The sequence below is a fragment of the Flavobacterium galactosi genome, assembly GCF_048158585.1.
GTDB lineage: Bacteria > Bacteroidota > Bacteroidia > Flavobacteriales > Flavobacteriaceae > Flavobacterium > Flavobacterium galactosi.
In genome coordinates this window covers 1-230,686 of record NZ_JBLNKV010000006.1, presented here as the reverse complement: position 1 = coordinate 230,686, position 230,686 = coordinate 1, and the positions used below count along the sequence as shown (strand labels likewise).

Annotated in this window: 197 protein-coding genes, 3 tRNA genes, 2 other RNA genes and 1 pseudogene (1 of these 203 cut by a window edge); 119 read left to right on the top strand and 84 right to left on the bottom strand. The window is 33.4% G+C overall.

Features of this window, described 5'->3' with window-relative positions:
- Positions 1–149: the final stretch of a GNAT family N-acetyltransferase gene (locus ACM55M_RS14195; RefSeq protein WP_416858315.1), read on the top strand. It extends 349 nt beyond the left edge of the window; only the last 149 of its 498 coding nucleotides appear in the window; its start codon lies beyond the left edge, outside the window; its stop codon occupies positions 147–149.
- Here the strand turns inward: ACM55M_RS14195 and ACM55M_RS14190 are convergent, their stop codons facing one another.
- From ACM55M_RS14190 to ACM55M_RS14180, 3 genes are all read right to left on the bottom strand, one after another.
- The gene (locus ACM55M_RS14190) at positions 150–719 is read right to left on the bottom strand and encodes a pentapeptide repeat-containing protein (RefSeq protein WP_416858314.1); all 570 of its coding nucleotides are present in this window, start codon (positions 717–719) and stop codon (positions 150–152) included.
- 103 nt (positions 720–822) lie between these two features.
- Complete coding sequence (locus ACM55M_RS14185; RefSeq protein WP_416858313.1) at positions 823–1,257, bottom strand: DUF6526 family protein; 435 nt, start codon at positions 1,255–1,257, stop codon at positions 823–825.
- A 122-nt stretch (positions 1,258–1,379) separates the two neighbouring features.
- The gene (locus ACM55M_RS14180; RefSeq protein WP_416858312.1) at positions 1,380–3,470 is read right to left on the bottom strand and encodes a TonB-dependent receptor family protein; all 2,091 of its coding nucleotides are present in this window, start codon (positions 3,468–3,470) and stop codon (positions 1,380–1,382) included.
- Positions 3,471–4,860: 1,390 nt separating this feature from the next.
- Here ACM55M_RS14180 and ACM55M_RS14175 point away from each other — a divergent pair.
- The 17 genes from ACM55M_RS14175 (at position 4,861) to ACM55M_RS14095 (ending at position 23,244) form a co-directional block, all read left to right on the top strand.
- Positions 4,861–6,225 carry an MFS transporter gene (locus ACM55M_RS14175; protein ID WP_416858311.1) on the top strand — a complete coding sequence of 455 codons (1,365 nt, stop codon included), beginning with the start codon at positions 4,861–4,863 and terminating at the stop codon, positions 6,223–6,225.
- Between the two features lie 62 nt (positions 6,226–6,287).
- Positions 6,288–7,598, top strand: a complete 1,311-nt coding sequence (locus tag ACM55M_RS14170) for a DcaP family trimeric outer membrane transporter (RefSeq protein ID WP_416858310.1) — start codon at positions 6,288–6,290, stop codon at positions 7,596–7,598.
- 58 nt (positions 7,599–7,656) lie between these two features.
- Positions 7,657–9,042: an MFS transporter gene (locus ACM55M_RS14165; RefSeq protein ID WP_416858440.1), complete on the top strand. Its 1,386-nt coding sequence runs from the start codon at positions 7,657–7,659 to the stop codon at positions 9,040–9,042.
- 115 nt (positions 9,043–9,157) lie between these two features.
- Entirely contained in the window at positions 9,158–10,036 is an 879-nt protein-coding gene (locus ACM55M_RS14160) for an AraC family transcriptional regulator (protein WP_416858309.1), read from the top strand.
- Between the two features lie 354 nt (positions 10,037–10,390).
- Entirely contained in the window at positions 10,391–11,512 is a 1,122-nt protein-coding gene (locus ACM55M_RS14155) for a muconate/chloromuconate family cycloisomerase (protein ID WP_416858308.1), read from the top strand.
- Positions 11,513–11,522: 10 nt separating this feature from the next.
- Positions 11,523–11,813, top strand: coding sequence for a muconolactone Delta-isomerase (gene catC, locus ACM55M_RS14150; protein WP_416858307.1), 291 nt, complete (start codon positions 11,523–11,525; stop codon positions 11,811–11,813).
- A gap of 50 nt (positions 11,814–11,863) precedes the next feature.
- On the top strand, positions 11,864–12,790 hold the full coding sequence (catA, locus tag ACM55M_RS14145; protein ID WP_416858306.1) for a catechol 1,2-dioxygenase: 927 nt from the start codon (positions 11,864–11,866) through the stop codon (positions 12,788–12,790).
- A 164-nt stretch (positions 12,791–12,954) separates the two neighbouring features.
- Positions 12,955–14,304 (top strand): Rieske 2Fe-2S domain-containing protein, encoded by a 1,350-nt coding sequence (locus tag ACM55M_RS14140; protein WP_416858305.1) that lies wholly within the window; start codon positions 12,955–12,957, stop codon positions 14,302–14,304.
- Between the two features lies 1 nt (position 14,305).
- Positions 14,306–14,791 carry a benzoate 1,2-dioxygenase small subunit gene (gene benB / locus ACM55M_RS14135; protein ID WP_416858304.1) on the top strand — a complete coding sequence of 162 codons (486 nt, stop codon included), beginning with the start codon at positions 14,306–14,308 and terminating at the stop codon, positions 14,789–14,791.
- 10 nt (positions 14,792–14,801) lie between these two features.
- Positions 14,802–15,821, top strand: a complete 1,020-nt coding sequence (gene benC, locus ACM55M_RS14130) for a benzoate 1,2-dioxygenase electron transfer component BenC (protein WP_416858303.1) — start codon at positions 14,802–14,804, stop codon at positions 15,819–15,821.
- A 16-nt stretch (positions 15,822–15,837) separates the two neighbouring features.
- Complete coding sequence (locus tag ACM55M_RS14125) at positions 15,838–16,626, top strand: 1,6-dihydroxycyclohexa-2,4-diene-1-carboxylate dehydrogenase (RefSeq protein WP_416858302.1); 789 nt, start codon at positions 15,838–15,840, stop codon at positions 16,624–16,626.
- A 15-nt stretch (positions 16,627–16,641) separates the two neighbouring features.
- Positions 16,642–17,421, top strand: a complete 780-nt coding sequence (gene pcaD / locus ACM55M_RS14120; RefSeq protein WP_416858301.1) for a 3-oxoadipate enol-lactonase — start codon at positions 16,642–16,644, stop codon at positions 17,419–17,421.
- A gap of 3 nt (positions 17,422–17,424) precedes the next feature.
- The gene (locus ACM55M_RS14115) at positions 17,425–18,771 is read left to right on the top strand and encodes a 3-oxoacid CoA-transferase (RefSeq protein ID WP_416858300.1); all 1,347 of its coding nucleotides are present in this window, start codon (positions 17,425–17,427) and stop codon (positions 18,769–18,771) included.
- Between the two features lie 62 nt (positions 18,772–18,833).
- The gene (locus ACM55M_RS14110; RefSeq protein ID WP_416858299.1) at positions 18,834–19,352 is read left to right on the top strand and encodes an FUSC family protein; all 519 of its coding nucleotides are present in this window, start codon (positions 18,834–18,836) and stop codon (positions 19,350–19,352) included.
- 16 nt (positions 19,353–19,368) lie between these two features.
- Positions 19,369–20,577, top strand: coding sequence for a 3-oxoadipyl-CoA thiolase (gene pcaF, locus ACM55M_RS14105; protein WP_416858298.1), 1,209 nt, complete (start codon positions 19,369–19,371; stop codon positions 20,575–20,577).
- 36 nt (positions 20,578–20,613) lie between these two features.
- The gene (locus tag ACM55M_RS14100; protein ID WP_416858297.1) at positions 20,614–21,153 is read left to right on the top strand and encodes a TetR/AcrR family transcriptional regulator; all 540 of its coding nucleotides are present in this window, start codon (positions 20,614–20,616) and stop codon (positions 21,151–21,153) included.
- 483 nt (positions 21,154–21,636) lie between these two features.
- Positions 21,637–23,244, top strand: a complete 1,608-nt coding sequence (locus tag ACM55M_RS14095) for a family 43 glycosylhydrolase (RefSeq protein WP_416858296.1) — start codon at positions 21,637–21,639, stop codon at positions 23,242–23,244.
- 363 nt (positions 23,245–23,607) lie between these two features.
- On the opposite strand, the gene ACM55M_RS14090 is transcribed toward ACM55M_RS14095, so the two are convergent.
- The 10 genes from ACM55M_RS14090 to ACM55M_RS14045 all read right to left on the bottom strand — a co-directional run bounded on the left by ACM55M_RS14090 (position 23,608) and on the right by ACM55M_RS14045 (position 34,586).
- Positions 23,608–25,950 carry a glycoside hydrolase family 2 TIM barrel-domain containing protein gene (locus tag ACM55M_RS14090; protein WP_416858295.1) on the bottom strand — a complete coding sequence of 781 codons (2,343 nt, stop codon included), beginning with the start codon at positions 25,948–25,950 and terminating at the stop codon, positions 23,608–23,610.
- 236 nt (positions 25,951–26,186) lie between these two features.
- Positions 26,187–26,711 (bottom strand): ATP-binding protein, encoded by a 525-nt coding sequence (locus tag ACM55M_RS14085; RefSeq protein WP_416858294.1) that lies wholly within the window; start codon positions 26,709–26,711, stop codon positions 26,187–26,189.
- A 110-nt stretch (positions 26,712–26,821) separates the two neighbouring features.
- Positions 26,822–27,061 (bottom strand): hypothetical protein, encoded by a 240-nt coding sequence (locus tag ACM55M_RS14080; RefSeq protein WP_416858293.1) that lies wholly within the window; start codon positions 27,059–27,061, stop codon positions 26,822–26,824.
- 2,013 nt (positions 27,062–29,074) lie between these two features.
- Complete coding sequence (locus ACM55M_RS14075) at positions 29,075–29,725, bottom strand: nuclear transport factor 2 family protein (RefSeq protein WP_416858292.1); 651 nt, start codon at positions 29,723–29,725, stop codon at positions 29,075–29,077.
- Positions 29,726–29,765: 40 nt separating this feature from the next.
- Positions 29,766–30,083: a cupin domain-containing protein gene (locus ACM55M_RS14070; protein WP_416858291.1), complete on the bottom strand. Its 318-nt coding sequence runs from the start codon at positions 30,081–30,083 to the stop codon at positions 29,766–29,768.
- Between the two features lie 19 nt (positions 30,084–30,102).
- Complete coding sequence (locus tag ACM55M_RS14065; protein WP_416858290.1) at positions 30,103–30,342, bottom strand: hypothetical protein; 240 nt, start codon at positions 30,340–30,342, stop codon at positions 30,103–30,105.
- A gap of 20 nt (positions 30,343–30,362) precedes the next feature.
- Complete coding sequence (locus tag ACM55M_RS14060) at positions 30,363–31,175, bottom strand: SDR family NAD(P)-dependent oxidoreductase (RefSeq protein ID WP_416858289.1); 813 nt, start codon at positions 31,173–31,175, stop codon at positions 30,363–30,365.
- Positions 31,176–31,182: 7 nt separating this feature from the next.
- Positions 31,183–32,397 carry a 3-oxoadipyl-CoA thiolase gene (gene pcaF, locus ACM55M_RS14055; protein WP_416858288.1) on the bottom strand — a complete coding sequence of 405 codons (1,215 nt, stop codon included), beginning with the start codon at positions 32,395–32,397 and terminating at the stop codon, positions 31,183–31,185.
- A gap of 131 nt (positions 32,398–32,528) precedes the next feature.
- Positions 32,529–33,746, bottom strand: coding sequence for a CaiB/BaiF CoA transferase family protein (locus ACM55M_RS14050; protein ID WP_416858287.1), 1,218 nt, complete (start codon positions 33,744–33,746; stop codon positions 32,529–32,531).
- Positions 33,747–33,752: 6 nt separating this feature from the next.
- The gene (locus tag ACM55M_RS14045) at positions 33,753–34,586 is read right to left on the bottom strand and encodes an HTD2 family dehydratase (RefSeq protein ID WP_416858286.1); all 834 of its coding nucleotides are present in this window, start codon (positions 34,584–34,586) and stop codon (positions 33,753–33,755) included.
- 128 nt (positions 34,587–34,714) lie between these two features.
- On the opposite strand from ACM55M_RS14045, the gene ACM55M_RS14040 reads away from it, so the two are divergent.
- The 11 genes from ACM55M_RS14040 to ACM55M_RS13990 all read left to right on the top strand — a co-directional run bounded on the left by ACM55M_RS14040 (position 34,715) and on the right by ACM55M_RS13990 (position 47,493).
- Positions 34,715–35,131, top strand: a complete 417-nt coding sequence (locus ACM55M_RS14040; RefSeq protein WP_416858285.1) for a VOC family protein — start codon at positions 34,715–34,717, stop codon at positions 35,129–35,131.
- Between the two features lie 70 nt (positions 35,132–35,201).
- Positions 35,202–35,987, top strand: a complete 786-nt coding sequence (locus tag ACM55M_RS14035) for an IclR family transcriptional regulator (RefSeq protein ID WP_416858284.1) — start codon at positions 35,202–35,204, stop codon at positions 35,985–35,987.
- A gap of 3 nt (positions 35,988–35,990) precedes the next feature.
- Positions 35,991–37,097, top strand: coding sequence for a hypothetical protein (locus ACM55M_RS14030; protein ID WP_416858283.1), 1,107 nt, complete (start codon positions 35,991–35,993; stop codon positions 37,095–37,097).
- Positions 37,098–37,282: 185 nt separating this feature from the next.
- A complete protein-coding gene (locus ACM55M_RS14025) occupies positions 37,283–37,846 on the top strand; it encodes a 3-keto-alpha-glucoside-1,2-lyase-like domain-containing protein (protein WP_416858282.1) in 564 nt (187 codons plus the stop codon).
- Positions 37,847–37,892: 46 nt separating this feature from the next.
- Positions 37,893–39,017 carry a bile acid:sodium symporter family protein gene (locus tag ACM55M_RS14020; RefSeq protein WP_416858281.1) on the top strand — a complete coding sequence of 375 codons (1,125 nt, stop codon included), beginning with the start codon at positions 37,893–37,895 and terminating at the stop codon, positions 39,015–39,017.
- 42 nt (positions 39,018–39,059) lie between these two features.
- Positions 39,060–39,920, top strand: a complete 861-nt coding sequence (locus ACM55M_RS14015; RefSeq protein ID WP_416858280.1) for a 3-hydroxyacyl-CoA dehydrogenase family protein — start codon at positions 39,060–39,062, stop codon at positions 39,918–39,920.
- A gap of 52 nt (positions 39,921–39,972) precedes the next feature.
- Complete coding sequence (locus tag ACM55M_RS14010) at positions 39,973–40,938, top strand: HpcH/HpaI aldolase family protein (RefSeq protein WP_416858279.1); 966 nt, start codon at positions 39,973–39,975, stop codon at positions 40,936–40,938.
- Between the two features lie 58 nt (positions 40,939–40,996).
- Positions 40,997–42,520 carry a carboxylesterase/lipase family protein gene (locus tag ACM55M_RS14005; RefSeq protein ID WP_416858278.1) on the top strand — a complete coding sequence of 508 codons (1,524 nt, stop codon included), beginning with the start codon at positions 40,997–40,999 and terminating at the stop codon, positions 42,518–42,520.
- A 94-nt stretch (positions 42,521–42,614) separates the two neighbouring features.
- A complete protein-coding gene (locus tag ACM55M_RS14000; RefSeq protein WP_416858277.1) occupies positions 42,615–43,475 on the top strand; it encodes an alpha/beta fold hydrolase in 861 nt (286 codons plus the stop codon).
- A gap of 252 nt (positions 43,476–43,727) precedes the next feature.
- Positions 43,728–46,370 (top strand): TonB-dependent receptor, encoded by a 2,643-nt coding sequence (locus ACM55M_RS13995; RefSeq protein WP_416858276.1) that lies wholly within the window; start codon positions 43,728–43,730, stop codon positions 46,368–46,370.
- A gap of 340 nt (positions 46,371–46,710) precedes the next feature.
- Positions 46,711–47,493, top strand: a complete 783-nt coding sequence (locus ACM55M_RS13990) for an alpha/beta fold hydrolase (protein WP_416858275.1) — start codon at positions 46,711–46,713, stop codon at positions 47,491–47,493.
- Between the two features lie 205 nt (positions 47,494–47,698).
- Here the strand turns inward: ACM55M_RS13990 and ACM55M_RS13985 are convergent, their stop codons facing one another.
- From ACM55M_RS13985 to ACM55M_RS13970, 4 genes are all read right to left on the bottom strand, one after another.
- Positions 47,699–48,367 carry an alpha/beta hydrolase gene (locus ACM55M_RS13985; protein ID WP_416858274.1) on the bottom strand — a complete coding sequence of 223 codons (669 nt, stop codon included), beginning with the start codon at positions 48,365–48,367 and terminating at the stop codon, positions 47,699–47,701.
- A 65-nt stretch (positions 48,368–48,432) separates the two neighbouring features.
- On the bottom strand, positions 48,433–49,269 hold the full coding sequence (gene ygiD / locus ACM55M_RS13980) for a 4,5-DOPA-extradiol-dioxygenase (protein ID WP_465245433.1): 837 nt from the start codon (positions 49,267–49,269) through the stop codon (positions 48,433–48,435).
- A 66-nt stretch (positions 49,270–49,335) separates the two neighbouring features.
- Complete coding sequence (locus ACM55M_RS13975; RefSeq protein WP_416858272.1) at positions 49,336–49,899, bottom strand: ester cyclase; 564 nt, start codon at positions 49,897–49,899, stop codon at positions 49,336–49,338.
- Positions 49,900–49,979: 80 nt separating this feature from the next.
- Positions 49,980–50,810, bottom strand: a complete 831-nt coding sequence (locus ACM55M_RS13970; protein WP_416858271.1) for a helix-turn-helix domain-containing protein — start codon at positions 50,808–50,810, stop codon at positions 49,980–49,982.
- 725 nt (positions 50,811–51,535) lie between these two features.
- Between ACM55M_RS13970 and ACM55M_RS13965 the strand changes: the two genes are divergently transcribed.
- The 4 genes from ACM55M_RS13965 to ACM55M_RS13950 all read left to right on the top strand — a co-directional run bounded on the left by ACM55M_RS13965 (position 51,536) and on the right by ACM55M_RS13950 (position 52,655).
- Positions 51,536–51,709 (top strand): hypothetical protein, encoded by a 174-nt coding sequence (locus tag ACM55M_RS13965; RefSeq protein WP_416858270.1) that lies wholly within the window; start codon positions 51,536–51,538, stop codon positions 51,707–51,709.
- A complete protein-coding gene (locus ACM55M_RS13960) occupies positions 51,706–51,972 on the top strand; it encodes a recombinase family protein (RefSeq protein WP_416858269.1) in 267 nt (88 codons plus the stop codon). The genes ACM55M_RS13965 and ACM55M_RS13960 overlap by 4 nt, the downstream gene beginning before the upstream one ends.
- Entirely contained in the window at positions 51,927–52,145 is a 219-nt protein-coding gene (locus ACM55M_RS13955; protein ID WP_416858268.1) for a recombinase family protein, read from the top strand. The genes ACM55M_RS13960 and ACM55M_RS13955 overlap by 46 nt, the downstream gene beginning before the upstream one ends.
- Positions 52,146–52,412: 267 nt before the next feature.
- Positions 52,413–52,655, top strand: a complete 243-nt coding sequence (locus ACM55M_RS13950; RefSeq protein WP_416858267.1) for a hypothetical protein — start codon at positions 52,413–52,415, stop codon at positions 52,653–52,655.
- Positions 52,656–52,993: 338 nt separating this feature from the next.
- Here ACM55M_RS13950 and ssrA read toward each other — a convergent pair.
- Together ssrA and ACM55M_RS13940 are read right to left on the bottom strand one after the other, a co-directional pair.
- Positions 52,994–53,390, bottom strand: a transfer-messenger RNA (tmRNA) gene (ssrA, locus tag ACM55M_RS13945).
- A 75-nt stretch (positions 53,391–53,465) separates the two neighbouring features.
- The gene (locus tag ACM55M_RS13940) at positions 53,466–54,683 is read right to left on the bottom strand and encodes a serine hydrolase domain-containing protein (protein ID WP_416858266.1); all 1,218 of its coding nucleotides are present in this window, start codon (positions 54,681–54,683) and stop codon (positions 53,466–53,468) included.
- Between the two features lie 239 nt (positions 54,684–54,922).
- Here ACM55M_RS13940 and ACM55M_RS13935 point away from each other — a divergent pair, with 239 nt between their 5' ends.
- The 10 genes from ACM55M_RS13935 to bglX all read left to right on the top strand — a co-directional run bounded on the left by ACM55M_RS13935 (position 54,923) and on the right by bglX (position 73,196).
- The gene (locus ACM55M_RS13935; protein ID WP_416858265.1) at positions 54,923–56,125 is read left to right on the top strand and encodes an NAD(P)-dependent oxidoreductase; all 1,203 of its coding nucleotides are present in this window, start codon (positions 54,923–54,925) and stop codon (positions 56,123–56,125) included.
- A gap of 247 nt (positions 56,126–56,372) precedes the next feature.
- The gene (corA, locus tag ACM55M_RS13930) at positions 56,373–57,443 is read left to right on the top strand and encodes a magnesium/cobalt transporter CorA (protein WP_416858264.1); all 1,071 of its coding nucleotides are present in this window, start codon (positions 56,373–56,375) and stop codon (positions 57,441–57,443) included.
- Between the two features lie 76 nt (positions 57,444–57,519).
- Positions 57,520–59,613, top strand: coding sequence for a phosphate acetyltransferase (pta, locus tag ACM55M_RS13925; protein ID WP_416858263.1), 2,094 nt, complete (start codon positions 57,520–57,522; stop codon positions 59,611–59,613).
- A gap of 1 nt (position 59,614) precedes the next feature.
- Positions 59,615–60,814: an acetate/propionate family kinase gene (locus ACM55M_RS13920; protein ID WP_416858262.1), complete on the top strand. Its 1,200-nt coding sequence runs from the start codon at positions 59,615–59,617 to the stop codon at positions 60,812–60,814.
- Positions 60,815–60,911: 97 nt separating this feature from the next.
- Positions 60,912–63,656, top strand: coding sequence for a helix-turn-helix and ligand-binding sensor domain-containing protein (locus ACM55M_RS13915; RefSeq protein WP_416858261.1), 2,745 nt, complete (start codon positions 60,912–60,914; stop codon positions 63,654–63,656).
- A 242-nt stretch (positions 63,657–63,898) separates the two neighbouring features.
- Positions 63,899–66,907 carry a SusC/RagA family TonB-linked outer membrane protein gene (locus tag ACM55M_RS13910; RefSeq protein ID WP_416858260.1) on the top strand — a complete coding sequence of 1,003 codons (3,009 nt, stop codon included), beginning with the start codon at positions 63,899–63,901 and terminating at the stop codon, positions 66,905–66,907.
- Between the two features lie 4 nt (positions 66,908–66,911).
- Entirely contained in the window at positions 66,912–68,366 is a 1,455-nt protein-coding gene (locus ACM55M_RS13905; protein ID WP_416858259.1) for a RagB/SusD family nutrient uptake outer membrane protein, read from the top strand.
- Positions 68,367–68,383: 17 nt separating this feature from the next.
- Positions 68,384–69,286, top strand: a complete 903-nt coding sequence (locus tag ACM55M_RS13900) for a LamG domain-containing protein (RefSeq protein WP_416858258.1) — start codon at positions 68,384–68,386, stop codon at positions 69,284–69,286.
- 97 nt (positions 69,287–69,383) lie between these two features.
- Positions 69,384–70,751: a glucoamylase family protein gene (locus ACM55M_RS13895; protein ID WP_416858257.1), complete on the top strand. Its 1,368-nt coding sequence runs from the start codon at positions 69,384–69,386 to the stop codon at positions 70,749–70,751.
- Positions 70,752–70,895: 144 nt separating this feature from the next.
- Entirely contained in the window at positions 70,896–73,196 is a 2,301-nt protein-coding gene (gene bglX, locus ACM55M_RS13890; RefSeq protein WP_416858256.1) for a beta-glucosidase BglX, read from the top strand.
- Between the two features lie 154 nt (positions 73,197–73,350).
- On the opposite strand, the gene ACM55M_RS13885 is transcribed toward bglX, so the two are convergent.
- The 4 genes from ACM55M_RS13885 to ACM55M_RS13870 form a co-directional block, all read right to left on the bottom strand.
- A complete protein-coding gene (locus tag ACM55M_RS13885; RefSeq protein WP_416858255.1) occupies positions 73,351–74,442 on the bottom strand; it encodes a PAS domain-containing sensor histidine kinase in 1,092 nt (363 codons plus the stop codon).
- A 233-nt stretch (positions 74,443–74,675) separates the two neighbouring features.
- Positions 74,676–75,521: a hypothetical protein gene (locus ACM55M_RS13880; protein WP_416858254.1), complete on the bottom strand. Its 846-nt coding sequence runs from the start codon at positions 75,519–75,521 to the stop codon at positions 74,676–74,678.
- Positions 75,522–75,543: 22 nt separating this feature from the next.
- Positions 75,544–76,362, bottom strand: coding sequence for a 3-deoxy-8-phosphooctulonate synthase (gene kdsA, locus ACM55M_RS13875; RefSeq protein WP_416858253.1), 819 nt, complete (start codon positions 76,360–76,362; stop codon positions 75,544–75,546).
- A 192-nt stretch (positions 76,363–76,554) separates the two neighbouring features.
- Positions 76,555–77,007, bottom strand: a complete 453-nt coding sequence (locus ACM55M_RS13870; RefSeq protein ID WP_416858252.1) for a 2-dehydro-3-deoxyphosphooctonate aldolase — start codon at positions 77,005–77,007, stop codon at positions 76,555–76,557.
- A 193-nt stretch (positions 77,008–77,200) separates the two neighbouring features.
- Here ACM55M_RS13870 and ACM55M_RS13865 point away from each other — a divergent pair, with 193 nt between their 5' ends.
- A complete protein-coding gene (locus tag ACM55M_RS13865; RefSeq protein ID WP_416858251.1) occupies positions 77,201–77,758 on the top strand; it encodes a YeeE/YedE family protein in 558 nt (185 codons plus the stop codon).
- A 3-nt stretch (positions 77,759–77,761) separates the two neighbouring features.
- Positions 77,762–78,175 (top strand): DUF6691 family protein, encoded by a 414-nt coding sequence (locus tag ACM55M_RS13860; RefSeq protein ID WP_416858250.1) that lies wholly within the window; start codon positions 77,762–77,764, stop codon positions 78,173–78,175.
- A 41-nt stretch (positions 78,176–78,216) separates the two neighbouring features.
- Here ACM55M_RS13860 and ACM55M_RS13855 read toward each other — a convergent pair whose 3' ends face one another.
- From ACM55M_RS13855 to ACM55M_RS13820, 8 genes are all read right to left on the bottom strand, one after another.
- Positions 78,217–78,888: a lysoplasmalogenase gene (locus ACM55M_RS13855; RefSeq protein ID WP_416858249.1), complete on the bottom strand. Its 672-nt coding sequence runs from the start codon at positions 78,886–78,888 to the stop codon at positions 78,217–78,219.
- A 15-nt stretch (positions 78,889–78,903) separates the two neighbouring features.
- On the bottom strand, positions 78,904–80,169 hold the full coding sequence (locus ACM55M_RS13850; RefSeq protein ID WP_416858248.1) for a sterol desaturase family protein: 1,266 nt from the start codon (positions 80,167–80,169) through the stop codon (positions 78,904–78,906).
- Between the two features lie 94 nt (positions 80,170–80,263).
- Positions 80,264–80,539 carry an ATP-dependent Clp protease adaptor ClpS gene (locus ACM55M_RS13845; RefSeq protein WP_416858247.1) on the bottom strand — a complete coding sequence of 92 codons (276 nt, stop codon included), beginning with the start codon at positions 80,537–80,539 and terminating at the stop codon, positions 80,264–80,266.
- Between the two features lie 44 nt (positions 80,540–80,583).
- Entirely contained in the window at positions 80,584–81,417 is an 834-nt protein-coding gene (prmA, locus tag ACM55M_RS13840) for a 50S ribosomal protein L11 methyltransferase (protein ID WP_416858246.1), read from the bottom strand.
- A 103-nt stretch (positions 81,418–81,520) separates the two neighbouring features.
- Positions 81,521–82,273 carry a triose-phosphate isomerase gene (gene tpiA / locus ACM55M_RS13835; protein WP_416858245.1) on the bottom strand — a complete coding sequence of 251 codons (753 nt, stop codon included), beginning with the start codon at positions 82,271–82,273 and terminating at the stop codon, positions 81,521–81,523.
- 52 nt (positions 82,274–82,325) lie between these two features.
- The gene (locus ACM55M_RS13830; protein ID WP_416858244.1) at positions 82,326–82,820 is read right to left on the bottom strand and encodes a TlpA family protein disulfide reductase; all 495 of its coding nucleotides are present in this window, start codon (positions 82,818–82,820) and stop codon (positions 82,326–82,328) included.
- A 335-nt stretch (positions 82,821–83,155) separates the two neighbouring features.
- Positions 83,156–84,256, bottom strand: coding sequence for a BT_3928 family protein (locus ACM55M_RS13825; RefSeq protein ID WP_416858243.1), 1,101 nt, complete (start codon positions 84,254–84,256; stop codon positions 83,156–83,158).
- Between the two features lie 6 nt (positions 84,257–84,262).
- The gene (locus ACM55M_RS13820; RefSeq protein ID WP_416858242.1) at positions 84,263–84,811 is read right to left on the bottom strand and encodes a DUF1599 domain-containing protein; all 549 of its coding nucleotides are present in this window, start codon (positions 84,809–84,811) and stop codon (positions 84,263–84,265) included.
- Positions 84,812–84,898: 87 nt separating this feature from the next.
- Between ACM55M_RS13820 and folP the strand changes: the two genes are divergently transcribed.
- A complete protein-coding gene (gene folP, locus ACM55M_RS13815) occupies positions 84,899–85,723 on the top strand; it encodes a dihydropteroate synthase (RefSeq protein WP_416858241.1) in 825 nt (274 codons plus the stop codon).
- 1 nt (position 85,724) lies between these two features.
- On the top strand, positions 85,725–86,348 hold the full coding sequence (locus ACM55M_RS13810) for a hypothetical protein (RefSeq protein WP_416858240.1): 624 nt from the start codon (positions 85,725–85,727) through the stop codon (positions 86,346–86,348).
- A gap of 155 nt (positions 86,349–86,503) precedes the next feature.
- On the opposite strand, the gene ACM55M_RS13805 is transcribed toward ACM55M_RS13810, so the two are convergent.
- The 7 genes from ACM55M_RS13805 to ACM55M_RS13775 form a co-directional block, all read right to left on the bottom strand.
- Positions 86,504–86,995 carry a CHRD domain-containing protein gene (locus ACM55M_RS13805; RefSeq protein ID WP_416858239.1) on the bottom strand — a complete coding sequence of 164 codons (492 nt, stop codon included), beginning with the start codon at positions 86,993–86,995 and terminating at the stop codon, positions 86,504–86,506.
- A 324-nt stretch (positions 86,996–87,319) separates the two neighbouring features.
- A complete protein-coding gene (rlmH, locus tag ACM55M_RS13800) occupies positions 87,320–87,793 on the bottom strand; it encodes a 23S rRNA (pseudouridine(1915)-N(3))-methyltransferase RlmH (RefSeq protein ID WP_416858238.1) in 474 nt (157 codons plus the stop codon).
- Between the two features lie 102 nt (positions 87,794–87,895).
- The gene (locus ACM55M_RS13795; RefSeq protein WP_416858237.1) at positions 87,896–88,324 is read right to left on the bottom strand and encodes an SRPBCC family protein; all 429 of its coding nucleotides are present in this window, start codon (positions 88,322–88,324) and stop codon (positions 87,896–87,898) included.
- 8 nt (positions 88,325–88,332) lie between these two features.
- Complete coding sequence (locus ACM55M_RS13790) at positions 88,333–88,776, bottom strand: VOC family protein (protein WP_416858236.1); 444 nt, start codon at positions 88,774–88,776, stop codon at positions 88,333–88,335.
- Positions 88,777–88,840: 64 nt separating this feature from the next.
- Positions 88,841–89,332, bottom strand: a complete 492-nt coding sequence (locus ACM55M_RS13785) for a VOC family protein (protein WP_416858235.1) — start codon at positions 89,330–89,332, stop codon at positions 88,841–88,843.
- A 303-nt stretch (positions 89,333–89,635) separates the two neighbouring features.
- Positions 89,636–90,106, bottom strand: a complete 471-nt coding sequence (locus ACM55M_RS13780) for an SRPBCC family protein (RefSeq protein ID WP_416858234.1) — start codon at positions 90,104–90,106, stop codon at positions 89,636–89,638.
- Between the two features lie 28 nt (positions 90,107–90,134).
- Positions 90,135–90,617: a hypothetical protein gene (locus tag ACM55M_RS13775; RefSeq protein ID WP_416858233.1), complete on the bottom strand. Its 483-nt coding sequence runs from the start codon at positions 90,615–90,617 to the stop codon at positions 90,135–90,137.
- Positions 90,618–90,892: 275 nt separating this feature from the next.
- Here ACM55M_RS13775 and nadC point away from each other — a divergent pair, with 275 nt between their 5' ends.
- From nadC to ACM55M_RS13750, 5 genes are all read left to right on the top strand, one after another.
- Entirely contained in the window at positions 90,893–91,750 is an 858-nt protein-coding gene (gene nadC / locus ACM55M_RS13770; protein ID WP_416858232.1) for a carboxylating nicotinate-nucleotide diphosphorylase, read from the top strand.
- Positions 91,747–92,658: a YihY/virulence factor BrkB family protein gene (locus ACM55M_RS13765; RefSeq protein WP_416858231.1), complete on the top strand. Its 912-nt coding sequence runs from the start codon at positions 91,747–91,749 to the stop codon at positions 92,656–92,658. Before nadC ends, ACM55M_RS13765 begins: the two co-directional genes overlap by 4 nt.
- A gap of 155 nt (positions 92,659–92,813) precedes the next feature.
- The gene (locus tag ACM55M_RS13760) at positions 92,814–93,680 is read left to right on the top strand and encodes an NAD(P)H-hydrate dehydratase (RefSeq protein WP_416858230.1); all 867 of its coding nucleotides are present in this window, start codon (positions 92,814–92,816) and stop codon (positions 93,678–93,680) included.
- Between the two features lie 171 nt (positions 93,681–93,851).
- Entirely contained in the window at positions 93,852–94,646 is a 795-nt protein-coding gene (locus ACM55M_RS13755; protein WP_416858229.1) for a HipA family kinase, read from the top strand.
- The gene (locus ACM55M_RS13750) at positions 94,624–95,007 is read left to right on the top strand and encodes a DUF3037 domain-containing protein (protein ID WP_416858228.1); all 384 of its coding nucleotides are present in this window, start codon (positions 94,624–94,626) and stop codon (positions 95,005–95,007) included. The genes ACM55M_RS13755 and ACM55M_RS13750 overlap by 23 nt, the downstream gene beginning before the upstream one ends.
- A gap of 86 nt (positions 95,008–95,093) precedes the next feature.
- Here ACM55M_RS13750 and ACM55M_RS13745 read toward each other — a convergent pair whose 3' ends face one another.
- Positions 95,094–96,389, bottom strand: a complete 1,296-nt coding sequence (locus tag ACM55M_RS13745; protein ID WP_416858227.1) for a BaiN/RdsA family NAD(P)/FAD-dependent oxidoreductase — start codon at positions 96,387–96,389, stop codon at positions 95,094–95,096.
- 288 nt (positions 96,390–96,677) lie between these two features.
- Here ACM55M_RS13745 and ACM55M_RS13740 point away from each other — a divergent pair, with 288 nt between their 5' ends.
- Positions 96,678–97,967, top strand: a complete 1,290-nt coding sequence (locus ACM55M_RS13740) for an ATP-binding protein (protein ID WP_416858226.1) — start codon at positions 96,678–96,680, stop codon at positions 97,965–97,967.
- 268 nt (positions 97,968–98,235) lie between these two features.
- Here the strand turns inward: ACM55M_RS13740 and ACM55M_RS13735 are convergent, their stop codons facing one another.
- Positions 98,236–98,739, bottom strand: a complete 504-nt coding sequence (locus ACM55M_RS13735; protein WP_416858225.1) for an SRPBCC family protein — start codon at positions 98,737–98,739, stop codon at positions 98,236–98,238.
- Between the two features lie 62 nt (positions 98,740–98,801).
- Positions 98,802–99,311 carry a GNAT family N-acetyltransferase gene (locus tag ACM55M_RS13730; protein WP_416858224.1) on the bottom strand — a complete coding sequence of 170 codons (510 nt, stop codon included), beginning with the start codon at positions 99,309–99,311 and terminating at the stop codon, positions 98,802–98,804.
- Between the two features lie 252 nt (positions 99,312–99,563).
- On the opposite strand from ACM55M_RS13730, the gene ACM55M_RS13725 reads away from it, so the two are divergent.
- Positions 99,564–100,103: a lipid-binding SYLF domain-containing protein gene (locus ACM55M_RS13725; RefSeq protein WP_416858223.1), complete on the top strand. Its 540-nt coding sequence runs from the start codon at positions 99,564–99,566 to the stop codon at positions 100,101–100,103.
- A 233-nt stretch (positions 100,104–100,336) separates the two neighbouring features.
- Here the strand turns inward: ACM55M_RS13725 and ACM55M_RS13720 are convergent, their stop codons facing one another.
- The 3 genes and pseudogenes from ACM55M_RS13720 to ACM55M_RS13710 all read right to left on the bottom strand — a co-directional run.
- A complete protein-coding gene (locus tag ACM55M_RS13720) occupies positions 100,337–100,837 on the bottom strand; it encodes a DUF3859 domain-containing protein (protein ID WP_416858222.1) in 501 nt (166 codons plus the stop codon).
- 238 nt (positions 100,838–101,075) lie between these two features.
- A complete protein-coding gene (locus tag ACM55M_RS13715; protein WP_416858221.1) occupies positions 101,076–102,890 on the bottom strand; it encodes an NACHT domain-containing protein in 1,815 nt (604 codons plus the stop codon).
- A gap of 264 nt (positions 102,891–103,154) precedes the next feature.
- Positions 103,155–103,328 (bottom strand): annotated as a pseudogene (locus ACM55M_RS13710) (threonine synthase); the annotation flags it as partial.
- Between the two features lie 111 nt (positions 103,329–103,439).
- Here ACM55M_RS13710 and ACM55M_RS13705 point away from each other — a divergent pair.
- Positions 103,440–103,853: a DUF1348 family protein gene (locus ACM55M_RS13705; protein WP_416858220.1), complete on the top strand. Its 414-nt coding sequence runs from the start codon at positions 103,440–103,442 to the stop codon at positions 103,851–103,853.
- A gap of 199 nt (positions 103,854–104,052) precedes the next feature.
- On the opposite strand, the gene thrC is transcribed toward ACM55M_RS13705, so the two are convergent.
- The 3 genes from thrC to thrA form a co-directional block, all read right to left on the bottom strand.
- On the bottom strand, positions 104,053–105,342 hold the full coding sequence (thrC, locus tag ACM55M_RS13700; protein ID WP_416858219.1) for a threonine synthase: 1,290 nt from the start codon (positions 105,340–105,342) through the stop codon (positions 104,053–104,055).
- 44 nt (positions 105,343–105,386) lie between these two features.
- The gene (locus ACM55M_RS13695) at positions 105,387–106,310 is read right to left on the bottom strand and encodes a homoserine kinase (RefSeq protein ID WP_416858218.1); all 924 of its coding nucleotides are present in this window, start codon (positions 106,308–106,310) and stop codon (positions 105,387–105,389) included.
- Positions 106,311–106,396: 86 nt separating this feature from the next.
- Entirely contained in the window at positions 106,397–108,844 is a 2,448-nt protein-coding gene (thrA, locus tag ACM55M_RS13690; RefSeq protein WP_416858217.1) for a bifunctional aspartate kinase/homoserine dehydrogenase I, read from the bottom strand.
- A 653-nt stretch (positions 108,845–109,497) separates the two neighbouring features.
- On the opposite strand from thrA, the gene hutH reads away from it, so the two are divergent.
- From hutH to ACM55M_RS13675, 3 genes are read left to right on the top strand one after another with little or no spacing between them, the layout of a single operon-like run.
- Positions 109,498–111,012, top strand: coding sequence for a histidine ammonia-lyase (gene hutH / locus ACM55M_RS13685; RefSeq protein WP_416858216.1), 1,515 nt, complete (start codon positions 109,498–109,500; stop codon positions 111,010–111,012).
- Positions 111,013–111,061: 49 nt separating this feature from the next.
- A complete protein-coding gene (locus ACM55M_RS13680; RefSeq protein WP_416858215.1) occupies positions 111,062–111,706 on the top strand; it encodes a DUF47 domain-containing protein in 645 nt (214 codons plus the stop codon).
- Between the two features lie 31 nt (positions 111,707–111,737).
- Positions 111,738–113,078 (top strand): inorganic phosphate transporter, encoded by a 1,341-nt coding sequence (locus tag ACM55M_RS13675; RefSeq protein WP_416858214.1) that lies wholly within the window; start codon positions 111,738–111,740, stop codon positions 113,076–113,078.
- Positions 113,079–113,156: 78 nt separating this feature from the next.
- Here ACM55M_RS13675 and ACM55M_RS13670 read toward each other — a convergent pair whose 3' ends face one another.
- The 8 genes from ACM55M_RS13670 to ACM55M_RS13635 all read right to left on the bottom strand — a co-directional run bounded on the left by ACM55M_RS13670 (position 113,157) and on the right by ACM55M_RS13635 (position 121,031).
- A complete protein-coding gene (locus ACM55M_RS13670; RefSeq protein WP_416858213.1) occupies positions 113,157–113,438 on the bottom strand; it encodes a GNAT family N-acetyltransferase in 282 nt (93 codons plus the stop codon).
- A 5-nt stretch (positions 113,439–113,443) separates the two neighbouring features.
- Entirely contained in the window at positions 113,444–113,836 is a 393-nt protein-coding gene (locus ACM55M_RS13665; protein ID WP_416858212.1) for an OsmC family protein, read from the bottom strand.
- Between the two features lie 11 nt (positions 113,837–113,847).
- Complete coding sequence (locus ACM55M_RS13660; RefSeq protein WP_416858211.1) at positions 113,848–114,723, bottom strand: pirin family protein; 876 nt, start codon at positions 114,721–114,723, stop codon at positions 113,848–113,850.
- 33 nt (positions 114,724–114,756) lie between these two features.
- Positions 114,757–115,635: a pirin family protein gene (locus ACM55M_RS13655; protein ID WP_416858210.1), complete on the bottom strand. Its 879-nt coding sequence runs from the start codon at positions 115,633–115,635 to the stop codon at positions 114,757–114,759.
- An 89-nt stretch (positions 115,636–115,724) separates the two neighbouring features.
- The gene (locus tag ACM55M_RS13650) at positions 115,725–116,321 is read right to left on the bottom strand and encodes a Crp/Fnr family transcriptional regulator (RefSeq protein ID WP_416858439.1); all 597 of its coding nucleotides are present in this window, start codon (positions 116,319–116,321) and stop codon (positions 115,725–115,727) included.
- 55 nt (positions 116,322–116,376) lie between these two features.
- On the bottom strand, positions 116,377–116,892 hold the full coding sequence (locus ACM55M_RS13645; RefSeq protein WP_416858209.1) for a DUF421 domain-containing protein: 516 nt from the start codon (positions 116,890–116,892) through the stop codon (positions 116,377–116,379).
- A gap of 83 nt (positions 116,893–116,975) precedes the next feature.
- Positions 116,976–118,346 carry a 30S ribosomal protein S6--L-glutamate ligase gene (gene rimK, locus ACM55M_RS13640; protein WP_416858208.1) on the bottom strand — a complete coding sequence of 457 codons (1,371 nt, stop codon included), beginning with the start codon at positions 118,344–118,346 and terminating at the stop codon, positions 116,976–116,978.
- A gap of 138 nt (positions 118,347–118,484) precedes the next feature.
- The gene (locus ACM55M_RS13635) at positions 118,485–121,031 is read right to left on the bottom strand and encodes an ATP-dependent Clp protease ATP-binding subunit (protein ID WP_416858207.1); all 2,547 of its coding nucleotides are present in this window, start codon (positions 121,029–121,031) and stop codon (positions 118,485–118,487) included.
- A 256-nt stretch (positions 121,032–121,287) separates the two neighbouring features.
- Here ACM55M_RS13635 and gyrA point away from each other — a divergent pair, with 256 nt between their 5' ends.
- Entirely contained in the window at positions 121,288–123,915 is a 2,628-nt protein-coding gene (gene gyrA / locus ACM55M_RS13630; RefSeq protein WP_416858206.1) for a DNA gyrase subunit A, read from the top strand.
- Between the two features lie 48 nt (positions 123,916–123,963).
- The gene (locus ACM55M_RS13625; protein ID WP_416858205.1) at positions 123,964–125,232 is read left to right on the top strand and encodes a tetratricopeptide repeat protein; all 1,269 of its coding nucleotides are present in this window, start codon (positions 123,964–123,966) and stop codon (positions 125,230–125,232) included.
- 60 nt (positions 125,233–125,292) lie between these two features.
- On the opposite strand, the gene ACM55M_RS13620 is transcribed toward ACM55M_RS13625, so the two are convergent.
- Both ACM55M_RS13620 and ACM55M_RS13615 read right to left on the bottom strand, forming a co-directional pair.
- Positions 125,293–126,054 carry a C40 family peptidase gene (locus ACM55M_RS13620; protein WP_416858204.1) on the bottom strand — a complete coding sequence of 254 codons (762 nt, stop codon included), beginning with the start codon at positions 126,052–126,054 and terminating at the stop codon, positions 125,293–125,295.
- Positions 126,055–126,126: 72 nt separating this feature from the next.
- Entirely contained in the window at positions 126,127–127,305 is a 1,179-nt protein-coding gene (locus ACM55M_RS13615; protein WP_416858203.1) for an acetyl-CoA C-acyltransferase, read from the bottom strand.
- Between the two features lie 229 nt (positions 127,306–127,534).
- Here ACM55M_RS13615 and ACM55M_RS13610 point away from each other — a divergent pair.
- The 5 genes from ACM55M_RS13610 (at position 127,535) to ACM55M_RS13590 (ending at position 134,216) form a co-directional block, all read left to right on the top strand.
- Positions 127,535–127,618: transfer RNA gene (locus ACM55M_RS13610), tRNA-Ser, on the top strand.
- A gap of 19 nt (positions 127,619–127,637) precedes the next feature.
- A tRNA-Pro gene (locus tag ACM55M_RS13605) sits at positions 127,638–127,712 on the top strand.
- Between the two features lie 23 nt (positions 127,713–127,735).
- A tRNA-Arg gene (locus ACM55M_RS13600) sits at positions 127,736–127,809 on the top strand.
- A gap of 935 nt (positions 127,810–128,744) precedes the next feature.
- On the top strand, positions 128,745–131,483 hold the full coding sequence (locus tag ACM55M_RS13595; RefSeq protein WP_416858202.1) for a substrate-binding domain-containing protein: 2,739 nt from the start codon (positions 128,745–128,747) through the stop codon (positions 131,481–131,483).
- 195 nt (positions 131,484–131,678) lie between these two features.
- Positions 131,679–134,216: a GH32 C-terminal domain-containing protein gene (locus ACM55M_RS13590; RefSeq protein WP_416858201.1), complete on the top strand. Its 2,538-nt coding sequence runs from the start codon at positions 131,679–131,681 to the stop codon at positions 134,214–134,216.
- 78 nt (positions 134,217–134,294) lie between these two features.
- Here the strand turns inward: ACM55M_RS13590 and ACM55M_RS13585 are convergent, their stop codons facing one another.
- The gene (locus ACM55M_RS13585) at positions 134,295–134,645 is read right to left on the bottom strand and encodes a winged helix-turn-helix transcriptional regulator (protein ID WP_416858200.1); all 351 of its coding nucleotides are present in this window, start codon (positions 134,643–134,645) and stop codon (positions 134,295–134,297) included.
- Positions 134,646–134,775: 130 nt separating this feature from the next.
- On the opposite strand from ACM55M_RS13585, the gene ACM55M_RS13580 reads away from it, so the two are divergent.
- The 17 genes from ACM55M_RS13580 to ACM55M_RS13500 all read left to right on the top strand — a co-directional run bounded on the left by ACM55M_RS13580 (position 134,776) and on the right by ACM55M_RS13500 (position 156,149).
- Entirely contained in the window at positions 134,776–135,531 is a 756-nt protein-coding gene (locus tag ACM55M_RS13580; RefSeq protein ID WP_416858199.1) for an NADPH-dependent F420 reductase, read from the top strand.
- 663 nt (positions 135,532–136,194) lie between these two features.
- Positions 136,195–137,514: a sugar porter family MFS transporter gene (locus tag ACM55M_RS13575; RefSeq protein WP_416858198.1), complete on the top strand. Its 1,320-nt coding sequence runs from the start codon at positions 136,195–136,197 to the stop codon at positions 137,512–137,514.
- A 101-nt stretch (positions 137,515–137,615) separates the two neighbouring features.
- Positions 137,616–139,118 (top strand): glycoside hydrolase family 32 protein, encoded by a 1,503-nt coding sequence (locus tag ACM55M_RS13570; RefSeq protein WP_416858197.1) that lies wholly within the window; start codon positions 137,616–137,618, stop codon positions 139,116–139,118.
- Positions 139,119–139,184: 66 nt separating this feature from the next.
- Positions 139,185–142,262 (top strand): SusC/RagA family TonB-linked outer membrane protein, encoded by a 3,078-nt coding sequence (locus tag ACM55M_RS13565; RefSeq protein ID WP_416858196.1) that lies wholly within the window; start codon positions 139,185–139,187, stop codon positions 142,260–142,262.
- Positions 142,263–142,272: 10 nt separating this feature from the next.
- Positions 142,273–143,979, top strand: a complete 1,707-nt coding sequence (locus ACM55M_RS13560; protein WP_416858195.1) for a RagB/SusD family nutrient uptake outer membrane protein — start codon at positions 142,273–142,275, stop codon at positions 143,977–143,979.
- Positions 143,980–144,006: 27 nt separating this feature from the next.
- Positions 144,007–145,845, top strand: coding sequence for a hypothetical protein (locus tag ACM55M_RS13555; protein WP_416858194.1), 1,839 nt, complete (start codon positions 144,007–144,009; stop codon positions 145,843–145,845).
- 20 nt (positions 145,846–145,865) lie between these two features.
- Entirely contained in the window at positions 145,866–147,020 is a 1,155-nt protein-coding gene (locus ACM55M_RS13550; protein ID WP_416858193.1) for a DUF4960 domain-containing protein, read from the top strand.
- 70 nt (positions 147,021–147,090) lie between these two features.
- Positions 147,091–147,999 carry a carbohydrate kinase family protein gene (locus ACM55M_RS13545; protein WP_416858192.1) on the top strand — a complete coding sequence of 303 codons (909 nt, stop codon included), beginning with the start codon at positions 147,091–147,093 and terminating at the stop codon, positions 147,997–147,999.
- Between the two features lie 529 nt (positions 148,000–148,528).
- Complete coding sequence (locus ACM55M_RS13540; RefSeq protein WP_416858191.1) at positions 148,529–149,392, top strand: helix-turn-helix domain-containing protein; 864 nt, start codon at positions 148,529–148,531, stop codon at positions 149,390–149,392.
- A gap of 130 nt (positions 149,393–149,522) precedes the next feature.
- Complete coding sequence (locus tag ACM55M_RS13535; RefSeq protein WP_416858190.1) at positions 149,523–150,665, top strand: aldo/keto reductase; 1,143 nt, start codon at positions 149,523–149,525, stop codon at positions 150,663–150,665.
- 154 nt (positions 150,666–150,819) lie between these two features.
- The gene (locus ACM55M_RS13530) at positions 150,820–150,978 is read left to right on the top strand and encodes an SDR family NAD(P)-dependent oxidoreductase (RefSeq protein ID WP_416858189.1); all 159 of its coding nucleotides are present in this window, start codon (positions 150,820–150,822) and stop codon (positions 150,976–150,978) included.
- A complete protein-coding gene (locus ACM55M_RS13525; RefSeq protein ID WP_416858188.1) occupies positions 150,978–151,658 on the top strand; it encodes an SDR family NAD(P)-dependent oxidoreductase in 681 nt (226 codons plus the stop codon). The genes ACM55M_RS13530 and ACM55M_RS13525 overlap by 1 nt, the downstream gene beginning before the upstream one ends.
- Before the next feature lie 22 nt (positions 151,659–151,680).
- Positions 151,681–152,556 (top strand): helix-turn-helix domain-containing protein, encoded by an 876-nt coding sequence (locus tag ACM55M_RS13520; protein ID WP_416858187.1) that lies wholly within the window; start codon positions 151,681–151,683, stop codon positions 152,554–152,556.
- Between the two features lie 114 nt (positions 152,557–152,670).
- Positions 152,671–153,726 (top strand): alpha/beta hydrolase, encoded by a 1,056-nt coding sequence (locus tag ACM55M_RS13515; protein WP_416858186.1) that lies wholly within the window; start codon positions 152,671–152,673, stop codon positions 153,724–153,726.
- A 3-nt stretch (positions 153,727–153,729) separates the two neighbouring features.
- Positions 153,730–154,650 (top strand): MFS transporter, encoded by a 921-nt coding sequence (locus ACM55M_RS13510; protein ID WP_416858438.1) that lies wholly within the window; start codon positions 153,730–153,732, stop codon positions 154,648–154,650.
- Positions 154,651–154,796: 146 nt separating this feature from the next.
- Positions 154,797–155,483, top strand: coding sequence for an NAD(P)H-dependent oxidoreductase (locus ACM55M_RS13505; RefSeq protein ID WP_416858185.1), 687 nt, complete (start codon positions 154,797–154,799; stop codon positions 155,481–155,483).
- Between the two features lie 60 nt (positions 155,484–155,543).
- Positions 155,544–156,149 (top strand): NAD(P)H-dependent oxidoreductase, encoded by a 606-nt coding sequence (locus ACM55M_RS13500; protein WP_416858184.1) that lies wholly within the window; start codon positions 155,544–155,546, stop codon positions 156,147–156,149.
- A gap of 294 nt (positions 156,150–156,443) precedes the next feature.
- Here ACM55M_RS13500 and ACM55M_RS13495 read toward each other — a convergent pair whose 3' ends face one another.
- A complete protein-coding gene (locus ACM55M_RS13495) occupies positions 156,444–156,851 on the bottom strand; it encodes a winged helix-turn-helix transcriptional regulator (RefSeq protein WP_416858183.1) in 408 nt (135 codons plus the stop codon).
- Positions 156,852–156,953: 102 nt separating this feature from the next.
- Here ACM55M_RS13495 and ACM55M_RS13490 point away from each other — a divergent pair, with 102 nt between their 5' ends.
- Positions 156,954–157,721: an SDR family oxidoreductase gene (locus ACM55M_RS13490; RefSeq protein WP_416858182.1), complete on the top strand. Its 768-nt coding sequence runs from the start codon at positions 156,954–156,956 to the stop codon at positions 157,719–157,721.
- 276 nt (positions 157,722–157,997) lie between these two features.
- Positions 157,998–158,657, top strand: a complete 660-nt coding sequence (locus tag ACM55M_RS13485) for a M15 family metallopeptidase (protein ID WP_416858181.1) — start codon at positions 157,998–158,000, stop codon at positions 158,655–158,657.
- A 1-nt stretch (position 158,658) separates the two neighbouring features.
- On the opposite strand, the gene ACM55M_RS13480 is transcribed toward ACM55M_RS13485, so the two are convergent.
- From ACM55M_RS13480 to tsaD, 8 genes are all read right to left on the bottom strand, one after another.
- Positions 158,659–159,225, bottom strand: coding sequence for a hypothetical protein (locus ACM55M_RS13480; RefSeq protein ID WP_416858180.1), 567 nt, complete (start codon positions 159,223–159,225; stop codon positions 158,659–158,661).
- Between the two features lie 2 nt (positions 159,226–159,227).
- Complete coding sequence (locus ACM55M_RS13475; protein ID WP_416858179.1) at positions 159,228–160,400, bottom strand: THUMP-like domain-containing protein; 1,173 nt, start codon at positions 160,398–160,400, stop codon at positions 159,228–159,230.
- A gap of 11 nt (positions 160,401–160,411) precedes the next feature.
- Positions 160,412–161,503, bottom strand: a complete 1,092-nt coding sequence (locus ACM55M_RS13470) for an AI-2E family transporter (protein WP_416858178.1) — start codon at positions 161,501–161,503, stop codon at positions 160,412–160,414.
- Positions 161,504–161,576: 73 nt separating this feature from the next.
- A complete protein-coding gene (locus ACM55M_RS13465) occupies positions 161,577–162,527 on the bottom strand; it encodes a zinc metalloprotease (RefSeq protein WP_416858177.1) in 951 nt (316 codons plus the stop codon).
- 214 nt (positions 162,528–162,741) lie between these two features.
- The gene (locus ACM55M_RS13460; protein WP_416858176.1) at positions 162,742–163,686 is read right to left on the bottom strand and encodes a zinc metalloprotease; all 945 of its coding nucleotides are present in this window, start codon (positions 163,684–163,686) and stop codon (positions 162,742–162,744) included.
- A gap of 251 nt (positions 163,687–163,937) precedes the next feature.
- Entirely contained in the window at positions 163,938–164,576 is a 639-nt protein-coding gene (locus tag ACM55M_RS13455; protein WP_416858175.1) for a DUF4159 domain-containing protein, read from the bottom strand.
- Between the two features lie 26 nt (positions 164,577–164,602).
- Positions 164,603–165,307: a 16S rRNA (uracil(1498)-N(3))-methyltransferase gene (locus ACM55M_RS13450; protein ID WP_416858174.1), complete on the bottom strand. Its 705-nt coding sequence runs from the start codon at positions 165,305–165,307 to the stop codon at positions 164,603–164,605.
- A 3-nt stretch (positions 165,308–165,310) separates the two neighbouring features.
- Positions 165,311–166,333 carry a tRNA (adenosine(37)-N6)-threonylcarbamoyltransferase complex transferase subunit TsaD gene (tsaD, locus tag ACM55M_RS13445; protein ID WP_416858173.1) on the bottom strand — a complete coding sequence of 341 codons (1,023 nt, stop codon included), beginning with the start codon at positions 166,331–166,333 and terminating at the stop codon, positions 165,311–165,313.
- Positions 166,334–166,542: 209 nt separating this feature from the next.
- Between tsaD and ACM55M_RS13440 the strand changes: the two genes are divergently transcribed.
- The 5 genes from ACM55M_RS13440 (at position 166,543) to ACM55M_RS13420 (ending at position 174,753) form a co-directional block, all read left to right on the top strand.
- Positions 166,543–170,970: a translocation/assembly module TamB domain-containing protein gene (locus ACM55M_RS13440; protein WP_416858437.1), complete on the top strand. Its 4,428-nt coding sequence runs from the start codon at positions 166,543–166,545 to the stop codon at positions 170,968–170,970.
- A gap of 353 nt (positions 170,971–171,323) precedes the next feature.
- On the top strand, positions 171,324–172,310 hold the full coding sequence (pfkA, locus tag ACM55M_RS13435) for a 6-phosphofructokinase (protein WP_416851411.1): 987 nt from the start codon (positions 171,324–171,326) through the stop codon (positions 172,308–172,310).
- 72 nt (positions 172,311–172,382) lie between these two features.
- A complete protein-coding gene (gene gap, locus ACM55M_RS13430; protein WP_416851410.1) occupies positions 172,383–173,387 on the top strand; it encodes a type I glyceraldehyde-3-phosphate dehydrogenase in 1,005 nt (334 codons plus the stop codon).
- Between the two features lie 136 nt (positions 173,388–173,523).
- Positions 173,524–174,375 carry an N-acetylglucosamine kinase gene (locus ACM55M_RS13425; protein WP_416858172.1) on the top strand — a complete coding sequence of 284 codons (852 nt, stop codon included), beginning with the start codon at positions 173,524–173,526 and terminating at the stop codon, positions 174,373–174,375.
- Between the two features lie 3 nt (positions 174,376–174,378).
- Positions 174,379–174,753, top strand: coding sequence for a methylglyoxal synthase (locus ACM55M_RS13420; RefSeq protein WP_416858171.1), 375 nt, complete (start codon positions 174,379–174,381; stop codon positions 174,751–174,753).
- Here ACM55M_RS13420 and ACM55M_RS13415 read toward each other — a convergent pair.
- Both ACM55M_RS13415 and ACM55M_RS13410 read right to left on the bottom strand, forming a co-directional pair.
- Complete coding sequence (locus ACM55M_RS13415; RefSeq protein ID WP_416858170.1) at positions 174,734–175,114, bottom strand: RidA family protein; 381 nt, start codon at positions 175,112–175,114, stop codon at positions 174,734–174,736. The two genes, ACM55M_RS13420 and ACM55M_RS13415, sit on opposite strands and share 20 nt — an antisense overlap.
- Before the next feature lie 123 nt (positions 175,115–175,237).
- Positions 175,238–177,979, bottom strand: coding sequence for a putative LPS assembly protein LptD (locus tag ACM55M_RS13410; protein ID WP_416858169.1), 2,742 nt, complete (start codon positions 177,977–177,979; stop codon positions 175,238–175,240).
- An 83-nt stretch (positions 177,980–178,062) separates the two neighbouring features.
- Between ACM55M_RS13410 and ACM55M_RS13405 the strand changes: the two genes are divergently transcribed.
- From ACM55M_RS13405 to ACM55M_RS13355, 11 genes are all read left to right on the top strand, one after another.
- Positions 178,063–179,229 (top strand): N-acetylmuramoyl-L-alanine amidase family protein, encoded by a 1,167-nt coding sequence (locus ACM55M_RS13405; RefSeq protein ID WP_416858168.1) that lies wholly within the window; start codon positions 178,063–178,065, stop codon positions 179,227–179,229.
- A 50-nt stretch (positions 179,230–179,279) separates the two neighbouring features.
- A complete protein-coding gene (locus tag ACM55M_RS13400; protein WP_416858167.1) occupies positions 179,280–180,245 on the top strand; it encodes an MlaD family protein in 966 nt (321 codons plus the stop codon).
- 4 nt (positions 180,246–180,249) lie between these two features.
- Positions 180,250–181,581 carry a 4Fe-4S dicluster domain-containing protein gene (locus tag ACM55M_RS13395; RefSeq protein WP_416858166.1) on the top strand — a complete coding sequence of 444 codons (1,332 nt, stop codon included), beginning with the start codon at positions 180,250–180,252 and terminating at the stop codon, positions 181,579–181,581.
- A gap of 82 nt (positions 181,582–181,663) precedes the next feature.
- Complete coding sequence (locus ACM55M_RS13390) at positions 181,664–182,455, top strand: (Fe-S)-binding protein (RefSeq protein WP_416858165.1); 792 nt, start codon at positions 181,664–181,666, stop codon at positions 182,453–182,455.
- A gap of 68 nt (positions 182,456–182,523) precedes the next feature.
- A complete protein-coding gene (locus ACM55M_RS13385; RefSeq protein WP_416851396.1) occupies positions 182,524–183,006 on the top strand; it encodes an ABC transporter ATPase in 483 nt (160 codons plus the stop codon).
- 11 nt (positions 183,007–183,017) lie between these two features.
- Positions 183,018–186,014, top strand: a complete 2,997-nt coding sequence (locus ACM55M_RS13380) for a glycoside hydrolase family 3 N-terminal domain-containing protein (protein WP_416858164.1) — start codon at positions 183,018–183,020, stop codon at positions 186,012–186,014.
- A 25-nt stretch (positions 186,015–186,039) separates the two neighbouring features.
- Complete coding sequence (locus ACM55M_RS13375; RefSeq protein WP_416858163.1) at positions 186,040–186,369, top strand: DUF6660 family protein; 330 nt, start codon at positions 186,040–186,042, stop codon at positions 186,367–186,369.
- Positions 186,370–186,447: 78 nt separating this feature from the next.
- A complete protein-coding gene (locus tag ACM55M_RS13370) occupies positions 186,448–188,415 on the top strand; it encodes a TonB-dependent receptor plug domain-containing protein (protein ID WP_416858162.1) in 1,968 nt (655 codons plus the stop codon).
- Between the two features lie 18 nt (positions 188,416–188,433).
- Positions 188,434–189,036: a phosphatase PAP2 family protein gene (locus ACM55M_RS13365; RefSeq protein WP_416858161.1), complete on the top strand. Its 603-nt coding sequence runs from the start codon at positions 188,434–188,436 to the stop codon at positions 189,034–189,036.
- A gap of 42 nt (positions 189,037–189,078) precedes the next feature.
- Positions 189,079–190,278, top strand: a complete 1,200-nt coding sequence (locus ACM55M_RS13360; RefSeq protein WP_416858160.1) for an MFS transporter — start codon at positions 189,079–189,081, stop codon at positions 190,276–190,278.
- Positions 190,262–192,283, top strand: a complete 2,022-nt coding sequence (locus ACM55M_RS13355) for a heavy metal translocating P-type ATPase (protein WP_416858159.1) — start codon at positions 190,262–190,264, stop codon at positions 192,281–192,283. Before ACM55M_RS13360 ends, ACM55M_RS13355 begins: the two co-directional genes overlap by 17 nt.
- Before the next feature lie 271 nt (positions 192,284–192,554).
- On the opposite strand, the gene ACM55M_RS13350 is transcribed toward ACM55M_RS13355, so the two are convergent.
- The gene (locus tag ACM55M_RS13350) at positions 192,555–193,286 is read right to left on the bottom strand and encodes a hypothetical protein (RefSeq protein WP_416858158.1); all 732 of its coding nucleotides are present in this window, start codon (positions 193,284–193,286) and stop codon (positions 192,555–192,557) included.
- Positions 193,287–193,965: 679 nt separating this feature from the next.
- Here ACM55M_RS13350 and bshA point away from each other — a divergent pair.
- Entirely contained in the window at positions 193,966–195,099 is a 1,134-nt protein-coding gene (gene bshA, locus ACM55M_RS13345; RefSeq protein ID WP_416858157.1) for an N-acetyl-alpha-D-glucosaminyl L-malate synthase BshA, read from the top strand.
- 49 nt (positions 195,100–195,148) lie between these two features.
- Entirely contained in the window at positions 195,149–195,577 is a 429-nt protein-coding gene (locus ACM55M_RS13340) for a protease complex subunit PrcB family protein (RefSeq protein WP_416858156.1), read from the top strand.
- A gap of 53 nt (positions 195,578–195,630) precedes the next feature.
- Here ACM55M_RS13340 and ACM55M_RS13335 read toward each other — a convergent pair whose 3' ends face one another.
- The gene (locus ACM55M_RS13335) at positions 195,631–196,134 is read right to left on the bottom strand and encodes a hypothetical protein (protein ID WP_416851379.1); all 504 of its coding nucleotides are present in this window, start codon (positions 196,132–196,134) and stop codon (positions 195,631–195,633) included.
- Between the two features lie 321 nt (positions 196,135–196,455).
- Here ACM55M_RS13335 and aroC point away from each other — a divergent pair, with 321 nt between their 5' ends.
- The 3 genes from aroC (at position 196,456) to ACM55M_RS13320 (ending at position 201,318) form a co-directional block, all read left to right on the top strand.
- Entirely contained in the window at positions 196,456–197,520 is a 1,065-nt protein-coding gene (gene aroC / locus ACM55M_RS13330) for a chorismate synthase (RefSeq protein ID WP_416851377.1), read from the top strand.
- A gap of 68 nt (positions 197,521–197,588) precedes the next feature.
- Complete coding sequence (locus ACM55M_RS13325) at positions 197,589–198,869, top strand: dicarboxylate/amino acid:cation symporter (RefSeq protein WP_416858155.1); 1,281 nt, start codon at positions 197,589–197,591, stop codon at positions 198,867–198,869.
- A 229-nt stretch (positions 198,870–199,098) separates the two neighbouring features.
- The gene (locus tag ACM55M_RS13320) at positions 199,099–201,318 is read left to right on the top strand and encodes a response regulator (RefSeq protein ID WP_416858154.1); all 2,220 of its coding nucleotides are present in this window, start codon (positions 199,099–199,101) and stop codon (positions 201,316–201,318) included.
- 107 nt (positions 201,319–201,425) lie between these two features.
- On the opposite strand, the gene ACM55M_RS13315 is transcribed toward ACM55M_RS13320, so the two are convergent.
- From ACM55M_RS13315 to ACM55M_RS13300, 4 genes are all read right to left on the bottom strand, one after another.
- Positions 201,426–201,620, bottom strand: a complete 195-nt coding sequence (locus ACM55M_RS13315; protein WP_416858153.1) for a hypothetical protein — start codon at positions 201,618–201,620, stop codon at positions 201,426–201,428.
- Between the two features lie 153 nt (positions 201,621–201,773).
- On the bottom strand, positions 201,774–202,250 hold the full coding sequence (locus ACM55M_RS13310; protein WP_416851371.1) for an Hsp20/alpha crystallin family protein: 477 nt from the start codon (positions 202,248–202,250) through the stop codon (positions 201,774–201,776).
- A gap of 176 nt (positions 202,251–202,426) precedes the next feature.
- Positions 202,427–203,680: a DEAD/DEAH box helicase gene (locus ACM55M_RS13305; RefSeq protein WP_416858152.1), complete on the bottom strand. Its 1,254-nt coding sequence runs from the start codon at positions 203,678–203,680 to the stop codon at positions 202,427–202,429.
- Positions 203,681–203,802: 122 nt separating this feature from the next.
- The gene (locus ACM55M_RS13300) at positions 203,803–204,831 is read right to left on the bottom strand and encodes a formimidoylglutamase (RefSeq protein WP_416858151.1); all 1,029 of its coding nucleotides are present in this window, start codon (positions 204,829–204,831) and stop codon (positions 203,803–203,805) included.
- A 104-nt stretch (positions 204,832–204,935) separates the two neighbouring features.
- On the opposite strand from ACM55M_RS13300, the gene ACM55M_RS13295 reads away from it, so the two are divergent.
- Positions 204,936–205,820, top strand: a complete 885-nt coding sequence (locus tag ACM55M_RS13295) for a hypothetical protein (protein WP_416858150.1) — start codon at positions 204,936–204,938, stop codon at positions 205,818–205,820.
- Between the two features lie 49 nt (positions 205,821–205,869).
- On the opposite strand, the gene hutI is transcribed toward ACM55M_RS13295, so the two are convergent.
- Both hutI and ACM55M_RS13285 read right to left on the bottom strand, forming a co-directional pair.
- A complete protein-coding gene (gene hutI, locus ACM55M_RS13290) occupies positions 205,870–207,108 on the bottom strand; it encodes an imidazolonepropionase (RefSeq protein ID WP_416858149.1) in 1,239 nt (412 codons plus the stop codon).
- A gap of 8 nt (positions 207,109–207,116) precedes the next feature.
- Entirely contained in the window at positions 207,117–208,166 is a 1,050-nt protein-coding gene (locus ACM55M_RS13285) for a glutaminyl-peptide cyclotransferase (protein WP_416858148.1), read from the bottom strand.
- Between the two features lie 88 nt (positions 208,167–208,254).
- Here ACM55M_RS13285 and ffs point away from each other — a divergent pair.
- From ffs to fsa, 3 genes are all read left to right on the top strand, one after another.
- An RNA gene (ffs, locus tag ACM55M_RS13280) (signal recognition particle sRNA small type) lies at positions 208,255–208,352 on the top strand.
- A gap of 123 nt (positions 208,353–208,475) precedes the next feature.
- A complete protein-coding gene (locus tag ACM55M_RS13275) occupies positions 208,476–209,279 on the top strand; it encodes an SDR family oxidoreductase (protein ID WP_416858147.1) in 804 nt (267 codons plus the stop codon).
- A 179-nt stretch (positions 209,280–209,458) separates the two neighbouring features.
- Positions 209,459–210,115, top strand: coding sequence for a fructose-6-phosphate aldolase (gene fsa, locus ACM55M_RS13270; protein ID WP_416847582.1), 657 nt, complete (start codon positions 209,459–209,461; stop codon positions 210,113–210,115).
- A gap of 119 nt (positions 210,116–210,234) precedes the next feature.
- On the opposite strand, the gene ACM55M_RS13265 is transcribed toward fsa, so the two are convergent.
- On the bottom strand, positions 210,235–211,704 hold the full coding sequence (locus ACM55M_RS13265) for an MFS transporter (protein ID WP_416858146.1): 1,470 nt from the start codon (positions 211,702–211,704) through the stop codon (positions 210,235–210,237).
- A 195-nt stretch (positions 211,705–211,899) separates the two neighbouring features.
- Positions 211,900–212,601, bottom strand: coding sequence for a LytR/AlgR family response regulator transcription factor (locus ACM55M_RS13260; protein WP_416858145.1), 702 nt, complete (start codon positions 212,599–212,601; stop codon positions 211,900–211,902).
- A gap of 951 nt (positions 212,602–213,552) precedes the next feature.
- Here ACM55M_RS13260 and nagB point away from each other — a divergent pair.
- From nagB to ACM55M_RS13245, 3 genes are all read left to right on the top strand, one after another.
- Entirely contained in the window at positions 213,553–215,490 is a 1,938-nt protein-coding gene (gene nagB, locus ACM55M_RS13255; RefSeq protein ID WP_416858144.1) for a glucosamine-6-phosphate deaminase, read from the top strand.
- A gap of 5 nt (positions 215,491–215,495) precedes the next feature.
- Positions 215,496–217,523: a beta-N-acetylhexosaminidase gene (locus ACM55M_RS13250; protein ID WP_416858143.1), complete on the top strand. Its 2,028-nt coding sequence runs from the start codon at positions 215,496–215,498 to the stop codon at positions 217,521–217,523.
- Positions 217,524–217,729: 206 nt separating this feature from the next.
- Positions 217,730–219,349, top strand: a complete 1,620-nt coding sequence (locus ACM55M_RS13245; RefSeq protein ID WP_416858142.1) for an ABC-F family ATP-binding cassette domain-containing protein — start codon at positions 217,730–217,732, stop codon at positions 219,347–219,349.
- Positions 219,350–219,428: 79 nt separating this feature from the next.
- Here the strand turns inward: ACM55M_RS13245 and ACM55M_RS13240 are convergent, their stop codons facing one another.
- Positions 219,429–219,602 (bottom strand): hypothetical protein, encoded by a 174-nt coding sequence (locus ACM55M_RS13240; RefSeq protein ID WP_416858141.1) that lies wholly within the window; start codon positions 219,600–219,602, stop codon positions 219,429–219,431.
- A 359-nt stretch (positions 219,603–219,961) separates the two neighbouring features.
- Between ACM55M_RS13240 and pyrR the strand changes: the two genes are divergently transcribed.
- The 7 genes from pyrR to ACM55M_RS13205 all read left to right on the top strand — a co-directional run bounded on the left by pyrR (position 219,962) and on the right by ACM55M_RS13205 (position 225,447).
- Entirely contained in the window at positions 219,962–220,501 is a 540-nt protein-coding gene (gene pyrR, locus ACM55M_RS13235) for a bifunctional pyr operon transcriptional regulator/uracil phosphoribosyltransferase PyrR (RefSeq protein WP_282716456.1), read from the top strand.
- A gap of 54 nt (positions 220,502–220,555) precedes the next feature.
- Positions 220,556–221,482 (top strand): aspartate carbamoyltransferase catalytic subunit, encoded by a 927-nt coding sequence (locus ACM55M_RS13230; protein ID WP_416858140.1) that lies wholly within the window; start codon positions 220,556–220,558, stop codon positions 221,480–221,482.
- 74 nt (positions 221,483–221,556) lie between these two features.
- On the top strand, positions 221,557–221,889 hold the full coding sequence (locus ACM55M_RS13225; protein WP_035672743.1) for a hypothetical protein: 333 nt from the start codon (positions 221,557–221,559) through the stop codon (positions 221,887–221,889).
- A gap of 98 nt (positions 221,890–221,987) precedes the next feature.
- Positions 221,988–222,893: a ribonuclease Z gene (locus tag ACM55M_RS13220; RefSeq protein ID WP_416858139.1), complete on the top strand. Its 906-nt coding sequence runs from the start codon at positions 221,988–221,990 to the stop codon at positions 222,891–222,893.
- A gap of 100 nt (positions 222,894–222,993) precedes the next feature.
- Entirely contained in the window at positions 222,994–223,638 is a 645-nt protein-coding gene (gene pdxH / locus ACM55M_RS13215) for a pyridoxamine 5'-phosphate oxidase (RefSeq protein ID WP_416858138.1), read from the top strand.
- Positions 223,639–223,803: 165 nt separating this feature from the next.
- A complete protein-coding gene (locus ACM55M_RS13210; RefSeq protein WP_416858137.1) occupies positions 223,804–224,307 on the top strand; it encodes a CAP domain-containing protein in 504 nt (167 codons plus the stop codon).
- Positions 224,308–224,940: 633 nt separating this feature from the next.
- The gene (locus ACM55M_RS13205; protein WP_416858136.1) at positions 224,941–225,447 is read left to right on the top strand and encodes a CAP domain-containing protein; all 507 of its coding nucleotides are present in this window, start codon (positions 224,941–224,943) and stop codon (positions 225,445–225,447) included.
- 88 nt (positions 225,448–225,535) lie between these two features.
- Here the strand turns inward: ACM55M_RS13205 and ACM55M_RS13200 are convergent, their stop codons facing one another.
- The 4 genes from ACM55M_RS13200 to ACM55M_RS13185 all read right to left on the bottom strand — a co-directional run.
- Positions 225,536–227,476, bottom strand: a complete 1,941-nt coding sequence (locus ACM55M_RS13200; protein ID WP_416858135.1) for an OmpA family protein — start codon at positions 227,474–227,476, stop codon at positions 225,536–225,538.
- Between the two features lie 36 nt (positions 227,477–227,512).
- A complete protein-coding gene (locus tag ACM55M_RS13195; RefSeq protein ID WP_416858134.1) occupies positions 227,513–227,914 on the bottom strand; it encodes a tetratricopeptide repeat protein in 402 nt (133 codons plus the stop codon).
- A gap of 10 nt (positions 227,915–227,924) precedes the next feature.
- Complete coding sequence (locus tag ACM55M_RS13190) at positions 227,925–228,833, bottom strand: PorP/SprF family type IX secretion system membrane protein (protein WP_416858133.1); 909 nt, start codon at positions 228,831–228,833, stop codon at positions 227,925–227,927.
- Positions 228,834–228,994: 161 nt separating this feature from the next.
- Positions 228,995–230,686: DUF7507 domain-containing protein (locus ACM55M_RS13185; protein ID WP_416858132.1), on the bottom strand; the 1,692-nt coding region annotated here is incomplete at its 5' end.

Here is a 230,686-nt window from a genome sequence, read left to right as displayed (position 1 = left end):
ATTCGACTTCACTTTCCTTAAACGTAAATCGTTTTAATAAAGCAATAGCTTTCTATCAAAAATTAGGTTTTAAAATCATTGCCGAAGAAAATATTGAGATTGGTAACGGGTACTTGATGGAAGACTATAAAATGGGGAAAAAGCTATAATTATTGCACTATAATATCATGTTTGTAAAGCAATCCTTTTAATCCTTCTAAGGCGAAAACGGCTTTTTTTAATTTTGTTACTTTTGGATCAATAGTGTAGTTGTAGCTTGTCTTGAAATTAACTTTATTAGCAATTGCTTTTGCAAATTCAGAACGGTATAAATCACAATTTTCAAAAATGACTTCGGTTAAATCTGTGGCCATAAAATCTACTGCAATTAAACTACAATTGGTAAAGGATGTTCCTTTGATTTTTAAAGTATAAAACTTGGAGAAATCCAAAATACAGTCGGTAAAAGCAATTTCGAAAATTAATTTATCGCACATGGCAAAATTCACTTCTTTGATTTCACAACGATTGAAAGTCACGGTTCTAAAGGCGACATAGTTTATTTTTGCTTTGCTAAAAGTACAATCATTGAAAGTGCAGTCAATAAAAGTGACATCCATAAATATACATTGGGAGAAATTACAATTCGTAAAAGTACAACACTCAAATTCCTTAAAATTGACTTCTTTTTCGCTATAAATGATTTTGTTGTATTCAATATCTAAAAAGTATTCCGGCATTTATGGCTTTTAAATTCAGGTTTAAGGTAATTATTTTGCGTAGCAAAGAAACAAAATTCTATAGCTATACAATTCAGAATTTGTAATAATTATTTTTAAAATTTTAAACTCTGTCCAAATCGGCTTTCCAATTAATAATTGCTTTTTTTATTGTTGTACTCGAAAGATTTTCATTCAACGCTCTTTCTATGAGTGTAGGAAGTTCTGCATCTGGCGCAAATCGCAAGGCAAATAATTGGTCGTCATTTAATTGGTGTTCAAAATCCTCCAATCTTTTACCCGTAATAGAAAAATAGCGGTACCGAAGCTCTAATCGTACAATTCGGTTTTGCAAAGTCAATGCATAATGTTGACGCAACATGAAAGCCAGACAAAACAGAACAACGAAAATACCACTGATGAATGCCCAAATCAATTTGTCTTCGGAGGTACAACTAAAATAAACGCTGAAGGCCAGAAATGTCATTATAATTGGATAATAAACAAAATGATGGGGTGGATAATACCGAATATGATTTTTATAAGATTGTGTTTCCATGATTTTATTTAAAGTTTTTTAAAGATAGTCAAAACAACTTATTTGAAAGCAAACTGGATTTTTAATTACTAGAAAACCAAAATTATATAAGTTTTGAATTTTGTAAATCCTTTAAGATACGTCTATAAAAAAACATAGGAAACAGCAATTCCACCATAAAAATTTCTGGGATTTCCGGGGTAATAATACCTTGGAGGTATGCTTCCAAAACCAACGGCATTGGGCAAAATGCTAGCTGCATAATGGGTATTCGTTGCATTATTAATTCCAGTACTCAATTCTGCTTTTAGGAATTTTTGTATTTTAAAAGTATAAGCCGCTTTAATATCCAATAGTTTATAGCCATCACTATATTTTGAATTTGTATCGTTCATTGGAATTTCACCCACGCTTCTGAAAGAAGTATTCAAAGTAAAACCGCTTTCTGTACTCAAATCCACGCCCAAATTCCATTGTACGTTAGGAACACCTGTTAGTCTCTTACCCGAATAATCTGCATTTCCATCTACAAAATCCTTGAATTTAAAATTGTTAATCGTTCCAGAAAAATAGGGTGTAATTTGCCATTTAGAAGTTTTTATAAGCATATAATTCACAGAAAATTCAATTCCAACATGTGAACTTTCTCCCGCATTAATCCCCACATACTGGTCTTCGGCTGTGCGTCTGGCCACCAATAAGTTTGTGATTTGTGTGCTGTAAAGTGCCAATTCAGTATATAATGTATTGCCAAGCCAATTCCCCTTGAAACCCAATTCATAATTCCATCCTATCTCTGGTTTTAAACGGGTATTGATTTGTCCTTCTGGAGTCAATGTTTCGGCAACTAAGGGAACTGAGAATCCTTTACTGATTGAGGAATAGACGTTTGTACCTTCAGCTACTTTATAAGAAAGTCCGATTCTAGGCGACCAAACATTTCCAAAAGTATAAGGTGGCTCTTGGTTTACCGTGTTGTGTTTAAAAACATCTTCTAAAGAATACTTGGTTGTATTCAATGCCAGGCCACTTTCTAAAAAGAGCTCTTTTGAGAGTTGCAATTCTATTTGTAAAAAATAATTGATGTAATTCCGTTTCTGGTTTATTGCACTGAATTTCGCTCCTGTAATGCTTCCTTGACCAGGTTGTGATAAGTATAAATTTCTGAAAAGAGAAAAATCATATTTTTCAGATAAAAATTCTGTTCCAATGCTTGCTTCAAATGGTAGAGAAAACAAACTAGATTTGTAATTTATTGTAGAACGAAATCCTAAGGAGTTTGTTTTTTCTTCTAAAATATCAAAGGGTCTGTCTTCATTTGCCTTTTTAAAATTGGCGAAAACACTCGTTTTTGCTGACCATTTCTCAGAAAATTGATGGTTGTATCCAATTCCCATCAGGAATTTATCAGAGGATTCATTTCCTTTGGCTGCAGCCCAAGTAGTAGCTGCCTTTTCAGGATGATTAGTAAAATCATTTTCATTTAATGAACTTGGGATAAAAGCTTTAAAATGGGTGAAAATCCCTAAATAGGACAAACTACCTTTTATACTTAATTTTTGTTTCCCGTGTACGTTAAAAGATTTCCTGTCGTAAGCACTATTGGATCTAAAGCCTTCACTTTGTAAATGCGTGTAGCTGGAAAATAGATTTGATTTGGCATTGCTGTAGCCGGCAGAAAGACTTTGTTTTACCAAGCCAAAATTACCATATGTAGTTACCGATTTTCCAAATGATTCCTGCAAAGGAGTTTCTCGTGCAAACAAATGAATCACGCCGCCCAATCCGGAACCAAAGCTAGTGGAATTAGGTCCTTTAATTATTTCAATACTTCCAATGGATTCCAAATCAATATCTTCAATTACCGTTTCGCCTTCGCCACTGGTTAATGGAATATCTTCGAAATAGGCTTTTATATTATTGGTTCCATATTGCGATCGAGCCCCAATTCCCCGAATCGTAATTCTATTGGTGTTCAAAGATCCTTGTTGCATATATACCCCAGGAATTTTATTTAAAACAGAGGTGAGTATTACACCATCACTTTTGTTGAGATCTTTTCTCGCAATAAATGAAACAGACGCGGCAGTATTTTGAATCGAAGTCTTAATAGGTGATGCCTGTAGAATAATTTCAGAAAGTGCTGTAGTGTCTTTTTGTACCTGACCAAAAATAGGAATAGTACAAATAAATAATAGTAAAAAAGATATAAGGTAAGAAGTATTTTTGTCCAATGCTTTGTATATTTAGGAGAAATAAAAATTTTATAAATTTACTACTTACTTTTAAATTAATGAAAGCTAAATATGATAAAATAAAAAACGCAATTATCAAATAATGTGATAATTGCGTTTACTTTCGTGAACTTGACGAGACAATTTACAAACAGTAGGTTTATAGTGTTTAAAATCAGATAGCTATGTTTTTTTGTTTAGAAGGGAGTATATTTAAGGCGCTACTAATACTAAACTTCATGATTATCATAAGAAAACACAGAAACTAATGAGCTATTTACTTTTTTATTTTTCTTTTATCACTGATGGCTGAAATCAGTAATCCTAGACCAGTATTAAATCAATTATATTCTAAATAGGCGAACCCAACCAGCCTCATAATTAATAATTTGTATTTTCATTACTTTATGAGTCGAATATTTTTATCTGTCTGTATACTAGTAGTTTACAAATTAAAATTTTTAAAATTATTGATTTTAAGGGTTTTGTGAATTCGCGGAGACTACAATCGAACACCTTATCCAAATATTAGCATTTTTTGACAGCTTCAAATTATGACTAGCATGTTGAATTTAAACAATTATTTTTTAGATTATTATTTTTTAAGTTTAAAATGTTTACTAAGTGTTTTTTAAATCCTGATACAATTGTAAACTACTGATTTCTTTTTTTTTGTGAGATGTAAAATGTAGTTAGCCATGAATCATTTGCGTAGCGATAGATGTGAGTCTTCAACATTGTTCAACTCTAATGGTAAATCTTGCGCTACAATCTTTGCATTTATAAAAAACACATAAAAACTCTTCTTACTTTCAATTTGTAATGGTATTCATTTTTGCTATCGCAATGACGACAAAGTGTTTAATACTATACTTATAAGTCTGATTTACAAACTTCTATTTTCGATTCTATTTTTACATTCTTCCTTTTTGTTATTGGTAAAAAAAGATTTAAAGATTCTTTTTTTATCTTCAATTACTATAAAACATTTGATTTGTCCTGTTTTTGATTTAAAAGAACAATTTTTCGCCTTGAATAATTTCAATATTTGCATATCGATATTAAAAACAGTTAATAATTGTGTTTTGTGTAATTTAAATTTGTTTTTATTAATAATGTCTTAATTATAGTGTAAATGTATTACAGAATAAGTATGCCATTTAACTACTAAATTCTTAATGAATGCCAATTAGATTGTGCTTAAAATGAGCATCCGTAAATGATGCATTACATATGATGGATAACGCCAAAATAAACCTGGGTTCAAACCATAGAAAACATACAAATTTTTATATGGAGAAATTTGTTAAAAACGGGCTCAACCATATAACAGCCTGTAATACCTATTAACCAATAACCATTAAATTTTTAACTAAAAAAACAAAAAATTATGCGAAAAATAGATATTCATAATTTGATAGACAACGCAAAGCTGAACCGATTTCATTGGACGGTGATATTCTGGTGTGCACTAATCATCATTTTTGATGGTTACGACTTGGTTATTTATGGGGTAGTTTTGCCTTTGTTGATGGATAAATGGCATTTAACTCCATTAGAAGCGGGCACATTGGGGAGTTATGCACTCTTTGGGATGATGTTTGGAGCACTGATATTTGGAACACTTTCCGATCGTATTGGACGAAAAAAAGCTATCATTATTTGTATTTTCTTATTCAGCGGATTCACTTTTATCAATGGATTTGCTCAAACACCTTTACAATTTGGAATTTTGCGTTTCCTTGCAGGACTTGGAATTGGTGGGGTAATGCCAAATGCAGTGGCTTTAATGACTGAATATGCTCCAAAAAAAGTCAGAAGTACTTTAGTAACATTGATGTTTAGCGGCTATTCTGTAGGAGGGATGCTTTCTGCCGGATTGGGAATATTTTTGATTCCAAATTTTGGATGGCAATCCGTATTTTATGTTGGCTTAGTGCCCATACTTCTATTGCCTTTGATTATCAAATTTTTACCGGATTCTGTTGGGTTTTTAGCGAAACAAAATAGAACTGATGAGGCTAAAAAAATACTTTCCCTCATTGAGCCAACTTACGTTCCTAAACAAGGCGATGTTTTAGATTCTGGAGAAGCGAAAGCTGCAGGGGCGAGTGTCAATCAACTATTTAAACATAACAGAACGGTTAGTACAATTATGTTCTGGGTTGCTTTTTTTACCTGTCTTTTGATGGTTTATGGATTAAATTCTTGGCTACCTAAATTAATGACTAAAGCAGGTTACGAATTAGGTTCCAGCCTTACTTTTTTATTGGTCTTAAATATTGGTGCAATGGCAGGAGCTATTGGTGGAGGCTGGCTTGGCGACAGATTTAATTTAAAAACTGTGCTGATTTCATTTTTTGCTGTGGCTGCTATTTCTTTGAGTTTACTTGGTTTCAAAAGTTCAACGATGGTATTGTATATTTTAATCGCTATTGCAGGAGCAACCACTATTGGTACACAAATATTGTGTTACACGTATGTCGCACAGTTTTATCCTATAAACATTAGATTATCCGGGATTGGCTGGGCATCTGGAATAGGTAGATTGGGTGCTATACTTGGGCCTATTTTAGGTGGGGCATTAATGGGTTTAGAATTGCCATTCCAATTCAATTTTGTGGCATTTGCTATTCCGGGAGCTATAGGTGCTTTGGCAGTTTGTTTTATTAATGTAAAGCACAGTCAAGAGAAAAAAGCACAGGTAAAGCAACAGGAAATGGCTGCACTAAATACTATTGTTACCGAAGAATAGACAATTAAAATCAAGATAAACCCTAAATAGTTAAGGATTTATAGAACACAAAAAATAACGAAATGAAGTTAAAAAAAATAGTTGCAGTAACTGGTTTGTTCCTTACGGCAGTGCTACTTAATGCGCAGGAAACTATTAAAAAAAAGGATAGCGTTATCGCTATTAAACCAGAGAAAAAAGAACCGCTTTTTGAGGTTAAGTTTTCTGGTTTTATTCGGCATGATGCGGTGTTTGATTCCCGTCAGACTGTTGATGTAAGAGAAGCGGCAGTGGTACTTTGGGGAAAAGATGTTGACTTTGATGCCAATGGGAAAGACAGAAATTCCGCTTCCAAGTTTCAAATGCTGAATGTATTATCCAGAGCGGGAGTCAAAGTAAACGCACCTGATGTTTTAGGGGCAAAAACTGTAGGATTTCTTGAAGGTGATTTTTTTGGTAATGCCGAAGGAGGAATCAATGAATTTCGTTTGAGACATGCCTATATTACATTGGACTGGAAAAAAAGCCAGTTGGGAATAGGACAATTTTGGCATCCGCTAACAATTCCAGAAATGTTTCCAGGAGTAGTAAATTTCAGTGGAGGTGCACCTTATATGCCGTACAACAGAAATCCTCAGATTCGGTTTACCCAAAAGTTGAATACTCATTTTAATCTTATGATAGCAGCCGTTTCACAAAGGGATTTTACTTCGAATACGGCTCCGTACAGAAACAGTTCAATTCCTTCCGGACACGTTCAGGTAAATTATAAAAATAAAGATGTTCTTGTAGGCTTGGCAGGTCATTTTGAGCAAATTCGTCCTAAAACAGGTTCTGGATTGACCAATGATTTTTCCAATGAAAGAGTCAACAGTGTTTCCGTTATGGCGTATGGCCGTTTTGAAACGAAGCCGATGACTATAAAAGCAGAAGCAATGTATGGCGAAAACGCCACTTCTTTCATTATGCTTGGAGGGTATGTAGGATATACACCTGCTTCAGGTCCGGGTTTAGAAACCTATTCGACTATGGCGACACAATCTTTTTGGATTGATTTAACCGGGAAAACTAAAAAAATAATTCCTGGGTTCTTTGCTGGCTTTAGCCAAAATGATGGTGCTACTAATCCAATTTCTGGAAAAGCGGTAGCTTATGGATTTTCAAACATGGTAGGAGGTATAGCGGCATCAGGAAATACAACGACCAGAACTATCAACTATATTTATCGTTTGGCACCACGAATAGAAGTGCCGATTAAAAATCTGAAATTTGGTTTGGAAGCAGAATATTCGGCTGCCGAATGGGGGAATGCGGATAACAGCGGTAGAGCAGTATCTAATCTGAATTTGATAGGAACCTGGAGAGTTGTATTTGCCACAGTTCTTAAATTTTAATTTTTTTAATGCGTTGGGTGTAATTCAAAAGAATTGCATCCAACGTTTTTTTGTGAATATGAAAGAAACCAATAAATGGCTAGCATTAATTATTGTACTTGTAGCCCCATTACTTTCGGTAATCGATGTGTATATTGTGAATATGGCTTTGCCGGAAATCAAACAGCAGTATTTGACATCAGACAGTAATACAGAATTAGTCATTAGTTCTTATCTGTTGGGATATTGTGTCTTTTTAGTCACAGGAGGAAGAGCCGGAGATTTTTTTGGACGAAAGAAAATATTCATTATTGGGATGCTTTCGTTTACAATTACATCGGCTTTATGTGGTTACTCGGGTACCATTTTTCAATTGATACTTTTCAGATTTTTTCAGGGTGTGGCCGCGGCCTTTATGATTCCTCAAACCTTGACTATTATACAAGTTACTTTTCGAGAAGCCAAAGAACGAAACTTGGCCTTTGGCTTTTTCGGAATTACGTTGGGTATTGCTTCTATTTTAGGACAATTTTTAGGAGGCTATTTTGTGGCACATCATTATATTGAAGAAAGTTGGCGATTGATATTTTTGATAAATGTTCCTTTTGGTTTAGTAACCGTTGTACTTTCATTTTTCTTTTTGCAGGAAACGAGTCTGCATAGAGGAGGTAAATTTGACCTGCTTGGTGTACTGCTATTAACCATTGCTTTGGGAAGTTTAATTTACGGGCTCACTTTAGTACCAGAGCAAGGATTTTCGATTTTAGTATTGCTTTTGCTATTTTCATCTGGGATTCTATTATATATATTTTGGAAGAACCAAAAAAAGAAAACCCAACAGCAAAGAAGTCCTTTAATGAACACGAATCTTTTTAAAATAAAAAGTTTCAATTTGGTTTTACTGGTAGCGTTGTTTTTTTTCGGAGCACATAATTCTTATTTATTAATATGTGCGGTTCAATTCCAAAAAACATTACATCTGGATCCTTATATTGCCAGCCAGTATTTTACTTTTAATGGCATTGGTTTTTTGATGTCTTCATTTATTGCTTTAAAATTATTGCATAAATATGGGATCAAATTATTGATTATAGGCTGCTGTCTAATGATTATTTCTTTGGTTTTACAGATGCTTACTCTTGGAGACCAAGCAAATGTGGATTACATTCCTTGGTTTCTTTTATTGTATGGGTTGGGACAAGGGACACTTTTGCCGTCGATTTTGAATTATGCGCTTAAAAAAATCCCAACAGATTATGCCGCATTGGCGGGAGGTGTTTACTCAACCGTGCAACAATTTTCATCTGCTTTTGGAATCAGTATTATTGGCAGCGTGTTTTTTTATAGTTTGAAACAAGGTTTAGACGGGTATACTATTGCGATGAGTATGGCCATTATTTATTTGGTTTTTGTGGCACTGTTTTTATACCGACTTTCAAAATTGAATACTACCAATCTGTCTTAAAACACCACCAAGCTTTTTTCTTTTATCTAAAAAATGCAAATAGTACTTAAACGATATAGTTGTATTTGTAGTATCTTTGATAGGTTTCAAAATAGTTTTTGAGCTAAAATAATACATGAGAAGTAAATTATTTTTTAAGGGGATTTATGGTGATAACTCTATCGATATGGTTAGGGATATTATTCATGTTACTCCAATGGAAATGACCGGTAAACGCCATGAATGGTATATTAAACCTCATGCACATAGTGATCTTTTTCAAATTTTTGTGGTAGAAAGCGGATACCTTGAATTGATAATTAATGGCGAAAGTCAAGTTGTGGATAGTGTCTCTTTTTTTTCTATTCCAAAAAATATCAGTCATGGTTTACGCATGAATCCTGATACTAAAGGATGGGTAATCTCGCTTTATGACAAATCCTTGGAGAATATGTTGAAGCTTGATACCGATATCATCAATAAGATAGACGAAATACACATTTCAAAATTATCCGAAGATGATAAATTAATCAATGATGCTTTGACAACGATTCGTAAATGTATCGATGAATATTATTCTGAACTACCGGGTAAACAGCATGCTTTACAGTACCTAGTGGGGATGATGTTGTTGCGTTTGTATCGGATATTTGTAACTTCTGCTGCTGTTCCTCTTTCTGATAATAAGAATAAAATGTATTACAGGCGTTTTATTCAATTAATTAAGGAACAAAAATCTTTTAAAATAAGCGTTGAAGACTATGCGGCTCGCTTAGCTATTTCAAGCGGACATCTCAACCGAATTTGTAAAGATGTTTCCGGCTTATCGCCAAAAGATGTTGTTATTAATTTTTTTATTGACGAAGCTAAAGTTTACCTACGCAATTTTGATATGTCAATTGCTGAAATCTCGTATGAATTAGATATCGAAGATCCCGCTTATTTTACGCGTTTGTTTAAGAAAAAAACAGGGCTGACTCCCAAAGAATTCAGAAGTCAATTAGGACGTAAGTAATCACTTCATTCGTCTTTTACCACTACAATTATAAAAATGCGATAGTTGTAAACCCTATAAATTAGGTGTTTATGACAATCTTATTTCCAATCGTACTACAAAAAATCTTGTTTGTCCTGCTTTTTAAAGAAAATCAGGGTTGTTTTTCTTTGTTTTCCTATTTAAAGGTTTTGTAAACAAATAGTTATGTTTTTTGTCTATTTGTTTGATTTGTCTCATTAATAGCAAATTAATCCAATTTTAGACCCTGCTTTTAGCTATAAATTTGTGATAAGCAAACAGTAAGTGAGCACTTAATTGTTTGTGAGTGAGTACTTACTCCTGTTGAAATCAAATAAAATTATATATTAAGAAATGAATAATCCTATTATTGAAAAAATTGAAGCCATTCTGGTGGATTTGCCAACAATTCGCCCGCATCATCTCTCTATGACCGTAATGAAAAAACAAACTATGGTTATCATCCGTTTGTTTTGCAGTGATGGAATTGAAGGGATTGGAGAAGCGACAACAATTGGTGGATTGAGTTATGGAGAGGAATCTCCGGAAAGCATGAAGCTCAACATTGATACTTATTTTGCTCCTTTATTAGTGGGTCAGGATGCGACCAATATTCACAAAGCCATGTTTTGGATTGAAAAAAACATTAAAGGCAACCGAATTGCAAAATCCGGAATTGAAACAGCGCTTCTAGATACGCATGGAAAACGATTGGGTGTCTCTATTGGAACTTTATTAGGAGGTGCAATTACCGAAACTTTACCTGTTTTATGGACCTTGGCAAGCGGAAATACACAACAGGATATTGAAGAAGCGGAACATCTTTTGGCCATTGGAAGACACACTACTTTCAAATTGAAAATTGGCTGGCAAGCGCCAGAAATTTCAATCGCTCACGTTGCCGCTATCAAAAAAGCGTTGGGAGACAGAGCAAAAGTAACGGTAGATGTGAATCAGGCTTGGGACGAAAGTACCGCAAAAATTAGCATTGCTAAACTTCAAGAAGCAGGAATTGATTTGATTGAACAGCCTATTATTAAAGAAAATTTTGAAGGTTTGGCTCGTTTAACCAAAATGTTTACCGTGCCCATTATGGCAGATGAAGCACTGAACGACAGTACGGATGCTTTCAAATTAGCGAAAATAAGAGGTGGCGATGTTTTTGCTTTAAAAATCGGAAAATCTGGTGGATTGCATAATGTTTTAAAAGTGGCTGCGATTGCAGAAGCTGCTGATATCAGTTTGTATGGAGGAACCTTATTGGAAGGAACAATTGGTTCTGTGGCTTCGGCGCATGCTTTTAGTACTTTGAAAACAATGTCATGGGGAACAGAACTTTTCGGTCCATTATTATTAACGGATGATATTGTAAAAACCAAAGTAGCATTTTCGAATGCTTCGATGAAAATCCCACAAGGTCCGGGCTTAGGCTTGGAATTAGATTTAGAAAAACTCAATCAATATAAACGCAAATAAAAATAAAACTATGTTATTCCACGTAGAAATGACCGTAAAAATTCCACATGATTCCGATGTGAATTTTGTAAACGAATTAAAAGCAAAAGAAAAAGCAATGTCCCAAGATTTGCAACGCAGCGGAAAATGGGTAACCATTTGGAGAATCGTCGGGAAGTATTCCAATATCAGTATTTTCAATGTAGAAAGTCCGGCTGAACTTCATGAGATTCTGAGCAATTTACCCCTTTTTCCTTTTATGGAAATCGAAGTAAAATCATTATGCAAACACTATTCTTCCATTAAAGAAGGAGAATTGTAACCCTTTTAAACAATCAAAAAAAACTATAATAAATTTAAAAAATCAATATCATGACTAGACCACAAATAGACGGATTACTTCAAAAAATTGAAAGTACTGAAAAAATAGAAGCTGGAAGCGAAAGAGCTAAAGCAATTGTAAACAGAATCCTTCGTGACTTGTTTTATACCATCGAAGATTTAGATATCCAACCGGATGAAGTTTGGACAGCAGTAAATTACTTGACACAAGCAGGTCAAAATGAAGAATACGGTTTGATCGCTGCAGGTTTAGGAATAGAACATTTCTTAGACTTACGTATGGATGAAGAAGAAGAAAAAGCAGGAATGACAGGTGGAACACCAAGAACTATTGAAGGGCCACTTTATGTTGCCGGCGCTCCAAAATCAAAAGGATTTGCGCGTATTGACGACGGAACTGAAGTAGAACAAGGGGAGATTTTCTTCATGCAGGGAAAAGTTTTGGATGCTGATAACAATCCAATTCCTAATGCAATTGTTGAAGTTTGGCATGCTAATTTAAAAGGAAATTATTCTTATTTTGACCAATCACAAAGTGATTTCAATTTACGCGGAACGATAGAAACGGATGAAAACGGAAACTATCAATTTCGCAGCATCCTTCCTTCCGGATATGGAGTTCCTCCAGGTGGATCAACAGAAGTGCTTTTAAATGCCGTTGGTCGTCACGGAAATCGCCCATCTCACGTTCATTTCTTTGTTTCAGCGCCAGGCTGCAGAAAATTAACGACACAAATTAACTTTGATGGTGATCCCTACTTATGGGATGATTTTGCTTTTGCAACGCGTGAAGGTTTGATTCCGGATCTTACTGTTATTACTGATGTGGAAAAAATCAAAGAAAAAGGATTAGACAAGCCTTTTTCCTCAATCGATTTCGACTTCACTTTGCACAAAGAAGTGGAAGGAATTCACGATGCAGAAGTAGAGCGATTGAGAGCTGAATCTGTAGTATAATAAAAAAAGAAACGGTCTATTGCCATTTCCCGAATCTTTTTTGGACTTGTAGAATCCCCGTGAGAAGGAACAAATCGTATTGATTTTTTGAGTCATTCTCATGGTGGTTTTACCCCAAAATAACTCCGGAGCGGGTAGGTTATGACTACTAAACAACAACACTAATGGAAAAATTAAATAAAGAATATGTAGAAAGCCTATTGGAACACAACGTTTCTGAAGGTCTTTATCGTCATAACAGAGAATCCTTTACCAATCCGGAGTTGTTCGAATTGGAAATGAAATATATTTTCGAAAACAATTGGGTGTATTTGGCTCATGAAAGCCAAATAACGGAAGCCAATGATTATTTCACGACTCATATTGGCAGACAACCCATCTTTATCGCTCGCAATAAAGAAGGTGAATTGAATGCTTTTATTAATGCGTGCAGCCACAGAGGAGCACAGCTTTGTCGCTATAAAAAAGGAAATAAATCAACATATACGTGTCCTTTTCACGGTTGGACTTTTAATAATTCGGGGAAATTATTAAAAGTAAAAGATGTAAAAGGCGCAGGATATCCGGAACAGTTCAACACAGAAGGGTCTCATGATTTGAAAAAAGTGGCACGATTTGAATCGTACAAAGGATTTTTATTTGGCAGCTTAAATCCAGATTCTTCTTCATTGGAAGACTATTTGGGTGAGACTAAAAAGATTATTGATCAAATGGTAGATCAGGCTGAATTTGGATTGGAAGTTGTACGAGGAGCTTCTACTTATACCTATGATGCAAACTGGAAAATGCAAATGGAAAATGGCGCTGATGGCTACCATGTAAGCTCCGTGCATTGGAATTATGTGGCAACCATGGGGAACCGTAAAGAAGACGGTGTACAAGCGGTAGATCCTAACGGATGGTCGAAAAGTGTAGGCGGTGTTTATGGTTTCGAAAATGGTCACATGTTACTTTGGACGAAAATGCTGAATCCGGAAGTGCGCCCTCTTTACAGTCAATTGGATAGATTAAATGGCACTCTTGGTGAAGAAAGAACCAATTTCATTGTCAACGAAACCCGCAACTTGGCTATTTATCCAAATGTGTATTTGATGGATCAGTTTTCGACTCAAATTCGTGTGGTTCGACCAATCTCTGTCGATAAATCGGAAGTGACTATTTACTGTATGGCACCAAAAAATGAACCATCAGCAGACCGTGCGTTGCGTATTCGTCAATACGAAGATTTTTTCAACGTAACGGGAATGGGAACTCCTGATGATTTAGAAGAATTCAGATCGTGTCAGGAAAGTTATTTGGCAAAAGCCATGCCTTGGAACGATGTGAGCCGTGGAGCAGAACATTGGGTTTATGGTCCGGACGAACATGCTACCGCCATGGGAATCAATCCAAAATTAAGCGGAATTAGAACCGAAGACGAAGGATTGTTCCTGATGCAACACCAGTATTGGGCAGAAACCTTGAAAGAAGCTTTAGCAAAAGAGGAATTGATTAATCTAGAAAACAATTTGTAAGATGACTAATTACGATAAAATACAGGCATTTGTTTATCAGGAAGCGAGATATTTAGATGACAAACAATGGGATGAATGGCTAGAGCTATACGATGAAAAAGTAACGTTTTGGATGCCATCTTGGGATGACGAGGATAATCTAACGACAAATCACGAAACTGAAATTTCGTTGATTTATTATCCAAACAGAAATGGTTTGGAAGACCGTATTTTTAGAATCAGAACCGAACGTTCGAGCGCTACTTTACCGGACACCAGAACAAGTCATAATTGCACCAATCTTGAAATTCTGGAAGAAAACAACGATGAAGTTAAAATACGTTTTAACTGGAATACACTAAGCTTTCGATACAATAAATTGGATCAGTTTTTTGGTGTTTCCTTCTACACTTTGAAAAAAGTGGAAGATTCATTTTTAATCACTAATAAAAAAGTCATCCTTAAGAACGATTACATTCGACAAGTGCTTGACATATATCATATTTAATACAAAAGTAATGGCAAAAATAGCATTAAACTTTGAGGACGGAGTTACCCGATTTATAGATAGTTTACCTAATGAAACTGTAGCAGAAACTGCGTATCGTGTTGGGATAAACATTCCGTTAGATTGCGCTGATGGCGCTTGTGGTACTTGTAAATGTAAAATGAGATCAGGAAATTTCGATGCGGGAGACTATATCGAAGAAGCCTTATCAGATGAAGAAGCAGCGGCGGGTTTTGCGCTTGCTTGTCAAGTGAGACCAAAATCAAACCTTGTGGTTGATATTTTGGCAAGTTCTACTGCCTGTAAAGTTAAATCTACGGCTGTCGCTACCGAAATCAAGGAATTAAACCGATTGTCTTCCGAAATCTACCAGTTAAAATTGCGTGCTGCTGACGGGAGCTCTTTTCAATTTCTTCCGGGACAATATGTAAATATTGAGGTTCCGGGAACTTCACAAACCAGATCGTATTCGTACAGTTCACAACCTGATGCTTCTGAAGGGGAGTTTTTAATCAAATTAGTTCCAGGAGGATTGATGAGTACGTATCTAAAAGAGGAGGCAACTGTAGGTGGGGAATTAAACATTGTAACTCCTTTGGGAAGTTTTTATTTAAGAGAGGCGCAACGTGATTTAATCTTTATTGCTGGCGGTACAGGTATTGCACCTTTTATGGCAATGCTTGAAAAGCTAAAAGCAGAAAAAAATACTACTCCTATTCATTTGTTTTACGGAGCAACGACAGGGGAAAATGTAGTGGAATTGGAACGTTTGAAAGCGTTTAGTGAAATTATGCCATTGCAACTATTCACTTGTACTTCTGATGAACAAGCGGAAGGTCATAATAAAGGATTTGTTACGCAATGGATTAACAAAGAGCTTCTGGGCGATAAAGCCTATGATATTTATATCTGTGGACCAAATGCGATGGTAGAAGCGGTAAAAACAACGCTTGACAAAGAGGCAATTCAACATGTTAATTTTTACATGGAAAAGTTTGTTCCAACGGGTCAGGAAAATGTACAATTATAATTTTTAAACAGTAAAAATGCTTCACCCCAATAGATTTTCAGGAAAAGTGGCGCTTGTTACCGGTGCCGCGCAAGGAATAGGAAAAACGGTTGCATTGCAACTTTTAGCCGAAGGTGGTTCGGTTGTATTAATTGATCGTTCTCCAATAGTAAATGAGATAGCTTCACAATTGAGTGAAGAACAACAGCATAAAGCACTTCCTGTTGTTGCCGATTTGGAACAGTTTTCAGATTTTCAGTCGGCAGTTGAACAAGCAGTTGCAAAGTTTGGAAGAATAGACATTTTGATTAACAATGTTGGCGGAACAATCTGGATGAAACCTTTTGCAACCTACGAAGAAGATCAAATAGAAAAAGAAATTCGCCGTTCCCTTTTCCCAACGCTATGGGGATGCAGAGCCGTTCTTCCGGTTATGCTAGATCAAAAAGGAGGTGTAATTGTGAATGTTTCTTCGGTTGCCACCAGAGGAATTAATCGGGTTCCTTATGCTGCTGCAAAAGGGGGAGTCAATGCCCTCACGGCTGCTATGGCTTTCGAATATGCTGAAAAAAACATTCGGGTAAATGCGGTTGCACCAGGTGGAACGGTAGCTCCGGAACGTTTGATTCTCCGAAATGAAACTCCAGATTCGGAGCAAGAAAAAATATGGAGACAAGAAGTGGCTGATCAAACCACCGAATCGAGTTTAATGAAACGCTACGGAACCATTGAAGAACAAACTTCAGCCATACTTTTTCTGGCATCTGATGAAGCGTCGTATATCACAGGAATTACAATTCCGGTTGCCGGTGGTGATTTGGGTTAATAAAAAAATAGGATAATGTCAAAAATAAAAATGCAGAACACAGTACTGAATTATGTGTTTGATGATTTCAAGAAGCAGCATACTATTGTTTTTTCTAATTCATTAGGAACTGATTTGACGATGTGGGATAAACAAGTAGAATTGCTTGGTAAAGAATTTAATATCCTGCGATACGATACTCGCGGTCATGGAAAAAGCGAAGCTACCGAAGGAGAATATTCGATTGAAATGCTAGGGAACGATGTATTGGATTTATTGGATTCTCTGAAGATTGAAAAAGTAAATTTCTGTGGATTATCTATTGGCGGATTGACCGGACAATGGTTAGGAATTCATGCGTCGAAACGGTTGAACAAACTGATACTTTGTAATACTGGCGTAAAAATTGGAAACAAGGAAGGCTGGAATACCCGAATTGAAACGGTTCAAAAAAATGGTTTGGACAGTATCGTTTCTGGAACGCAGGAACGCTGGTTCACAACTGAATTTGTCAGCGAAAATAAAGGGGAAGTTGATTCGGTTTTAGCAACGTTTGTGCAAACGCCAGTAGCAGGATATATTTCTTGTTGTGCTGCCGTTCGGGATGCTAATTTTACAGATGAAGTTTCCAAAATTTTAGCACCAACCTTAATTATTTCCGGTACAGAGGATTTGGTGACAACCATAAAAGATGGTGATTTTCTAATGGAAAAAATTCCAAATTCGATATTAGCTGGCTTAAAAACGGCTCATATTTCTAATATTGAAAAAGCCGATGATTTTACAAAACTACTTATAGAATTTATTAAAAATTAAATTATGAAAACAGTTCCACAAATAACAACCGAACAAGCCGCAGCATTCGTAAAGGATGGTGATACCTTATTGCAAGGTGGTTTTGGGATGACGGGAAATCCAGTCCATTTAATGGATGCTTTATCGAAAACTGAAACTAAAAACATCACTTTTATTGGAAATAATGTAGGCGAAGCGGGAATTGGGGGCGGACGTTTGTTGCGAAACGGACAATTGAAAAAAATGATTGGTTCTTTTTTTACCAGTAATCCCGAAGCGGTGAAAGCGGCTCAAGATGGAATTGTGGAATATGAATTGATACCACAGGGAACTCTGGCCGAAGCCTTAAGAGCCGGAGGGGCAGGAATAGGAGGTTTTTATACGCCAACAGCTGCGGGAACAACTATTGCAGAAGGGAAAGAGACTAAAATAATTGATGGTGTTGAACAGGTTTTTGTGAAAGGAATTCGTGGAGACGTTGCTTTTATCAGAGCTTGGAAAGCAGATACAGCAGGAAATTTAATCTATCGTATGACCGAGCAAAATTTCAATCGCGCTATGGCAACGGCAGCTGATTTGGTTGTTGCTGAAGTGGAAGAAATCGTACCGGAAGGCACTTTAGATCCCAATTATATTCACACACCGGGGTGCTACGTCGATTACTTGGTTCAGGCGACACTTACTTTGGAAGACTTAGGTTCATCGGCATCGGTGAGTAAAGGGAAAAAAGTGAGTGAAGACCGTATGAATATTGCCAAACGCGCATTACAGGAATTGAAAAAAGGAGATGTAGTCAATTTAGGAATTGGAATTCCAACTTTAGTTGCCGATTTAATTACACCAAAACACGGTGTTATTTTACATACTGAAAACGGAATGTTGGGCGTTGGTCCAGAACCTGTAGATGGTGGAGGAGCAATGAATTATCCGGTAAACGCGGGGAAAATTCCAGTTACGGCAGTACCGGGAAGCAGTTATTTTGACAGTGCAGATTCTTTTGCCATGATTCGTGGAAAACATGTTGATGTTGCAGTAATGGGCGGTTTAGAAGTAGATGAGCATGCAAATCTGGCGAATTGGGCTGTTCCGGGACAACCTTTATTGGGAGTTGGTGGAGCAATGGATTTGGCCTCAGGAGCAAAAACGCTGATTATTACCATGAATCACAACAACAGAGACGGAAGTTCCAAAATTTTACCTACTTGTACATTGCCTTTGACGACTTTAGGGTCTGTTGATATGGTGATTACAGAATTGGCCGTTTTCAAATATATTGACAACAAACTCACTTTAATAGAACTAATGCCGGGAGCAACATTAGAAGAAATTCGAGAAAAAACGGAAGCAAAATTCGTGGAACAATTGGCCTAAAAAGAAGGATAGAATAGAATTACCTTTAGTTTTTCAATTCTAATGAATCTAATACTAATCGAATGGTAAACAAATTAATACGATACAGTATCGGATCTGATTTAATTATTTATGGGTTCAAATGCATCATTGGTTTTCTAATTGGCTATCAATTGTATTTGGGTTTTCCTCAATATGAACTGTATTGGACGATGCTTTCTATTATTTTGGTGATTTCGCCCGAAGCAAAAGATGCGCGTCGTTTATCGATTGAACGGTTTAAATCGAACCTAATTGGTTCCGGAATTGGATTGTTTTGTTATTTTATTCATGCCCCAAATGTCTATATGCTATTGTTGGGTATTGTTCTTTCCATTAGCACTTGTTATTTATTTAAACTGATGAATGTGGCGCGAACCGCAATTGTAGCACTCATTATTGTATTGATTCATGAACAGACGCAAATGTCATGGATAGGAGCTGTAGAACGTTTTATATCAGTGACTACCGGATGTTTCATTGGATTATCGATTACCATTATCACATCGGTGGTAATTAATTATTGGAGAAAAAAAGCAAACCTTCCGCAAGAAGAATTATAATTTAAAAGTAATAAAAATGAATACAGAAGCATATATAATTGATGGTATCAGAACGCCAATAGGAAGTTTTGGAGGAACACTTTCTGCCTTGAGAGCAGATGATTTGGCGGCAATTGTCATTACAGCATTAGTAAATAGAAATCCAAATATTCCACCCGCTGCGATTGATGATGTCATTTTAGGGTGTCACAATCAGGCTGGAGAAGACAATCGTAATGTGGCTCGAATGGCGTCATTGCTGGCGGGACTACCGGTTACAGTTCCGGGAGAAACGGTCAACAGATTATGTGCATCAGGAATGTCTGCAATTATTGGTGCGTCAAGAGCTATTAAAGCTGGAGATGGTGATATTTTTATTGCTGGTGGAGTAGAACACATGACCCATGGTCCATTGGTGATTTCAAAAGCATCTAAAGCTTTTGGAACCGATTCAAAAATGGAAGATTCCAGTTTTGGATGGCGTTTTGTAAACCCAAAAATGAAACAAATGTACGGCGTAGATCCTATGGGAATTACTGCTGAAAATTTAGTGGATTTGTATGATATCAGTCGGGAAGACCAAGATTTTTTCGCTTACAATTCACAAATGAAAGCAACTCAAGCCCAAAAAAATGGAGTGTTGGCGCAAGAAATTATTCCCGTTAGCATTCCGCAGCGAAAAGGGGATTCAATTGTTTTCTTTGAAGATGAATTCATCAGAGCCAGTACAACTATCGAAACACTGGCTAAATTAAAACCAGCTTTCAAAGCAGAAGGAACAGTTACTGCAGGAAATGCTTCGGGATTGAATGACGGTGCAGCAGCTACTTTTATTGCTTCTGATAAAGCGGTAAAAAAATACAATTTAAAACCGTTAGCCCGAATCGTAAGTTCGGCCGTTGTGGGTGTTGAACCTAGAATTATGGGAATTGGCCCCGTTACGGCAACACAAAAAGCATTGGCGAAAGCCGGATTAACATTGAATGATATCGACATTATTGAATTGAACGAAGCCTTCGCAGCCCAGAGTTTGGCCTGTACCAGAGCCATGGGACTTCAAGACAATGATTCCAGAGTTAATGTGAATGGAGGAGCAATTGCCTTGGGACATCCACTGGGAATGTCAGGAACCAGAATAGTGTACAGCGCTGCTTTATCATTGCAACGGTTACAAAAGCGATATGCTTTGGCAACCATGTGTATTGGTGTTGGACAAGGGTATGCAGTAATCATTGAAAGAGTTTAAAATTATAAAAACGCTCTCAATCTAAATAATTTACAGATGAGCAAAAAAAAGGATATACTTGACGCTGCTCTCAAATTGTTTACAGAAAATGGGGAGCGAGCCACTTCTACAAAATCAATAGCTTCTGAGGCGGAAACTTCAGAAGCATTGATTTTTAGGCATTTTGGTACCAAAGAAAAATTATTGGAAGAAATTATTAAACATGGCTATCAAGAAGCAGCAAAAATAATTTCCAATTATTTGAATGACGAAAACGGATTGCAATACATTTTGAAAATTGTTGAGGTTCCTCAAATTTTGGTAGATTCGCATCCCGATTTTTGGAAAATGCAACATAAAATCATTGCATTAAATTCACTTTCTCAAAAATACCACGACATTTTTATGAAGCCTTGTTACGAAAAACTAACAGTAGCTTTTTCGAAATTGCAGTATGAAAATCCAGCTTTGGAAGCGGAATTGCTACTGATTTATATCGATGGAATGTGGAAACATTTTGCCTCGAAACAATTGGATTCTAAAACAGAAAGTGCCTTGACAAAACTACTACAACAGAAATATAAGAATTTCAATTAAGTAATGGGAAGTTTCCTTTTGATATTGGAAAAGTAGTTTTTAGATTAATCCTTTTTGGTATTTCCATATTTTAAATGATATTCAAGGTGTATTTGATGATAGGAAATCAATATTCAAAGAACTTAAAACTTTTAAAACTCTAAAATAATTTTCCACCATATTTCACATAGATGTTAGTTTGTTTTTCGCAATAAACACCCTTAATTTCAGTATATTGACTAATATCTAATCCATTTATTTCACTTCAAATAATTACAGACAACGGGTTTACAACATTTTATTTTTAGAGATTACTTTCGGCACCAATTCTTTTGCGCAGGCAGAACAGATAAAAATAATGCAGGATAGTGCATGACGGTTAGCTAATTGCGATTAGGTACATTTATTAATTATTAGCGAATTTAGAAAACTTATTTACATTGATTGATTTGTTTATAGGATTGATAAATAATTTATTAATCAAATTGAAATAGGAAAATAGTAATGAAAATAAAAAAATGTTATTCTTTTAGTGTTGTTATTCTGATGTGGGCTTGTTGTATAGGAATATGTTCAACTAGTTATGCTCAGAAACTTAATATCAAAAATGATGTATTTTGGAATACCAAAGATGGGCGTCCGATTAATAGCCAGGGTGGTGGTATATTTAAATTCGATGATCCAGTAACAGGTGTAAAAAAGTATTACTGGTATGGAGTTCATTATATTGAGGCCGACAGCTATCGCAATACGCCATTTATTACGCAAACGACCTCTACTTTTGAATCTGTAACCTGTTATAGCTCTTTAGATTTAGTCAACTGGACGTTTGAAGGTGATGTTTTAACTAAAGACAAAGTAAATAAGTCAGGGAAGACCTGGGTGGGTCGCTTAGGTGTAACTTACATCAATGAACTGCATAAATATGCCATGTTTGTTCAACATGATAAGGAGGTATTGATTACTGTTTCAGATTCGCCAACAGGTGAATTTACATGGCATCAGAAAATAAATATGGAGCAAATGATTGGGACTAGCAACACTGGAGATCAAACCGTATTTACCGATGAAGATACAGGAAAGTCTTACCTCATTTATTCTTATGGAAAAGGACGTAACAAGATATATGTCTCGGAAATCGGTCTTAAAGAGGGAAAGGTAAACCTTTTGGATTGTACAGAAGTTTTTAAGGGAGAAAGTCGTGAAGGAAATTGCATGTTCAAATACAACAACAAGTATTACATGTTTGCGTCAAATATATATGGATGGGATTCCTCTTATGCCTATTATCTGGTAGCCGATAATATCAGGGGGCCTTATACGCCTACCAACGAGATGTTGGTTATGAAAGGAAGTTCAGATGACTTCGCACATGTAACGCAGACTGGTTTTTTCTGTTCTGTTAAAGGTAACAAACAGGAAACAGTAGTTTACTGCGGAGATCGATGGGCTAATTTTGCGGGCAACGGATTAGGTTATAACCAATGGTTTCCACTTTCGTTTGATGATAAAACTCCCTACTTCAATTCACTCAGTTCATGGAACTTGGATACCAGAACAGGTATGTGGAAAGTAGCCGATGACAACAATTATGTAAAGAATGGTAGTTTTGAGGCAGATCGAAGGCATATTCCTAGCCATTTTAAACCAATACAAATACAATTAACCGGCTGGGCTACTGAGGTTATTGCTGGGAATGAGATTGGACTTGACAGTATTAATTCGCCAGTCTTAAACTATTTTAATAGCGAAAATGACAGAAAGATTGTAATAGGCGAAAAAAGCCTGAATATTAGCGACAAGGTTAGTTTTAAGCGAAAAATTTTCCAGACAATTGCTTCTTCACCGTATGTGAAATTGGAAGATGGATTCTATACACTGACCGTAAAAGTAAAAAATAGCAATGGTTTTGCCCACTTGGAAATGTATGCTTTAAATAATGGTAATACATTAAAATATAGTGTTAAGGAGGAAAATACATCATGGAAAACGGTAAGTATTGAAAATATACCTGTCGAAGGAGGAAAGATTGAAATTGGTTTCCTAGCAGATGGTACAGCAAATTCTTTTTGTCATGTTGATGATATCTCGCTGGTAAAAACTATTAAATAGTTTTAATGGTTATACAACGTATGATGGATTAAATAGCTCATTAAAATCGTACAAAATTCATAGCTATTATTGGATAAAATGCAGATAAATAATTTATGGTAATGTGGTAAAAAATAGTTGGTGATTATTTTTTTTGGCTTGTCATACGGCTAAAAAACTACTTGCAACGTTTTTTTAAGTTTTTCATAAATAAAAAAAGTTTATTGAAACGAATTTCAATAAACTTTATAAATTGGATATTTTATAACGCTATATAGCATTTTCACCAACTATTTTTGACTATTAAATCTTGAAAATAATCCTCGGGGCTTGCCCCGAAGATTATTTTTTTAGACAATTTTTTGGGTGATATACATAGTTGTATTAGTTCCTTTTCTCAGGAACAATCTCAATAACTATTGATCCTTCTTCTAAACCTTCTGCATGAGCTTTTATTTCAATTTTACCAACATCTTGGGCTGCCTTAATTATTGCGATCGCTTTCCCGTTGTATGCTCTTCTTTCAGGAGACAGGTAGTCTTCATGACTAATTATATTGCCATTGTCAACTCCAATAATTTTACCTGAATTGGTAACAGTAAATTTTATTAGGTTATCTGCATTCGCACATGGTACTCCTTTATCATCAACAATAGTTGCGGTAATAAAAGAGACATCATCCCAATTGTTTGCGAGCGTTGGATTACTTTTAGTAATTATAATTTTTGACGGTTTTCCGGCAGAGGTAAATGCTTCTTGAACTGCAGCTTTTCCATTGTTTTTACCAATTGCCTTTATAGTGCCTTCTTCAAAAGTGACATTCCATTCTCTTGGTGAATCATCAACGGGCTTTTTTAGTAACCCTAATGACTTTTCGTTTAGGAAAAGTTCTACTTCCTCGCAATTGCTGTAAACTTGAATTTTTGCATTGTCATAAGTGTCAAAATCGTTTGGTGTCCAATCGGCAACCCAATTTCCTGCTCCAGCATTTTCAGATTTTCTCATAAGGTGTACCACTGGTTCTGCAGACCACCAACTATCTCTTTGTAGTGATTGTTGTTTCCAGTTTCCCGCTCTATCAAATAGACCTTGGTTATTAGTTGTTTCCGGCCAATCTGCTTCGCCTAAATAGTCATAACCTGTCCATAGAAATTGACCTGCCATGTACGGTTTGTCGCGCAAAGCAAGCCATTGATTAATGGCATGGGTGTTTTCGGTACCTAATACTTTCCAGTTTGGGTGTGCTTCATGTGCAGCGATTAGTTCATTTTCACGATAATTTTGCCCTACAACATCCATCTGCTCTGCAAAACCACTAAGGTAGACTTTAGAATTTGCAGGTCTAAAAAGAGCCATTGTCACGGGTCTGGTGTCGTCATATTTCTTTACAACATCTTCCTGCATTTCATACTTTTTATAACCTTCAGGATAACTTAGATCATCATGTATTTCATTTCCAATGCTATAAATCACGATGGAGGGATGATTTCGATCTCTCAAAATCATGTCTTTTGTATCTTGTTCCCACCAATTGGTGAAATATAAATTATAGCCTTTTTCTCCATTATGCTTAGCAGAATTCCAGGTGTCAAAAGTTTCATCCATAACCAAAAATCCCATCTGGTCACATAAGTCCAGAAACTCCGGAGCAACAGGATTGTGTGAGGTACGTATGGCATTTACACCCACTTCTTTTAATTTTTTAAATCGTTCTTTCCATACCCCTACAGGTACTGCAGCACCAACGGCTCCTCCATCGTGATGCAAACAAACCCCTTTTAGTTTTAAATTTTTACCATTTAACCAAAAACCTGATTCGGCAATAAATTCTGATTTTTTAATTCCAAATGGAACAGTTTGATTATCGATGAGTGTTTTTCCCGAATATAATTTAGTTGTTGCAGTGTATAAATTAGGTTCGTCAATATCCCATAATTTTGGATTCGTGATTTCAATGTCTTGCGAAAACAAACCCGTTGCTGAAATGTTTTTTATGCTTTCGGCAGTTTTTACTACTTTTCCTTTAGCATCAACAATTTCGATTAGCAATTTGTAATCAGCTTCGACTCCTTTATTTTCAATTTCAACTTTTAAATTCACTACTCCTTTACCGCTTGTAGCAATTGGTGTTGTAATAAATGTTCCCCAATGTTTGAAATGTGTTGGATTTACCGAGACTAAACGAACGTGGCGATAAATACCTGCACCTGCATAATAACGAGAAGCTGGTTGGATTGAATTATCTGCTCTCACTGCGATAACGTTAGTTTTATCAAGGTTTAAATAAGGAGTAAGGTCATAAGTAAAGCTGATATAACCGTAAGGCCGTTTTCCTAAATGTTTACCATTTATCCAGACATCACTATTAGCCATTACGCCATCAAATTCGATAGAATATATTTTTTTTGCATCAGACTTATCGATTTTAAATGTTTTGCGATACCAACCAATTCCGGTAGGTAGGTAGCCACCGCCACGAGCTGATGGGTTGGCTCTGTCATAAGAGCCTTCAATGCTCCAATCATGAGGTACATCTAGTTTTCTCCATTGGGCATCATCAAATAAAGGTTTTTCTGCACCAGGGACTTCTCCTTTTATAAATTGCCAGCCACTATCAAAATTAATTATTTTGCGTGCTTGGGAAAAAACGTTTGTAGCTAAGGCTAAAAAGAGAAATAAGAGGGTAAATCTTAGCTGTTGAGAGTGTTTTGTCTTAAAATAGTTCATTTTTTTTCTAATTTTTATTTGGGTTATTTTTTTTTTTATCATTTTAATATGGTACCAATCTTTTTTAGTTCCTCTTTGGTAAAGCTTGTATTGTCTAGGGCTTTAATTGAATCCAACATTTGTTCTGGTTTACTAGATCCTATATTATTACAGAAGTAATTCTTGTATCTCGTAGAATCCAAGCTAAAACCATCTGAGCTAATTTTTGAACTGCTCATTTGCCATTTTATTCAGCACTATGATTTTAATGAATTTATCAGACGAACGATTTGCTCTAATTCGGAATTCTTAATATCTAGATTAGTATGTAATACTACGAGTATTTTCATGCGATTTTCGGATAAAAGATTCACCCTCTTGTCGAAATCGAAAGGTTTTCTGAATGTTACGGTGAACATTCCATCTATATTGAATTCTGGGGGTGTTAATCCTTTTTCTTTCATCAAGTCATGCATCCTAATGCCAGAACCTATTTGTTCTACCATTCGCATTCTTTCAAATAAGCCCGAAATTAAAGGATTACGGATTAAGCTTCTTTTTCTAAATTCATTTCGTGTAATGACATTCACTAATGCACCAGGATTATTGATTTCTACCTTATCGTCAAATAATTCTATTGTAATTCGACCTCCTTTATCATAGTAATTTCGATGTGCTAAGGAGTTTATAATTGCTTCTTTGAAAAGAGTTTCCGGAATTTTCCATAACTCTTTTCTTGGTTTGGAAACTCCCCCTTCACATCTAGTTTCGAATTTAGCCAATACCTACTTTTTAAAAATTGTTGGTATAGTAGTGTGCCAATCATTGTTTTATCATCAATAATGTATGTTTTCTCTGTTCCACCAAATGCTATACAACGTATTACTGCTTTTCAAAAAAGTGTTCCGGTTTTTTTGGCAAAGAATAAAACAGCACCATTTTTAAAATATGCTTCTTTTGTAGTCAGCCTCAAGTTATGAAATACCTGTTCTTTTGAAATAGTATTGTTCAATCCAGCTTCAGTTCTAAAGACCTCGATATTTTCTTTATCATGGTCGGTTGCAAAGTCTGTTTTTTTGTAAGGCGCTTCATCAAAATAAATTCTATCTGTTTGTTGGAAAAAATCTCTCATTTCGTCAACAGTTGTTAGTTTTTGTGAATTAGTGTCTTCTGAACATACTAGGATGTTTTCTTGGAGTTGGCGATGGTGTTAATCTTTTTTTCGTACTTATTGGGACTGATATTGTTATCATAAATTGCTGTTTATTTGTTGATTGCGTAAAGTTATACTCTATTTATTTTACACATTTGCGGTTTTCCGTATTAAGTGTTTTTATTTACTGTAATTGTTATATAATTATAAATAAGCTTTTAAATCATTCGCTAATATAAAGTAAATTACTTTGTAAATAAATATTTTCTTAAATCTTGGAGACTCGATTAAATTCAAATTAGCCTAATTTTATTACTATAAATCAAAGGAGATATTACAAAACTATTCTTAATATGAAATGAGTTTGATAAATACATGGCTTAAGTGAATAGACGTAATATTTTAAATTTAATTTTAAGATTACCTCGCTTTAACTTCCAATTTAAATTTGATCTTTGTTTAAATATATCCTCAAGTAGGATTGAATAATATTAGCATGAAATCAAAGGCTGATAAGTTTCTAGGAAAAGATGGAAGTAGCCTAAAACTCATGCTGACAGAGGAAAGCATCAGTTGATTTATTTGTTCAAATTATTATTGAAGCAACTATAAAAGAGTTTTATGAAAAAAAATAAAAAAAATAGAGTCGAAATATATTTAATTTACTGTAATTTAGTTAATTAAGTACTTAATTCCCGCTGACTACCCAAATTTTTTTAATAAGTTTGGTTGTTTTTAGTAATAAAGGATGTCGAACGCTTATTGTTTTGTGTGTAAATAATTGATTTACATATATTTATAATAAAAAGGAGAGGTGTTCGATACATCTCCTTTTATGGGAGTCGCTGGGGTTACAATCGAACACCTTATACCGATCTTAATTTTTTTTGATAGCTTAAAATTATATTTTAATATGTTGATTTTGAGTTGTTTAAAATTTATTTTTTGATAATTACTTTTTAAGTTTAAAATTTTTAACTAAGTGTTTTTGACGTTTTTTAATAATTCTAAGTTTTTTAAAGTTAAAAGTACATAAAGGAGACGTTAGAGTTCGACTGTCGAACTCTAATTCACAGTCGAACACTTTAAGGACTAGAGTAATAAAATAATAAGTAAAACTATAAAATTAAATTGCTTTGTAATGTTACTATCTCAAAACAATTTCCAAACCAATTTATACATGATTTAAATAAACTGACTATATGGAAGCTATTAAAGTTAAATTCTATTTTTCAAATTTATTTAATTATTTTTAGAGAATGTAGTTACAATATAACTATGAATTTATATACTTAATTGTAACGACAATTAAGATTATAAATAATAGTGATTGCCCGATGCAGAAATTAGCAACCTAGGTTTTACCAAAGTTTACAGACTTCGAGGTATGAATAAGGTTCTAATCTGAATAAAATAAGACAAAATAAAAATAAACAAATATCGATACTTTTTTTAGATGACGCTTTTTGAACCTCTAAAGTATTTGAAAGAACACATTAACCCAGTGGTTGGAACACATTAATAAAATTTTTCTAGACATAGAATATTTTTTATTGATCTAGAGGTAAATTTAATAATTAATAAAGTCTATGCGGATTGTTTTTAGCTCTGTCACATCTAATAATAACCTTTACCTTTCATTTTTTTTTAATCCTTCAATTCTTGAATACTAAAGGTCATTGTTCTTCAAAATCTATAATTCTTAAGACAATATTTTTCAAACTTAGGTTTGCGTTGATTTAAAGAGGTCTTTAGTAGATAATAAAAATGTGGGAGTTTCAGTTGTTCACGCTACAATCCAATGTTGAGTATATAGGTTTGCACCATTTATTAAGGCGCAAATGAGTAAACGAAAAATAGGAGTAGAGCCAAGTTAGAGACTGTATGAAACCAATATAAAAGTTAAAGGTATCTGGTGTTTTTATAGAATTTTTTTAGAAAAAACAAAATTAACAGAAAGCGGATACGTTTTTTGCTTCTAAAATTATTCAACTATTTCTTCACTTCAATTGCTTGTTGAAGAATAGCACGAGAATCGGCGCTTGATATGGGTCTTACTGTGCGATTAGTGACTTTCCAGCCATCTGTAGTTCGCAAGAGTTTCCATTGGTTCACTGTTAGTTGATAAATAGAAAATCCAGTAGAAGTTCCTTTACCGGGAAGTTGCACATGAGAGGCTGTTGTGTCTGGAATCACTATCAGCAAATAACCTGTGGCTACTGCAGTATCACCATTTAGCGAGATAAGAGGAAGCATTGCTAAATGTGTCATTCCGCCCTTGATAGCCTCCTTCTGTTCAGGTGCATTGACGATTTTCAAGATTTCATATCGACCTTTATCTTGCCGTGCTGCACCTCGGTCAAAGGTGGCATCTTCTGTAAACATTTTTGTCCAATACGATTCAGATGCTACATCAGAACTAAAAGCAGAACCTGCAAGAAGGTTTAGGATTTCAAGTTGGTCCTCAGTGGCTATAATGCGTGCGAGAAGTTGTTCTGTATTCAAAGTACTTGTTTGTTTATGAAGAGTCGAGTTGCCTATTTTGTTTTTATCCTCTACTTTCTGCCCAGAAAGTAGATTAGAAATTAATAAAAATGCAATATACAATACAAATCTTATAGTAAAATTAGCTTGGCTTTTCATTTTTGATAGTTTAAAATTGATTTGATAAAACACCTAAAAATTAAATTTGGTAATCTTCTCTAACGGGACAAAATACATCAAATATCTTACATTTTGTAATTGCTTTTCCTCCGTGTAAAATATTAGGAGGTATCACAGCAAGTTGTCCCTTTTCATAGATTTTTGTTTCCTCGGCAATGGTCAATTCAAATTTCCCCTCCAAAACTTGGGTAACTTGTTCATGGAAATGTGCGTGCATGGGCAAAATCGCCCCTTCTTCGACATCCCAGTAACCCAAGGTGAAATTTTCTGTATGAACAAACCTTGCTTTGAATCCTTCTTTTATTTCATTTTGTGGTAGTGTGTCTACTTCAATCATTTTTTTAGTTTAATTATTTTTACTCTTGAACTTTTTTCCATTTTAGATACGCTCTAAAATTCATGATTAGAAAAAATACATTGCCTATACTGATGCCAAAACTTTGCATTCTAAAAATTCCCAAATATATCCAAAGCGCATTAGCAAGCATAAAGGAAGCGAAACCTATTCGGTTTTTATTCCCTATTAGATAAACGGCTAACAAACTTGAAGCCATTGCTAGCCAATCTAAACCATAGTATTTTAATAATATGTCCATTCCGAAATTGTTTGTACCTTTTAATGAATATGGATTCCACCATTAACATCAATTGTAGCACCAGTAATGAATCCCGAAAGGTCGGAAGCTAGAAAAAGACAAGTACCTGCTAACTCTATCGTTTTACCAACACGTTTTAATGGAATTCCCAAAATCACATCATTCAATTGTTTTTCCGAAAGTCCATCCAGCATACTGGTTTCGATCATGGCTGGGCAAATTACATTCGCTCGAATATTCATGGGTGCAAATTCTCGAGCTATAGCTTTAGTAAGGCTAATAACTCCACCTTTTGAAGCGGCATAGTGAGTACCTCCTACCAATCCGCCACCACGTTGAGCCGACAAAGATGATAAATTGACGATAACTCCAGCTTGCTTTTCAGTAAATATTTTCAAAGCACTTTTACAAATATTGAAAGTACCTTTAAGGTTTACATCCATTATCAAATCATACGCTTCATCAGTGATAGACAACATTCCTTCTGATTTTACAATGCCTGCACAATTCACTAAGCAGTCAATAGTCCCAAAATGTGCTACTGCCATTTCTATCACTTTATCACAATCTGAGATATCTCGTATATCGCATTGATGATAAATAATGTCAGGTGTATGACCTATTTGTGAAGCGATGGAAGTACCAACCTCATTGGCTATTTTCGCATTCATTACCAAATCAAGAAGGACTAATTTAGCCCCATGAGCTGCAAAAAGTTCTGCCGTAGCATATCCGATACTGCGTAAAGATGCAGCCCCGACAATCACACAGACTTTGTTTTCTAACAGTAGGTGATTGTATTTTTTATCCTCGTTTGAGTGTATATTTTTCATATGTTTTCTAAATAGTAAGATTTTCAATTATTACGGCATAACCCATCCCAACGCCAACGCACATAGCGGCAAGTGCATATTTTTTCTTTGAACGTTGTAGCTCATTCATAGCCGCTTGTATGATTCGAGTACCCGACATTCCGAGTGGATGTCCAAGTGCAATTGCTCCACCATTCGGATTTACTCTAACGTCATCATCGGCAATTCCCAAATTTCGAGTAACCGCTAAACATTGAGCGGCAAAAGCTTCATTGAATTCAAATACATCTATTTGGTCGAGGGTTAAACCTGCTTTTTGTAATGCTTTTTGTGTCGCTCCAACAGGGCCAATTCCCATAATTCGAGGTTCTACACCTACTACCGCCGATGATACAATTCTTGCTTTTGGAATAAAATGGTGTCTTTTTAATGCTTCTTCCGAAGTAATCAACATGGCAGCAGCTCCATCATTTAATCCAGAAGCATTTCCTGCGGTTACTGTTCCTCCTTCTTTCTTGAAAATGGGGTTTAATTTGGAGAGGATTTCTAGTGTTGTACTGCCCTTAATAAATTCATCTGTATCAAAAATAGTGATATTACCTTTTCTATCAGCCATTTCAATTTTCATGATTTCATCTGCTAAAATGCTGTTATGTTGTGCAATAAATGCTTTTTGCTGTGAGCGAAATGCAAACAAATCTTGATCTTCACGGCTTATTCCATACATTGTTGCCAAATTCTCAGCGGTTATGCCCATTGCATCGGTACCGTATAATTTTTGCATTTCTGGATTAATAAATCGCCATCCAAAACTACTATCAAACAGTTGCGCATCATTGCCAAAAGGTTTTGATGTTTTAGAAATCACCCACGGGCCACGGGTCATGTGCTCCATTCCGCCCGCAATAAAAATAGCACCATCATCAGCTTTAATAGCTCTATTGGCATGAATAATCGCCGACATTCCTGAAGAACATAAACGATTGACTGTTTCGCCTGGAACGGTGTGTGGTATTCCGGCTAATAGTAAAGCCATTCGAGCTACATTTCGATTGTCTTCCCCCGCTTGGTTATGACAACCTAAAATCACATCGTCAATTAGCTCTGTTGGTAAATTTGGATTTCTTTTGATTAGTTCTTTAATTGGTAATGCTGCGAGATCATCGGCACGAAGAGCTGATAAAGTGCCTCCTAAACTACCTATTGGCGTTCGGATAGCATCAATGATATATGATTGTTTCATATGTAGATAATATTTATTTTTTAAAGGAATATGGTATCGCTATTCTTCACTCCAGTTTGTGTTTTGGAATCATGGCGATTTCATCGGATTAAAAATTGTTAGTAATATAGCTTAATAAATTCATAGCTGTTTTATGATTGCTTTGAGCCTTTATAATTGTAGGCTGCCTTTTCTATTAAAATTTTTTCCATTTCCGTTTCGGAATATCCCAATTCACTAAGAATTTCGGTAGTGTCCCATCCACAGGGCGCTGCAGTAGAACGTGCCGAAGGATAATTGCCATCAACTTTTATCGTGGAACGAATTACAGCAGTTTTCCCTTCGGTTGGATGATTTTCAAAATCAATTAGCGCAACAGCCTTTAAATGTGGGTCATTAGTTAATGTTTCTAGTGTATGACAAGGCATAGCGGGTAGATCCGTTTCTCGAAATATTTTAAGCCATTCATCAGTGGATTTATTATCAAGTGCTGCACCACGAATTTCAAACCATTCTGAAACATATTTTGCCCTGCTTGCCACAGTTATAAATCGTTCATCATGGAGTAATTCAGCTCTATCCGTTATTTTTAAAAAGGATTGTACCTGAGTATCAGTATTTATGGTAAAGGAAATATATCCATCCTTTGTTTTAACAGGCTGATTATGCGGACTTAAAAGGCGAAGGTCACCTGGAGGACCAACAGGCGGTTCAAAACTTTGTTGCGCTAAATGCTCCTGCAAAACAAAAGATGCCATTGTTTCAAACATTGGAATCTCAAGACTAGCTCCTATTCCTATATTTTGGCGTTGCATCAAGGCTGCCATGATTGTACCTGCTGTAATTTCTCCAACAACATGATCGCAAATTAACATAGGTACATAAGCTGGTTTTCCATCACGTGCCATCGTGAGTCCCGCAATACCTGAAGCACCTTGTAAAACACTATCATAAGTTGGTAATCCTGAATAAGGTCCATCTGTGCCATAGCCTGTTATTAAACAATATATTTTTTCTGGATATTTCGATCGAATTGTATTTGCATCTAAGCCCAAACGCTCCAAAGCTTCCGGGCGCATATTGGCAACAATTACATCACACCATTCTACTAATTTTTGAATGATTTCTTTTCCAACTTCTTTTTTTAAGTCGAGACAAATATTCTTTTTTCCTCTGTTGAGATGCAAGTAAGCCCCAGAATGTTGTCCCGTTGGTGACATTCCTCCAAGACCACGCATGAGGTCTCCCGATGGGTTTTCAACTTTGATAATCTCTGCTCCGTACTGCCCCAATCGCCAAGTAGCTACAGGGCCAACAACCACGGATGTTAAATCTAATATTTTGATGCCTTTTAATGGTTCAAACTTCATATCCAATCATTTTATGTTAGTTTCCGCTTCTACTGCTATTTCATTATTATCATTATAAACTTTCAATTCCCAGCTAGTTTCTTTTTGTTCAGCAGTCAGGATCATTGGTCTATTACAATAGAGTGGTGCAATATGTTTTACTTTTATATCTGTTAGTTTCAGCGCTAAATTGGTTCTCATAAATTCGGTTAATAAAAGTGTAGTCAAACCACCGTTTACTACCAAATCTGGAAGTCCTTCAATATTTTGAGCATAACCTCTATCCAAGTGAATTTTATGAGAGTTAAATCCCAATGCAGAGTATTGGAATAAAATTGTTTCATCAGGAGTTATCTGTTTCTGATGTTTCGATTCAATAGGTTGAGAAAGTATTTTTTCAGAATTCTTCGAAGCGGTACTCGCACTTAGCAAAATGTAAGTTTGGGTTTCAATAATGGCGGGAATTGATGCAGTAACAGGACGTAATTCGTGTTGGATTGTTACAATTGCCATTGGTCCTGAATTAGTTGTTTTTTCTACTATGCTTTTAATAAAACTCGTTTTTTCTACTACTGAACCTATTACAATGTCACCATTGTAGGCTGCAGTTCTTCCTCCTAAAAGCAATCTTGGCAGCCCAAGGTCAGGAATAGGAACACCCAAACCAGGGAATCCATCTTGGCGTAATTCGGATTTTGGTGTTTCACCAGCTAGCATAAAAAAATGCCATCCTTTTGGTAATATACCTCCTTCTGAAAAAGAACGAGTATCTAAGTCTAACATAGCAGCCACACGACGTACCATAGTAGGACTACATTGCTCATTTGTTTGAGTTTTAGATGCTAAAATGTAATCTTGCATATTGTTCAATAATTCTCACAAAAAAGTGAATTAATATTAATTTCAACAAAAATACAATTTATTTTTTCATATTTGAAAATAATATTTCATATTTGCAAAAGAAACAACAAATATTAAATTCGCAAAACATGAAATTTAAGTATCATCACATGAATCTATGCACAGAAGATGTGTCAAGATTATCAAATTTTTATCAATCGATATTCGGTTTAAATCGCCTTCAAGACGAAGAACATGGTTTGACGACCGAGGACACAGTGAATCGTTATGATGGTCAAGTTGAATTTCTAACCGATGGAGAGGTAGAATTTCATATCACACAGAAAGATAATGATGCAGGATTCCGCATGAAGCAATGGATTAATCCAATCAAAAATGGTCATTTCTGTTTTAGAACTGATGACATAGAAGCTTTTAAAAAGAAATTAGAAGAGCAGAATGTTCCCTATGCTGACTATGGTAAATGGGCATTAGCTGGTTGGTATCAAATCTTCTTTCATGACCCAGATGGAAATATCATCGAAGTACATCAAATAGGAATGTAATTTGATTTACGGTTTATTTTACTTAAAATAGCGGATATTTATCTAAAATAAACGTAATAAAAAACAAGGTATGAAAGACAAAGAAGAAAATGGAGCTTATTCAGCCCCAGCATTAGAAAAAGGCTTAGATATTTTAGAAGTTCTTAGTACGTGTGAAAATGGACTTACACAGCAAGAAATTGCTGCTCAACTTGGGAGAAAATTGGGGGAAATTTATCGTATGTTGAACTGTTTAGTGCAAAGGAATTATGTTGCCAACTACGGCAATGTTTATACCATTACTTCTAAGTTGTTTCAATTGTCACATTTTCATCCTCCTACTTATCGTTTGTTGACTGAAGCACTTCCAATTATGGAGGGTTTATCAAGAGCAGTTTCTTTTCCTTGTGATTTGAGAGTTTACAATAATGGTTTTCAAACTGTTATAGCGTCAATTCAGCCACCAAATGGACTTGGTTTTATGACTCGGGTAGGCTCTGAAATTGAGGTTGCTCCTTCAGCATCTGGTATGGTATTGCTGGCTTTTCAAGACCAGATCATCAAAGAAATCAGAATTCGAGAGAGTCTTCCAAATTCATCAGAGACTGAGATTGAAACTTTTAGTAATGGTCTAAAGGAAGTAATTTCAAAAGGATTCGCGTCCATAAAGAGTAAACAGTATGCAGGACTTCACGCCATTTCATTTCCTATATTGGATATGAATGGAAATGCAGTAGCAGCGATGACAGTTCCTATGTTAGCTAGAATTGATGGAACGAACCAATTTACGCATGAGCAGGTAGAAGAAATGTTAAGAGAATGTGTGTCAAATCTGAGTCAAAAAATAGCAATAACTAATATAAACGCAAATAATTGAATTATGTCAAATAAGAAATTTACAAAATTAGTATTATTGTTTTGTCTTTTTTTTAACTTCACTTTTCTAGTGAATGCTCAAACCACTTCAATAATTAAGGGGTATGATATTTACTTGAATCCTTATAAGGGTAACGATACTAATGCAGGAACAAAGGAAAGTCCTCTAAAAACTTTGAATGAAGCGGCAAAACGAGTAAATAAAGCAAGTGACGGAGGTGCTATCACCGTTTACTTGTCATCGGGCATCTATGGTATGAATGAGACTGCTGATTTCAATCCTGTAAATTATAAGTTCACTAAAGCCAACCGACTTATTATTCGTGCTGAAATATTGCCTGATGACATAAGTTGGAATCCTTCAGATATGCCCGTATTAATTTCTACCATGTCTTTTTCAGTAGAAAAAGATGACAAAGGACAAGTGACTGGAAGTCAAAACTTTGGTATTCTAATTCAAAACAGCCATGCCACTATTCAAGGATTAAGGATTTTAGGCGAACCAGTGCACGAAAATCCATCAAAAGGCATGCTAATTAGAAATTATCCAATCGTTTGGGAAGGAAAAGATTTAGAAGATTTAAGAATAACCCAATGTTTGTTTTTGGGAGATAAATTTGCGATTCCAAATCATCTTGGGGTTTTAGCAAATGGAAAGGCTCTTGAAGTTGATCATTGCGTTTTTTACGGTGTTAAAGATGCTGTAGTAATGTGGAAAAATCCAGTCTCTAACTCTTCAATGCACCATAATCTTATAATTAATAGTTATGGTGGTATTGTTTGGACCTGGTCTGCCACAAACGATTTCAAATTTTACAGCAATGTTATCAGCAATGCCAATGTACTATGGATTTTAGATAAAGATGAAAAAGAATCCTTTTTGATTGAAAATTCAATTATAGTAGGTTATAATTCTTATGTAAACAAAGGTGGTGGTGCACATGGATTTGGCGAAAATGCAAATCCAGAAAAACTAAAAGTAAGTAAGGATGTAATCCTAAAAAAAGAAGGGAAATTAGAAATAATAGAGGACCAAACCGATAAATTTTATTTGCATATCAAATCAGGTACATTAGGCTCGAATTTGGGGGCTGGGTTGTTTACAAAATAATTAGATTACGATAAAATAAGTGTGGAGTAACGGGCTCAATTTTTATTATTTGTGGCAAATCTAAATTCAATAAAATGAAAAATTTAAAATACATTTTTGTTGTTTGTTTTTTAATTGTTTGTAAAAGTTTATCGGCTCAAAAAATCAATTTAAATAATAAGACGCTTGAGCCTAAACAAGTAGCTATGTCATTTGAAAATTTAGATAATAAAGAAGTACTGAAAGTGGTGAAAGATACTACGGTGCAACTTGTTGACGAACCTACTTTTGTCAGAATAAAAGATTTGAATTTTAAAAATGGTAGTATCGAAGTTAAAGTTTTGAGCCGTTTGTTAAAAAATGCACCAGCCTTTGCAAGAGGTTTCATCGGTATCTCTTTCAGAATTGACGATAAAAACACAAAATACGAATCCATTTATATACGCCCTACAAATGGTCGTTCTGATGATCAGATAAGACGCAATCATAGCATTCAATATTATGCTTATCCCGATTTCAAATTCGATAAACTAAGGCAAATAAGCCCTGAAAAGTACGAATCATACTCAGATATGGGCTTAAACGAATGGATTACGATGCGAATCGAGGTAAAAGGGAAAGAAGCCCAATTGTTTTTAAATAATAGCAAATACCCTGTTTTGATTGTCAATGACTTAAAATTGGGCGAAAATACCCAAGGTGGCATTGGGCTTTGGGTAGAAATTGGAACAGAAGGGTATTTTAGAGACTTGAAAATAACGAAACAATGAGTGATTTTTGACATTTGAAAAAAAATATAAAACTAACTAATTATTTATGGGAAAAGCATATAAATTCTTACTTATAAGTTCCGCCATTTTAGGGCTTTTAGCGATAGGAATGTTGATTTTTGGAGGTGGAATATTGGCAACAGATCCTTTTCTTGTGAGCTCACTTATATGTTTAGCAATTGGAGGCCGAAACGTTTCAATTTTAAATCAAATGTCGTTTACGATTTGGGTTATGGCTGCAGTTTCAGTCGGTTTTTTTTATCCACAATATTTTCAAAAAATTGGAGATTTTAAGTTCACGGGTTTTATAGTTCCGCTTATCCAGTTGATAATGTTTACGATGGGTACAGAAATGAGTCTGAAAGACTTTGAAGGTGTTATTAAAACGCCCAAGGCGGTTTTGATTGGTCTAGTTAGTCACTTCACTATTATGCCTTTAGTCGGTTTTACCTTGGCCAAAAGTTTTAGCTTTCCTCCCGAAATAGCTGCTGGTGTAATATTGATGGGTTCGGTACCAAGTGGAGTAACCTCAAATGTTTTAGCGTTTATTGCCAAAGCCAATATGCCTTTATCGGTTACTATTGCTGCGATTTCTACTCTTGTGGCACCGTTTATGACTCCCTTGTTAATGAAATTATTAGCAGGCCAATATGTCGCTATTGATTTACAGGCCATGATGCTGCATGTAGCTGAAATCATTATTTTACCAATAATATTGGGTCTGCTTGTCAATAGATTCCTTATAAATGGTGTGAAAAGGTTACAGACCATGTTGCCCAAAATTTCAATGTTGGGTGTTTTGATGATGATGATTGTTATTGTCTCATCGGGTAGAGATTCTTTATTAGAAATTGGGCCATTGTTATTTTTATCAGCAATGATTCACCATACAATAGGTTATCTGCTAGGCTATTGGAGTGGGAGGTTTATGGGTTTGGACGAAGCATCATGTCGTACAATTTCCTTGGAAGTAGGTATGCAAAATGGAGGGCTTGCTTCTGGAATCGCCTTACAAATGGGAAAAATAGCAACCGTTGGTTTAGCATCAGTGATAGCTGTGCCTTGGATGACTATTTCAGGGTCAATGTTATCAAATTGGTGGCGAAAAAAAGATAATGAAAATAAAGAATTATTAATCCTAAATAAAAATAAATCTACTGAGTCGATTTGAAGGATTTCTCAATTATGATTCATCACTAAATGAAAGAAAACTATGGAAATACGTAAAATTACCGTCATTGGAGCAGGCAATATGGGTCACCAGATTGCCTTATGTGCAGCTATGTCTGGATTTCAAGTAAAATGTACAGATACCAATCCTGATATTCTGGCAAAAGCAATTTCGTTTGCAGATAATTATCTGAAAGAAAGGGTAATAAAAGGAAAGTTAAGCGAAGAAGCGGCTAACAAAGCTCTAGGAAACCTTGCTTTTGTCCCAACAATTGAAGAAGCGGTCGTTGAAGCTGATCTTGTAATTGAAGCCATTATTGAAAAATTAGAAGTAAAAAGAGAACTCTTTGCTCACTTAGATAAAATTTGTCCTGCTCATACAATTTTGGCTACGAATAGCTCGTACATCGTAAGTTCTAAAATTGCAGATGCAACTAATCGACCTGAGAAAGTTTGCAATATGCACTTTTTTAATCCTGCCTTGGTGATGAAATTGGTTGAAGTAGTACAAGGACCACACGTTTCAGAGGAAACAGTTGATTCAGTAATGAATGTTGCAAAAAATATGAATAAAACACCTGTTTTACTTTACAAAGAGATATACGGTTTTCTGGTTAACCGTCTCTTGCAAGCCACAAGACAGGAAGCCCTAAAACTACTTGATATGGGCGTTGCAAGTTTTGAAGATATAGACACAGCCGCCATGAATGGATTAGGCTATCCGATGGGACCATTTGAGTTATTAGACCTTACCGGTTTAGATTTAGCCTATCATGTAGGAATGGAAAAATATAAGGAAAGTGGCGACCCCACAGACAGACCTTCTCCCACTGTTGTTGAGAAATTTACAAAAGGAGAATGGGGGAAAAAAGTAGGGAAGGGTTTTTATGATTATGAGCAATAGGAAAGTCACAGGTAGAAAGGTTTAAAAGTCAAATTTATCATTCAAAAATATCATGAAACATTTTTTTATACTTCTAATATCCGTTTTTTTTCTATTTGGATTTGAATCAAAATCACTTTGTTGTAAGGATATCAATATCAAAAAGGATACTTCTATAAATACATTTGTTTTCACTCAATATACGAATGGTAATTTCATCAGTAAAAAATCATCTGATACGATTAAAAACAACAGTAGAAAAGAAAAATTAAAATACCGACTTAGTAATGGGGAAGTTTTAAAAGGTGCAGTAATCAACATCGCTCATCCGACAATGGTAGAAGTAGTTTGTGAAGCCGGGGCTGATTTCCTTTTCTTGGATTTCGAACATGGTTTACGCGACTACAACGATATTGGTCAAGCTATTATTGCTGCTGAACTCCATAAAGTTCCGACGCTTGTCCGACTTGGAGAACGTTCCTTAAATCTGACAGAACGAATACTCGACGCTGGAGCCAGTGGCTTTTTATTCCCTCATGTAGAAACAGCCGAAGAAGCTGCCGAATTGGTTTCTTGGTGTCGATACAAACCGCTTGGTGTTCGAGGCTCAGGCTTTGCAAGAGCTTCTATTAGTTATAGCGGTAATGAATATGAAAGACGTCAGCAAGCGAACAAAGATGTAGTTTGCATTATGATTGTCGAAAGCCTAAAAGGAAAAGAAAATTTATCTAAAATATTGGCAGTTGAAGGTGTCACAGGTGTTGCTATTGGTCCGGGTGATATTTCGATGGAACTTGGTGTTAGCGATTGGAAGGATCCGAAGGTAGTACAGGTATTAGATGAAATGGCTGCAGTAGTCAAATCGTTTCCTAACCGATCTTTACTTCGCCTTGCGCTTACACCGGAAGAAGCCGTTAAAAATGTCAATTCGGGAGCTAATATGATTCTGCTCACACATGATGTGCAACTCATCAAAGCAATGTATTCTGGACTTTTCAAGGATATTACCAACAAGATTAATCAAGCAGCTAAAAAATAGGCTCAACCATTTTTATAATTTAAATCCGATATAAACATTTTTTTTAAATAGTAAGATTATGAAGAACAACCTCCTATTAGTCCTTTTATGCTTTTCGGTTTTTGCAAAAGCTCAAAACCCAATTGTAGGAACTATTAATGGCAAAATTCAAGGTACAGCCACTACGGATAAAACTGTTCGCATTTTTAAAGGTATTCCTTTTGCTGCGGCACCAATTGGTGATTTACGATGGAAAGCGCCGCAACCCGTTCAAAACTGGAAGGGCATAAAACAATGTAAAGCTTTTTCGGCAAGTCCTATGCAAAACAAACCTCAGCCTTTCTTTTGTTGGACAGAGGAGTTTCTTGCTCAACCCGAACCTATTAATGAAGATTGTTTGTATCTAAATGTGTGGACTATTGCTAAAGCTAAATCCAAAAAACAACCCGTTTTTTTATGGATTTATGGCGGTGGGCTAAATAGTGGCTCGGCAAATTGTGCTATCTATGATGGAGAAGAAATGGCAAAAAAAGGCGTAATTTTCGTTAGCATTAACTATCGAGTTGGAGTTTTTGGCTTTATGGCACACCCAGAGTTAAGCAAAGAGTCAGGCCATCAGGCTTCAGGTAACTATGGTTTTTTAGACCAAATAGCCGCATTAAAGTGGGTTCAAAAAAATATTACAGCCTTTGGTGGTGACGTAAATAACGTGACGATTGCGGGGCAATCCGCAGGAGCGTTTAGTGTAACAGCTTTGATTGCTTCGCCGTTGGCAAAAGGTTTATTTCACAAAGCCATTGCGCAAAGTGGTGGTTTATTTTCTAATATGCTTAGTCAAAATTTAGAAAAATCCGAAGAGCAAGGTGTTGTTTTTATGAAAAAAGCAAACGCAAATTCATTAGCTGAATTGCGAAAAAAATCAGCTGAAGAATTGCAAATACTGAGTAATAATCCAGAAGCAGGTAGATTTGGAACTACAATGGACGGCTATGTTTTACCTGTAAATTTGATTGAGCATTTCAAAAAAGGGTTACAAAATCAAACACCTGTTTTAACTGGTTGGGTAACTGGCGATGGAAGCTTTATGGGAGATGCTACTATGACCGTTGACGATTATAAAAAAGAAGCCCAAGCAAAATATGGCGATAAAGCCGAGGAGTATTTAAGTATTTTTCCCGCAGCTACAGCAGAGGAGGTTAAAATAGTTAAACAAAAATTAACATTATTAGGCTTTGCAGGTGAGCCTGCACATTTACTGGCAAGTTTTAACACTAAAGCAAGTTACCTCTATCAATTTGGTCATGTTGCACCAGATAAGCCAAATTTTCCTAATTACGGAGCTTTTCATACTTCGGAAGTTCCGTATGTATTTCATAATCTGCATACTTGGAATCGTCCATGGCAACCATTAGACAAAGAAATAGAAACTGTTTTTTCGTCGTATTGGGTCAATTTTGCAAAAACGGGCAATCCAAATGGAAATAATTTACCTGAATGGAAAAGTTATAATAAACAGTCGGGGACTATTCTGGTAGTAGACGATAAAATGGAATCTAAGCCCGAATTTTTGAAAAAAGAATTTGATTTTCTAGAAAAGAATTAATCAAGGCATAAAAACTGTTCATCAGTCATCTCCATAATTTTTATAAAAAATTAAACCAATCAAAATAACTTCATTCACTTAAAAAAACATCAATATGTATTCAAAATTAGTAACCGCTTTCATTTTTCTGTTTTTTCTGTCAAATGTAGAGGCGCAGCAAAAAAAATTAATAAGAGCTTTTCAACCCGCTAATGTGGTGAATAAAGTACCTTATGGGAATAACCCTAAAGCAGGGTATTATGTACAGGCAAATGATGCTAAAATTTATTATGAAGTCTATGGTAAAGGTCAACCGATAGTGTTGATGCATGGCGGATTATTTGGCTCAACTGTTGAGTTTTCAGATTTCATCAATCATTTCAAGAAAAACTATCAAGTGATTGCTATTTCTACTCGTGGTCACGGTAAATCTGAATTAGGTACTGAGCCACTTACCCTAGAGCAGCGTGCTACCGATGCTATGGCGGTTATCAATGCTGTAACTAAAGACAGTGTTGTTGTACTGGGTTTTAGTGATGGGGGTTATTCGGCCTATAAATTAGGTGCAATGTATCCAGAAAGAGTAAAAAAAATGATTGTGATGGGTGCTGGGGAAGTACGTCCAGGGTTAAGGGAATTTAAATTTACTGCAAAACAAGCACAGGAAATGGACAAACCTTTCTGGGAGCAGCAATTGAAATTGATGCCTGAACCTAATAGAATAGAGGATTTATTTACACAAGTGGCAAATTGTTATAATAATGTTACGGTGAGTAAAGACTTATTGAGTGCAATAAAATGTCCTGTTTTAGTAATGGCGGGAGATCGAGATGGAGGTAATCCTGTTGAACGTGTAGTAAGCGCTGCAAGATTTATCCCAAAATCTCAAATTGCAATTATTCCTAATGCAGGGCATGGTTGTTTCTTGGAAAATTTTGATGCAACGTGGGCATGTATTGTTCCATTTTTGAAATAGTAATCCGTTAAATATAAAGGGGAAACTAATTTTATGGAGTACCCTTAATTCACTTTAAATGGTGAAATAAAAGCACCAACAAACCATTTTTAAAAACCTATCCCTAAATTCTATGGGGACATATAACCTTTTGAATTTATTCGAATAGGTGCTAAACTTATGCTTTTTTTTCTGGAGAATCAGCTAGAAAATTGACTAAAGAAAATTTGTAAATCATAATTAAAACCAAATATTAACTAAATTAAAAACCAAATGAAAAAATTATCATTTAATTATAAACTAGGCACTTTTTGGCTCCTATGTTTATTTATTCTTTCAAGTGCAGCTTATGCACAAAATACCGGAAGTATTTCGGGCTTCGTAAAAGACAAAAACGGCACCCCAATTTCAGGAGCTACTGTTAAACTATCTTCTGCTAATGGCGCCGATAGAAGTACCAAGGCTGATTCCTTGTCATATTATAATTTTAAAAACTTAGCAAACGGTAAATACAAACTTCTTTTTACCATGTTAGGGCATTTACCTTCTACTATCCAAGTTAATGTAGAAAGTAATCAAGTCGAGGTTAATGGACAATTGGTCGAAGATCCTATGCAATTAGATGCTGTAGTAGTTACAGGAGGTAACCCAAAGAAAAAAATTGAATCAAGTGTTGCTATTACTACAATGTCAGCAAAAGACATTCAACAAAGATCTCCACTTAATAATATCGATTTATTGAAAGCAATTCCAGGTCTTACTGTAGAAAGTAGCGGTGGTGATGGTCCCGGAAATGTATGGGTTCGTGGATTTCCACAAGGAGGAGGCTATATATATTTAGGAATTTTAGAAGATGGACTTCCTGTTTTACCTACTGGGTATAGTTCAATTCCTTCGGCTGATCAATACTATAAGTCAGATCTTACCACTAAAAATGTTGAAGCCATCCGTGGTGGTAATGCATCGATAATTTTAGCGAACACTCCTGGTGCCGTAATAAATAACATTAGCTATGTAGGGGCAGCTAAAAGCTATAGGGAATTCAAAGTAACATCTGGTCTTTCTCAAGGCCTATACAGAGTAGATGGGAATACAGGGGGATCTTTTAGCGATAATATAAAATACAATATTGGGGGATTTTATCGTACCGATAAAGGAATTGTACCTCCTCCTTACACAGCAGGTCAAGGTGGTCAATTAAAAGCAAATGTAACCTATCATTTCAAAAACAATAAAGGATACTTTCGCCTTTTAGGAAAATATATTGATGACAAAGTATATTGGCGTCTACCTAGTTATTATTCTTATGATGGATCAGGTAAACCAAAAGCATTATCAAACTATGACATTTTTACACAATCTATGGAAATGATTGATTCAAAATGGGATTATACCGATGGATCTGGAAAGACAACTAATTATGATCTTGGAAATATTTTTCACACCAAATTGGGTGCAGTAGGATTTCAATTTAATTACAAAACTGACAATGATTGGCAGATAACAAATAATTTTCGTTACCAAACCAACAATACTAGTTTTAACTCAACACTCCCATTAGGAACACAGCAATACGTTCCTGGAGTTGATTATACTTATTTAGACGGAAGTCCTGCTGTATATTCACCAAACGATTATAATGTTTTTGCAGTAGCACTATTGCAGCAGAATAAAGATACACAAGTTATGGATTTTCTTGATTTTAAAAAGAAAGTAAACAAACATAGTCTTGGTATGGGTGTATCGCTTCACCAATTTAATGTAAATAACGAACCTAATGATGCTTTTGTATACTTCCAAGAATTGAAAGAAAATCCCCGTCGTTTACTTATTCCAGCGTTCGGAATTGGAGGAAATGGTATGATACCCGCTTCAAGTTCTATCGCTATAGCTAATACTCGCATTTTATCCAGTTATATAAATGATGAAATTGCGTTAAGTGATAAATACAGACTTGATTTAGGTTTGCGTCTAGATAATCAAAGTATTGATGGAAAAAGGCCTTATTATGGGGTTAATGCAGATGGTACGCCAAATTTTCAGGCTCCAGCTTCTATGGATATCGCTGGTAGAATGGATTATTCAGTTTCTAAAACCAATTGGGCATTTTCTGCAGGACTTAATGATAAAATAAGTGAAAATGCTGCTATGTTTGCTAGACTTACACGAGCCTACAATACTCCAACATTTAATGATTACGGTGCGCAAACATATAATGAATCATCTATCAAGAGACGTCCGGTATATTTAGCGGAGTTAGGATATAAATATGCTAGTAATGGTTGGTCATTGTTTAGTTCAGTTAGTTATTCTGCTATCAAAAATGTATCTTTAAGTATCCTCGTACCTACAAGTGTTGGAATACAACCATTGTTAGCTTTTGGTTCTACAAGAACAATAAGTGCAGAATATGAGGTAGCTTATAAAGTGTCCAATAACTTAGGTCTAAGACTTACAGGAACATTGCAAGACGCAAAATATACGGATTATGAAGCATCTACTAATACCAATCCTATAGTATTAGCACAAATGGGAGATAAAAAGTATACTTTTACTGGAAATAGAGCAGAAAGAGTTCCTGTTTTAAGTACGGAACTATCTGCAAACTATGATTACAAAAGATTCAATACCAATTGGGGTATTATCTATACAGGAAGTCGTTATACTTCTCCATCTAATAGCTATGAATTACCTGAATATGTCACTATGAGAGCCAGTGTAGGGTACAAAATAACAAAGGCAATTGAAGCTAAATTTTGGGTTGATAATTTAACAAATACTAGAGCTCTTACCGAAGGAGATACTAGAGGGGATCAATTTAGAGACTTTTCAACAGTAACCCCAGGAACTCTTATGATTGGTAGAACAATTTTACCTCGCAGTTTTTGGGCTTCAATATCTTACAGTTTTAAATAAGATATTTAATTGTTAATCAATGTACCTACTTTATCGAGTAGGTAATTACAACCTCAGCAATATCATACTAATTATTGATTAATTGTTGTTAAAAAAGTATTGAAACAGAATTTTAAGGAGGTTGCCTTTCATTAGGTAACCTCTTTTTTTAATTCCTTTATTTTTTTATTTTATTTGTGTATTTGAGACCATGACTGTTAGGTTTTTTTTTAAAATACATTTAGAGTTCGGACTTATTTTATTTAACTCAATATTCTAGAAAAGAATAAAAAACGGATAAAAAACAAAAGGCAATCGTACTTTTAACAACATAAAATAGTAACTCCAATTTTACCATTTAATGGCAGAACATACAATAGCTAAAGTCATCCAAGTAGAGGATAAAAACATTTACGTAGAATATTACCATACGTTCGAAGATCGTCCTACAATTGTTTTTTTGCACGATTCTTTAGGCTGTGTTACCTTATGGAGAGATTTGCCTCAAAAACTGTCAGAAGCTGTAAAGTGCAATGTGCTGGTATATGACCGGTTGGGGTACGGGAAATCAGATCCGATGCCGACTCATGAGCGCCCCGTAAATTACCTTGAATTGGAAGCTGATGTCTTAAACGAACTATTGACCCAACTCGATGTGAAAGACGCTATTCTTTTTGGACATAGTGATGGTGGTTCCATTGCATTGATTACAGCGGCCAAGTATTCGGACAGAATTAAGGCCCTAATCTGTGAAGCAGCACATATTTTTGTGGAAGAAGTGACGCTTAAAGGAATTTATAAGGCAATGGAAGGCTACAGAATGACTAATCTGGCAGAACGTCTGGCAAAATATCATGGAGATAAAGTAGATAGTATCTTTAAGGCTTGGACGGAGACCTGGACAAAAGCTGATTATAAAGTTTGGAATATTGAATACCTATTGAAAGATATCACCTGTCCTTTGCTTTTTATCCAAGGTGAAGCGGATGAGTACGGAACAATGGAACAGGTAGACAGAACCATTAATCATGTATGGGGAAAAACTAAAAAACTTATCATTCCGGACATAGGACATACCCCTCACAAAGAAGCTCCCGAACAGACTTTTGATGCAGCTAAAGATTTTATAACGAAATTGAAATAAATAAAACTTTTATATGTAAAAAAACTTTTCTAGAATAGCCACTATTGAACAAATATACTATTGAACAATATTTAGCTTGCAAGTATAAGTCTCTTTAATTCTTTGGGTTTCTAATACTGCATAAAAACAAAGAAAACATCTTAAAAAAATACCCGCTTTACGACAAAGCGGGTATTTTTTTAAGATGTCAAGATAGGGGAAGTTATTAGTGAGCACTATTTGTTTTTAACCAAAGATTTACGTCGTCAAACATTTGTTTGTTGATAGTATGACCTTCATCGTATTGATGGAATTCAGGATTTATACCTTTTGTTTGAAGATACGATACGGCATCAGTTGCAAAAGGATAATGAAGTACCGCATCTTGTCTGCCATGAGAAACGAAAACTTTAAGTTTTTCTAGACGTTTTTCATCCGCAATAAGAGGTTTAACTTCCGGAAGCAGCCTGCTGCTCATTACAGCGATTCCTTTAATTTTTTCAGGTTCAGTAAGAGCCACGCTGTAACTCATTATACCTCCTTGGCTGAAGCCCATCAAATAAACCTGTTTATCATCAAAATCAAGGTCATTTTTAAGACTTTCAATAAAATCAAGAATAGTTACTCTGGCAGCTTCGGCCTGCTGCTCGTTGATCTGGGGGTGTCCGCTGGTGAAATTTACCTGAAACCACGCAAAACTTGCCGGTCCCAGACTAAGTGGCCCACGTGCTGATACTACTAAAAAATTGTCAGGCAGGTCGTTGGCAAAAGAAAAAAGATTTTGCTCATTTCCTCCTACACCGTGTAATAGTAACAGTAAAGGCGGATTTGTTATTTTGGTTTTGGGCTGTCTTACAAGGTAATGCAGTGTTGTTTTTTCTTTGCTGGAATTCATAATGGTAAAACTAAATATTGAAATTAAAATTAGGATGCTAAAGCAAATCCAAAAATGTTTTTTTATTACCATGCCTTATCTATTTTTATAGAAAGCATATTAAGGGATCCCGCTACTATGGCGTCATTAAAGACAGTAGCCTTTTCGTCTTTTTCCCTCAGAGCGAGAGTGTAAAGCATAGGAATATAGTGTTCAGGAGTTGGTACGGCGAGCTGAAACTCACGTCCCTGTTTATCAAAATTGATAAGAGACTGGTGATCATTCTCAAGAATCATTTTTTTCATTTTTTCATTCGCAATATGAGCCCACTCGAAAGCATATCCAGGTAGCATCATTTTATCCCATGCGGCCAATTGTAAATTATGTACGGTGTTACCGCTTCCAACAATTAGAACGCCTTTACGTCTTAATGCTGTCAGCTCTTTTCCCAATTCATAATGATAAGAAGCAGGTTTGGTATAGTCAATGCTCATTTCGACAATAGGAATTTCGGCATTGGGGTACAGGAATTTCAAAACTGTCCAACAGCCATGATCCAGTCCCCATTCATTGCTTAACCCGATAGCGGTTGAAGTGATCAGTTTTTGAGTTTCCAATGCGAGCTCCGGGCTTCCAGGTGCAGGATATTGGACGTCAAAAAGCGCCTGAGGAAAACCTCCAAAATCATGAATAGTTTCTGGTTTTTGCATTGCCGTTACAAAAGTACCTTTGGTTTCCCAGTGAGCTGATATACAAAGAATAGCCCTTGGTTTAGGCAATGTTTTAGCCATCTGCTGAAAACCTTGGGTAAAATTGTTATCTGCAAGGGCATTCATCGGATTACCATGTCCAAGAAAAAGAACAGGCATTCGATCAGTAGCGCTAAAGGCATCTGTTGCTGCCTTAAGGGAGCTGAGTTGCATTGCTGCAGCTCCCAGTGGTAAAATAGCCATGGTTTTAAGAAAATTTTTTCTATCCATTTTTATGCTTTATTTTCCTAGTATTTGGTCCATATAGGATTTATTATCCCAGAAAAGATATTCTTCCTGCATTACACCGTTTTCCCAAACTCCGATGGTTGCCATTGGAATTTTGAATTTCTTACCTGTAGGCTGTATAAAGGTACCATCTCCAGCGGGCATAGGCTGTGTAAACGTACCTTCCATATAACCCATTACGGCAGTAATATTGCTTGAGCCAATTTTAAAAGGATGCTCTTTAATACGGGTATCTGGAGCATATACAAACATCGCATCAAGAGTTTTGATATGCTGCTCAAGACCTACTTCAGTATGGCCGTCAGGAAAGTGTACCTTAATGTTTTTTGCATGGCTTTCGTGCAGACGTGTCCAGTCACGGTTACTGAAAACCGTATAGTCTAAAGTGTCAAAAGTTTCAAGATGTTTCGCTACTTGAGCGTTAGCAGCGGTAAGCTCTTTAATTTGTTTTACCAAAGATGCCTTATCTTCTTTTTTTTGTGCAAAAGCTGTAGTACTCAGAGTTACAAAAACTAGTATTGCACCAGCTATTTGTCTTTTAATTGAATTTTTCATAAAATATCATTTTTTATAATGCAAAGTTGGGACTTAATGACACGACAGCGGTAACACTTTTCGGAAGAAAGGTTGTGTTTTTAGGAAAGCTGCTTCTGAATTTCTTCCCTGAACTCTGTTGGAGTCAAACCTGCTTTACGTTTGAAGGCATGGGTAAAATATGTTTTTTCATTAAAACCAAGTTCATAACCTATTTCAGCCACATTTTTATCGGTGGACATCAGAAGATTTTTGGCCTGAGTAAGTTTACGGATTTCTATAATTTCCGAGACGCTCTGCTGTAATATATTTTGGCAAATCAGGTTTAGGTTGCGCGAGGTCATAAAAAGTTTAGCGGCATAAAAATTTACATCTTTCGGTTCTTTATAATGTTCTTCCAATAATCGTAGAAAATTTTTAAAAGTGCTGCTTTGTATTTTTTTAGACTCATCATCGTTTAGATTGAGTTTTCGGCGTTCAGATTCTATTATGGTAAAAAGAGCACTGAGCAATTGCCTGATTACAGAAAGATCAGGAGCATCCTGCAGGTATTCATCATAAATTATTTTACATATAGTATCTAACTTTTCAAAACATTTATTGCTCTGCATTGAGATGTTGGCTTTATCATGGAATGATGCGTAAAGACTGAAGGTGGTTTCGGCGATAAATTCACTTTTGAACCTTAATACCCACATGTCACATTTACCATCTTTAAGAAGGGGCTTGACGCGATGGATTTTTCCTTGGGTTACAAAACTTATAAAAGGAGCATCCATCAGACGGGATTTGAAATCTATAAAATGTTCCAGCTGACCCTGCCCGCCTATAATAAGTTCTTCAAAATTGTGGGCATGGGGCTCATTCACAGAATGCATTATCTTCTGGGATTCTGCAGCTGTAATGCGAAACATATTGAAAATTTCTGTCATAGTTTGCTTTTTAAAAGGATGTTAAAGATAATTATAATTTATAAGAAGCAACAGCAGATTCTATGCTGGTTAAGATTAGGTAGAAAACTTGGGCACTTTTTTGCAAAATTAAATAAAGTAATACGGTAAAGTCTTAATCTAGTTTAAGAAGTAATATAAAACTAAATTAAGACTATTTCTTAAACTTGTTTATAATCAATTATAATCTCTTTATTAATCACTCTTAAAAGATAGTTTCTTATTTTACCAGAAGAAATTGACTTGAAAAATTTTGTAATAAGATTTCTTGACAAATTAACTTCATCAGGATTAGAATAAAAATAAGCATTCTAGTTTAATACGATTTGATTTAAAATTTTATCTTCAGTTAGATGCATAGTTGAGTTTTTTTTCTCTTTATGTTCCGCTAAATGCATAATTGATTTTATGAGAATTATTACGGTTTTCCGTAAAAGTTTATAAATCAGTTTTTTTGCTTAATAATTTTTTAAAAAATATTATTGAAATACATACTTAGCATATGCTCTTGAGTGGAAATAGATATCGGAATAATTTTGTATCTCTAAATTAAAATATAAATTAAGTTATGATAAGCGAATGTATAGAAGACGAGGTAATTGATTTGAAAATATCAAATTACGTCAAACAATTTGAAAATGTAAAAGAGGAGCAGTTAACAGAATTAATAATTGAAATTCTTGTTGAGTCAATTTTAAAGGAATACCATGAAGAAAGTAATCAGATATTTGCGATTTAGTAATCTCGGACAAAGTAAAGGTTCTATAGAATCACATGAATTATGTACTGATCAATGGATTTCATGCAATAATGTGGAACTCATAGATACCTTTATAGATGTAGGTAAAGTGCCAAAACTTTTGATAGACCTGATTTTATGAGATTACAGAAATTTGTTTCTAAATATTATAAAACAGTTGATTATTTATTAGTAGATCAAATGGATAGATTCAGTAGAAATGCTGGAGAAGCATTGACTATGATAAAAGATCTTCAGAAAAAATATAGAATACAAGTCGTTAGTGTAACGGAAGGTATTACGTTTGATTATGAGATTCCAAGTAGCTTTTTCCAGACATTAAAAAAGAAATCTTTAACATGGGATTTGACCGGAAAAGCAATGTTGCTGTTGAGAAAATCTTAAAAAAACCAGTTTATTGTGGCATGCCTAAAGTAGAATCATTTAGAGAATTTCCAGGGGGATTATTTCCTGGTACCCATGAGGCTATTATAGATGAAGATACTTGGAGTTTAGTTCAGAATAAAATTAATGAGCCCAAAAGACAAGGACTATTTTGGATGAACAACTTCCTTTAAGGGGGATTTTAAAATGTCATTGTGGAAGTCCACTGACGGGGGCACCTTCAAGGGGTGAGTAGGGTAAAATACTTTTATTACTATAAATGTAAGTTTTCTAAACACAATAATCTTAGCGTTATAAAAACTTATGACCAGTTTTTATCGATATTGGAGTTAATCAGTCTTACTGAAAAAATGATTAATGAAATTATAAGGGGTTGTCAGATGAGAATAAACAAAGAAGTAAAATCTAAAAGATTAAAAATAGTAACACAATAAAGTCAGTTGATAGATGCTGAGAGAAAGCTCTCAGCTCTTGAAGAGAAATGGATTGTTGGCGAAATCAATAAGACTAGTTTTGAAAAATGGTATTTGGAATACAATGATAAAATAATAAAACTAAAAATGTCTATTGAAAATCTAAAGTATATAGTGGGCAAAATAATTGGTATTCTTGAACAAAAAATAGATTTACTTATTGATGTAAAACATATATTTAATCAAGGATCTTTATTACAGAAAAGATAATTAGTAAAGATGTTATTTCATAATAATTTATACTATCGTAATGGTCTTTTTTTGACCAAATCCATAGTAGAACCATTAAAATATAATTTAGAAGATATGAAGAGTAGGGGGCTTTATACAATATAAGTTGTATTTATAAGATTTTAACTCAATAAATATGGTGAAAAGTGTTCGACACTCCCAGCCACTATAATTGGTTTTAAAAATTTAACTTTCTGATTATTAATTATTTGTATTTTGTTTAAAAAATTGAATTTTCGCGATCGAACCCTTCGTTAAGCCTTAATTTTACTGAGGTTTAGGCATAAAAAAGCCTGAAAACCGATGGTTTTCAGGCTTTGTGGAGTCGCCGGGAATCGAACCCGGGTCCAAACAAGCAACTAAAAGGCTTTCTACGCGTTTATTTCCTGATTAGATTTTCGATCTTACGTTTGACCAGAAACAGTCGCGCAAGACTTATCTTCTTAATTTCGAAATCCACCCGAAGCTCATGGAAATCTAGGTTTAAATTTACGATTCACCTTTATCGACCGCTATAAACCAAAGCTTTCGAGGTAAATCCTGCTTTCCTATCTGATAGGAACGAGGCTAATCTTACTATAATTCAGATTATGCAGCAAGAGCGTAGTTTCCTTCGCCGTGTAAGTGTTTTGAGACCTTTTATTAACGAGAATTGTCCCAGTTCTCGACGTGCTTACTTTTCAATTCGACTTGCTGTCAAAACCAGTCGACCCCTTTTATTTTCAGTTTGCAAAGATACAATTTAAAACTTGAATTGTTATCGATAAACTTTTAACTTAATAACAAAAATCAGTCCTCTTTTTCTCCTTGATCCAAGTGAAACGGATAATCACCAAATAGCATTGCTAATTTTCTGACTTTGTACGTTTTTGTTGTAAACTTATTCGATAAAGCAATTATTGTAACCTTCTCTTTTGGCAAAGTGACATAAGATGACGTGTTACCATGCCACCAACCGTTATGAAAATAGAAATTTTGTCCCGTTTCCCAATTGATCATACGAATGCCAAGACCGTAATTTTTTTCTCCTTTGCGTTCGTTGCTGTATCCTATAAAAACCTTTTTAAACAACTTTGAATTTAAAAAAGCTGGAGAATTTCTTGCTCTGTCAAACTTTAGTAAATCCCTAGGGGTAGAATAAATATTTTTGTCACCGTAAACAGCATCCAAATAATCTTTGCCGATCTCAACACCATTTCCCTTATAAGAAGGAGCTATGCTATCTTTATCTTTTTCATAATCAAAAACAAAAGTGTTTTTCATACCCAGTGGCTTGAAAATAATTTGTTTCATCGCTTCTTTATAGGAAAGTTTAGTTGTTTTTTCAATTATCAATGCCAACATGGCATAGTTAGTATTGCAGTAGCTAAATCTTGTATCAGTTCTAGATTCTAATCCAATATTTTTAGTAGCCATAATGATTAATATGTCTTGATTGGTTAACCTGTTATGTCTGTCCCAAACAGTTTTATCCCGATCCGTAAAATAAGCATAATTACGCATGCCACTTCTATGGTTTAGCAGTGTTTTTATAGTAACATCCGGAAAAGGGAATTCTTTTAGAATAGTATTAACCTTTTGGTCCAAATCTATTCTTTTGGCATTTATTAACTTCAGTACGGCAGTTGCAGTTAATACTTTACTCACAGATGCCAAATGAAGCGGAGTTGTACTTGTTATTAATCTTTTCTCTCTAAAATTTGCGTAGCCTTCATAATTTTCATAAATGATTTGTCCATTTTGAGCTACAAGAAAACTTCCGTTAGCGCTGTGATTGGGCCAAGTTCTATTATAAAAAGACTCAATGGACCTTTTTTTCGAATCGATGTATTCCGCAGTTAGTTTAGGACTTTCATTCGTTAAAGGTTTCATTTTAGGCAATGTACTCTTTGGGAGTTGAGCGTCACTTAATGCTATTTTCTTTTTCTCTTTGGTACAGGAACTCAAAACTATTATCAGGACGAGTAATTGTAGTATATTTGCTTTTTTTATAAATATCATTTTCATAGTACTAGAACAACAAATATATAGAATCAATCCCTTTTGATTCCTCTTTTTTCCGAAACCTTAACACTATTTTATCAACGTTTTATAATTGCTGTTTTGTATCATTTTGGACATCAGCTTTTAATTGGTTTTAGACTTGTAAATTTATTTTAAAAAGAAAGTCAATTTATTTAAAAATGTTATATTTGTAACAAATAAATATAAATAAGTTATATTAAATCAATATAAAAACGTAGAAAATGAGATTCGGAATCATAAAAGAAAGAAAAAACCCACCAGATAGAAGAGTCGTTTTTTCTCCAAATGAATTAGCGAGAATAAAACAAATGTATCAAGGCGTATCTATAAAAGTAGAAAGCTCCGATATTCGAATTTTTACAGATGAACAATATAAAAATTTAGGAATCGAAGTTGCAAATGACATCAGTGATTGTGATGTTTTATTTGGAGTGAAAGAAGTTCCTGTTGAAGACCTAATTCCTAATAAAGTGTATTTCTTTTTTTCGCATACCATAAAAAAACAACCTTACAACAGAAAATTGCTGCAAGCAATTTTAGAAAAAAATATTGTTTTATATGATCATGAAACTATCGTAGATGCTCATAATCGCAGGTTAATTGGTTTTGGAAAATATGCGGGAATTGTTGGTGTTTACAATAGTATTCGTGCTTTTGGAATAAAATTCGAATTGTTCAAATTGCCAAAAGCAGATACACTTTCCGGTAAAGAGGCACTAATCGCTAATTTAAAGCGATTGGTATTGCCACCTTTGAAATTTGTGATTACTGGTGCAGGAAAAGTGGGTAATGGCGCAAAAGAAGTTTTGGATGCAATGAAAGTTAAGGAAGTTTCAGTTGTTAATTACTTGACAAAGAATTATGCACAGCCCGTTTATACTCAAGTTGATGTATTGGAATACAACAAACGTAAAGACGGAAAAATATTAGATTTTACCGATTTTTATGAAAATCCGCAAGATTATGTATCCGATTTTGAACGATTTACTAAAGTCTCAGATATCTATATTACGGGACATTTTCATGCCAATGAAGCTCCGGTAATTCTTACAAGTGAAATGCTACAGTCGAAAGATTGCAAAATAAAAGTTGTTGCAGATATTTCTTGTGATGTCAATGGTCCAATAGCTTGTACGTTAAGATCATCAACAATTGCTGAACCTTTATACGGATACTGGCCAAGTGACAATAAAGAAGTAGATGTTTTTCATCCTGCAGCAATTGTAGTTATGGCAGTGGATAATTTACCTTGCGAATTGCCAAAGGATGCCAGTGAAGGTTTTGGTGAAATGTTTATGGAACATGTAATTCCTGCATTTTTCAACGGAGACAAAGACGGGATTTTACAAAGAGCTAAAATTACTGAAAATGGAAAATTGACCCCAAGATTCAGCTATTTACAGGATTATGTTGATGGTAAATAAAGAATATAATTTTTGAAATTAATAAACCGAGTAAAGAGGCATTGCAATGTTTATCTACTCGGTTTTTTTGTGAAATTTTGTAATTGAAACATGATTTATCTCATAAAACGGATGATTATTTCGACTTATCTTTGTTTTTTCAAAATAATAAATAAAAAAGAGAGTTTTATTTTAGAAATATCAAAAGCAAGGAGAACCAATATTTTTGTAAAAGTTTTTCGTAATATTACTATATAAATGAGTTGGAATGAGAAAAATTAAATACAAGAAAGGCAGGAAACTTCAGCCCTATAACCTTGAATATACAGGAGTTCATAAAACTCAAGAGTCCGAGATGCAATTGTTTGTTTTTGACAATTTTGATTTGGTTGAATACGAAGATTTTAAGGTTTCAGACTTAGATAAATATATCAATCCGCAAAAAACCAATTGGTTGAATTTACACGGTTTAAATAATATCGAATTGGTAAAGTCTATTGGAAACTACTTTAAAATCGATAATTTTATGCTTGCTGATATTTTGAATACGACAAGGAGAACTAAATTAGAGGAGTTGTCAGATGTTCTGTTTTTTAATATAAAGTCATTATTGCCGGCCGGAGATACAGATAACATCAGCGTAGAACAAATTAGTTTTCTGATAAAAGATGGAATCTTGATTTCTTTTCAGGAAAAGCGAAGTGATTTTTTTACTCATATTCGGGAGCGTATTCGAACTCATTCGGGAATTGTAAGAACAAAAAAAGCCGATTACCTTCTGTATATATTGCTTGACTCCGTTATGCAAAATTTCTATATAACCATAGAGAATGAAGAAGATAAAGTGGAAGAACTGATTAATCTTTCTAAAAATAGTGCCGATCCAATAATTTTGGAAAGAATTGAAAAGCATCGCGATAATTTTAATTTTCTCAAACGATCCATTATTCCGCTACGGGATTCTTTGTATGATATAAAAAGTATAAAAGATGACAATGTCTTTAATGCAATGGAAATGGAAAACTTTAGTTTTTTTACACGATTGCATCAAAAGAGTTTAGAGCTCTTAGAACAAATTGAATCTGATATGGGTTCATTGGAAAGTGCTTCTAATTTCTTTTTTTCGGCACAAACGCATAAGATGAATGAGATAATGAAAACGCTGACCATAGTTTCAGCAATATTTATTCCACTAACATTTATAGTAGGTGTTTACGGAATGAATTTTGAAAATATGCCGGAACTTAAACGTCAATATGGCTATCATACCGTTATGGGAGCTATGTTTTTAATAGTAATTGGAATGATTATTTATTTTAGAAAGCGTCGTTGGTTTTAAAAATAAAAGCGAGTCTTCTCCAGCGGATAACAAAAAGTACATTCAATTGATATTGGATAAATATAAAGACAAAAAGATGAATAAAGCCATATACATTGCAACAAGCGAACAAAATAGTGGTAAGTCTATTATAACTTTAGGGTTAATGAGCATGCTTATTGGCAAGACTGCCAAAGTAGGTTATTTTAGACCAATTGTCGAAGATTTTGAAGAAGGTGGATTTGACAATCACATTGAAACGGTGATTGGTCATTTTGGATTAGATATTCAATTCGAAGATGCTTTTGCCATTACAAAAAGTAAATTAATCAAAAAGAAGAATAAAGGAAAAATTGGGGAGGTTCTCGATTTAATTATTGAAAAATATAAGAAATTAGAAGAACGTTTCGATTTTGTTTTGGTTGAAGGAACCAGTTTTACGGGAGAAGGAACTGTTATAGAATTGGATATGAATGTTTTGATTGCCAAAAATCTAGGGATTCCAACCATTATTGTGGGCTCTGGTGTAGGGAAAACATTAGAAGAATTGATTGATAGCCTTTATCTTGCGTACGATTCATTCAAAGTAAAAGATGTGGAAGTTTTGGCTGTAATCGCCAATAAAGTGCAACCAGAAAACATTGAATTAGTAACTACTGGTTTGAAAAAAAGTCTGCCAGAAAGCATATTGGTGAATTCAATTCCTTTAATTTCTAATTTGAATAATCCCACAATTCAGGAAATTGTAAACAAATTAGATGCTAAAGTTTTATTTGGCGCCGCTTATTTAAACAATCAAACGGGGAATTTTAGCGTGGGAGCTATGCAGCTTTGTAATTATTTATTGCATTTGAAAGAAAATAGTCTGGTGATAACTCCAGGTGATAGAGCTGATATTATTCTTGGTGCGCTTCAGGCGAATGAATCCGTGAATTATCCAACAATTTCAGGAATACTGCTTACGGGGAATATATTGCCTGAACAGAGTATTCTAAAATTAATTGAAGGACTTTCTCCAGTTGTTCCCATTTTTGCAGTAGAGGAAGGGACGTATTACATTACCAATAAAATAGGTTCCATTAAATCTAAAATTTACGCCAACAACAAACAGAAGATTGAAACTTCGATACATACTTTTGAAAAATACGTTGACTTAGATAATTTGGCTGAAAAGCTGATTACTTTTGAAGCGGAAGGAATGACGCCAAAAATGTTTCAATATAATTTGGTAAAAAGAGCCAGAAAACATAGAAAACACATTGTTTTACCCGAAGGAAATGATGAAAGAATTATTATTGCAGCTTCACGCTTATTAGCGATGGATGTGGTTGATATTTCAATTATTGGAAGCAAAAAACAAATCGAAAGTAAAGTTTCGGAACTAGGGCTGGATTTTGATTTTTCTAAAATAAAAATTGTAAATCCCATAGAATCAGAAAATTATGAGGACTATGTAAATACCTATTATGAGTTGCGAAAGGCAAAAAACGTAACACTGGGAATGGCCAAAGATTTAATGGAAGATGTTTCTTATTTTGGAACGATGATGGTGTATAAAGGAGATGCAGACGGAATGGTTTCCGGAGCGGCGCACACGACACAACAGACCATTTTACCGGCTTTGCAATTCATTAAAACAAAACCAAACTCATCGGTGGTTTCCTCAATATTTTTCATGTGTTTGGAAGACCGGGTTTCTGTTTTTGGAGATTGCGCCATCAATCCAAATCCTACGGCGGAGCAACTGGCAGAAATAGCAATTTCCTCCGCTGATTCCAGTTTAGCTTTTGGAATTGAACCAAAAATTGCGATGCTTTCCTATTCGTCCGGTTCTTCTGGAAAAGGGGACGAAGTAGACAAAGTAAGAACGGCAACCGAAATAGTAAGAAAAAAACGTCCCGATTTAAAAATTGAAGGTCCTATTCAATATGATGCTGCAGTCGATATGGCTGTTGGAAAAAGTAAAATGCCAAATTCAGAAGTGGCAGGACAAGCCAGCGTTTTGATTTTTCCAGATTTAAACACTGGAAATAATACTTATAAAGCGGTGCAAAGAGAAACGGGCGCTCTGGCAATTGGTCCCATGTTACAAGGGTTGAACAAACCTGTAAATGATTTAAGCCGCGGTTGCACGGTAGATGATATTATAAATACAGTCGTGATTACGGCTATTCAAGCACAAGGATTATAAAATGAAAATAGTAATTATAAACTCGGGAAGTTCATCCATAAAATACCAATTAATAGACATGCCAGCTAATGACGTCATTTGTTCGGGTATGATTGACAGAATAGGATTGGAAACTTCAAATCTCACCTATATAACCGATAACACTAAATTAGAAGAAACGTTGCCAATTGCGAACCATAAAATTGGTTTGGAAAAAATTGCCAAATTACTGATGGATGAAAAAGTGGGGGTAATTAAAAGTACGGATGAGATTGAAGCTATCGGGCATCGCGTGGTACATGGCGGAAGTGCTTTTTCGAATACGGTAATCATTACCAGTGAGGTAAAAGACAAGATTAGACAGCTTTTTGATTTGGCACCTTTACATAATCCTGCTAATTTAGAAGGAATAAATGTGGCTGAGGAAATTTTCAATTCGGCAAAACAAGTGGCTGTTTTTGATACTGCTTTTCATCAAACGATTCCTGTTGTGGCGCACAAATATGCGTTGCCAAATTACCTTTTGACAGAAAATAAAATACGTGTATATGGTTTTCATGGAACGAGTCACAAATACGTTTCGGAAAATGCGATTCATTATTTGAAACAGAATTCTAAAAATAAAGGCTCGAAAATTATTACGATACATTTAGGAAATGGATGTAGTATGACAGCTATAAAAGACGGTAAAAGTATCGATCATACATTAGGTTTTGGTCCAATGAATGGTTTGATTATGGGAACCCGAAGCGGTGATGTGGATCAATCCGTAATTTTTTATCTGGTTAATTCGTTAGGGTATTCGCTTGAAGCGGTGAATACGATGTTGCAGAAACAAAGCGGAATGCTTGGACTTACCGGCTATAGCGATTTGAGGGATATTGAAACGAATGCAGCCAATGGAAATCTTGATTGTCAGTTGGCTTTAGATATGAATGCCTATCGGATTAAAAAATATATTGGTTCCTACACAGCAGTTTTAAACGGACTCGATGCTATTGTTTTTACAGCAGGAATCGGAGAGAATTCCTCTTATATTCGAAAATTAGTTTGTACGGATATGGACTATTTCGGAATTGAATTGGACGAATCGAAAAATGAAATTCGTTCTAAGGAAATTCGAGAAATTAATGCACCTGATTCCAAAACTAAAATATTGGTTATTCCAACCAATGAAGAAATTGAAATTGCAAATCAGGTATTTGAATTACTGACCAATTAAAAAACGTCCTTTTCTAAAAAAGCTTCTCAATAGGGAAGCTTTTTTTATACTTTTTATTTAAGAAATCTCTTTATATTTGGACATAAAACGCCACATTTTGAAAGCAAGAATTTCATTCATAATCCTATTGTATTTTTTTTCGTTCCACCTTTATTCTCAAGAGTTACTTCCTTTTGTAGAAAACTACAACAAGTCTAATTATCAGGGAGATAACCAGATTTGGAATGTAGCACAAGGAAATGATGATGCCATGTATTTTGCCAATAATTATTATTTGGTACGATATGATGGCGTAAAATGGGAAAAATACACGTTGCCTAACAAGACAATCATTCGTTCCATAATGGTCGACAGCGACAAGATTTATTCTGGTTCTTATAAAGAATTTGGGTATTGGTTTCGAAAAGAAGGAAAGATGCACTATGTTTCGATTTCCAAAGGCAATAAGGTTTTTGATGAAAATAACAATGAAGAAATCTGGAAGATATTTAAGTTCAATAACAACATCTATTTTCAGTCCTTTAATGGGGTTTTTGTATTTGATGGAAAAGTCATAAAAGAAATAAAGTTTCCTTTTCTTATTTCCTATTGTTTTATTATAGACAATGAACTGTTGATTGCTTCAGTCGAGAAAGGAATTTATAAAATGAATAATGGCCATATAGAAAAAGTAAAGGGATGGGATGTTTTAGAAAACAATGTTATTCATGCCATTCAAAAATACCAAGACAAAACGTATTTTTTTACTAAAAAGAATGGAGTTTATGTTCTGGAAAATGGTGTTTTGACTCCTTGGAAAAATCCATTAAATGATATTTTAAAAGCCGTAAACATCAATGTTGCCCAGTTTATAAAAAGCAATAAACTCGTAGTAGGAACAGCAAATAAAGGGGTTTATGTTTTAGATTTAAATGATGGTTCTTATAAAAATATCAATAGAAATAACGTCTTGATGAACAATTCTATTCTAAGTATCGGTCAGGACAAAGAGAATGATTTATGGTTGGGATTGGATAATGGGATTGCTCATATTGAAGTTAATTCTCCTATTTCTATATTTTATGACAGCTCAGGGGTTTTAGGTTCTGTTTATTCTGTTGCGAGTACTCCAAAAGGCTATTTAATGGCTTCTAATCATGGTATTTTTAAATATGAGGATAAGCAATTTTCATTGATTCCAAATACACAAGGGCAAGCCTGGAATATCAGTAAAATAAATAATAAATACCTTATAGGTCACAATGAAGGAACTTTTATCTATGATAACGGATTGTTCTATAAATTAAGTACTATTAACGGCGGTTGGAATTTGGCAAAAAGCGGCATTAATAATTCTTATTTGCAAGCAACATACAGCGGTGTAATTATTTATAATGATGGTAATGACTTGAAGCAAAACATTGTTATAAAAAAAATTCTGAAACCCATAAAATATGTTGCCCAAAACAGGAAAAATGAGATTTGGGCGGCTGATAATAACAGAGGTTTGTATCGAATTCTTTATAATGATACATATGAAACTATAAGTGTTGATAATGTTACGCAACGCAGTAAAATAAGTAATGATTTTGGCGTGAAAATATTTGAGTTCAGAAATGAAATCCTTTTTGTAATAAATAGATCTTGGTATACCTATAATTCAATCACCAATCAGTTAGAAGGAAATGAATTGTTTAACGCCAATTTCAAAAACGTTTCAGATATTGTTGCTATTGATGAAAATAACTTCATAGTACTTCAAGAGGGACTTTTGTATCATGTTTATGCTAATGATAATAAATTCATTAAGAACAGTATTCAAGAGAAATATTATAAAGGAAAAATAATCAATGATAACTTGAAAGTGTTTAAGAATAATGATAGCTATCTTTTGAATCTGGATGATGGTTTTATTTCACTTCAATTAAAATATAAAAACAAGCAAACAAGCAATATAAAGATTGAAGCTTTCAATGATGGTGTTTTAGTTGAAAATACATCAAAAATTAAGCATAATTCAGAACTTAGAATACATGTAATATCCGGAATTTATGGAGCGACAAAACCGGACTTATTTTATAAAATAGATGGTAAAAAAGAATTCATTCCTATAAATGAAGGATTGATTATTTTGAATAACCTTATTAGTGGTTCTCACGATGTGACTATTTATAGTAACGATGGTTTGCATTATAATAAAGTTTCGAGTTTTCAATTCATAGTGGCAAAGGCATGGTATTTCTCTTTGTGGATGATTTTGGTGTACCTGATTGTTATCGGTCTAATACTATATCTTTATTATAAATGGAATAAGATGAAATATATTCAGAAACTGAAATTGCAGGAAGAAGAGTTAAAGCATCAAAAGAAAATCCTGGAAATGGAATTAAAAGCCGAAAACGAGTTGAATGTTCAAGAATATGAAAAACACATTCTTGAATTGGAATTGCAATCTAAATCATCAGAAGTTGCTGGTAAATCACTTTCTATTGCCAAGCAAAGTGAAATGATAGAGAATATTCAAGGAATTTTAGATTCCGAAAGCGATTTCAACAAACTAAAAAGCGAGATAAAAAAAGCCATAAAAATCAATGCGGTCAACAAGCATGAATGGGAAACATTTGAAACAAATTTGAATCAAATCCATAATGAGTTTATAATTAGCCTTTCTAAAAAATTTCCAATCCTTACTTCAAAGGATATTAAGCTTTGCATTTACCTAAAAATGAATCTTTCCTCCAAAGAAATTGCACCATTGATGAATATTTCTTTTAGAGGTGTTGAATTGCATCGCTATCGATTAAGAAAGAAATTAAATCTTACTCAAGAAGAAAACCTTTCTAAATTTTTATTAACGATATAAAACAAGGTGTATTTTTATAGATACTATATTATTTCAATCAATTTTTTACGAAATTACAATACATCATTACTACATCATACCGATGTAGTACAGTACCTCTTTACCTTTCTTAGGTGCCTTAAAACATAGAATTTTTATCATTTTTAAATATTTTGATGTATTCATGTAGTAACTCCATTATGGTTACTATAACGTTGTAATTATCTAATTTGGTCCCACTAACTTTAACAAATTATTAATATATGAGAAATTTTATTTTTAGCTTTTTAGCACTCATTCTACTTCCGGCGTACATGTCTGGTCAAGTAATTACGGGAAAAGTATTGGATAAGAGTGGGATTGGAATTCCTGGAGCAATGATTTTTGCTGTTGATTCTAAGACTTCAGCTGATACTGATTTTGACGGTAATTTTAATATCAATGCCAAAGTAGGAGAGGTATTGAAAATTAGCATGGTAGGTTTTGATGCCATATCAGTCAATGCATCGTCTGGTGTTATGAACATCACTTTAAAAGAATCCAAAGACACTGAATTAAAAGAAGTGGTTGTTATTGGGTACGGAACCAGAAAAAAGATTGATAATACGACCGCAATTACCTCATTAAAAGCAGAAGAAATATCTAAAACCAAAGTTTTGAATGCTTCACAAGCCATACAAGGTAAAGCTGCTGGTGTTCAAGTAATTTCTTCAGACTTGCCGGGAAGTACGCCATCAGTAGTTATTAGAGGTTTAGGAACTGCATTAGGAGGAAGAACTCCTTTATTTATTGTGGATGGGATGCCTACAGAGAACATTAATAACATCAATACTAATGATATTACATCATATGAGATATTGAAAGATGCTTCTTCGCTAGCAATCTATGGAACCAGAGCTGCAAATGGGGTTATCATAATTACTACCAAAAAAGGGAAAGGCGATAAAGTTTCTGTAGAATTTGAAAGCTTTGCAGGTTTTAGAGAGCCTTTAAAAAAAGTAAAAATGGCGGGAAGTAATAAATATTCCCACTATTCGAATGCAGCCTTACAAACGACTACTTTTTCACAAGATCAACCGGTTAATACGGATTGGTTTGATGCCATTACAAGAAAAGGATCGTATACTCAAAATAACGTTTCGGTTTCTGGGGGAACGGAGAATATAAAATATTTCTTTAGTATTGGAAATTATCAGGAGAAAGCAATTCTTAATGGTTTAGATTACAGTCGTACTACTTTTAGAAATAATAACGAATACAAAATTTCTAAAAAACTGACTTTAAATCAAAACTTCAGTTTTGGTTCAACAAATTCTACTCCAAAACCATTGAGTGCCTTTACAAATGCGTACAAGCAATCTCCAATAGTTCCTGTTCGTTTTTCTAATGGACAATATGGTGTGTCATATGTAGGAAGCGATGGTTTTGCAGGAACGGCAGGTTCTTCCTTTAATAATGTTGGTAATCCTGTTGCTCAATTAGACTATTTTGATGAACAACAACGCAGTATAACATTGCAAGGTGGTTTAAAATTAGATTATGAAATTGTAAAATCGTTAAAATTCACTTCACAGTTTAACGGAGAATATTATACTTGGAAAAATTACAATTTTGAAGATACAAAGGCTATTTGGCAAACTAATAATAATCCAGGTCAGCTAGCTACAATTATGTATCCTGCAGATAAGAATATTAACTTATTGACAAAAGGCAGAAATCAATATTTCAATTGGAATCTATCCAATTACCTGACTTATAATAAGGTTTTTGCAGATATTCATGATATTGAAGTAACTGGAGGTATTGAAACTTCGATCAAAGGAGCAAGAGAACAATTGACCGTTGCCAGAAAAAATGTAAATGCAAATGCTAATTATTGGTCTTTAAAAGACGTTGATTATGTAGGAACGGTTACTAGTTATAAAGATGAAGTTTTCAATGAAAATAAAATAGCGTCTTATTTTGGTCGTTTCCAATATAAATTAATGGACAGATACTTGTTTACAGGTACAATTAGACGTGATGGTTCATCAAATTTTGGTAAAGACTATCGTTGGGGAACTTTTCCTGCCTTTGGTTTAGGTTGGGTTGTTACCAAAGAAGATTTTATGGTTAATGTAAAAGGAATCAATTTATTAAAATTAAGAGGAGGTTGGGGTAAATTAGGAAACCAAAATGTTCCACTTAATAATCAAGCGTATAGTTCAGGTCTTAGTTATTATTTAGGAGGTTCTATATTGAACGAGGGTACTACTATCAATTCTCAAGTAGATCCAAGTTTATCATGGGAAATTACCGAGGAAACTTCTGGAGGTATCGATTTTGAATTGTTGAACAACAGATTAAAAGGTTCATTTGATGTGTATGATAAAACAACAACAAATGTTATTTTAAATACAAAACCTTATATGACTTCAGGTATAAGTAATTCTTCACCAGCCCATGTTGGGGAAGTATCTAATAAAGGGTATGAAGTTGCTTTACGTTGGGATGATAAACTAACTGACAATTTGAGTTACTGGATTGGAGGTAATTTTTCTAATAACAAAAATGAATTGACAGGTTTGAAAGATGCTACGCTTGCGCCAATTACTGGCGGAGATTTAGCAAATGGGCAATGGACAAAATTATTAGATAATACCTCTGTAGGAAGACCATTAGGTAGTTTCTATATGTATGAATATGCTGGTTTTGATACTGCAAATGGTAAAATGTTATATTACACTGCAACAGGTGCTAAAGTGACTCAAGATGCTTTAGATGCTAATAAAGATAAAAAATATGTTGGTTCAATTTTACCTAATTCTACGTATGGTGTTACTTTAGGATTGAACTATAAAAACTTTGATTTATCTGTGGATGGATACGGTACTTCTGGTGCTAAAGTATACAATGGTAAAAAAGCACAACGCTTTAGCGGAGAAAATGTGGAAGAATCATTGGCTACCAATTTCTGGACTGCAAATAATACTACGGCTGCAAATCCTGGACCATTTAATTTAGTTCCAGTAGCTTCTACTTATTATTTAGAATCAGGTGATTTCTTTAGAATTAACAATATATCGCTTGGATACAAAATTCCATTAAAAGGAGAATTTTTGAATTCTTGCAGAGTATATGTGAATGCAATAAATCCATTTATTACTCAAAAATTCTCAGGTTTTTCTCCTGAATTAAATGGTAATGGCGATCCTTATGGAACACAAGGTATTGAGTTGGATGCATACCCAACATTAAGATCATTCGTTATCGGTGCTAATTTAAAATTTTAATACAATGAAAAAGATATATATATCAATTTTTGCGCTATCCGCATACTTTTTCTCAGGTTGTTCAAACGACTATTTAGATGCAGATCAAACCGAATCTATTTCTACGAAAGATATAGCATTGTTCAACAATGACGCTGGGGCAGCTACTTTTGTAACGGCAATCTATAGTAAGTTTTTAGATTGGAACATGACTTCATTTTCTTGGATTGGGTTGTCAAGTATTGCCTCTGATGATGCTGATAAAGGCTCTTCTCCGGGGGATACTGGTTCAGATAAAGATTTAATGGACGCTTTAACCTATAATGCTTCAACTCCATCTACAAGTGAGATTTTTGCAGCTAATTATGAGGGGATTAACAGATGCAATCAAGCATTAAGTATTGTTCCGCAATTAGACCAAGCTAATCCAGCTTTACGCGCCAGATTATTAGGTGAAGCTAAATTTTTAAGAGCTTTTATGTATTTTACTTTGGTAAAAACGTACGGTGGTGTGCCAATTGTAGATCATTTGCCAAATCCATCTTCTGATGAAGACAGAATCATGCAATTAACACGCAAAACAAGTGCTGAAGTTTATGCTTTTATCGAAAGTGATTTGAATGATGCTATTGCGGCATTGCCAAACAAATCAGAATATGCTGCTGCTGAAAAAGGTAGAGCTTCAAAAGGAGCTGCTTATGCATTACTGGCAAAAGTAAATTTATACCAAAAAAACTGGCAGAAAGTAGTGGACAACTGTAATTTGATTACAGGATATTCTATTGTTCCAAATTATGCTTCTATGTTCAGATTAGCTGGAGAAAATGATGCCGAATCTATTTTTGAAATTCAAGGTACTGGCTCAGTTCCTGCTAAAGGAATTTCAGGATATTCCAATACACAAGGTGCTCGTGGTGCTGGTGGATGGGGTTGGGGTTTCAATACACCATCTCAAAGTTTAGTAAATGCTTATGAAGCTGGTGATGTTAGAAAAAATGCAACAATCATTTTTGCAGGAACCACTTTATACGATGGTAGAGTTGTACCAACAACGGTTGAAAATCCTAGATACAATTTTAAAGCGTATTCTTCTGCTTTCACAGATGGTTGGGAAACCGATGTGAATATCAAATATTTGAGATATGCTGAAGTAATACTAATGAAAGCGGAAGCATTAAACGAATTAAACCAGACTCCTGCGGCTATTCCTTTGTTGAACCAAATCAGGGCGAGAGCTGGATTAGGGAATACAACTGCAGTATCTCAAGCAGCTGTTAGAACAGCAATCTGGAAAGAAAGAAGAGTTGAAATGGCATTCGAACATGATAGATTCTTTGATTTAGTAAGAACTGGTCAAGCAGTTGCTGCGTTTGCTATTGATGGTAAAACATTTGTTGCCGGTAAACATGAATTGTTTCCATTACCGCAAGCATTCATTACGCAAGCAAACGGATTATCAATACAAAATCTGGGTTATTAATTTTAAAAAACAGTAAAATGAAAAAAAATAAATATATTTTCTTATTTGCTTCTGTTCTAGCTTCTCAATTTTTTGTGAGCTGTAATGAGGACAGTATAGATAAAGTAAACAGCCCAATTCCCTATGAGTCAATTGGAGGTTATGAAAACTCAGATGATGTTGCTGCCAGTAATTTGATTGCTAAATTTAGTTTTGAGAATACTATTTCGGATTCAAAAAATGGAATAACTGGTGGAGTTGGAACAAATGTGACTTATGGAACTGGAATCAAAGGGCAAGCCTATAAAGGATCTTCAAATTCTTTTATTGCTTATAGTACAGTAGCAAGTTCTTTGGTAGATGTAAAAAGCATTACAGTTTCTATGTGGATCAATACGAATCCGCATACAGGAGGAGCACAATCGTTATTTATGTTACCAAAAACTACAGATTTTTGGGGAAATATTTTCTCATTGATTGAAGGTACAGGTCCAGCAACTACTATGTTAATGAAAAATCATCTTCAAAAAGATGTTACACCCAGTATTGCTTGGTCAGGTCAGTTTATAGAACACAGTGGTACCAACGTTTTAGCTAATATGTTTGGAACCTGGAAACATGTAGTATGGACGTACAGTGGAACGAGTTCTACTTACAGTATGTACATTGATGGAAAAAAGCTTGATTTGCCTGCTTCAATAGCAAAACGATATGCAAGTGATCCTCTTACTGGCGGAGTTGGGTATGGCGAACTTGCTAATTCGAATGTTTCTAAATTCATTATTGGTGGATTTCAACAACATTTAGGGACTCCTTGGGGTGCTGCTGATGGTTGGATGCTGAATTATACAGGTTTAATGGATGAGTTTAGAATTTATAAAACGGCACTTTCTGACAATGAAGTTGTTGCTTTATATAAATTGGAAAAAGATAACAGATAAAGATTTATTGACACACCTAGTTTGCATAAAACTAGGTGTGTATTTTTTAACTATTAATCCTATTATTTTTATAAAGATGAAAAACGGTTTATACATAATGTTTTTTTTAATTTTTTTAAATTTTTGTTCATCTTCATCACCTGGAGGAAATAATGGTACTGGAACGCCATTACCAACAACTCCTACAACTCCTGTACCTGTTTTAACAGATACTGAAGCTATGGATCAGGTTCAAAAAGATGCTATCAAATATTTTTGGGATTATGCTGAAACCAATTCAAAATTAGCAAGAGAGCGTTATTTAACTGATGATCCAAGTTTTGAAGCTAATATAGTTACAACTGGAGGTTCAGGTTTTGGGTTAATGTCAATAGTCGTTGGTGTAGAGCGCGGATTTGTTAATAGAATTGAAGCTGTTTCCCGACTTACAACTGCTTTGACTTTTCTTGAAAATGCGGAACGTTTTCATGGTGCATGGCCACATTGGATAAATGGAGTAACAGGTAAAGTAATTCCTTTTGGAACGAAAGATAATGGAGGGGATTTAGTAGAAACCTCTTTTTTATGTCAGGGTTTGTTAACCGTTAGAGAATATTTCAAAAACGGAACTACGGCAGAACAGGCACTTGCCATCAAAGCAGATAATTTATGGAAAGGTGTAGAGTGGGATTGGTATACCAAAGGCGAAAATGCGTTATACTGGCATTGGTCACCTACTTACGGTTGGGAAATGAATTTTAAACTGGAAGGATATAACGAATGTTTGATTACCTATATAATGGGTGCAGCTTCTCCTACGCATCCTATTCCGGCTGCAGCGTATCATCAAGCTTGGGCAAGAAATGGCACAATTGTAAATGGTAGTTCACAATACGGAATCCCAGTAGTATTTAATTATAATGGAGCATCAGGAAACGTAGGTCCTATGTTTTGGGCACATTATTCTTATTTAGGTTTAGATCCCACTAACTTAACGGATCAATATGCGGATTATTGGGCATTGACTCAAAATCATGCTAAAATCATGAACAAATATTGTATTGCTAATCCACGTCAATGGAAGGATTATTCTGATAAATGTTGGGGATTAACAGCAAGTTATTCTCGTAATACTGATGGATCTACAGGATATTCAGCGCATCAACCTAATAATGATTTAGGAGTGATTTCACCAACAGCAGCATTGTCTTCTTTTCCTTATACGCCAGCAGAATCAATGAAATTTCTACATTATTTATATGATGAGAAAAAGAGTTCTTTAGTTGGAATTGCGGGACCTTATGATGCTTTTTCTCCACATTATAATTGGGTAACACCACGATATTTAGCAATCGATCAAGGTACAATTACACCAATGGTTGAAAATTATCGTACCGGTTTATTATGGAAATTATTTATGAATGCGCCAGAGGTAAAACAAGGTTTAGTGAAACTTGGTTTTCATTCCGGGAAATATAATTTTTAGGAAAATATGAAACATACAATTATAGCAATTGCCTTTTTATTTTCATGAAACTCATTTGATGATTCAGGTCACGACAGTTGGTCAAGAGTATATGACAACCAAGAAATTTATGATTGGATGTTTAAACAAATAAAAAAATAAAAAATGAAAATTAAACTAATTATACTTCTCTTAGGCTTTTCACTTTTCGGCTACAGCCAAAAAAAGACAGCTAAAAAGACGGTTAAAATTAAAACCAAAACCGAATTTGTATCCGAATTATTGTCGAAAATGACTTTGGAGGAGAAAATAGGGCAATTGAATTTGCCTACTTCGGGGGATATTACAACTGGTGCAGCCAATAGTTCTAATGTAGCTAAAAATATTGAAGAAGGTAAAGTAGGCGGTTTATTCAATATCAAGTCCGTTCAGAAAATTAAAGAAGTACAAAAGATTGCAGTCGAAAAAAGCCGATTGAAAATTCCGTTGCTTTTTGGAATGGATGTTATTCATGGTTATGAAACGACTTTTCCTATTCCACTTGGACTGTCTTGTACCTGGGACATGAAATTGATTGAAAGAAGCGCTCAAATTGCAGCTCAAGAAGCCAGTGCCGATGGAATTAACTGGACTTTTTCCCCTATGGTTGATATTTCTCGTGATCCGCGTTGGGGCAGAGTTTCTGAAGGTTCTGGTGAAGATCCGTTTTTGGGAAGCCAAATTGCCAAAGCAATGGTGAATGGATACCAACAAGATGATTTATCAAAGAATAATACCATTTTATCCTGTGTGAAACATTTTGCGTTGTATGGTGCGCCGGAAGCGGGACGCGATTACAATACCGTTGATATGAGCAGAATAAAAATGTACAATGATTATTTTCCTCCATACAAAGCGGCTGTTGATGCAGGTGTTGGTTCAGTTATGGCATCGTTTAATGAAATTGATGGAATTCCAGCAACTGGAAATAAATGGTTAATGACTGATGTGTTGAGAAAACAATGGGGTTTTAAAGGTTTTGTGGTTACTGATTTTACAGGAATTCCTGAAATGATCGAACACGGAATGGGTGATTTGCAAACGGTATCTGCGTTGGCTCTAAATGCCGGAGTTGAAATGGATATGGTGGGCGAAGGCTTCCTTACGACTTTAAAGAAATCATTGGAGGAAGGAAAAGTGAGCATCGAACAAATAGATAATGCAGCGCGTCTTATTTTGAATGCCAAATATGATTTAGGATTGTTTCAAGATCCTTATAAATATTGTGATGAGAAAAGAGCGAAAACGGATATTTTCACAAATAGTAATAGAGCTGAAGCCAGAAAAATTGCTGCTCAATCGTTGGTTTTACTTAAAAACCAAAACCAACTACTTCCTTTGAAAAAATCAGGAACTGTCGCCGTGATTGGACCATTGGCTGATGCCAAAGAAAACATGGCGGGTACTTGGAGTGTTGCAACTAACATGCAAAAGTCTATTTCATTAGTGGCCGGAATCAATGAAGTTGTGGGAAATTCATCTAAAGTGCTTTACGCCAAAGGAAGTAATCTGGATTATGATGCGGCTTTCGAAGAAAAAGCAACCATGTTTGGTAAAACCTTGCACCGCGACAGTAGAACTAACGAAGAATTATTGGCAGAAGCTTTAAAAATTGCCAATCAATCCGATGTAATTATTGCAGCTCTTGGTGAATCTGCGGAAATGAGTGGAGAAAGCAGTAGCCGAACCAATTTAGAAATTCCACAGGCTCAAAAAGATTTATTGCAGGAATTATTGAAAATAGGAAAACCAGTAGTTTTGGTTTTATTTACTGGTCGTCCATTAGTTTTAGTTCAGGAAAATGCAATTGTTCCAGCGATATTGAATACATGGTTTGCAGGAAGTGAAGCTGGAAGTGCTATTGCTGACGTTTTGTTTGGAAATGAAAATCCTTCAGGGAAATTGACGGCTACTTTCCCTAGAAGTGTAGGGCAAGTACCTATTTATTACAATCAAAAAAATACAGGAAGACCATTAGGGAACAAAGAAGGGAAATTTGAAAAATTCAGATCTAATTACATCGACGAAAGAAATGAGCCTTTATTTCCTTTTGGTTTTGGATTGAGTTATACTACATTCGATTATTCGAACCTGAAAATTTCATCGGATAAAATGAATTTCAACGAAAAAGTAAATGTTACCGTTGATATTACAAATACCGGGAATTATGATGGTAAAGAAGTGGTTGAGTTGTACATAAGAGATTTAGTGGGTTCTGTTACAAGGCCTATAAAAGAGTTGAAAGGATTTCAAAAAATAGCTGTTAAAAAAGGAGAAAAACAAACAGTAACTTTTGAAATATCCGTTGAAGAGTTGAAGTTTTATAATTCTGATTTACAATTTATTGCTGAGCCGGGTGCATTTCAAATTTTTGTTGGCCCTGATTCTAATGCAGAGAAGAAAGTTAGTTTGGAGTTGATTAAATAAATGTGGTTTGTTTATTTAGTGATGACCCTTCGGTATTTATATCGAAGGGTTTTTTTACCAAAAAAAATGAAATTGTGTACTCGTTTTAATTAGCTTTTTTATTATCTAAATCTGAAAAACATCAAAATCAATTAGGTAGGAAGGAGTAACGTTCTCAATCTTTAAAAGAAATTGTGAATTTTGCGCCTTCATTAATTTTACTTTCTACTTCAATACGCCCACCTAAATTAGTGATGTGATTATAAATTAGGTAAAGTCCTATACCGTTACTATCAATATGATCGTGGAATTTTTGGTGCAATCCAAAAATTTTGTCACGTACTTTGTCCATATCAAAACCCAATCCATTATCAGAATAAATTAACTGACTGATTCCGTTTACTTTTTTAGAAACAATAGAAACGGAAGGTAAAGTTTCCAGTTTTGAGTATTTTATTGAATTGGTGATTAAGTTTAAAAATATACTTTTCAAGTATTCTTTATTAAAATTAATTTGAGCAAGCTCTGAAAAATCGATATTAATTATGATTTTTGAATTTCCTATTAAAGAATTTATAGAAAGTAGCACTTCATTTAAATTTTCATTCAAACTTAATTCTTCAATAGGAGCATTTAATTCCTCTTTATGAATTAATTCTTCTACTGATTTTTTTAAAGTTTGTCTTAAACTCTCCGTTGTTGTTTTTAGAATGGTTATAAATTCAAGGGTTTCTTCATCATTAATTTTAGAAATATCAATGAGATCAAATACGGATAGTAAATTATTCACTGGAGACTTCAAATCATGCGAAGTTGTATACGATAAATGCTTGAGGTCTTTATTAATTTTTGTCAGATTTGCAAGAAGTAAGTTCCGTTCTTCTTCAATTCTTTTTTTATGTGTAATGTTTTTAGCAATGGCATAAACTAGTTTTTCATCTTCAACAGGCATTGATGTCCAAGACAACCATACAATCTCGCCACTTTTAGTTAAATATCGATTTTCAAAATTTAAAAGCGGTTTATTTTTATATACTTGTTCTCTAGTTTCGATTGTGATTTTAAGGTCTGCTGCGTAAACAAAACTACTTATGGGGTTAGCATATAATTCCTCATCTGAATAACCTAATAATTTTGAAACAGCGGGATTTATTCTCTTAAAATAGCCATCAAATCCTGCAATACAAATAAAATCAGCTGAGATATTAAAAAAATTATCGAAGTGATATTCCCCATCTGAATCAGGGTTTCTTTTTTTTATTGTCATTGAGTTTAAAAGTTATTTGTTATTTGGATTTTAGACAAATACAAATTTTATGAATTGTTTAATTTTGGAAGAAACCATAATATCCAAATTTAGTTAATAATTATTTATAATAAAACAATGGTGTAAACAAATTTATAATTAAATGTATCGCCATAATTTAAATAAAATAGGGGTTAAACAAAACGAGGCCGACATTTTACTGACAGCCTCATTTTTTATTATTTGAACACAATTTATATTTTGAAAATACCTCCAAAAGAGATTATTCTTTGTAGAAAGAAAAAATCTTGAGAGGCGCTATCTTCAGGATTTTGAGTAGTTCTGATATCCTGCATATTGATATAGCCACCTTTTAATTCCCCTTGTACATAAAAATGTTTAAAGAATGTAATATTCAAACCAGTTTTCAAAGAAGCTCCATAACCAGAAACATGAAAATCGTCATGACGTGGTTTTCCTAAAAGTGTCGTATTCGTTTTTGGATATAATAGACCAATACCAGCGCCTTCGGTTAAATTAATTTGGATTTTATCTGTATTTCTGATTTTGAATAATGACGAAATGTCATCATGTCTTGAAAATTCAGTATTTACATAATTTAGTCCATCTGTATGTTCATAAAGCAAGAAACTTTCAGTCATAACAGTAGGCGTATTGTTGTAAACCCCATCATAAGGAGCGTTTCCGGTAATTGTACCAGTCATGTTTAGCGTTTGATCTTGTTTCATCACATATTTCATGTGATCCACTCCAATGGCAATGCTATAATGGTCATTTATGAAATACCCCATTCTAAAATTAGTTTGAGGAATAGTCATTTTCGAAGGATTAATATAATCTACATGCCAACCTTTTGGTTTGTCATGAGCAACCATATTATCGAGAGTGAAATTATAATCTTTACCTCGAAAAGTCACATCAGATTTAGTGTAATTATCTCTATTTCCACCCCATGACACAAAGAATTTTCCTTTGTTATGAGCCGTATATTTATTTTGTAATTTAATTTGTTCTTGAGCGGATGCGTTTATTGAAAAAATTATAATTGAGAATGCGGAATATAAAAAAAAATGTTTCAAAGAATTGGGGGGGAGCTAAGGTTTAAAATGTATTTATAGTTTTTCTTATTGCGACTAATTTGGTCATTAAACCTTCAAAATAATCTAAATGTAGCATATTAGCTCCATCACTTTTAGCGTTAGCCGGATCAAAATGAGTTTCGATAAAAATCCCATCCACACCTACAGCAATTCCTGCTTTGGCAACGGTTTCAATCATATCAGGTCTTCCACCAGTAACTCCTGCCGTTTGGTTGGGTTGTTGTAGCGAATGCGTAACATCAAGAACAGTAGTTGCATATTGTTGCATCGTAGGAATACCTCTAAAATCAACAATCATATCTTGGTAGCCAAACATAGTTCCACGATCTGTAACCATTACGTTTTGATTATTGCAATCCAAAACTTTTTGTACGGCATGTTTCATGCTTTCAGGACTCATAAATTGTCCTTTCTTCAAGTTTACCACTTTTCCGGTATTGGCAGCAGCCATAACCAAATCAGTTTGACGAACCAGAAAAGCAGGAATTTGCAACACATCTACATATTGTGCAGCCATTTCGGCATCTTCATTAGTATGGATATCAGTTACGGTAGGGACATCAAAAGTTTCAGAGACTTTTCTAAGGATTTTTAATGCTTTTTCGTCTCCAATTCCAGAAAAACTGTCAATTCTAGAGCGATTGGCTTTCTTAAAAGAACCTTTAAATACAAATGGAATTTCCAGTTTATCCGTGATACCAATTAATTTTTCGGCAATACGCATCGCCATTTCTTCGCCTTCAATGGCGCAAGGACCAGCAAGAAGAAAGAAATTACCACTTTCAGTATGTTTGATCAGTGGAATATGTTGTATGTTCATAACAATTTATTTTTTGAAAGTGCAAAGATAATTAGAAATAATGATTTAGTGTTTTTTTGAAGCTATTTCCTGCTATTCGTTACAAATAAAATTCACTGAACTCCAATAAAAATAAAACTTTGTGAAAATCCTTTTCTTTTTTTTAAGAAAAGAATTTTCACTATTATTAGTGCTAGGACAGTCGTGTTTTATTTAATTCTTTTTTAAACTAAGACCAACGGGGATCATTAAAATTCCTTTTTCGTAAATATTCAAATAGAGTTTTATAGGTTTTTTTTGCCCATCCCATTTTAGTTCATATACATCCAGGAAACCAGCGCCTAAATCCGTTCTTTTTGTTGGAAAAGGACAGCAACTTTCTAATTTTGTAAAAGTGATTTTTTCTCCTTTTGGTCCAGCCAAAGCATTCAAAAAACGTTCCTGATTAATCGTCTCGTTTGCCGTATTTCTATAAAATATATTGATGGGATAATCTTGATCGTAACCATATTTTTTGTCTTTGCTATATTCCGTTATTACAAAAGTATTTTCAGTTGTAAGTGTGAGAGCGGGTGCATTGTCATCTACGTTTTTTAAAGTAGATTTTGTACTTACACAAGAAACACTAAGTAGCAATAAAGCGATAAAAAGCAATGTCTTTTTCATATTTTTAATTGATTTTTGGTAATATTATGACAATTATAATACCATTACCTGTTTAAAGAGGTACAAATATAAACAGAACTTTATAGCCTATTGCAATAACAAATATTAATTTATTGTGCAGTTTTTTACTATTGTAACTTTTCTCACATAGATTGAATAATTTGCTTTATATATTTGCATAAAATTTATAAATATGGATATTATTTTTCAAACATGGTCTTGGTATGTTTCCGGGTTTTTGATAGGCATGATTATGCTTTGTCTGATTTATTTTGGAAAAACTTTTGGTATGTCTTCTAATTTGCGCTCGATATGTTCTATAGCTGGCTTGGGTAACCGAGTAGCATTTTTTGATTTTGATTGGAAAGCACAACGTTGGAATTTAGTTGTGGTTTTAGGAGCAATGTTAGGTGGTTTTGTAGCGGTACATTTTATGAGTGATGCTTCAAATGTTGCTATAAATCCAAAAACTATTGCGCAGTTAGCACAACTGGGAATAGATGCTCCAAACGGAAAATTAATGCCAGATGCACTTTTTGGTATGCAAATTTGGCAATCTCCCAAAAGCATTTTTATTCTTATAATTGGTGGAATTTTAATAGGTTTTGGCTCTCGTTATGCTGGAGGCTGTACCTCAGGACATGCTATCTCGGGCTTAAGTAATTTACAACTTCCATCTTTGAAAGCGGTTATAGGTTTTTTTGTTGGAGGATTGATTATGGCTCATTTTTTATTACCCTTAATTTTTTAGAATATGAACGTATTAAAATATTTATTAGTTGGATTTGTTTTCGGGATTGTACTTACAAAATCAGAAGCGGTTTCATGGTATCGCATTTATGAAATGTTTCTATTTCAATCCTTTCACATGTACGGAATTATTTCCGTTGCTATTTTGACAGGAGTAATTGGCATCCAAATCATAAAAAGGAAAAATTTAAAAGACATAAAAGGACAGCCAATTGAGATTCTGGATAAAGAAGCTGGTACTTTCCGTTATTGGATTGGCGGATTATTTTTTGGATTGGGTTGGGCACTTGTTGGTTCTTGTCCAGGTCCAATATTTATTCTCCTTGGCGCCGGTTTTTGGAGTGTACTTTTAGTGCTGTTTGGAGCTTTGTTTGGTACCTTTATTTATGGTTTATTAAAAGATAAATTACCGCATTAATTCCACTAAAATTTAAATAGCATTTTCTGCAAAAGGAAATGCTATTTTTTTCTGTTTAATTTCAAAATACCAACTACAATAAAGTATTGTGCAAGTAGGTACGTTGCCATTATAAGAAATGAACTAAAAATGATGGGTTCATAAAATTTATTGAAAGCAAGAATACTATCTGAACTTACAAAAATAGTCGCACCTAGTAATATATAAGTCCCAGCAGGTTTACTCCATTTTAAATACCCTTTAAATGCAAATAAAAGCATTGTAGATAGAATGATAGCATAAGCCAAAACCGGTATTTTCAAATCGCCTAAAGTTGGTAATAATAGTAAAAACATTACTACTAAATATACAATAATAGCTGTGATACCTACCCAGAAAATAGCTTTGTTTCTGAATGAATTTATCCTTAATTGTTTGCTGAACAAGATAATATAAGCAATGTGCGAAATCAGAAATGCTACCAATCCAATTATGAAATAGATTTCAGCTTTGTAAGCAAACATTAAAACGATATCTCCCATCCAAGAAAAAGTCAAGGCTATTGAAAGAAATTTTTTTGATGGAAAGTCTCCACAAGAATAAACAGCCAAGATAAGAAAAGGGATCAAAAAAGGTTTTATAAACCACGAAATGTCTTCTCTTCCTAAAATAATTAATAAAAGATAAACGAAACTGATTGCAATATAGGCTTTAAAAGATAAGGTACTTCTCATGAATTGTTTTTAAAATTATGCCACTTCTACTTTTTCTTTTTCGAAATTTACACTTACAAAGTAGACTGTGACTATTAAGGATAACGTAAGATATCCAATAATGATATAATTTGAATAATGGAAAAGTTGATTCATTGAAAACCAGTCCCCAAAATAAGCAATAATTGCTATTCCAAAAGCAAATCGGAGGATTTCCCAAAATATTGAAATTTTTCGGGTATCCATTAATTCAGTGTAGCTATATACCGTTACAAAAATAAACGCTCCATATATAAATACATTGGGTAAACCAATTATGGCAATAAAATTATATAAATAGCTAATAAACAACAAAGTAACAACAGCTTGAATCATCGACCAAAACATCAGTTTTTTAGAATGTTTGGTGCCATATTTTTCAAAAGAATAAACATCTCTAATCTTGTATACAGGATATTTTTCTTCAAAATTTTCTGGGCGCCATCCCGTTGGTTTAAACCAAATGGTGAATTTGTCTTTCAAGTTTTCGGCACGCCAAGCATCGGTTATCAGTAGGCAAAGATGCTGAAAATTAATGCGAATAGGATTCCAGGTTTGTGCGGGTCTTGTGATTCCAAAAACTGGTGGAACTGATGCTAATTCTTCTTGAAATGTTCCAAATAATTTATCCCAAATTATAAATATTTGGGAATGATTTTTATCCATATATTCTGGATTAATAGCATGATGCACCCTATGGTGAGAAGGCGAAACCAAGATGTTCTCCAGAAAACCAATTTTTTTAATATGCTTGGTATGATACCAAAATTGAAGAAATAAATGAATAGGAAGTGTTATCGCAATTATTTTTGAGGGAACTCCTAACAGCGCTGCAGGAATCAGTAAAAAGGTAAATAAATTCACAAAACTGGATATGGGCTGACGTAAAGCACAAGCTAAATTAAACTCTTCACTACTATGATGAATCGCATGCTTATTCCATAAAAAATTAATTTGATGCGAAAAACGATGACTCCAATAACCATAAAAATCAATAGCTATGAAACCAATAATATAGGCAAGAACGGTAGGTTCTAAATGAAAAATGGCGATTTTTGAAGCGATCCAATCGTAAGAAACAAGGGTGATGCTAAGCCCTAAAACGTCCTTTACGGAGTTGACCATTCCAGAACTTACGCTTGAAACAGAATCCATATTAGGAGCTGTATTTTCTCCTTTATAATGACCATATATTTTTTCTATTATAATTAATATCAAAAAAATAGGCATTACAAAAACTAAAATCTTTCCGTATTCTACCATAAAAGCCTGTTGTGTTGTTCAAATATATAATAAAAGTATATATTTTTTGAATTATTTGTAATAATTCTATAACAGGCTGTGAATTTAAATACGGTTAAATAATTTCAGCGCTTAAACCAGCTTCCAATAGTTGGGTACACTGCGGTTTTAGCTTATTATAGGGACCTGTTTTTACGGTGCATTTTCCATTGTAATGAACAATTAACGAACATTGTTCCGCTTGTTCTGCAGTATGATTACAAACACGTATTAAAGTTTCTATAACATGGTCAAAGGTATTTACATCATCATTATAGACAATAATTTCGTTATCTATCGATACAATTTCTTTTACACTGACTCTTTCTCTTACTTTTTCTTTAGTACTCATTTTGTAGGTTTTTTGTACTTGTATTATTAATAAAAAATAAAACTCTAATTTACGTATTTTAATGAAACCCAGTTGTTTCTTTCGAATTTTTTAACATAAGTTAAACCTTTTTCTGTGCAGGAAGCATCAATAAATGGAATGTCTTCTACATAGAAACCACTTAAAAGTAACGTGCCTTTTGGATTCAAGCAATCCACGTAACTTTGCATATCGTTCAACAAAATGTTTCTATTGATGTTAGCAATTATCAAATCATATTTTTTGTCTTTCAACAAAGCTGCATCACCTTCATAAACTGTAATATGTTCACAATTATTGCGTTCCCCATTTTCAATTGAATTCAAATAACACCAATTGTCAATATCAATGGCGTCGATTGGTTGCGCTCCTTTCATTTCGGCAAGAATTGCCAAGATTGCTGTTCCACAACCCATATCAAGTGTTTTTAAACCATTTACATCGATTTCCAATAAATGTTGGATCATCATATGTGTAGTCTCATGATGACCGGTTCCAAAACTCATTTTTGGCTCGATTACAATATCAAATTCGGCATCCGTTTTTGGGTGAAAAGGAGCACGTACATGACAATTTCCATCTACATCAATCGGTTCAAAATTCTTTTCCCATTCCTCATTCCAGTTCACTTGCTCTATTTCTTCGAAAGTATAGTCAATTTTAAATTCCTCCGATTCTAAAATTTGAATATTGTCAAGAATCATTTCGTCCCATAAATCTTTTTGCACAAAAGCAGAAACACCCGTTTCGGTTTCGGTAAAACTTTCAAAAGCTTTTTCTCCTAATTGGGCAATTAATATTTCTGAACCTAGTTCTTTTGGTTCTATGGTAAAATGATATCCGATATAAATGTTTGACATGTTTATTTTTTTTGCAAAGGTAGTATTATCTCTTTTTATTGAAGAATTAAAACAAAAAAAGGCTTGATAAATATCAAACCTTTTTTCTATTGAGGGTAAAAAATTATATTGCGTTCACAATAGCAACAAAATCGTCCGCTTTTAAGGCAGCTCCTCCAATAAGACCTCCGTCTACATCTGGTTTAGAGAAAATTTCTTTTGCATTTTCTGGTTTTACACTTCCACCGTAAAGAATAGAAACATCATCTGCGATGTCGCTTCCGAACGCTTTGCGTACAGTTTCTCTGATGAATTCGTGCATTTCTTGAGCTTGTTCCGGAGAAGCTGTTTCTCCAGTTCCAATTGCCCAAACTGGCTCGTATGCTAAAACAACATTTGCCCAGTCTTTCGCTTCAATCTGAAACAAACCGTCACGCAATTGATTTTCAACGATATTGAAATGATTTTTAGATTGACGGTCTTTTAATTCTTCACCAAAACAGAAAATAACAGTCATGTCATGTTCTAAAGCAGTATTTACTTTACTGGCAATTAAAGCATCTGTTTCATTAAAAATTGCTCTACGCTCCGAATGTCCAAGAATTACGATATTTACACCAACACTTTTAAGCATATCAGCAGAAATTTCGCCTGTAAAAGCACCACTTTCAGCTTGATGTACATTTTGAGCAGCCACATCAATGTTAGTAAACTCTAAATGATCAACTGCAGAAGCCAAGTTTACAAAAGTTGGGGCTACAATTACTTGTGCCGCAGTTTCTGTTGGGACTTTTGCAATTAATTCATTCAATAAATCTTCAGTCTGTTCTGCGTTTTTATGCATTTTCCAGTTTCCTGCTACAATCTTCTTTCTCATTTTGTTGTTATTTATTTTAGTTAGGTAGTTTATTTTGAAATGAATACGGCTATTATTTCAATTTTTTTAAAGTTTCATTTATTAAGTCAAAATCAGTTTCTATCGCACGATATAAAACTATTTTTCCTGTTTTGTCAATGATGATGTATCTTGGAATCCAATCCAAATCAATTGCTTTTCCAAAAACACCTTTCATTTGGTCATTTGCCATGAAATGATCTCCTTTTAATTCGTGCTTTTCAATACCAACTTTCCATTTATCGGCAGCTTTGTCCATAGAAATAAAAACATAAGCCACATCAGGATTATTTGCCTGTAATTCTTTGATTTTCGGCATTGCTTTTACGCAATCTCCGCACCATGAAGCCCAAACTTCAATTACTAAAGTTTTGCCTTTGTGCTTTTTTAAAATATTCTTAAAAGCAACTTGGCTCCCATCAGTTGACAATAATGTTTCTGATAAAGCCTCTTTTGAAAATGCTGATTTTTGAGCTTGCGTACAAGAAAAGGTTACGAAAGCGATGAATAAAACGAATATTTTTTTCATTTTTTATAATTTGGAACAAAGTTAAACAAACAATTTGATTGGGGAATATAGATTGACGAATTTTGAATACTCAACAATTATGTCCCCAAAAATGATTTTTTTATAATGTTAAAAGCAGTGAAATCGTAATAGTTAGCTGTTAAATAGCGCGTTTGTTGCAATAAATTAAAAGTATGATTTTCAAAACGAACCAATTTATTCGAATTTAATACGTGTTTCAGCAGAATTTAATACTAAAATAAGACTGAATCTATGTAGCTATATAAAATAGCTAAAGGTTTAAAATTACCTGTTTCAGTAACTTTAAACCTTTAAATTAAAATTTCAAGCTTTATTTATAACTTCAAACTTGCAATATCATTATAATGGACCTTTTGCAAAATGGTTCCTTTTTCAAGGACTACGATACTAGGATTGGCTCTTTCAATCGTTTTTAAAGCAGTGGCATCACAGAAATAAAAATCGAATGTCATCCCGAATTCTTTTTTGGAAGTCGCAATTTCTTCCGGTGAAGAAGCGGTCATTCCTATTACTTTATAGCCTTTTGCTTTAGCTTCCTGATTCAATTTTTCCAATTTAATTAAACCGGCTTTATCTGCATGAACTAGATCATAGGCTACAATCATGACTAATTTTGGCTCGTCTAAGAACTCCTCTTTATAATCAGATCCGTCTTTTTCCATTGCAAAATCATGAATAGGAGGAACGTAACCTTCGGTAATCACTTTGTCTTTTCTGTCTACAAAAGTGGCTCCTTCAGGGAGTGCCATTAAATCTTTTTCATTAAATTCTTTGTCAACGCCATTTACTTTGTAGATAAAAACCATTTCGACTATACTTTTTGGCGCATTATCAGGAATTCTCATCCCTTTTTGGATATTGGTTCCTACTTTGTAAGGACGGAAATCGATTATAGGCAAATGATTGATAACCCAATAGCCCATAAATGCACATAAAGCGATACTTGCAAAAGCCAATATGTTTTGAACAGTATTTCCAAATAATGGGTTGACCAATTTTCTGTTGAAAAATAGAATCAGAATAAAGAATAATAAAACTACATCTTTGGTGAAGGATTGCCACGGTGTAATATGCAAAGCATCGCCAAAACATCCACAGTCTTTAACAACGTCAAAATAAGCAGAATAAAAGGTAAGGAAAGTGAAAAATACAATCAATAACAACAAACTGTTAATCGTAAATTTTGATTTGTAACCAATGAGTAACATAACACCTAAAACAACTTCAAGAATAACCAAAAACAAAGCAATCGCTAATGCAAATGGTATTAAGAAAGGCATGTTGAAAACAGGTTCGCCAAAATATTCAGCCAGTTTATATGAAAAACCAATGGGGTCGTTCAACTTTATTAATCCCGAAATGATAAATAAGAGTCCAACGAAAATTCGAGAAAATTGAGTGATTATATTTTTCATAATTTTTTAAATTTTAGTTCCAAAACCCATTAAAATCAACGCAAAAATAGAATAATTAATCATATCCTGATAGTTGGCATCAATACCTTCAGAAACCAATGTTTTTCCTTTATTATCTTCAATTTGTTTGACACGAAGCAGTTTTTGTAAAATCAAGTCCGTAAGTGAACTCACACGCATGTCGCGCCAAGCTTCCCCGTAATCATGATTTTTAGCTTCCATTAAATCTTTGGTCAGTTTAACTTTGGCATCGTATAATTCGGTTGCTCTTGAAACCTCTAAATCGGGTTGCTCAACAACGCCTAATTCCAATTGGATTAATGCCATAATGGAATAATTGATAATCCCGATGAATTCACCGGTTTCATCTTCGTCAATTTTACGAACTTCGTTTTCTTGTAAACTTCGTATTCTTTGGGCTTTAATATAGATTTGATCTGTCAATGATGGCAATCTTAAAATACGCCAAGCACATCCGTAATCTTTCATTTTGTTGATAAACAGCGAACGACAAAGCGCAATCACAGTATCATATTCCTTTGAAGTATTCTTCATTATTGGTGTATATTTGTCTAAAATTTTTTCAAAAATAGTATATTTTTTTTGAATGTAGAATTTTGAAGTCTTTAAAACTGTAAACAAATGACTATTAACTGCAAAGGGCAACTCATCGACTTATCAACTCCCAAAGTAATGGGAATTTTGAATGTTACACCCAACTCTTTTTTTGATGGTGGAAAGTACAAAAATGATAACGAAATACTTTCTCGGGTTGAAAAAATGCTTCTTGACGGAGCTACTTTCATTGATTTAGGTGCGTATTCCAGTAAGCCTAGTGCCGAATTTGTTTCAGAACAACAAGAAATTTCAAGAATTGTTCCTGTCATTGATTTGATTATAAAAAGCTTCCCCGAAACGATTATTTCAATTGATACTTTTAGAGCTGAAGTAGCGAAAGCCTCCATCGAAAGTGGAGCAGCCATCATCAACGATATTGCTGCAGGAAATCTAGACGAAAAGATGTTTGATGTAATTGTAAAATACAATGTTCCTTATATCATGATGCATATGCGAGGTAATCCTCAGACGATGCAAACGCTCACGAATTATGATGATATTGTAAAAGAAATGGTGTTCTATTTTTCGGAACGAATTGCCAGAGCGCGAAGTTTTGGAATCAATGATTTAATTATAGATCCTGGTTTTGGCTTTGCTAAAAAATTAGAACAAAACTACGAAGTATTTCAAAAAATGGAATTGTTTGACATGCTTGAATTACCACTTTTAGTTGGAATTTCAAGAAAATCTATGATTTATAAAACGCTGAATTCTAATGCAGAACAGGCCTTAAACGGAACCACTGTTTTGAATACTTTGGCATTGTCTAAAGGAGCAAAAATCCTTCGTGTTCATGATGTAAAGGAAGCAATGGAATGTGTTACTTTATTTAATAAAATCAATTCATAACATGAAATATTTCAGTCTGATTGTCCTTTTTATCTTGTTTTCCTGCGGGAATAAAGAAGACATTTTATTGCCAAAAGCCACTACAACAATCGTCAAAAATGTAGAAGATCATTCCCCAATCTATATTTTTTTTAGAACAAACGAAAAAGATACGTTGGCAGAGGTAAACAGAAAAAACAGTATAATTTCTACCAATTGGATTTTCAATATTGACAAGCGTTTACCTTTGCGATTGGTAATTCCTGAAGTCATGAAACTGCAACAAAAAAAGCGGGAAGAAAAAGCACATAAGAATGAAAAGGCTCAAAATTATTATTCGTATGCGGATACTATTGGCAAGAATTTAGCTTTTATTCCTTTTACAAATGTGTATTACAAATTAGAAAAACCGAAGTCAGGAATTGTTGTTTTTTTTACAAAAAATAATGTTGTTTTAGTCGACAATATTAGGGTAAAAAAAGAAGAACTTCTAGCGTATTTAAATAAAGTCCCTAGCGATAAACCTAATATATATGTCTTTTGCTTTGATAAAGATTTAAGTTTTGGAAGTTATATTCAATATAAAATTTTCTTGCAAAGTTTAAAATTTTCAAAATTAAAACAGGAACTAGAGTATATTTACTAGCAGGAAAACAATAGTTTCAGACCTTCAAAAAGATTAAAAGAATCATTAAAAGCATAATTCTACTGATTTTATTGTTGATACTATGATTTTAAAAACTAAAGGCTTTCTTTTTACGAAAGAAAGCCTTTAGTTTTTATAAGGTGAGAAATTGTTATTTAATAACCGCCTCCACCACCACCTCCACCACCGGTGCCTGCTGGATTTGTTGTGATAAGCTGCCCTCTTATTTCTCCAGTAGGAAATGCTGTAGTATGTAAATTTACATAATAAAGGTTGGCAATAAGATCTGCTTCCTGAGTTGCATTTAAAGCAACACTTGTGTAAGTTATTGGAGAAACTAAACTAGAAAGAGGAAAGATTATATTATTGGCTGGAGCTACTCCAATAGCACCTCTATGGATATGTCCATCTGTGGGGGTTAAACCACTGTATGTGACAGTTAATGTGAATATTTTTGTAGTTTTATTAAATTTAAGCACGGCAGTTCCAATAGCTGTTGAATTATTGGAAGGTACTTCGCTTACACCATTTAAAGTCGCATTAAAAGTTACTATGATTGGTGATGGAGTAGAATCGTCACTATTATTGCAAGAAATTAAACCTGATAAAGTGATAAAAATAACTAAAAGTCGAATGGAACGTTTCATAATAAATTTTTTAAAAGGTTACTAAAATAGAAACAATGTTATTAAAAAAATCATTTAATTCTCGTTAACTGTTTTAGATTTAGTAGGAGACTAATACAAAACTCTTTGAGAGGAAGTATAAAATTAGTTTTTTTATAATGAAAATACAAATAAATATGAATTAAAATATTGATTTATAAGGTTTTAAATTTAAAAAGACATATTTATACTGATTTTTTATCTCCAAAATATTTTCGGACAAAAAGGTATATGTACTTATTTTTAAAACCTAAATGTAAAATGTTATTTTTAAACTGAAGACTGTGATTTATTGCTACAAACTTCTTACTGATGATGGTACGGTTCGTTTCTCAAAATTGTAAATCCGCGATACAATTGTTCTATAAAAAATAACCGAACCATTTGGTGAGAAAAAGTCATTAGTGAAAGCGAGATTTTCCCTTGTGCTTTGTTAAACACCGTTTCCGAAAATCCATAAGGGCCGCCAATTACAAAAACTAAAGTTTTGATACCTGAGTTCATTTTTTTTTGTAGTTCTTCTGAAAAACCAACACTGGAAAAGTTTTTTCCATTTTCGTCCAATAAAATAAGTTGATCTGTTGGTGTTATTTTTGCCAAAATCAATTCACCTTCTTTTTCTTTCTGTTGACTTTCCGACAGGTTTTTTACGTTCTTGATATCAGGGATAATATCCAGATCAAATTTGATATAAAAAGACAAACGCTTGGTGTAATCGTCTATTAATGTTTGTAAAGCTTTGTTATCAGTTTTACCGATAGCAATAAGTTTAATGTTCATTTTGTGGAATTTCAGAGGCGCAAAGATAGAAAATTGATATTGCATTTGTTGAACAAAAAAAGCCCATGTAAATGGACTTTCTAGCGCTAACTCTTAATTTTTTTACAATTTTGATTCGGTATATTCTTTGAAGTTATTCAATATGGATTGCCAACCCGATTCTTGCATGGCTATTGGGTTTTCGTTTTCTGCTTCAAAGACTTCAATAATTTTGGTCATATCATTGGCATCAGAAAAACTAATTTTTACTTTTCTATTGTCATCAGCGGTATATTCAATCAGTTCATTTCGTTTTATAGTGTCATAAGTTCCACTGAAGTCAAATCCCATACTGCCGTCTTTAGCTTCCATTCTTGAAACAAATTTACCTCCAACTTTCAAATCATTTTCAGCTCTGGTTGTGTGCCAGTCGTCAGAAGCATTGTTCCATTTTACAATATCTTCAGGATTTGTCCACTTATCCCAAACGGTTTCTATTGGTGCATTAACTACAGTTTCTACTGTTATCAATGTTTTATCATTATTTTCCATATCTTAAATTATTTTGTTTTTTCAACACAGTTAAACATCCATTGAACACCAAATTTATCGGTGCAGCTTCCATAATAGACACCCCAAAACATAACTTGAAGTTCCATAGTTATTGTTCCTTCAGCGGCTAATGCAATAAATAATTTTTTCGTTTCAGCTCTTGTATCCGGTTCCAAATTGATATAAACATTATTTCCGAAATTTACTTTAAATCCTATTGATTCAGGTGCATCAGTTCCCATCAAAATATGTCCGCCAACAATTGGTAATTCAATGTGCATGATTAGATTTTTATCATTCTCATCAAGTGGAGGCATTCCTTCTGCAGGTGGAATATCTTTGAATCGCGCTATTCCGCCACCGCTAAATTCTCCTCCAAATACGGATTTATAAAAATTAAATGCTACCTCTGTGTTGCGAGGGAAATTGAGATACGTGCTTACTCGTGCCATTTCATCTTTTTTTAATTATATAATTTCTTTATTTTACTTTTTATGAAGGTTTCCTTCTAATGTTCTAGCCATTATAGGCTGTTTCTAGCTGTTCGATATCAATTTTCACCATTTGCATAATCGCCTGCAACACACGATTTGATTTTTCAGTATCATCGCTTTGCATCATTTCACCTAATACAACAGGCACAATTTGCCAAGAAACGCCAAATTTATCTTTCAGCCAACCACATTGTTGAATTTGTCCGCCTTCAGAAAGTTTTTCCCAAAACGAATCAATCTCTGGTTGGTCTTCACAATTAACGATGAATGAAACAGCTTCCGAAAACGTAAATAGAGGACCACCATTCAAAGCAAGAAAATCTTCTCCGTCTAATTGAAATGGAATCGTTAAAACAGTTCCTTCCGGCAAGGGTGCATTTTTTCCGTAATGAGTTGCTTTTCCAATTGTCGAATTTTTAAAAATGGCAGCATAAAAAGTTACTGCTTCATCGGCATTGTCATTGAACCACAAACAAGGTGTTATTTTTTGGGTAATTATTTTTTTACTTTCCATAAAATAGTTTTTATATTGGACTTTAAATTACAAAACAGGAAAAAATAAAGAGATTGCATCGTTCGAAATGAAGCAATTATTTAAGGATATTAAAAGTACAAAATTAGTTGAAAACAAAAAGTTAATCTAAAAGCATTTTGTGTTAATTAATTACATATCAAATATTTAGTTGTTAGGTTTTAATAAAAAAAGCTACTCAGCATCCGTTTATCAGAATGTTTGAGGAGCTTTTTTTAAGATTTTTTTTAGTGTTTTGTTAGAAGATAGCAGTAGTTGTTCTTTTTGTTATGCGCCGTTTAATATTTATTCATTAAGTTCCTTTGGAAATCGGTCTGAAATTAAATTTAACTCAATATTGTGTTCTAAATAGGCTTTTAAACCTGCTAAAACTAATGTATATCCTTCTGTTGAATCCTGTATTTGTGAGATTATTTTTTCTGTATCACCCAGAAATCCAGTATTGACAATGCTTACAAAAGTTCTCGCTTCTCCTAGATTTTTAAATATCCATTCCACGGTAGTGATTTCATCATAGTTTCCCCATTCTATTACTATTTTTTTATTCAGTTCTATCATTTTGGTCCTAACCGAAATAGAATGGTTGTACATTTCCCAAGTCCATTGTGTTTCTTTTCCTTCTTCAAGTTTTCCTGAACTTTTAGTGAACCAAAATTTAGTCGTAATTTCTGGATTTATAAATGCCTGAAAAACGTCTTCGATGGGTTTTCTAATTAGCATTTCTGCTTTTGCATAGTGCTTAGTTTTTTCAGTCATCTTTCATGTTTTTTGGCCTTATTTTAAATTATGATTTTGGCAACGGTGCTCCAACAGCAATATCACATCTGTGGTTTGTTTGACCGTGTGGTGGGTTCATTCCCTCAGGAGTAGGCGTTGTTACTATTGGTGTTGTAGCAGCTGGACTAGTAGAAACAGACTGATTTTGTGGGGAAGTTATTTGCTGTGTTTCGGGAGTATTTTTAGCTGAAGCTACAGGAGAATTTAATGGAGCTCCAACAGGAATATCGCAACGATGACCAGGTTGACTGTGTGCTGGATTTATTCCTTTGGCAACAGGAATAGGAGTTGTCGAAGCTTGATTTTGATCGACCGCATTAGTATTTTGCTGTTCTTGAGAAGGTAATGAAGCTTGACTACGCATTTGTTTACCAACTTCAGTAAAGGGAACTATGTTTGCTGGACTAGTACTATTTTGAAGTTCGATTTCTTTTTTGCAAGAAATCAATAGTATTGAGGATACAAAAAGAAGGCTTAAAAAAGATTTCATAGTCAGTTTTTTTGGTTGTTACTAAACTCAAATATAGGATTTTAATACTATATACCAAAATAAAATATCTGATTTAAATGGATTCAATCTCCTGATAGTTAAATGTTAATGTTCAGAATTTCTAGCACAGCATTTTATTACAGTCTAATCTTTCACACTATACAATGCTTTATTGAAAACAGATTAATTTGTTACTTTTCTTAAGAACAAAGCGCACATATTTTTAAATCCACAAAATAAATCTTACTTTAGCATTCCAATAAATTTCCTATAAAATGATTAGCGAAGCACAGTTCAAAAACGAGTTACAAATACTGATAAAAAACGCCATTCGGGAAGATATTGGCCCTGGTGATTACAGCTCTTTGGCTTGTATTCCTACAACGGCAACCGGAAAAGCGAAGTTGCTTGTAAAAGAAGATGGTATTATTGCCGGTGTAGCTTTCGCCAAAATGGTTTTCGAGTATGTAGATTCTAATTTGCAAATAGATACATTTATTCAGGACGGAACTCCAGTAAAAAAGGGGGATGTTGTTTTTCATGTTTCGGGAAGTTCACAATCCATCTTGAAATCGGAACGGGTTGTTTTGAATTCGATGCAAAGAATGTCTGCAATTGCTACCAAAACCAAAGAATATGTTTACCTTTTAGAAGGGACAAAAACTAAAATCCTTGACACGCGCAAAACGACACCAGGTTTTAGAGCTTGTGAGAAATGGGCAGTGAAAATTGGTGGAGGCGAAAACCACCGTTTTGCTTTGTATGACATGATTATGCTCAAGGACAATCACAATGATTTTGCCGGCGGAATTACTTTGGCCATAGCCAAAACCAAAGCCTATCTCAAAGAAAATAATCTAGATCTAAAAATCATTGTCGAAGCTAGGAACTTGGATGAAATCAAAGAAATATTAGAAAGCGAAGGCATTTATAGAATTTTGATAGACAACTTCAATTATGAAGATACCCGAAAAGCAGTGGCTTTGATAGATGACAAATGCCAAACGGAATCTTCAGGGAATATCAATGAAGAAACAATTGGTCTTTATGCGGAATGTGGTGTTGATTATATTTCGTCCGGAGCCTTAACGCATTCTGTCTATAACATGGATTTGAGCTTAAAAGCAATATGAGTAAAGAAATTGAACAGAGAATAGAAAAAATCCCCGTAATACGGAATCTTGCCCGTGCGTTAAAAAAAATAAAACTTCCCTGGTTACAGGGATTATCGTTGTATGACTTATTGGAATTGTATGGATTAGGAATTGTCGAAAGCGCCTTGACCTATCATGCCAGTGCGATTGCATTTAGTTTTTTCATGGCATTATTTCCCTTTGCGCTGTTCATATTAAATCTTATCCCATACATTCCAATTTTAGGTTTTCAAGATGATTTTCTTCAATTTGTAAGGGAAGGAGTACCGCCAAATACCTATGAAGCTATTTATAAAATTATCAATGATATCCTTAATAACAGCCATTCCGGATTATTGTCTTCGGGGTTTATATTGTCTATTTTCTTGATGGCAAATGGGTTAAATGGGATTTTGGGAGGCTTTGAATCCTCGCGTCATGTCCTCATCAAAAGAGGGTTTGTGCACCAATACATTGTCGCTCTGGGGATGTCATTATTATTGTCTTTACTTTTGATAGTAACCGTAGCAATTATAGTAATTTTTGAGGTATTTATTCAAAAAACCGTTTTTAACGATCAGGTTCAGTTGATCATTTTAGGAAGATATGTGTTTATAATTTTAATGCTTTTGATGACAACTTCGATACTTTTCAAATTTGGCACAAAACACGACAAAAACAGGGCTTTTATCTCGATAGGCTCTGTATTTACTACGATATTGATTCTTTTGGATTCGTATGTTTTTGGTATTTGGGTCGTACGATTTTCAAAATACAATGAATTATATGGCTCTATTGGAACCTTATTAATACTGATGTTTTACATTTGGATCAACTGTATGATATTACTGCTGGGTTTTGAATTGAATGCTTCAGTAAATAAATTAAAAATAAAAAAAGAAGCCTAGTTTTTAGGAGCTATTTCCTGCTGTTCGTTTTAATCTTTTTATCAGCCGAAAAGGCGGATAAAAAGGATTTCCACTGCCATCAGGGCTAGGGAATTTCGATTTCAATTAAGGAATCTGTTTCATTTTAAATTTGTAATTTTAGACAAACAAATTTCATGATGAATCCAATTTATATCAATCAAAACGAAATTCTCAAACGCTATAAACAACCTGACAAATTTACCCACAAAGGCATTCAAGGACATGCTTTAATTATCGGTGGAAGTTATGGGAAAATGGGAGCTGTTTGTCTTTCGTCTAAAGCTTGCTTGAAAACGGGTTGTGGATTAGTCACTGTTTTTATACCAAAATGTGGCTACGAGATCCTTCAAATTGCCATTCCCGAAGTCATGGTGGTAACGGATAATCAGGAAAAATTCATCTCGGATATTACTTTTGATATCAAACCACAAGCCATAGGAATAGGACCGGGTTTAGGTCTGGAAATCGAGACGCAACAAGCCGTTTATAAATTGCTACAAACGAATAAAATTCCTTTGGTAATTGATGCGGATGCATTGAATATTTTATCCAAAAACAAAGAATGGCTTCCTTTATTACAACCCAAAACCATCCTCACGCCACACCCCAAAGAATTGGAACGCTTAATAGGAAAATGGGTTTCGGAAGAAGAAAAAATGGCTAAAACAAGCACTTTTTCTAAACAGTGCAATCTGATTATTGTTATGAAAGGCGCACCAACACGTATTGTCGATGGAGAAACAATCTACGAAAACACCACTGGAAATGCCGCTTTGGCCACTGCAGGAACCGGAGATGTCTTGACGGGAATGATCACCAGTTTATTGGTACAATCCTATGAACCAATAAACGCTGCCATACTTGGTGTTTATCTGCATGGACTCACCGCTGATATTGCGCTGCCCGAAACCGGTTATCAATCGTTTATCGCTTCTGATGTTATTTCGAACATTGGAAAAGCATATTTGAGTTTAGAAAATAAGGATTACAACATCTTGTAATTTATTTTTCATCCGTCATTCCGTCCCAGTTTGTCATTCCGACGAAGAAGGAATCTCACTTGAGAAACACTATCGAAGCTTTTGCACTGAAACCATCATTCTATAAAATTGTAATTAAATTCATTATTTGTAAGTTTGTACGTAAGCAAAATAGCTTTATCCAATTTGATTATGGAAAAAATACCCCATCTTAGAACCGTAAATGTTACACGATACATCACTCCGTTGCGAGAAGGCGGTTCTTTGCCTGCGCTCGCTGAAGCCGATGATGATTTTAAATATGTATTGAAATTCAAAGGTGCCGGTCACGGTGTAAAAGCCTTAATCGCCGAATTAATTGGCGGTGAAATTGCCCGTGTTTTGAACCTAAAAATGCCGGAACTCGTTTACGCTAATCTCGACGAAGCTTTCGGACGCTCAGAAGGCGACGAAGAAATCCAGGACTTACTTAAAGGGAGTCAGGGACTTAATTTGGCTCTACATTATCTATCAGGTGCCATAAATTTTGATCCTGTTGTGACGGTGGTTGATGCAAAATTAGCTTCCCAAATTGTTTGGCTGGACGCTTTTATTACCAATGTAGACCGAACTTTCAGAAATACGAATATGCTGATTTGGCACAAGGAATTATGGCTGATTGATCACGGTGCTAGTCTTTATTTTCATCATTCGTGGACCAATTGGAAAACGCATGCACAAAGTCCTTTTGCATTGATAAAAGACCATGTGTTGTTGCCACAAGCTTCATTATTAAAAGAAACCGATGCGATATTCAAAAAAATACTAACAGAAGAAGTGCTGGAATCCATTGTTAATCTTATTCCAATAGAATGGCTCCAATGGGAAGATACGGATGAAACTCCCGAAACGCTTCGGGAAGTCTATTTCCAGTTTTTATCCATACGCTTAAACCATTCCGAAATTTTTATAAATGAAGCCCAAAATGCAAGAGAAACACTTATATGAGTATGCCGTAATCCGGGTTGTACCAAGGGTAGAACGCGAAGAATTCCTCAATGTGGGTATTATTCTCTTTTGTAAAAAAGCCAAGTTTATAAAAGTGCTCTGTTCGTTTAACGAAGCGAAACTTCAATTGTTTTCAGCCGATTTAGATTTGGAACAATTGCATTTAAACTTACAGGCATTCGAGAAAGTGGGGCATGGGGAAAAATCGGGTGGGCCAATAGCGCAATTCGATATTCCATCCCGTTTCCGTTGGTTGACTGCTCTTCGCAGTTCGGCGATTCAAACCTCAAGACCGCATCCGGGATTGTGTGATGATTTAGAACAAACGGTGCAAAGATTGTTTGAGGAAATGGTATTGTAATGAATTGGATTGGAAAAACGGTTGTGAAGTTTTAGTGTTCTGATAAAAATATTCTTTTGAATTCAGCTAATTAACCTTCAAAAAAATCAAGGAATACTATTCAGATGGCGCGCAAGATGCATGCCCATGCTAAAGCAAGCTTGAAGGAGATAACCACCTGTGGGTGCATCCCAGTCCAGCATTTCGCCAATACAATAGTTGTTTTTCATCATTTTCAATTGGAAGTTTTTATCCACGGCATTCAATTGAACACCTCCAGTTGTAGATATCGCATCGTTCAATAGGGCAGAACCTGTGATTTCGATACGCAGTTTTTTGATGTTTTGTGCCAATAGTTCCGGATTCAGGTAGGTTTCTTTTGAAAGATATTTTTTCAAAAGCCCAATCTGCGCAAGACTCAATTTAACCTCTTTTTGTAATTTTTCGCTCGTCTTTTTTAAGGTCGATTTTTTGATTTTTTGATGCAAATCATCATAACTTAATGCTGGTTTTAGGTCTAGAAAAATAGTGGCCTTTTCTTGGCTTTCAAGCTGCTCCCTAATTTGTGGACTGAGCGCATAAATGGCATTGCCTTCTAAACCAAAACGCGTGATTACCGCTTCGCCTTTTTGAGTTTTATTCAAGCAGCTAATAGAAATGTTTTTAAGCGGACTGCCTTCATGTTCCATAATGAAATCTTCCGGCCAGTGAACACGATACGCACAATTTGAAGATTGAAACGGAATGACAGCTATACCTTGTGTTTTGAATAAATCAAGCCATGTGCCATCAGATCCGGTTACTTTCCAGCTGCCTCCACCCAGGGCAAAAATGGTATAGTCAGCTTTTACTTCAGTATCAGTATTAAAAATAAGATTATTGTTAGTAGTCCAACCTGTCCAAGTGTGTTCGTATTGTATGGAAACGCCTTGTTTATCTAGAACGGCAAGGATTGCGTTGAGCACTGTTATAGGTTTAATGCCACTTTCAGGATACACGCGTTTGCTACTGCCTATGTAGGTTGGAATCCCAATAGTATCAATCCAATTTCGAAAATCATGATTATCAAAATCAAGGAGTGCTTTTTCTAGAAAATGGGATGGCGTATAGCGCGCTATGAGCTCAGCAATAGGTTCCGAATGGGTGAGGTTAAATCCTCCTTTTCCGGCTACCAGAAATTTTCTCCCCAGTGTTTTGTTTTTCTCGTAGATGGTAACGGTAAACTTCTTGCAATCCAGTAATGCAGCGAGCAAAAGTGCTGCTGGTCCTCCGCCAATAATTGAAACTGATTTCTTCACCCCGCAAAAATACGGTTTGTTTTGTCGATTAATGGGGATATCAGTTTTTATATTAGCTATTGTTTGGGCGTAACCACAAAGCAGAAAATCCCGGTTCAGATTCACGAATCTGCAGCTTTCGGGTCGGGCTTTTGGCTCTATCTTTATTTTTTTAAAGAAAAAATAAAGGATGCCGCCGCAATCCCTTACGCGAACCTTGAATTGAGATAAATCAGCGATATCCGATTGATTGGATTTACTGTGTATTGAACTTCATTATCCGAAAAAGCGCTATATTTCTTTGTTAAAATGTGTAATAAAACATATTTTCATTTCAAAAAGTGTAGTATTACACATTTTTTACTAATGAAATAATGTATATTTGCAATGAGTTTAATTTGTAAATATTTAAATATGAATCGATTATTGTTGAGCGAATTAGTCGTTTGGAAAAATTCTAAAAATAGAAAGCCTTTAATCATTCAAGGGGCAAGACAAGTGGGAAAAACTTGGCTGATGAAAGAATTTGGAAAACGAGAATTTGAACAAGTGGTGTACCTCAATTTTGAAAGCAGCAGCCGATTAGGGGATTTGTTTTCGGTTGATTTTAATATAGAAAGAATTATTACCGTTATAGAAATAGAAACCAATCAAAAAGTTATTCCTGAAACAACTTTACTTATTTTTGATGAAATTCAAGAAGTAGAAAAAGGATTGACGGCCTTGAAATATTTTCAGGAATTAGCACCAAATTATTATATTGTTGCTGCTGGTTCGTTGCTTGGTATTTCGTTGCAAAAAAATAATTCTTTTCCCGTTGGTAAAGTTGATTTCATGAAATTGTATCCAATGAGTTTTATTGAATTTCTAGAAAATAAAGGGGAACAACGATTGGTAGAACAAGTAAAAAATAAAAATTGGGAGGTGATTAGTTCCTTTCATGAAAAGTTGGTATATGAATTACGCTTGTATTATTTCATTGGGGGAATGCCTGAAGTTGTCGCAAATTATTTGGAAAACAAAAATTTGGAAATCGTAAGAACATTGCAACAAAAAATAATAATTGGATATGAAAATGATTTTGCTAAATATGCTCCCAACGAAATTGTTCCAAAAATAAAACTCGTATGGCATTCGTTGATTAGTCAATTGGCCAAAGAAAATAGGAAATTCATTTATGGTCAAATTAAAAAAGGAGCAAGAGCAAAGGATTTTGAAATGGCAATCAACTGGCTAGTAGATGCTGGTTTAGTTTTAAAAATAAATCGAATTGAAAAACCCGTAATGCCACTAAATGCTTATGCTGATTTTGATGCTTTTAAATTGTTTTTGGTAGATATTGGCTTGTTAAATGCTATTGGAAATTTGGACAAAAAAATACTATTAGAGAACAATTCAATTTTAACAGAATATAAAGGAGCATTAACTGAACAATTTGTTTGTCAGCAATTAAAGATTAAAACCGACATCTATTATTGGGTTGCCCCAAATGCAACAGCAGAAATAGATTTTATTTTTCAAAATTATAATGAAATTATACCCTTAGAAGTAAAAGCGGAAGAAAATTTAAAGTCAAAAAGTTTAAAAGTTTTTGTTGATAAATTTGAAAATAAAAATGCAATACGAACTTCTATGAGTAAATTTAGAATAGAAAACTGGTTGATAAATGTTCCTTTGTATGCAATAGATGGGATTGTTAGTTAGCCTTACACGAGAATATCATGTGAGCATTCAATGTTATTAAGTTAGGTTCCGTCAGTTCGAGTTGAGTAGTAATTTTCGATAGAAAATTGCTGTGAAGTATCGAAAACTCTTTGATTATAAAGGCTTCTCGATACAACTTTAAACATTAAAGCTGTCGCATTACTGTTTAAAATTACTCGAAGTGATGGTCAAAACGGCTTAACTTAATGACAGTGCACGCAAACTGCCCGAAAATGGATATAAATTGTAAATATCCAAGCGATCATCATTATATTTTATTTTCTTGAAATAAGGCTTCCAATTGCTCGAGACAAGCTGTAATGCCCTGCTCAAATCCCATTTCAATCATGGTTTGTACTTCTTTTTCATTGGAATAAAACATCTTGAATTCAACTAAAGTGCCAGAGCTTGTCTTGGCAAAAGCAATAGTTCCTGCAGAAACCGGTAAGGAAGAATTTATATTTCCCTCTTCATCACAAAAACTATCTTTGATTTCAAAGCTTATCTGTGGTGTTATACCAGTATAGTCCATTCGTCCCCAATGTTTTTCATTTTCAGGACCTACCATCGCATACAACCAATAACCGCCAACAGAAAAGTTCATTGTTTTGGTTTCTGCTTTCCAAGGTTGTGGTGCCCACCATTGTTCCAGTAATTCACTTTCAGTGTACGCTCGCCAAACTTTTTCAAGCGGAGCATTAAATGTTCGGGATACAAGAATTGAATTTTCTTTTAAATCTTTTACAACAAGTGTTTTGCTATTATTTTCCATTTTTATTTCGATTTAATATTTTTTATCGCCAGTTAACCATTTACTTGAAATGGATTATGAAATTACGCCATTTTTTTCTCTAAAACAATAAACTCTAAAGATTGGTTAGCAATTGGAATATGTGCGTCACTAGCCGGAAAAGGTTCTCTTGCTCCTGTGTCTGCATAACCATTGCGTTTGTACCATGCAATCAATTCCTCCCGAACAGAAATCACCGTCATTACAATTTTGGGTAAACCCAATCCCGAAGCATGAATTTCAGCCTGTTGCAATAATTTTTTTCCAACGCCGCTATTTTGCAACTCAGGAGAAACCGTTAGCATTCCTAAATACAATTGCTGCGTTTTCTCCATCAACAATACACAACCTATAATCTGTTCATTCTCTGTAAATTTTAGAATGGTATTTTTTTTGTTTTGAATTGTTTCTGTCAATTCCTGTTCAGTAGTTCGAAGTCCTTCTAATAAGTTGGCTTCAGTGGTCCATCCTTTTTTAGAGGATTCCCCGCGATAAGCTGAATTGATTAACGTGTTTAATCGAGAAACGTCTTTTACTGTTGCTTTTGTAATCATGCGTAATATATATTCTTGGGTTATTGTTTTGTGTTTCTCAAAGGTAGAAAAAAGGATAACATTATCGAATTTGGTTCCAGGTCTTGTTAGTGTTTAATAGGTGAATAACCAAAAAAAGTTACTTTTTAAAATTGTAAAAAACACACATGAAGTAAATTTATTTAACTGATAATCAGTATTTTGTATTTAATGTGAGAATTTTTTTTTTACCTTTGAATAAAGAAAATTTACAACAATTTAATAGCTATAATTATGAAAAATTTAAATATTATTTGGGTAATAGTGATGGCTTGTGTACTAAACATTGCACCTATATTGGGACAATCAACCGCTAAAAAAAATAAAATTATTGCAGACAGCAAAACAGCAAAGGCGGAATTCATTAAAAGTGACCCGCTGATGAAAGCACTTTTTGAAAAAGCATCTGGCTATGTTATCTTTCCTAATGTGGGTAAAGCAGGACTTGGCATTGGAGGGGCAGCAGGCAACGGAGTGGTCTATGAAAATGGCAAGATGATCGGTATGGCAAAGTTGTCGCAACTAAGCATAGGATTTCAGGCAGGTGGCCAAGCGTATCGAGAGGTAATATTTTTTGAGACAAAAAAGGAATTGGAACGGTTTAAACAGAGCCGATTCGAGTTTTCCGCTCAAGCTTCTGCAGTGGCCGTAACTGAAGGCGCCTCAGCAAACGTGAAATATACGGAAGGCGTAATGGTATTCACCATGCAGAAAGGCGGACTCATGTATGAGGCTTCGATTGGTGGACAGAAGTTTAAATTTAATAAAATGTGATAAAGAACAAAACGGCTGAAAAATTTTCTCAGCCGTTTTGTTTTTTATATAAATATTGAAATGCTATGTTAGAGGTATTTTAATTTCTCCACTTTGCTAGCGCGAGCGTCCCGCTCGTGCCTATTTCAATTTGAATCGTAATCTCTCATTTCCTTTTATTAGTTGTCACGAGCGGGACGCTCGCGCTAGCCGGGGACGTTGTTGGCAGATGTTTTTATTTGACTTAAAGTATGTTAGTATAAAATAAATTTTTTGCTACATACTCGTTTATCATCAATGTAAATATTCATTTTCCAATCACCTTTAACCAACTCATATGGTTCGTCTAAACTATAAGATGATGCTGATGGTATATTAGTTGGTCTTTTTGTTGTGTATTTAATACTTTTAAATTTTTCACCCTTCTCATTTGTTATTTTTTCTGGATAAATCCACTCAATAACGACGTCAATATCTACAGTGTCCTTTGCATTTACAATATAAATAACTCCGAAATTTGCTTTTTGTAAAGTTTGAATAGAATCAGTTTTATTGATGATTTCAAAATCTTCCAACCAACCATGATTTCCTGTTGGAGATTCGCTTAGTTTTTCATTTATACCCTTTTTAACTTTTGCAAGGCCATAATCAAGTTCTTTAAATTCCAATATCCCATTTGTTTTAGAATTGATAGTTGTTTGTGAAAATGTTGTTTGGAAAATGAATAATGCCAGTAATGTTAAAATAATTTTCATAAGATAAAATTTAAATAATAGTAGTTGTGATTACGATTTTAGAATATACGTTAACACGTTTTGTCGCTTAGCGACATGGTGGATTAAGGAAGCCTAGACTTTCGATTAATTACTATTTTACAATAAGTTCCCTTTGCGAGCGCGAGCGTCCCGCTCGTGCCTATTACAATTTTGAATCATAATTTTCTTATTTCCTTTTGTTAGGTGGCACGAGCGGGACGCTCGCGCTAGCCACGGGCTAGTTTTGAAAGTAATTTTGATATAATTTTTCGCTTATAATGTATTTTTTAGAATTATCCATATAAAATTGGTCTTCATCAGTTAATAATTCAGTTTCAATTGCTTCATCAATGATTATATAAGCTGAGTTTTTGGATACCCTGTCCAATTGTATATATTGCTTTAATCTACGAAATGATTTTTTTATCGTGAAATCTGATTGGAACGATGAATAAATTATATTAGATTGACTATCAAATTCTTCATCAATCTGATCACGATCAAATATATAGCTATTTTCTGCAAGTAAATTGAATAAATAGATGAAGCTAAAAGGAATTAAAAGTGATTCTCTAAAAATCGGTCGTTCATATTCCAATCTACTAAGAAATTCTATAGCAAACTGTGGATGAAGATTATCAGGTTTAAAAATTTCAAAAATTAATTTATATAAATATTCATTTGGGTTTGATGAAAGTGAAACTGCTATAGCAAGTTCGTTTGATATATTCGTATCATATATTAATTTAACGGGAATATTTACAAGTCTTACAATATATTCTGCAGCTAAATATTCTTGCATAGATTTATGTACAAATTCGTAAGAATCGTAACTTGATTTTATTATAATCCCTGTATGATCTTCTAGCTCTTTTACAACTTTTTCTCCATCTTTTAAAGGGAGCTGATATGACATATAAATACGCTTATAAGATTCTATAAAATCGAATTCGGAATATTTTTTATGAGCATACGAAATTGTAAGATCATAGGCGAAATGTGATAAAAAATCAAATTTTCGTTCATTATCAAAATCTGAATATTTAGATTCCCTTACGATGCCTCTTTGCTCATCCCATTCGTCTATTAGTAATCTAACCAATTTTTTGTAAATTGAACGAGGTTTGTCGTAAAATTTTTTTGTCTTTTCAAATATTGCACACAAATGCGCAAGAGTTAAAGGACGTAGTGAAAAATCAAAAAACTTTGAACTATTTAAATTTGTTATAAATTCTGTAGCTTCGTTTTTTTTAACGAACCATTTGTTTACAAATTCTACTATTTGATTTTGATTTAAATCACATAATTCGTATTCTGTTGAGTTATCAATAGAAATATTGTAAGAAGCGCTTCTTGATGTAACAATCACTAGACTATTATTCAAGTTAAGCATTAGAGATTTAATTTCTTGATAGAATTGAGATATTCTACTAGGTCTAACTTCATCTAGTCCATCTAAAATTAATACTATATTCAAACTGTTTAAATAACTATTAATATATCTCTCACGTAATTGCAGATTATCTAGAGAAATAGTCTTATCCTGTTGTTTAGAGGATATTTCAATTCCAAAAATTGTCTTAAGTTTGGAATAAATACTTTCGCCATCTGTTATATCTCTTAAATTAATTAATATTGGGAATTTGTAATTGATTGTAATTTCATTATTTAACAGCATTTGACAAATATGCTTAATTGTTGTAGTTTTTCCAGCTCCTGGACCTCCAAGAATTACCAAATGCGTGGAGGTATTTAATAAGATTTCTTCGATGTTAGACTTAGCTTGCTCTTGGTCGGAAAATCGTAAACGCTTAGCTTGTAATTCTATATGTAAGTCTATATAAACATCACTTATTTTTCTGCTTCCCCCTAAATCTTTAAAGAAAATATTTTGAGTAGAATTAATCACAAAAACACTATGCTCATATAATGCGTTCAACAAATCTTCAGATGTTGTTATAAGTTGAATTTTATTTGAATTAAAAAGTGTTTTTAAATTGGAGGACGCTTCTTTAATTAAATGGCTTAAAATTACTTTTGATATAATTTCCATAATTACATTTCTATTTATGATGTTTTGTCCAGCATTTTTTTTGCATTTCTACTAACTTGTATTAACTCGCTATAAAATAGCGCATATCTGCCTATATTTGGGTGGCTTTGCGCTATAATTTGTTTTTTTATAATCAACAAAATTAATGATTTTGCTTACAGAAAACTAATCTAATAATAAAAAAAATCTGACTAATTCCCATAATAAAAACCGACTGAAAATCACTTCTCAGTCGGTTTGTATTTTAAAATATGTATTTAAATGTTATGCCAAAAACGCTTTCAATTCCTCGTACGTTTTAATTTTTGTACTCACTTTTTCCTTTCCTAAAACACTTTCAATTTGTGTAGGAATCGGCAGTTTTACGTTTAATGTTGGTTCAACCGTGTCCAAAAACTTAATAGGGTGGGCGGTTTCTAAGAAAATACCAATCGCATTAGAGAAAATTGTCCATGGCTTTGCGTACATTCTCCATTATTGTACTATCATTATGTGATAACTTTGTTATTCTAGAAATCAAGAACAATAATAAACCTTAAAAATGAATTTATGGAACAGAAACTGCCCCTTCCGCCATTTAACATGGAAACCGCTTTGCAAAAAGTGCAATTAGCCGAAGATGCCTGGAACAGCAAAGAACCGGAACGAATTGCATTAGCGTATACCATAGACACCGAATGGCGTAACCGAACCGAATTCATCAACGGTAGGGAAACGGTGAAGGAATTTTTGAAACACAAATGGGAAAAGGAATTGGATTACAAACTCAAAAAAGAGCTTTGGTGCTTTAGTGAAAACCGTATAGCTGTTCGTTTTGAGTATGAATACCATAATGCCGAAGGACGATGGTTTCGAGCTTACGGAAATGAAAACTGGGAGTTTGACGAGAACGGTTTGATGCGCAAACGCTTTGCCAGTATCAATGATCTGGCTATTGATGAAAAAGACAGAAAGTTTAGATAATACATTTTATTTATAACTAATTGAATGTTTGTGTTTTAAGTAATTCCAAAAAAAAATTCGGCTTTAAAGCTATTTTCTTTTGAAGATAACAGTCCTTTTAATAACCTTGCGGCTGAATTATTTGTTGCCAATTCCCATAAAAAAACCCGACTAAAAATCACTTCTCGGTCGGTTTGTATTTGAAAATATATATTAAAATTTATGCCAAAAACGCTTTCAATTCCTCGTACGTTTTAATTTTTGTACTCACTTTTTCCTTTCCTAAAACACTTTCAATCTGTGCAGGAATTGGGAGTTTTACGTTTAATGTTGGTTCAACTGTATCCAAAAATTTTATCGGATGGGCGGTTTCTAAGAAAATACCAATCGAATTCGGGTGGTTTTGTAATTCTTTTTTCAATCCAAGATAACCAACTGCTCCGTGAGGTTCTGCAATGTAACCGTCTGTATTGTAAATGGTTTTCATTGCTGCAATAGTTTCTTCATCATTGAAAGTAAACGAAGAAAAATCTTTTTTGAACTGCTCCAAATCATTGTGGTACATTTCCTGAATTCGGATAAAATTACTTGGATTCCCAACATCCATCGCATTCGAAATCGTGGCGATAGAAGGTTTTGGGTCGTAAATTCCGTTTTCTAAAAATCTCGGAACCGTATCATTTACATTCGTTGAAGCTACAAAATGTTCAATAGGTAATCCCATTTTTTTAGCAATGATACCCGCGCAAATATTTCCAAAATTACCACTTGGGCAAGAGAAAACTAACGGTTTGTTCTGTTTTTTTAATGCTTTATACGCAAAGAAGAAATAAAACATTTGTGGCAACCAGCGCGCAATATTAATCGAATTTGCCGAAGTCAAGTTTTTATGTTTTAGACTTTCGTCCAAGAACGCTTTTTTGACCATATCCTGACAATCATCAAAAACACCATCCACTTCAAGTGCTTTGATGTTTTGTCCTAAAGTAGTCAATTGTCGTTCCTGAATATCGCTCACTTTTCCGGATGGATACAGGATAATCACTTCCACGCCTTTTACACCAAGGAAACCACTGGCCACAGCACCACCAGTATCGCCGGAAGTAGCTACAAGAACCGTGTTTTTACTGTCTTTGTTGTCTTTATTAAAGTAACCCAAACAACGCGACATGAAACGTGCGCCTACATCCTTAAAAGCCATCGTTGGACCATGGAACAATTCAAGGGAATAAATACCTTTTTCGACTTCCACCACAGGGAAATCAAAACACAACGTTTCGGCAATGATTTGTTTTAAAATGGCTTCCGGGATTTCGTCACCCACAAATTGCTGAATCGCTTCAAAAGCAATTTCCTCGTTACTTAGATTTTCGATAGTGTCAAAAAAAGCAGGAGTTAAAGGGGTAATTGTTTCCGGAAAATACAATCCTTTATCAGTTGCTAATCCTTGTATTACGGCTTCTTGAAAAGAAACTTTGGGTGCGTTATGGTTTAAACTGTAATATTTCATTTTTTTATCATTGCGAGGCACGAAGCAATCTCCTTATTATTGTATTAACTAATTATTTTCATTCCTTCATCATTCACTTTAGAAACGTGAATTTCATACGGTAAATTCATGGCGTCGTAAACGGCACTCATGGCTTTGGCGATTTTATCAGCGGTTTCCTTTCCTTTGCTTAAAGCAAAAATAGAAGGACCTGAACCTGATATTCCTGAACCTAAAGCTCCGTTTTCGTATGCTGTTTTTTTGATTAAATCAAATCCCGGAATCAAGACACTTCGCAACGGTTCCACGATTTCATCATGCAACGAACGTCCGATTAAATCGTAATCTTTAGTGTACAATCCAGCTACTAATCCGCCCACATTTCCCCATTGCGTGATGGCACTTTTCAAGGAAACAGTTTGTTTTAATACCGAACGCGCATCCGATGTTTTCAACTCAATCTGAGGATGAACCACGGTTGCGTACAATTCGGAAGGACTTTCTATTTTGATAATATCTAACGGATTTGAACTTCTTACCAATGTAAATCCACCCAAAAGGGCAGGAGCAACGTTATCGGCATGGGCGTTTCCACTGGCTAATTTTTCACCTTGCATAGCGAATAAAACCAATTCTTTTCGGGTAAATGGGCGTCCCAGTAATTCATTGATTCCAAAAACAGCTCCAGCTGAACTTGCTGCACTGCTCCCAATTCCGCTTCCGGCTTTGATGTGTTTGTAGATTTCGATTTCAAATCCAAATTCCGTTTCAATGGCTTCCAACATCGCCAAAGCAGATACTCCAGCAACATTTTTTTCGGTTTCCAAAGGCAAGTCGGCACCTACAATTTTAGTGATACGAATCCCTTTTATGTCTGATTTTCGAATAATCATTTCGTCACCCGCAGTTTCTAAACAAAGACCAAGGACATCAAATCCGCAGGATAGATTGGCAATTGTGGCGGGGCAAAATATTTTTATTTCATTCATATCTTTTTATTTTTATTGTGGTACAGACGTGATTTATCGCGTCTCTTTCTACATAAATTTGACGCGATAAATCGCATTTCTACGACTTATACGTTTCCAATTCTAATTACATCAGCAAATATTCCTGAAGCCGTAACTGCAGCTCCGGCACCCGCACCTTTTATCAATAAAGGTTGGTCTACGTAACGATCCGTAAAGAATAATACAATATTGTCTTTTCCTTCTAAATTATAAAAAGGATGGTCTTTAGGAATGAATCGCAATCCAACATTTGCTTTTCCGTTTTCGAATTGCGCTACATATTTTAGTCTGGATTCTTTACTCAATGCTTCCTTATAAATAGTTTCAAAATGAGAAGCGTGTTTCAGTAAAGATTCAAAAAATGCTTCATTTGTAGTTGTTTCGAGACACTCAGCAGGCATGAAAGATTCGTTGGCAATCTCGTCAATTTCCATTTTATAACCACTTTCTCTAATCAAGATTAATATCTTTCTGGCAACGTCAATTCCGCTTAAATCAATCTTAGGGTCTGGCTCTGTAAATCCTTGTACGCCAGCTTCTTTAACGACATCATGAAAAGTATTATTTTCATCAAAATTATTAAAGATAAAGTTCAAACTTCCTGATAAAACAGCCTGAATTTTATTCACTTTATCACCTGAGACAATCAAGTTTTTTACGGTATCAATAATTGGTAATCCAGCTCCAACATTAGTTTCAAATAGAAAAGGAGCATTGAATTGTCTGGATAGTTTTTTTAGTTTTTTATAATTGTCGTACTCAGAAGCACAGGCAATTTTATTACAAGTTACTACGGCAATATTGCGTTTTAAATATTGTTCGTAGGTTTTTGATACGCTTTCATTTGCAGTAATATCAACAAAAATACTGTTACGTAAATTGAGTTCTTTTACATTCGAAATGAACTTTTCTTTGTCAGCAGGTTCTCCGGTTTCTAGTAGAAATTGCCATTCTTTTAAAGAGATTCCATCTTCATCAAAATACATTTTTCGAGAATTTGACAAAGCGATAACGCGTAAGTTTATTTTCAGATTGTCTTTTAGGAATTTCTTTTGCTGGTGAATTTGTTCGATGAATTTTTCACCTACATTTCCAACACCCATTACAAACAGATTTAATTGTTTGGTGTTTTCTTCAAAAAAGGTTTCGTGTAACGTATTTAATGCTTTTTTTACATCTCTTTCGTTGATAACCGCCGAAATATTTCTTTCGGAAGCACCTTGAGCAATCGCTCTGATGTTTACGTTATTTTTGCCCAAAGTGCTAAACATTCTTCCGCTTAAACCTTGATGATTTTTCATGTTTTCACCAACCAAAGCAATAATGCAAAGGTTTTTTTCAACAATACATGGATCAATTTTGTTTTGTAAAATCTCAATTTCAAAAGCTTTATTGATGGCTTCTTCAGCAATATCAGCATCCGAATTTAGAATTCCAATACAGATTGAATGCTCCGAAGAAGCTTGAGTAATGAAAATTACATTGATGCTTTCATGCGATAATACTTCAAAAAGTCTTTTTGACGAACCTGTAACACCAATCATTCCTGGTCCTTCAAGTGTAATCAAAGTAATATTATCGATGTGGCTAATCCCTTTTACAGGATTAGTGTGAGCCATTTCCTGATTTGAAATATAAGTTCCTTCGGCTTCTGGTTCAAAAGTATTTTTGATATGAATTGGAATATTCTTTCTCAATACCGGTTGAATCGTTGGAGGATATAGAACTTTGGCACCAAAATGCGATAACTCCATCGCTTCTTGATAGGAAATGAAGGCGATAGGCTGTGCTTGTTTTACAATTTTCGGATTGGCAGTAAACATTCCATTTACGTCGGTCCAAATCTCCAAATCAGATGCATTCACTGCTCCAGCGATAATTGCGGCAGTATAATCGGAACCACCACGACCTAAAGTAGTGTTGATACCATCAAGTGATGCGGCAATAAATCCGGGCATTACAACCACTTGATTCTCATTCGAGGCAAAGAAATCAGCAATTAGTTGATTTGAAACTTCAAAATTTACGATAGCTTTTCCGAAATGATTATCGGTTTTTATTAATTCGCGGCTGTCTTTATAACCGCTATTTTTTAGATTTTGTTTTAATGCTTCAGAAATGATGTAAGAAGACAATAATTCACCAAAACTTAAAATTGTATCGGAAGTTCTGGCGGATAATTCCCCCAAAAGAAAACAACCGTCCAGTAACGTTTCAAGATGATTTATAATTCTTTTTATATGACTTAACAGACTGCTTTGTTCGCTTACAGGAATAAATTCTTTTAAGGCATCTAAATGTTTTTTCTCTATTTCGGCAAGAATATCTTTGAAGCTTTCATCTCCGGCAGCCGCTTTTTGGGAAGCAAGCTGAAGCAGGTCAGTAACTTGGCTAAAAGCAGAAACTACTACTACTAATTTTTCTTCTTTTGCTTTATTGATGACGATATCCAGAACCAGTTTTATATTTTGTGCATTGGCAACCGAAGTTCCGCCAAATTTTAATACTTTCATTGTATATGTTTTATTTTAAAAATGCAATGTTTTTTATACATCCAAAATCTTTCTCCTTTCAGGAAAAAGTATAATAAAATAGGATTATATGTAAAATGAATACCCCTAAGGGGTAGTTGTAGTTGTTGTAGCAGTAAATGTAACAGAAATTGCAACCCAATTTTGAGTTGTTATCGAAGATTGATATGTTGATCTGTTGTTTGCCATTTTGTTTCACCAAAAGTACAGTTTTTTATAAAAACCAAAACATTAAATTCAGTTTTTGCGAATATTTTAAAAATTCAATCACATTTGGATTAAAAATAAATATTTTTCAATAAATATCCTTTTCGTTGATGCGATTCTTATAATTGTAGAGATTTTATAACGCTGTTGATTTGTTGTGTCTTACTTTTGATTAAACTTAAATTCTAAATTCATGCCTACTTGCATTCAATACACTCTGAATTTCTTTAATTTTAGGACAATAAATTAGTTCACAGTATAAATCCAGTCGGTATTCTAAACTAAGAATTTTAATAACCTTAAATACAGGGTAATTTGCATGAAATCTATTATTTGGTTTTTTTTGGATATGAATTTTAAATTATTATTAAAAAATGTTGCTTTTTAATATTGATTTATTCAATTTTGGGCACTTAAATACAATTGGAATGGAAAACACACATTATATAAGCACTGAAGTACTTTCATTAGAGGTTTTAAACGAGATTATCGCGCATCATAAAACGATAGCATTATCCGACGAAGCAAAAATAAATATCCAAAAATGCAGGGATTATTTGGATAAAAAAATGGCTACGCATTCAGCACCTATTTATGGAATTAATACTGGTTTTGGTTCGCTTTGTAATGTGAAAATTTCGAATGAAAACTTATCAAAATTGCAAGAAAATCTAGTGAAATCACATTCTTGCGGAACAGGTGAGGAAGTTCCGAATGAAGTTGTCAAATTGATGTTGTTACTCAAAATTCAATCGTTGAGCTATGGTCATTCCGGAATTCAATTGCAGACTGTAGACCGATTGATTGCATTTTACAATAATGATATTTTACCAGTAATTTATACACAAGGTTCACTTGGTGCTTCGGGTGATTTAGCTCCATTGGCGCATTTATCTTTACCATTATTAGGAGAAGGTGATGTATATTTTGAAGGTAAAAAAGTACATTCCAGTGAAGTTTTGAAGCGTTTTAATTGGGAACCAATTATTTTGCAATCCAAAGAAGGTTTGGCTTTATTAAATGGTACTCAATTCATGAGTGCTTATGGCGCACATATCTTGATGAAAGCGAATAAGTTTTCTTATTTAGCGGATTTGATAGGAACTATTTCTCTCGAAGGATTTGATGGCAGAATCGAACCTTTTAATGAATTGATTCATTTTATTCGTCCTCACAAAGGTCAAATTGTAACGGCGAATCGTATAAAAGGTTTTCTGGAAGGAAGTGAAATTATTGAGCAAGAAAAAACACATGTTCAAGATCCGTATTCTTTTAGATGCATGCCACAAGTTCACGGTGCCTCAAAAGATGCTTTTGATTATGTAAAAAAAGTGTTTAAAACAGAAATCAATTCGGTGACGGATAATCCTAATATATTTATTGAAAGTGACCAAATTATTTCCGGAGGTAATTTTCATGGACAACCATTAGCGTTAGCATTGGATTTCATGGCAATTGCTTTGGCAGAATTAGGAAGTATTTCGGAGCGCAGAACCTATCAATTGATTTCAGGTTTGCGAAATCTTCCTGCATTTCTAGTGGATAATCCAGGTTTAAACTCTGGTTTGATGATTCCACAATATACTGCTGCAAGTATTGCAAGCCAGAATAAACAATTAGCAACGCCTGCCAGTATCGATAGTATCGTGTCGAGCAACGGACAGGAAGACCATGTGAGTATGGGGGCAAATGGAGCTACAAAAGCGTTGCGCGTTATGGATAATCTGGAGCGAATTTTAGCAATAGAATTGATGAACGCTTCACAAGCCATAGAATATAGAAGACCATTGCAATCCAGTGATTTTATCGAAATGTTTTTAAATGCGTATCGTGAGGAAGTTCCTTTGGTTAAAGAAGACCGAATTTTGCATTACGACATTGAAAAAACAGTTTCTTTTCTGAATAGTTTTCAAATAGAAGACGATTTGTTATTAACAAATTAACATTTACAGAGAATAATAAATTATTTTTGCAATTCTAAAACCTAATAAAATGTCAATAAATAGTATTTTCCAATTTTTAGTTCCAAAAGACAAAAAATTCTTTCCTCTTTTTGAAGAAGCATCCAGTAATTTAATTGAATTGGCTTCAAATTTACATGAAGCGGTAAATCTTCCATTGAAAGAAAGAGAAGTTCTTTTTCAAAAAATAGATACATTGGAACAAAAAGGAGAAGACATCACACGTCAAACAAATTTGGAATTGAGCAGAAACTTTATTACTCCTTTTGATAGAGAAGATATTCACTCCTTGATTACTTCAATAGATAATGTTGCTGATAATCTTCATGGTGCTGCCAGCAGAATGAGATTATATCAGGTTGATAAGATTACAAAATCGATCAGAAAATTGACAGAAATAAATCTTGAAGCATGTCAGAATATTGATGTAGCGGTAAAAGAATTGAGAAGTTTCAAAAAAATCAAGAATATTACTGATGCTTGTGCACGAATCAGCAAGTTGGAAAATAAATCAGATACTGTTTATAATAAAGCAGTTTTCGAAATATTTGAAAATGAAACCGACGTAAAAAACATTATTAAATATAAAGAGGTCTTATCTGTTTTAGAATCAGCAACGGATAAATGCAAGAGCGTGGCAAGTGTTTTAGAATCAATCGCTGTAAAACATTCTTAATTCAATCAGTTTTATTCTGAAATAATATTTTATGGAATTTACTTTACTAATAGTTATTATAGTTCTAGCTTTAATTTTTGATTATATTAATGGTTTTCACGATGCCGCCAACGCTATTGCTACAGTTGTGGCAACAAAAGTTTTATCACCTTTCCAAGCGGTAGTTTGGGCTGCCTTCTTTAATTTTTTGGCTTATTGGGTTTTTGGATTAGGTGTGGCAAATACAGTTGCCAAAACAGCCGAAACCAGTGAAATAAACTTAGTGGTTATTCTTGCAGGGGTTGTTGCAGCTATTGTTTGGAATTTAATCACATGGTGGCAAGGTATTCCTTCGAGTTCTTCGCATACATTAATAGGTGGTTTCGCAGGCGCAGCGCTTGCTCATGCCATTGCCGTACATGGTTTTTCTTACTATACAGTTGATGGTATAACACATCATTGGTATAATATAGTAAGTTGGTACAAAGCTGGGAAAGACGGCGGAATGCCATCTGGAGTTGTTGTTATCATTGCTTTTATAGTATTAGCCCCTTTATTAGGCGCTTTGATTTCTTATCTGATTTCGATTTGGCTTCTTAATGCTTCAAGAAAAAGTATATATCCAAAACTTTTTACAGCGTCATTAATGATTTTAACAATTTGGTTTGTTCAAGGCCAAATGGTGAATTTTGCTGATATTGAAAAACCGCGTTTCGATTCTCATTTTTGGAGTGTCGTTTTTGAATCTCACAATATAAAATGGTTTTTGGTTGCCTTTATTATCCTTACAGTGAGTTTGTTTTGCTTAATATTTAGCAGCCTGAATTTACATCAAGCTACAGCTTGGTTAAAAAAGATGCAATTATTATCCTCTGCAGCCTTTAGTTTGGGCCATGGTGGAAACGATTCGCAAAAAGTGATGGGTATTATTGCAGCTGCTGTTGCCGTTTATATTCATGCAAGTGGAGTTGACATTGTAAGTCTTCCAGATTGGTTGCAAGTAATACTTCCAAACGAAGATAAAAATATAAAAGGGGCAATGCCGGGTTGGATTCCTTTGGCTTGCTATACTGCTATTGCCTTAGGTACTTTAAGTGGCGGTTGGAAAATTGTGAAAACAATGGGGTCAAAAATCACCAAAGTAACCTCTTTTGAAGGTGTTGCTGCCGAAACAGCAGGTGCATTGACTTTATATTTTACGGAGCATTTTAAAGTGCCGGTAAGTACTACACATACTATTACAGGATCTATAATTGGAGTTGGTTTAACGAAACGTGTTTCTGCGGTTCGTTGGGGGGTAACGGTAAGCTTGTTATGGGCTTGGGTATTGACCATTCCTATTTCGGCTTTTTTAGCGGCATTGGTTTATTATTTCCTAAGTTTGTTTTTATAATTCATTAATTTTAAGGTATATAAAAAAAACCATTCGTAACCCGAATGGTTTTTTTATGCCTTTTCAATTTTCAATTTTTTAATATAAAAGATCCTGTATTTCTTCCGTTTTGTCAAATACGCTTTTTGCGAAAGGACATAAAGGCAAGATTTTAAGATTATTTGCCCTTGCGTACTTTACCGCTTCCATTACCAGTTTTTTGCCCACGCTTTGCCCTGCAAATCCAGAATTTACTTCGGTATGATTTATAATAAATTTATCAGTTCCAGCCCAAGTATAGGTCATTCTTCCTGCTTCTATTTCATTATCAGAAGCTCTAAAATAGCCTTTTTTTATTTCGTTTATTTGTTCAATTATCATAATTTTTAATTTAATTCAGTTGTGATTTCGATAGGATTCGTTACTATTTGGTGTATCGGACATCTATCGGCAATGTTTAATAATCGTGCTTTTTGTGCTTCGTCAATATTTCCAAATAATTGAATGTTGCGCATCATTTTCGATTTATTTTCCGTTGTATCTTTTTCAAAAGTCACTTCAACTTTTATATCTGTTAAATCCCATCCTTTTCGGTTCGCATACATGCGTAAAGTGATGCAGGTGCAAGCTGCCAATGCCGAAGCCAGTAATTCTTTTGGCGCAAAGCCTAAATCTTTTCCTCCTGCACTTTCAGGCTCATCTGAAATGATTTTATGATTAGCGGATTCAATTTCTGTTTTATAAAGTTCTTTACCAATGTGCGCTGCTATTTTAATCATACTTGCTATTTTTATTTTTGTTCTGGGAGTGGAACAAATTCGCTTTCGCCTGGAACTTTATCAAAAGTTTGTGTCAACCATTTTTCTTTTGCCTTTTCAATCAGTTCTTTGGTTGAAGCGACAAAATTCCAATAAATAATGCGTTCTTCGGGAAAAGGTTCTCCTCCAAAAATATAAATAGTTGTGTTTTCTGCCATGTCAAAGGCGCAAAGTTTACTGTCTTTGGCAATCAAAATTTGCTTTGGTCCGAAAGTATTACCTTCGCTTTCGATACTGCCTTCTAAAATGTATAAAGCGCTTTCGCCAAATAAATGGTCACCAATAGTCACCGTTTGACGCGTGGTACTTTTTAGTTCCAAAAGATAAAGCGGACTATAAACGGGAACAGGTGATTTTTTACCGAGTATTTCTCCAGCTATAAGTTTGAAAGCAATAGTATCAGCTTTCCATTCTGGAATTTCATTTTCAGGTACATGAAAAAAAGAAGGTTCCATTTCTTCCAATTCTTTGGGTAAAGCCACCCAAATTTGAAGGCCATGTAGCATTTTATTTGAACTACGCAAATACTGAGGTGTTCGCTCTGAATGGACAATCCCTTTTCCTGCAGTCATCCAATTGATTTGTCCGGGCTTGATTTCCATTTCAGTTCCCAAGCTGTCTTTGTGCATAATGCTCCCTTCAAACAAATAGGTCAAAGTAGAAAGCCCAATATGTGGATGTGGCGGAACATCTAAATTTTCGTAATCGCTCATGCAGGTTGGTCCCATATGATCGATGAATGCAAATGGTCCAACCATTCTTTTTTCTCGAAAGGGAAGCAATCTCCCAACCATAAAGTTACCAATATTGCTCGGGCGTTCTTCAATTATCAGTTTTATATTTGACATGTTTATCTGTTTTAAAATATAAAAATAAAGAAATTATTCTTCCAAATAACCAAATTTTCCCATATTCACATCATCGAACGCTTGCATGATTTCGGCTTGAGTGTTCATTACAAATGGACCGTGCGCTGCAATGGGTTCATTGATTGGTTCTCCACTTAAAATCAAAACTATTGCGTTTTCAGTAGCTTGAATGGTAAATTCTTCACCTTCGTTTTTAAACAATGTAAAATGGTTGGCTGGGACATTTTCGGTATCATTCACTTTTATACTTCCTTCAATTACTAATAAACCAGTATTGTAATTTGCAGGAAAATTGAAGGATGCTTTTGCTCCATTATTCAATTTGGCATTTAGTAAATTAACCGGAGTGAAAGTCGAAGCGGTACCTTTTACATTTTCGTATTGTCCCGCTATAACTTCAATTACCCCGCCATTATCAGGAAGTTCAAATTTGTTGATTTGGTCGTTGGTAATTCCTTGGTATTTTGGTGTTGACATTTTATCCTTTGCAGGAAGGTTGACCCAAAGTTGTACCATTTGAAAATCACCACCTTTTTTACTAAACTCTTCTTCGTGGTATTCCTTGTGCAAAATTCCCGAAGCTGCAGTCATCCATTGTACATCACCTTCGCCAATGATGCCGCTATTTCCTGAGCTGTCGTGATGTGCTACTTTTCCTTTATAGGCAATCGTAACGGTTTCAAAACCTCTATGCGGATGGACACTTACGCCTCTGGGTTGATCTGTGGGTGGAAAATAAAATTTAGAATTATAATCCATCATAATAAACGGACTCATTCTTTTCATGTCTAAATTATGACCACTCGGAATAAAATTGTGTACTCTAAATCCGTCACCTACCATATGTGGTGGAGGTGGAGCCAATACTAATTCAATATTTTTTGCTTTCATTTCGGTATCTTATTTAAATTATAGTTACAAATTTACAATGGATTAAAACTAAATGCATTGATATAGGATAAGAAATGAATTTGTATGAATTAATACGGTTTGAAATTTCTTTTGGCTAATTCCTTGCGAACCCTGCTTAATGTTTCTGGTGTAATACCTAAATAAGATGCAATCATCCATTGTGGAATACGTAAAGTAAGGCTCGGATAAATAGTTATGAAATCCAAATAACGTTGTTCTGCTGTAGCTCCCAGTAAGAGATTTACTCGTTTTTGAAGTTGGCGGATATGATTGTGTAAAGCAATATTGTCCTGTTGTCGAAAAGAAATACTAATTTCGGCTGCGGCATCGATGAAATTTTTATCAATTAAAACAATTTCTGTTTCTTCAATGGCATCAATAAATAATTCAGAAGGTTCGTTGAAATAAGAACTGCTTCTGTCCGAAATAATCCAATTTTCCGATGCAAATTGAATAATGTGTTCCTTTCCTGCTTCGTCAATGGTATACGAACGCAACAATCCTTTAGAAACAAAAAAGGAATGATGACAAATAGCTCCCTGATGTAGTAGGACAGTTCCTTTTTCTACTTTTTTGGATTGTAATGTACCCGTAATCGAAAGAAATTGTTCGTCCGTCAGATTGGTTTTGGATTGAAAATATGTTTTGAATGAATCAAGCATAATTATTTCAGGATTGCAGAGATATTCGTGTAAAAATATTTTTTGAGTTGCTTAATATCTAGTTTATTCCCGCTAAATTTTTATGAATGCGTTTTCGTTTGTAATGCGTTTGTTTTAACTTTTTGTCTCCGGATATAATACTGATATTACCATCAATCTCAAGCATAGCTAATTTTACATCTTTAAAAAATTCAATTCCATGCTCGCGCATCGCTTCTTTTAATTCATCCGAAGAAATGTTTAATTTACTTAATGCTTTAAAATCCAGATTTCCATCGTGAATTAAAATTTCTGGTTTTTCCTGCATAAAATCACTAAACTTGGGGTACCTGAACATCAGTTTCTTCAAGATAAAATTAATAGTAAAAAGTACTGTTGCCGCAGCCATACCACCATAAAGTGACGTGTTATTCCCAACCATTGCGTTTTGAACAGAGTTGCTTATCAATAATATTAAAATGACATCGGCAGTATTGAGTTGGGATAATTCTTTTTTCCCAAAAAACCTCAAAGCAATAACCATGAAAAAATAAACGGCGCCACTGCGAATGATAATATCGAGATATGGATTCATTGTTTTTAGTTTTCGGTTTTTTGGTCTCAGTTTTCAGTTACATAGCAGACTGTAAACTGCGAATGCGACTGAACCTCTTAAAACTATTTCAGTTTAAAATTTTTCTCAATTGCTTTTATCATTTCCCCTGCAATATCTTTATTGGTTGCACCTTCGATTCCTTCTAATCCTGGAGATGAATTTACTTCTAATAATAAGGGGCCTTTTGATGAACGAATAATATCAACGCCGGCTACTTTCAAATCCATTGCTTTGGCAGCTTTTATCGCAATACGTTTTTCTTCAGCTGTCACTTTTATGACTGAAGCTGTTCCTCCAAGATGGATGTTAGCTCTGAATTCACCTGGCATTGCTTCCCGTTGAATAGCAGCGACTACTTTTCCGTCAATTACAAAACAACGAATGTCTTTACCGTTCGCTTCTTTGATAAATTCCTGAACTAATATATTGGCATTTAGGCTTTTGAAAGCGTTAATAACACTTTCTGCTGCTTTTTTTGTTTCGGCTAATACAACACCTTTTCCTTGAGTTCCTTCGAGTAATTTAACAATTAAAGGAGAGCCTCCAACCATTTTTATTAAATCGTCCGTATCTAAAGGTGAATTTGCAAATCCTGTAGTAGGTATATCAATTCCACTGTGTAAGAGTAATTGTAAGGAATATAATTTATCGCGTGATTGGGTAATTGCATTAGAAGAATTTAAACAAAATACATTCAAGGCTTCAAACTGTCTGGTTAAAGCACAGCCATAAAAGGTGATGCTAGGTCTAATTCTAGGGATAACGGCGTCAAATTGATTTAATATTTTTCCTCCACGGTAATGAATTTCCGGTGTTTTTGCATCCAGTTTCATATAGCATTCTTTGATATTCAAAAAATGCATTTCGTGGCCGCGCATTTCACCCGCCTCCATAATACGCTTGTTGCTGTATAATTCGGGGTTGCTGGCTAAAAGACCAATGCGTAAACCAGAACTTGCTTTTTCGGAATTTTTATAGAGTTCTTTTAAACTATCTGAGGTAGGTTGACCTAAAAGATATTTCTGTTCCGGGTCTACAAGAACCCTTCCGCTCATGGCTTCACGACCTAAAAGCATTCTAAAGCCCATAGAATCTCTATTTGTTAATGTCATTTCAATAGGCCACATCGAATCACCAATTTTCAAGTTGGTTTGGATAACATACCGTTGTTCTCTAAATCCGCTGGAACTTTTTACAAAACGTTTATCCACTAAAGGAGCCTCACAATGAATCACCGTTTTTAGATTGTTTTGAATCGGATTGATATCAAACTTTACCCAGTTTGCTTCATTCTTTATAAAAGGGGCAATGTTTATAGCGTGTAAAGCGGATGTTTTAGCCCCTGAATCAACTCTTGCTTTGATTGTAGGAATTCCTAATTCAGGAAAAGAACACCATTCTTCACTACCCAGTATAACTTTATTTTGAGACATAAATTGATTTTATTTGACCTTTTTTTTTAAAACCAAATGTAAATATTTGTTTTCAAAAAAAGTGAGATTTGTATAAAGAATAAACCCGTTATGTTATAAAAACGTAACGGGTTTATTTCGTATAATTCTAAAAAAGAATTATGGATTCGTTGGTTCGCCAGCTTTATGAACTTGTACAGTTAGTTCTTGTGCTCCGTCTTCAATATCCATGAAAATTTCGTCTCCAGAAGCAATTTTTGAAGTGATAATTTCTTCAGCAAGTGCATCTTCAACATATTTCTGAATAGCTCTTTTCAATGGTCTTGCGCCAAACTGTCGATCAAATCCTTTGTCTGCAATGAATGCTTTGGCTTTATCAGAAAGATTTAATTGATACCCTAATTCAGCAACACGAGCATATAATTTTTTCAATTCGATTTCAATAATCAAATCGATATCATGTTTTTCTAAAGCATTGAACACTATTACATCGTCAATTCTATTAAGAAATTCAGGTGCAAAAGTTTTTTTCAATGCATTTTCAATGATACTTTTCGAATTATCATCGGCTTGAGCTACTTTAGCGGCAGTACCAAAACCAACCCCTTGACCAAAATCTTTTAATTGTCTGGCTCCAACATTTGAAGTCATAATAATTATAGTGTTTTTGAAATCAATTTTTCGGCCTAAACTATCCGTTAAATAACCATCGTCCAGCACTTGTAATAACATATTGAAAACATCAGGATGTGCTTTTTCGATTTCATCCAATAATACAACACAATATGGTTTTCTTCTTACTTTCTCTGTTAATTGTCCGCCTTCTTCATATCCTACGTATCCCGGAGGCGCACCAACTAAACGAGAGATTGCAAATTTCTCCATGTATTCACTCATGTCGATACGGATCAATGCATCTTCAGAATCGAATAATTCTTTTGCTAATACTTTAGCCAATTGTGTTTTACCAACACCAGTTTGTCCTAAGAAGATAAAAGAACCAATTGGTCGGTTTGGATCTTTTAATCCGGCACGATTTCTTTGGATAGAACGAGAAATTTTCATTACTGCTTCTCTTTGTCCAATAACCTTTCCTTCGATTAATTCTGGTAATTTGGCTAATTTATTACTTTCTGTTTGAGCAATACGATTTACCGGAATTCCAGTCATCATAGAAACCACATCGGCTACATTGTCTTCGGTAACTTCAATTCGATTGTTTTTAGCGTCTTCTTCCCATTGTTCCTGAGCAATTGCTAAATCTTTTTCAATCTTTTTTTCGTCATCACGAAGCTTGGCAGCTTCTTCGTATTTTTGTTTTTTAACAACAACATTTTTCAATTCGCGAACATCTTCTAATTGACGTTCCAAGTCTAAAATCTGTTTTGGAACTTCAATGTTGGTAATGTGAACTCTTGAACCTGCTTCATCTAATGCATCAATAGCCTTGTCTGGTAAGAAACGTTCCGACATGTATCTGTCCGTTAATTTCACACAAGCTTCAATTGCTTCTTGAGAATAAGTAACATTGTGATGGTCTTCGTATTTGTTTTTGATATTATTCAAAATTGTAATGGTTTCAGCAACAGATGTTGGTTCTACAATTATTTTTTGAAAACGTCTTTCTAATGCACCATCTTTCTCAATATATTGACGGTATTCATCTAGTGTTGTAGCACCAATACATTGAATTTCGCCTCTTGCTAATGCAGGTTTGAACATGTTAGATGCATCTAGTGAGCCTGTTGCGCCACCAGCTCCAACAATGGTATGAATTTCATCTATAAAAAGAATAATATCATCATTCTTTTCTAATTCGTTCATCACTGCTTTCATGCGCTCTTCGAACTGTCCACGGTATTTTGTCCCAGCGACAAGGCTCGCCAAATCTAATGTTACAACGCGTTTGTTGAAAAGGATTCGTGATACTTTCTTTTGAATAATTCGCAACGCTAATCCTTCAGCAATAGCTGATTTTCCCACTCCAGGTTCCCCTATAAGTAGTGGATTGTTCTTTTTGCGACGGCTCAAAATTTGAGAAACACGTTCGATTTCTTTTTCACGTCCCACAACAGGATCTAACTTTCCTTCTTCGGCCATTTCAGTTAAATCCCTTCCAAAATTATCCAAAACAGGAGTTTTAGATTTTTTGTTTGATTTATTGGCAGGATTGTTAAAATTGCCTTCTTTAAGACTGTCATCTTGTCCTGAATCGTCATTATACGATTCGTTTCTTGGCAAGTTTTCTAAAAATTCTTCTTCGCTTGGAGTCATATTTAAATATTGTTCTTTAGCTACGTCATAATCAATTTTAAGTTTATTCAATAGCTTGGTTGTTGGATCGTTTTCATTTCTTAAAATACATAACAATAAATGTGCTGTACTAATGGACGAGCTATGAAATACTTTTGCTTCAAGAAAAGTGGTTTTCAACGCTCGTTCTGCCTGGCGTGTCAAGTGTAAATTTTTCTTTTCAATATTAATTTCTACGCTTGGACTTGCGGGGCTTAGGATTTCTACCTTTCTGCGTAAATGATCTAAATCGACAGATAAGTTATTCAATATTTGTATTGCTTTCCCATTTCCATCTCTTAAAATACCCAGCATCAAGTGTTCAGTTCCTATAAAGTCATGACCCAATCGCAAAGCTTCTTCTTTGCTATAGGTAATAACATCTTTTACTCTTGGTGAAAAATTATCATCCATAATATATATTTGATATAGTAAATTTAGTGAATTAGTAATTGAAAAACAAAAATCGTTCCCTTAACAAGTACTGTCAGCTAATAGACAAAAATAATAATAATATTAAAGTTAAATTTCCCTTAATTTATTAACTAAAAGTGAAGATTAATTTGTTAATAAATCATTGAAATAAGTAGCTCCAAATAGCCTCTAAAATTTCAAAAAGCTGTATATTGGCACGTTTTGAAACTAATATAATTTTTTAATATAACAACTTATGTCTGAAGGAGAAAAGTTAATTCCTATTAACATTGAAGATGAAATGAAAACTGCTTACATCGATTATTCGATGTCCGTAATTGTATCCAGAGCACTTCCAGATGTTAGAGATGGCTTGAAACCAGTACATCGAAGAGTATTATTTGGAATGCATGATTTAGGGGTTAACTCCAGATCGGCCCATAAAAAGTCCGCAAGAATTGTCGGGGAAGTTCTTGGAAAGTATCACCCACACGGAGATACCTCTGTTTACGATGCTATGGTTCGTATGGCACAAGAATGGAGCATGCGTTATTTATTGATTGACGGTCAGGGTAATTTTGGTTCTGTAGATGGCGATAGTCCTGCAGCGATGCGTTATACGGAGGCTAGAATGCGCAAGATTTCGGAAGAAATTTTGGCAGATATCGATAAAGAAACGGTTGATTTTAAATTGAATTTTGATGATACACTAGAAGAGCCAACAGTTATGCCAACTCGTGTCCCTACCTTATTAATTAATGGGGCAACAGGAATCGCAGTAGGTATGGCTACCAATATGCCACCTCACAACTTAACCGAGGTAATCAATGGTACATTGGCTTTCATGGACAATAATGATATTGAGATTGATGAATTGATGACGCATATCAAAGCCCCGGATTTTCCTACCGGTGGTATCATATATGGATATGAAGGCGTTCGTGAAGCATTTAAAACCGGTAGAGGACGTATCGTAATGCGTGCCAAAGTAGGCTTTGAAGAAGTGGACGGAAGAGAATGCATTATCGTTACCGAAATTCCGTATCAGGTTAATAAAGCCGATATGATTAAGCGTACGGCTGATTTGGTCAATGACAAAAAAATTGACGGAATTGCAAATATACGTGATGAATCGGATAGAAACGGGATGCGTATCGTTTATATTTTAAAACGCGATGCAACACCAAACGTGGTTTTGAATACACTTTATAAGTATACGCAATTGCAATCTTCGTTTAGTGTAAACAATATTGCCATTGTAAAAGGGCGTCCACAAATGTTGAATCTGAAAGATTTGATTCATTATTTTATCGAACACCGTCATGATGTGGTGACTCGCAGAACGCAATTTGAATTGAAAAAAGCGGAAGCAAGAGCACATATATTAGAAGGTTTGATTATCGCTTCGGATAATATTGATGAAGTAATTGCTTTAATCAAAGCTTCAAAAAGTACCGAAGAAGCAAGAGAAAAATTAATCGAAAGATTCAATTTGTCAGATATTCAATCTCGTGCCATTGTTGAAATGCGTTTGCGTCAATTAACAGGTCTGGAACAAGATAAGTTAAGAACGGAATACGATGAAATCATGAAGTTAATAGAGCATTTGAAAGCTTTATTAGCAGATGTAAACTTGAGAATTGCTTTGATTAAAGAAGAATTGACTGAGATTCGTGATAAATATGGAGATGAGCGTCGTTCTATAATTGAATATTCTGGTGGAGATGTAAGTATTGAGGATTTAATTGCGGATGAAAATGTGGTAATTACAATTTCTCATGCAGGTTATATTAAACGTACCAATCTTACAGAATACAAAACTCAAAATAGAGGAGGAGTTGGTCAAAAAAGTGCCGGAACAAGAGACCAAGATTTCTTAGAACACATGTTTGTTGCAACGAATCACCAATATATGATGTTCTTTACCCAAAAAGGAAAATGTTTCTGGATGCGTGTTTATGAAATACCGGAAGGAAGTAAAACTGCTAAAGGTAGAGCAATCCAAAACTTGGTAAATATTGAAAGTGACGATAAAGTAAAAGCATTTATTTGTACCCAAGATTTAAAAGACCAAGATTACATCAAAAGTCATAATTTAATTATGGTGACTAAAAAAGGTCAGGTTAAGAAAACATCTTTAGAGAAATATTCTAAACCAAGGGTGAATGGGGTTGCAGCAATTACTATCAAAGAAGGTGATGAATTATTGGAAGCAAAATTAACTAACGGTGAAAGTCAAATTATTTTGGCTGTGAAATCTGGTAAATTAGTTCGTTTTGAAGAAACTAAAACCCGTCCGATGGGAAGAACGGCTTCTGGAGTTCGTGGAATTAGTCTTAAAGATGATACTGATGAAGTTATTGGCATGGTTACTGTAAATGATATGAGCAGCGAAATTTTAGTTGTTGCCGAAAACGGATACGGAAAACGTTCAAGCCTTGACGAATACAGAATAACAAACCGTGGTGGTAAAGGAGTTAAAACCTTAAATATTACAGAGAAAACAGGTAAACTGATTTCGATAAATGCGGTTACTGATGCTGATGATTTAATGATTATCAACAAATCTGGATTGACTATCAGAATGGCTGTCGAAGATTTAAGAGTTATGGGACGTGCTACGCAAGGAGTGAAGTTGATTAACATTAAAGGAAACGATTCAATTGCAGCTGTTACAAAAGTAATGAAAGACGATGTGGCTGAAGTTATTGTTGATGAGGAAGGTAATGTTATAGAATCGGAGGCTATTGAAAGAGTTAAGCCAGTTTTAGAAGTGCTTGAAGACGAAGGAACTGATGATGATGATGATGATGATGATGAGTCTGAAGAAGATGAAGATTCTGAGGATGATTCCGAAGACGAAGATTCTGATGATGAAGCTTAAAAATAAAAATGTAAAAAAGAATAATTATTAAACAAAAACCAGAATATTATGAAAAGTAAATATGTAATACTTGCATCAGCATTATTGATATCAGTAGCTACTTTTGCTCAAAAAGATCAAATTAAAGCTGCAGAAAAAGCAATGAAAGGCGGAAATTCTCAAGAAGCTGCAACAATTTTACAAGGTGCTGAATCTTTGATTACTAATTCCACTGATGTTGAGAAAGCACAATTTTTCTTTATAAAAGGAAATGCTTTGCTAGACTTAGCAAATAAGAATGTTGATGCAAATACGAATCTTTCACTTGCTGCAAAAGCGTATCAAGATTTAATTGCTGTTGAAAAAGCATCTGGAAAAATTAAATTTTCTACTCAAGCAGCTACGTCAATTACGCAGATAAAATTTAAATTAATTAATAATGCGATTGCAGATTCTAAAATTGAGAAACACGCAGATAGTGCTAAAAAATTATATGATGCTTATTTATTAGATAAAAATGACACTATTAATTTATATTATGCAGCTTCTACTTATGTAAATGCTAAAGAATATGATACAGCGCTTAAGTTATATGATGAGTTGAAAAATTTAAACTATTCTGGAAAAGGAACGAGTTATTTTGCAATGAATAAATTATCTGGTGAAGAAGATGTTTATGCTACTGCTCAAGAAAGAGACAGAATGGTAAAACTTGGAACACATGAAAAGCCAAGAACTGAAGCTATTCCTTCAAAAAGAGGAGAAATATATAAAAATATGGCTTTAATTTTAGTTCAAAACGGAAAAACTGAAGAAGCTAAAAAAGCTATCGCTGAAGCTAGAGTTGCAAATCCTGATGACACTTCATTGATTTTGACAGAAGCTAATTTGTATTTAGAAACTAAAGATTATGAAACTTATAAAAAATTAATCTCTGAAGTATTAGAAAAAAATCCTAATGATGCCGATTTAGTTTTTAATTTAGGAGTGATAAGCACTACTGCTAATAATACAGTTGAAGCTGAGAAATATTATAAAAGAGCCATTGAAATACGACCAGATTATGTAAACGCCTACCTTAATTTAGCAATTTTAAAACTGGATGGTGATAAAAAACTTATTGCGGAAATGAATAAATTAGGTAACTCAGAAAAAGATAATAAGCGTTATTTAGTTCTTAAAAAACAAAGAGAAATAGTATTTAAGGATGCTTTACCGTATTTAGAAAAAGCTAGTGAATTGGATCCGTCAAATAAAGAGGTTAAAACTACTTTGTTAAATGTTTACGGAGCGTTAGAAATGACTGAAAAGAAAAAAGCATTGAAAGCTAAAATGTAATAATTCTTTTTAAGAAGATTAAAAAAACCTATCTTGAATATAATTCTTGATAGGTTTTTTTTAGATTATTTTTTTAATTACGCGAAGTTTATGAGTATGTTTATTTGTTTCGGGATTATAAATACCGAGATGATCTAATCTGTCAATTCGTACTTTTCCACTGGCATGAATGATATAATTGTCTTCCATGATGATTCCTACATGTATGATTTTGCCTTCTTCATTGTCAAAGAAAGCTAAATCTCCGGGTTCACTTTCTTCAATAAAACTCAAAGGTTCTCCTTGGATTGCTTGTTGTGACGCATCACGTAATAATTTATATCCGTTGAGTTTATAAACTATTTGTGTAAAACCCGAACAATCAATGCCAAATGGTGTTTTTCCTCCCCACAGATAAGGAGTATTTAGATACAAAAAGGCAGTATTAATCAAACTTTCTTTAGGCTTTATACCGCTAATTTTAGTTCCTTCAAAATCAAAATTTGAAGTGTTGATTTCATTATAATTTAAAAATGATACCGATGAACCTAACGGGATTGGGATTAATATATTGTTTGGCGCCGTAATGTATTCTATCAAATCAGCGTTCAGAATGATCGCATCTTCAGACAATTGATTGAAACTGGATTCGGAAATCAGTTGGTATTGTTTAGAATCTACCCAGCCTTCGTAATCATCATATTGCATTTTGATTCGGGACCATTGTTTCAATTGTTCCAGAATTTCAAAATGTTCGCCAAATAAAATTTGAGAAACAATTTCGCTTCTGTCACTAGGTTCAAAGCGAAGTGGGATTATGGCTAGATTACAAATTCCGAACATTTAAGTCAATTTATGAGTTAATAATTATGGGTTATAAGTTTTAAAACTCATAACCCATAACTTATAATTATTTTAGGCTCTTTCAATAACAATTGCCGAAGCACCGCCACCACCATTACAAATTGCAGCAGCTCCAAATTTACCGTTATTTTGTTCTAAAACATTTATTAATGTAACAATGATTCTTGCTCCGGAACAACCTAATGGATGTCCTAGAGATACAGCACCACCGTTTATATTTACTATGCTGTCATCTAGTCCAAGAATTTTTGAATTTGCTAAACCTACAACGGCAAAAGCTTCATTAAATTCAAAATAATCAACATCGCTAATTGCTATTCCTGCTTTTTCTAGAGCTTTAGGAATTGCTTTAGATGGAGTAGTGGTGAACCATTTTGGTTCTTGTGCTGCATCAGCGTAGCCATTAATGTAAGCTAGCGGTTTTAGACCTAAAGCGATCGCTTTTTCTTCACTCATTAATATTACTGCTGCTGCGCCATCATTTATAGTAGATGCATTGGCTGCGGTTACGGTTCCGTCTTTGGTAAAAACAGGACTTAATGATGGTATTTTATCTAATTTTACATTAGTGTATTCTTCATCTTTAGAAACTATAATAGGGTCTCCTTTTCTTTGTGGAACGGAAACGGGAACAACTTCATTGTCAAATTTTCCAGAATCCCAAGCTTTTGCACTACGCTCATACGATTGAATTGCGAAGTTATCTTGATCTTCACGGGTAAATTTATATTCTGCGGCACATAAGTCAGCACACACTCCCATAGCGCTGTTATCGTATGCGTCAGTCAGTCCATCCTTCTGCATTCCGTCAATCATGGTTGCGGGACCAAATTTAGTTCCGTTTCTCAAATGCATATAATGTGGAATTAAACTCATATTTTCCATTCCACCAGCAACTACAATTTCGGCATCACCGCATTGGATTGCTTGCGCTCCCAACATAATAGCTTTCATTCCAGAAGCACAAACTTTATTTATTGTGGTGCAGGCAACGGTATTTGGTAAACCAGCAAATAGCGCTGCTTGACGAGCAGGAGCTTGTCCTGTGCCAGCTTGAACTACATTGCCCATAAATACTTCGTCAATTAAATTTGGATCTAAATTTATTTTTTCCAAAGCACCTTTAATTGCCACTGCACCTAATCTTGGAGCAGTAACTGTAGATAATCCCCCCATAAAACTTCCGATAGGTGTCCTAACGGCAGAAACGATAACAACTCTTTTGTTCATAACTTATAAAATGTTGGTTTATGAAGCAAATTTAATCTTTTTTGAACAATTTCAAATTTAGATTAAGCCATTATCTTTTTTTAAATTTATTTTTATTCTATATGTTTGATTGTGAAGTGTTTTTGTAAAAATGATAAAAAAGATTAAAAAAAAGACCTCAAATAGTTGTGAGAAGTCTAAAGATGTCTTAAATTTGCAACCGCAAAACAGGACACGTTTCTTTGAGCTTGGAGGGGTGCCAGAGTGGTAATGGAGCAGTTTGCTAAACTGTCATCGAGCAATCGGTGCCAGGGTTCGAGTCCCTGTCCCTCCGCTTAATTTTTTTTGCACTTCGGGGTGTAGCGTAGCTCGGTTATCGCGCCTGCTTTGGGAGCAGGAGGCCGCAGGTTCGAATCCTGCCACCCCGACTAGATTTTTTTACATGAGCAATGGAGGCATAGCTCAGCTGGATAGAGCACCTGCCTTCTAAGCAGGCGGTCGAAGGTTCGAATCCTTCTGCCTTCACAAAATCCCTTATAAACATCTGATTTATAAGGGTTTTTTAATTTGGGTAACATTTTAAATAAAATTTTTGATCGTTCAGAAGTATATTTCTTCTGATAAAAGGTTCGAATTTTGTATCAAGGTGTTCACAGAAAAAAAACACTGGATTCAGTGGGGTTTTTGCGTTTAATGATTTTTGTATTTCTTATTTCCCTACATCTACAATAACAAAACGCAACATTTTGGTACATGTTCATGTATGAAAATTTAGCTTATTACTTCCTGTAAAGAATCTTCTGAAGGCTATCCTTTAGTATTGAAAATTGCGCACCAAAATAAACGTAAGTCTAAAACAATCGCTTTTTGTAAAGTTAATCATTTTATTCAGGATGGGAAAACCATTTTTCTAGTAAGCATCCGGATTATGATATTTTGGCACCTATTAGGTTATTGGATATTTGTTTTTAAAGAGTAATTTATACAGTAAGTACAACTACCTATTGTTCTATTTGTTTCTATGTACTTTTGATGCAGTAATAAATTTCTGGACACACATTAACCTAATGGTCAAATAAAAAGTATAAAATATTGCCAAATTTTAAAAATATTTTTGCGTTGAATTCTTTACCCAGATAAATGTCTTAAGTAAACTAAATTTTCATAGAAAATTCATTCATAATTATTTATTGAATTTTGATTTTTTTTTCTTAATAGAGAATTTAGAAATAAATGTTTTTCTTGTTGAAAATTAAAGAAAAAAATATAAGATTATTAATTTATTCTAAAAATAATTACTTTTGCTTAACTTTCGATTTAGATTATTAAATCACCTAATTAAAAATAATTTCTCGATATTATTGACCACTTTTATAGAGTTAATTATTTTTAAATACTTTTTAAGAAAAGTTAGTCTTACTTAGTGAGATTGAATTCTTAGGGTACTCAATATAAATTTTATGAATACCACAAATTTTATGTCAAGAAGAATATATATATTATTAGTACTAATTACATTGTTTTCCTGTAATTCAAATGATAATAATAAAAAAACTATTTCAATTGGATTTTCACAAAGTATATCTGAGGATGATAGCTGGAGGAAATCAATGGATAATACAGTCAAGATTGAAGCTTCACTTCATCCAGAAATCGATTTAACTGTTTACAATGCAAATAGCAGTACAAAAAAGCAGATTGAAGATATAGAAAAAATGATTGATAACCAATTGGATGTTATTATAGTGGCACCTTATGGATCAGATTCTATAGTACCGGTGATAGAAAAAGCTAATAAAAAAGGAATACCTGTAATTATAGTTGATAGAAAAGTTAATACATCAAATTACACTTCATTTTTAGGAGCTGATAATGTTGAAGTAGGTCATATTGCTGGAAAATATATTGTTTCGATGTCTAAGGCTCATGCAACTATTCTGGAAATTAAGGCAACGACGGATATCTCACCTGGCGTAGAGAGAAGTTTAGGATTTAAACAAATTATCGACCAATATCCAAACATTAAAAAAATAAGTATAACTGCTCCGAATTTGGCATCACTAAATACTAATTTTAGTAAGGTCTTGGATAGTATGCCAAAAATAGATTATGTCTTTGCTTTTAATGATATTATAGCACTTCAAGCATGGGAGGCAGCCAAGCGAAAAGGTAGAGAAAAAAATATAAAATTTATAGGGATAGATGGATTGAATGATCCAAATGGTGGAATACAGGCGGTTAAAGATGGTAAGTTGACAGCAACTATATTATATCCAACAGGCGGTAGTGAAGCGATAAAGCTGGCAATTAAACTTGCAAATAAAGAAATAGTCTCTAAGAATAATGTACTTAACACCATTTTGATTGACTCTTTAAATGCTGATATAATGAGCAATCAATTTGACAAAGTGACGCAACAGCAATCTAATATTGAAACACAGCAGAATGTAATCAAAGAACAAGAAAAGAAATACCTAACATTATATAATTTAATTAAGTTGCTAAGTTTTCTTTTAGTGGTAATATTCTGTTTAGCTGTTTTTAGTGTTTATTCTATATTTTCAATGAGAAAGAAGAAAAGACTATTAGAAGTGACTAATTATAAAATTACTAGCCAAAGGAATGAAATTGAAAAATTTGTAGAGAAACTTAAAGAAAGTAATGAATCCAAAATTAATTTTTTTACCGGTATATCTCATGAATTTAAAACACCTTTAACCCTAATATTAAGTTCCGTTGAATCTTTACACGATGAATTTCAAAATAAAAGTCATTCTGTTAAAAAAGATTTAGACATAATGTATAATAATTCTTTGCGATTACTTCGATTGATTAATCAATTGTTGGATTTTAGAATGGTGGAGGATAAAAAATTCACTCTGAAACTATCCAAAAATAATCTTTGGAGATTTTCGGCTAATATGTTTAAGGAATTTAAAAGAGAGGCTAAAAAAAGAAAAATAAATTATACAATTGAAACGGATAATGAGGGTTTAGAAGTTTATTTTGATCCAAATTTAATGGATAAGGTTTACTATAATCTGTTATCTAATTGTTTTAAATTCACTCCAGATGGAGGTAAAATTGAAATTAAAATACGTCAAGAAAAAGATAAGGGGCTTGTTAAAATTAATTTTAAAGATTCCGGTATTGGTATTCCTGAAAAGGAAATAAATCAAATTTTCAGTCCCTTTTTCCAAGGGTCTAATAACTATAGAAACGGTTCGGGTATCGGATTGAATTTATCTAAAAACTTTGTTGATTTACATGAAGGTATAATAGAAGTTAAGTCAATTAATGGTGCCGAATTTTCTGTTTATTTAAAATTAGGAGATGGCCATATCGATAAATCAAAAATTGTAAATGAAAGTACTTATTTTTTAGATAGTGAAAATGGATATGAGTATTTGGAATCTGAATTAACACCTAGTACGGAATCCATAATTACAGAAAACAAACCGTCTCTTTTAATTATTGAGGATAATGCTGATTTACTGGATTTTATTGCTTCAAAGTTAAAAGAAGATTACATAGTTAGCAGGTGCAACGGAACCAAAGCAGTAGAAATGGCCTTGGAGTTAATGCCAGATATTGTTGTTTGTGATTTAAATTTACCGGAGAAGAATGGTTTTGAAATTTGTGAAGTTTTAAAAACGAATATGATTACTTCCCATATTCCTGTAATCATTTTAACAGCAATGGATGATAATAATACTTATATAAAGTCATTAGAAGTTGGAGCAGATTTATTTTTAACAAAACCTTTTAATCTAAAAGTCTTAAAACAATCTATAAAAGGATTACTGTTTAACAGAGAAAAGTTACGTTATTACTATACTAAAAATATAAATAAAATCGAAAACGATGGACTTAGCTTAATTGAAAGAGAGTTTTTGAATAAGATTAATTTGATTTTAGAAAAAAACATTGATGACTCCTCTTTTTCTGTTGAAAATCTTGCCAGTAAATTAAATATTTCCCGAGTGCAACTCTATAGAAAAGTAAAAGCAGTTTTAGGCATAGGAGTTGGAGATTATATTAATAATTTTAGATTAGAGAAAGCAAAAGAGCTATTAATGACCACAACAATGAACATCTCCGAGATTGCCTATTCTTGCGGTTTTGCTTCCCCTAATTATTTCTCAACTACTTTCAAAACTAAGTACGGAATACCCCCAAAAGACTTTAGAAATAATTAATTATGCTAAAACAATGTAACATTTTTATAGATATAGTGATTTTTAGCGTCTTTTTATATTGATTTTGCGGCATTATTTTTTCTTAACTCCCTGTTTTATTGGGGTTAATTTTTTTTAAAAAATTACTAGGCAGGTGTAACAATACTTAATTAGGTCATTATAGTATTCTAGTAATTTTATAAAAAATATTATAAAATGAAAAAGTGCATAACAATTATCCTGTCAGGACTTATCCTTATTGGATGTAAATCCCAAAATGATCCAAGTCCAAGTCCAACCCCGATTCCTCCCTCTAATGTGGCTTCAGAACTTTTATCATTTAGTTTTAATGAAACCTCTGGGCAAACACTAGTAGAAACTAAAACAAATGCCAGCTTTAGTATAAATGGATCTTCAGGTTCATCTGAACGGATTGTGGGCGTTGAAGGAAATTCATTAAGAGTTAATGGCTTTTATGGTTGGGCTACCGGGAATGCAAGTGTAATTTATCCAACCTCAAAAGTATGTGTCTCTGGTTGGGTTGCACCAGCAGCTTTTCCTGTTCAAAGAAAAGATTTAGATCCGATTACCGAAAATACAAACGCTTCTATTTTTTCAAATGTAAACACATCTAATAGTTCTGGCGTTGCCTTAGGGATCAATCATCACGGAAGAGTTATTGGTCAATTTAAAGTTGGGACAAATGTGATTCAAATTATTTCTGATCAAGAAGTAGCGCTTAAAAAGTGGAGTTATATTGCATTAAATATAAATGCTTCAAGCGGAACGGCTTCATTGTATTTAAATGGTGTTCAAATTAAAACTGTTACGTTTGATATTGGGACACTTTTATGGGATAATAATGCCACCATTTATATTGGAAAAGAATCAAAATCTAAAACAATCGCTGGATTTGACACTAATGGTTTAACTGGAGCAATAGATCAAGTAGCACTTTGGAATAAAGACTTAACAGCTGCCGAGATATTAACTCAGTTCACTAAATTTACACCATCAGATCCGGATCTTAAAATCCCGACTGCAGTTCGATTTGCCAATGATATTCATCGACCAAAATACCATTTACTTCCATCTGCTAGTTGGACTAACGAATCGCACGGATTGCTATATATTGACAATAAATACCATATTTTTAGTCAAAGAAATTTCAACGGGCCCTATTTAGAGCATATCAATTGGGGGCATTACGTTAGTAACGATTTAGTAAGCTGGGAAGAAAAAACACAAATTTTATGGCCTCAACCTGGATTTGACGAAGTAGGGATTTGGTCAGGACACGCCATAATAAGTAACGGTCAACCCTTTATTTTTTATACTGGTGTAAATAAAACTAAAGCTGCAATAGGACTTGCAACTTCAACAGCCCCCTACGATACTTGGACAAAAAATTCTTCTGCAATTATACCAAATGCACCAACTTCTTCTGCAAACGCTGATTTTAGAGATCCTTTTGTATTTCAACATAATTCAGAATGGTATATGATGATTGGTACAGGTTTAAGAAGTGGAACCCCAAGAGGAGCATTGTATTTGTATAAATCTACTTCATCCGATTTCAAACAATGGTCCCCTCAAGGTACAATGTTAGAGGGAAATCCTCCAGTAGATGGAACTGGGGATTTTTGGGAAATGCCGATTTATTATAATTTTGGGGCGAAATCAATCGTACTAATTAATAAGCTTCCTAATGCAAACGCACTGTATTGGACTGGTAATTTTAATGGATCGCAATTCGTTAGGGATAATGCCGTTCCTGAACGATTGGATGTCATCAACCAATTATTATCGCCTTCTATTCATCCCGATGCTAATGGGAATTTAACAGCAATAGGAATTATTCCAGATGGAGTTACTTCTGCAAAACAAAAAGAGCAAGGCTGGGCCCACACATTTAGTTTGCCTAGAGTTTGGACACTTGTTAATGGTAAAATAAAACAAGTTCCTCATCCAAATGTATTAAGCCTAAGAGGGGCTTCTAAAAATTTCACAAATGTAGTTTTTGACCAAAACAGCTCAAATGCATTAAATAATTCAACAGGATCTCAATATGAAATCGTTGCTACTATTAATTCAGGGACTGCTGCAAAAGTTGGATTTTCTCTGAATAAAAATACATCAACTGGTGAACAAACATTAATTTATTATGATTATACTACAAGTTATTTTGTTGTAGATAGAAGTAAATCTTCAATTCTTACAGGGGTTCCGTTGTCTAATCAATCTACTAATTATGTATTACCGGCAGGAAATATCAATTGGAGGATTTTTGTCGATGCGTCTGTAATAGAGGTTTTCGTTAATGAAGAATTAGCTTTTGCTACACGATCTTTTCCTTCAACCGGGAATAATTTAATTGATTTATATGCTCAGGGCGGTTCAGCAACAGCAACAGAATTAAAAATATATAATATTCAAGGAGGCGGAACTGCATCTACAGCAAAGTATATCGAAAAAAAAAATGAAATAATTCATCCGGTTGTTTTTCCGAATCCATCAAGTGAAAATTTCAACATTAAATTTAGTGCTATAACTGAGGCGACTCCTGTTTATGCTTATATTTTTGATATAACAGGGTTTCCAGTAACAAAAATTGAAACAATTCTGGATGGCAATAATCCAATAATTCATTGGGATGGTGTTATGGATAATGGAAATAAAGCCATCAGGGGAGTTTATATAATAAAGGGTCTGTTGAAAAATGAATTGTTTGATACTAAAATCATTGTGGAATAGTTCTTAAAATTAGTTTTTTTTTGTTAGCCTTCTTTTGTTTTTTTAATCACTGAACGTAAATGTTTATTGTATTGAGACCTAAACTGTCTTAAAAATTTTCTTCTTATGATTTAATCCCCATTCTTTCAACGCATAGATAACTGGAGTTAATGTGTTGGCATATTCTTCTAACTTATATAAAATCTTGACTGGATAATCGCTGGTTACTATTCTCTTTATCAGCTGGTGTTCTTCAAGGTCTTTAAGTTCTTTAGCCAAAACTTTTGGTGTGATACCTGGAATACTTTCCTGAATGTCGGTAAAACGTTCATTACCCACAGATACAGATATTATAATTAATAATTTCCATTTACCATTGATAACCTCAAGAGTATCACGTACTGGTTTTATTGAGTTAAGACAATCACAATGTGTTTTTTTTACTGCCATAAATACTTAGAATAAAAAATTAAATCACTTTCTTTAAAGAAAGTACTATACAAAGGAAAGTAAATATTTTTTAAATTTGCAAAGAATTCTGTTAAATCAGAAAATAATAGTAATCATTTAATTCTATAATATGAAAATAGGAATAATAGGTACCGGAGCAATCGGTGGTACCATCGCAAAAAAACTTGCAAACGTAGGTCACGAAGTAAAAGTTACTAATACAGACGAGCAACAAGTATTAGCAAATAAAGCGAAAGAATTGGGAGCCATCCCGTCAACCATTAATGAATTGGTAAATGATGTAGCGGTAATTATTCTATCTGTTCCTACCACTGCAATCCCAGAGTTAGCTAAAGATTTGTTTAATGATTTACCAAAAAATGTCATCATTGTTGACACCAGTAATTATTATCCATTTCGTGATGGAGAGATTGAAGATTTGAAAAATGGAAAAGTAGAAAGTGTCTGGATTTCAGAACAATTGGGAAGGCCGGTCATTAAGGCATTTAACAACCTGTTGGCTCACACACTTGCTGAGGCTGGAAAAAACGAAGGACAAGAAGCTAGAATTGCTATGGCTATATCTGGCGATGATGAGAGTTCTAAAAAAGTGGTTTCAAGTTTAATCAATGATGCGGGTTTTGATGTTGTCGATGCAGGAACTCTGTCAGAATCTTGGAGACATCAACCTGGAACTCCTGCATACTGCACAGAATTGAATGTGGCGGAACTTGAACAAGCTCTCAAGGTAGGTGTAAAAGAAGATGCTGCCTATCTAAGAGACTTGGCTATTACAAAATTAATGGAAAGGACTTCACCTCCATCTCACGAAGATATAGTTGATTTCAATCGTTCATTATTTCCCCAAAATCCAAAAATAGAATAATGTTTTGTTTCAAAGAACACAGCAATCTTAATGCTATCCTCTCTTCTTGAATAGATTATACAATACTATTTAAAAATATTGTATAATCTATTTTTTTTAAATCTATCTTTTTTTTCGTGTATTCAGTAGTATATAGCTATAAGGTGAACTTCCGCATTAAGGCATTAATAAAGATTATTATTCTGTTATGAAAATTGCAAATTCCTATAAACCATAATTATTGACCTTCTTACTATTTTGAACTACTAATATAAAGACTATACGCTATGTTATTCTAAAGACTTTGTATTTGTAAATTCTAAATTAGGCTGTTTTAGCACTATAGACAAGTTACTTTTTTAGAGTGTTAATCCCAAAATTTTAAACCATCCCTATTTTTTTTGAGTGTAGCTATTGATATAAGCGTAAATAATTTATAATAAAAAACACTATATGTAATTTCAAGCCACTTAAATTATTTAAAACTTTTTTTTTAATTTATTTTTTGTTTCGAAATCATAATTTAATGTTACAATATTATATAATTATGTCTTACGTGCATGTTAATTTATTTAAAATCAAATAGTTGCGATTTGTGTAACAAATTTGAAGTAAATGGATACATTACGAAAACGTTATCTTACTGTTTAATAATAAGTTTGATAATAATTAAAAACATGGTTTATGAATAATAAAATTTTGAGATGGTCACTCATTGCGTCTTTCGCAGGATTTCTATTTGGTTTTGATACAGTAGTGATTTCAGGGGCAGACAAAACGTTACAGTTGTTATGGAATTCAAGTGATGTTTTCCATGGTTCAGTAGTGATGGCAATGGCACTTTGGGGTACAGTTATAGGTGCTATTTTTGGAGGAATTCCAACAAATAAGTTAGGTCGAAAAAAGACCTTATTAATTATAGGTGTTTTATTTTCTATTTCTGCTGCTGGTTCAGCACTTTCAAATGATCCGTTTGTATTTGCTTTTTTTAGGTTTCTGGGAGGTTTAGGAATTGGGGCTTCAACAATTGCGGCACCAGCTTATATATCTGAAATCGCACCAGCCAAGGATAGAGGGCGTTTAGTGGGATTGTATCAATTTAATATTGTATTGGGAATTCTAATTGCTTTCTTATCCAACTATCTTCTAAGTGATGTAGGTCCAAATGCTTGGAGATGGATGCTTGGTGTTCAGGTTTTTCCTTCTATAATTTATACCCTAATGGCTTTTAGTATACCTGAAAGTCCAAGATGGTTGTATTCAATGCTTAGAATTGAAGAAGCAAAACTTATTTTCGAAAAAATTGGATCAAAAGAAGATGTTCAAGATATTTTGGATGATTTAAGTAAAAATAGTAATAGTACTCCTTTGAATGAAAATATTTTTATGAAAAAATACCGTTTTCAATTAATCTTGGTTTTTTTGATAGCTGCATTTAATCAATTATCAGGAATTAACGCCTTTCTATATTATGCTCCCAGAATATTTGAAGAAGCAGGATTAGGTGCAAAAACGGCATTATTAAGTAGCATCGGTATTGGTATTATAAATTTAATCTTTACACTAATTGGAGTTTATCTTATTGATCGATTGGGAAGACGCAAATTAATGATTTTCGGATCTATTGGTTATATTTTTTCCCTTTCAATGGTGGCCACTTCGTTTTACTTAAACTGGACTGGACTGGCAGTGCCTGGGTTTTTATTTCTTTTCATTGCATCTCACGCAATCGGACAAGGAGCTGTTATTTGGGTATTTATTTCTGAAATATTCCCCAATCATTTGAGAGCTTCCGGACAGTCTTTTGGTAGTTCTGTACATTGGGTTTTAGCAGCTATTATCCCTTCGATGGTACCTATCCTTTTTACAAGTTTTGGCGTTGGAAATGTATTTGCCTTTTTTGCTTTTATGATGGTTTTTCAATTGCTGTTTGTCATTTTTATGATGCCGGAAACCAAAGGAATCTCTTTGGAAGACGTAAGTAAAGGATTAATTAATAAATAAGAATTATGATGAATATATCAGAAATAGGAATTTTTAAAAGAATATTTTTTATGCTAATACTGGTTGTAATGAATAGTTGCATGTCTACTAAAACAAGTAATATGAAACTGTTAACCAATGAAGAATTATATAGACCCAACTTTCATTTCACACCTAATAAAGGCTGGATGAATGATCCCAATGGAATGTTTTTTTACAAAGGGTTGTATCATTTGTATTTTCAGCATTATCCAGATGATAATGTTTGGGGGCCTATGCATTGGGGGCATGCCACAAGTAAGGATATGATAACTTGGAAGGAAGAAAAAATTGCTCTTTATCCAGATGATATGGGGTACATATTTTCAGGAAGCGCGGTTGTTGATGTCAATAATACTTCTGGATTTGGGAGTTTGAAAAATCCGCCAATTGTAGCCATGTTTACGTATCACGATGCTGTAAAAGCAAAAGCTGGAGCAATAGATTTTCAATCTCAAGCTATTGCTTATTCTTTAGATGAAGGAATGACTTGGACAAAATACAAGAATAATCCGGTAATTAAAAATCCAAATATTAAAGATTTCAGAGATCCAAAAATGACGTGGGATGCCATTCATAATCAATGGATAATGGTTCTTGCTGCCGATGTTGAAACTAAAATATATCGTTCTTCAAATTTAATAGATTGGGAATTGGCTTCTGGATTTGGCAAGAATCTCGGTGCGCATGGAGCGCCTTGGGAGTGCCCGGATTTTTTCCCTATTAAGGTTGAAGGTTCAACTGAAATGAAATGGGTGCTTTTACAAAGCATTAATCCAGGCGGTCCAAATGGAGGATCGGCTACTCAATATTTTGTTGGCGATTTCGATGGAAAAACTTTTACACTAGAGGATTCATTTACCCAAGATTTAAACCAATTTGGAGCTTTGTGGCTTGACTACGGAAAGGATAATTACGCAGGAGTTACCTGGTCTAATATTCCAGATTCTGATGGTCGCAAATTATTTATAGGTTGGATGTCCAATTGGCAATATGCTGATAAAGTTCCTACTGAAAAATGGAGAAGTGCTACGACTATACCAAGAGAATTGAAACTTATAAATACCGGTGGTCATTATCGAATTGTTTCCCTGCCAGTAAAAGAATTGGATAAATATGTTTCCAAGACTATTAAAAAGGATCTTCTTACTATTGATAAAGCAACTGTGATTGTAGATAAGTCTGCTATAGATATGTCAAGATTAGACATTCGTTTTACCATGAAAAATTTGAAAGACGATACTTATGATTTTATCCTTTCCAATAAAGGAAATAATGCCATTCATTTTGGAATTAATAAAAAGGAGAAGTGTTTTTACATTGATAGAAAAAATGTAAGTAAAACTTCTTTTTCAGATGAATTTGCCAATAAAATATCAAAAGCACCCATTACAGCAGATTTTAATTCAATCGAAGTAAGAGTGGTTATCGATAAGACCTCAATCGAAGTATTTTATGACAATGGAAAAACGGTTATGACTGAAATTTATTTTTCAGATAAACCAATGGATTCTTTTTCAATAGCTAAAGCAAATTCTGATTTTGAACTTAAAAATGTATTGATAAATCAACTAAATATTAAATAATAGATGTAAAAAATCAAATTAAAGAATATAAAAAAATATAAACTAAACAACTAAAACTATAAATGTATGAAAATCAAGTATTTTAAAAATAAGAAAAACATATTGTCACTATGTTTGTTTTTCTTGGTGTTTATTGCTTCAGGGCAACAAAGACAAATTAATGGTTCTGTTTTATCTGACGACGGTCAACCTTTACCAGGTGCTAATATTCTTGTTGAGGGCTCAAAAAATGTAGCGACTTCAGATATAGATGGTAAATTTAAAATTTCTGCTGAAGAAGGAGCTAATATGATAGTTTCTTATATAGGTTACCTAGATGCTAAAATAAAAGTAACTTCAAAAATTACGTACAGTATTAAATTACAATCCAGTTCAAACAATCTTTCGGAAGTTATAGTTGTTGGGTATACAAAAGAAAAAAAATCAGATATAGCTGGTGCTATTTCGGTTGTTAAAGTTGCCGATATTTCTCAAGAAGCTACTCCTAATATTTTAACGGCTTTACAAGGTAGAGTTGCTGGTTTGCAAATCAATTCTGGAGGTACACCAGGAGGAAATGACAGTCAAATATTAATTAGGGGATTAACTACAGTAACAAGTGGATCAGCTCCGCTATGGGTAATCGACGGAGTTCAAACTACAAGCTCATCCTCATTAAATCCTGAAGAAATTGAATCCATTCAAGTATTAAAAGATGGCGCATCAGCAGCTATTTATGGGACTTCTGCCGCAAATGGTGTAATTGTAGTTACAACTAAGAAAGGTAAAAAAGGAGTTTCTGAATTTAGTTTCAAATCCGAAATAACTGTCAATAAATTAAGAGATAAAATCAGCTTGCTTAATTCGCAACAATGGGCGGATGTAGAATACCAAGCACAACAAGGTGCTGGAATCACCTCTCCAACTCATCCGGTTTTAATTAATAATGGTTCGGGTTTTACCATCCCTCAATATTTAGATCCAAATGGTTTGCAAACAGCGGCTAATACGAATTGGGTAAATGAAATTACAAACGATACATTTTCAAACAACACTGATTTTGGATATAGAAAAGGAACTGAAAACTTAAGTTTATACACCCAATTGAGTTATTCGGAAGATAAAGGTATACAGAGATATACCAGTTATGACCGATTTAATTCTAGAATAAATGCATCGTATAAATTATTTAAGGGTAGATTGACTATTGGTGAAAATTTCTTGTACTCTAAATTTAATGAGGTAAAAGCAAACGAGTTTGAAAATGCTATTCTTCAAAATCCAATGCTCCCGCTATATTCTAATCTTGGAGATTACGCCACCATAATAACTGGGGGTATGCAAGATAAACCAAACTCCGTAGCAAATTTATGGAGTAATAGAAATAATAAGCAAAAGAATCAAAGGTTTTTAGGGAATGCCTATTTGGATTTTCAAATTATTGATGGTTTGGTTTTTAATACGACTTTAAATTTTGATAAAGGAACTTATAAATTTAACACTGCAAGTGAAGCTTTTTCTACAAATGGAACAATCCCTTCTGTTTTTCAGAAAATTACTACTGATGATGTGGATAATGATTTTTTGGCTACCATTTTTACTAATACTTTAAAATATGATAAAAGTTTTGGAAAACATAGGCTATCATTATTAGGAGGTATAGAAAATTCGGCAAGAGAAGAAAATTTTCATAACAACCAAATTAATGGGGTAAATATTACTGATCCTGCAGGCTATGTGATTAATGATAATGCACAATATAAAACATTAGTAGGAAAGGTCGAAACATTTAAGATTTCACAATTTGGGTCTCTTAAATATGTCTTTGATGATCGATATATTGTGTCAGGTACTTTGAGAAGAGATGGATCCTCACGTTTTGGAGAAAACAATAAATACGGTATTTTTCCATCTGCTTCTTTAGCCTGGAATGCAAAAAACGAGAAATTTTTAATGGACAGTAAATATGTTTCTAATTTTAAATTAAGAGCATCTTGGGGTATCAATGGAAATGACCAAATAGCAGATTACTCCTATCTTTCCAGTTATGTAGATAATACTGTAGGCAACGTAGTCGAGTTTTCAGATTACAACATAAGTGGAACAGGTTTAGGTACTGCAAGTGGTGTCTTGCAATCTCGTCAGGCTAATCCTGATCTTAAATGGGAGTCAACGGAGCAGTACAATGTAGGGTTTGATTTGGGATTTTTAAACGAAAGAATCTCGCTACAATCAGATTTTTATATAAAAACTACCAATGACCTAATTCTAAGACCAATTGCTTTATCTGTAAATGGAGAAAGTCAACCTCCATTAATTAATGCAGGTTCGGTTAGTAATAAAGGCTTTGAAGCTGTGTTAAGTTACAAAAGTAATCCTGCAAATGACTTTAAATATGGAGTCGATTTGAATTTCTCAACTTATAAAAATAATGTTGAAAGTTTAGATACAGAGTCCAATTTTTTACTAAATGGGGTATCAATAACTAAAAAAGGATCGCCAATAGCTTCTTTTTACGGATTAATTGCTGATGGTCTTTTTAGAACTCCTGAAGAAGTGGCTGTTCATGCAGACCAACCTGGAAAAGCATTAGGTAAAATTAGATACAGAGACGTAAATCTTGATGGGAAAATTGACCAATTTGACAGAACAATTATTGGCAACCCACATCCCGATTTTATATATGGAATAAACTTATTTTCTTCTTATAAAGGATTCGACATGACACTGTTTTTTGACGGAAAACAAGGAAATGATTTGTATAATGCACAGCGTGCAATAGGTGATTTTGACTTTTTTAGTTTTAATCATAATACAAATACTCTAGACGCTTGGACACCAAGTAAAGCTAATTCAAATATACCAGCATTGTCAACATTAAATAGTAATAATGAGTTGCAACCTTCAAGTTATTATGTTGAAAACGGTTCCTATATCAGACTGAAAACAATAACATTAGGGTATAATTTTGATAAAGCTTTATCAAAAAGGTTGGGAATGAATAAATTGAGATTTTATCTAGTGGGACAAAATTTGTTATCGCTCACTTCTTTTACAGGCTTTGACTATGAGGTTTCTGGTTTAAGTGCTGGAGGAATTGGTGTGGCAGGTTATGGGATTCCTCATACAAAATCGATGACTTTTGGAATTAACGCAAATTTTTAAAATCTTAAACATGAAAACAAAATTTAAAATAGTATTTACTTTAATGATAAGCATTCAATTGCTTTCTTGCGTAAATGACAGCGATTTAGATGTAAAGGAGAACTATGTTTTATCAGCAGATAATATTGATCCTGAGCAATTAGTGATAGCGGCATATAGCGCACTTGATTATCGTTATAATACAGGAGAATTTAGAGACTTATGGCCTTTTGACCATGCTCCAGCCAATTGGGCAACAAGTGATATTCGTTGTGGAGATTCCTATAAAGGAGGTGGTGGAACTGGTGATAATCCAGGTGGTGGAATGCATCAGTTAGAAACGCATGATTTATTTCCTTCAAGTGAAAATGCGTACAATGTTTGGAGAGCGATCTATTTTGGAATTAAAAGGGTGGATTCAGCTTTAAGAACTATTAATACAATAGATGAGGCTAAATTTCCTAACAAGAAAGCAAGAATAGGAGAACTAAAAGTTTTAAGAGCTCATTTTTATTTTGAAGCAATTAAAAATTTTGGGTCTATAGTTTGGTATGACGAAAACACTCCAATTGCCGACATTAACAAGACACCAAATTCTTTTGATTTTAGCTTTATGTGGTCTAAAGTTGAAGGTGATTTAACAGATGCAATTGCTCAATTGCCTGACACACAAACAGAATTAGGGAGAGTAAACAAAGTGGTGGCTTATGCTTACTTATGTAAAGCTCAAGTTTTTCAAAAAAAATGGGCAGAAGCAATTGTAAGCGCAAACTATGTGATTAATTCTGGTAAATATGGATTGGTAACCGATATCGAAAAATTATATTCAATACCAGGTTATGGAAATCGTGAAAACATATTTGCAGTTCAGTATTCTATAAATGATGGTTCTCAATTTGGAAATCTCAATTTTGGAAATTTGTTAAATGCACCGGATAGTCCTGGAGATGATATTAAAAACCCTTATTTAAATGGGGATGGTTTTGATAAACCTTCACAAAATCTTGTAAATGCATTTAAAGTTGGCGCAGATGGGCTTCCGCTATTTGATAGTTATAATAATGCAAATGTAGTTCCAACAGACTTAGTAGATCCAAGATTAGATCACGAAATAGGAAGACCAGGTATTACTTGGAAAGATTGGGCAGCTAGACCACAACAACCAGACTGGAGTAGAGATCCCGCAACTTACGGTTATTTTGAAGGCAAGAAAAATGTAATTTCTCCAAATTCAAACGGGTTAGCTTCAAATCCTACAGGGTTCCCTTGGGCACTGGGTAATTTAGACTTTCCAATTATTAAATACAGTGATTTATTGTTATGGAAAGCGGAAGCTTTAATTGAATCTGGTTCAAATGTTTCTGGCGGGGTTGCCATAATTAATGAAATTAGGAATAGAGCTAAAAACGCACCTTATGTGAAAGATTTCAATAATCCTTCTCAAAATGCAGCTAATTATTTAATAAATCTTTATCCATCATCATTAACTCAAGATGCTGCAAGAAAAGCACTTAGAATGGAGCGTAGATTAGAGTTAGCAAATGAAGGACACGGTTTTTATGACCTAGTAAGATGGGGTATTGCTGAACAATATGTTAGCAATTATATTCAGGTTGAAAAAACACGTCGTACCTATTTACAAAGTGCTTCATTACAATCGCATGAACAATATTTACCTATTCCGCAAATTGAAATTGATGCAAGTGCAGGGGTATATAAACAAAGAGCTGGATACTAATAAAAAACTAACCAAATATTCTAAAATATGAAAACAATTAAAAACCACCTAGTTATTTATAAAATAGCAATAGTATTTATGATGCTTATCTTTGCTGTAATCTCATGTTCAAAAGATGATAATTTTTCAGATAATGTTCCGGATTATACGGAATCTATTGTTCAGTCTTTTAAAGTAGGATCTAAATATGCCGATATTAATCATACTATTGGTACGATTACAATGACATTACCCTCTGGAACTGATTTGAAAAATGTTAAACCTGAAATTAGACTACCGGAATCTGCTTCAGTGACACCACCCTCAGGATCTACAATAGATTTTAGTAATGGTCCAGTAACTTTTGAAGTGGTTTCTACAAATGGAGCTCATAGAACCTATACCGCTAGTATTGGAGCTTATGGAGATCCCAAAATATTATCGTTCTCGATTGGAGATAAATTGGGCATAATTGATGAAGTAAATAATACTATTTCAGTTGAAATCGGAAGCCAAGGTGGTAATTTAAATAATTTAGCTCCTTCATTTGTAATTGCTGGAGGAACTACCGTAGATTTTTCTTCTGGAGTTGCCAGAGATTTTACTTCTCCTAAAGTGTATACTGTTTTATCAAATAATGGATATACCGCTAAACAATATACCGTAACAGTTACACAAATACAAGCGCCTAGAATTGACTCATTTGTAATTAATGGAACTGTTGGTATTATTGATAATGCTGCAAATTCAATTGTGGTTATTTTACCGCCGGGAACTAACCTATCCAGTTTAGCACCAGTAATTACAATGCCTGCAGATCAAACGGTAACACCTGCTTCTGGAGTGGCACAAAACTTTAGTACTGGTAAAGTTACCTATACGGTTAAAAACAAGGAAAATCTAACTAAAGTATATAATGTGACTGTTGAGTCTATAGCCCCTACGAAATATGCTTTTTTAGGGTTGGAAAATGATATTACTTCTTTAGTTGACGACGATGCTAAAGCAGCTGCAACTTGGATGCAAACTACCTATGGTGCAAATTTTAAATACATTAAAATTGCTGATATTTCAGCTCAAAACATTGGAGATGTTAAGGTTGCTATGTTGTATTACTTAACCCCTTCAGAAAATCAAAATTTTTCAGCATCACCAACAGATGTTTCAACAATGTTGCCTGCGGCATTAAGAGCCGGAGCTTCTCAAGCAAATGTTCTTAAATCTTGGGTTAAAGGTGGTGGAGATATGCTTATAGCGGGCGATCCTAGTCCGTTTATCTTTTCTTTAGGTAGAGTTCCTGCTAATTTTGGAGCTGCAAGAGCACCTGGAAATTATGTATTCTCCGAATTTGGTTGTGCCGGTGCATCTGGATGTTATGACACAGGTAAACCTGCGGACGATATTTGGGGATTGGGAATGAGAGACACGAACAATTCTGGAAACAGACGTACTCATGCTATTTTTAATGGTTTGACTTTTGAAGGAGGAGCTGGAAACGAATACTTACCATTGCAAAATAGTGCCAATAGAGAAGTTAGATTGATCTGGTGGCAACACTTTGACGGAATTCTTAATCCAAGCTGTTGTGGTTCAGATGCAGCGGTTAAATTTGAAAAAACGTTGACGGCCGTTAAATTTGGAACATTAAGACATATTGGAGATGCTTTTGGATATGGGGCAGTTGAATTTAAAAGAACGGACTTGACAAATGATGCCTCGTTTGACTCTCAAATACCTAAAGATTACAAAGGCCACGTATTCACAATTTCAAATACTATTATAGGTTACGAATGGAATTCTAATGGTACAGCAAATGCTTATCAAAATAATATAAAAGTTTTTACAAAAAATATTATTGATTACTTATATAGCATTAACAACGATTAATTAATTTCAAAAATTATACTATGAAAAATAAATTTATATACACATTTCAACTTAAGTATGTATTGTTGTTAGTAATAGCAACAATCACATACTCTTGTGAAGAACGTCTGAATTATGACGACCAATTGCCAAGTACTTTGAATATAATTGAATCCGTTAAAATAGGCCAAACGAGTGCTACGATAGATAATTTGTCAGGAGTTGTTAATTTTGTTTTGCCTTCAAATACCAATTTATCGTCGGTTGTATTAGATATAAAAAGCCCTGATGGCGTAATTATTTCTCCAGCATCTGGAACTACCGTTAACTTAACAAGTCCTCTTGAACTAACTGCTAAATCAGGTGATAAAACGAGACATTATATTATTAATGCACGTGTACTACCAAATCAAATCGCTTTTATTAGTGATGCAACCTCGATAGATAACATTCTTGATGAAGATGTGAAAGCGGCTGCTCAATGGGCTAAAGCTACTTATGGTAGTAGATTTGTTTTTATTCCTTTCTCAGATTTAACTATAAATTCTTTAAAAACAGTTAATGTAGTTTTCTTTTTTTATGATACACAAGGAACATCTGCTTTACCACAAGTAAGTTTAGATAAAAAAAATGTATTAACTCAATATCTTGTTGAAGGCGGTAAAATGCTCTTAGGAGGCATGGCAACTAGTTATGCTGAAGTAATAGGACGTGATAAAAGTGGTCTTTTAACTATAAAAGGGAATGGTATTGGATTTGTTGATGCAGGAACTTGGAGTATAGACGGTGGTGTGAATTTTCAAAATGATCAAAGAAACAATCCTATTTATAACTTTACTCAAGTAATTTCTACTGACTCTAATGGGTATTTCCCTGTGATTAATGGGGGATACAAAGAGGATCATAACAATCTATGGGATTTAGGATCATTGTTAGGGCCAGGTCATCAAAAAGGGCAGTTTGCAGAATTTGAAAACCTTTATGGCGGTAAAGTTCTTGCTGTTTGGAGTGGTGTTACTGATGAATGTTGCCCGGGTATTATTGAGTTTAAGTCGAATTCAGTTTATGCAGGAACTATTATAGCAATAGGAATAGGCGGTATGGAGTGGGCCATGAATGACGGAAGAACCAATATATATGCATCTAATATACAAGGGATATATAGAAATTCGATTGATTATTTAGGTACAAAATAATAATTTGTTTGGCTTGTGGTTTTATTGGGCAGGTTTTTCCTGCCCTTTAATTTATTTAATTTATTAAAAAATGGAAAAAAAATATACTTTAACTGCGGTTTGTTTTGGGGAGGTTTTATGGGATATTTTTCCTTCGCATAAAAAAATTGGTGGAGCACCATTGAATGTAGCTTTGCGAATGAATTCTATGGGAGTTGAAACGACTATGATAAGTCGTGTTGGGGATGATGAAAATGGAAAAAACATTTTATCTTTTTTAAACGATCAAGAGCTTACCACCGATTTAATTCAAATGACGGAGGAATATAAAACGGGAGCGGTTCATGTAATGATTAATGAAAAGGGAAATGCCTCCTACGATATTTTATATCCATCTGCTTGGGACAAGATTATAGAAACAGAAATGATGGAAAAAGTAACTGCTGAAGCGGATGTTTTTGTTTTTGGAAGCTTAGCATGTAGAGATGAGGTTACTCGGACCACTTTGAACAAACTTTTAGGGGAGGCAAAGTATAAAATTTTCGATGTAAATCTAAGAGCCCCTTATTACACCACCGATGTCTTAAATGAACTTATGTTAAAAGCTGATTTTATTAAGTTGAATGATGAAGAGTTACGTGAAATAAGTCGCGAATTAGGGTCGCCATACAATTCATTTGAACAAAATATTAAATTTATTGCGGAAAAGACAAATACAAAACAGGTATGCGTTACCAAAGGGGAATTTGGAGCTGTTTTGTACTATAATGATAAGTTTTATTATAATAGTGGTTATTTTATAAAAGTTGTAGACACCGTTGGTGCTGGAGATTCCTTTTTAGCTTCACTAATAGTACGATTATTAAGAGGGAAATCACCACAAAAATCATTAAATTATGCTTGTGCAATTGGGGCTTTAGTAGCTGGAGAAGAAGGAGCTAATCCCAAGATTTCTGAAAAGGTAATTAGTGATTATATGAAAATTAAAAAAAAAGTATAAAAAATATAGTAGAGAGAAAATTAGGCTATGATTTAAATATATAAGATTAACCCGTTGGGTGCAATTAGTTTTTGAATAATTGCACCCAACGGGTTAAGATTAATATTAAACTTTATATTTATTCTTCGAAACAATCAGCTAAAAGTTTCAGATCATATAGTAAAAGGTTCGAACTTTGTACAATTAGGTTCACCATTAATTTAAAAAGCCTTTGGAATCATTGATTTTAAAGGCTTTTTTTGGTTCAAACAATTAATCACTTTTTTTGATCGATGATAAACCCTTATATTTATTAAATTTACTGATTCGAATCCTTTACTGTTTTTTGACCTTGTATATTAATACTTATAGAAGTTCGAAAAATTCATTATACCAATGATTTATATAAAGGAGCTAAACGTGAAGGTGTTATTTTCGTAACTTACTGTTTAATTTTTGATAGTATCTCTAATTTGAAAATATCTATTTATCTTTATGATAAAAAACAAATAAAAATCTGAATTGAGCTAAGAAATTATAATTTTACTAAATGATTTACTTTAAAGATTTTATATCATTCAATAAATACATTGGCTTAGCAGAACCTTTGGACAATGACATTGATGTGGGGTATTACGACCCGCCAAATATCGTATTGACGTCCGAAGCTATGATGGTTGATTTTTACCGAATATCTATTAAGATTAAATATAGAAGTAAATCTACTCGTAATGCTGAGCCAATTTCAGCAGTTTTTTTCAATACTCCAGACTTGGTTATTGAACCAGGATGGGATGCTGAACCTACTTATAGCGGAATGTATCTTCAACTTTCTAAAAAAGTCATTGAAGAAAATAGATTTTTATTCAAAACTTATCTTGATTACGGACAACACGAAGCTTTGTTTTTAACTGACGGTGAAGTCCGCGAAGTTAGTTCGGTTTTTGAATTAATGTATAAATATTATGAGAGTGAGAAAAAAGATTTTGGCGTTCTTCTTTCTTATGCTAATGTATTGATATGCCTAGTTGAAGCATTTTATAAAAGACAGTTTTCAACTGATCCGAAACAGTACAGCAGAATTGTTACAGATTTCCAACAAAGTTTAATTAATTACTACAATCAACCCGTTAAACAACTTCCAAACGTGCAGTATTTTGCAGATAAATTAGGTTTGACAGCTAATTATTTAGGTGATATCATTAAACATTTTACTCAAAAATCTGCAATTGAAAACATCCATGAATTTGTTGCTAAAAAAGCTAAAGAATTATTAGAAAATTCAGGAATGAATAACACCGAAGTTGCTTACGAGTTAGGTTTTGAATATCCCAACTACTTCTCAAAATTTTTCAAAAAAATGGTAGGTGTCAGTCCTAAAGAATATCGACTACAACTCAACAAAATAATTTAAATTAAAAATAGGCGCTTTCAAAAGGAGCGTTTTTCTTTTATCAGTAATTTGTTTCTTTTTTATTGGTAATCTGTATCCTTCCATTGTTTTTACTACAAATACCTTTGTATATAATCAAAAACATAGGAAAATGAAAAATAACGAAAGTAATAATATCAGTGGTAAACCAAGGAGAGAATTTCTTCAAGAAAGTGCTTTTGGCGGAATTGGATTAGTACTTGCCCCCGGTCTAATGTCTTCGTCGGTCAACGATTTAGAAAATAATAATATTGACAGCGATAAAAACAATAAAATGAGTACGAGAAATCTCGGAAAATTAAAAGTCTCTGCATTAGCTGCTGGTTGTATGAGCATAAGTGCTAATTATGGTGCGCCTGCACGACCTGAAGAAGGTATTAAAACCATTCGCAAAGCCTATGAAAAAGGCGTTACGTTTTTTGATACCGCAGAAGTTTACGGTCCTTACACAAATGAAACACTTGTAGGCGAGGCATTGTCGCCATTTAGAAACAAGGTAGCTATTGCTACAAAATTCGGTTTTCAAATTGGTGCTTCACAAATTACTTTAAATAGCAGACCAGAACACATTAAGAAAGTAGTAGAAGAATCATTAAAACGACTTAGAACCGACCGTATTGATCTTTTATACCAACACAGAGTTGACCCGAACGTGCCTATCGAAGACGTTGCAGGAGCGGTAAAAGATCTAATAAAAGAGGGCAAGGTTTTGCACTTTGGTTTGTCTGAAGCCAATACTACAACCATCCGAAAAGCACATTTGGTACAACCTGTTTCCGCCATCCAGTCGGAGTATTCATTTATGGAGCGTAGTGTTGAGAAAAATGGCGTTTTAGATCTTTGTGAAGAATTAGGAATCGGTTTTGTTCCGTGGGGACCACTTGGAATGGGTTATCTGACAGGAAAGCTTAATGCACAAACTTCTTTTGACAGTAAATTGGATTTGCGTTCTTCATTTGATCGATTCACTCCTGAAAGTCTAGCAACCAATATGCCGATTGTGAATCTTCTAAACCGCTTTGCATCAAGTAAAAATGCTACGGCTTCTCAAATTGCACTGGCTTGGTTACTAGCAAAAAAAACTTTTATTGTTTCGATTACAGAAACAAGAAATATTCCACACCTTAATGAAAATTTAGGCGCATACGACGTTCAATTAACAGCATCCGAATTTAAGGAATTAGAAACTGAATTCTCAAAACTGAAAGTATATGGCGGCAGAATGAATGCAATGCAGATGACTTTCTGCGAATAATTTTAAAGTGCACAGTAAAAAAAATTCATAGAGAAAATGGCTTCTCAACATGGCATTTTTTTATCAGTAATTTGTTTCTTTTTTAATAGTATTATGTTTCCAAGGACCAGAATGGCAAGTTTTATCTTTGTATTATAATTTCAAAACATAAAAAATGAAAGAAAATAAAGTTTGGTTAGTAACAGGTGCAAGTAGCGGAATAGGATTCGAAATTGCTACAGCAGCACTTGCAGCAGTTAACAAAGTTATTGCAACAGGTAGAAATGCCGATAAAGTAACAAAAGCGTTTGCTAGCACTTCAGAAATTTATTAGTGGTACAACTTGATGTTACAAATACACAGGAAATAAATACTGGTGTAAATGCTGCAATTGATAAATTTGGAACTATTGATGTCTTGGTTAACAATGCAGGTAACTTCTATGCAGGTTATTTTGAGCAATTGAGCCAACAGCAGATAGAACGTCAAATGGCAACTAATTTATTTGGTCCAATGAATGTAACGAGAGCTGTTTTACCAATTTTTAGAAAAAATAAATCGGGACACATTATCACAATTTCATCTACTGCTGGATTGGTTGGTTATGAACTTTGTACAGCTTATGCTGCTTCTAAATTTGCAGTTGAAGGTTGGATGGAATCATTACAATTGGAAGTTACGCCATTTGGCATACATACTACTATTGTAAACCCGGGCTTTTTCCGAACTAATTTACTAGAACCATCTTCAACAATATGGTCTGAAAATGAAATAGCGGATTACGCCGAACGTACATCAATGCTTCGTCCGGGTTGGGAAAGCATGAGCGGAACTCAAGGTGGCGATCCTGCTAAATTAGCTTTAGGATTGCTTACTATTGCGAGTGAAAACGTACCTCCAAAACGTTGGTTGGCTGGCGCTGACAGTATTGCAGAAGCAGAAAGAAAAATAAAAGAATTACAAGAACAAGCTGATGCTTACCGTGAACTATCTTCATCTTTGGCATTTGATTAATAACAATCTAAAATTGATCTGAATGACATTATTTAAAAATATTGAAACATTCAATAAATATACTGGTTTACCAAAACCCTTAGACGATAATATTGATATTGGATATTATGATGTTCCTAAAATGCGTTTGAAATCAGAACCTGTATCTATTGATTTTTACCGAATTTCAATAAAAAGCAATTTCATTGATAAAAGTGTTTCGGGTTTTAACCCTAATAACGCAAAACCTGTAACGGCTCTTTTCTTCAATAGTCCCGACCTGTCAATCGGTTGGGACATAGAGCCTACATTCAACGGAATATATCTGCAATTTTCCAAGAAATTAATCGAAGAAAATCGATTTTTATTCAAAAATTATTACGACTATGGACAACACGAACCCTTATTGTTAATTGAAAAAGAAGAGGAAGAAATCAGGATAATTTTTGATTTAATGCTAAAATACTATAACAGCGAGAAAGAGAATTTCGTAGTGCTAATTTCTTATGTTCACGTTTTGGTATCGGTGGTTGAATCCTTTTATAAAAGACAATTTTCCTCAAATCCTGTGCAGTATAGTCCCATTGTATCCGAATTTCAGCAACTCCTGATGAATTATTACAATCAGCCTATTAATCAAATTCCTACAGTTCAATATTTTGCAGATAAGTTAGGTTTAACTCCAAACTATTTGGGAGATATTATTAAGCACTTCACTCATAAATCTGCAATTGAAAACATACACGATTTTGTGATGGCAAAAGCCAAAGAAATGCTTGAAAAAAGAAGTGATTTAAACACTACCGAAATAGCTTATGCACTTGGTTTTGAATACCCTAATTACTTTTCAAAATTTTTCAAGAAACAGATGAGTATTACGCCAAAAAAATATCGCTCATTACAATTAATGAAAAAATAATTCCACAATAGCGTTTATTTTATTATCAGTAATTTGTTTCCATTTTATTAGTAAAATTTATCTATTGTAAACACTTCTAAATTCTAAATTTGGAGGGTAATTAAAAATAAAAAAATGAAAGCAAAAATCTTTTTAGTAGTGCTAGTAAGTATGCTTACTTCTACATTCTCAGCACAAACAAACTTAGTAGCGATGAACGATTCCAAAGCTAGTTGCACAACACATTCAAATTGTTCAAGTACCTGCCAATCAAACTCAGAAAAGGCATTTACAAAAGTAACCTTTGATAACAATGGTCTTGTTATGGCTGGGAATCTTTTCTTACCTCCCAATTTTGATAAAAATAAAAAATATGCTACCATAGTATGTGTACATCCTGGTGGCGGAGTTAAAGAACAGACAGCAGGGCTTTATGCTCAAAAAATGGCGGAATTGGGTTATGTTGCATTAGCATTTGATGCTTCCTATCAGGGAGAAAGTGGTGGAGAACCACGATTTTTAGACAATCCAATGAATCGTGTTGGTGATATTTACAGTGCGGTAGATTATCTGGTAACACTACCATACGTTGATGCAGACCGCATTGGTGCTATTGGTATATGCGCAGGTAGTGGTGCTACGGTTAAGGCATCAATGACCGAACGCCGTATAAAAGCACTTGCAACAGTTAGTGCTGTTGATGTAGGTGCAGCAGGTCGGAGAGGTTGGGATGGTAAAGGGTCTTACGATCAAATCCCTATGCTTGAAGAAGTAGCTAAACAAAGAACAGCCGAAGCCAATGGTGCTCCACTAAAATATGTAAATTATGTGCCTCAAGTTGGTGATAAATCAGCACCAAGAGATTTGCAGGAAGCAGCCGATTATTATCTTACGCCTCGTGGACAAAAGCCTACCGCTCCAAATAAATTGCTCTTCAGAGGACAAAGTGCTGCAATTCTGTTTGATGGATTCGGTCAGGCAGATAAATTGCTAACGCAACCTTTACTATTGATTGCAGGAAGTGAAGCAGGTTCGTTATGGCATAGTCAGGAACTAAACCAAAAAGCCGCTTCAAAAGACAAAGAATTGTTTATTGTTAAAGGTGCTACACACATGGATTTATATGACATCCCAAAATATGTAGATCAGGCTGTCGGAAAAATGAGAGCATTTTTCGAAAAAAACCTTTAAGCAATATTAAATAATGCAAATAATTGTGGCAGAGCACTTCTTGGTATTTGTATTGGTGGATTTTGGTCGATGTCTGCTGGCACGGCAATGAAACTTGTTCCCAGTGAATCCGTACCTAAAGCAGTTGCAATACTAAATGGTGGAGCTGCATTATCTTCAACCATCGTTGCACCACTCGGTAGTTATTTAGGTAGCATTATCGGTTGGCGTGGTGCTTTTTTCTGTGTTGTGCCTATAGCCGCAATTTCATTTATCTGGCAATGGTTCAGCGTTCCAAAATTGCCTATCCTGCCGATACAAAAAAGTAGAAGTCAAATTGTAAATGTCCTTAAACTGATGACTAATCCAGTTGTCGCTTTAGGTATGATATCGACCATGTTGCTTTTCATTGGACAATTTTCATTGTTCACTTATCTCAGACGACTTCTTGAAACCGTAACAAAAGTAAATATAGAAGTATTATCACTCATTCTTTTAACTATGGGTATTTCGGGATTACTTGGCACATTTTTGATTGGATATTTAATCAATAACAGGATGTATAGCCTTTTAATTTTAATGCCGTTTCTCATGACCTTGACAGTAATTTTACTAATTTTATTCGGCTCTTCCCTAATAATAGTTTTTATATTAATAACAATTTGGGGGTTCCTTAGTACGGCTGCGCCAACCGCTTGGTGGATTTGGTTAAGTAAAATTTTGCCAGATGAGGCAGAAACTGGCGGAGGCTTGATGGTAGCAATTATGCAATTGGCAATCACTATGGGAGCAGGTATTGGAGGTATTATATTCGATCGTAGTGGCTACAGTAATACGTTTGTTTTTAGTACTTTAATTTTAATCGCTGCTGCAATAACAGCATTTATAACATGGTTTGTTCACGGAAAGCTTTTCTTATTCTCATCTGAGGTTCAAGCAACATAAAACCTTAAACGACATCAAAAATATATTCAACGCCCTCTTAGGAGGACGTTTTTTATAAGTAAAATGCTTCTTTTTTATTGGTAGAATGTTTCTGTCATTTTTTTTCTTCACTTATATCTTTGCTTGATATTTAAATAAATAAAAAAATGAAGATAAAAACCATCTTTCTAACATTGATAACGATATTATCAATCGGAACTAGAGCAATTGCACAAACAACAACAACAACAACAACAACAACAAAAGAAGTGATTAAACCCAAAACCGTATTACTTATCAATGCACATTTAACCTATCCGGGTTTGTCAGAGGGTAAACTAAATAAAGCCTTTTATGATAAAGCTAAAGAATTTTTCCTTTCACAATCCTATAAGGTTTTAGAAACAAAAATTGAAGATGGTTATAATGTTGATGAAGAAGTAGAAAAACATTTGCAAGCTGACATCATTATTCTGCAGACCCCCGTAAACTGGATAAGCACTCCTTGGATTTACAAAAAATATATAGACGAAGTTTTTACTAGTGCGATGCGCAGCAAAAAAATTCTTTCTGGCGATGGACGTTCAGGAACAGATCCTTCCAAACAATATGGAACAGGCGGGAAAATGCAAGGAAAAAAGTTTATGATTGCTGCATCTTGGAACGCCGCTGAAAAAGATTTTAATGATCCAACGCAATATCTATTTCAAGGTAAAAAACCAGCTGATGTATTTTTAATATCACAACCAATTATCGTTTTTCGGGCTTTGAAATTCTTGATGGCTATAACTGCTTTGATGTTTTTCATAACACTCATATTAAACAAGATTTGGAGAATTATCCAATTCATTTGAAAAAAGTCTTAGACTTATAAATTAACAAAAAAAAAGACAATATAAAATCATAATAATACAATGGAAAACAACAAAAAAGTATTACTCATAAATACTCATTTAACCTATCCTAGTTTTACAGAAGGAACATTAAACAATTCATTTATTCAAAAAGCAAAAGACTTTTTTGAAGCAAAAGGTTTTGAAGTTTTAGAAACAAAAATTGAAGATGGTTACAATGCAGATGAAGAAGTAAAAAAACATCTGGAAGCAGACATTGTAATTTTGCAAATGCCTGTAAATTGGTTTGGTGCACCCTGGATATATAAAAAATATGTTGACGAAGTATTCAATAGCGGACTGGTTAGTAAATCATTCTTAACAGGTGACGGCAGAACACCAGAAGACTCAACAAAACAATATGGAACAGGCGGGCTTTTACAAGGGAAAAAGTTTATGATATGTGCCACTTGGAATGCACCAGCCGAAGCATTTGACAATCCTGAAAATAAGATGTTTGAAGGAAAAGGATTTGCAGATATTTACTTACCCATTACAAGTAACTATCGTTTTTCTGGCTACGACATTATAGACAGTTACAACTGTTTTGATATATTAAGACGTAACGATATAGCCAAAGACCTTGAAAAATATCCGATTCACTTGGAACAGACCTTTAAAATATAATATCTATCCAGTAATTTAACTTATTGTATCATCCTTCAAAGCAATTAGCTGAAAGCTTTAAATCTTCGAGCAAAAGGTTCGAATTTTGTACCATAAGGTTTACTTAAAAACCCTTATAATCTATTGATTATGAGGGTTTTTTTTGGTTCGAAAAAATAATTGCATTTTTATTGGATCAAGCCATTGATTGATAAACCTTAAATTTATTGAGATTACGGATTCGAATCCTTTAATATTTTTTACTATTACCTAATATCTAGTATAACTGGCTTTGATAAACCATAAGTGTCAAAATTATTTTTTAAGATCTTTAATAGTATTTTTAATAAATTCTTCCTTGTTAGTATGCATTTTTGACAGTATTTCTTTTCTGCAATCTGGTATTTCAGTATACTTTTCTGCCCATAAGTTAATTTCAACTAGTATCGGAACTAAATCAATTCCCTTTTGAGTTAAGCGGTATAAGACTTTTGCTTTGCTGTCAGGATGTTCTAATTTTTGAATAATGCCATTTTCTTCTAACGAAAGAAGTCTTGAGGCTAAAATATTAGTCGCTATTTTCTCTTCAGCCTTAGCAAAATCTCCATAAGTACATTCTTTTTTCATTAATAAATCCCTTACAATCAGCAGTGACCACTTATCACCAAAGGCTTCAAGGGAATAACTTACAGGACAGTCTGATCTCTTTTTTTGATTTTTCATAAAATATAATTTAAATCACTTGCGTTTTAAAAGTGAATATTTATATATTTGCACTTGCATTTAGCAAGCAAATATAAATATAAAATTATAAATAAAAAAATTATGGAATTAAAAGGAAAAATAATTTTGATTACCGGCGGATCTGCGGGTATCGGTTTAGAGGCAGCCAAACGATTTGTAGAGGAGGGTTGTAAGGTAATTATAACAGGAAGAGATCAAGCAAAATTGGATGTAGCAAAAAAAAATTATCCGTCTATTATCGCTATTAAAAGCGATGCGTCAAATCAAGATGCTGCTGTTGCTTTATACAACCAGATAAACCAGCTAGGAGGTATTGACATCTTATATAATAATGCCGGAGTTATGAATGGTTTGAATAATTTAGGTATCAGCAACGCAAAACATTTTGAAAAAGCTGCTGCTGAAATGAATACTAACTATTTAGGTGTTATTCTTTTGAATGATCTCTTTATAGATATGCTGAAATCCAGAAAAGAAACAGCCATTATCAATACAAGTTCTATCTTAAGTTATATGCCGGCTAACCTAGTGCCAACTTATTCCGCTTCTAAGGCTGCGGTGCACTTTTATACTGTAGCACTAAGAGATCATTTGCAAATTATTCGAAGCAGCGTAAAGGTATTTGAATTATTACCTCCGCTTGTGGCAACCAAAATGGCAGAAGGAATGGATGGTAAATCTATTACACCAGATGTGCTTATAAATGCTTTGATAAAAGGATTAAAAAATGATAAATACACCATTCGTGTTGGTGATACAAAAGCCATTTATTTATTGAATCGTTTTTTACCAAAAATAGCTTACAAGTTGTTGAATCCAAAGATAATTGGTGAAAAACTGCAAGCTTAATAGTTATAATTATATCTAAATCAGATGTACTAAATAAAAAATGAACACTGGATATACAAACAAAAAAGCAGGGCAAGTTATGCTATGATTCAAATAATTAAGTGTGTATTAAATCTTATCTTTATTCTTTAAAATAATCAGCTAATAGTTTCAAATCTTTGATTAAAAGATTCGAATTTTGTACTTAAACTGATACTTTAATTAATATCGGTTTTTTGTTTTTAGTTGTACTGAAAATTCCTTTAATTATTATATTTTTATAAAAAAATAGCATTTATGACTTTTTGTTTTAAACCATTTCTAATCTTTTGTTCTCTTTTCTGGATTGTTTCCTGTAAATCGCAATCAGCTATCTCTGCTACTGAAGATAAAAAGGGTCCAATTATTAATGATACTACATTTGTAAATTTAAAAGACTATAGTCAGAATTTTGTCTATGATATGAAGTATGCAACTCCTGATAATTTCCTAAAAGAAAAAGTGTATGATTGTGCAGCATGCTTTTTACGGTTAAAAACCGTTAATGCACTGGTTGAAGCGAATAAAAAATTTATGAAGAAAGGGTATAAAATCAAAATTTTTGATTGCTACCGTCCTTTAGATATTCAAAAAAGAATGTGGAAAATTGTTCCGAATCCGGAATATGTAGCCAATCCTACTAAAGGTTCCATTCACAATAGAGGAGGAGCAGTAGATATTACGCTAATTGATAAAAATGGAAAAGAATTGGATATGGGAACTTCTTTTGATTATTTTGGAATCGAAGCTAGTCACAATTATTTAAACGTATCTCAAGAAATTAAACAAAATAGGGGATTGCTAAAAAAAATAATGATCCAAAAGGGGTTTAATTCCTTTGATTCAGAATGGTGGCATTACAATTTAAAATCCGCTTTGAAAGATAGTATTTCTAATGCCAAGTGGGATTGCAACTAATTTATTCTATACAACGTATCGTATTCATGAAATAGGTTTCAGGTTGGTAAATCTCATCGTTTAACTCTGATTTAAATTCTTTTTTAAGAACATAATCTTCAGTATCCGTTAAATATTTGATTCTCATCATCGAAACTGGAGAGCTTTTTAATTCTGCAAAACTATCTTTCATAAACATAAATTGACCTGAAATGATTCTATTGTCAAAGCCTTTATCATCACGAAGCATCGTTCCACAATTCTCTTGATCGATATGTAGCAATGTTATTATTTTTCCATTATTTAATTGTAAAAATAATTTTGAGTTTTTATCAAAGCAATTTGCTTTAATGAATTCCTTGCTTTTTTGAATCAACTGCACATTTAGTGTTGGCAAGCCATCTGTTAAGGCTAAGGAATAGAAAATATAACTGGAATTTCCGGCAAAATTTTTCTCGCTAATCATGTATTCCTTTGTTGCTTTGTATGTTCCTATGGAATCGGTTACGTTTACGCTATAATCACATGTTTTTTGAGCAAATAAGCTAAGGCTGAATAAGAATAGTAGGCTAGTAATTATAGATTTCATTTTTATTTTATTTTGGTGCAAATTAAAACTATTTTATGATTATTTTCATCTGTCGTAAAAAAACAATATACATTTCCACCGTCTTTTATTTTCCATTTTTTTCGAATGCTTTCTACACTGTCGGGAAAATTTCGGGTTGTAATATTGGCTTTGGTATTTTCTAAATACATTTTCATTTCGGTTTTGCTGTAAGGAACTGCATTTTGAATTTCAAAAACTCTTCCTGGAAAGGAAATTAAAGTAGAAGAGGTGTATAAATGGGAATGTTTATGTAGTTTGTTTAGGTTGTAAAATGAACTTACTTCATCAAACCCACCTGATTTCATTATAGCACTATTGGGCTCATACAAATACTTTTGTGGTAAACTAAAGACCGGAAATTTAGTTTGGTCATCCAAAATAAAGTCGAATGTTTCGTTTTTATCTTTTAAAAGATTAATTGTTTTTATGTTTACAGTTCCAGAATAGCCTTTGTGTACTTCCCATAATAGTTCTTTTACTTCATTTTCGAGCGCTACTATATGAATCGTTTTGACATTTTGTAATTCCAATAATCCTGCTGAAATATCAAGTAGAGGAGCCGTTTTTATCAAAATAGCATTCGAATTATTGAAATAAAAGTCCAGATTTTCAGGAACATTAGGCAAGCAATCTTTGAGCATGAATACTTTCCCTTTGGCGTCATTTCTTCTGGAAGGATCAATATAAATCCAGTCCCATTTAGTATTTAAAGTTTTTAAAGTAGCCAAACTATCTCCCGCATAGCAACTGATATTAGGAGTGTTTAATAGCTCAAAATTGTGTTTGACAAGATTAGATAGTTCTGGATTGATTTCGCAATGGACAACATTTTTTATTTTTTTTGCAAAATAATAATCATCAACTCCAAAACCTCCTGTCAAATCAATTAAATTTTCACCTGAAATAATGGAGGCTTTGTAGGAAGCTGTTTTTTCGGATGAAGTTTGCTCTATTGAGATTTTACTTGGATATATAATATCTTTGGTGTTAAACCAATTAGGCAATTTGTCCTTTGCTCTTGTTTTGGCCTCAATTTGGTTCAAAATAGAAATCCAATCCACATTTGGAAATGGATTTTTTTGAAGCGCTAATTTCGAAATGGGAACGCCAATATTTTTCGCTATAAATTCTTGAATTTCAAGATTTAGAATCATTAAATCCAAAATTAAATGTCTTTAGTTAATAGTTGGATAATTTTGTTCTCCGGAAAGAATTCTTTACCAATTACTTTTATTATTGTATATAAAGGAACCGCTACTATCATTCCTAGTATTCCAAAAAGGAAACCTGCAATTAATATCACAAGAAAAATTTCTAATGGATGTGAGCTTACGCTTTTTGAAAAAATGATGGGCTGTGATAAATTATTATCAATTACTTGAACAATCCAAAAACCAATTAAAACATAAATTGTAGTTGGTAAAATTTCGGATTGAAAATCACTCCCTAAATTACTCATCATCGTTAAAACCGCAGCTAATATTGAGGCTATTAATGGACCGATGTAAGGAATGATATTTAAAACTGCACATAAAAAGGCGATGATAATTGCATTAGGAGCACCAAAAATGAGTAATACAATTAAGTATAAAATAAAAACTATAAATAATTGGAGTAGTAATCCAATAAAATAGCGAGACAATAAGTTATTTATTTTGTCTAAAGAGTTTAAAATTTGATCTTCGTGACTATCAGGAATTAATTTTTTAGCTCCATTTTTAAATAACAATCGGTCTTTTAAGAAGAAAAAAGTAATAAAAAGTACAGAAGCCAATCCCACTCCAAAACTACTGATTGTACCTAAAATAGCATTTATAAAATTTGGAATAAAATTAAAATTTAATTTTGAGGCATAATTACTTTCCTTGAGCATTTTAGAGGAATCAATATGATGACTTTCCAAAAATGCTGATATCTGATTAACCAATTGAATTATGTTTTTTTCAATTTCGGCAGTGTTCAAAAGTGATAAATTTTGACCTTGTGATGAAATCAAAGGAATAAACATCATTATAAATCCAGCTATAATAAGAACAAAAATCAGTAATGTCGCAATTGTTGCAAATACATGTTTGAATTTTAATCTTCTTTTAAAAAAATCTAAAATAGGATTTCCTATCAATGTAAGAATTAATGCAACTATTAGATAAATCAGCACAGATTGAATTTGATATAGGAAATAAAGTGCTACAGCGACTAAAACGATAGTACTTATTGCTCTTAAAATTCCATTAGCTATAATTTTTGATGTAATCATTTATATTTTTTAGGATATAAAGATAAAAAAACTCGCTAACAAGTAGCGAGTTTTAAATTCTAAAATCTAAAAATTATATACCGAAACCGGCTCTTGCTCCACCAGAAACAAATAAAGCAGCCATTCTTGCTTTTTGACCATTAGTGAACATATACATTCCTCGATCGTCAGTATAATCCATATAATTCATAGTCATTTCATTATGAGTTGGTAAACAGGAGCTTACAAATGGGTATGCTGGGACACCAAAGTTTGCGGTTTTATGAACAGGGGTGTCAGCAACTAAATCGTTTCCACAAGAAGCGTCTCCCCAAATGTGACGAAGATTCATCCAATGGCCAACTTCGTGAGATGCAGTTCTTCCTAAATTATAGGGGGAACTAGCACCACTTGATAAACCAAAATAGAAAGAATCAATTACAATTCCGTCAGTTGCTAATGAACCACCAGGGAATTGAGCGTATCCTAAGATTCCTCCGCCTATTTTACAAGCCCAAATATTTAAAGTTGTAATTGGCGAAGTAGGGTCTAATCCTCCTCTTTTTGAATTTTTCATGGCATCTTTAGTTCCCCAAGATGTTTTAGTTGTTGATTTTCTATTGATTTTTACCAACTCGAAAGTAATACCTATATTAGCTGCTACACCAGAAAACTCAGTCGGAATGTCCCTGAAATCAGAGTTTGAAGCAGTGAAATCTTTATTTAATACATCAATTTGGGATTGTATCTGAGCATCAGGTATATTTTCAGCACCAGTTCTGTATAATACATTTACCACAACTGGAATTACTACTTTGTCATTTACTAAACGGTTTGTTAATATTGCTTTTTTTGTAAAAGCTTCAATTTGGTTCATTCTCAACATTAATGTTGGATCGGCTTTCAATTGCTCCACTAATACATCTTGGGAAGCACATGTTCGTTGGACAATAGCATTTGTTGTAGAGGAAGTTAATTCTGTTTGATCATTTTGACATGAAAAAAGCATTGTAAATGCAATTGCGGATAGAATAATTTTTTTCATAATAGTAGTTTTTTGTGTTATAAATCATTGTTTGTCACTTAAATAACAAGCAATTTACGATTAATATTTGGCATGTATTAATGATTTATAATAATTTTTAATACTACAATGTTACAGATGATAGGATAGTTTTGGTAAAGTTAGGATTGATTTAATATTCAAAAAAAAACCCGCTAACAAGTAGCGAGTCTTAAATTATAAAAATCTAAAAAAATTATATACCGAAACCTGCTCTAGCTCCGCCAGAAACGAATAAAGCAGTCATTCTTGCTTTTTGACCATTAGTGAACATGAACATTCCTCTATCGTCAGTGTAATCCATATAATTCATAGTCATTTCATTATGATCTGGTAAACAGGTACTTACATATGGATAAGTTGGTACACCAAAGTTTGAAGTTTTGTGAACAGGAGTGTCAGAAACTAAATCGTCTCCACAAGATGCATCACCCCAAATGTGTCTAAGGTTCATCCAATGACCTACTTCATGACTTCCAGTTCTACCTAAATTGTAAGGGTAGCTTGCAGCACTAGATAATCCAAAATAATTAGAATCAATTACAACTCCATCAGTTGCTAATGAACCACCAGGGAATTGTGCATAACCTAATATTCCTCCGCCTATTGTGCAAGCCCATAAGTTAAGAGTTGTTGTAGGTGAAGTTGGGTCTAATCCTCCTTGTTTTGTTTTTTTCATGGCATCTCTGGTTCCCCATGAAGTTTTAGTAGTTGATTTTCTATTGATTTTTACTAATTCAAAAGTAATACCAACATTTGCGGCGACACCAGCAAACTCAGCAGGAGTACTACTGAAGTCAGGGTTTGTAGCAGTGAAATCTTTATTTAATACGTCAATTTGAGATTGTATTTGAGCGTCAGAGATATTTTCTGCTGCAGTTTTATACAATACATTCACAACTACTGGAATTACAACTTTACCATTTACTAATTTATTAGTTAGCATTGATTTTTGTGTGAAAGCTTCAATCTGATTCATTCTTAGAGCCAATGTAGGATCAGCTGCTAATTGTTCCGCTAATACATCTTGAGAAGCGCATGAGCGGCGTGCAGTAGCATTCGTTGCGATTGATTCTGTTTGGTCATTTTGACAAGAGAATAGCATCAAGAATGCTGTTGCAGTTAAAAGAATTTTTTTCATAATAATACTGGTTTTTTGTTATAAAAAATTGATTTGGGTTAATAATAATGCAATTTTATAACAAATTATTCAATAAAAAAAATTTTTTTAAATAAAATCCAAGAATTAACTATAACGATATAGTTACTGTATTTATTAGAATATACAATGGATTATTTTTTATTAACAAGTTCATACAAGGCAATACTTGCAGCTTGTAAGACATTGATACTGCTGTTTTCTCATGCATGTTGTAGCCTGCATGATTTATATTAATTATTAAAGATATAATTCATAATATTAGCACCCATTTTTAGTGCTTTTTCGCGAACATCTGCAGGATCGTTATGCACTTCAGGATCTTCCCAGCCATCACCTAAGTCACATTCGAAAGTATAAAGAAGGACTAATTTATTTTCTATAAATATTCCAAAAGCTTGTGGTCGTTTTCCATCATGCTCGTGTATTTTTGGTAATCCATTGGCAAAAAGATAGGGTTTTTGAAAAATACCATGATTTGCAGGAATTTCGACCAAATCATTATTTGGAAAAATTTTCTTTATTTCCTTTCTAATGTATTGATCCATACCGTAATTATCATCAATATGGAGAAAACCACCAGCCAACAAATAATTTCTAAGATTAATTACATCAGTATCACTAAACACAACATTTCCGTGACCAGTCATATGAACGAATGGATAGGAAAGTAAATCTGGACTTCCGGGTTCAACTGTTCCAGGCTTAGTTTTTATTTTAGTGTTGATGTTTGCATTGCAATATTTTATTAAATTAGGCAATGAAGTGGGATTAGCGTACCAATCTCCGCCACCACTATATTTTAATAATGCAATCTCCTGCGAAAATGAGGTGACAGAAATTAATAGCAATAAATAATATATTTTTTTCATAACTATAAATTCTGAATCATTAATTCTTACTCTTCATTAACAAAAACAACGCTATGACATGCAACAATGGCGGCAGTTTCTGTGCGTAATCGTGTATTGCCTAAAGAAACCGGAATGTAATTGGCTTCAGCTAATTCGATTTCTTTTTCTGTAAAATCGCCTTCTGGTCCTATTAATAGAGTAACATTTTGATTTGCTTCTAACGCAGATTTCAATGTTTTTTTATTGGTTTCCTCACAATGCGCTATGAAATTTAGACCTTCCTGTTTTTGTTTAATAAACTCTTTGAAAGATATCGCATCATTCAATTTTGGTAGAAATAATACATTAGATTGCTTCATGGCAGTCAATATAATTTTATCAAATCTTTCGGTATTGATTACTTTTCGTTCAGAACGATCACAAATAATAGGGGTTATTTCATGGATACCAATTTCAGTTGCCTTCTCTAAAAACCATTCGAAGCGATCATTCATTTTAGTTGGAGCAACTGCTAAATGCAAATGAAATTTTGAAGGTGCCGACTTTTCGAAAGAAATGATTTTCACTGTACATTTATTGTCGGAAGCTAAAGTGATTTCAGTTTTAAATAAATGTCCTAAACCATTGGTTACATATAAAATATCGCTGTCTTTTTTACGTAATACTTTAATAATATGTTTGCTTTCTTCTTTGTCAAAAGAAAAGCTTTCAGTGGTCTCGTTGATCGTTGGATTATAAAATAATTGCATAATTTAGAATTGTATTCTTGCTTTAGAAACAACAGATGAAGTCTCAAAATTTCCAGTTAAAAATTTTTGGTAACCTACAATTCCAATCATTGCAGCATTATCCGTGGTGTACTCAAATTTAGGAACAAATGTTTTCCATCCATATTTATTTTCGGCTTCCGCCAAAGCATTTCTTATTCCTGAATTAGCCGAAACTCCTCCGCCAATTGCTATTTGTTTTATTCCCGTTTCCTTTACGGCTAGTTTTAATTTATCCATCAGAATTTCAATAATTGTGTATTGAATGGAGGCACAAATGTCATTTCGGTTTTCTTCTATAAAATTTGGATTCTCTAGTTTTTTCTTTTGAATAAAATATAAAATAGCAGTTTTTAAACCTGAAAAACTAAAATCTAATCCGGGAACTTTTGGTTTTGTAAAAGCAAAAGCTTTTGGATTCCCTAATTGAGCATATTTATCTATTAAAGGTCCACCAGGATAAGGAAGTCCCAGTATTTTTGCACTTTTATCAAAAGCTTCTCCTACGGCATCATCAGTAGTTTCACCAATAATTGTCATGTCAAAAAAATCGTTCACTTTCACAATTTGGGTATGTCCGCCACTTATGGTCAGGGCCAAAAAAGGAAAGGTAGGCTTTTCGAATCCTTCTTCATGAATAAAATGCGCTAAAATATGGGCCTGCATGTGATTTACTGCAATCAAAGGGATTTTTAAGGCTAATGCCAATGATTTTGCAAATGAACTTCCTACCAGAAGCGAACCCATCAATCCAGGACCTTGGGTAAAAGCAATTGCTGACAACTGTTCTTTTTGTATATTTGCTTTTTGAAGTGCAGCATCAATGACGGGAACTATATTTTGTTGGTGTGCACGAGAAGCAAGTTCAGGAACTACACCGCCATATTGATTGTGAATCAATTGATTAGCGACAATGTTTGATAGTACTTTGTCCTTTTGTAAAACAGCTGCTGCCGTATCATCGCAAGAACTTTCGATAGCAAGAATAAAAACCTCGGGATTTTGCATAAAAAGGCACAAATTTTGAATTATATTTGACAATCCTATGTAAAACGATTTTTTACATAAAAAGCCAAAATTAAAGAATTTTTATTAAAGCTACTCTTGTTTCCAAAAGCAAAATAAAATTTTATAAAAAATTAAAACAATAAATTAGTATCAAAAAGTTTAAAAAAATAGTATTTCGTTCTCTACTTGGACTTATCCTACTTTTATTGGTGCTTGGTATAGCACTTTCTACGCCTTATGTTCAAACAAAAATTGCCCAATATTTTGTTCGAAGCATTAATAAAGATTTTGGAATTAACATTTCTATAGATGAAGTCGCTATATCGGTTTTTGGAGGTGTGAAATTCAAAAAAGTCTTAATTACAGACCATCATAAGGATACTTTAATTTATGCTAATCGAATAAAAACGACTGTTTTAGAAGGACAAAGATTATTAGATGGTGATTTGATTTTTGGAGAATTGCGTTTAGACGGATTATTATTTAATATGAAAACGTATAAAAACGAAAAAGAAACCAATTTAGATAAGTTTATTGCTGCTTTTGGAAAAGGGAAGCCATCAGGGAAGCACTTTTTGTTATCTGCTGAAGATGTTTATATTACCAATGGACATTTTATTTTGACAGATGATAATCGGGAAAATCCAAAAGATCTCGATTTTACTAAGCTTAACGCTTCGGTAAGTGATTTTCAAATATACGGTCCGGATGTGACTACTATGATTAATAAAATGTCCTTTTTAGACTTTCGTGGTTTGTATGTGAAAAATTTAAGCTCAAAATTCAGCTATTCAAAAAAGTACCTAAAACTGGAAAAGCTTGATTTGTTAACAAAAGAATCAACATTGAATGGGACTGTTGTATTAAATTATAAAACAGAAGATTTCTCTAATTTTACGGATAAAGTTCAGTTCGATATTAAATTGAATTCGGCTTCCATAGCTTCAAATGATATTCGTTATTTTTATAAAGAATTAGGTAAAAACCAGCATTTTTACACTAAGACAAGTGTTAAAGGGACTCTTAATGATTTGAGATTTAAAAATTTAGAATTGGTTGATGATAGAAAAACACAAATCAATGGTGATATCAATTTTAAAAATCTGTTTGCTAAAAAAGGTCAAAAATTCTCCATGTATGCAAAGTTTGATAAGTTAACCTCTACCTACGAGAATTTGGTAGTCATATTGCCCAATATTTTAGGAAATAAATTACCTACTTCTTTGAAAAAATTAGGTAGATTTTCAGCTTCAGGAACCTCAAGCGTTTCAACCACTGTAGTTGAAGCTGATTTCTCTATGATTACCGCATTAGGAAAAGTAACTTCTAACTTAGAAATACAAAATATTGATGTAATTGACAAAGCTTCTTATGTGGGTAATGTTATTTTAGAAAATTTTGATGTCGGTGCTTTATTCGAAAGAAAAGACGTTGGAAGAGTGAGTATGAACATTGATGTTGATGGAAAAGGGTTTAAGCAAAAATATTTAGATACCGCTATAAAAGGGGACATCAGCAAAATAGATTACAATAATTATACCTACACAAATGTTGTTGTAAATGGTACTTTTAAAATGCCAAATTACAAAGGTCAAGTTTCTGTGAATGACCCCAATTTAAGTATGACTTTTGATGGTTTATTGGATTTAAGTAAAAAAGACAGTCGATATGATTTTCATATTAACGTTGAAAATGCAGATTTATCTAAATTAAAATTAGTAAAAGATTCCGTTTCTGTTTTTAAAGGTGATGTTGTGGTTCAGGCTTCCGGAAATAATATAGAAAATTTTCAGGGAAATGTTTATATCAATAAAACCTCTTATCAAAATGCAAAGGGAACTTATAATTTTGATGATTTTGCCATAAGTTCAACTTTTGACCAGAATAGAATACGAACCATAACCGTAAATTCTCCGGATATTGTTCAAGGTGAGATTGTAGGTAAATATGAATTCAATCAGTTGAAAAACATGATTACCAATTCTTTGGGAAGTCTTTATACGAATTACAAACCAGCTAAGGTAAAAAAAGGACAATTCCTTAAATTTGATTTTACGATCTATAATAAAATTATTGAAATATTTTATCCCGAAATTTCTATAGGATCAAATACCATTGTTAAAGGGAATATTAACTCGGATAACCAAGAATTCAAACTCAATTTTAATTCTCCGAAAATCATTGCTTCGGATAATACTTTTGATAATATCCGAATTTCGGTTGATAATAAAAATCCACTTTATAATGCTTATATTGAATTAGATAGTATAAAAACTAAATATTATAAAATTCGAGACTTTAGTTTGATAAATGTAACTATGAAAGATACATTATACTTTCGTTCTGAATTTAAAGGAGGAACAAAAGGAGAGGATTATTATAATTTAAATTTATATCATACCATTAATGCAGCCAATAAAAATGTTGTTGGAATCAGTAAATCAGAGATTAAGTTTAAGGATTATCTGTGGTTTTTGAATGCAAAGGATACACCTGATAACCAGATTGTTTTTGATAAGGCGTTTAAAAACTTCAATATTGATAATATTATATTGTCACACGAAGATCAGGAAATTTCACTAATGGGAGATTTAAAAGACACTTCTTATAAAGATTTAAAGCTGACTTTTAAAGATGTCGATTTAAACAAAATTACGCCAGATAACAACAAATTTGTTTTTAATGGAAATATAAATGGGGAAGTAAATTATAAGCAAAATATAAATGTTTATCAGCCAACAGCATCAATAATAATTGATCATTTAAATTTGAATAAAACGGATTTAGGTATTTTGAATTTTAATATTGAAGGAGATGAAAGCTTCAAAAAGTTTACAATAAATTCCAATATCGAAAATGAAAATTTAGAATCCTTTAATGCCGACGGAAGTTTTGAAATCGTAAATAAGGAAACAATTTTAGATTTAAAACTAAAATTTGAGAAATTCAATCTGGGAACATTGAGCTCATTGGGGGGTGAAGTTTTATCGAATATCAGAGGATTTGTATCTGGGAATTCAACGATACAGGGAAATCTTAAAAAACCAGAAATCAATGGCCGTCTTTTTGTTGATAATGCAGGATTGACTGTTCCGTATTTGAATGTGGATTATGAATTAAAAGACAAAACAATCATTGATTTGGCTGATGAAAAGTTTTTGTTTAGAAATAATACATTAACGGATACAAAATACGGCACAAAAGGAACTTTGAATGGAAGTATCGAACATAAAAATTTTGCAGATTGGAAATTAGATTTAAGTATTAATTCGAAAAGACTTTTAGCTTTAGACACAAAAGACAGTGATGATGCCGCATATTATGGTACTGCTTTTATAGATGGTACCGCAACTATAAAGGGACCTACTAATTCTTTATTTATAAAAGTAGATGCGAAATCAGAAAAAGGAACCGCAATAAAAATACCTATTAATAATGCCGAGAGTGTAAGTGATAATAAATTTATTCATTTTGTTACTCCTAAAGAAAAATATAATATCGAAAAAGGGATTTTTGAGAATACCAGAAATTATAACGGACTGGAATTAGAGTTTGATTTTGATATTACCCCAAATGCGGAAGTGGAAGTTATTTTAGATAGAAATACCGGACACGGAATGAAAGGAAAAGGTTTTGGATCCTTGTTATTTAAGATAAACACATTAGGTAAATTTAATATGTGGGGAGATTTCCAGGCTTATGAAGGAACCTATAACTTTAAATATGGTGGATTGATCGATAAAAAGTTTGCTGTCAAAAAAGGAGGTTCAATTTCTTGGGAAGGAAATCCTATGAAAGCGCAATTAAATTTAGAGGCTGTGTATAAAACTACGGCAAATCCTGCAGTTTTATTAGAAAACTCTTCGTTTAACACTAAAGTTCCTGTGGAAGTTATTATAGGTCTCCGCGGCGATTTAACGAGTCCTGAACCCGATTTTAATATAGAATTCCCAACGGTTAGTAATGTTTTAAAATCAGAAATTCAATACAAGTTGAATGATAAAGACGTTAGACAAACCCAAGCTTTGTATTTATTATCGTCAGGTGGTTTTTTAAGTCCGGAAGGAGTAAACCAATCTGACTTTTCTGGAAGTCTCTTTGAAACCGCAACAAGCTTATTAGGAGGAATAATTCAAACGGACAATGAAAAATTCAAAGTTGGAATTAATTTTATAGGTGCAGATAAAAGAATAGGAAGAGAAACGGATGGAAGATTTGTAGCTACGATTTCATCAAAAATTAATGAAAGGATTACGATTAACGGAAAAGTAGGGGTTCCTTTTGGAGGAATAAATGAATCAGCAATTGTAGGCGATTTAGAAGTCCTTTATAGAGTTAATGAAGACGGAACTATGAATTTACGTCTTTTCAATAAAGAAAATGATATTAATTACATAGGTCAGGGGATAGGATATACGCAAGGTTTAGGGGTTTCTTATGAAGTAGATTTTGATACTTTCAAAGAATTAGTAAATAAAATATTTAAGAAACATCATCTGGAGAGAGAAGTTATAACAAACGGTGAAGATCAAGATTCTAATTTATCACCGGATTATATTAATTTTTCGAAACCCAAAAAACCTTCTACAGAAAAGCAAAAAACAAATCGGGAAGCTATAATTCCTAAAGAGGATTAATACTTGTGTTATTTAATGTTTTTAAATACTTGATTATAAAGATGTAATATATGTTTTAGCTTTATAATTATTTCGTAATTTTCGGGGATCAATCACGATATTACTTTTAACTAAAATTAGTATTACTCAATAGTTATTACTAATTATAAAAAAGAATAAAAATCTTATTAATTGTTAATTATCAAATAATTATTGATTTTTTTTTAATTTTGTTAAATAAAATAGGTTTTATTTTGGTTTTTTAAAAACTTATTAACGAAAACGTTTGAATTTAGAACTCTTTACTAATTTAAAAAAAATGCAGCTTTAAAAGTGCTTAATGTTTGCTAATTTTACACTTTAATACTTAAATAATGCCAAAAACAATAAAAAAGGTTGGTGTTCTAACCTCAGGTGGAGATTCACCAGGAATGAATGCAGCAATACGATCAGTTGTTCGAACATGTGCTTATCATAACATAGAATGCATAGGAATATACAGAGGATATCAAGGAATGATTGAAGGTGACTTCAAAGAAATGGGACCTCGTAGCGTAAACAACATTGTAAATAAAGGAGGGACGATTTTAAAATCGGCTCGTTCATCAGAATTTAGGACTCCTGAAGGTAGAAAAAAAGCCCATGAACATCTAGTGAAAGCTGGAATTGACGCTTTAGTTGTAATAGGAGGAGATGGAACTTTTACCGGAGGTCTGTTATTTAATAGTGAATTTAACTTTCCAGTTATGGGAATTCCAGGTACTATTGATAATGATATTTTTGGTACAAGCCATACTTTAGGATATGACACCGCATTAAATACTGTAGTGGATGTAATTGATAAAATTAGAGATACTGCAAGTTCTCATAACCGTTTATTCTTTGTAGAGGTAATGGGAAGAGATGCTGGTCATATTGCTTTAAACGCAGGAATTGGAGCTGGAGCTGAAGAAATTCTAATACCGGAAGAAGACTTAGGATTGGAACGATTATTAGAATCATTACAAAAAAGTAAAGCTTCGGGAAAATCATCCAGTATCGTAGTTATTGCAGAAGGTGATAAAATAGGTAAAAATGTATTCGAATTAAAAGATTACGTTGAAGCTAATTTACCTGAGTATGATGTGAGAGTTTCTGTTCTGGGTCACATGCAGCGTGGTGGTTCACCATCCTGTTTTGACAGGGTTTTGGCCAGTAGATTAGGAGTGAAAGCTGTGGAATCATTATTGGAAGGTAAATCAAGTTATATGGTTGGTTTACAAAGTGATAAAGTTGCCTTGACGCCATTAGAACAAGCTATAAAAGGTAAAACAGAAATTGATAGAGAGTTATTAAGAGTTTCTGATATAATGTCAACATAGATTAGTTGATCTTTATTGTAAAAAATAAGACTTTATATAAATAAAATAAATACAAACAAAAATTAAAATAAAATGTCAAAAGTAAAATTAGGAATAAACGGTTTTGGAAGAATAGGAAGAATTGTTTTTAGAGAGTCTTTCAACAGAGATAATGTAGAAGTTGTAGCTATCAACGATTTATTAGATGTAGATCATTTAGCTTATTTATTAAAATATGATTCAGTTCACGGTCGTTTCAATGGAACTGTAGAAGTAAAAGAAGGTAAACTTTTTGTAAACGGAAAAAACATCCGTATTACAGCTGAAAGAAATCCTGCAGATTTAAAATGGAATGAAGTTGATGTTGATGTAGTTGCTGAATGTACTGGTTTCTTTACCACTATTGAAACAGCAAACGAGCACATCAAAGGTGGTGCTAAAAAAGTAATTATTTCTGCTCCTTCTGCGGATGCTCCAATGTTTGTAATGGGAGTAAACCATGAAGAAGCTTTAGCAACTGATATGGTTGTTTCTAATGCATCTTGTACGACTAACTGTTTAGCTCCATTAGCTAAGGTTATTAATGATAATTTTGGAATTGTTGAAGCGTTAATGACTACTGTTCACGCAACAACTTCAACTCAAATGACTACTGATGGTCCTTCTAGAAAAGACTGGAGAGGTGGACGTGCTGCTTCATGTAACATAATCCCATCTTCTACAGGTGCTGCTAAAGCAGTAGGGAAAGTTATTCCTTCATTGAACGGAAAATTAACTGGTATGTCAATGCGTGTTCCTACAACTGATGTTTCTGTAGTTGATTTAACTGTAAAAGTTGAAAAAGAAACTACTTACGAAGAAATTATGGCTGTATTGAAAAATGCTTCTGAAACTACAATGAAAGGTATCTTAGGATATACGGAAGATTTAGTTGTTTCTCAAGATTTCGTTTCTGATTCAAGAACATCTATCATTGATGCTAATGCTGGAATTGGATTGAACTCTACTTTCTTCAAAATCATCTCTTGGTATGATAATGAATATGGTTATTCTAGCAAATTAATTGATTTATCTGTACACATTGCAGGTTTAAAATAATTCTTTATATTTACAAATCCCGTTATACTATATTTAACGGGATTTTATTTTTTGTTCACTTTTTAAATGCAAATTTTATACTGCATGCATTTTAAGTAAGCAAAACGAAATACAAAAAACCAAAAAGCCAAAAAAAATGAGATTATTAGTTGATAGCGGTTCTACCAAAGCCGATTGGATTGCGATAGACGATGCCGGAAAAGTATTGTTTACCACACAAACATTAGGGTTGAATCCAGAAATTTTAGATGGAGATGAAATTATCGAACGTTTAAATGATCGTTTTGATATTTTACAAAATAAAAAAGAAGCCACACATTTATTTTTTTATGGTGCTGGGTGTGGAACTGAAAGAATGAAAATTTCACTTTCACAAATTTTTCAAAACTATTTCCCTAACGCAATTATTGTAGTGGAAGAGGATACTTATGCTGCGGTATATGCTACAACACCTAAAGGTGAAAAAGCGATTGTCAGTATCCTAGGAACCGGATCTAACTGTAGCTATTTTGATGGAAAAGAATTGCATCAAAAAGTTCAATCATTGGGTTATATAGTAATGGATGATTGTAGTGGTAATGTTTTTGGAAAAGAATTAATAAGAAAATATTATTTCAATAAAATGCCAAAAGAATTGGCTGTAGAATTTGAAAAAGAATACGATTTAGATCCAGACTCCGTTAAAAGCAAATTATATAAAGAACCAAATCCAAATGCTTATTTAGCAACATTTGCTAAGTTCTTAATTCAGCATAAAGAGACTGAGTTTTGTAGAAAAATAATTTTCAAAGGAATGAAATCTTTTGTAAAAAATTATATTAAACAATATGATAATTGCAAAGAAGTACCCGTTCACTTTGTAGGTTCAATTGCATTTTATTTGAAAGATGAATTGCAAGAGACTTTCGACAAATATGAATTGAAATTAGGTAACGTACTAAGAAGACCAATTGATGGACTTATTGCGTATCATATAGCAAATAAATAATTTATGGAAATTGCAATTATTGCACATGATGGTAAAAAAGCTGATTTAGTTCAGTTTTTAGAAAAAAACAAAGCTGTTTTACAAGAAGAAAAAATAAGGTTAATTGCAACTGGAACAACTGGAGGTAAAGCTGAAAATTCAGGTTTCAAAGTAATAAAAATGCTTTCAGGTCCTCTAGGAGGTGATGCTCAAATTGCAGCCAGAGTTGCTGAAGGTAAAACTCAAATGGTTTTCTTTTTTAAAGATCCATTGTCAAGCCATGCTCATGAAGCTGATATCAATATGCTAATTCGTGTTTGTGATGTACATAATGTGCCATTGGCTACAAATGAGGCAACGGCACAATTACTGCTAAATGCTATAGCATTGCAATCATAGAAATTTCTACATTTACATTTTTTGGTAAACATGCCACTTGAACCGTTTCACGAGCTGGAGCGGTTTTTTCGTTAAAATAAGAACCGTAAACGGTATTTATTTTTCCAAAATCATTCATGTCCATTATAAATATTGTAGTTTTTACTACGTTTTCAAATGTCATTCCTGCAGCTTCTAAAACTGCTTTCATGTTTTGCATGACTTGTTCGGTTTCGGTTCCAATAGTAGCGGTAACTAATTCCCCTGTAGCTGGATTTATTGCAATTTGGCCGGATGTATACAGTGTATTTCCTTTAAGAACTGCTTGGTTGTATGGGCCAATTGGTGCAGGAGCATTTTCGGTTAAAATTATCTTTTTCATAAAATTGATGTATTGATTTATGTTTGAAAGGCAATATAAAGTTATTTTAATCTTCTTAAAATAGTCTGTTGGATAGAATGAAAATTTTCAATATTTATTTTATTCAAGAATGGGTCCAAGTAATTATCTATTTGTATTACTTCGTTTATCCCATTTTATATCACTTAATACACCTGATTTTATCCCAATGAAAAAGCCCCAATTGGCATTTGACCCAAAAGGTGTCCAATTGAAATCCATTCTCCAGCTTAATAAATCTCTTTCAAAACGAAGCTGGGTAAATGTAACTCCATTTTGTACAAAATCATAACCTGTTGATACGCCTGCTTTCCATTTAGGAGTTATATCTGCATTTGCAGAGATCATTATGGAATTACCAATAATCTTCTTTTCTCTATTGTTATTTCCGTAAGTGAGTGAATAGGCAAACGTCATGTCCCAAGGCAGTTCAGATTTAAAAAATTCAGAAATTTTATCTTCACCTTCATCAGTTTCATCAAATTGACTTTTTCGGCTATCGTTTAAATCAGTATTTGTTCCAAATAGATCATCTTCCCGACCACCATTTCTTTCGCTTTGAACGTTTTTATCTTTAGTTTTATCTTTTTCTTTGCTTGAAATAGCATAATTTAAAGTCATATTTGCACTTGTCATTCTAAATAGACTTCCGCCATTATCAATATTATAAACATTAATTCTGGCACCTGAATTATCAATTGCATAAGGATCTAAAGTAGCTCCAAAATTTACATTCATTTTGTTTTCAAAAAGTTGGGTTCCGCCGCTTACTCTTACTGGTGACCAAGCAAGAGACGTTTTGCCATCAGCATTAAGATTATAGCTGGTTGAAAGGTTTAAATTGTTTAGTAGCATTATCTTTTTTGGTTCCACTTTAGTACTGTCCTTATCAGTAACTTTAGCTTCAAAAGTATTGCTTAAATCAAAACCTAAGTTATTTGAATTTGATATGCCTGGTGCTCCAAAAATCCCAGCTTCAAATCGAGAATATTGTTTTGTCATGGTCCCTGTTGCATCTGAGGCATAGGTATCATAATATTTTTCAAAACTTGGAGTATAACCATACGAAACAGAGGGACGCATCACGTGTCGAATCGATTTTATTTTTTTGTCGTCTCCAAAATTAAATGTTCCGTATATGGTAGTCCCTAAACTTGATGACATTGAGTACGTTCTGAAGGCATCAAAACCATTGACGATATTATCAACAACTTTGCTTTGGTCGTTATCATAACTTCTTTTAATCGTTTTTGTGTACCAAACTTCTTTATAATTGAAAGAGGAGGAAGCACTGAAATATTTGAATAATTTAAAATTGGTACTTAACGGAATAGTGTGTTCAATACCATTTTTTGCATCTCTGAACATTTGAGGTTTAAAAAATAAAGAGTCATTGGTAACGATGCTGTTTCTGCCGTTTAAATTATATTGTAGATTGATATTTTTAAAGAACCCTTTTTTGAGACCGTCTTTCCCAACAAAAGGATATATACGATCCACACTTAATTGCAGTGTTGGTAAAGTCATATTGATTTCTTCAGTTTGAGTATTTTGAGAATGTGTTGCAGTCAATGACATTCTAACTTGCGGTACTGAATTGAATGTTTTACTATAAGAAATCGACGAACTTAATGTATTATTAAGATTAGAACCTACATTGGCCTGATTTATAGATTGCCTAAAATATTTACTGCTTCCAAGATTTACCGAAGCAGAAAAACTAGAGTTTGGGGTTGATTTAGTGTCTTTAGAATGAGACCATTGGATATTATAAATTTTCTGTTTGGAGTAATCTGGATATCCTCTTTCGCTTGAGATTAAATTTTCAAATCTTACATTTATATTACCACGATATTTATACCGTTTGGCATAACTTGATTCAAATCGCAGTCCATAACTACCATTAGTATAATAATCTCCTAAAACCGTTAAATCATAATTATCGCTCAGGGCAAAATAATAACCTCCATTTTGCAAAGAAAAACCTCTTGTATTAGAATCATTGTAACTTGGTAAAATCAATCCGGATATGCTGGTTTCTTTGCTCATTGGAAAAAAAGCAAAAGGCAAAGCTATTGGTGTTGGGACATTTGCAATAACCATATTGGTTAGACCTGTAATAACTTTTTTGCCAGGAATAAATTTCACTTTGCTGGTTTGGAAATAGTACTCCGGATTATCTAAATTTGTTGATGTGGTAAAACGGGCACCTTTAAGGAAATAAACCGAATCGTTTTCTTTTTTAGTAATAGCTGCTTTTACTTTAAATTCTCCCTGATCTGTTCTGGAATTCCAGATCAAAGCTTTTTTTGTTTTAAAATTAAAACGAATCGAGTCCGGTTCAACCACATTTGCGCCTTGTTTAAAATTAGGATATTGTGTATATGCTCCCGTAGAATCTTTTATTCGACCAGCATAGACTTCGTTTTTTTCATAATCCATGACGATTATCCCTGATGTCAATTCTATATCTTGGTAGTAAAGTTCTGCTTTATCGTATAAAGTAATGAGTTTTTTCTTCTGATCTATTTTTACATATTTTTCAGCCCTGTATTTTACTTTTCCGTCAAGAAATGCTTTTTTGGGTTTGATACTGTCTTTTTTTATTGAATCGGTCTCTTTATTTATAATTTCAGTCGATTTTTCGGCATTGTTAACAACGGATTTAGAGGTGTCTATTTGCTTTTTAGTAGGTATACCTGTTGTTTTTTTTGTTATATCTTGAGAATATAGTTTACCAGTTCCTATTGTTAGGAAAATTGATAATAAAACGATATTAAATAAGTTTGTATGCAAAGGTTTAAATGCTATTTTTGTAAAATTATGGCTTGTTTTTTGACATGTCAAACTTACATATTATTTTTTGGCAAAAATAATCAAATAAAGAATTTATAGCCGTAGTGTTTTAATTAAAATTAACTTTTAAATTTATGCATATTTCATATAAAATAAAAACAACATTTACACTTCTTCTGACGATAGTTTCTTTTACCGGCTACAGTCAATCGAATATATTTAAAGTAACGTTAGATGCAGGCCATGGTGCTCATGATTTTGGAGCTGTTTATAATGGACATGTTGAAAAAAATATAGCTTTGGCAGTTGTATTGAAAGTTGGAAGGATTTTAGAAGCGATGCCTAAAATGGATGTGATTTACACACGAAAAACGGATGTTTTTATCGATTTAGTAGAAAGAGCCAACATTGCAAACCGTGCCGATGCTAATATTTTTGTTTCTATACATTGTAACGCTAATAGAAATACTGCCGCTGATGGGACCGAAACGTATGTAATGGGTATGACAAAAGTAGCTTCAAACCTAGAAGCCGCTAAAAAAGAGAATTCCGTTATTACTTTAGAAAAAGATTACAAACAAAAATATGAAGGTTTTGATCCAAATTCTCCTGAAACGATGATAGGGATGACTTTGATGCAAGAGGAGTATTTAGATAACAGTATTTCATTGGCAAGTAAAGTTGAAGATGCATTTGAGGGCTTAGGAAAAAAAATTAGAGGTGGAGGAGTGAAACAAGCGCCTTATATGGTGCTGCACAAAGCGTATATGCCGAGAATATTAATTGAAATGGGGTTTATTTCTAATTTTACTGAAGGAAATCTTTTAGACTCAGAAGTAGGTCAGAATGATATTGCCAGAGCTATAGCAGATGCAATCGTAAGTTATAGAAGGGATTATTATGGAAATGGAGAAACGGAGATGATTGACGTAAGACCATCACAAAAAATTATTGAGAAACCTATAAGAGATACATCATCTCCATCAAAAACAAAAATAAATTTCAATTCCAGCGAACTTAAAAAACCAACAAAAAGCAATGACAGTTCCGCTACTTTATTCAAGGTACAACTTTCTGCAAGTGTAAGGAAAGTGGAATTAGCTCCTAAAAACTTTAAAGGATTAAAAAATATATCTGTAGATTATGATAACAGAGTTTACAAATATATGTATGGAGAAACTTCAGATTATGATGAGGCCAAAAAACAATTACAAGAAGCAAAAGAGAAAGGATATGATTCTGCTTTCTTAATTGCATTTAAAAATGGAGAAAAAATTAGTATTCAAGAAGCTTTAAAATAATAACTATAAGTTAAAATATTTTATATTAATTTTGCAAAAAAAAATACATTTTGAAAATAACGAGAGAAATTAAAACTGCTATATTAGTCATTGCATCTATTTTATTATTCATTTGGGGATATAGTTTTTTAAAAGGAAGAGATCTTTTTACAAATTACAAAACATTTTATGTTGAATATAAAAGTGTAGAAGGTTTAGCTGCATCGGCTCCTGTAACTTTAAATGGTTTAGTGATAGGTAAAGTAAGCAGTATTACAATAAATGAGGGGACCGGTAATTTAATGGTTGAATTACAGCTGAAAACTGACTTTCCTATTTCAAAATCCAGTACCGCTTCGATTTATGAGCCTGGATTTATTGGTGGAAAACAAATTGCTATTATTCCGAATTTTAATGATAAAACGCTAGCCGTTGATGGACAAAAATTACGAGGAGACACAAAATTAGGACTTACCGATAAAGTAGGTGATCAACTGGCACCACTTCAGGAAAAATTAGAAAAGATAATGACGAATACTGATAAATTGATATCAGGAATTAACAATGTTTTGGATAACAACGGTCAAGAGAATTTGAAAGTTAGCTTAGCGGAGTTGAGTAAGACTATCGAGCAATTTCATAAAGCTACCGTAAGTGTTAATACTTTGTTAGATGACAATAAAGTTCAAATACAAGGAGCTGTGAAGAATTTTAATAAAATTACGGGTGATTTTTCTAAAATATCTGATTCATTGAATAAAGCAGATTTAGGAAAAACTGTTAAAAATCTAAATAAAACGTTAGCAAGAGTTGATGGTATTATGATCGGTTTAGAATCAGGAAAAGGTTCTGTCGGTAAATTATTACACGATGAGGCCTTCTACGAAAATATCAAAGCAACAACAAAAGAATTAGAATTATTATTGCAAGATATAAGACTAGCTCCTACAAGATATGTTAATGTTTCTTTATTTGGAAAGAAAAATAAACCTTACGTTGCTCCAAAATATGATACGATAGTAAAAGAAAAAAACTAGCAATATGAGCTATTTAGACAATATATTATTTGCCATAATATTAGCTATCGGTTTTGGTTATTTTTATATGAATATAAAAAAAATCATTCGAAACATAAATCTTGGTGCAGCAGTAAACCGTAAAGACAATGCAAAAGTGCGTTGGGAAAATATGGCTATGATTGCTCTTGGACAATCTAAAATGGTAAAAAGACCTGTTGCAGGAATACTTCATATTATTGTTTATGTAGGATTTATAATTATCAATATAGAGTTATTGGAAATAATTATTGATGGGCTTCTTGGTACACATAGAGTTTTTGCTTTTTTGGGAACTGCTTATAATGTATTGATTGCTTCATTTGAAATATTGGCTCTTTTAGTTTTAGTTGCCGTTTTTACTTTTTGGATCAGAAGAAATATAATCAAATTGAAACGATTTTCAAGTTCTGATTTAGAGGGTTCTCCTAAAAAAGATGCTAATTATATTCTTTATTTTGAAGTTGTTTTGATGACGTTATTTTTATTAATGAATGCTTCTGATTTACACTTGCAAAATATACCCGGTGGATTTTCTCATTTTGTCAAAGCAGGTTCTTTTCCTGTAAGTCAATTTATTGCGCCATTATTTAATGGAATGTCAAATGAGTTAGTAATGCTTCTTACAGAAATATTTTGGTGGTTGCATATTACGGGTATTTTGATTTTTATGAACTATCTGTATTTTTCAAAGCACTTACATATATTATTGGCTTTTCCAAATACCTATTTTGCAAATTTAAACCCGCAAGGTCAATTTGATAATTTAGAATCAGTTACTAAAGAAGTAAAGATGATGATGGATCCTAACGCTGATCCATTTGCTGCAGCACCAGTTAACGAAAACGAAGCGCCAGCTAAGTTTGGAGCCAGTGATGTTCAGGATTTAAATTGGGTACAATTATTGAATGCTTATACGTGTACTGAATGTGGTCGTTGCACGTCTTCGTGTCCTGCCAATATAACCGGGAAAAAATTATCTCCTCGTAAAATAATGATGGATACGAGGGATAGACTGGAAGAAGTAGGACGAAATATAGATGCTAATAAAGGTGTTTTTGTTCCAGATAATAAAACATTATTGAATGATTATATTACACCTGAAGAACTTTGGGCATGTACTTCATGTAACGCATGTGTAGAGGAATGTCCAGTAAGTATAAGCCCTCTTTCTATTATTATTGATATGAGACGCTATTTAGTAATGGAGCAAAGTGCAGCACCAATGCCTATAAATGCAATGATGACCAATATAGAAAACAATGGAGCACCTTGGCAATACAATCAACAGGATCGTTTGAATTGGAAAAATGAATAATTGTTTAACTGATAAACGGAATAAACAAATTAACGCTTACGCGAACAATCAAATCAACGAATAACCGTATCAACAAAATATTATGTCAGAAAGTTTAATAGTGCCAACCATGGCCGAAATGCTAGCTCAAGGAAAACAACCTGAAGTTTTATTTTGGGTAGGTTGTGCAGGAAGTTTTGACGATAGAGCCAAAAAAATAACGAAGGCATTTGTACGAATCTTGAATCGTGCTAATGTTTCTTTTGCAGTTCTGGGTACCGAAGAAAGTTGTACTGGCGATCCTGCAAAAAGAGCTGGAAATGAGTTTTTATTCCAAATGCAGGCGATGATGAATATTGAAGTTCTCAATGGGTACGAAGCAAAGAAAATTGTTACAGCTTGTCCACATTGTTTTAATACGCTTAAAAATGAGTATCCGGAATTAGGTGGGAAATATGAAGTGATTCATCATACGGAATTTTTAAAATCTTTGCTGGATACGGGAAGATTGACCATTGAGGGAGGACAATTCAAGGGAAAACGAATTACTTTTCATGATCCCTGTTATTTAGGTAGAGCCAATAATGTATACGAAGCTCCTAGAGAGTTGATTCTTAAACTGGATGCCGAATTAGTGGAAATGAAACGTTCTAAAGTCAATGGGTTATGTTGTGGCGCAGGTGGAGCTCAAATGTTTAAAGATGCTGAACCTGGGAACAAGGAAATAAACGTTGAGAGAACTGAAGAAGCGTTAGAAACAAAACCAGAAATTATTGCTGCAGGTTGTCCTTTTTGTAATACTATGATGACTGATGGTATAAAGAATAAAGAAAAGGAAAGCGATGTAAAAGTTATGGACATTGCCGAATTAATTGCTAACGCCCAAGATTTGTAATAAAGTATTGATTCAATATTTATTATTTTTCATTTAAATTTATAGTTCATAATTTATAATTAAATATCATGTACGTTCCATTTGAAAATTTACCCGAAGAATCCAAAATCTGGATTTATCAATCGAACAGAAAGTTTTCGGACGCCGAATTTTCTGAAATAGAAACTGCCTTGCAATCCTTTCTTGAAGGTTGGGCTGCACATGGTACCAGTTTAGAATCATCATACCAATTAAAATACAACCGATTTATTATTATTGCAGTAGATCAGGATGTTCAGGCCGCAACGGGTTGTTCTATAGATTCTTCTGTAGAATTTATCCAAAGTTTAGAACAAAAATATAATGTCGATTTATTGGATAAAATGAATGTGACTTTCAAATTAGGGGAACATATTGCTCACAAGCCTTTAATTGATTTTAAGAAAATGGTAAAAGATAAAGCCGTTACTGAAAACACAATTGTTTTCAATAATTTGGTTAATAATATAGAAGAATACAATGAATCTTGGGAAGTTCCAGCCATGGATAGCTGGCATAGTCGCTTTTTTTAAAAAATAGTTCAATGAAAAAAATAGGTATAAGAATTGTTTTATTTTATGTCCTATTTCTTTTTGTTGCCGCTAGTTGTGTTGGTACAAAAATTAATAAGCCTAAAGTAATTCTAACCAGCACTCCGTCTGTAACAGAAAATCTTGATAGTAAAAGTCCAAGCAATATTCCAACGCTTTTTGAAATATCACCCGAAGGTAATAAATGGGTAGATAGTGTTTACAATGCAATGAATCTAGACGAAAGAATAGGACAATTATTTATGGTTGCAGCTTATTCTAACAAAGATACCGTACATTTCAACGCTATTGATAAACTTATAAAGGAAAACAAAATTGGAGGATTAATCTTCTTTCAAGGTGGTCCGGTCCGTCAAGCAAATCTTACCAATCATTTTCAAGCCAAGTCCAAAATTCCATTATTTATTGGTAATGATGCGGAATGGGGTTTAAATATGCGATTGGATTCAACGGCTAGATATCCTTGGAATATGACTCTTGGAGCCATCCAGGATATGAAATTGATAGAGAAAGTTGGTATTCAAATGGGACAACAAAGTAAGCGATTGGGTTTGCAATTTAACTTTGCCCCAGTACTTGATATTAATACTAATCCGAAAAATCCAATTATAGGTTTTCGCTCTTTCGGGGAGGATAAATATAAGGTTACTGAAAGAGCAATTGCATTAATGAAAGGAGTTCAAAGCCAAGGAGTGTTTTCTACAGGAAAGCATTTTCCGGGTCATGGTGACACAGAGATGGATTCCCATAAAGGATTGCCCACAATTAATGCTTCCAAAGAAAATTTAGAACAAGTAGCGTTTTACCCTTACAAAAAAATGTTTTACGAAGGGCTTTCTTCTGTCATGGTGGCACATTTAAATGTCCCTAGTTTAGAATCAAGAGCTAATTATCCTTCATCGATTTCCTATAATGTGGTAACGAATATTCTTCAAAAGCAATTAGGTTTTAAAGGACTTATTTTTACTGATGCTTTGAACATGAAGGCAATAAGTAATTCCAATATACCAAGTGAAATAAATTTTGAAGCATTTATGGCTGGAAATGATATCTTATTATTTCCTGAGAATGTTCCCTTAGCAATTGATAAATTTAAAATTGGGTATTCGGCTAATTTAATTAGTGAGGAAAGATTGGCTTTTTCTGTGAAGAAAATACTGAAATTCAAATATAAGGCAGGCTTAAATTCTTATAAACCTATTGAAACAGCTACTTTGTTTAAAGATTTAAATTCAGAAGATAATGAAGCTTTACAATATCAGTTGTATGAAAATGCCATTACAGTTTTAAAAAATACTGCTTCTGTTTTACCGATTAAAAATTTGGACAAACAAAAAATAGCTTATGTAAAAATAGGAGATGATACTAACAATTCTTTTATTTCTACTCTAAAAAAATATGCAGATGTAACTGTCATTTCGGATACTAACCTGGACAGTTTACAAGTGAAATTGAAGCCATTTACAACGGTTATAATAGGATATCATAAATCTGACATCGCTTTTAAAAATGGGGAATTAAATTCGGATGAATTGTTTAAAATCAATTATTTAGCCCGAAATAATAATGTCATTCTGGATATTTTTGCTAAGCCCTATTCCTTATTGCCGATTACCTATTTTGATGCTATCGAAGGATTGGTAGTTTCTTATCAAAATAGTGATATTGCACAAGTGGTTTCTGCCGAATTAATTTTTGGAGCCATTGAAGCCAAAGGAAAATTACCAGTGTCAATAAATACAAATTTCAAAGTTAATGATGGCTTAGCAACTGAAAAATTGAACCGATTGGGATTTACGACTCCAGAAAATGTAGGGATGAATTCTGCTGTTTTATCAAAAATTGATATTCTTGCGAATAAAGCGATTAGTGCTAAAATGACTCCTGGAATTCAAATACTTGTGGCTAGAAAAGGGAAAGTAATTTACCAAAGATCATTCGGCTATCACACTTACAATAATGATTTGAAGGTTTTGGATTCAGATATTTATGATGTCGCATCATTAACAAAGATTCTGGCTACTTTACCAAATGTGATGCAACAATATGATCAGCAAAAAATTAATATGGAAACGACATTGGGAACGATGTCTCCAATCTTTAAAAACTCGAATAAAGAAGATATTCATTTCAAGGAATTATTGTCACATTATGCTGGACTTGTTGCTGGGCTTTCTTTTTATAAAGCTACAATAGATAAGTCGAAATTTCCTTCTGAAACCTATTTTAGAAAAATTTCTGAGGAGCAGTTTTCTAAAAAAATGGGAGATAGTCTTTTTATAAGAAATGATTTTCATGACACAATAATGAAAATGATTGTCAAAAGTAAATTGTCATTAAAAAAAGAATACAAATACAGTGATCTTACTTTCATGATTCTTAAAGATTATTTAGAAAATACAACAGGTAAAAAATTAGATGATTTAATTCAAGAAAATTTTTATCAATCACTCGGAATGAATAATTCGACTTTTAATCCATTGAATAAGTTTGATAAAAACAGAATTCCTCCAACAGAAATAGATACTTATTTCCGTCATCAAATTTTGCAGGGTTATGTCAATGATTTATCGGCAGCTTTAGAAGGTGGTGTTTCAGGACATGCCGGTGTTTTTTCTAATGCAATGGATGTAGCTAAAATTATGCAATTGTATTTGCAAAAAGGAAATTATGGGAATCACCAGTATTTTTCCGAAAAAACATTCAATGATTTTAATACTTGTTATTTTTGCGCTGCAGGGAATAGGAGAGGGATCGGTTTTGATAAACCTCAATTGGGTACTGCAGGACCTACATGCGGTTGTGCTTCCATGACAAGTTTTGGACATACCGGTTATACAGGTACAATGGCTTGGGCTGATCCTGAAACACAAATTGTTTATGTGTTTTTGTCCAATAGAACTTTTCCGGTTGCAGCAGAAAATAGATTGTCTAAAGAAAATATTCGAGAAGATATCCAAGAAGTAATTTACGAGTCTATTGTTAAATAATGATTATAGCTATATTTGCATCTAGATGAGAATAGTCAACTTCATATTATCAATTTACTTCATTATACTTTCCTTTATGCCTTGCGTAGACATAGAGTATAATAATGATTCTAATAGTGGAATAACTATTCTTGAACACGAACAAAAGCAGGATAATCATCAAGAAATTTGTTCGCCTTTTTGTATTTGTTCTTGTTGTGGCCAACAAATTGTATTTCACGACAGTGATTCTTTTTCAATCCCTGCGCAGCCTGTTTCTCAAGCAGGAAAAGAAAGAACGTTTTATATTCAAAAGTTTGTTTCTAACTTCAACGGAACGATTTGGCAACCGCCAAAAGCAAGTAATGTAATATAGTTTTTTCCATGAAAATCATTTCAATTTATGAATTGATTCCATAATCTATTATTTCAGTCACTTAATTACAATTTACAAATGCAAAAAATAATAATGCTACTTCTGTTAGCAGCTAATTTTGGCGTAACCTATAGCCAAGAAATTCCAAAAGATAGTATAAAGCAAAAAGAAGAGGAACTCGATGAAGTAATTATACAATCGACAAGAACCAGTCGAACCATTATAAATACACCCACAAGAATAGAAACAATTGATGCCGAAGAGTTAGACGAAAAAGCCAATATGAGACCAGCCAATGTGAGTATGGTTTTACACGAAAGTACTGGCTTACAAGTGCAACAAACATCGGCCACAAGTGGTAATGCTAGTATTAGGGTGCAAGGTTTAGACGGACGATATACGCAATTACTTAAAGACGGGTATCCAAATTTTGGTAATTTTGCCAGCGGATTGAGTATTTTAGAAATTCCGCCATTGGATCTAAAACAAGTAGAAGTTATAAAAGGTCCCGCCTCAACACTCTATGGGGGCGGAGCCATTGCCGGTGCTATTAATTTTATTTCTAAAACCCCAAAAGAGAAAGCAGAATATAATTTTATTTTGAACCAATCTAATATTGGCCAAACCAATGTGGGAATCTATGCATCGCAACGAAAAGGAAAGTTTGGTTACGCAATCTTAGGTTTGGTAAATTTTCAAAAGCTGTATGATGTGGATCATGATGATTTTTCGGAAGTTCCGAAATCCAATAATTTTACGATCAATCCCCGCTTTTTTTATTATCCAAACCAAAGCACCAGTTTGATGATTGGCAATAGTCTTACCAAAGGAAATATGAAAGGAGGCGATATACAAGCAATAAATGGTAATTCAGACGGGAATCACGTTTATTTTGAGCAAAACGAAACGATAAGAAATACGACTACTGTTGAATTTGATAAAAAATTTGAAAATAAAAATAGTTTCAAGTTCAAACAAAGTTTAAGTTTTTTTGACAGAGAAATTAAAATTCCCAATTATCAATTTTCGGGGTTTAACACGAATGCATTTACCGATGCTTCCTATCTTTGGAACAAAGAAAAACATACGGTTATTGGAGGGATGAATTTAATGTACGACAATTTCAAACAAAAGAACAGTTCGGCTTTAGATGCCAAATCATTTACCACCGGTGTTTATATTCAAGATACTTGGGATATTAGCGAAAAAATAAAATTAGAAAATGGGCTGCGGATTGACAATGTGAATTATTCCAATACAAATTTTTCAAAAAACCAGACATTCTTTCTACCCAAAATAGCAGCAGTATTCAAAATTAATGCTAAATGGTCTTCCAGAATTGGTGGTGGTTTTGGATATAAAATTCCAACTATTTTTACCGAGAAAACAGAAGAAAACCAATACCAAAATGTTTTAGCTTTGAATAATGTAAAAGCAGAGCAAAGCATAGGGGGAACGGTAGATGTTAATTACAAAACTTCGATTTCAGAAGATTTGTTATTTAGCATTAACCAAATGTTTTTTGGAACCCGGATTAATAAACCTATGATTTTAGAAAAAGAAGGCGATAATTTATTTTTTATTAATGCATCGCAGCCTATTGTCAGCAAAGGATTTGAAACGAATGTAAAATTTATTTTTAAAGAAGATTTCAAACTTTTTGCCGGTTATACTTTTACAGATGCCAAAGCAAAATATTTAACCGTCAATCAATTTTTACCTTTGTTACCAAAAAACAAATTGAACCTGGCTTTAATTTATGAGAAAGAAAACAATTTTAAATTGGGGTTAGAAGGCTATTTTACAGACAAACAGTTTCTTTCTAATAGCACTCAAACCCCTAGTTTTTGGGAATTTGGTTTTATGGCTGAAAAAACGCTGTGGAAACATTTTTCATTTTTCATCAATTTTGAAAATTTTACGGATGTGAAACAAAGTAACTATAAAAGAGTAGTAAACGAACCACATAATAATCCTACTTTTGATGAAATTTGGACTCATACAGAAGGGTTTGTATGTAATGGCGGGGTGAAAATAAAATTATAAAATAAAATATTTCCTAAAATGCGGAAAATACACTGTTTGTTATTGTTCTTTTTATGGATAACTTTTGGGAATGCCCAAAATATAGATATAAATATTCTACGTGATATTAACGGCAATAGAAATAAGAATTTAGATCCCACTTTTAAGTTCGTTACTAATACTGCAGTTCCATTTAGTGTTGCAACTCCTATTATCATTTATTCCGTAGGATTGATAAAGAAAGACAGTACAATCAAAAAGCAGGCGATTTTTATTGGAGAAACGTTTCTAGTTTCAGCATTTATTACAACTGCTTTAAAACATACCGTAAAAAGAGCGCGCCCATTTGATACGTATTCAGATATTGAAAAAGAGACTTCGGCTCCAGGTTATTCATTTCCTTCTGGTCATACTTCGTTGGCTTTTGCAACAGCAACATCATTAAGTATGGCTTATCCTAAATGGTATGTTATTGCACCGTCTTTTGTTTGGGCGGGTGCAGTAGGATATTCTAGGATGCATTTAGGAGTTCATTATCCCAGTGACGTTTTGGCCGGAGCAATCATAGGAAGTGGTTCCGCTTATATAGCCTATAAAGCTAATAAATGGCTTAACAGGAAAAGGTCTAAAAAGGATAGGTAATTGCTATTTAGGAATGAAATTATCATTTAAAAAAGATGCAAAATGAAAATACTGAAATACATAACAAAAACAGTCTGGGTATTATCATTGGTAAGTTTGTTTACAGACACTGCAAGTGAAATGCTGTATCCTATAATGCCTATTTACCTTAAAACCATTGGTTTTTCAATTGTATTAATTGGTGTTTTGGAAGGATTTGCTGAAGCTTTGGCAGGGTTGAGCAAAGGCTATTTTGGAAAGTTATCTGATAATTCCGGAAAACGGGTTCCCTTTGTACAACTGGGTTATAGTTTAAGTGCTGTTTCAAAACCCATGATGGCAGTATTTATTTTTCCACTTTGGATATTTTTTGCAAGAGCCCTCGATCGTTTCGGAAAAGGAATTCGTACCGGGGCAAGGGATGCTATTTTATCGGATGAGGCTACGGCTGAATCCAAAGGTAAAATTTTTGGATTCCACAGATCGATGGATACTTTGGGTGCGGTTTTAGGACCCGTTGTCGCTTTAATTTATCTGTATTTTTATCCACAACAATACAAAGCGCTTTTTTATATCGCTTTTATTCCGGGTTTGCTTGCTGTATTGGCATCATTCTTACTTAAAGACAAAATTAAAATCCATCCAATCGAAAAAAAGCCTACCTCCTTTTTCTCGTTTCTTAATTACTGGAAAACAAGTCCGGAACAATATCGGAAAGTAGTAGTCGGATTATTGGCCTTTACATTATTTAATAGTTCTGATATTTTTTTGTTATTAAAAGCGAAACAAGCGGGGCTTAATGATACAAACGTAATTGGAGTGTATATTTTTTATAATTTAGTATATGCACTTTCTGCATTTCCAATAGGTATTTTAGCAGATAAAATAGGTTTAAAAAAGATGTTTATATTTGGATTGTCTTTATTTGCCATTGTCTATTTTGGAATGGCTTTCAGTAAAAGTATTTATGCGATTGCGGTGCTCTTTTTTATTTATGGAGTTTATGCAGCCACAACCGAAGGGATTTCAAAAGCGTGGATTAGCAATATTTCCGATAAAAAAGATACCGCTACAGCAATTGGAACCTATTCCGGATTTCAAAGTATATGCACTTTAATAGCAAGTTCTTTGGCAGGATTGATTTGGTATCAATTTGGAGCCAATGCAACATTTATTACTTCAGCTGCAGTAACACTTTTAGTTATTATTTACTTCTCTTTTTTTATAAAAGATAAAATGATTAAAAATGGCACACCAACATAAACATGAAGCTGACGACAATGAATCGTGTTGCACTTCAGAAGAAAAAATAGTGAATAAAAAGAACGCAGATCCAGGATGTTGTTCTCATGACGAGCGAGAAAATCATTCTGATGATGACGACGACCATGACCATTCAAATGGGAGTGATAGTATTTTTAGGATGTTTTTGCCTTCAATACTAAGTTTATTATTACTATTAACAGCGATTGTATTTGATAATTATTTCCCTCAAACCTGGTTTATTGGTTGGGTTAGGATTGCGTGGTTTTGTGTTGCTTATATTCCAGTAGGTTTGCCAGTGTTAAAAGAAGCTTTTGAAAGTATACGCAAGGGCGCTATTTTTTCAGAATTTTTTCTAATGAGCATTGCTACACTTGGCGCTTTTGGAATTGGCCAATATGCTGAAGGCGTTGCCGTAATGTTGTTTTATTCTATCGGTGAATTATTCCAAATGTTAGCTGTAAAAAGAGCTAAATTAAGCATCAAGGCATTATTGGACCAAAGACCAGATTCAGCAAATGTTATTGAAGGTTTGGAAAGTATTTCTAAAAAAGCTTCGGATATTACAATTGGTGAAATCATTCAATTAAATCAGGGTGAGAAATTAGCTTTGGATGGAAAATTACTTTCAGATCATGCCACTTTCAACACAGCAGCATTAACTGGGGAAAGTAAACCTGATACCAAATCAAAAGGAGAAATGGTTCTTGCAGGAATGATTAATCTCAATACTGTCGCTGAAGTCGAAGTAACAGCCGTTTTTACCGATAGTAAATTATCCAGAATTCTTGAAATGGTTCAGGACGCCACAGCCAAAAAAGCTACAACCGAATTATTTATTAGAAAATTCGCCAAAATCTACACTCCAATAGTTGTTTTTCTGGCCATCGGAATTTGTTTGCTTCCATTATTATTTGTGGAAAATTATGTTTTCAAAGATTGGCTGTATAGAGCATTAATTTTCTTGGTGATTTCTTGTCCTTGTGCGTTGGTAATTTCTATTCCATTGGGTTATTTTGGTGGAATTGGCGCAGCCAGTAAAAACGGAATTTTAATTAAAGGGTCTACTTTTTTGGATATTTTGGCAGCTATTCAAGTTGTGGTTATGGATAAAACAGGAACACTGACCAAAGGTGTTTTTAATGTCCAAAAAGTTGTAGCTATTGGAATTTCGGAAGCTGATTTGGTAAAATATACTGCCGCAATTGAAACTAAATCGACACATCCTGTTGGTTCAGCTATAATTGAATATGCGAAGGATATTGTCAAAGACACTGTGGTTACTGAAGCGCATGAAATTGCAGGTTTTGGGATGAAAGGACTCGTTGATGGAAAGGAAATTTTAGTAGGAAGCACTAAATTAATGAAAAAATTCAACATCAGTTATGACACTGAAATTGATACTATTCCATTTACAATTATTGTAGTTGGCCTCAATCAAAAATATGTTGGCTATTTTATTATTGCTGATGAAATTAAAGAAGATGCAAAAGAAGCCATTCAGAGCTTACATAAATTAAATATCAAAACCATTATGCTTTCTGGCGATAAGCAGGCAATAGTTTCGCTTGTCGCCAAAGAGTTGAATATTGACCAAGCTTATGGGGAGTTATTGCCAGAAAACAAAGTTCAAAAAGTTTCAGAACTAAAAGAGCAGCATTTAAAAATAGCATTTGTTGGCGATGGCGTAAATGATGCGCCAGTGATCGCTTTGGCCGATGTGGGAATCGCAATGGGCGGTTTAGGAAGTGATGCCGCTATAGAAACAGCAGACGTTGTTATTCAAAATGACCAACCAACAAAGATTTTTACAGCAATACATATTGGAAAAAAGACAAAACAAATTGTTTGGCAAAATATTGGTTTAGCTTTTTCAGTAAAACTCATCGTTTTGATAATGGGTGCAGGAGGATTAGCCACGATGTGGGAAGCCGTTTTTGCAGATGTTGGTGTGGCTTTATTAGCAATTTTGAATGCTGTAAGAATCCAAAGAATGAAATTTTAATTAACTCAACATTTTTAACGTAATTTTTTGTAAAACGAATTTCGATATCCTTAAATTGATGGTGCAGATATATTAACGCAAGGACAACAGATTTGTAATTAGTGTTGTACGAGACATTGAATATTTCCTTTTTAAGCTAACGGATATTTATGCTCACTATTTACTTCTCCATAGGTTTTGGACTTGATTCCAGTATTTCCAATAAATTGCTAATAATAAACCCATCAATACCGATATATCGATGGGTTTATTCAAAATTCTAATGTTCATCTCAAGGAGTTATATCTGTTGCTATTGGGTAAAATCTTAACTGCAAGAGTTTTAATCCAGTGTTATCATATTTCCAGAAATAATCTTCTAAAGCAGGATCAAAAATTGTATATCTGCCAGCTTTTAATGTACTACCATCAGGAAGGGTAAGATCATCAGTGACAAGGATTGTAAGTAGTTGTGTACTTACATTTGAAAATTTTGGAGCTCCACCTCTAGTTCGCGTAACGGTTAAAGGCTCAGCTGAACATACTTCATAATATCCATCAGTTAAATCACCATCGGCACATGTTGTTATTGTTACGCTTACTCCTGGTGTCCCAAGTGCACGAGCATAAATAGAGTATGATGATACTCCATCTCCATCAGGATCAGGGTTTGGTAATTGGAAACTTGCGGAGCCATCAGTACCATTGGCATCAAGTACCGAAAAATCAGAACCTTCTATCAACATAATCTTTGTTCTTCCTGCTAAAGGAACGAAAATACGACCACCATTGCTTCCGGTCATATCAGTAGTTTTTGGATTTGAGACTCCAATAATGTTCAGATTGTAATGCGCTCCGCTTGGGGCGCCACTTCCTCCCCGTGCGGTTAAAGAGCTCGAAGATTTTTTTACTGCATTTAAAGTTGCAGATTCATTTTCTGCCGTAGGAACAACATCCTCTTTAGAACAACTTACCCCAAGTAAAATAGTCAAAATTAACACCGATAATAATTTAAAATTTCTCATAATATTTAAAGATTTAGTTAATAAAAATTCAGATTAAAATTCTACACATAACTTTGATAAAAAAAATACTACAGGGATAGAGATGCCCTAAAAAAGAAAAAGCCTTAAAAGATGTAAATAAACTAAATGAAAGAAATAGAAGAAAAAGTATTTTTCTTATAATTATTAGATTTAAATTCGAGAGTAAATCTACTTTTTATAAACATACAAGTGAAATATATTCGATGTAAGGCAAAAAAACTGTTAAATAGTTGATTTTTATAGATTTATGATTTAAATCAATAATAAAAACGGAAAAAATGTTAACAAAATAATAAATTATTTATTTGCCAAAAGATGGTTCAAAAAAAATAAAAAGGGATAAAGCTAGCTAGAGTTTTTAACCCTTTAATGATACTTCATTTTTATATATTTACAAATCTTGTCGTTTGTAATTAATTCTGCAATATCCATAACTGTTACTTCATCAACTGCCAAGGGAGCATCTTTTTGGCTAGCGTTGAGTTTCTAACCATAAGCATTATTTATTATAAATTTTTAAAGAGGTCCTTTAGTGTAAAAAATAATTTTATGATAAGTAAGAATTCAACGAATGAAATTTAAAGGCTAAAACTATTTAACTTAAATTTCCATAAAAGTATTCCTATTTTTATTAATTTCGTTTCATTAAAATACATACATGAAAATTGCAATAGTTTGTTATCCTACCTTTGGAGGAAGTGGTGTTGTCGCTACAGAATTAGGTCTTGAATTGGCACGACGTGGTCACGAAATACATTTTATAACCTACAGTCAGCCCGTACGTTTGGCGCTTTTAAATCCAAATGTGCATTACCACGAAGTGAATGTCCCTGAATATCCATTGTTTCATTATCAGCCTTATGAATTGGCTTTGTCTAGCAAATTAGTCGATATGGTGAAACTTTATAAAATTGAATTAATGCATGTACATTATGCTATTCCTCATGCTTATGCAGGTTATATGGCCAAACAAATGCTGAAAGATGAAGGCATTAATATCCCAATGGTGACTACACTCCACGGAACAGATATTACTTTAGTTGGAAATCATCCCTTTTATAAACCTGCAGTAACCTTCAGTATTAATAAATCTGATTTTGTTACTTCAGTTTCCCAAAGTTTAAAAGATGATACCCTTAAATTATTTAATATAAAAAATGAAATTGAGGTTATTCCAAACTTTATCGAATTGGATAAAAACGTAAATGATCCCAGTATTGCTTGTCATCGTTCTGTAATGGCAAAAGAGAATGAGCGGATAATAACTCATATCAGTAATTTTAGAAAAGTAAAACGAATTCCTGATGTCATTAAAATATTTTATAATATTCAAAAAGAAATTCCAGCTAAATTGATGATGGTAGGTGATGGTCCGGAAAAAGAAAAAGCGGAATATCTATGCCAGGAATTAGGAATTCAGGATAAAGTGATCTTTTTTGGGAATAGCAATGAAATCGATAAAATATTAAGTTATACAGATTTATTCTTGCTGCCATCTGAAACCGAAAGTTTTGGTCTTGCCGCTCTTGAAGCAATGGCTTGGTCAGTTCCTGTAATTTCTAGTAATTCAGGAGGCTTGTCAGAAGTTAATTTTGATGATATATCTGGATATTTGAGTGATGTAGGTAACACTGATGAAATGGCGGTTAATGCCCTGAAAATTTTAAAAGATGATGCCACTCTGAATAAATTTAAAGGGAATGCTCTTTCGATTGCTAAAAAGTTTGATATTAAAAACATCTTACCTTTATATGAAAACTTATATAAAAAAGCAATAAATAAATATTTATAGGTTACTTTTCAAGTAGATTCTTAATCTGATATATTAAAAAAACAAAAAAATGAAAAAAATCCCTGCATTATTTGTTGCTGTATTATTATTTTCATGTGGCGCTTCTTCCACAAAAAGCTCAGATAAAAAACCTTTATTTGAAGTCTTAACCCAACAAAATGATGGTGGAGCAAGTATTCGCTTTTTTGAAATTCTTTCGGAGCCAAACGAAATTAAAATGTTGCAGAATGATGAAAATCTAAAAAATAAAATTAGCCCAAATGATATTCAGAATTCTAATTTTATTATTTTGAATATGGGAGAAAAAACATCTGGAGGATACAAAATAGGAATTGATACTGTTGTAGAAACAGATAAAAACATAATTATAACTGTGAAGGAAACAATACCTGAACCAGGCGGCATGGTAACTCAAGCTTTTACAAATCCTTTTTGTGTAGTTAAGATAAATTCTAAAAAAGAAATCATTATTAAATAAAAAAATGCCACTATTTCTAGTGGCATTTTTAAATATATTTAGTTGCTTAATTATTAGAATTGGTATCTAAGACCTAAAGCGATATCTGAACCATAATTATTTTCATAATAGCCATTTCCACCAAACTCAGGTCTGAAATCCAATGAAATTAACAAAGGGATATCAAAGTTATATTCAATTCCTATATCTCCCGCTGCAAATGCAAACGTATCATTATAAGAAGTATTGTTATTATCATAACTGTAACTACCTAATCCTCCACCAACACCTGCATACCAGTTGAAACCTCCGTCAATGTTCCATACCCATTGGTACAAAGCTGCTAGTTTTACTGCATTGTCATCATAACCATTGTTGTTATAATTATTTCTATTTCTCCAACCTAAATCAAGTTCAAGTCTATTGTTGCTTCCTAATGCTCTTTGGTAAGAAAGTTCTCCACCAAAACCATTATTGCCTCCTAAACGTAAACCTAGCGCGTTTTTTGAAATGTCTTGTGCCTGTGTGGTAAATGCTAATCCCATTAACATAATAGCCGATAAAATAATTTTTTTCATAAGTTGAGTATTTGTTTTTGCAATATTACAGTCTTAAAGGTATTATAAATTTATAGAATTTTTATGAAAAGTTATAAAATTCACACTTTTAGATTGTACTATTTTAATAACGATAATTAAATTTAAAATATTTTGTTTAAAAAAAGTAACTACTTGCCTACTTAAAAATGGACTCAATTTGAAGATGTTTCCAATAAATGGTTTTTAATATGAATTCAAAGCCAATAAATACGGATTGTTTTTTTAAAGTTTATCCTGAAATCTCTGGATAAGCTTTTAAACTTTAAACTAAAATAGTACTTTTGTTCAAAACTTAATATAATGGCAGGAAATAGCTACGGAACACTATTTAGAATAACAACTTTTGGAGAATCACACGGAGAAGCTTTAGGCGGAATAATCGATGGTTGTCCTTCAGGAATAGCAATAGATCTAGAAGCAATTCAATTTGAAATGTCAAGAAGAAAGCCAGGTCAATCAGCTATTGTTACCCAAAGAAAAGAACCAGATGATGTGCAATTCCTATCTGGAATTTTTGAAGGCAAAACTACAGGAACACCTATCGGTTTCATAATTCCCAATACCAATCAAAAATCAGATGATTACTCTCATATAAAAGATAATTACAGACCAAGTCATGCGGATTATGTATATGAAAAAAAATACGGAGTACGTGATTATCGCGGTGGTGGACGTAGCTCTGCTCGTGAAACCGCAAGTAGGGTAGTAGCGGGAGCAATTGCAAAACAAATGTTACCCGAAATCAAGATTAATGCTTACGTTTCTTCTGTAGGTCCTATATTTTTGGAAAAACCATACCAGGAATTAGATTTTTCAAAAACCGAAAGTAATCCTGTTCGCTGTCCTGATGAAGCATCAGCAATAATCATGGAGGAATACATACGCGATATTCGCAAACAAGGGGATACCGTAGGTGGAACTGTAAGTTGTGTGATTCAAAATGTGCCTATTGGTTTAGGAGAGCCTGTTTTTGATAAGCTTCATGCGGAACTTGGTAAAGCAATGTTATCCATCAATGCTGTAAAGGGTTTTGAATTTGGAAGCGGATTTGAAGGTGTCAAAATGAAAGGAAGCGAACACAATGATTTATACAATCCTGATGGAACAACTAAAACCAATCTTTCAGGCGGAATTCAAGGCGGAATAAGTAATGGAATGGATATCTATTTCCGTGTGGCTTTCAAACCTGTGGCAACAATTATGCAAAAACAAGAATCATTAGACAATAAAGGGAATATTACAGAAATGACAGGAAAAGGACGTCATGATCCTTGCGTAGTTCCTCGTGCGGTTCCTATTGTAGAAGCTATGGCAGCTATAGTGTTAGCTGATTTTTATTTGATTAATAAAACCTATTTAAAATAGAATTGCATACTCAGTATTTTGACGAGCTAAATACGGAGCCATAACCTTGAAATCAATTTGCTAATTTAATGAACACAACTACAACCAAGAAACCATCATTTTTTTCAGGCTTAACCGGTCAAATTCTAATAGCAATGCTTTTAGGCGCCGTTTTAGGAATCGTTATTCATAATTCAATTTCTGCAGAAGCAGCCCAATCATTTAGTAATAAGATAAAAATGCTGGCTACAGTTTTTATTAGATTGGTTCAAATGATAATTTCGCCATTAGTATTTACAACTCTTGTAGTAGGAATTGCTAAATTAGGGGATATCAAAGCGGTAGGAAGAATTGGAGGTAAAGCATTAGGTTGGTTTTTTTCAGCGTCTTTTATATCCTTATTATTAGGGATGTTTTTTGTAAACTTATTGGAACCAGGAGTTGGACTTAATTTATCAAATGTTGATTTGGCTTCTGTTTCAGAAGTAACAGCAAAAACTCAAAACATATCTTTCGAAAACTTTATTGAGCATATTGTTCCTAAAAGTATTTTTGAAGCAATGGCGACTAATGAGATTTTGCAAATTGTTATTTTTTCTATTTTCTTCGGCTTAGCGGCAGCAGCTCTAGGAGATTATGTAAAACCAGTTATAAATGCATTAGACAAAACATCTCATATTGTTTTAAAAATGGTAAACTACGTAATGAAGTTTGCTCCAATAGGTGTTTTTGGTGCTATTGCAGGCGTATTTTCCGTAAGAGATTTTCAGGAATTAGCAATTACATATTTCAAATTCTTTGGCTCTTTCTTAATAGGAATTTCGTCAATTTGGATTGTATTAATACTTATAGGATATATTTTTCTTAAAAGAAGAATGACAGTTTTGCTTAAAAGAATTGTAGGTCCTTTAATCATTGCCTTTGGTACAACAAGCAGTGAAGCCGTTTTTCCTAAACTTACGGAAGAATTAGAACGTTTTGGAGTAAAAGATAGAATTGTTTCTTTCATGCTGCCATTGGGATATTCCTTCAATTTAGACGGGAGTATGATGTACATGACATTTGCCAGTATTTTTATAGCACAGGCTTATGGAGTTCATTTAGATTTGGGGACACAAATGACAATGCTTTTGGTATTGATGCTTACCAGCAAAGGAATTGCAGGTGTACCAAGAGCAAGTTTAGTGGTAGTAGCGGCAACTTGCGGAATGTTTAAAATCCCTATTGAAGGAATTGCTTTAATTTTACCAATAGATCATTTTTGTGACATGTTTCGTAGTGCAACTAATGTTTTAGGAAATGCACTAGCTACATCAGTTGTTGGGCAATGGGAAGCTGAAAATGAAAATGAAATTACACCAGTAGAATAACTAAATTTAATTTTTATAAAACCAAAAAACCTATTTGATTTTTTCAGATAGGTTTTTTTATTTAAAATTATTTATTCAATTTCAGATCGACTATAACTTTTTCTTTTTTTTAATATTTTATTTTGGAAAACTATAATTTTTATAAAAATTTGTGTTTTATAATATTATAAACAAAGACAGTACTTTTCTTATTAATATATTTGTATATTTGGCTTAAGAATAGCAACATATGTATCAAATCAGAATCGTTTTATTACTATTAATATTAATTTTTTTTAATATTAATTGTTATTCTTTAACTCCAACTCCTTCAAAAAAAGAAATTACAAAATTAACAAAACAAGCTTCTAAATACTTGCGGAATTATAATTTCGAAAAATCATTAATAACTTCAAGACGTGCTTTACATCAAGCTATAAATACTAAGGATGATAATCTAATTGCCATTTCCTATAATACAATTGGGGCAAATTATGAAAAATTATCAGAATATAGTAAAGCCATCTTTTTTTATAAAAAAGCGTTGGCTTATGCTAATAAAACTTCGAACGACACTATAAAAGCTTGGATAAATAATAATTTAGGAAATATATATAGTTTTGAAAAAAAGCAATACAAACAAGGAATTAATTATTATAAAAATTCATTAGAGCATAGCAGAAAAATTTCCGATTCAACTGAGATTGTTTTAACAAAATTGAACATCACATGGGCTTATTTTGATATTGGCCTTTTTGATGAAGGTTTTCCGTATTTAAAATTTATCAATAAATACCATAAAAAGTATGGAAATGAGACAACGATTGTTGCCTTAAATATGCTCAACGGAATGTACTATGGTTTTAAAGGAAATCATGAAAAAGCTACAGCATCATTCTTAAATGCTATAAAATTAGGGAATAAAGGAATTGAGAAATCAGATTTGTCATTTACGCATCAGGAATATTCTAAGTATTTATTAAATAATGGTGAATATAAAAAAGCATACGAAAATCTAGCAATTTATAACAAAATTACAGAGGAACTCAATAATAAAGAGATACTTAGAAAGGCTAATATGGCCGGCATTAATCTCGAATTAGACGAATATAAAAGAGAGATTGATAAAATTGAAACCGAGAAAGATTTGCAATATCAAAGTTTGAAGAAATCTAGAACTATTGTCATATTGTTCATTGTTGTATTGTGTTTCTTATTAATCTTGCTTTATACTTTGTTTAAAAATAATAATTTTAAGAAAAAAACAAATATAGAACTGTCTCTTGCCAATGACAAATTGGTTATTGCCAAAGAAAAAGCAGAAGAAGCATCCATACTCAAATCACAATTTGTTTCTACTATCACGCATGAATTGAGAACACCTTTATATGGAGTGGTTGGAATTACTAATATGTTATTAGATGAACATAAAGAATTAGCAAATAGCCCACACCTGAGTTCTCTAAAGTTTTCAGCAAGATATTTATTGTCACTTGTAAATGATGTTCTTCAAATTAATAAAATTGAAGAAAACAGAATCGTTCTTGAAAATATGACGTTCAATATTTCGGATGAGATAAACATGATTAAAAACTCATTGTCATTCATCGCAAAGAATAATAATAATTTTATCATTGTCAATATTGATTCGGCAATTCCAGAATATTTGATTGGAGATAAGCTAAGACTTTCTCAAATAGTGATAAATTTAGTAAGTAACGCGCTAAAATTTACCAAAAATGGAGAGGTATTTATTGATGTGAATTTAGTGAAAGTAACTAATAAGTCCCATTCTATAGAGTTTAAGATAAAGGATACTGGGGTAGGAATTGCAATTGAAGATCAGGATAAGGTTTTTGAAAAATTTGTTCAAGTTGGAAGAAAAGAAGTAGATTATCAAGGTACAGGTTTAGGATTATCTATTGTGAAGCGTCTATTAGGTTTATTTGGAAGTGATATTACGCTTGAAAGTACAATTGGTGTTGGAACTGTATTTACATTTACAATTGCTTTTGAATTTGATCCGGAGAAAACCAATGAAATAATATATAACATTCCAGTTGATTTATCTTCGAATAAAAAATTGAAAGTTTTAGTGGTCGAAGACAATAAAATCAACCAAATTGTTACTGAAAAAATTCTCAAAAATAATAATTATACTTGTACTCTGGTAGATGATGGCTATAAGGCTATCAAAATTCTTGAAGAGGAGAATTTTGATATTATTTTAATGGACATCAATATGCCTTTAATAAATGGTTTTGAAACTTCAAAAAGAATCCGATCTAAAGGGATAGAAACTCCTATTATTGCATTAACAGCATTTGATAAAGAAGAAATTACTGAAGAAGCTATTTCAGCTGGAATAGATGATATTATTGTAAAACCTTTTGATTCGGCTAAGTTATTTAAAATCATCAATGTTTTAATTACAAAAAATAAGAGAAATGATTTAACAATGGTTTTTTAGTTTTGATTTAAAAGATGATTTTATTAAAATTTCATTTTGGCATTGATAATATATAAACATAAAAAATGGAGTCTTAAAAGCTCCATTTTTTTATAACCACATCTTTTCTAAATAAAAAGCACATCGTTTTCTTTAGAATACATCTGCAGCAATAATGGATGTGGTGTTTTTTTATTTCCCGAAGCATCAAGAGTGATTTTTATTTCAAGTTTTGGATGAGTCAGTTCGTACTCTTTATTTTGAACGTTTTTATAATCTATTAAAGATTGATTTTTTTTGAAAAAATGTTTTGACGGCTTCATAATATCACTTTTTGATGTTGTTTTTATTTGTCTTCTAATGAATTTGGATTGGTAGAGAAACTAGTGCATCAAAATTAAAATCGTTAAACCAATGCTTAAAATGGCTTAACGATTTTAATCTATTGTTTAATATTAAGGATATATTAAAAAAAATTATTTGATAGCAATAGTTTTGTGTTCTTTTCTCTTAGCGCCTTCTTTTTTAGCAATAACAATATGGAGAATTCCATCTTTGTAACTTGCTTCTATTTTACTTTCATCTATATATTCTGGTAGATTGAAAGATCTAAAAAAAGATTGATAACTAAATTCTTTTCGAATGTAATTATCTTTTTTTCTTGTTTCTTCTTTCTCTTCTTCTTTTTCTGAAGAAATCATCAGCATGTTGTTATCAATTTCAACTTTAAAATCTTCTTTTTTTAAACCTGGAGCAGCTAGATCAACTTCTAATTTATCTTCTGTTTCTTTTAAGTTAACAGAAGGTAAATTACTGCCAATTGTTGTAAAATTTTTATCTGCCCAATCAAAAAGATCTCTGGATACAAAATCATCAAAAAAGGTGTTCACTGACGGAAATAGGCCAGTATTAATTGAAGGGAAAGCACTGTTTCTTTTAACTAAATTTTCCATATTGTTTGATTTAAATGTTTAAATAAGTTAAATCAAATTTAATGAAATTATTTAATTTAAAAGGATAGTTTATGTGTAAAACGTTGAAAGAAAGTCTATTAACGATAAAATGCCTTTTTAACTAGAGTTAGAAAGGCATTTCTTATATATTATGATTTAGTACTAAAAAAAAATAACTAATACCAGCGTTTCTTATTTTGCTTTGAAACTTCAGATTTTCTTGATTTATGTGCACCAGCACTACGATTTGAATTTTTTTGAGCACCAGCAGGAGCAGTTTCGGGACTTCCTGAATGCCAAGGATAAGGATGGTCGTTTATTGTTTGTACATCCACTTTTATTAGTTTTTGAATGTCTTTCCAATACGCATGTTCGTCTTTACTGCAAAAAGAAATAGCAGTACCTCCATTTCCGGCACGACCCGTTCTACCAATTCTATGGACATACGTTTCAGGAATGTTTGGTAAATCAAAATTGATAACAAATGGCAATTGGTCAATATCAATTCCTCTTGCCGCAATATCAGTAGCGACTAAAACGCCTACTTCTTTATTTTTGAAAGCATCTAGAACTCGTTGTCTTGCATTTTGAGATTTGTCTCCATGTATGGCTTCAGCTGCAATATTGTTTTTACGTAATGCTTTTACAACATTATCTGCACCATGTTTTGTTCTGGAAAAAACCAACACATCGGATAAATTTTCATTTTTTATCAAATGATACAACAGGTTTCTTTTTTCTGTTTTTTCAACAAAATAAACGCGTTGTTCTACATTTTCGGCAGTTGATGATACTGGCGAAACTGTAACTGTTGCCGGATCTGTAAGAAACATTTCAGCTAATTCTCTAATGGCAATTGGCATTGTAGCAGAGAAAAATAATGTTTGTCTATTTTTTGGCGTAAGCTTTACAATTTTCTTTACATCATTTACAAATCCCATATCAAGCATTTGATCCGCTTCGTCAAGAACCAAAGTATGTAAGTGATCTAAATCAATAAAACCTTGTTTGTGTAAATCAAGCAATCTACCTGGCGTTGCTACCAAAATATCAACACCATTTTTTAAAGTATCCACTTGAGGATTTTGTGAAACTCCACCAAAAATGGTCAGTTGAGTCAAGTTGGTATATTTGCCGTAGGTATCAAAGCTTTGTCCAATTTGGACGGCTAATTCTCGAGTTGGAGTAACTACCAAAGCACGAATTTGTTTGGCTTTTTTAGATGAACCTACAATTCGGTGTAATTGATGTATGATTGGAATTGCAAATGCGGCTGTTTTTCCTGTACCTGTTTGTGCGCATCCTATTAAATCTCTACCGGCTAATACTAGCGGGATAGATTGTTCTTGAATGGGAGTTGGACTGGTATAGCCTTGTTCAAATACGGCTTTTTGTATACTTTTTGAAAGCGATAAATCTTCGAATAACATATTTTTGGTATTAAATATCTTGTATTAAGTACATAGATATGCAAGCAAAGATAGTGTTATTTATCGATTAGGTTAAATCGGCTTTTCGTTTAACCGATTAATCGATTAAACAGTTAAACAATTTACTGGTTTGCTTTTATAAAATCGGTTATAAGATAGCCTATAAGTTTCCCTATTAAATGATTGTTTTTATCTTCTCCTAAATCTGGTGCGCCTTCACAAATATGTAAATAAGTTGCATTTTTGTTTTTTGCAAAAAAAGAAATAAATTGGCGAAGTTGTTCTACAGAGAAGCCACTCAATGTCATCGCACTGCATGCAATATTGGGGATTGCATCAAGATCGATCTCAATTCCGTAAAAATCGTCATTTATAAATTCTAAGGCTTGAGCCATTTCTTGATTGAAATCCTTTTCTTTTCGGATGTTTACACTATCATAAGTATTATAGCGCACACGGTCTTCAATTTTTTTAATGATGTCCAAAACACTTTTTGAAGTATAATTTTCGTGCAAACCAAAAATAAAATATTTTTTTAGAAAACCTTCTTCGAAAGCATAGGAGAATCCATTCCCGCTGTGTCGTCCTTCTAAAATTCTGAAATCAGAATGGGCATCAAAATTTATTGCATTTACAGGTTTTCCTTTGGCAAGAGCAGCACCTTTTATATTTCCATAGGCATTATTATGTCCTCCACCGATAACTATTGGCGTTTTTCCTAATTTTATAATATTAAAAATTATATGAGAAACATCCTTATCAATTTTTTCTACGAGTTGACTTAATTTGGAACGATCGTCAATATCATTAAAATCTAAATGTTCCACTTCTTTCATTTCTTCAGCAACGTTCAATTGACCTAAGACAACCAGTTGACTTCCTTTGCAAAAACGATTGTGCTGAATATTAGCAATGCTTTTTATTGCACTATCCCAAGCAGATGCCGCGCCAGGTCTGCCAAAATTAGCTCTTATGCCTATATCTTCGGGTATTCCTAATAATACATATTTAGCATCGCAAGTTTTAAGAAACGCAATTGGATCAGCCTCTTTTGGAACTGTTATCATTTTCTCTCCAAACTTTATTTCACCACTTCGATGGTTCGTGATTTTTGCGAGATCATTGATTGTAAACGGGATAATTTTTTCCATTAAAAAAAATATTTTTTTTCAAAAATAATATAATTGTGTTAACTTACGTTATTACCTAGTTATATATTGTTAAATTTGTATAAAATAAAAATTAAAATCAAATTATGGAAAATCAAAAAAGCAGTTCAAGTCTTAAAGCGGTTATAGCGGTTTTAGCAGTTTTGTTAGTGGGAAGTTTAGTGTATATTTTTAAAATGACTTCTGATGCTGATGTAGTTAAAACAGAATTAAAATCTACATTGACCGAAAAAGAATCCGTTATGAAAGATTTACAAGAATTAAAATCTACTTATGATGCTGCAATTGCGGAAAATACATCAATGTCTGATGAGTTAATTCAAGAAAGAGATAAAGTGGTAAACTTAATGTCTGATTTAAGTAAATCTAAAGGTGATGTAGCTTCTATGTCAAAATATAAAACACAGTTCACTGCTTTGCAAGGGAATATGAAAGTTTTAATGGCCGAGAATGAAGGGTTGAAAAAACAAAATACAACTCTAACTACACAACGCGATAGTACGGTTGTTGTATTAGGAGAGACTAAAAAGAATGTGGAATCATTAACAGGCCAAAATGAAGAACTAGCAAAAGTTGTTGAAAAAGGTTCGAAATTAACTGTTTTAAACACAAGAGGTTCAGCTTTTAAATTAAGAAGTTCTGGAAAACAAATAGAAACTGATAAAGCAAGTAGAGCAGATGCTCTTAGAGTTAGTTTTACAATTGCTGAAAATCAAATTGCACAATCAGGCGATAAAACGTATTATGTTCAAGTAATTGACAGTAAAAATAATGTGGTAGGAGATAAAAAAACAGAGACTTTTGGAGATAATACTTTAACATACAGTTTTGCAACTAATGTTAAATATGAAAATAAAACGGTTAATGTTTCACAGGATTTAAAAGGAAAAAATTTCGAAAAAGGAAATTATTTTGTAAATGTTTTTGATAAAGGAGAATTAGTTTCTAAAACAAGTTTTACTTTGAAATAATCGTTTAAAGCATCAAATAAAAAAAGAGGAACATTATGTTCCTCTTTTTTTATTCAAAAATTTCACCTTCTATTAATACAGCGTCAATAAGATTACTGCCAAAAGCATAAGGCAATTGATAATAGGAGGGAATAGGTTTTGTGATGATAAGGTTTGCTTTTTTACCAATAGTTACACTTCCATGAGTTTCTAAAATTCCCATTGCAGATGCTCCATTTATAGTGGCTGCATTTATGGCTTCTTCCGGAGTCATTTTCATTTTGATGCAAGCAGTAGCAACCACAAAATTCATGTTTCCTGATGGAGTAGAACCAGGATTATAATCTGTTGCTAATGCCAATGGAAGTCCCGCGGCGATCATTTCTCTTGCCGGAGTATAAGGAATGCTCAAGAAATAAGAACACGATGGTAAAGCAACCGGCATAGTTTCCGTATTCTTTAAAGCATTAATATCTTCCGTTGTCATGACTTCAAGATGATCTACTGAAAGCGCGTAGTGTTTTATTCCAGCCTGGATTCCTCCAATAGAATTAAACTGATTGACATGGATTTTGGGCTTTAAGCCAAAGCGAATTCCAGCTTCCATGATTTGTTCCGTTTCTGGAACAGTAAAATAACCAGTTTCGCAAAATACATCTATAAAATCTGCCAGTTTATTTTTGGCAATTTCTGGAAGCATTTTGTTGATGATTACATCAATATATCCTTGATGGTTTTCCTTATATTCTAATGGAAAAGCGTGAGCACCAAGAAAAGTTGCTTTTATGGTAATAGAATAGTTTTGAGCAAGGCGTTGAATAACACGAAGCATTTTTAGTTCTCCATCAACTGTCAATCCATATCCTGATTTGATTTCTACCGCTCCAGTTCCTAAACGCATGATTTCTTCCAGTCGAGCTTTTGATTGATCATAGATTTCCTCTTCAGTGGATTCGTTGAGTTTTTTTGCCGAATTTAAGATTCCACCGCCACGATTGGCAATTTCTTCATAAGTCAAACCATTTATTCTATCAACGAATTCTTGTTCTCTATTACCAGCATAAACAATATGGGTATGACTGTCACACCAGGAAGGTAAAACCATTTTTCCTGTTGCATCAATAGTTTTATCAGCATTTATTTTAGGCAAATTATTCATAGAGCCAAAATCAGTAATTAAGTTGTCTTTAATTACTAAAAAAGCATTTTTAATAGTTGGAAGAATAGCCATTTCAGCACCAGACACTTTTGAAATTGAAGTTTCCCGAACCTGAAGTAATTCCTTTATATTGATGATGAGTGTTATCATTTGAAAAATTATTCTGAAACTTTTATTTCAAACATTTTATCCCAGTTTTTACCAGTTACGAAAATGGTTTTAGTTTTTGGATTGTAGGCGATTCCGTTTAAAACATCTTCCGGAGTTGCATTAATTAATTTTCTTAAACCAGACATGTCCAAAATACCCTCGACAGCTCCATTTACAGGGTTCACTACAGCGATAGCGTCTTTTTGCCAAACATTAGTATAGATTTTTCCATTAATCCATTCCAATTCGTTGATAGCTTTAATTTTAGAATTCCCAGAATACACATTGATATAGTCAATCATTTTTTGAGTATTTGGATCCATTTTCCAGATTTTCTCTGTTTTGTCCGTTTGATAAATATATTTTCCGTCATTCGTCATTCCCCAACCTTCAATATCTTTATCATATGCAAAGGTTTTTTCTAGTTTTAAAGTTTTTGCATCATAGATAAAACCTGTTTTTTCCTGCCAAGTCAATTGATACATTTTGTCATTTAGAAAAGTAATTCCTTCTCCAAAATATTTTTTATCAAGGTCAACTTGTTTATAGACTTTTCCAGTTTTGTAATCGTATTTTCTAAAATAAGATTTCCCATTTTGACCAGTACTTTCATATAAAGTGTCTTTGTAAAACTCTAAACCCTCGGTAAAAGAAGCCTTGTCGTGAGGATATGTATTGATGATTGTGTATTTCAATAATTTTGGCTGAATATTCGAAACTAATTCTACTCTTGCAGTAGCTTCTGAGTTTTCTCCTTCGTAATAGACTAAAGCTTTAAGGTTTTGGTACCCTAATTTTTGGTCTTTTAATTCAAATGTTAGTTTGTCAAGTCCTTTTTTTGAAGCTAATTTTTTATCATTTACGTAATAGATAATACTGTCAACCGCTTTCGAATTTGGGTTCGAAATTCCTAATTCTATCGCTTCTTGTGGTTGATATTGTTCCTTGAATTTAGAAATATCGAAGGTAAATAAAGTATTTTCGCCTTTTTTTGTCTCATTGCAACTTGCTAAAGTGATTCCTAATAAAATGAAAGATAGGAAGTTATATTTTCTCATAGTTTGATTTTTTGATGCACCAATATACAACGTTATTTTTATAGGTACAAAGCACTTGCAAAAATATAAAAAGTTTGTATATTTGCACCGGCAAGTCCTACACGACCAGCTCCTGCAGACTCCCCCAGGATGGGAACATAGCAAGGGTACGTGGTTGAGCGGTGCGATGTAGGTCGCTTGCCATTTTTTTAATCTGTCCCGAAGCGTCGGGATATTTCAGATTCTTTTCGAAATACACACAAATAAGTAGTCTTCCTTCGGGAGGATTTTTTTATTTTTGGACCTTTCGTATCATAAACATCAATAAACATGAATAAAGTAGTTCTAATTACAGGAGGTTCTTCAGGAATAGGAAAATCTATTGGCGAGTTTTTGCATCATAAAGGTTTTGTTGTTTACGGAACCAGCAGAAACCCGGAACGAATTTTGAATTCTGTTTTTCCTTTGGTCGCTTTAGATGTTCGGGATACGGATTCGATTTATGCGGCTGTAGCCAAAGTAATTGCTATTTCAGGAAGACTGGATGTTGTAATCAATAATGCGGGTGTTGGGATTACGGGACCGCTGGAAGAAATTCCAATGCATGAGATTAAGAATAATTTTGATACTAATTTCTTCGGACCAATTGAAGTGATGAAAGCGGTATTGCCGCAAATGCGTTCGCAACAATCGGGTTTAATCATCAATATTACGTCTATTGCCGCTTATATGGGTTTGCCATACCGAAGTGTTTATTCAGCGTCTAAAGGCGCTCTTGAACTCATCACGGAAGGGTTGCGTATGGAAGTGAAGGCGTTTGGCGTTCATATTACGAATGTTGCTCCGGGAGATTTTGCGACTAATATTGCTTCGGGACGTTTTCATGCTCCGGTTATTAAAGGTTCTGCTTATGAAAGTTCCTATGGAAATACATTAAAGACTATGGATGAACACGTGGATAGCGGCAGTAATCCCAATGAAATGGCAAAAGCGGTATATAAAATCATACAAACACCAAATCCTAAAATTCATTATAAAGTAGGTGTTTTTATGCAAAAATTTTCGATTGTCTTGAAGAGAATTTTACCAGATAAAGTATATGAAAAAATGCTTATGAACCATTATAAATTGTAATTTTGCACCGAATTTTAGGAGCGTGAGGGATTGCAGTGAAAATTCTTTCTAATCCTGAACTTGTTTCAGGATACTGAAACAAGTTCAGGATTAGAAAGATTGTAACGGAAAGCCCGACCCGAAGTCTTTCACGAAGGGTCACGCCCAAACTATAAAACACACAATTAAATAGATATATTATGAAGTTTTTTATTGACACGGCTAATTTAGCTCAAATTAAAGAAGCACATGCATTAGGCGTTTTGGATGGCGTTACTACAAATCCATCATTGATGGCAAAAGAAGGAATCACAGGGAAAAATAGCATTTTGAAACATTACGTTGATATTTGTAATCTTGTTGATGGAGATGTAAGTGCCGAAGTAAATGCATTGGATTTTGACGGAATGGTTAAAGAAGGAGAAGAATTAGCTGATTTACATGATCAAATTGTAGTGAAATTGCCAATGACCAAAGAAGGTGTTATGGCTGCCAAATATTTTTCGGATAAAGGAATTAAAACCAATGTTACTTTAGTATTCTCTGCCGGTCAAGCTTTATTGGCTGCAAAAGCAGGAGCTACTTATGTTTCTCCATTTATTGGTCGTTTGGACGATATCTCTACAGACGGTTTGGCTTTGATTGAAGAAATCAGATTGATTTATGATAACTATGGTTATGAAACTCAAATTCTTGCTGCTTCAGTTCGTCACACGATGCATATTGTAAACTGTGCAAAAATTGGTGCCGATGTTATAACTGGACCGCTTTCGGCTATTCACGGTTTATTGAAACACCCATTGACTGATATTGGATTGGCACAGTTTGTTGCTGATTTCGAGAAAGGAAATAAATAAAAAAGTTTCAGAGAGCAGTTTTTAGTCTCAGTGAATTAAATATAAAAATCCCATCGACCTAGGTTGATGGGATTTTTTATTTGGTTTGTTTTTTGGTTGGTATTATATTGTATTAAAAATTAGTGTCCTCCTCCTTCGCTTTCAATATGATTAATTCCTTGTTTTTTTAATATTTTAGGACAATAAAAACCGTAGAAGCCTAAATATGCAAAACCAAGAAGCGGTACAATGTAAGAGAAATGTGTCCAAGAAATGCCAAATATTCCATTTGGACTAGTACTGTCAATATCGCAAATACTTCCTTGAATCAAAGGAATTACTCCTCCTCCAAGGATCATCATAATTAAGAAAGAAGATGCTTTTCCAGTATTTTTACCTAAACCTGCAATCGCCAAATCAAAAATAGAAGGCCACATAATAGATAAGAATAATCCACCAGAAATAAGAAAGAATTTAGCAATTTCGGTATCAGTACAAACTAATCCTATAAACATCATCAGTAAGCCAGAAATACCAAAAAGCATTAATGTTTTGCCTGCATTTTTGCCACCTATAAAGCTTACGGCAATAAATATTAATATCCAAATAGGATAAATATAAAATGCAGAAACCTCATGACCAGCAAATATATTAGCTCCAATAATAACTCCAAATCCTAATGCTGGAACGATAAATTTAAGAGCAATATTGGCTATTTTTGAGGTGTTAAAAACATTGACACCACCATTCCAACGACCAATCATTAAACTTCCCCAGTATAATGCTATAAATGGCGAAATGGCATCTTCTAAAATACTGCCAAATTCTGCAGTTTTTAATAAAGCAGGTAAATTACTAATTATTGTTACCTCGGTTCCAACATAAATAAAAATGGCTAACATTCCTAAGTATAGCTGTGGATAGTCTAAAATGTTGAATTTTTCGTGAACATGTTTAATTTCAGCTTCTTCTAGTTTTACAGGGTTTTCAATTTTAGAAAAGTTCATAAAAATAGCCACTATAATGAAAGCAAGTCCTAAAATAATGAAAGGCAATTTAATGTCTTCTAGTGAAAGTGTAGTTTTTTTATCATCACCCATTCCAAACAAAGCGATTCCTAATAAAATAGCACCGATAGTTGTTCCAAAAGAATTTACACCACCAGCCAAAGTCAGACGGTGGGCTCCTGTTGAGGGGCTTCCCATTTTAATAGCTAAAGGATTAGCTACAATTTGTTGAATTGAAAAACCTAAACCTACAGTAAACAAAGCGGTTAAAAAGAACGGAAAACTTTCCATTGTTGCAGCAGGAATAAATAAAAAGGAACCAATGGCAGAAATGATTAAGCCTGCAGAAAGTGTTTTTTTGTATCCAAATTTTTGTAAAACATCAAGTTTTAAGGATACTAAAAAGAAAATTATGGATCCTACAAAGTAAGCAGCATAAAATGCCCATGCCACTAATTGAGATTGTACTTGAGATAAAGTAAATACTTTTTTGAATACTGGGATTAGAATGTCGTTGGCAGAACCAACAAAACCCCAAAAGAAGAAGATGATTATTAATGAGATAAATTGTCCCCATTTGGTTTGTAAATTTTCTGAACTCATGATTGTAAATGGTTTGGTTTTTAGTTTAATTTATTATTTTTTTGCAGTAAGGTGGTAAATGTATTTGTTAAGTAAATTAAAAAAAAATTATTTAGAATAAATATTAGTAGAATTATAGAATAATCACTTTTTGTTAAAAAACGATGCTTTTTTTTCGAAATTTTTGCTTTTTCAAATAAAATATTGAAATGTAATTTATTCTAAGATTTTACTTTTTACATCTTTACTATAATTTCGCCCTATGGGTAAAGTGTAAGAAAGTATTTGGATACGGTTCCCTTCTATGGATTTTACCTTGTCTATAGCAATGGTGTATGATTTATGAATTCTTACAAATCGGTCTAAAGGTAATTCCTCGGATAAAGAAGTTAATGATTTGTGCGTAATATAGGTTTTGTCAATAGTCACGACCTTAATGTATTCTTTCATTCCTTCGATAAACAGAATTTCATCGATCGTTATTTTTACCATTTTTTTATCTACTTTGATAAAAATATGGGGTTCGATTCGATGCATCTCAGTTTTAATATTATTCTTTAAATTGATTTCGGTTGAAATCCTATTGACGCATTTAATAAATCGGGGTAATGGGATTGGCTTTACTAAATAGTCTAAAACGTCTAATTCATAGCTTTCAGCAGCAAATTCCCTAAAGGCAGTGGTGATTACAATTTTAGTTTTGTACTCTATTAATCGGATCAATTCAAAACCAGTCATCATAGGCAAATTGATATCTAGAAATACGGCATCAACACTATTGTTATTGATAAACTCCAGTGCTTCCAGTGCATTACTAAACGTGCCAATAATTTCAAAATCTGCAAAATTGGTAAAATAATTCTGAAGGACTTTTATAGCTAATAGTTCATCATCTACTAAAACACATTTAATCTTCATTATGAATAGGTATTTGTAAACGGATGATATAATAATTGAACTTTAATTTATGTTCGAAAGTGTATTGGTTTTTGAAAATCAATTTCAATCGCTTTTTAATGTTTGTTAAACCGATACCATTTTTGGTATTTGTACGCCGTGAAAGTACGAAATTATTCAGAATTTCAAAACTGAGCATAGTTCCATAAATGACTTTACAATTAATCTTTATTCTAAGATTCTCATTATTTAATCCACCATGTTTAAAGGCATTTTCTACAAGAGATATAAAAAGTAAAGAAGGAACTTTAATGGCATCAATATTAGAATCTATAATTCAATTATAGACCGATTCTCTTTTATGGCTCTATTTCGTTCCCTTTCCCTAAGCCTGATTAAAGTTAAATATACCTAAGATGTTATAACAAGCACATAAATTTAACAAATGCACATAGTTACCCAAAACCAAAAATGGTTTTAAAGTCTGATATCGAATTTTATTTTTTTACTCACTTTTTTACTTAATAGTTTATACATTAAAATAGTGGTTATTAATTTTTTTACAACTTTAGTCAATTTGATACTAAAAACACCTTTTAAAATAAAAAAACAGAAAACAGGTAAAAAAGCTCATCAATTATTTGTTTGAAAAACGCATTGTTGACAAAAATATGTCGTTGGTTTAAAATAAAGAACTGTTGGTATAAATTATTTTTTTTAGAATCTTCTTAAAGATAAATTTGCACCAGAATCAGTAGAAACTTTGTATAATCGGGAAAAGATGAAAATGCTATGGGTACTAAACTAGGAGGAGTTGATACTGGAGGAACTAGACTTTGGTGGGATACTATAGGACCTAACTTCAAAAAAATAAATAAAAAGAATGAAATTTAAATGGTATAAGTGATTCACACTACTTATACCATTTTAAAAAAAGCATATCTTTATAAATTAGAATTAAAACAAAATAAAATGAAAAGTGCTTTAGAAATTAAACCCGACATTAGCTATAAAAGTGCCGGTAAATTTGAAGAAACTAGATTTGAAAAAATTCATAACGAAATTTTCAAAAACTCAACAGAAGCCTCTGTAATTGTAGCTCAAGAAATTGCTGAATTTATTAAATCCAAACAAGAGAAAAATAAATCTTGTGTTCTTGGTTTAGCTACTGGATCTTCACCTATAAAAGTATATGAGGAACTAGTTAGAATGCATAAAGAAGAAGGACTTAGTTTTAGTAATGTAATCACTTTTAATTTGGATGAATATTATCCAATGACTAAAGAAAACAATCAGAGCTACCATTATTTTATGCATCAGCATCTTTTTAATCATATAGATATTAAGCCTGAAAATATTCATATTCCAGACGGAACAGTAGCCATTGAAGAGTTGAATCAATATTGTATTGATTATGAGATGAATATTAAAAATGCAGGTGGACTAGATTTTCAGCTATTAGGAATTGGTCGTACAGGTCACGTAGGCTTTAATGAGCCGGGGTCTCACATCAATTCAGGAACTCGAATAATTACTTTGGATCATATTACAAGAGTAGATGCTTCCTCAGATTTTAATGGTATTGACAATGTTCCTAAAAGAGCAATTACCATGGGAGTTTCAACTATTCTAAGATCTAAAAGGATTGTGTTAATGGCTTGGGGCCAAAATAAAGCCGATATTATAAAGAGAACCATTCAAGGAGATATCAGCTCTGAAGTTCCGGCTACATTTTTGCAAAATCATGCTAATGCAACTTTCGTTTTAGACCAATCGGCAGCTTCAGAATTAACCCGTTTTAAAACACCTTGGTTGGTTGGAGAATGCATTTGGACTCAAGAATTAAAAAGTAAAGCAATTGTTTGGTTATGCCAAAAAACTGACCAATCTATTTTAAAACTAACCGACAGGGATTACAACAATAATGGAATGTCTGATCTTTTGGCTCAAGAAGGTTCAGCTTACGATTTGAACATAAACATGTTCAATGTGTTGCAACATACCATAACGGGATGGCCGGGGGGAAAGCCCAATACGGATGATAAGTATAGACCAGAAAGGGCTACTCCAGCGAAAAAGAGAGTAATTCTTTTCAGCCCACATCCAGATGATGATGTGATTTCTATGGGAGGAACTTTTTCAAAATTAATAAAACAAGGACATGATGTTCATGTAGTGTATCAAACTTCTGGGAACATAGCCGTTACTGATGACGAAGCATTAAAATTTGCCGAAGTTTGCAACGATTTTGTAGGTACTGATGAAACTAAAATTAATTTCAAGGAGGTTATCGATCTTTTAAATAATAAAAATGAAAACCAAATTGACTCTCTTGAAGTTAGAAAATTAAAAGGACTTATTAGACGCCGTGAATCCTACGCAGCTACACGATACATTGGATTGAAAGATGAAAACATTCATTTTTTGGATATGCCTTTTTATGAAACCGGACAAGTAAAGAAAAATCCAGTAGGAGAAAAAGATGTAGCTTTAGTTGCGGCTATTATTGCCAAAATAAAACCGCATCAAGTTTTTGCAGCAGGAGATTTAGCAGATCCACATGGGACTCATGAAGTTTGTCTGAATGCAATTTTTGCTGCAATGAAACAATTGAAGCCAGAGCAATACATGAGTGATTGTTGGTTGTGGCTGTACAGAGGTGCTTGGCATGAATGGGACATCCACGAAATAGATATGGCAGTTCCTTTAAGTCCTGATGAGGTTTTATTAAAAAGACATGCCATTTTATACCATCAATCTCAAAAAGACAGAGTGATGTTTCAAGGAAACGACTCCAGAGAATTTTGGGTAAGAGCTGAAGACCGTAATAAGAATACTGCAAAATTGTATGATAATTTAGGTCTTGCCGAATATGAAGCGATTGAAGCTTTTAAGCGTTTTAACTATTAAAATTTATGAAATACATTTTGATTCTATTATTTTTTGCTTTTGCAACGAATGCCCAAATACAAAAAGAACAGTTAGATCTTATGCCGTGGCCACAAAATATAAATTTGACCGCTGGTACTTTTGCTTTAAGCAAAAGTTTTAAAGTAAATATTACCGGAAAACCAAATCCTAGAATTTTTATAGGAGCAACCCGCTTTTTAAGAAGATTGGACGGCAGAACAGGATTGTTCCTGGAGCAAAGTTTTTTGACAAAAGTCAACGAAAGCCCAGAAGCAGAATTGCAAATTAATTGTGTTCGCAACGGGAAAATAGAAATAAATGAAGATGAAAGTTATAAACTAATTATTGCCTCCAATAAAATAACGATCAATGCCACGTCCGATTTAGGTGCGTTACATGGTTTGGAAACGCTGTTGCAATTACTGCACAATAACAGCACTTCATATTATTTTCCTACGGTTGAGATTACAGATTCTCCAAGATTTACCTGGAGAGGATTAATGATTGACGGGGCGCGAAATTTTCAGCCGGTGGATGTTATCAAAAGAAATCTTGACGCCATGGCTGCGATGAAAATGAATGTTTTTCATTGGCATTTAGCAGATGATCAAGGATGGAGAATTGAAATGAAAAAACATCCGAAATTGACTGAATTGGCTTCAGATGGGAGTTACTATACTCAGGAAGAAATTAAAAACATTGTAAAATATGCTGATGAAAGAGGGATTTTAGTTATTCCTGAAATAGATGTGCCAGGGCATGCTTCGGCATTGCTTACCGCTTATCCTGAAGTAGGAAGTAAAGTGAGTGATGGAAAAGTTACTTATGAAGTGCAAAGAAATTCAGGAATTTTTAATGCAACATTGGATCCTTCAAATCCAAAAACCTATCAATTGCTAAGCGAAATTTTTGACGAAGTTTGCCTTTTATTTCCGGGAGCTTATTTTCATATTGGCGGTGATGAAAATAATGGTAAAGAGTGGAATGCAAACCCTAAAATACAGGAATTCAAGAAGAAATACAACTTGGCTAATAATCATGATTTGCAAACCTATTTTAACATGAAGTTGATTCCAATGTTGAAAAAGCACAACAAAAAAATGATGGGCTGGGAAGAAATAATGACCGAAAACATGTCTAAAGATGCCATAATTCATGCCTGGAGAGGAACGAATCAAGGTATTTCTTCTGATGGTTCGTTAATAAAAGCAGCAAAAAATGGGTTTAAAACAGTTTTGTCCAATGGCTATTATATTGATTTAATGCTTGGTGTAGAGAAACATTATTTGAATGACCCGATACCTAAAAACAGTATTCTGACTCCGGAAGAAAAAGCCAGAATATTGGGAGGCGAAGCAGCAATGTGGAGCGAACTCGTAACGCCTTTAAACATAGATTCAAGGATTTGGCCTCGAACAGCTGCTATTGCGGAACGATTGTGGTCTAATGAAAATATTACTGACATGAATAGCTTACACAAAAGATTGAAAACGATTTCATTTAGATTAGAAGAACTTGGAATTACACATCTAAGAAACAAAGAAGTGATTTTGAGGAACATTAGTAACAATCAAAAAACTGCGGCACTGAATGATTTTTCGAATGTTTGTGAGCCACTGAAAAATTATAAACGTAATGGTGGAGGGAAAAAATACCGCATGCATTCTCCGTTGACCTTATTTGCCGATGCCTGTACTGCTGATGCATTAGATGTTTTTGATTTTGATACTGCCGTAAACAATTATTTAGAAAATAAAAGTCAAGAAAATCAAACTTTGGTGACCAATTTTTTCAAAAAATGGATTAATATGAATAGTGATTTAATTGGTTTAAGTGCAAATGCTCCACTGGTGCAACCGCTTTTACCATTGTCTAAAAGTTTAAGTGATTTATCCCAACAGCTTTTACTTAAAATTGATAAAAAACAAACGATAAATCCAACGGTATTAAATGATTTATTAGAACAATGTAATTCTAGAAGTCCTGCTGATGTAGAATTAGCCGTGTATGATAATTTAAAAAAGTTGCTGTAACTAAATAGAAGTGCCTTTCTAATTTGATTATCGGTTTGTTTTAAAGAAGATTAATATTATAATCCTGACACTATTTTGTCAGGATTTTTTTTGATTATCCTTTTAATGTAGAACAAAATACAACCTATGAAAATGTGTTTTTTTCGAATTAAGGAAATCAGTATTTTTTTTCGTATTTTTGCAAAAATTTTATAAAAAAAATATTCATGTTAACAGTTAATAATTTATCAGTTCAGTTTGGCAAACGAATTTTGTTTGACGAAGTAAATACGACCTTCACACACGGTAATATATACGGAGTTATTGGAGCCAACGGTGCTGGAAAATCTACTTTTCTTAAAATAATTGCCGGTGAAATGGATCCTACATCGGGACATATTCATTTGGAACCAGGAAAACGTATGTCGGTTTTGAACCAAAACCATAATATGTTTGATGAGAGTACCGTTCTAGAGACCGTGATGATGGGAAATAAAACATTGTATGCCATCAAAAAAGAAATGGATGCTTTGTATTTAGATTATGACGATAAAAATGCAGATAGAATAGGAGAGTTGCAAGTGCAATTTGAGGAAATGAATGGATGGAATGCCGATTCTGATGCTGCATCGATGTTGTCAAACCTTGGTATTACAGAAGAATATCATTATACTTTAATGGGAGATTTGGAAGGGAAGATAAAAGTTCGTGTCCTTTTGGCACAAGCGCTTTTTGGAAATCCGGATTTGCTTATTATGGATGAGCCTACCAATGATTTGGATTTTGAAACCATAGCGTGGTTAGAGAATTTCTTGGCAAATTATGAAAATACAGTAATTGTAGTTTCTCACGACAGACACTTTTTAGATTCAGTTTGTACACATATATCGGATATTGATTTCAGTAAAATAAATCATTATTCAGGAAATTATACTTTTTGGTATGAATCAAGCCAATTAGCCGCAAAACAACGCGCACAACAAAATAAAAAAGCTGAAGAAAAGAAACAAGAATTAGAAGAATTTATTCGTCGTTTTAGTGCGAATGTGGCCAAATCAAAACAAGCTACTTCTCGTAAAAAAATGATTAGTAAGTTGAATATTTCTGAGATAAAACCATCAAGTCGTCGCTATCCTGCAATTATTTTTGACCAAGAACGTGAAGCAGGAGATCAAATTTTGAACGTACAAAATCTAAGTGCTTCAATAGATGGGGATGTCTTATTTAAAGGAGTTGATTTGAATATGGCGAAAGGCGACAAAATCGTTCTTTTCTCAAAAGATTCCCGTGCAACAACCGCTTTCTATGAAATTTTAAACGGAAATAAAAAAGCGGATTCTGGAACTTATGACTGGGGAGTTACCACGAACCAAGCCTATTTACCAGTAGAAAACCATTCGTTTTTTGAGAGTGATTATTCACTTGTGGATTGGTTGCGTCAATGGGTAAAAACAGAGGAAGAACGTGATGAGGTTAACATTCGCAGTTTTCTTGGTAAAATGATTTTCTCAGGGGAAGAAGCGTTGAAAACCTGTAGAGTATTATCTGGAGGAGAAAAAGTACGTTGTATGTTGTCTCGAATGATGATGGAAAGAGCGAATGTCTTGATGCTTGATGAACCAACGAATCACTTAGATTTAGAGTCCATTACGGCCTTTAATAATTCCTTGAAAAACTTCAAAGGATCTGTGATTTTTACCACTCATGATCATGAATTCTCTCAAACGGTTGCCAATAGAGTTATTGAATTGACTCCAAATGGAGCGATTGACCGTTACATGACATTTGATGATTATCTGGATGATGAAAAAGTACAGGAATTAAGAACTAAGATGTACACTGTATAAATAGTATAATTTAAGAACAAAAAATATCCCGCAATTGCGGGATATTTTTTGTTTAATTGGGAATTCTTATAATTTTCATCTACTTCTTTCCAGAGATTTTACTAATGATAAAAATTATTATTGCAACAACTATAACAACTATAAATATACCAACACCAACTCCGGCTTTGAATATACCTTCTATTACTGAACAGCTTGTAAATGAAATTAACACTATAAAAAGCATCAATAATCTTGTTATTTCTTTTTTCATGATTTTAGATTTTTAAAAGTTTATGTTAAAATATAAAGATACAGAATCTTAATAGTCAATTGTTATATAATTTTTGCGGTTTTTTGTGAAATTTTTAATTATTTTTATTGGAATCCAATTTAAAATAGGCTTAATAATTATTGACAGGGGATTGTGTTTTTATAATTGAATTACCCATTGATTTCTATCTTTTTGTACTGAGTGTTTAAAGTTAATAAACAACGGCTGTTAAAATCTATTTGGTATAAAGCAATATGGATTTCATAGTAAATAATAAATGCAACTATTTTCTTGCTTTATAATTATAAAATCATAAATTCGAATTTGTATATTTGCAAAACCAAACAACACACTTTAACATGAGTCAAAAAGTATTACTTACTGCAAAAGAAGTTACTATCATATTACATCGTTTGGCCTGTCAGTTAATTGAAAAGCATTTAGATTTTTCAGATACTATTTTGGTGGGGATTCAACCAAGAGGCGTTTTTTTAGCGGAACGTTTGAAAGAAATATTAGAAAAAGAATACCAAACTCCTGAAATTCAATTGGGTTATCTGGATATTACCTTTTTTAGAGATGATTTTCGTAGAACGGATAAACCATTAGAAGCTAATAAAACCAAGATTAATTTTATTGTTGAAAATAAAAAAGTCATTTTCATTGACGATGTTTTATTTACGGGTCGAAGTATTCGATCTGCTTTGACTGCCATTCAATCTTTTGGAAGACCTTCAGAAATAGAACTACTGGTTTTAATAGACAGACGTTTCAGCCGTAATTTACCCATTCAACCAGATTATAGGGGAAGACAGGTAGATGCCATAAATAACGAAAAAGTGAAAGTGAGTTGGAAAGAAAATGATGGTGAAGATGGGGTGTATTTAATTACCAGTTAGGCACTATTTTATTTAGAAATCTAACTATTAAAAAACTAATAATCGTAAAAAGAAATGAAAGAATTAAGCGTAAATCATTTATTAGGCATAAAGTACATCAACAAAAATGATATTGACCTAATTTTTGAAACAGCCGATCATTTTAAAGAAGTCATCAACCGACCAATTAAGAAAGTACCTTCTTTACGAGATATTACCATTGCCAATATTTTCTTCGAAAACAGTACAAGAACTAAACTCTCTTTTGAATTAGCGCAAAAACGTTTATCCGCCGATGTGATTAGTTTTTCGGCGGCACAATCTTCAGTGAAAAAAGGAGAAACATTAATAGATACTGTAAATAACATACTTTCGATGAAAGTGGATATGGTGGTGATGCGACATGCCAATCCTGGTGCAGCTTATTTTTTATCCAAAAACGTAAAAGCCAGTATCGTAAATGCAGGTGACGGAGCACATGAACACCCTACGCAAGCTTTATTAGACAGTTATTCAATTAGAGAAAAATTAGGAGAAGTGGCAGGAAAAAAAGTAGTCATAGTAGGTGATGTATTGCATTCCAGAGTAGCATTGTCAAATATTTATGCTTTACAAATGCAGGGAGCGGAGGTAAAAGTTTGCGGACCTAAAACCCTTATTCCAAGACATATTGAATCACTTGGTGTAACTGTGGAATCTAATTTGAGAAAAGCACTTGAATGGTGCGATGTGGCAAATATGTTACGGGTGCAAAACGAAAGAATGGATGTGAATTATTTTCCATCGACAAGAGAATACGCACAGCAATATGGAGTTGATAAAACGTTGTTAGATTCACTGAATAAAGAAATCATAATCATGCATCCGGGACCTATCAATCGTGGTGTCGAAATTACCAGTGAAGTTGCTGATTCGCATCAGTCTGTGATTTTGAACCAAGTAGAAAATGGTGTAGCGATTAGAATGGCAGTTATTTATCTTTTGGCTTCAAAAATTCAGTAATTTCAAATAAAAACTTAGTAACTTAGCTACTTAGTAACCTGTCTGCCGTTACGCAGCTTCTGAAACTTAAAAAAATGAAAGTAGATCAAAAAGGCCACACAATTACAATTAAAGATACACAAGGTGATTTTACTTCTTTTTTAATGAAGGTAACGCATCAATACAAAACATTTGAAAAACATAACTTGATTATTGATCTTTTACTTTACAAAGATTTATCTACAGACAGTATAAAGTTATTTTTGCCATTATCAAAACAACATAAAAAAGGGAAAAAGTCATTTGTTATTGTCACTTCAGATTTTGATTATAATGCAGTTCCTGCTAAATTAACGGTCGTTCCTTCCTTGTTAGAAGCGCATGATATAATTGAAATGGAAGAGATTGAAAGAGAATTAGGTTTTTAAATTAGTGTATTCGGTTATTTGTTTAACCGTTTAATTGATTTAACCCAATACGCAATAACCGATTAAACGGTTAAACAAATAACCGAATACACAGAAACTTGAAATTAACAATACTTGGTTGCTATGCCGCAACGCCTCGAACTTTTACCAATCCTACCTCACAGATTTTAGAAATAAAAAACAGACTTTTTCTGATTGATTGCGGTGAGGGAACCCAAGTGCAATTACGCAAAAACAAAATTAGGTTTTCTAAGATAAATCATATTTTTATTTCGCATTTGCATGGGGATCATTTTTTTGGATTAGTGGGCTTAGTCTCAACTTTTACTTTACTTAACAGAGTCACTGAATTACATATTTATGGACCTAAAGGGATTCAAGAAATCATTAAGTTACAATTGCGATTGTCAAATTCTTGGACTAATTACGGATTGTTTTTTCATGAATTGGAATCTCTTGAAAGTGAAGTAATCTTTGAAGATGAAAAGGTTTTGGTGAAAACCATTCCATTAAAGCATCGTGTTTATACCAATGGTTTTTTATTCCAAGAAAAAATAGGGGAGCGGAAACTAAATTTAGATGCTGTTCAAAATTATGAAATTGATACTTGTTATTATCAGAAAATAAAAAACGGCAAGGACATCACTCTTGAAGATGGTAGAGTCATTGTAAACGACAAATTAACATTCGATCCTGTTCCAGCAAAAAAATATGCTTTTTGTTCTGATACTGCTTATAATGAATCCATTCTTCCGATTATTGAAAATGTAGATGTATTATACCACGAATCTACTTTTTTGCAATCAGAAGAAAATCTGGCAAAAAAAACATTGCACTCCACTGCAAAAGAAGCTGCAATGATTGCTTTGAAATCTAATGTGAAGCAATTAATTTTAGGGCATTATTCTACAAGATATCAAAGTATCGAACTATTTAAGGAAGAAGCCGAAACAATTTTTCCGGAAGTGCTTTTAGCCGATGATGGAAAAAGTTTTGATTTTTAAATAAAGACAATTTATCTGTTGCACTATAAAATTGATACTGTATTTTTAAGATTATTCTATTTCGAATAATCTTAAAATCAAACAATCTTAAAATTAAAAAATGAGCGATTTAAGCAATTACCGGAAATCCTACGAAAAGAGTGAGTTATCAGAATCTAATATTCCAGAAGATCCAATAAACCTATTTAATAGATGGTTTCATGAAGCAGAAGATTTTGGCACTAATGAAGAAGTTAATGCCATGACCGTCTCTACAATTGGTTTAGATGGCTTCCCAAAGTCCAGAGTTGTTTTATTAAAAAAATTCAATGAGGAGGGATTTACTTTTTATACCAATTATAATTCGGAAAAAGGGAAGGCTATTGCCAATAACCCTAAAGTATGTCTTTCTTTTTTTTGGCACACAATGGAACGCCAGGTTATTATAAAAGGTATTGCCCAGAAAACCACTGGAGCTATTTCAGATAATTATTTTGAATCCAGACCTGATGGAAGTAAGTTGGGAGCGATAGTGTCAAACCAAAGTGAAGTAGTGCCCTCGCGAGAATATTTAGAGGAAAATCTAAAACAATTAGAAAAAGATTTTGATAGTATGGTTATTCCAAGACCGGAGCATTGGGGAGGATTTTTGGTTACTCCTTTAGAAGTTGAATTTTGGCAAGGAAGGCCTAACAGATTGCATGATAGAATTAGGTATATAAGTCAAGAAGATTTTTCTTGGAAAATTGATCGATTATCTCCATAATGTAAGAATAATACCTATTTAAAAATATTTATGATGTAGTTCGTCGATTTTATTTGGTAGTTTAACGATAAAATGTGTAGTTTTAAATATAATTAAAGCACATATTTGTTAATACATTAAAGAAGTTTGCCCCACAATCTCCTTTAAACTTAAACTACTATTATTATGAAATCAAAATTACTCTATACAATATTGCTCGTTACTGTAGTATTTACTTTCAATTCCTGTTCTTCTGATAGTTCTGAAGAATCAACAACTGCTGTGACAACTCAAAAGGTAGTTGATTATTCTTATAATACTTCTGAAATAGAAACTATGAATTTAATAAATACCTACAGAGTTAGTGTAGGATTAAATCCTTTAGAAAAAATCAATCATATGTCTCATAAGTCAGAAGAGCATGACTATTATATGATTACTAATAATGTAGTTAATCATAATGATTTTGTTGCTCGTTCTGAAAATATAATCAAAGTTTTAGGTGCTAAAACTGTAAGCGAAAATATCGCTTATAATTACAGTACGCCTCAAGCTGCTTTAAATGCTTGGTTAGCTAGTCCTGGACACAAAGAAAATATTGAAGGTAATTTCACTCATTTTGGAATTTCTATAAGAGAGAATCCAGTAACGGGTAAAAAATATTACACAAATATCTTCGCGAAAATATAAGTTAATTTTTTGTTTATTTTTGGTATTAAAAGGCTGTCTTCCCCCCAAAAGACAGCCTTTTTTTGTTTTATAGATTTTATGACTTAGATAGCTCCTTTAATTAAAGGTCAGTTTACAATTACAATACCCAAAGGCTATTTTTAAATATTAGGTTGATCAGGTTTACAGTTCTGGTTGGCAGAAAATATTGAAGGCTAATTTACTCATTTTAGTATCTCAATCTCAAAGGTTCCTGTGGTCTGTAAAAAATGGCCTGCCAATATCTTTGTAAAAATATAAGCTACTATTTTGTTTGATTATTATAATTGAAAAGGTTCTCTTCTGTCCAAAAGGTAACCTTTTCTGTTTTTGTTAGAGATTGGATTGCTGAGGGTAAATTCTTTAAAATGGTAAACTTTTAATTTCGAAGAGGTATAATATATGTATGCCTAATTTTTGGTAAGAAAATTAATAAAAATAGAATTTTTTATCAGAATGTAATAAAAGAGTGTTTTTTTTAGAATATTGTTATCTTTTTTTAAATAACTTGATTTTTAAAGTGTTATATATACATTTACAAACGGTCAAACTATAACGATTGAAATAATTCTAAATGTATAGTTTACAACTTGTTAATTTAATCCTTAATTCAATATGAAATCAGTATTATTTCGTGCTTTATTTCTCATTTTTACATTTTTTGCAATATCTTCTTGTTCTTCAGATAATTCTGAATTACCAACATCAAATGCAGCTTTATCTCAAAAGATAGTCGATTATACTTATAACACTTCTGAAATCGAAACTTTGAATTTGATAAACACTTATAGAGTTAGCATTGGGTTAACTTCTTTGGCGAAAATTAATTATATCTCTCTGAAGTCAGAAGAGCATGATAATTACATGATTATCAATAATGTGGTTGATCATAATAATTTTATACTTCGTTCTGAAAATATTATGAATGTTCTAGGTGCTAAATACGTAAGTGAGAATATTGCTTATAATTATAATTCTTCTCAGTCTGTTTTAAATGCTTGGTTAGCAAGTCCTGAACATAAGAAAAATATTGAAGGTAATTTTACTCATTTTGGTATTGCAATTAGAGTGGATCCGGCTACAGGTAAAAAATATTATACCAATATTTTTGCAAAAATATAAATGATTTTTGATATATATTATCATAAAGGCTGCCTCAGGCAGCCTTTATGATAATATATAACTCTTTGATTATAATCTAAAACCGTTTTTATAAGGCCGTAATTATAAATTCGCTGCGTCTGTTGAATTGATGTTCATCCTCTGTACATTCCACATTATCAGCGCATTTGTTTACCAGCTGTGTCTCTCCGTATCCTTTACCAATTAATCTACTGGAATCAACTCCATTTTTGATTAACCAGTTTATAGTAGCTTTAGCTCTTCTATCTGATAACGCTTCATTGTATTCGAAAGTTCCACGACTATCTGTATGGGAGCGAATATCAAGTTTCATGCTAGGGTATTGATTTAGTACATCTAATATTTTTTCTAAATCTATTGCAGCTTCTACTCTAATATTAGATTTATCAAAGTCGAAGTAGATCATTTTAATGCCAAAACATTTTCCTAAATCATCACCAACGGTTACTTTACATTTTGATTTTTCCAATGCGATTGGTAAATATGTTTTTCCTTTCTCTGCTGCAATAGTAATCTTTTGTTCTTTAGTGGTATATTCTGGTTTTTCAGCTCTTATATTATAAGTTTTTCCACATTCGACGGTAAAAGAATAATTGCCTTTATCATCAGAATTGGTAGTATTTATCAAATTAAATTGGCTGTCGTGTAAAGTGATTTTAGCATTTGGCAGTAATTCTTTGGTAGTTATGTCCGTTATTTCACCATATAATTCCTGTTCGCAAATTAGCCTTCTCGTTTCTAAAAATTTATAAATATCATCATAACCCTGACCACCATCTCGATTGGAGCTAAAAAATCCTCTTCTTGATTTTGTATCAATTAAATAAGCAAAATCATCCTTAGGCGAGTTAACATCAGCTCCCACATTTTGGACTTCACTGAAAGTGTTGTCTTTGTTTATTTTGGATACAAAAACATCTAATCCTCCTAAACCAGGATGCCCGTCTGAGGCAAAATAAAGTTCATTTTCATCATTTACAAATGGAAAGGTTTCTCTTCCTTCAGTATTGATTGTATTTCCTAAGTTTTCAGGAGTACCAAAACTGCCGTCGTCATTTATTTTTACTTTAAATAAATCTGATTGGCCTATAGTTCCCGGCATATCAGAAGAAAAATATAATGTCTTCCCATCAGGACTTAAAGTGGGATGGGCCGTACTATAATTATCACTGTCAAAAGGCAGTTCAGTTACATTTGCCCATTTGTCATTTTCTAAACTGGCTTTGTAAATTTTTATTAAAGTAATATCATTTCCATCTTTTCCTTTTTTGCCATCCAGATAGTTGTTTCGAGTAAAATACATTGTTTTTCCATCATTCGTAAAAGTAGGAGTAGATTCATGAAACTTCGAATTTATACTTTTATCAAACTTTTTAGTGGCGCTTGGAGTCATTTTATCTCCTAAATCTGCAGTATACAAATTTGTAAAATATTGATTGGTCCAAGCATGCTTTCTGTGTCCTAAACTTCCAGTATCTCTTGCAGAAGCAAATACAATTTTATTCAAATATACAGCGGTTCCGTAATCAGAGTATTTCGAATTAATACCTGCATTTTCCACCTGATATCTACCTGAATTAGCTTTTATGGCTTCTAAATAATGGGTGTTTTTTTTGAAAAGCTTTCCTCGAATATCGTTTCCAGATTTTTGATTGAATAGTTCCAACATTTCATTGGCTTTATCATTTTCGCCAATGGATCTTAAAGACTGGGCATAACGATAGTAATATTCCGGTTCTAGATTGGTAGTGTCCATGACAAATAATTCACCATACCATTTGGCAGCTTTGTCCAGCTCTGCGTTAAAGTAATAGGCATTCCCCAATTTTTTAAACAGGTCTGCAGATTTATACCCTTTTTCAGCAACCCTTTCGTAGGTTTTTATGGCATCTACATAGGCGTAGTTGTCATATTTTTTATCAGCTGCAACTACTCTTGCTTTTTGGGAATAAATGTTAAAAGAAAAAACACTTACTATTGTTATGTAAAGGAGTATAATATTTTTCATAATAATTGTTTTTAGAAGAATTTTAGAGTTATGATTTTATCGTTGTTTTCGAATTTTTATTTCTGCTATCGCCTCCGATTTTTGTTTTAATTTCAAGAGTATTTCATTGGCTGTATCATTTTGCCCAATATATTTCAAAGACATAGCATATTGATAATAATATTCAGGTTCTAAATCCTTGGAATTCATGGCAAATAATTCACAATACCATTTAGCGGCTTTGTCTAAATCTGCATTCTGGTAATATGAATCCCCTAGTTTTTTAAATAAATCTACTGATTTATATCCTTTTTCTGCGACCCTTTCGTAGGTTTTTATAACATCTACATAGGCATATTTATCATTTATTTTATCGGTCACATATAATTTTGAATTTTGAGCATGTCCTTTAAAAGAAAAAACACTCATTATTGTTATAAAGAATATATATATTTTCATAAACTTATTTTTAGAAGAATCTAGGAGTCGTAATTTTGTTGTTATTTTTGAATAATTCATAGCGCAAGAAAATTTCATGCGAACCGGAATTATAATTGTCTAAATTAGTCGTTTCATGATCATATCCATATCCGATATACAAACCCTCAGAAACCTGAAATCCAACCATGGCACTCAATGCTGCACTCCATCTATAGGCAACTCCTACCACGAATTTGTCATTAAACATAAAATTTCCTGACACATCGAATTGAAGAGGAGCACCTTTAACCATTTTGGTGAGAACTGCGGGTTTAAATTTAATATAATTATTTAAATCAAATACATAACCAGCAATCAAGTAGTAATTAATTTGTTCTTTAAAAATAGCTACTTCATTATCATCATAACGATTGGTTTCTATAAAGTTAGGAACAGAGAATCCAATATAAGACTTGTTAGAATGCCAATAGATACCAGCACCAATATTTGGAGAAAATTTGTTATTATAATCATGTAAGCTTGGGTCATCATCCACAGGATTTAATCTGGTTACATCCAAATCGAAAAGATTAGCCGTTGCTTTAATTCCAAATGAAAGTTTAAAAGTTTCCGATGTAGGAACCGTGTAAGATAAATCAGCTGAGATGGTATTCTCATGAGTAGGACCAATTTTATCATTTATAATTGATACCCCTAATCCTAAATTATTTCCGTTGAGAGGAGTATTGATAGATACCGCATTAGTCACTGGAGCCCCATCTAATCCTACCCATTGCGTACGATGTAAGGCAAAAATACTTAAGGCACCTCTAGATCCAGCATATGCGGGATTAATATTGATTGTGTTGTACATGTATTGCGTAAATTGAGCATCTTGTTGAGCAAAACTTACAATGGCTGTAAACATCAAAACGAAAGAAAATAATTTTGTTTTCATAGCAGCTGTTTATTTTAAATTACCTATCAAACTGATTTATAGTATTTTGTGAGCTCAGTTGATAAATTGAATAAGAGTTTGTCAGTCAGTAAAAATAAGGCTAAAAATATTGCTTTTATTAAACCTGAGGACGCTGTAGTCCCCAGGGATTTAAATTTAAATTATTTAGTAAGGTATAAATATCCGTCTTTCTTATTGGCTTGAACACCACCATTACCATCAATAAAAGTATAATTCAAGATATAGAAATAGGTACCGGATGGTAAACCAGAGAATTGGCTGATAGTTGTTCTACCTTCGGATATACCTTTGAACACGTTACTGGTATTATTATAGCCTTTAGTTTCAAATACTAATACTCCCCAGCGATTGTAAATTTCAACTGTATTATCTGGATAACACAATACATCATCAATATTGTCGATTATAAAATTTTCATTAATTCCATCTCCATTTGGAGAGAAAGCGTTATGAATTAATATAGTTCCACATCCTAAGACAATACTGGCTTCAACAACTTCTTCATCTGAATCACTTATTGGTACTTCATTTGGTGTGAACCCATTTGCATGGGCAACATTGGTTACAGAACCATTTACTCTATCCTCTTGGGTTACTGTATAATTTTCAGTAAATGTCTGAGTACCACCTGGAGCTAATGTTTGAATAGTAGTATTCAATCCAGTTAATGGATCAGTTACAACTATTGAATATAGAGTGATATTACCGGTGTTTTTTACTTGAATCGTATAATTGATAATGTCTCCCACAGAACTATAATTCTCACTATTGGAAGTTTTAATTACTTCTAAGCCTGGATTTTGAGTAAGTGGCGTAACGGTTGGTGTATTGTTTGTAATCGTTGTGCCTGAAATATCAGTTACATCATTTCCTTTTGGATTTTTGCCAGAAACCAAAGCTGAGTTGGTTACTTTACCGGCATCAATATCGGCTTGAGTAATGGTATAAATACCCGTCACTGAATTATTTGAAGCACCTGATGCTAAAGTGGCTATTGGACTTCCATTTAGTATCAATCCAACCAATGGGTCAGTAATAACGATATTGGATGCTATCACATTACCGGTATTGGTTACCGTAAAAGTATAGTTTATTTTTTCGCCAACTTGAGGGAAACCATCATTATTTGTATCACTAAAGATACCTGTTTTGACTAATGCAATACTAGCTGTCTGAGGGAGTAGTGTTACGGTTGGAGTATTGTTTTGAACCGTTGTACCAGAAATATCAGTCACATCAGTTCCCTTAGGATCTTTCCCAGAAGCCAAAGCAGAGTTGGTTACTTTCCCAGCATCAATATCGGCTTGAGTAATGGTATAAACTCCAGTCACGGAACTGTTAATTGCTGTAGGGGCTAAAGTAGCAATTGGGCTATTACTTATTATCAAACCAACCAACGGATCTGTGATAACGATATTGGTCACAGTTACATTACCAGTATTGGTTACGGTGAAAGTGTAGTTTATTTTTTCACCAGTTTGAGCGAAACCGTCATTGTTAGTATCATTAAAGGTACCTATTTTTACTAAGGCTATACTAGGTGTCTGTGTTAACGGAGTTATTGTGCAATCCGGACATTCAGGGTTAACAGGACAAGAAGTACACGGTGTAGGATCAGACGAAGTATCCGTTACATTCGTACCAGATGGAGGAGTACCGGTAGCTATCGCTAAGTTGTATACAAAACCGGTATTGATATCCGATTGCGTGATTGTATGAACCGCAGAGAATGTAGTCGAATCAGAAGCGCCAACTGTAAGAGAAGCGATAGGTCCGCCAGTGACTACTGCATTAATATCAGTAACAGTTATATTATTTACTGTCACATTACC

Coding starts and splice junctions, on each gene's coding strand:
- ACM55M_RS14190 (WP_416858314.1), bottom strand. CDS start 719: ATGCCGGAATACTTTTTAGATATTGAATACAACAAAATCATTTATAGC.
- ACM55M_RS14185 (WP_416858313.1), bottom strand. CDS start 1,257: ATGGAAACACAATCTTATAAAAATCATATTCGGTATTATCCACCCCAT.
- ACM55M_RS14175 (WP_416858311.1), top strand. CDS start 4,861: ATGCGAAAAATAGATATTCATAATTTGATAGACAACGCAAAGCTGAAC.
- ACM55M_RS14170 (WP_416858310.1), top strand. CDS start 6,288: ATGAAGTTAAAAAAAATAGTTGCAGTAACTGGTTTGTTCCTTACGGCA.
- ACM55M_RS14165 (WP_416858440.1), top strand. CDS start 7,657: ATGAAAGAAACCAATAAATGGCTAGCATTAATTATTGTACTTGTAGCC.
- ACM55M_RS14160 (WP_416858309.1), top strand. CDS start 9,158: ATGAGAAGTAAATTATTTTTTAAGGGGATTTATGGTGATAACTCTATC.
- ACM55M_RS14155 (WP_416858308.1), top strand. CDS start 10,391: ATGAATAATCCTATTATTGAAAAAATTGAAGCCATTCTGGTGGATTTG.
- catC (WP_416858307.1), top strand. CDS start 11,523: ATGTTATTCCACGTAGAAATGACCGTAAAAATTCCACATGATTCCGAT.
- catA (WP_416858306.1), top strand. CDS start 11,864: ATGACTAGACCACAAATAGACGGATTACTTCAAAAAATTGAAAGTACT.
- ACM55M_RS14140 (WP_416858305.1), top strand. CDS start 12,955: ATGGAAAAATTAAATAAAGAATATGTAGAAAGCCTATTGGAACACAAC.
- benB (WP_416858304.1), top strand. CDS start 14,306: ATGACTAATTACGATAAAATACAGGCATTTGTTTATCAGGAAGCGAGA.
- benC (WP_416858303.1), top strand. CDS start 14,802: ATGGCAAAAATAGCATTAAACTTTGAGGACGGAGTTACCCGATTTATA.
- ACM55M_RS14125 (WP_416858302.1), top strand. CDS start 15,838: ATGCTTCACCCCAATAGATTTTCAGGAAAAGTGGCGCTTGTTACCGGT.
- pcaD (WP_416858301.1), top strand. CDS start 16,642: ATGTCAAAAATAAAAATGCAGAACACAGTACTGAATTATGTGTTTGAT.
- ACM55M_RS14115 (WP_416858300.1), top strand. CDS start 17,425: ATGAAAACAGTTCCACAAATAACAACCGAACAAGCCGCAGCATTCGTA.
- ACM55M_RS14110 (WP_416858299.1), top strand. CDS start 18,834: ATGGTAAACAAATTAATACGATACAGTATCGGATCTGATTTAATTATT.
- pcaF (WP_416858298.1), top strand. CDS start 19,369: ATGAATACAGAAGCATATATAATTGATGGTATCAGAACGCCAATAGGA.
- ACM55M_RS14100 (WP_416858297.1), top strand. CDS start 20,614: ATGAGCAAAAAAAAGGATATACTTGACGCTGCTCTCAAATTGTTTACA.
- ACM55M_RS14095 (WP_416858296.1), top strand. CDS start 21,637: ATGAAAATAAAAAAATGTTATTCTTTTAGTGTTGTTATTCTGATGTGG.
- ACM55M_RS14090 (WP_416858295.1), bottom strand. CDS start 25,950: ATGAACTATTTTAAGACAAAACACTCTCAACAGCTAAGATTTACCCTC.
- ACM55M_RS14080 (WP_416858293.1), bottom strand. CDS start 27,061: ATGAGAGATTTTTTCCAACAAACAGATAGAATTTATTTTGATGAAGCG.
- ACM55M_RS14075 (WP_416858292.1), bottom strand. CDS start 29,725: ATGAAAAGCCAAGCTAATTTTACTATAAGATTTGTATTGTATATTGCA.
- ACM55M_RS14070 (WP_416858291.1), bottom strand. CDS start 30,083: ATGATTGAAGTAGACACACTACCACAAAATGAAATAAAAGAAGGATTC.
- ACM55M_RS14065 (WP_416858290.1), bottom strand. CDS start 30,342: ATGGACATATTATTAAAATACTATGGTTTAGATTGGCTAGCAATGGCT.
- ACM55M_RS14060 (WP_416858289.1), bottom strand. CDS start 31,175: ATGAAAAATATACACTCAAACGAGGATAAAAAATACAATCACCTACTG.
- pcaF (WP_416858288.1), bottom strand. CDS start 32,397: ATGAAACAATCATATATCATTGATGCTATCCGAACGCCAATAGGTAGT.
- ACM55M_RS14050 (WP_416858287.1), bottom strand. CDS start 33,746: ATGAAGTTTGAACCATTAAAAGGCATCAAAATATTAGATTTAACATCC.
- ACM55M_RS14045 (WP_416858286.1), bottom strand. CDS start 34,586: ATGCAAGATTACATTTTAGCATCTAAAACTCAAACAAATGAGCAATGT.
- ACM55M_RS14040 (WP_416858285.1), top strand. CDS start 34,715: ATGAAATTTAAGTATCATCACATGAATCTATGCACAGAAGATGTGTCA.
- ACM55M_RS14035 (WP_416858284.1), top strand. CDS start 35,202: ATGAAAGACAAAGAAGAAAATGGAGCTTATTCAGCCCCAGCATTAGAA.
- ACM55M_RS14030 (WP_416858283.1), top strand. CDS start 35,991: ATGTCAAATAAGAAATTTACAAAATTAGTATTATTGTTTTGTCTTTTT.
- ACM55M_RS14025 (WP_416858282.1), top strand. CDS start 37,283: ATGTCATTTGAAAATTTAGATAATAAAGAAGTACTGAAAGTGGTGAAA.
- ACM55M_RS14020 (WP_416858281.1), top strand. CDS start 37,893: ATGGGAAAAGCATATAAATTCTTACTTATAAGTTCCGCCATTTTAGGG.
- ACM55M_RS14015 (WP_416858280.1), top strand. CDS start 39,060: ATGGAAATACGTAAAATTACCGTCATTGGAGCAGGCAATATGGGTCAC.
- ACM55M_RS14010 (WP_416858279.1), top strand. CDS start 39,973: ATGAAACATTTTTTTATACTTCTAATATCCGTTTTTTTTCTATTTGGA.
- ACM55M_RS14005 (WP_416858278.1), top strand. CDS start 40,997: ATGAAGAACAACCTCCTATTAGTCCTTTTATGCTTTTCGGTTTTTGCA.
- ACM55M_RS14000 (WP_416858277.1), top strand. CDS start 42,615: ATGTATTCAAAATTAGTAACCGCTTTCATTTTTCTGTTTTTTCTGTCA.
- ACM55M_RS13995 (WP_416858276.1), top strand. CDS start 43,728: ATGAAAAAATTATCATTTAATTATAAACTAGGCACTTTTTGGCTCCTA.
- ACM55M_RS13990 (WP_416858275.1), top strand. CDS start 46,711: ATGGCAGAACATACAATAGCTAAAGTCATCCAAGTAGAGGATAAAAAC.
- ACM55M_RS13985 (WP_416858274.1), bottom strand. CDS start 48,367: ATGAATTCCAGCAAAGAAAAAACAACACTGCATTACCTTGTAAGACAG.
- ygiD (WP_465245433.1), bottom strand. CDS start 49,269: ATGCAACTCAGCTCCCTTAAGGCAGCAACAGATGCCTTTAGCGCTACT.
- ACM55M_RS13975 (WP_416858272.1), bottom strand. CDS start 49,899: ATGAAAAATTCAATTAAAAGACAAATAGCTGGTGCAATACTAGTTTTT.
- ACM55M_RS13970 (WP_416858271.1), bottom strand. CDS start 50,810: ATGACAGAAATTTTCAATATGTTTCGCATTACAGCTGCAGAATCCCAG.
- ACM55M_RS13965 (WP_416858270.1), top strand. CDS start 51,536: ATGAAGAAAGTAATCAGATATTTGCGATTTAGTAATCTCGGACAAAGT.
- ACM55M_RS13960 (WP_416858269.1), top strand. CDS start 51,706: ATGAGATTACAGAAATTTGTTTCTAAATATTATAAAACAGTTGATTAT.
- ACM55M_RS13955 (WP_416858268.1), top strand. CDS start 51,927: ATGGGATTTGACCGGAAAAGCAATGTTGCTGTTGAGAAAATCTTAAAA.
- ACM55M_RS13940 (WP_416858266.1), bottom strand. CDS start 54,683: ATGAAAATGATATTTATAAAAAAAGCAAATATACTACAATTACTCGTC.
- ACM55M_RS13935 (WP_416858265.1), top strand. CDS start 54,923: ATGAGATTCGGAATCATAAAAGAAAGAAAAAACCCACCAGATAGAAGA.
- corA (WP_416858264.1), top strand. CDS start 56,373: ATGAGAAAAATTAAATACAAGAAAGGCAGGAAACTTCAGCCCTATAAC.
- pta (WP_416858263.1), top strand. CDS start 57,520: ATGAATAAAGCCATATACATTGCAACAAGCGAACAAAATAGTGGTAAG.
- ACM55M_RS13920 (WP_416858262.1), top strand. CDS start 59,615: ATGAAAATAGTAATTATAAACTCGGGAAGTTCATCCATAAAATACCAA.
- ACM55M_RS13910 (WP_416858260.1), top strand. CDS start 63,899: ATGAGAAATTTTATTTTTAGCTTTTTAGCACTCATTCTACTTCCGGCG.
- ACM55M_RS13905 (WP_416858259.1), top strand. CDS start 66,912: ATGAAAAAGATATATATATCAATTTTTGCGCTATCCGCATACTTTTTC.
- ACM55M_RS13900 (WP_416858258.1), top strand. CDS start 68,384: ATGAAAAAAAATAAATATATTTTCTTATTTGCTTCTGTTCTAGCTTCT.
- ACM55M_RS13895 (WP_416858257.1), top strand. CDS start 69,384: ATGTTTTTTTTAATTTTTTTAAATTTTTGTTCATCTTCATCACCTGGA.
- bglX (WP_416858256.1), top strand. CDS start 70,896: ATGAAAATTAAACTAATTATACTTCTCTTAGGCTTTTCACTTTTCGGC.
- ACM55M_RS13885 (WP_416858255.1), bottom strand. CDS start 74,442: ATGACAATAAAAAAAAGAAACCCTGATTCAGATGGGGAATATCACTTC.
- kdsA (WP_416858253.1), bottom strand. CDS start 76,362: ATGAACATACAACATATTCCACTGATCAAACATACTGAAAGTGGTAAT.
- ACM55M_RS13870 (WP_416858252.1), bottom strand. CDS start 77,007: ATGAAAAAGACATTGCTTTTTATCGCTTTATTGCTACTTAGTGTTTCT.
- ACM55M_RS13865 (WP_416858251.1), top strand. CDS start 77,201: ATGGATATTATTTTTCAAACATGGTCTTGGTATGTTTCCGGGTTTTTG.
- ACM55M_RS13860 (WP_416858250.1), top strand. CDS start 77,762: ATGAACGTATTAAAATATTTATTAGTTGGATTTGTTTTCGGGATTGTA.
- ACM55M_RS13855 (WP_416858249.1), bottom strand. CDS start 78,888: ATGAGAAGTACCTTATCTTTTAAAGCCTATATTGCAATCAGTTTCGTT.
- ACM55M_RS13850 (WP_416858248.1), bottom strand. CDS start 80,169: ATGGTAGAATACGGAAAGATTTTAGTTTTTGTAATGCCTATTTTTTTG.
- ACM55M_RS13845 (WP_416858247.1), bottom strand. CDS start 80,539: ATGAGTACTAAAGAAAAAGTAAGAGAAAGAGTCAGTGTAAAAGAAATT.
- prmA (WP_416858246.1), bottom strand. CDS start 81,417: ATGTCAAACATTTATATCGGATATCATTTTACCATAGAACCAAAAGAA.
- tpiA (WP_416858245.1), bottom strand. CDS start 82,273: ATGAGAAAGAAGATTGTAGCAGGAAACTGGAAAATGCATAAAAACGCA.
- ACM55M_RS13830 (WP_416858244.1), bottom strand. CDS start 82,820: ATGAAAAAAATATTCGTTTTATTCATCGCTTTCGTAACCTTTTCTTGT.
- ACM55M_RS13825 (WP_416858243.1), bottom strand. CDS start 84,256: ATGAAAAATATAATCACTCAATTTTCTCGAATTTTCGTTGGACTCTTA.
- ACM55M_RS13820 (WP_416858242.1), bottom strand. CDS start 84,811: ATGAAGAATACTTCAAAGGAATATGATACTGTGATTGCGCTTTGTCGT.
- folP (WP_416858241.1), top strand. CDS start 84,899: ATGACTATTAACTGCAAAGGGCAACTCATCGACTTATCAACTCCCAAA.
- ACM55M_RS13810 (WP_416858240.1), top strand. CDS start 85,725: ATGAAATATTTCAGTCTGATTGTCCTTTTTATCTTGTTTTCCTGCGGG.
- ACM55M_RS13805 (WP_416858239.1), bottom strand. CDS start 86,995: ATGAAACGTTCCATTCGACTTTTAGTTATTTTTATCACTTTATCAGGT.
- rlmH (WP_416858238.1), bottom strand. CDS start 87,793: ATGAACATTAAACTTATTGCTATCGGTAAAACTGATAACAAAGCTTTA.
- ACM55M_RS13795 (WP_416858237.1), bottom strand. CDS start 88,324: ATGGAAAATAATGATAAAACATTGATAACAGTAGAAACTGTAGTTAAT.
- ACM55M_RS13790 (WP_416858236.1), bottom strand. CDS start 88,776: ATGGCACGAGTAAGCACGTATCTCAATTTCCCTCGCAACACAGAGGTA.
- ACM55M_RS13785 (WP_416858235.1), bottom strand. CDS start 89,332: ATGGAAAGTAAAAAAATAATTACCCAAAAAATAACACCTTGTTTGTGG.
- ACM55M_RS13780 (WP_416858234.1), bottom strand. CDS start 90,106: ATGACTGAAAAAACTAAGCACTATGCAAAAGCAGAAATGCTAATTAGA.
- ACM55M_RS13775 (WP_416858233.1), bottom strand. CDS start 90,617: ATGAAATCTTTTTTAAGCCTTCTTTTTGTATCCTCAATACTATTGATT.
- nadC (WP_416858232.1), top strand. CDS start 90,893: ATGATTAGCGAAGCACAGTTCAAAAACGAGTTACAAATACTGATAAAA.
- ACM55M_RS13765 (WP_416858231.1), top strand. CDS start 91,747: ATGAGTAAAGAAATTGAACAGAGAATAGAAAAAATCCCCGTAATACGG.
- ACM55M_RS13760 (WP_416858230.1), top strand. CDS start 92,814: ATGATGAATCCAATTTATATCAATCAAAACGAAATTCTCAAACGCTAT.
- ACM55M_RS13755 (WP_416858229.1), top strand. CDS start 93,852: ATGGAAAAAATACCCCATCTTAGAACCGTAAATGTTACACGATACATC.
- ACM55M_RS13750 (WP_416858228.1), top strand. CDS start 94,624: ATGCAAGAGAAACACTTATATGAGTATGCCGTAATCCGGGTTGTACCA.
- ACM55M_RS13740 (WP_416858226.1), top strand. CDS start 96,678: ATGAATCGATTATTGTTGAGCGAATTAGTCGTTTGGAAAAATTCTAAA.
- ACM55M_RS13735 (WP_416858225.1), bottom strand. CDS start 98,739: ATGGAAAATAATAGCAAAACACTTGTTGTAAAAGATTTAAAAGAAAAT.
- ACM55M_RS13730 (WP_416858224.1), bottom strand. CDS start 99,311: ATGATTACAAAAGCAACAGTAAAAGACGTTTCTCGATTAAACACGTTA.
- ACM55M_RS13725 (WP_416858223.1), top strand. CDS start 99,564: ATGAAAAATTTAAATATTATTTGGGTAATAGTGATGGCTTGTGTACTA.
- ACM55M_RS13720 (WP_416858222.1), bottom strand. CDS start 100,837: ATGAAAATTATTTTAACATTACTGGCATTATTCATTTTCCAAACAACA.
- ACM55M_RS13715 (WP_416858221.1), bottom strand. CDS start 102,890: ATGGAAATTATATCAAAAGTAATTTTAAGCCATTTAATTAAAGAAGCG.
- ACM55M_RS13705 (WP_416858220.1), top strand. CDS start 103,440: ATGGAACAGAAACTGCCCCTTCCGCCATTTAACATGGAAACCGCTTTG.
- thrC (WP_416858219.1), bottom strand. CDS start 105,342: ATGAAATATTACAGTTTAAACCATAACGCACCCAAAGTTTCTTTTCAA.
- ACM55M_RS13695 (WP_416858218.1), bottom strand. CDS start 106,310: ATGAATGAAATAAAAATATTTTGCCCCGCCACAATTGCCAATCTATCC.
- thrA (WP_416858217.1), bottom strand. CDS start 108,844: ATGAAAGTATTAAAATTTGGCGGAACTTCGGTTGCCAATGCACAAAAT.
- hutH (WP_416858216.1), top strand. CDS start 109,498: ATGGAAAACACACATTATATAAGCACTGAAGTACTTTCATTAGAGGTT.
- ACM55M_RS13680 (WP_416858215.1), top strand. CDS start 111,062: ATGTCAATAAATAGTATTTTCCAATTTTTAGTTCCAAAAGACAAAAAA.
- ACM55M_RS13675 (WP_416858214.1), top strand. CDS start 111,738: ATGGAATTTACTTTACTAATAGTTATTATAGTTCTAGCTTTAATTTTT.
- ACM55M_RS13670 (WP_416858213.1), bottom strand. CDS start 113,438: ATGATAATTGAACAAATAAACGAAATAAAAAAAGGCTATTTTAGAGCT.
- ACM55M_RS13665 (WP_416858212.1), bottom strand. CDS start 113,836: ATGATTAAAATAGCAGCGCACATTGGTAAAGAACTTTATAAAACAGAA.
- ACM55M_RS13660 (WP_416858211.1), bottom strand. CDS start 114,723: ATGTCAAATATAAAACTGATAATTGAAGAACGCCCGAGCAATATTGGT.
- ACM55M_RS13655 (WP_416858210.1), bottom strand. CDS start 115,635: ATGAAAGCAAAAAATATTGAATTAGTATTGGCTCCACCTCCACCACAT.
- ACM55M_RS13645 (WP_416858209.1), bottom strand. CDS start 116,892: ATGAATCCATATCTCGATATTATCATTCGCAGTGGCGCCGTTTATTTT.
- rimK (WP_416858208.1), bottom strand. CDS start 118,346: ATGTCTCAAAATAAAGTTATACTGGGTAGTGAAGAATGGTGTTCTTTT.
- ACM55M_RS13635 (WP_416858207.1), bottom strand. CDS start 121,031: ATGGATGATAATTTTTCACCAAGAGTAAAAGATGTTATTACCTATAGC.
- gyrA (WP_416858206.1), top strand. CDS start 121,288: ATGTCTGAAGGAGAAAAGTTAATTCCTATTAACATTGAAGATGAAATG.
- ACM55M_RS13625 (WP_416858205.1), top strand. CDS start 123,964: ATGAAAAGTAAATATGTAATACTTGCATCAGCATTATTGATATCAGTA.
- ACM55M_RS13620 (WP_416858204.1), bottom strand. CDS start 126,054: ATGTTCGGAATTTGTAATCTAGCCATAATCCCACTTCGCTTTGAACCT.
- ACM55M_RS13615 (WP_416858203.1), bottom strand. CDS start 127,305: ATGAACAAAAGAGTTGTTATCGTTTCTGCCGTTAGGACACCTATCGGA.
- ACM55M_RS13595 (WP_416858202.1), top strand. CDS start 128,745: ATGAATACCACAAATTTTATGTCAAGAAGAATATATATATTATTAGTA.
- ACM55M_RS13590 (WP_416858201.1), top strand. CDS start 131,679: ATGAAAAAGTGCATAACAATTATCCTGTCAGGACTTATCCTTATTGGA.
- ACM55M_RS13585 (WP_416858200.1), bottom strand. CDS start 134,645: ATGGCAGTAAAAAAAACACATTGTGATTGTCTTAACTCAATAAAACCA.
- ACM55M_RS13580 (WP_416858199.1), top strand. CDS start 134,776: ATGAAAATAGGAATAATAGGTACCGGAGCAATCGGTGGTACCATCGCA.
- ACM55M_RS13575 (WP_416858198.1), top strand. CDS start 136,195: ATGAATAATAAAATTTTGAGATGGTCACTCATTGCGTCTTTCGCAGGA.
- ACM55M_RS13570 (WP_416858197.1), top strand. CDS start 137,616: ATGAAACTGTTAACCAATGAAGAATTATATAGACCCAACTTTCATTTC.
- ACM55M_RS13565 (WP_416858196.1), top strand. CDS start 139,185: ATGAAAATCAAGTATTTTAAAAATAAGAAAAACATATTGTCACTATGT.
- ACM55M_RS13560 (WP_416858195.1), top strand. CDS start 142,273: ATGAAAACAAAATTTAAAATAGTATTTACTTTAATGATAAGCATTCAA.
- ACM55M_RS13555 (WP_416858194.1), top strand. CDS start 144,007: ATGAAAACAATTAAAAACCACCTAGTTATTTATAAAATAGCAATAGTA.
- ACM55M_RS13550 (WP_416858193.1), top strand. CDS start 145,866: ATGAAAAATAAATTTATATACACATTTCAACTTAAGTATGTATTGTTG.
- ACM55M_RS13545 (WP_416858192.1), top strand. CDS start 147,091: ATGGAAAAAAAATATACTTTAACTGCGGTTTGTTTTGGGGAGGTTTTA.
- ACM55M_RS13540 (WP_416858191.1), top strand. CDS start 148,529: ATGATTTACTTTAAAGATTTTATATCATTCAATAAATACATTGGCTTA.
- ACM55M_RS13535 (WP_416858190.1), top strand. CDS start 149,523: ATGAAAAATAACGAAAGTAATAATATCAGTGGTAAACCAAGGAGAGAA.
- ACM55M_RS13530 (WP_416858189.1), top strand. CDS start 150,820: ATGAAAGAAAATAAAGTTTGGTTAGTAACAGGTGCAAGTAGCGGAATA.
- ACM55M_RS13520 (WP_416858187.1), top strand. CDS start 151,681: ATGACATTATTTAAAAATATTGAAACATTCAATAAATATACTGGTTTA.
- ACM55M_RS13515 (WP_416858186.1), top strand. CDS start 152,671: ATGAAAGCAAAAATCTTTTTAGTAGTGCTAGTAAGTATGCTTACTTCT.
- ACM55M_RS13505 (WP_416858185.1), top strand. CDS start 154,797: ATGAAGATAAAAACCATCTTTCTAACATTGATAACGATATTATCAATC.
- ACM55M_RS13500 (WP_416858184.1), top strand. CDS start 155,544: ATGGAAAACAACAAAAAAGTATTACTCATAAATACTCATTTAACCTAT.
- ACM55M_RS13495 (WP_416858183.1), bottom strand. CDS start 156,851: ATGAAAAATCAAAAAAAGAGATCAGACTGTCCTGTAAGTTATTCCCTT.
- ACM55M_RS13490 (WP_416858182.1), top strand. CDS start 156,954: ATGGAATTAAAAGGAAAAATAATTTTGATTACCGGCGGATCTGCGGGT.
- ACM55M_RS13485 (WP_416858181.1), top strand. CDS start 157,998: ATGACTTTTTGTTTTAAACCATTTCTAATCTTTTGTTCTCTTTTCTGG.
- ACM55M_RS13480 (WP_416858180.1), bottom strand. CDS start 159,225: ATGAAATCTATAATTACTAGCCTACTATTCTTATTCAGCCTTAGCTTA.
- ACM55M_RS13475 (WP_416858179.1), bottom strand. CDS start 160,400: ATGATTCTAAATCTTGAAATTCAAGAATTTATAGCGAAAAATATTGGC.
- ACM55M_RS13470 (WP_416858178.1), bottom strand. CDS start 161,503: ATGATTACATCAAAAATTATAGCTAATGGAATTTTAAGAGCAATAAGT.
- ACM55M_RS13465 (WP_416858177.1), bottom strand. CDS start 162,527: ATGAAAAAAATTATTCTATCCGCAATTGCATTTACAATGCTTTTTTCA.
- ACM55M_RS13460 (WP_416858176.1), bottom strand. CDS start 163,686: ATGAAAAAAATTCTTTTAACTGCAACAGCATTCTTGATGCTATTCTCT.
- ACM55M_RS13455 (WP_416858175.1), bottom strand. CDS start 164,576: ATGAAAAAAATATATTATTTATTGCTATTAATTTCTGTCACCTCATTT.
- ACM55M_RS13450 (WP_416858174.1), bottom strand. CDS start 165,307: ATGCAATTATTTTATAATCCAACGATCAACGAGACCACTGAAAGCTTT.
- tsaD (WP_416858173.1), bottom strand. CDS start 166,333: ATGCAAAATCCCGAGGTTTTTATTCTTGCTATCGAAAGTTCTTGCGAT.
- pfkA (WP_416851411.1), top strand. CDS start 171,324: ATGCCAAAAACAATAAAAAAGGTTGGTGTTCTAACCTCAGGTGGAGAT.
- gap (WP_416851410.1), top strand. CDS start 172,383: ATGTCAAAAGTAAAATTAGGAATAAACGGTTTTGGAAGAATAGGAAGA.
- ACM55M_RS13425 (WP_416858172.1), top strand. CDS start 173,524: ATGAGATTATTAGTTGATAGCGGTTCTACCAAAGCCGATTGGATTGCG.
- ACM55M_RS13420 (WP_416858171.1), top strand. CDS start 174,379: ATGGAAATTGCAATTATTGCACATGATGGTAAAAAAGCTGATTTAGTT.
- ACM55M_RS13415 (WP_416858170.1), bottom strand. CDS start 175,114: ATGAAAAAGATAATTTTAACCGAAAATGCTCCTGCACCAATTGGCCCA.
- ACM55M_RS13405 (WP_416858168.1), top strand. CDS start 178,063: ATGCATATTTCATATAAAATAAAAACAACATTTACACTTCTTCTGACG.
- ACM55M_RS13395 (WP_416858166.1), top strand. CDS start 180,250: ATGAGCTATTTAGACAATATATTATTTGCCATAATATTAGCTATCGGT.
- ACM55M_RS13390 (WP_416858165.1), top strand. CDS start 181,664: ATGTCAGAAAGTTTAATAGTGCCAACCATGGCCGAAATGCTAGCTCAA.
- ACM55M_RS13385 (WP_416851396.1), top strand. CDS start 182,524: ATGTACGTTCCATTTGAAAATTTACCCGAAGAATCCAAAATCTGGATT.
- ACM55M_RS13380 (WP_416858164.1), top strand. CDS start 183,018: ATGAAAAAAATAGGTATAAGAATTGTTTTATTTTATGTCCTATTTCTT.
- ACM55M_RS13375 (WP_416858163.1), top strand. CDS start 186,040: ATGAGAATAGTCAACTTCATATTATCAATTTACTTCATTATACTTTCC.
- ACM55M_RS13370 (WP_416858162.1), top strand. CDS start 186,448: ATGCAAAAAATAATAATGCTACTTCTGTTAGCAGCTAATTTTGGCGTA.
- ACM55M_RS13365 (WP_416858161.1), top strand. CDS start 188,434: ATGCGGAAAATACACTGTTTGTTATTGTTCTTTTTATGGATAACTTTT.
- ACM55M_RS13360 (WP_416858160.1), top strand. CDS start 189,079: ATGAAAATACTGAAATACATAACAAAAACAGTCTGGGTATTATCATTG.
- ACM55M_RS13355 (WP_416858159.1), top strand. CDS start 190,262: ATGGCACACCAACATAAACATGAAGCTGACGACAATGAATCGTGTTGC.
- ACM55M_RS13350 (WP_416858158.1), bottom strand. CDS start 193,286: ATGAGAAATTTTAAATTATTATCGGTGTTAATTTTGACTATTTTACTT.
- bshA (WP_416858157.1), top strand. CDS start 193,966: ATGAAAATTGCAATAGTTTGTTATCCTACCTTTGGAGGAAGTGGTGTT.
- ACM55M_RS13340 (WP_416858156.1), top strand. CDS start 195,149: ATGAAAAAAATCCCTGCATTATTTGTTGCTGTATTATTATTTTCATGT.
- ACM55M_RS13335 (WP_416851379.1), bottom strand. CDS start 196,134: ATGAAAAAAATTATTTTATCGGCTATTATGTTAATGGGATTAGCATTT.
- aroC (WP_416851377.1), top strand. CDS start 196,456: ATGGCAGGAAATAGCTACGGAACACTATTTAGAATAACAACTTTTGGA.
- ACM55M_RS13325 (WP_416858155.1), top strand. CDS start 197,589: ATGAACACAACTACAACCAAGAAACCATCATTTTTTTCAGGCTTAACC.
- ACM55M_RS13320 (WP_416858154.1), top strand. CDS start 199,099: ATGTATCAAATCAGAATCGTTTTATTACTATTAATATTAATTTTTTTT.
- ACM55M_RS13315 (WP_416858153.1), bottom strand. CDS start 201,620: ATGAAGCCGTCAAAACATTTTTTCAAAAAAAATCAATCTTTAATAGAT.
- ACM55M_RS13310 (WP_416851371.1), bottom strand. CDS start 202,250: ATGGAAAATTTAGTTAAAAGAAACAGTGCTTTCCCTTCAATTAATACT.
- ACM55M_RS13305 (WP_416858152.1), bottom strand. CDS start 203,680: ATGTTATTCGAAGATTTATCGCTTTCAAAAAGTATACAAAAAGCCGTA.
- ACM55M_RS13300 (WP_416858151.1), bottom strand. CDS start 204,831: ATGGAAAAAATTATCCCGTTTACAATCAATGATCTCGCAAAAATCACG.
- ACM55M_RS13295 (WP_416858150.1), top strand. CDS start 204,936: ATGGAAAATCAAAAAAGCAGTTCAAGTCTTAAAGCGGTTATAGCGGTT.
- hutI (WP_416858149.1), bottom strand. CDS start 207,108: ATGATAACACTCATCATCAATATAAAGGAATTACTTCAGGTTCGGGAA.
- ACM55M_RS13285 (WP_416858148.1), bottom strand. CDS start 208,166: ATGAGAAAATATAACTTCCTATCTTTCATTTTATTAGGAATCACTTTA.
- ACM55M_RS13275 (WP_416858147.1), top strand. CDS start 208,476: ATGAATAAAGTAGTTCTAATTACAGGAGGTTCTTCAGGAATAGGAAAA.
- fsa (WP_416847582.1), top strand. CDS start 209,459: ATGAAGTTTTTTATTGACACGGCTAATTTAGCTCAAATTAAAGAAGCA.
- ACM55M_RS13265 (WP_416858146.1), bottom strand. CDS start 211,704: ATGAGTTCAGAAAATTTACAAACCAAATGGGGACAATTTATCTCATTA.
- ACM55M_RS13260 (WP_416858145.1), bottom strand. CDS start 212,601: ATGAAGATTAAATGTGTTTTAGTAGATGATGAACTATTAGCTATAAAA.
- nagB (WP_416858144.1), top strand. CDS start 213,553: ATGAAAAGTGCTTTAGAAATTAAACCCGACATTAGCTATAAAAGTGCC.
- ACM55M_RS13250 (WP_416858143.1), top strand. CDS start 215,496: ATGAAATACATTTTGATTCTATTATTTTTTGCTTTTGCAACGAATGCC.
- ACM55M_RS13245 (WP_416858142.1), top strand. CDS start 217,730: ATGTTAACAGTTAATAATTTATCAGTTCAGTTTGGCAAACGAATTTTG.
- ACM55M_RS13240 (WP_416858141.1), bottom strand. CDS start 219,602: ATGAAAAAAGAAATAACAAGATTATTGATGCTTTTTATAGTGTTAATT.
- pyrR (WP_282716456.1), top strand. CDS start 219,962: ATGAGTCAAAAAGTATTACTTACTGCAAAAGAAGTTACTATCATATTA.
- ACM55M_RS13230 (WP_416858140.1), top strand. CDS start 220,556: ATGAAAGAATTAAGCGTAAATCATTTATTAGGCATAAAGTACATCAAC.
- ACM55M_RS13225 (WP_035672743.1), top strand. CDS start 221,557: ATGAAAGTAGATCAAAAAGGCCACACAATTACAATTAAAGATACACAA.
- pdxH (WP_416858138.1), top strand. CDS start 222,994: ATGAGCGATTTAAGCAATTACCGGAAATCCTACGAAAAGAGTGAGTTA.
- ACM55M_RS13210 (WP_416858137.1), top strand. CDS start 223,804: ATGAAATCAAAATTACTCTATACAATATTGCTCGTTACTGTAGTATTT.
- ACM55M_RS13205 (WP_416858136.1), top strand. CDS start 224,941: ATGAAATCAGTATTATTTCGTGCTTTATTTCTCATTTTTACATTTTTT.
- ACM55M_RS13200 (WP_416858135.1), bottom strand. CDS start 227,476: ATGAAAAATATTATACTCCTTTACATAACAATAGTAAGTGTTTTTTCT.
- ACM55M_RS13195 (WP_416858134.1), bottom strand. CDS start 227,914: ATGAAAATATATATATTCTTTATAACAATAATGAGTGTTTTTTCTTTT.
- ACM55M_RS13190 (WP_416858133.1), bottom strand. CDS start 228,833: ATGAAAACAAAATTATTTTCTTTCGTTTTGATGTTTACAGCCATTGTA.